We start from the raw sequence: 230,686 nt of genomic DNA on the forward strand, positions 1-230,686 counted from the left end.
CCGGTATGGAACGTATTATTTACAAAAATGGACATGGTTCACAACCTATTAATGAGTAAGCTCACAGGTCTTTCGCCTGTGAGCTTATCTATGTTTATCGTTAATTAAGAAAGAAGGGCTTCTGCTTTCGCTGGATTTGTAACGATTAGAAGAACTTTTCCTTCATCCAGATCTTCTTCGTACTCCTCAGCTTCCTGTTCCGAAAAGCCAATCTCCTGAAGTTTTGTACGCAGCTCGTCCCCCTGCTTACTGAAGAGGTTGCTGATAATATGTTTAACGTCCTGTTCAGATAAACCGATGGTATTTGCATTCACGTTTTTAGCAATACGGTCCGTGCGGTCATCATCGTGAGAGAGGATGTAAATATCTTGATTATCAATGCCTTCGTCTTTCAGCCTTTTTACGTCTCCCATTAACGTCTCATCGTTTGTATACTCACGTACCAGAGGTTTCACTTTGTTCATACGCTCCTTTTTAATTGGATTACAGTACAAAATTTACCCGATTAATGAAGAGAGAAACATAACGATGTGCCGGGAGGAAAAAACGAAAATGCTGTCGAAAGAAAAGGTATTGGAGGGAAAAGTATGAAATCAACGATTATTGCTACATTTTCTATTGCTGCCCATGATCCTGATACAGGAGAATGGGGCGTGGCCGTTCAGTCTAAATTCCTAGGTGTAGGGGCTGTTGTTCCGTGGGCGAAAGCCGGTGTCGGCGCCGTTGCTACACAGGCTTTTGCCAATCCAGCTTATGGTCCAGACGGGCTGAGTCTTTTAGAAGAAGGTTTCTCAGCAGAAGGAGTGGTGGAGAAGCTGACAACAGGAGACCCTCAAAAAGAAGAGCGTCAAGTTGGTGTCATTGATGCCCAAGGACGTGCAGCGAGCTTTACAGGAAAAGAATGTTACGACTGGGCCGGTGGAAAAGTTGGGAAGCACTACGCGGCTCAGGGGAATATCCTTGTCAATGAAGCGACCGTGACAGATATGGGTGAAGCTTTTGAAAAGGCGCAGGGTTCTCTTGCAGATCGTTTGATGACGGCGATTAAAGCCGCACAGCAGGCGGGCGGCGACAGCCGTGGCAAACAGTCGGCTGCTATTTTAGTTGTTAAGGATCAAGCGGGATATGGCGGGTTAAGTGATGTGGCTGTAGATCTCCGTGTGGATGATCACCCAGACCCGATTGAAGAGCTCGACCGGATTTATCAGCTGCAGAAGCTGTATTTCGGCGAAACAGAACCGGAGGATGTCCTTGAGGTGAAGGGCTACGTGAAAGGTGGAGTGCTTAATCACTTAAATCGACTTGGGTATATTTCTACGCAGGAGTTGAGCGACGAAGAACTCTATGAAGCATTAACCACTTACCTTCATACAGAAAACTTTGAAGCGCGCGAGCTTGAACATGGAAAAATAGACGCTAAAGTTTATGAATTTATGAAGCACCAGTGAGACGATCTGTATCATCAAAAAAGCCAGGCCCTCTTAGTAAAAGAGCCTGGCTTTTTATTTTTTGTCATACTGTTTAGTGAACAGCTAAATCACTCATAGATGCTTTCATATGTTTCGATACTTCTTGAAACAACTCAGGATTAAAGTCTTTAAGTGGAAGGACTTTGAAATTCTGATCATTCTCAAAAGCTACGTACGTCGGCTTGAAGCTTGGTTTGGTTAATTTTATAGATGTGCCCTGTTCATTCTTGATTTTTTGTACAGTTACACCAGCTATTCCACCAATTCTCCTATGTTTTTGTTCCTGCCCGGAGAGGAAATTGCCGAGAGAATAAAAAACCAGACTTTGAGAACCATCCTTATTTTGAATCCATTCCGGGGGCTGCAGGACGTGCGGGTGGTGTCCGAGTATGATATCTGCTCCCTCTGCAGCAGCAAAAGCAGCTAACTCCTTTTGTTCAGGACTTGGTTTTCTTTCATATTCATTCCCAAAATGAAGACTGACGACCACGACATCGGATTCCTTTGACGCCCGCTCAATATCTGAAGCGATGAGGTCTTTATCAATCCTGTTAACCAGATATGGTTTTCCTTCAGGTGTCTGAATCCCGTTTGTACCATAAGTGTAAGCCAGAAAGGAGAAAGTGATATCATTCTTTTCAATGGTTGTGATATGATCTCTTTCTTCCGGGGACAAGTAGGAACCAACCTTTTTAATGCCTAAGAAATCCCATTGGTTAATGGCGTTCTCGATCGCTGGGACGCCTCTGTCCAATGTGTGATTGTTGCTCATTGAAACAATATCAATGCCGTTTGTTTTTAGGGTATCGCCTAATTCAAAGGGGGTGTTAAAAGAAGGATAGGTGGATACGCCAATTTCTGCACCGCCCATAATACTTTCCGAATTTGCAAAAGTAATATCAGAGTTTGAAAGATGTTGAGAGACTTCTTGGAACATCGGTTCGAAGTTATAGCCTGAAGAAGTCTTCGCGTCGTTGTATACCTCTTTATGTATTAAGAGATCTCCGATTGCCGAGAGGGATGCTTCTGTAACTTTTGTTTTTTTAGTTGGTTGATAAAGCGTTTTCATATCTGATGAAACACGTTCTTCTTCCATATCCGCTTCGTTCGGCTGCGAGAATATGGTTGAACCACCAATGAAGATCGTAACCAAAATAATCGTTATGATGATGAGCAGACGTTTGTTTTTCATCATATCCTCCTTATTCGCTGATATTTTGATCCAATTCTGCTGACGTCGGTATGTTTTAAACGACCGGCTGCACTCTCCTCGTAAACGTCCTTATTGAAAAGTGTTTTCGTTTTCTTTGATTGACCTTAAGAGTGTGAAAGAATCAAGATAACCTTTGAATAAGAATGCCCGGTTTTGAGGGGGACGCGTGAGGAACGACTTCGACACTTATTTACTCTTATTATAGATTATTCGTTAAATTCAGGCAAATTCTCCCAACGTTATAGATTTTCCCCTATAATGATGGAAGAAAATACAAAAGGAGCGGATCGATGTTTTCCATAATCTTAGCTGGAATGTTTTTTGGATGTCTTTTGTTTGTCTTTACCTTGATTGCCGCTAAAAAAGCAGGGAACTTTTACTTGGCTCCGTTCGTCCTTTTTGTAGCGGCGGTACTTATAACGGCTTATGGGTTTGTTTTCGTTAGAGGATTTGAAGGGATGGCCTATGGTCTTCTTGGGGCGGGGATGTTTCTAGTGTCGGTCATCGGTATTCCTATCATTCCTCTGCTCGAAAAAAAAACCACCCAGAAACAGTGGAACAAATGGGAGCGGGCCCTTCTTGTATTGCTCCCCATTATCTTCTTTGCTACGATTGCCTGGCTCATAGTTACAGATGAGAAGTACTGGGTGATCGAAGAAGGAACGATTCCAATAGAAAGTGCAGAAGTAAGGGATGGCTATTACAGGGTCGAGACCATTTCAGAAGGAAAGAAAATGGTTGTTTTATATTTAGGTCAGACCTATCAGGGAAAAGACTTGAACGTGGACCATGTGAAAGTGCGTGGAAATACAGAGGTCGTCATTGATGTCGCAGGTGGGGATTCAAATGAGGGAGCTCCTTTTATTAAAATCGGCTTGGATGAAATCAATGAGCCTTTAGAAGTGAAGACGACAGAAGGAACTGTATTTCCTTCTATACTAGAAAAGTAGACGGATTGTGCTCTCGCAGGAAATAGGAAAATGGAAGAAGTGTGACGCTCTCTTAGTCACACTTCTTTCTTTTCATTACGCTTACTGAACATTTTTAAAAAAACATAGGCAGGAAACTCCAAATACTTAGATGGTAAAGATCCATCAACCTATATTCGAAAGGGGAAAGGATATTGAAAAAAACACTGATACTCGCTGTTCTTCTTATAAGTGCAGCTTGTCAGCAGGGAGGAGTAGATTCAAAAGAGGCCGCGTCAGAAAAGGAGACAGCTACGATTCCGCTTAAGGAGGAACCAACTCTGATACTTCAGCTGGATGGAGAAAAAATGGCGGGTGAGACGATTTGGGAATGCTGGGTTGAATATTGCAGTAAAGAAAGTGCGTTTCCATCAAATGTTTATATTGAAGGAGAAACGGATCACCTCCAACCTGTATCTATCACGAGAGGAGAACGCGTTAAAGTCAGAATTCGTGGAGAAAAACCTGATCAATTGAGTTATATGATGCAGGAAGAAGGACACGTAGAGTCAAAGAGTGTGGAGGAGGACAGCTTTTCTGTGTACGGGGAAGGAAAACAGCATTTTCTGCTGACGGCCGAGTGGTCGACGGAAGAAGGGGATTTCCAAGGTTCGAAGACCATTGGTTTCGTGTTGAATGTAAAAGAACCTGAGGGAGGCACGTAACGGTTGGCTGTGTTTTTTCAAACTGTACGTTTATTTAGTTTCTGTCACTATTAAAGCTGATTTTTAGTAATACCTGATCTGTATATTAAATTCGAGAGGGCCTGAATTATCAGCGAAATGGAGTCACAACGCTGTCTTACCAGCGTATAGCTGCACGTTTGTAGATGTAATTTTAGAGCCTTAGAATTACTCGAACACTTGTCTAAATAAATCCTTCATACTATGGGCAATATTAGAAAGAGGTGATTATATGGATAAGGAAGAGTTAAAACTCACATCTGCTGAAATAGGGACATTGTGGGGAGAGTATGTAAATGGAACTGCCATTAATATGATAAACAAATATATGCTGTCCATTATAGAAGATGAGAAGATGACAGAAATCTTCGAAGATGCAATAAAAATTTCAGATAATCAAAACCAGGAAATAGCACGGTTTATTGAAGATGAAGGGTTCCCAGTTCCAGTTGGATTTTCAGAATCAGACCTTAATAAAGGCTCCAGTAGATTGTTTTCTGACATCTTCTGTTTACACTATCTGCATATAATGACGTTGCACGGATTGATAGGTCATACGACATCACTTAGTTCTTCTGTTAGAAAAGATTTAAGATATTTCTATGAATCATGTAGTAAGGATGCTATGAGTATGTATCAACGAACTACTGACTTACTATTGGAAAAGGGACATTTTCAAAGGGATCCTTACTTCTACCCTGAACATAAACCTGAATTTGTTTTAGGAGAACACTTTATACATGGCTTTTCAGGAGATAAACGACCTCTGGCTGCAACAGAGATTATTGCTCTATCCCTTAACATAAAGAAAAAAATATTGAAGAAGTCACTTTCTATAGGATTTAGCCAAGTTGCCCAATCAAAAGAGGTTAGAAAATTTTTAGAGAAAATGCAGACTGCATCCAACAAACAAATCCAATCATTAGGTAAGATATTGCAAGGAGATAATCTGCCTGTTCCAATGTCTTGGGAGTCAGAGGTTACCTCTTCACAGGATTCTCCCTTTTCAGATAAGTTAATGCTGTACCACATGGGTTTCTTATTACAATCTGCCCAGTCTTATCATGGTGCAGGTCTGGCGTCAGCAATGCGGGTAGATCTCGTAACCACTTATGAGAAGATTATATTGAAAAATATCATGATTACAAAAGAATGGTTTAATATAATGATCAAAAATAATTGGTTGGAACAGCCACCACTTGCTCCGGATCGAAAGGAAATAGCAAAAGATAAGTGAATAGAGCTACTGATAGAAAAGGCTTAGCAAATTAGGTGAAGTTATGGGAATAGGTTATTCTAAAAAAAGCAAGAAATTAGAAGTTTTATTATGGAGTATTGCTTTGCCGGGCTTTGGACAATTACTTAATGGAAAATATATAAAAGGAATACTGTTAGTTGGCTTGGAGATTTTTATTAATGTTATGGGAAACTTTAATAAAATCATTGTTTTGAGTTTTAATTTAAAGATTGAGGAAGCAATTGCTGAAACCAATTATATGTGGCTGATGTTTTATCCGTGTTTATATTTCTTTTCTATTTGGGATGCATATAAGGATGCTGGTGGAGGACAGGACAAATCCTTTGCCTATCTGCCTCTTGTATTCTCGTCCTATTTCGTTACGATAGGCCTGATATTTTCGTCTGAATTTACACTTTTTGGATACTTAATTGGTCCGGTATGGCTGCCTATATTATTCCTCCCCCTTGGTTTAGGTATAGGGGTAATCATAAGAAGGATATTGTTGAAAATATATTCAATGGAAAAAATTTGAACTTACGGATTTTATTTATGGAAAAACAGCCTACAAAGGGGCTGGGAAAACATATCTAAACATACAACTTAATTAGAAGAATATTTGGGTTGGGGAAACTGCATGTTGTGCTCAAAAAAGCACCCGAACCAAACTACTTAAAGATAAGGCTCTGTTAAAGTCGAGTGTTGACTTTAACAGAGCCTTGTTCCGTTATCTTGATGAGAGGTTGGGAGGGGAGTGAAAGCCGTCCGCTTTCCGCGGGAAACGCTGAGCCTCCCCGGACTCTTCGTCCTACAGGGTCTTTCATTGTTCCTTCTCCCGCAGGAATCTACCTGTTTTCCCTTCCCTTCTTTCGTAATCGATTTCCGTCCTTCCCATTTTGAAGAAGATTTGCACCTTTTTCTAATCGCAGTATTTATCGATAAAATCTTGTCTATCCATCATTCTAATTGGTTCTTCATTGTCTTCAAGAAAAAGGTAGGAACCCAAGGCATTTTCATCGGTGTATAAGACAGCTAGTCGGATATCCCCTTCATTGCATTTCTGTTTCAGAGTGTATAAGTTTTTTTGCATCACTTTATTTTCATCGTCCGGTATTTCAATATCAATGGATTCAAATACGTTTAAGTAATGTTCAGAATCCCTCACATTGATATCTTGTGCATCAACAGATTCCACTGTCCAGTCATTAGCTTCTGCACTCCATTCTTTTTCGGTCACGTCTTTATTGAACGGGTTACTTTGGCATGAGATCAGGAAAAGGAATGAAAAAATGAGGTATGTTTTCCGCTGAATTTTCATCTGATCACCTCCTGAATATTAACACGAACTGTCATGCATGCCCCCTTAAGCTTACAACTGCCTTTCCCTGAATTTAACTACTTTATACAAATGACAAGCGTGTATATCCAATTAAGCGGTAGTCTTCTTGGTAACTATACGCAATTCGATTATTCAAGTAATGGGGACGGTCCTGAATGAAAGGGATCGCCTCGTTTTGATCTGACAAGGGAATTATGTGGAGGATATATGAATGCGTCTTTATACATTTCTTAGAAGAGAGGGGAATCTAAATGATTGAAACAAAAAGATGTGTACTTAATGAAGTGAATCAAGCAGATTTTAATGACGTTAAGAACCTATACGTGAACGATGATGTAAGAAAGTTTCTTGGAGGTACGAGAGAAGAAGTTGAAATACAGGGGATTATTGATCAAATGGTGAATAACGATGTAGACGCATGGTACTGGGGTGTACGAAAGGCGCTCACGCTTGAGTTTATTGGCATAATTTCATTAGACCCTCATCATTCAGGTAATCATACGGAAGTTTCATATCAATTGCTGCCTGAATGGTGGGGGAAGGGGTATGCAACGGAAGTCGTAAAGGAAGTAATAGAGTATGGATTTCAACAATTGAATCTAAAAAGAATTGTTGCGGAAACGCAGGCGGCAAACAAACCTTCATGTAAGCTTTTGGAAAGGGTGGGTATGACAAAGATTGATCAATATCAAAGATTTGGTGCCACACAATCCTTATATAGTAAATCTAACTGTCCAAGCCTGCATTCATAAACTATCTTGACTTTGATCTTGTGGTAAGGGAGGTATTAGGTTATACAGGTCTGCTCTTAGTTGAACTTCATTGTATTCGTTATTTACATCGGGTCTTTGAAACGGAAAGCCTCTTTCACAGTGCTCTCTATTATTCCTCTGCTTTTCACTATTCAGCTTTACTACTAAACGTACATAAATGTTCTAAGGTCTTTTATTATCCCTGGGGAATTGTTCAATCTTTATACAAAAGATTCTATCCCATTGAACATTATCGATCGATATTATATCAATATACAATTCAGTTATATTAATATGTCTGAATATTTACAAAAAAGTGGATTGATCTTAATGTATAGAGGGTATAAAAGGATCATGAAATAAAAGGAATGCATCGATGGCCGACACCAATCGCTTTTCATACATAAGTAAGGGCCTTGTCCGTAAAACAATCCAATAATCTTTTACCGAAGGAGAGAATGGAATGACGACAGTAAAGCCGAAGAGTGTTGTTCAGGAGTATCGGGACGTACGATATTATAGTGAAAAACTAGTCCAGACGTTGGAGGTTGAAGATTTCGTTGTGCAGGCGGCGGCTCATGTCAGTCCCACAAAGTGGCATTTAGCCCATACCACGTGGTTTTTCGAGAAGTTTATTTTAGAGGTATATGTACCGGATTACAAATATTTCAACGAAGAGTTTCTCTTTTTATTTAACTCGTATTATGAGACGGTTGGTGAATTTCACCCGCAGCAAAAGCGCGGTCTGATTACAAGACCTACGGTGAGGGAAACGATGGCTTACCGTGAACATGTCGATCAGGAAATGAAAGAGCTGCTGTCAGAAAAAGAAGGCGACGCTACGATTACCTCCCTGGTTGAAATTGGACTGCAGCACGAACAGCAGCACCAGGAATTGATCTTGATGGATATTAAATACAACTTTTCATTCAACCCGCTTTATCCGTCCTTGAAAGAAAAAGTCGATCCTCTCCTTAAGGAAGCTCCGCCTCTTTCTTTTGAGGAATATGAAGAAGGCGTAGTGGAAGTCGGCCACGATGGCGGCGGCTTTGCCTTTGACAATGAGGGACCGCGTCACAAAACCTATCTTCATTCCTACAAGCTGGCCAATCGTCCTGTAACCAATGGTGAATTTATTCAGTTTATCGAAAGCGGGGGATATGAAGAGGCTGCTTACTGGCTTTCTGATGGATGGTCTAAAGTGAAAGAAGAACAGTGGAAACACCCGGAATATTGGCAGGAAAAGGACGGGCAGTGGTTTTATTTCACCTTATCAGGTCTTAAGGAGATAGATCTTGATGCACCTGTCGTCCACGTGAGTTTTTATGAAGCGGATGCGTATGCAAGATGGGCGGGAAAACGCCTCCCGACTGAACAGGAGTGGGAGCATGCGATGGAGAACCTTCTCTTAGATGGTCATTTTATGGAGGATGAATCTTTCCAGCCACATGCCGGGTACACGGGGCAGTCGATGGAGAAAGCTTACGGGGATGTGTGGGAATGGACGCAGAGTCCTTATGTTCCTTATCCGGGAAATAAGCCGTTGGAAGGTGCTCTTGGTGAGTATAATGCCAAGTTTATGGCCAACCAGATTGTATTAAAGGGCGGGTCCTGTGTCACACCAAGGTCGCATATCCGTTCTACGTACCGAAACTTCTTCCATCCGCATATGAGATGGCAGTTCAGCGGTTTCCGATTGGCGGAAGATGTATGAAGATAAAGACACAGGCAGAAGAACAAATTCTGACCCTTTCTGATATGGCTGTTGGATTGACGGGGAAACAGAAATCGATACCGGCTAAGTTTTTATATGATGAAAAAGGTTCACAGCTTTTTGAGGAAATCACGGACCTGCCGGAATACTACCAGACGAGAACAGAATCGGAAATCCTATTGGATAATATCGAGGTGTGGCAGAAAATTTTCAATCAGCCGACTGCTTTAATTGAACTCGGCAGCGGAAGTAGTAAAAAAACGAAAATCCTGCTTGACCATATGAAGGGGATTACTTCTTATGTCCCTATTGATATATCCGAAGAGTTTCTATCTGACGTTGTCACGAGTCTCCAAAGTCAATATCCTGAGATTGCTGTTGAAGGCATCAGTGCGGACTATACCCAGCCATTTTCTCTCCCGGTACTGGAAGAGGTTCAGAAGGTCGTCTTTTTTCCAGGATCTACAATTGGAAACTTTGAACCGGAGGAAGCGGTCGGCTTTCTGTCGAACATTCGCTCCCTGCTTCAGGCAGGAGACAGGATGATTATGGGTGTAGACCGAAAGAAAGATCGTGCGACGATTGAAGCGGCTTATAACGATCAGGCAGGCGTCACGGAAGCTTTCAATAAGAACCTGCTGACAAGAATGAACAGGGAGTTTGGCGCTGACTTTGATATCGACGCGTTTGATCATGTTTCTTTTTTTAATGAGATAGAAGGACGCATTGAAATGCATTTACAGAGCAGGACGAACCAGGCCGTAAGGGTGGAAGGCGAAACGATTGTATTTAGAGCAGAAGAACGGATTCATACGGAAAACAGCTACAAATATGATCCCGGTGATATGGTCCGCCTTGCGAAAGCCAGCGGATTCCAACTTCGGACCGTCGTTTCAGACGAAAGGGATTATTTTAGTGTCTGCGTGCTTGAAGTTTTGTAGCGGACTGAACAAAATCTTCCATTCAGCATCACTAAAACAGCCAGGGAACCTCTTTTTATAAGGGGTTCTTTGGCTTTTGTTTTATCAAATTTTAACCTTTACTGTCCGGCGGATGAATATCTTTGAACCGAGTCACCCGAATTTTCTTGAGCAGCTGGATCTCAGCAAGTATGCTCTTCTGCCTAATACCGCGGGTGCGAAAACGGCTGAAGAAGCTGTGCGTCATGCAAAATTAGCGAAAGCATCCGGACTTTGCGATATGATTAAGGTGGAAGTCATCGGATGTGATAAGACACTGCTTCCGGACCCTGTAGAAACGTTGAAAGCAACTGAAACGCTGTTGGAAGAAGGCTTTACCGTTCTTCCCTACACATCAGACGACGTTGTTCTGGCCGGGAGACTTGAGGAGATGGGGGCTCATGCGGTTATGCCGGGGGCCTCTCCGATTGGTTCGGGGCAGGGAATCATCAACCCGTTGAATCTTCGTTTTATTATCGAACAAACAAGGGTACCTGTTATTGTAGATGCTGGAATTGGATCTCCATCTGATGCATCCCAGGCGATGGAGCTTGGAGCGGACGGTGTCTTATTAAATACAGCTGTTTCGGGAGCAAAAGATCCTGTGAAAATGGCGCTGGTGATGAAGAAGGCAATTGAAGCTGGACGACTCGGATATGAAGCAGGAAGGATTTCAAAGAAAGCCTACGCAGCAGCGAGTAGTCCTATGGAAGGAATGAGTCAAAAATGAATGAACGCTATTCCAGGCAGACCCTATTCTCACCAATTGGAGAAGCCGGTCAGGAAAAAGTGAAACAAAAACATGTGCTTCTACTTGGAGCAGGGGCGCTTGGAACAGGAAGTGCAGAAGCGCTTGTACGCGCAGGGATCGGCACGCTGACGATCATTGACCGTGACTACGTAGAGTGGAGCAATCTGCAGCGTCAACAGCTCTATACAGAGAGTGATGCCACCGCACGGCTTCCAAAAGCCGTGGCGGCTAAAAACCGCTTAACGGAACTTAACAGCGAAGTGGAAATTAGAGCCTATGTGATGGATGCAGACCCGAGAGAACTTGAGACTATGATTTCTGGTGTCGATCTTATGATTGATGCCACAGATAACTTCGATGCCCGTATGGTGATGAACGATTTGTCCCAAAAACATGGGATCCCGTGGATCTACGGGGCTTGTGTGAGCAGCTATGGCATCAGTTACACAGTCCTTCCCGGTGAAAGTCCTTGTCTGAACTGCCTTCTTGGTCAAGTTCCGCTTGGCGGTCTGACATGCGATACAGCAGGCATTATCAGCCCGGCTGTACAAATGGTCGTTGCTCATCAAACAGCGGAAGCGCTGAAAATTCTAGTGGAGGATTGGGAAGCTGTGAGGCGTAAGCTTGTTTCGTTTGATTTATGGGCGAACCAACATTCCGCGATCGGTGTATCGGTAATGAAAAACCCAGACTGCCCTTCGTGCGGTGAACAACGTTCTTACCCGTATTTATCCTATGACATGCAGATGAAGACAGCTGTTTTGTGCGGGCGTGATTCCGTTCAAATTCGTCCATCTACTAAGCAGGAGTGGGATCTGCCATCTTTAGCTGACAATCTTTCCCGTTTGAGCGGGACGGTGGAACGCAATCCTTATCTCGTATCTTTCACAACCGGTGAAAAACGAATGGTTTTATTTAAGGATGGCCGCGCCCTCATTCATGGTACACAGGATACAGCGGAAGCAAAGACGCTGTACCACAAATATTTTGGTTCATAAGAAAAAGCCCGGCAGACCTTTATCTGCCGGGCTTTTCATATTATCCAAGAGCAACATCCAACGTCATCATCACGGCAAAACCGATCATTAAACTAATGGAAGCCAGGTTTACGTTCCCTTTTTCATGGGATCCTGGGATAATCTCTTTGGCTACCACAAAAATCATGGCACCTGCTGCGAAACTCAGCGCATAAGGAAGAATGGGTTCGATGAGTATAACGGCAAAGGCACCAACCATGGCAGCGATTGGTTCCACCATACCGGAAAATTGACCGAACATGAAACTCTTCTTTTTCCCCATCCCATCGCGGTGGAGCGGCATCGACACCGCTGTACCTTCAGGGAAGTTTTGAATCCCGATTCCAAGTGCAAGCGCGATGGCTCCAGCAAGGGTGGATTCGGTACCGTTGGAAGCCAGCGCGCCAAAGGCGACTCCGACAGCCAGACCCTCAGGGATATTGTGAAGCGTCATAGAAAAGATGAGAAGCGCTGTACGGTTTTTTGCTCTTTCATCCGTAATATCATGCATATATCGCTCCGTATCGAGAGACGGAAGCAGGCGGTCAATGAAAAGCAGCAGCGCCCCGCCGAGTAAAAAGCCGACAAGAGCCGGGACCCATGAAGGAACAGGACCGTCTGACGACATTTCAATGGACGGTGCGAGCAGAGACCAAAAGCTTGCAGCTATCATCACACCGCCGGCAAACGCAAGCATACTGTCGAGAAATTTTTGGTTGGTTCGATTAACAAAGAAAACAAGGGCAGCTCCGAGAGCCGTCATCCCCCATGTAAATAACGTACTTATTAAAGCTTGTAAAACTGGATGAATATCCTGGAAGAACTGTAACACCTTCTATTTCTCCTTTCTGTATCTTAAAAGTTGAATGTGTGCAAAAAAAGTTGATACGGTCATTTTATATGGGTGAAGGAAAATGGTCAAACTTTTCACCAAATTTTTTAACGTTGACTTCTATCCATATCCTTAATTTTTCTTCAAGAAACATGAGCAGGGGAAAGAAATATGCCCAGAAAACGCTTTCAATCGAACTTTATTTCCAGTAAAATGAAAAGGAATATAGAAAATTATGGAGGAAGCTCTGTGGACTATAAAACGATTCGGACGAAGAAGATTTATGAACAAGTTGCCGATACGCTGCTTGATTTGTTAAAGAATGGAATGTTAAAGCCGGGGGATAAACTGGACAGTGTAGAAACCCTCGCCAAAAATTTTGGAGTCGGCCGCTCGGCTATCCGCGAAGCACTCAGCGCTCTAAGGGCTATGGGGATTTTGGAGATGCATCAAGGAGAAGGGACCTATGTAAAAGCGTTTGATGCCACAAGGTTTTCCGTTCCGATCTCGGTTGCTTTTCTCATGAAGGCTGAAGATATGAAGGAACTGCTTGAAGTACGGCGGATTTTGGAGTCAGGGGCAGCTGCATCTGCTGCTTTATCCCGGACAGAAAATGATCTTATGGATATGAAGCAGGCTCTTGAGGAAATGGAAAGAGCAAAAGGAAACGGTGAACTTGGCGAACAGGCCGATCTTGCTTTTCATATGGCTCTTGTAAAAGCGACCGGCAATCAAATGCTGACTCATCTGATGCAAAGTGTATCGGATGTTATGGTCCAGGGCATGAGAGAAACTAGGAAACAGCTTCATACCGAAGACGGGACAAGCAAGCTTTTAGAGGAGCATTGGCGGATATATGACGCGATTGCCTCCCAACACGCATATGAAGCAAGAGAAGCGATGCTTGTGCATCTTGGTAATGTAGAAAAGTCTCTGCGTGATTTTCTTAAATAAGCTTTAAGTAATGTTTACTCATCAGATGACCTTACGAATGGAGGAATAGGAAATGAAAGTTTCTCTCTTTATCACCTGTCTTTGCGACACGATCACACCCGATGTCGGGAAAGATACGATTCAACTATTGGAGCGTTTCGGCTGTGAGGTTGATTTTCCCGCAGCCCAGACATGCTGTGGCCAGCCGGCCTATAACAGTGGGTATAAAAAGGAAGCCTCTAAAGGAATGAAGCAGATGATTCAAGCCTTTGAGAACTCAGACTATGTGGTCGGGCCGTCTGGTTCCTGTGTGCAGATGATTAAAGAATATCCATCGGTTTTGAAAGAGGAGCCTGGCTGGAGAGAACGAGCAGAGATGCTCGCTTCCAAAACGTATGAGCTGACCCAGTTTCTTGTGGACGTTTTGAAAGTAGAGGATGTGAAATCGACGTTTAAGGGGACAGCAACCTACCACCCATCCTGTCATATGACCCGGCTTCTTGGTGTTTCTGATGCTCCAAGGAAACTGCTTGAGAATGTCGAAGGGCTTACGCTGATCGATCTCCCTGAGAAGGAGGACTGCTGCGGTTTTGGTGGAACTTTTGCCGTGAAAAACGCAGCAATATCCGGGCAGATGGTTCAGGAGAAAGCAGACCACATCGCGTCAACAAAAGCGGATTATTTAATTGGCGGTGACATGGGCTGCCTGATGAATATGGGGGGCTGTATGCGCCGGAACAATCAGGAGGCAACCGTGCTGCATATCGCTCAGGTTCTGAACAGTCAGTAAGAAAGGGGAGCGTAGGATGAGTATAAGAATTGGGGATAAACCTTACGCGGATCGGATAAAGGACGGAATTGGCAACGATTTTATGAGAAAGGCGGTTTCCTCTGCGCAGGGGCGTTTCCGAACAGGACGTCTTAAAGCAGCGGAAGAGCTGGGCGATTGGGAAGACTGGCGTACGTTAGGAGAAGAAATCCGTCATCATACGATGGAAAACCTGGATTATTACCTGCACCAGCTGAGTGAGCAAGTGGAAAAACGGGGCGGAACGGTGTTTTTCGCTCAAGACGCTTCAGAAGCGAATGCGTATATCCAGGAGGTTGCCCGAAAAAAGCAGGCCAAAAAAGTGGTCAAATCAAAATCGATGGTTACAGAGGAAATCGGCTTAAACAAGGCTCTTGAGGAAAGCGGTTGTGAAGTGGTGGAATCAGATCTTGGGGAGTGGATCTTACAGCTCGATGAAGACCCGCCATCCCATATCGTCACACCCGCCCTCCATAAAAATAAAGCGCAGATCAGAGAGACGTTTGCGAATAAAAAAGGCTATACCCAAACAGACGATCCGTTTGAACTGGCTGCGTTTGCCAGGGAGCAGCTGAGAGAGGATTTTCTGAATGCAGATATCGGCATTACCGGTTGTAACTTTGCCGTGGCAGAATCTGGAACAGCGACCCTTGTTACCAATGAAGGAAATGCACGGATGGTCAGTACGCTTCCTGATACACAGATAACGGTGATGGGAATGGAACGAATTGTACCAACGTGGGAGGAGCTTGAAGTGCTTGTCAGTCTTCTGACACGGGCGGCTGTCGGGCAGAAGCTGACAAGCTATATTACATCGCTCACAGGGACACGCCTCGATAATGAGGTAGACGGACCGGAAGATTTTCACCTCGTTATCGTCGATAATGGGCGTTCGAAAATCATTGGTACAGAATTTCAGTCCGCGCTCCACTGCATCCGCTGTGCGGCCTGTATCAATGCCTGCCCTGTATACCGGCACGTCGGCGGGCATTCTTATGGATCGATCTATCCAGGGCCGATCGGTGCTGTCCTTACTCCGCTTTTGGATGGATATGAAGACCATAAAGAACTTCCTTACGCTTCTACCTTATGTGCTGCCTGCACGGAAGCCTGTCCTGTAAAAATTCCGCTTCATGAGCATTTGATCCGCCACCGTGAGATCATTGTCGAACAGGAGCACATGACGACGAAGTCAGAAGAGATCCTCATGAAAGGCTTTGCCAAATGGGCCTCTACACCAGCTGCCTACCAGTTGAGTACTAAAATGGCCCGTACCGCTTTAAGTCCCTGGACAAAAGGGGGGCACATCGAAAAAGGACCGGGGCCGTTAAAAGGCTGGACCGCAGAGCGCGACTTTCCTGCGCCGGCAAAGAAAAGCTTCCGCAAGTGGTATCAAGAACGGCAAAAAAGGAGGGAAGACTGATGGTGGTTCACAACAGGGAAAGATTTCTTGATCAACTGGCAGAAAGACTGAATAGACCAAGGCGCACACAGGTAGATGCCCCTGTCTATTCTGTCCAGCCGCAGGACCGCGTTTTTCACGGGGCGACCCAGGATGAACTTGTTCATATATTGGAAGAACAATGCAAGGTCATTCATACGGATGTGATAAAAACGACATCGGGTGAGCTTGCTGACTCCATCCGTCAAGTCATGGATACGTACAAGGTGAACCGGCTTGTAAGCGCCGGCGGGCCACGATTTGACTCATCGGGTTTGATTGATTCGTATGATGATATGAGAAGAGACGGCTATCTTGTCCATGTCTGGGAGGAAGAGAAAGGTCAGGAGAATGTGACGTTTGCAGAAAAAGCAGGGGCCGGGATCGTATTCAGTGACATTACACTCGCTGAATCCGGCACCGTCACGTTGTTTAATGACCGCTTTAACGGACGGTCAATCAGCCTTCTCCCGGAGACATTTATCGCCATTATTCCAAAAAGTACGCTCGTCCCAAGAATGACTCAGGCAGCCCGGTTGATCCACGAACAGGAGCAGAAAGGCGTGCCGGTATCCTCGTGCGTGAGTTTCATCTCCGGGCCGAGTAACAGCGCTGACATAGAGATGAATCTGATTGTCGGAGTACACGGTCCTGTTAAAGCTGCGTATATCGTCGTGGATGATTTATAGAATAGAAACTACAATAGGTGAAGAGAAAAGACTCCGCGAAGGCGGAGTCTTTTCTTTATTCTACTATTTATTTGAATATGGAGTTGACGATGAGGGAGTCGCATCATACACTGTTAATAATCAAACAAATATTTGAACGAAGGTGTATGGAATGAGTGAAAAGGTCTTAAAAAAAACAAATAAACATACGTGTGATACGTTCTGCTATGATGAAGAACTGGTAGAACGAATGCAGCCGAAAATGGAACAAATAGAAGGCGTAGAGCTGATCTTCAAAGCCCTTTCCGATGCTACCCGGATGAAGATTGCCTATGCGCTGACGTTAGAGAAGGAACTATGCGTTTGTGATGTAGCCAATATTATTGGTTCAACCACAGCTACCGCCTCCCATCACTTAAGGCTGTTACGCAACATGAAACTGGCAAAATATCGAAAAGAAGGAAAGCTGGTCTTTTACTCTTTGGCTGATGATCATGTCCATCAGCTCGTTTCGATTGCTTTGCTTCACTCCAAAGAGTAGGAACAAGCCTTGTTCGAATCACTAGGGGGAAAACCAATGGATCACATAGATAAAAAAGCACAGTCAAGCTGTTGTTCTAACCAGCAGGAACCTGAAGAATCAGAATCAAAGGCCGCTTCTTCCTGCTGCTCTTTGAGCGGACCTGAAAGAAACAAAACTTCTTGTTGTGAAAGTGACGAACATAAAGAAGCCGAACCTTCCTCCTGCTGCAGCACTTCGGGAAGTGCCAGCCTCACGCAGAATGAAAAGGAAGAAAGTCAACTGAGTACCATCGAATATCGAGTAGAAGGGATGGATTGTCCTTCCTGCGCTTCGACCATTGAAAAGGGCCTGCAGAAACTTGAAGGAATTCATTCCATACAAGTGAATTATGGAACAGGAAAAATGGCCGTCGGTGCTGAAGATCCATCTATCATCCAGCAGATACCAGGCCGGGTTCGGAAGTTAGGATTTGATGCAGAACGGCTTGATTCTAATAGAAACATGGAAACTTACAAAGTTGACGGGATGGACTGCAGTTCGTGTGCCATGACGATTGAAAAGCACTTGGGGAAAAATCCGAACGTCCAAAGGGTCCGTGTCAATTTCTCCACAGGAAAAATGCACGTGGAACACTCCACCAATCAAAAGGCTATTGTCAAAGAGGTGCAGAAAGCCGGTTTTGACGCATCGTTAGATTCCTCAGACCGTGAGGATGCTCAGCCTTCCCATCAGAAAAAGGGAGGAGCATCAGCGACAACGCTATCCGGAATCTTTCTCGCCCTTGGTTTTGCAGGGTCCTTGACGAATCTACCATCAGAATTCATCACAGCTTTTTATGCTTTTGCTATTGCAATTGGAGGATTTAAGCCGGCTAGAAGTGCTTTTTATGCGATAAAAAGTGGATCCCTCGATATGAACGTACTCATGGCTTCTGCAGCGATCGGCGCCGCTATCATCGGTGAATGGTTTGAAGGAGCGATGGTCGTCTGGTTGTTCGCTCTTGGGAATACGCTCCAAAACAGGTCGATTGAGCGGACGAGAGAGTCGATTCGAAGCTTGATGAATCTCACTCCTTCAGAGGCGACCATTCTATCTGATGGAGAGCAGATTCGTAAGGCAGTAGAAGAAATCGAGATTCATGATGTTCTGCTTGTTAAGCCGGGTGAAAAAATCCCGCTTGATGGCGAGATCCTGACAGGGGACTCCAGTATTAATCAGGCACCGATTACCGGCGAATCTTTACCTGTAGATAAGCATCAGGGGGATGCCGTTTATGCCGGGACCGTGAATGAAAGTGGATCCTTGACGATAAAGGTTACAAAATTGGTCGAAGATACCACGATTGCAAAGATCATTCATTTAGTTGAAGAAGCACAGGAGAAGAAAGCCCCGACGCAGGCTTTTTTCGATCGTTTCGCGAGTGTATACACACCGATTGTTTTTGTTTTAGCCCTTTCGGTAATGGTTCTGCCCCCGTTGTTCGGGTTTGGTACGTGGGGAGAGTGGTTCTATAAAGGGCTTGCCTTATTAGTAGTAGCCTGTCCATGTGCTCTTGTCATCTCTACACCCGTTGCGATTGTCTCTGCGATCGGGAATGCCGCAAGAAACGGTGTGTTAATAAAAGGAGGCACCTTCTTAGAAAAAGCGGGAGCTATTGAAGCGATCGCCTTTGATAAGACAGGGACGCTGACAGAAGGAAAGCCGAAAGTGTCCGAAGTTATCGCGCTGCATGAGGATAGAGAAGAACTTATTGCTATTGCGCGGACGATTGAAGAGCACTCCACTCACCCTATTGCAGAAGCGATTACAACCTACGCAGAGGAACGTCAGGTTTCAGTGAGAGATGGAAAGAATTTTAAAGCGACAGCTGGAAAAGGCGCACAGGCGACAATCAACGGAGTTGAATACTTTGCCGGTAATCCGAAGTGGTTTACAGAAATGAACGTTTCTCTTCTTGAAATCGAAAAACGCCTGGAAGCTTTACAAGGGGAAGGGAACACACTTGTTGTCATTGGTACGCGTACAGACATTCTTGGAGTCATCGCGGTTGCGGATACGATCCGCGACATTACCGTTCAATCCATTCGAACTCTCAAAGCTGTCGGAATGAAAGAGATGGTCATGTTAACAGGAGATAATGACGGCACAGCGAAGAAAATCGCAGTCGAAACAGGTGTCGATCGATATTTCGCTGAATTGTTACCGGAAGATAAAGTGACAGCGATCAAGAAATTACAGGATGAAGGAAAAAATGTAGCCATGGTTGGAGACGGAATTAATGATGCTCCGGCTCTGGCGACAGCGGATATCGGCATTGCAATGGGCGGCGCCGGAACAGACACGGCGATGGAAACCGCTGATATCGTTCTTATGGCGGATAATCTGGAAAAACTTCCGCATACCATTCGTTTGAGCCGGAAAGCGCTGAACATCATTAAGCAGAACGTCTGGTTTTCCTTAATTACTAAATTTGCGGCGCTGATATTAATCTTCCCTGGATTTCTGACTCTTTGGATGGCGGTATTAAGTGATACGGGTGCCGCGCTGATTGTCATTTTAAACAGCATGCGCCTGCTGAGACAGAAATAAAGTGGGGATACTGGAAAGTCACAACTTCAGGGGTTGAGTTAGTTTAAGTGTCTAAGGCGGTTACTCGAAAAAAAGAGTAACCGCCTTTTATTGTTTATTGTGGTCGACTTCGGTAAACTAGATGAGGTCTGACATAGGAGGGACACATACATATGAACAACGATCATGTAATACATGTAGAGAATTTACGGAAGGATTTTAAATCCCATTCCAGCAGGCCTGGATTAAAAGGGGCTTTCCGTGATTTGTTTAACCGGAACTATTCCATTATTTCTGCTGTGAAGGATTTGTCTTTTGATGTGAAGCAGGGAGAAATGGTCGGTTATATAGGAGAGAATGGTGCTGGGAAATCGACCAGTATTAAAATGCTGACCGGTATTTTAACACCGACCAATGGAGAAGTGATGGTGAACGGAATGAATCCCCATAAAGAACGCGAGAAATTCGTTCGATCCATCGGGGTTGTTTTTGGTCAGCGTTCTCAGCTTTGGTGGGATATCGCCGTTCAGGAATCGTTTAAATTGCTAAAGAAAGTGTATAACGTTTCAGATGAGGATTACGACAGACATATGAACCATGTCATTGAGTCTTTGGATATCGGTCCGCTCCTGGACAAGCCGGTCCGTAAGTTATCGTTAGGTCAGCGGATGCGTTGTGAGCTTGCAGCTGCTTTGCTCCACAATCCACCGCTGCTGTTTTTAGATGAACCGACCATCGGGCTGGACGTATTGGTGAAATTGAAAATTCGTAATTTCTTAAAGGAAATGAACGAAAAATATAAAACCACCATTCTGCTGACGACGCATGATCTGACAGACATTGAGGCGCTGTGTGACCGCGTAATTATGCTTGATGAGGGGCAGATCATTTATGACGGAGCCTTGAAGAAACTGCGCTCGAATTGGGGAGAAGGAAAGCAGATTGAATTCCAGTTTGCCGAGCAGCAGACAAAAGAAACCCTTTCCCCGCTGCTTGATGAATTGGATTCTGAATGGTCAGAAGGGAAAAGGAAAAATGTCTGGGTAGCTAACGTCGTCAACGACGAAAATGTCATCTCTGAAGTGATTGGGCGTGTCGTTGCTGCACACCGGATAACGGATATTAAAATTCATGAAGTGTCAACGGAGGAGATCATCCGAAATATTTATGAAGAGGGCGTTATCCATGGCCAAATACATTGAGATGATCCGGATCCGCTTCTTAATGATGCTCGCTTACCGGACGAATTACTACAGCGGGATTCTTATTTACAGCATTAATATCGGAGCTTATTACTTTTTATGGAGTGCCATATACGGAGATAAAGGCGAAATTGAGGGTCTTTCCGTTGTTCAAATGACGACGTATATTGCGGTTGCCTGGATGGCCCGTGCTTTTTATTTCAACAATATTGACCGCGAGATTGCCCAGGAAATTAAGGAAGGGAAAGTCGCTGTGGAATTTATCCGGCCTTATCATTATTTAACGATGAAGACGATGCAGGGGCTCGGGGAGGGAATTTTCCGTCTGGGATTCTTCTCTGTACCTGGAATGGTGATTGTCAGCTTAATCTTTCCGATTAGTTTCTCTGCCACATTATCAACCTGGCTGTTCTTTATGGTTTCCATTATCTTCAGCTTTATCGTCAACACGCAGATCAACCTGCTGACAGGCGTACTGACCTTCTTTTTCTTTAACAATGACGGGTTGATCCGTGCCAAAAGGGTGGTCATCGACCTGTTTTCAGGACTGCTTCTGCCGATCAGCTTTTATCCAGGATGGGCGCAGAACTTTATGGACTTTCTTCCATTTCAAGCAATCAGTTATATCCCAAGTATGATTTTCACAGACGGGTTCACCCAGCCGGAAATCTGGGATGCCCTGATGTTCCAGGTCGTCTGGGCGCTGCTGTTGATCATTCCAATTCAATTATTATGGGTGGCTGCTAAAAAACAGCTGATCGTTCAGGGGGGATAGAACATGAAGCATGCAGCGATTTTCTTTCATTATATATCACAATACATGAAGACACGCTTAACCTATCGCGTAGATATGTTGATGGAGATCATGTCCGACCTTTTATTTCAGGCCGTCAACTTAATCTTCATCCTCGTTGTCTTTGGCCATACTCAATTATTAAGCGGATGGTCGAGGGATGAAATCATTTTTATCTATGGATTTTTCCTTGTTCCCTTTGCAATCTTTGGGGCATTCTTTAATATTTGGGATTTTAATGAGCGATACATTGTCAAAGGGGAGATGGACCGGATTTTAACACGTCCTGTTCATTCGCTCTTTCAAATTATCTTAGAGCGGATGGAACTGGAATCGTTGTTTGGCATGATCACAGGACTTGCCGTCATGATTTATGCCGGGAGCCGTCTGGATCTTTCCATCAGCTGGTATGATCCATTTGTTTTTCTAATTATGGTGATTGGTGGAGCGTTTGTCTATGCCGGTATTTTTGTTTTACTTGCCAGCATCAGTTTCTGGTCCGACAGTCGTACGAGCATTATTCCGATGATGTATAATATCGGCAACTATGGACGGTATCCCGTCGATATTTATAACAAGGTCATCCGGTTTATCCTGACCTGGATTCTTCCTTTTGCCTTTGTAGGTGTCTATCCATCGGCTTATTTCTTAGGACGGGAAGATTGGTACGGATATGCATTCTTAACACCTGTGGTCGGCTTTGCTTTTTTCGCACTATCGGTGTTTGTATGGAATATCGGTGTCACGAAGTACCGCGGTGCAGGGAATTAATAGATACAGTCCCACCCCTTGAGGTTTTGAGCCTCGGGGGTTTTTTCATAGACTGCTATTTGATCAAGGCGAAAAAATAGGGGGCTGCCTTTGATAACAGGATTCCTCAACGAAAGTATCGAACTTTCTGTATGAGTGAAAAAAGTAAGGAGAGAGGCTTATGAAGAAACTCTTACTTCTGTTCATTTTACTATTGGTGCTTGCTGCCTGCAGCGGCAGAGAGAATTTTACCTTTCAAACGATGAAAGGGGCAGAGGAGAGTATTGGTGACATTCAAACACCTGATATGCCGGAGGGCTATAAGATACAGAAAATAACCTACCTAAATGATGGTTTTACCCATCCCGTAACGAAAGTATTTTATCAAAATGGAAAGCATAATGTTACGTTTATGACGGCATCATCAAGGTTTGATGATCGTCCGTCCCAAAAAGTAGAAAACAGTAAAATCGCTGACCTGGTATGGATCTCGAAAGGGAAAGAATATGTATTAAAATGGAGGCAATCTGATAAGCATAGTTATAAATATTTGTTTTCAAAAAAAGAAAAAGACAAGGAATGGTTTATTTCTATTGCAGAAAGTTATTCAGGTCGGGTGGCGGCGTTTGGAAAAGATTGAACTTCCTTAACAGTAGATTCCCATCATTTTTGCCTTCATAAATTTAACAAAGTTATCTACCAGACTCTATTTTATAAAGCAAGAGGGGGCACCGGATAACCATTCCCTTTATATGGTTTAATCAATGTAATATAGGAAAAGATCAGAGAAAAAGATAAACAATAAAAATAGACTCCGGGAGATTGATTTCCCAGGGTCTTATTTTATTTACCATCATTTTCAGAGAGAGCAGCCAAGTATTTTCATTTATGCATAGATCTCCATTCGAGGCTGAAGGAGTTACAATAGTATTCGTTCCATACATTTAACTCTTTAAATAATCACTAATATTCTGCGCTGTTTCTAATCGGTTGCTCCCGGACAAGTCTATAAAGTTGCTCCCTTTTAATCCCTGCGTTCCTCCGCCAGCCACGATAATCTGTTCAGCCACTACCCGCTGTTCGGCAATTTTTCTCAAAGCGATCATTGCACTTTTTCGAATGGCCAGCGCTTCAACCGCTGGAAAATCAGCATAGGAATTAACCACAATTGCCAACTTCTCCAATTCTTCTTCTCCTTCCTCGAGCTTTTTCAACGCGGCTTCCATAGCTTTTCTGGTAGCCGGTCCGTAAATTCCATCAACCTTCAGGCCATTATCCCGTTGAAAACGGCGGACCGCTTCTTCGGTTGCAGGTCCAAATGAACCATCTGCTCCATAGCCATCCATGGTGTACCCAAGCTTAAGAAGGTTTTCCTGCAGAGCTCTTACCTGTACTCCAAGGTCTCCTAGTTTCAAAGTTTCCGGGTCAAACGCTTCTCTTGTACCTTTAAAAGTGATGCCGAAAAATTCACAAATTCCTTGCGCATGCTCGGCAGCTACTTCTCTTTGAAAATCATCATCTATCATTAATAGAGCCTCTCGTTTATTGTCCATAAAGCCATTTTCCGTTAAGATTGCAGGCATGTTTGTCTCACGTAAAACATGAAAGTTTGCTTCTTTAATCCCCCGCCAATTCTGCTGTGTCCCTTTACGTAAATAATTCCCTACTAACGAAGCCAGCCTGCCTGACTCCTGATTCAAGTTGCCGGGATAAACGTAAATTTCAATCCCGTTAGGAGTCTGACTGAACGTGCCGTCATATGCATTGTAATGAACAGCTACATAGATGTCGGCATTATTTCTATTGGCCTCATCCGTTCGTACAGGAAGGGGAGTATCTTCGTCTGTAGGCGCAACCTGCAGAACCCTGAAACCATGAGCTAATAAAATTTCAGTAAGGTACCCGACCACTTTCCTATTAAATTCATTTTCTTTTATAGAACGATTAATTTCAGGGATGAAGGGAGTTCTCTTCCCTGGAGTTTCCATCCCATGTCCATCATCCAAAGCTACTAACCTGCCATTCCAACTCTTATTTGGATAAATAAGTCTTGCCATATAGATCTCCTCTTAATTGATCACTAAAGCTTTTTTCCATAGGTGGAAGTAAAAATCAGTTGAAAAGATAGACAACATCTGACCAATTCTACGAAGTTTTGGTCAGATATATAAGGGTATGCTTGTTTCTTCTGTAAAGTGTGTGTGTTTCATGATAAAGGGCTTTTGGCTAGGTCATTTATGAACATTTTATCTTCCTATTTAAAGGGGAGGGGTTAATTGAAAAATGGGTTTCTCTGTTTCCAGCTGGATCTATTATCATTGTTTAAGAATAGGGCAGGAGTGTTGAAGACTCCAACCTGAGACACTTTATTGTAAGTGGGGACGTTACGTTTATTGAGTGGAAGGATGTCTGGGGAACGACTCGATTTCCCGAACCACCTTATACTCAATTTGGGAAAGCGGAGGCATTCTCTCAACTTCGAGCCTTCCATATAAGGGGGCTTATATGGAACAAAATCAACACTAAACATTAACAGAGCCAATGAAAAAAAGGCCTCTATTTATAACGAGGTCCCTTTTTCAAATCCAATATAATGGTTGCTGAGTAATAGCGTTGACGAAGCTTTCCTGCCGGTTAGAGAGGTCTTTGTCATATTTCTTTCATAATATGGCGGAACAGGATTGGAGCGAATAACGAGAAGAGAAGTACACTTAACGTTATCCACCATCCGATTGATCTAAATGTGTCCTCGGGGATGATAAATGTGTATCCCAAATAGGATAAGAACAAAAGCCCTTGAAGGATTTTCAATGTTTTCGCATCGGCTTCATTCTTTTCGGCTACAAGTCTCTCATCCGTCTCGTGCACAATCATTTCAGGGTTCTTTTTTATTTTCATAAGTTTAAGGAAGGAGGCGAGTGCTGCACTGAGAGGAATAAGTGATAGGGCTAAGAAGGCTTTGTTTTCAGAAAAAGGAAGGTCATTTGTTTCGAAAATAATCCAGGTGATAAATAGGGCTGCGCTGACAACTAACGATACACCAATGGTCCATTTAGTTTCCTTAACCAACTTTTCAGCACTCATTGTTCATTCCTCCCAGAATAAATCATCTAAAGTTTTGTTTAAAGCTTTACAAATGGCTGTACACAACTTCAGGCTCGGGTTATAGTTACCGGCTTCAATTAAATTAATCGTCTGCCTTGTAACTCCGACAATAGCTGCTAATTTTTCTTGAGAAAGATCTGATTCAGCACGGGCGATCTTCATTTTTTTGTTTTTCAAAAAAGGTCATCTCCTCCTTCTAACTATATACTATTCAACACATTACAAAATGTCAATTATATTTTACGTTTTGTAATGTATATTGGCGCAGTTTAGAAAAAGAGGGATCCACATGTTAAATAGAGAATAATAGAATATCTCATAAAGGGAGTGGAGAAGTGTGGTTACTAAAGTAGGTCAAATTATGTTATACGTTGATCACCAGGACGAAGCTGTGAATTTTTGGATAGAGAACTTAGGGTTTATTGTGATTTCTGAAGAAAATAACGATGAAGGAATGAGATGGATTGAGATTGCTCCAAACAAAGGGGCTGAAACGACCATTGTTCTTCACAACAAAGAGTTCGTTGCTAAAATGTCTCCAGGATTAAACCTTGATACACCTTCTTTAATGTTCTACTCTGAGAACTTAGAACAACTACGAAGTGATTTGCTCAATAAAGAAATAACTGTGGGAGAAATCATGAATCTTCCATCGGGGAGAGTGTTTAATTTCGCGGATAGTGAAGAAAATTATTTCGCTGTCATGGAAAGAAATTGATAGAGAGTCTATGGTAAGCCGATGATACAAAAAAGTAATTTCCATAATTACGGAACGGGTTAACAAGCAAATAAAAAACGCTCAGGTCATTCGAGCGTTTTTTATCGTCCTATTTTATTTTTTCTACAACTAAAGCATTCGTCAGTGAGAAAAACACTCATCCATTTTGATTGCATATGTAGTTATATCCTTTATCGTGTTTTTCCCTGCACTTACAAAAGTGTAAACGTTACAAAAAGAGTAAGTAGTATGATCTTCAAATTTTATTGTGCCATTAACAGATGCCATCTTCCCATGTGTAATCATATTCAGGATGTCAATTTGAACGATTTTTGAGGTGATTCTAAGCTCTAACACCTCAGTCACTTTTTCATTCCCGTGAACAGTAAGGTCATTTACTATATTCCAGCATATATCTTTCATAGTATATGTAGATATCGTATGAAAATCTTTTATGGCACATGCAGTTATAAATTCCTTAAGAACCTTCTTTTTAGGTGAATTCTCACAATCTAGAGGACTTGCTATTTTTATGCCCTGCTCCTCAGAATGTATCTGTCTCATAAGTACACCCCTTTTTAATGATAATCATCATAACTTTAATTTAACCGTTTCCTTCTTCCACAAAATTGCTCCTTTTTTAATTTTGTTTCTTTCTATAAATTTAACATAAGACTCCAAAAAACCTTTCAAAAACCAGAACAGAACACCACGTTTAGCAGAGTCCATCATAAGAGGTTTCCCGACACATCTCTCCTCATTGGGAAGAGGAGGTTTTAGTTCTCTTCTTCTAACAGGTGAATAAGCTTTAATTGGGGAATCTTTGAAAGGGGTGGGTGTGATGTACCAATATGGAAACCCAGACATGTTGGCATGGCAGGCTGCAAAATATGATATGCTCGCCAACTATTATAAGTATCTGGATCCGCAAAAACATGTGCATTATTACCACATGCATCTGCAATGTATGCAGCAGTGGCTGATGTGTGAGCGGAGTGATCAGATGACGGGGATGAACGGCTCGCCGGCGAAAGTGCGGGTTCTCCACGCTTCTCCAGATGCACCAGCTGTGGATGTGTATGTAAACGGTCAGAAGGTTTTAGAAGGCGTTACTTATAAACAGCAAAGTGACTATTTGGAAGTTCCCGGGGGCCAGTATAAGATTGATATTTACCCAGCCGGTCAAACCAATCAGCCTGTCCTCACGCAGAACGTCGGCGTAGAAGGAGGAAACATGTACACCGTCGCAGCTGCCGGGAAGCTCAATAACCTGCAGCTGATTCCTGTCATGGATAACAACGCGGTGTCTAATGGAAAAGCCAAGGTTCGTTTTTGGCACTTGTCCCCGAATGCACCTGCCGTTGATGTAGCCGTTAAAGGGGGAGACGTTCTCTTTCGAAATATTCCCTTTGGAAAAGCTACCCGCTATTTGACCCTGCCGCCTACAACCGTTGATCTGGAAGTCCGCGTGGCGGGAACCAATCAAACGGCCTTGGAAGTACCTGGAGTAACCGTCAGCCCGAATCAGGTATATACAGCCTTAGCGTTAGGATTAGCGGGCGGTCAACCTCCGCTTGAAGCCATGTTTTTACAACCTTAGAAGCTAAACAGGCATGTTCTATGCCTGTTTTTTTTGCCTCTATTGAAATTTAATTGTGCCATCATGCCTATACAAAAAAGAACTTTTGTAAGTTTGGAAGTTTTTTTAATTGACTTATTAAGCGAATGGCCTATTAATAAAAAAACGTTCACTGGATGCTTACATACAAAGGAGTACGAACTGTATAAGGAATGGATTCTTTTTTAAAATAAACGAAAGTATTTCTTGAATTAATTGTGATAAGTCTTCTCTCTCTTCACATAAGTTCCACCTATGAAATCATGGATTGCTCGTTTATCCTCCCTTAATCCGACCATAAAAGCACTTATAACGAGGGCAGCACCGAAAGTGACAAAGTATAACAAGGCACCGAGAAGCTCGCGCTTAACCATGTTGACAGCATCAACATTTGAACCATCAGCTTTAACAATTCTGTTCCCTAATGCTTTTCTACCCAACGTATAGCCATACCATATAGATGGCAGGAGAAGTGCGTAAAATACAGCCAGGACATCTGGAACACCATATTCTTCAGTAACTAATTCTCCGGTGAAAATACTGAAAAAACCCATCAATATTAAACCATCTAACAATCTAGCTCCCACTCGATTCCAAAATCCAGCTGGATTTTCCAAGTTACAACACTCCTCAAATCCTCCAATGATCACTTACTTCCTATTACATGAATCCATATACCTACACTATTATCATGGATTATAACGTAAAAACACGTAAAGGAAAATAGAGGAACTATTGGAATCTATAAATATTACTCTATTGAAACAGACCTTAGGTTTGTTTTCTTATCTAGAGGGATCGTTCACGCCTTGAAGAAAAATCTTCATCATTCATTTGAGGTGGAGGGTGTTGTAATATCCATCTAATTAGATTATCATTAAATTAGATAAACATTGAATTTGGGGGTGCTATCATGCAGTTAGAGAAGATGGTCCAGTTTCATAAAGCCGTCGGGGACACGACACGACTTAGAATTATTGCGCTGTTGAGGCGGGGCCCGCTTCATGGTCAGGCAATTGCAGGTAAGCTTGGCTTACGTCCGCCTACCATTACGCACCATTTAAAGAAGCTGAAGGATACAGGTATGGTGTATTCACGAAGAGATAAAAACACGATCTACTTTCACTTAAATGAACAAAAGTTGGAATTTATGACGACAGCTATCTTACGGATTGGAGATGAGGAGACGGTGCGTGCAGAGGAATTAAAAGTCGACGAGACAGAACAAAGCAAAATCATTCAAAGTTTTGTTACGGTAGAAGGGAAATTAAAGCAGATCCCGAGGCAGTTAAAAAAGAAGAACGTTATTCTATCTTATTTTGTCCAGTGGTTTGAACATGGAAAAACCTATGAGGAAAAAGATGTGAATGCCTATATTCAGACCTTTTTTGACGATTTTGCCACGATAAGACGTGAATGGATTATGCAGCAGTTCATGTACAGGGAAAACAACACATATGAATTAAATCCTGTCGAAATGTGGCCGGTCGTAGTCATAAGAAAATAAGTTGAATCCTGCCCGGGTCTCCCGGTCCCCATAATACGCTGCTGAAATCCATAATCTATATTTACGAATAAGGGAGACCGTTTAAAAGAATGAAAGAGTCAAGCACAGACAAGAGTTATGAATCTCTTGTCTGTTTTTTTTACCAGGCTGTGTCAAAGTTTAAATTCCTATAGTTGCGGGCAAAAGAAGTTCCTGAAGTGCAGAGTTATAAACGTCCCTTTGCTTGTCTTCATGATAAGATTTTTACTACCCAAACGATTAACAGGAAACATACGACCCCGGCAATCACATGCACCCATTGACCATCTCGTTGACCTCTTGCCTTCTCAAAATCTGGAATAATAACAGTAGCCCAACCTACAATGACTAATACGATACAGACGATCGACAAAACGATATCATTCATTAAGAACCTTCCTTTGCTGTAATGGTTCATATCCCTTTATTACCTGGATTATTCGTTTAAGAACAAGAGAAAATAAAAATTATTGGAAAAGAGAAACGATCTGACCGATCCCTGCTAACAATAGAAAAAGCATAACCCCTGCGAGAACCAGAAGCAGGAGAAACCCTCTAAGGGTTTAGAGTATTTATAAGGTATTGAAAAATAGATACAAATCTTGGTGCTCTTTCCACAATTAAGATGATAAACTTGATTTTATATTCCCACCTAATGGAATGATAAACGCTTCTCTCATAAGCAGCCTGGCCGGCATCGTAATCAATAACGATCAATACCAGAATGGCCTCCATAAAAAATTCATTTTGACATCTTCCTGACTTATTGGCTGGGTATAAAGCTTCCAGGCAGGTAAGTGAAGGGAATTATGATGTTCACATCTCAAATATACTCAAAGAAAAGGAGATCGCTGAACTGACCCAGACGTTTACAGACATGGCAGGTAAGTTGAAAAAGCTTCAGCACATGCGGACAGAACTGCTTGCTGGTGTTCGTTCAGTGAACATCAGGTGGCAGATACAGGTCTGGGATTTCCTGAAGAAGAACAGAAAATGATTTGTGAGAGATTCTTTCGGGGCAGTCTGAAAAAATTAAAAGTACGCAGCGGCGACCTTGTTCTAGCCGAAACTTTTTCGAATGGAACAACGTTTACCCTTAAGCTTCCTATCGATGGAAAATCATTAAAATAAAGAAAAACTACAAACGCCTGTCACGAATACGTGACAGGCGTTTGTTTTGTCGAAAGAAAGGGAATAGGGAGGTAACGTTTCAAGGGGGGATAAATTTGGAAACCCGTTCGTGGGAGATTCACCGTTATAGTCGAAATCAACAAAAAAAAGAACGCGATACGGTGGCGGCAGAATACCCGCTGACTTTGGTCGTAAATGGTGAAGAATTTGCGACAATGGTCTGCACACCAAAGAATCTGGAAGAACTGGTGACAGGTTTTCTTGCATCTGAAGGCGTAATTCTATTGAATAAGGAAATTCGAAAGCTGGATATAGATGTAGACAGAGGGTTTGCTTATATTGAAACGACCCGTCCAGTGTCGTCTGCCAGCCATGGACAGAAGCGGTGGCTGGGGAGCTGCTGCGGCAAAAGCAGAGCTTTCTATTTTCAAAATGACGCGGCAACCGCAAAGACCGCGACCGACCAAACCACATTTTCACCAGAGTCCTGTTATCAGCTCATGGAAATGTTCCAGGCTGAGGCAGGAATGTTTAAGCAGACCGGTGGTGTCCACCAGGCAGCGATCGCTGACAGAAATGGAATCATAAAAGCCTATGCGGACATCGGCCGTCACAATGCGCTGGATAAACTGTACGGCTATTTACTCCGAGAGAAAATCAGCACCAAAGGCAGAGTCGTTATTTTCAGCGGCCGGATTTCCTCGGAAGTGTTATTGAAGGTATCTAAAATGCGGTTTGGACTGCTTTTGTCCAAATCAGCACCAACAGATCTGGCCCTGGAACTTGCCGATGATTTAAATATTACAGCGGTTGGTTTTGTCCGGGGGGACCGGATGAATGTCTACACCCATCCTGAGCGTGTAGGCGTCTTTAGTGAAGGAGGAGTAACGATTGAATGAACACACAGTGGTAAAAATTAATGGAAATGAATACTTAGCTGATCCTGATCAGAATTTGCTTGACTTAATTAATACGACAGGCGAGCAGGTGCCGCAAATCTGTTATAACGAGTCTTTAGGACCGATTCAGACTTGTGATACATGTATCGTCCAAGTGGATGGAGAACTCGTCCGAGCCTGCGGGACATCGGTGAAAGCCGGAATGAAAGTCCAGACAAAACTCCCTCATGTACATACAGCACAGAAGGAGTCTCTGGATCGTATTTTAGAGAAACATGAACTGTACTGCACAGTTTGTGACTATAACAACGGTTCATGTGAAATTCATAATACAATGGCGGAGTTTGGACTTGAGCACCAGTCCCGTCCTTTCCAGCCTTCGAGTTACGAGAAAGACAATTCCGGTTCCTTTTACCGGTATGATCCTGATCAGTGTATCTTGTGCGGGCGCTGTGTGGAAGTATGTCAGGATGTTCAAGTGAATGAAACGCTGACCATTGACTGGGAGCGGCAGGAACCACGTGTCATCTGGGACAACGATGTACCGATTGATGAATCTTCCTGTGTCAACTGCGGTCAGTGTTCCACCGTCTGTCCATGTAACGCGATGATGGAAAAAGGTATGGAAGGCGAAGCAGGATTTTTGACGGATACAGAACCAGGCATTTTGAAATCAATGATTAACTTAACGAAAAAAGTCGAGACAGGCTATGGTCCTCTATTTGCTGTATCTGATTCAGAAGCAGCGATGCGTGAAGAGACAATCAGCAAGGAGAAAACCGTCTGCACTTACTGCGGAGTCGGCTGTTCCTTTGACGTCTGGACGAAAGGCCGTCAGATCTTGAAAGTGGAGCCAAGCGCAGAATCCCCGGCTAACGGAATTTCCACTTGTGTCAAAGGGAAGTTCGGCTGGGACTATGTGAACAGCGAAGAACGTCTTCAAAAACCGCTTGTCCGCCGTGATGATCACTTTGAAGAAGTCGATTGGGACGAAGCGATTGCCTATGTGGCGGATCGTATGAAGAAGATTAAAGCTGAAAAGGGTGCCGATCACCTGGCATTTATCGCTTCTTCTAAAGCAACGAATGAAGAATCGTATTTAATGCAGAAGCTGGCACGTCAGGTTATTGGTACCAATAATGTGGATAACTGTTCCCGTTACTGTCAGGCTCCTGCTACGAAAGGGCTGTTTAGAACCGTGGGTTATGGTGGTGACTCGGGTTCTATTGATGATATTGCATCAAGTAAGCTTGTCCTTACAATTGGATCCAACACCGCAGAATCCCACCCGGTATTAGCATCAAGAATCAAACGGTCCCAAAAGCTGTTTGATCAGAAATTGTTTGTGTTTGACCTGAGAAAACACGAAATGGCAAAACGTGCAGACCGTTTTTATCAGCCTAAATCAGGAACCGACCTTGTCTGGCTTTCTGCAGTGGCGAAATATATTCTTGACCAGGGCTGGGAAGACCAAAGCTTTCTTAATGACTGGGTCAATGGATTTGATGAATACCGAAGGAGTCTGGAGCCATTTACAATGGAGTACGCTTCCGAGCTTACCGGTATTTCAATTGAAGAACTAAAACAGGTAGCTCAAGAAATTGCAGAAGCTGAATCTATGGTCGTCTGCTGGGCGATGGGTGTAACTCAGCATATGCTTGGAAGCGACACGAGTACAGCGATCAGTAATCTTCTGTTAATTACAGGGAATTACGGCAGACCCGGAACGGGAGCTTATCCTCTTCGTGGACATAACAACGTTCAAGGCTGTAGTGACTTTGGCAGTATGCCGAATTTCTTCCCTGGATACGAAAAAACAGAAGATGATGAAGTACGCGCACGCTATGAAAAAGCCTGGAAGACAGATCTTCCAAAAGAACCTGGCATGGATAACCATGAAATGATTGAAGCCATCCATGATGGAGAGCTTTCTATGATGTATGTCATGGGTGAAGATACCGGTATTGTTGATGCCAACATCAATTATGTAACGGACGCTTTTGAGAAATTGGATCTATTTATTGTACAGGATCTTTTCCTTACTAAAACAGCGGAGTATGCCGATGTTGTTCTTCCAGCTTCTCCAAGTCTGGAGAAAGATGGGACATTTACGAACACGGAACGCCGCATCCAGCGTCTGTATAAGAGTTTTGAACCTCTGGAAGGAACGAAACCAGATTGGGAAATCCTTCAGCTGATTGCCAAATCGATGGGATACGACTGGGGTTACACCCATCCATCTGAAATCATGCACGAAGCATGTGGTCTTGCTTCCTTGTTTGCCGGTGTTCATTATGACCGCTTAGAAGGATATAAATCCCTGCAGTGGCCGGTCGCAGAAGATGGCACAGACCAGCCGTTATTATTTACAGACGGCTTCCCGTTTGAGGATAAAAAAGCGAAACTATATCCACTTGAGTATGAATTGATGTATGAGCCGAATGAGGAATTCGACCTTCACGTCAACAATGGCCGCCTGCTTGAACACTTCCACGAAGGAAATATGACGTACAAGTCAGAAGGAATCCGTAGAAAAACACCGAATGCTTTTATAGAAGTATCAGAAGAACTTGCGAAAGAACGTGGAATTGAAGAGGGCGCTGAAGTGAAGCTCATCTCTGATTCCGGCCAGGCGACAGGTGTCGTAACCGTTACGGACCGTGTTCGCGGTAAGGAAATATTCCTTCCTCTGAACGATAACGGAAAGTCTGCGATTAACTACCTGACCGATAACCGCGTGGACAAGGACACGGATACACCAGCTTATAAAGAAATTGCCGTTAAAATGAAAGTGCTCAAGAAAAAAGGAAAATCCCCTATTCCACATAACAATCACCGCCGGGGAAATCCAGTACCACAGGTGAGTGTCAATGTGCAGAAAAAATGGCAGCGGGAAGATTATGTGTTCCCAAGCAAGAAGGGTGGGCAATAATGGCTAGAGCAATCACGGATATTAAACGGTATGAGAAAACGAGAGAACAACAGGTGGAAGAGAACGTCCAGGAAGTAAAAGAAGCCGTAGCTGATAATAAAGAGGCCATCTTAAAAGGAATTGAGATGCTTCGTGCCCTGGAAGATGAGGGGACCCTTGATACAATGAGGGCTTTCACACGCAGGAAGGATGAGACCCTGGCAAACTTCGTAAAAGAGATTGACAAGGATCAGTATGAACCTTTGTTGAGAAACATTCCCGAGCTTGTCTTTCTCTTAGGAGATTTGAATATCAGTGGATTGAGGGACCTCAGCTCCAGGCTGAACAATGGTGTTGAAGCCATGGAGAATGAAGGAACGAAGCAGAAAACATCATTTCTTGATCTTGCGAAAGCTTTAAAAGACCCGGAAATAAACCGAAGCATGACCATGTTGATGCACTTCCTAAAAGGAATGGGCCGCAAATAAAGAAAAAAACAGTCTCTCCCGGTAATACCGGGGGAGACTGTTTTTTTTATCTGCAAATGAGTTTTCCTTAACGTCCTGAGGCGAATATTTCTATCACTGATCGTTTCTATGTTTGTTCAAAAGGGAAGTGTGATCAGATTTAATATGCAGGTCCCTCTGAGGAAAAGGAATCTCAATTCCATGTTTATTGAGCTGCTCATAGACATGAAAATTGAGTTCGCTTTTAATTCTTATCACTTCTTTCGGGTTGGAGATCCATACAAACAATTCGAAATCTAAGGACGAATCTCCAAACCCTTGAAAGTTAACATAAGGCTGGGGAGAATCCAGTACAAACGAATTTTCTTGATTGGCTGTATCTGCGATCTTTAAAAGGATTTCTTTCACTTTTTGAACATCTGTACCGTAAGCGACTCCAATCGGAATCGTTAATCGAAGTCTGGAATCAGCAAAGGAGCGGTTCACTACTTTTTCCTCGAGAAAATAAGAATTAGGAATGATGATGTGTTCGTTTTCGAGTGTCCGGACGATCGTAGCCCTCATGCTTATTTTTTCAACATCTCCAACTACATCATCAATTAAGACACGGTCTCCCACTTTAATCGGACGTTCAAATAAAAGAATCAATCCTGAGATGAAATTGGAGGCAATATTCTGCATTCCAAATCCAATCCCAACTCCTAAGACACCTGCAAACACGGTGAGTGCACTGAGATCAATGCCTACCGTTGTTAAACTGACCAAAACAGCAACGAGCATAATGATATAGTGGATCACTCGCTCCAGCGTAAACTGAATGCCTTTATCCAGATTGTGGCGTTCAAAAAAGAACGGAAGAAGGTGTCTGTTTAATGTGTTTGAGAGTCGGTAGGAAAAAGTAATAATGAGTACGGCGATGATGATTAAAAAGAGCGTAATATTGACTTGACCGATGGTGAAGATCGGATAGAACAACCAGTCAGAATTAGAGAAATATAGGATGATAAACAACAAGACACCATTAAAAACCAGCCAGTTAATAAGAGAAAGAGAGACTTTTTGAACACGATCTTTCTCAGGAATAAGGTGTCTGATGACCCATGCAGATAACCAGCGAAAAAGAAAAAGAGCTGCAATAAAGCCCATCACCCAAAGAATATCCTCCCAAGGCCAGTCTTCAAAAACATATGTATTCATTTCATCGCCTCCATAACGATTTCAGTTCATGTGCTAAATAAGGCAGTTATCCGGACGAGTTGTATAAGTTGTAGAGGAATGGCAAAGGGTTCGCTTTCCATTTTAAATGATATAGGATTGTTCGAAGTTAATACCGAACGTGCCGTACCTTATCAAACTTCCTGTACAATCGCCTGCTTGAATTCAAGTCCCTGAGCTATTCAACTTCCATCCCTGGATTCGTTCTCTATACCTGCAAAATCCACTTATAAATATCGTAGTTTAGAGATCCTTATTTCTGTAATGGGGGCCTGGAAACTGCGAGACCCCGAAGAGCGAAACTCAAGGAGGCTTGCCGTCTTCCCCGCGGAAAGCGAGTAGTTGCAAGGCCCTCATAATACTCAGCGTCCATCTCGAAACTAGCATTTCTTAATATAAGGCTTATCAAAAAGCAAAATAAAGTACATCTTTAGAAATATTTGACAGCCATAATCATCTAAATGGTCATAATTTGGGCATTCCCAAAAACGCGTTTTCGAAACCTCGATAAAGCAAAGGAAAGACCACCCCTGGTTAAATAGAAAGAGAATTACAGAGTAATCAATGATTCATCAAGTATTCTTTAGACATAGCAATAAATTCACGCACCGCGTAAGGGAGATATTTGTCCTTCTTCCATATCATCCCCAGCTCAAGCGTCAGGTTTGACCGGAGGATGGGGAGGGCCGCAATGTTACGGTCTTTGATATCGAGAGCAATCTGGCTTGGAAGCAGGGCGATTCCAACCTTTGCTTCCACCATTTCAATCATAAAGTCGCGATGGGAGCTGTGACAGACGACATTAGGATAAAAGCCCTTCGCTTTACAATCTGCCATGATCCGGTCATGAAGGGTGAAGTCCTTCCTGTACTGGATAAAGGATTCTTCTTTTAGTTCTTCTAAGTCGACCGCCTCTTTCATGGCTAAGTCGTTATCTTTATGAATGAGCACCATTAAAGGGTCATGGACGACCTGAAGGGTTTCAAACGTTTTGGAACCGACAGGAAGATTGCAGACGAGACCGATATCAAGGGAACCATCCTCGATTCCCTGTCGAATCATTTTTGAGCCGACTTCGCTTAACAGTATTTCGACTTGAGGATATTCGTCCCGGTAATAACGAATGATTTTTGAGAAAAAGGCAGCCCCTGTAATCGGAGGGATCCCGATTTTTATTTTCCCTCTTTTTACTTTGACGATATCACCAAGTTCTGAAGTCAATTGATGGAAAGCGTCCAATACCTTAACTGTGTTGGCAAGGACGGCTTCACCGGCATCCGTCAGCTGCAGCTGTTTAGAGCGGTAAAATAAGGGAACGCCGAGCTCCGTTTCCAGCTGCTTTACGGTTTTGCTGAGTGAGGGCTGGGATACATGAAGAGCGGAAGCAGCTTTCGTAAAGCTCATTTGTTTCGCTACCTCTGCAAAGTATTCCAAATGACGGATATCCACCATCATCACTCCTTTTCTATAAATAAGATTTATATGTTCTTTTGAAGCGGAACCGGTCATGAATAGGGTTGTATATCGCCTGTCATTCCCTTTAGGTAACAACCTTTCGTAGAAGATTTACTATCCAGGTTGTCTATTGGGACTGCTATATTTTGAGATTCCCGCGGGGTAAACATGGGCGGTAAGATCCCGGAAGGCGGAACCCTGAGGAAGCTCACCACAATCACGCGGAAAGGCTGCGGTTCTCCAGACATTCAATTCCATCTTTGATAAAGGAAAACGACAAATCGCCTTTCACCTAATTTGTGTGCCATAAGTCCTGTATAACTAAATGGAATAATATTAATTCCAAATATGTATTTTCGATATGGTAATTTTTATTATATGATAAATAACGACGAATAGATAGAATTTTACGACAACTTTTGTAAGCGTTTTATCTATTGAGGATCGTTTATTTTATTGAAGGAGGAAGATAGGATGAAAGACTACGTAAATGTTGGGAATCTTCAAGTCGCTCCTGTACTCTTTGAATTTATTAATAAAGAAGCCATTCCTGAAAGCGGGGTTTCCAGTGAGGATTTTTGGTCGGGATTAGAGGCGATCATTCAAAATCTCTCTCCGGAGAATAAAGCCCTGCTGGAAAAACGTGAGGATATTCAAAACCGCATTCACCAGTACCACAAAGACAACCCGAAATTGGATCAAAAAGAATATCAGTCCTTGCTGGAAACACTAAATTATATTGAACCTGAGGTGGAGGATTTTGAAATTTCCACCGAAAATATCGATGATGAAATCTCTGTCCAGGCTGGGCCTCAACTTGTGGTTCCAGTCAATAATGCCCGCTATGCCATCAATGCGGCGAATGCACGCTGGGGAAGTTTATATGATGCCTTGTATGGGACAGATGCGATCAGTGAAGATGATGGCGCCGAAATCAAAGGCAGTTACAACCCTGTTCGAGGAGATAAAGTCATCGCTTTTTCAAAAGAATTTCTTGATGAAATCGCTCCTCTACAGGAAGGTTCCCATAAAGAAGCCGAAGCCTATCAGATTTTTGATGGCAAGCTTTCTATCAAGCTTACAAAAGGGGGAACCACAGAACTTGAGAATGCTGACCAATTTGTCGGTTTTGTGGGGGAACCGGATCGTGCAAAAGGAGTCCTCTTAAAAAATAACGGCCTGCACCTGGAAATTCAGATTGACCGCAACCATCCAATCGGTCAAACGGATACTGCCGGAGTTAAGGATATCCTTGTTGAGTCCGCAGTCACAACGATCATGGATTTCGAGGATTCCGTTACAGCGGTTGATGCGGATGATAAAGTTGAGGTTTACCGCAACTATCTAGGTCTTTTGAGAGGCGATCTTTCGGTAACTTTCACTAAAGGTGACAAGGAAATGAAACGTGAGTTAAATCCGGACCGCTCTTATACCACGCCGGACGGCGGTGAATTGACCTTACCTGGAAGATCCTTGATGTTTGCCCGTAATGTCGGTCATTTAATGACGAGTGATGCGATTTTGGATGCAGACGGAGAAGAAGTGCCTGAGGGAATTATGGATACGGTCATTACTGGTCTGCTGGCTAAGCAGGATGTATTAAAAAATGGGACTTACCAGAATTCGTCCAAGGGCTCTGTTTATATTGTCAAGCCTAAGATGCATGGGTCGGAAGAAGTTGCGTTTGCGAACGACCTGTTCAATCGTACGGAAGAACTGCTTGGCTATAAGCCTCATACGTTGAAGATTGGTGTAATGGATGAGGAACGTAGGACAACGCTGAACTTAAAAGCTTGTATCAACGAGGTAAAGGAACGGATTGCCTTTATTAACACAGGATTTCTTGATCGAACAGGTGATGAAATCCACACATCCATGGAAGCAGGTCCTGTCATTCGTAAAAATGATATGAAAGGCTCTGCTTGGCTGAATGGATATGAGAAGTCCAATGTGCGCGTTGGTCTTGAGAGCGGATTCCGCGGAAAAGCACAAATAGGCAAAGGGATGTGGGCGATGCCTGATTTAATGGCAGAGATGCTTGCGACAAAAGACAGCCAGCTGAAAGCAGGAGCGAATACGGCCTGGGTTCCGTCCCCGACTGCTGCTACACTCCATGCCCTTCATTACCATAAGATTGACGTGGCAGATGTTCAAAAACAGATGTCGACAGATCATGAAGATTTAAGAAACGATATTCTGCAGATTCCAGTCACAGAAGAGCGTTCCTGGAAGGAAGAGGAGATCCAGGAAGAACTGGATAACAACGCTCAAGGAATCTTAGGCTATGTTGTCCGCTGGGTTGAACATGGCATTGGATGCTCAAAGGTTCCGAACATTAATAACGTCGAACTGATGGAAGACCGGGCCACATTAAGAATTTCCAGTCAGCATATGGCCAACTGGCTTCATCATGGCATCGTAACAGAAGAACAGGTGATGGAAACGCTGAAACGTATGGCTAAAGTCGTCGATCAGCAGAACGCTGATGATCCTGAATATCAGCCGATGTCTGAGAACTACGAGGGATCTGTGGCTTTTCAGGCTGCGTGCGATCTTGTTCTTAAAGGGTATGACCAGCCAAACGGTTATACAGAGCCGATCCTTCACAAACGCCGCCGTGAAGCAAAAGCGAAACAATACGCAAATAAATAATTGGAAAGTGACAACAGAAGCCATTAACCATCGTTAGTGGCTTCTGTTGTATCAAGGTTTTTTACTGAGATACGCGAAAGCCATTCTCGTGATTGAAGCATATGAACAGATCGTGAGTGACAATCAAATTTTTATCAGATGGATAAGAAAAGAGGTGTACGATGGAAACAAAACACAACGTTTCTATAGAAGATAGGTTCGGCAATCGTGGAACGGAGGTTTACAAACCGGTCACAGAAAAAGAGATTTCAGATTTTCTGAAGAAAGCGAATGAAGAAGGAAAAAGCGTTTCTATAGAAGGAGGCGGAACGAAGCGAGGCTACGGCGGACAGGGAGAGGCTTATGACTGGACCCTTTCTTTAGCTGATTGGAAAGGGGTTGTCGAGCATCAGGCAGGAGATATGACCGTAACGGTGAGAGCTGGAACGACGATTGCGGAGCTGCAGACTTTTCTCGAAGATTATGACCAGAAGGTATCCATTGATCCCTGCTGGCCGGACGATTCAACCATCGGAGGGGTCATCTCCGCTAATGAGAGTGGTCCGAAACGGATGAACTATGGGTCAGCGCGCGATCTCGTTATTGGTCTTCGTGTTGTCTATCCAGATGGTGAGGTCATTCGTACAGGTGCAAAAGTTGTGAAAAACGTAGCGGGTTACGATATGAATAAGTTGTTTATCGGAGCTATGGGGACACTTGGTGTAATCAGTGAAATTACAATGAAACTGAGGCCGAAACCAAAGTATGAAAGTCTTGTTCTTCTTTCAGTAGAAGAAGAGGAAGTGGACACCTTACGTTCTCTTGCTGTATCCATTCAAGATGCCATGATAGAGCCGGTCTGCCTTGAACTGATGAATCCACAGTTGTCCAAATATTTAACCGGCAGGGAAGCCTACACGCTTCTGGTTGGATTTGAAGATGTAGAAAAAGCGGTTAAAGATCAAGAAGGATGGATGGAATATCACAAGCCGGCCTCTGCCCAGATGGACGTAAAGCAGGAGGAAGACGCACGGGAATTTTGGAAAGCGTTTTCAAAACGTGCGCCGAATGCACTTGATCAGTCGGATGGAGAGACGAAAGTCGTATTGAAAACAGGCAGTAAACCGATGGAGGCTTTTTCTATTATTAAAGAAGCGGAGAAGATACAGCACGAGGTTTCCGTTCAAGTCGAATCTCATGGCGGTTTGGGCCATGGAATCAGTCAGTTGGTTGTATCAGGTTCAGAAGAAGGGATCGTTTCGTTTGTCGATCAGCTTCGTAAGTATGCTGCGAAGCAGAAGGGCTATGTGATTTTAAAACATCTGCCGACGGAACTGAGAAAAAGCATCGATCCCTGGGGGAACTATACATCTGGACTTTTCTTGATGGAAAAGATCAAGAAAGCGGTAGATCCTGATCACACATTAAACCATCAGCGGTTTATAGGAGGGATATAAGGTGTTAAAGGAAATGGTGGAAAAAAAGGCAACATCCTTACCGTGTGATTCAACTACGATGACCAATTACTTCAGTGAAGATCACCCGGATGAAGAGAAGTGGGCGGACTGCGTCCATTGCGGCATGTGTTTAGAAGCGTGTCCCACATACTTAATTACCGGACAGGAACAGCATTCCCCAAGAGGACGGGTGCATTTAATCAAGTCCGTCGCTGAAGGGAAATTGAATCTCAATGAAGCGTTCGCCGATCCGGTGTTTCAGTGCCTTGACTGCCGAGCCTGCACAACAGCCTGCCCGGCGGATGTTGATGTCGGCGGCTTAATTGAAGAAGCGCGTGGCCAGGTTCGTAAGGCGATGCCGCTGACAGGTTGGAAGGGAGTTGTAAGCAGCTTCTTCCTGAAAGGACTCTTTCCGCATCAGAAACGGATGGGAGCCGTAGGCGGGATGTTAAAGTTTTACCAGCAGAGTGGTGTACAGAAGCTGATGCGCGGATCCCGTGCACTTCAAATCATGCCGTCTCATTTATCAGGTATGGAAGCGATTATGCCGGAAGTAGGGTCTCCTGTTCAGCAAAAATATAAAGATGTAGACGTCATTCCTGCCAAAGGAACGCCTAAAGCGCGTGTTGCCATGCTGACAGGATGCATCATGGACGTCATGTTCAGCGATATTAATCAGTCCACCATTAATGTGTTAACCTACAACGACAATGAAGTCACCGTCCCTAAAAATCAAACGTGCTGTGGCGCGCTTCATGTTCACGCCGGGGACCGGGATACGGGCAGGAAGCTTGCAAAACAGAACATAGAAGCTTTTGAAAATGATGAAAAAGTAGTCGTTAATGCAGCTGGCTGCGGATGTGCGTTGAAAGAATATCCGGAGTTATTTAAGGATGATCCACACTGGCGTAAGCGGGCGGAAGCTTTTTCTGAAAAAGTGCAGGATATCTCCAAATACTTATATGATACCGGTTATGAAAAACCGAAAAGCTCGATTGATAAGAAAATCACCTATCATGATGCCTGTCACTTAGCTCACGGGCAAGGGGTGCGTCATGAACCGAGGCAGATGCTTAAGGATATACCTGGCATCGACTATACAGAGATGTCCCGTGCCGATACCTGTTGTGGAAGTGCGGGGATCTACAACCTGACCCACCCTGAAATGGCAAAAGCCGTTTTGGACGAGAAAATGAAACATGTTCCAGAAGATGTCGAAATGATATCTATGGGGAACCCGGGCTGTATGCTTCAAATGGCGATGGGGGTTCAAAAATATGGACGTAGAAGTGACATCGTCCATACCGTACAGCTTCTCGACTGGGCTTATCAGAAAGACCAGAAATCAACCGTTCACCAGGGAAAGGAGTAATCCAATGCTGAAACGAAAGAAAAATAAGCGAGAAGGCATGGACCCTCATATAAGAAGTCTCATGAAAATCGTCGGGGAAAAAGAGATTCTGTATAAACCGGAAGATCTGCTTTCCTATGATTGTGATGGATTTACTGTCCATAAGGCGATGCCCAAGGCTGTTGTATTTCCTGAGAACACAGAAGAGGTTTCAGCTATCGTGCGTTACTGCCATATGAACAACCTTCCTTTCCTTGCAAGGGGTGCCGGCACTGGCCTAAGCGGCGGAGCGATCCCACTAAATAATGAGGTCATCATCAGCATGGTGAAAATGAAAAAAATGCTCCATGTCGACTTGGAAAATCGTCAGGCAGTCGTCCAGCCTGGATTTGTAAATTTGAAACTCACTCATTCCATTTCGGATAAAGGGTATTATTATGCTCCCGATCCATCCAGTCAGTATGTCTGTACAATCGGTGGCAATGTCGCTGAAAACGCTGGAGGGGCCCACTGTTTGAAATATGGTGTGACAACAAACCATATTTTAGGCCTTGAGGTCGTGCTGCCCGATGGTGAGGTAATAGAACTCGGGGAAGCTGGTGTTCCGGATCGTCCAGGCTATGATTTGATGGGCTTATTAACAGGGTCAGAAGGAACCCTCGGCATTGTTACCACGATTACGGTACGAATTCTAAAAAGCCCTCAAGGAAAGCAGACCGTCCTGGCCTATTTTGACCAAGTCGAAGACGGGAGTCGTGCTGTATCTGATATTATTTCAGCCGGTATTGTCCCGGCTGCGCTTGAAATGATGGATAAAACGGCCATTGAAGGGGTGGAAGCAGGGACCTATCCTGTCGGGCATCCCCCTGATATTGAAGCTCTGCTGCTCATTGAAGTGGACGGGATTCTTGCTGGACTTGAAGAGCAGGTGGAGCACATTCTGGAAGTCTGCCGCAAAAGAAATGTCAGGGAAGTTAAAGTTGCATCCAGTGAAGAAGAACGCGGACGCTGGTGGGCCAACCGTAAGACGGGTTTTGGGGCCATGGGGGCTATATCTCCGGACTATCTCGTACAGGATGGTGTCATTCCAAGAAGCAGGCTTCCTGAAGTTCTTCAGAATATTTATGACATCAGCCGAACATCTGGTCTTCGTATTGCAAACATTTTCCACGCGGGAGACGGAAATTTACATCCATTGATTTTATTTGATTCCCGTGTTCCTGGAGAAACAGAAAAAGCGTTAAAAGCAGGGACTGAATGCCTGAAAGCATGTGCTGATGTTGGAGGGTCCATTACTGGTGAACACGGGGTGGGAATTGAGAAAAAGGAAGAAATGCGCTTTATTTTCACGGAGGAAGAGTTGGAAGCCCAGATGAGAATCCGCGAGGTGTTCAACCCTTATGATCTTCTCAACAAAGGAAAGCTGTTCCCAACACCGAGCCGCTGTATGGACGTGAAAAAGATTGTAAAAGAAACTGTAGCCGTCAAGTAATGATAAAAGGAGTGGAGAGAAATGAAATTTGCTAGATTTCAATACGACAATGACATTCGATATGGTGTGGTCACAAACGATGATGTAAGTGTTATTGATGGGGACCTGTTTGGAGAGTGGACGTACACAGGAGAGGTCCTTCCATTGAACCAAATTAAACTTTTGGCACCGGTTGAGCCGAAGAAGATTATCGGTATAGGAGCGAATTATGTGGGAAGTGAGGAAGAACGTCCGGATCAGCTCCCGGAGATCCCTGTTTTTTTCTTTAAACCGGAATCCTCCATCATTGGTCCAGAAGCGGATATAGAAATTCCAGAGGCCATTGATGAAGTAAAGTTTGAGTCTGAGCTTGCTGTAGTTGTTGGGAAAGAGATGAAAAATGTAGAAGAAGAAGACGTGCTGGATCATATTTTTGGCTATACCATCGGCAATGACGTCACAGCCCCCCAATTTTTTCAGGAAGATGGACACTGGACGCTCGGAAAGGCGTTCGATACGTTTACTCCAGTTGGTCCTGTGATTGAAACGGAACTCGATCCTTCAGAGGCCGTTGTAAAAGCAGATATTAATGGTGTAGAGAAGCAGAATAGTCCGACCCAATTAATGATTGTGTCGCTTAAGCACATGGTGTCTTACCTATCCAAAGTCATGACGCTGCAACCGGGGGATATCATTTTGACAGGCAGTCCGCTTGGAGCGCATTTTGTGAAAAAAGGAGACGTCATTGAGTGCAGAATCGATGAAATCGGGGTCCTGAAGAATAAGACCGTGAAAGCCTCTGTTTCTATTCAATCGTAAATAAAAGTGGTCCCTTTCATTTCTTTTAAGAGATGACACTTGGAATCTAATAGGATCAGGCTGAATCTATGGCATGAATCGAGAAGGGCTTTTATTCAGGCCCCTCTCGATATATGACCTTATGAGTCTACGAAACAAAGTAGAGGATAGTGTTGTGTTTCCAGTAAAAACGCAATGATTCTCTGTTCCTTAGTTTAAGGTGAGCTGAGAAGCCGTCTATTTTCCCGAAGCTGTCTATATTTATGTGGAAAGATGTCAGGTTTTGTAGTTTTACAATTTTTTACTTATATAGTTGAAAGTGTCATCAGGTGACCTTATAATAATAAAAGAAAGCGTTTTCAAAAATGCATAAAGCGAAGGGAGTGGAGATGGTCTTAAAAGGGGAGGAATGAGTCAATAAACCATTGGAGGGTGAATGATGAACACTGGTACCTTAGCGCTTTTATCACTTTTACCGATTGTTGCTGTTGGTATATTTTTAGTCGGACTCAGATGGCCGGCGAGTAAAGCGATGCCCATCTCCTACATAGTTGCCGTTCTGCTCGCTTTATTTGTCTGGAAAGTTCCCGGTGCTATAGTCGCTGCTGCCTCCGTAAATGGAGTCGTGGTTGCTGCTACGCTTCTTTATATTATTTTTGGTGCGATCCTTCTGCTAAATACACTTCAGGAAAGTGGTGGATTAAAGACGATCCGCCAGGGGTTTATAGATGTTTCTCCAGATCGAAGGATCCAGGTCATTATTATCGCCTGGCTGTTTGGAGCTTTTATTGAAGGTTCCGCCGGGTTTGGAACGCCGGCTGCTGTTGCCGTTCCTTTACTTGTTGGGTTGGGCTTCCCTGCCATGGCCGCTGTTGTTGCGGGGATGGTCATCCAAAGCACGCCTGTTTCCTTCGGTGCTGTCGGTACTCCAATCCTGGTCGGCGTTCAGACGGGTCTGGCTGCCGATGCCAGTATTACGGATAATTTTCTTTCCCTCGTCACCATGGTTGGGGGACGTGTCGCTGTATTACATGCCATAGTTGGTACTCTTGTTCCTTTATTTGTTGTTGCCCTTATGACACGTTTCTTTGGTAAGAATAAGTCGTTCAGTGAAGGAATCCGGGTATGGAAATTCGCTTTATTTGCTGCTTTTGCTATGACGATTCCATACACGATTGTAGCCAATTTTCTTGGACCTGAGTTTCCTTCCATGATCGGAGGTCTGGTTGGTCTTGCGATTGTCGTTCCGGCAGCGAAAAAAGGTTTCCTTATGCCTCCTAAAGAGGAGTATTGGGATTTTGAGGATTCCTCCAAATGGGACCCTTCGTGGACCGGACGCATTGAAATACAGGACATTGCCCATAAAAGTGGGAAAATGTCGATGGTCCGTGCCTGGACGCCCTACATCCTAGTTGGTTTATTCCTTGTCCTGACCAGGCTCAAATCCCTCCCGTTATTGGAGTGGATCAAGTCATGGAACGTTACGATTCCAACAATTTTCGGAACGGATATTTCAGCAAGTTTTCAACCGCTGTACTTACCAGGTACCATCTTTATCGTGGTTTCTTTAATTACATTTGTCATTCATCAAATGGACGGGCAGGCCTATAAAAAAGCTTTGGCTCATTCCGGAAAAACGATGATTCCAGCGTCAGCTGCTTTATTGTTTACGGTCCCTATGGTGCAGGTGTTTTTGAATTCCGGCGGGGGTGCGTCAGGATTTGGCAGTATGCCGATTGAACTTGCCAATGGAGTCGCTGCTCTTACAGGGGATTTTTGGCCGTTGTTCTCTTCCTTTGTTGGCGGATTAGGAGCTTTCATTGCGGGGAGTAATACCATTAGTAATATGATGTTTTCTTTATTCCAATATAATGTCGGCTCACAAATCGGTGTGGATGCATCCTGGATTGTCGCTCTGCAGGCTGTGGGTGGTGCGGCAGGGAACATGATCTGCGTGCACAACGTTGTCGCAGCATGTGCAGTCGTCGGATTGGTTGGAAAAGAAGGAGACATAATCCGTAAGACGCTTCTTCCTTTTGTCTACTACGCTACGTTTGCCGGTGCGCTTGGCTACTCTATCGTGTGGACAGCAGAGAAGGGAATCTTCAACATCGGTTCTATTCTAGTAGCCATCATTACGACCCTTGCGGTTTATATTATTGCTACCAATCATAAGAGACTCCCGGAATCACAGCTGCGTAATCAGAAGCGCTTCCGGGCTGTGAAGTAAATAAGTTTTTAAGGTAAACGAAAAAAAGAGACTTCTATTATGAAGTCTCTTTTTTGCTGGTTTTCTATTTTTGGAGGATCGTTAGCCACATCAGCCGCTGAATTACAAAAAGAAATACGGTCTTAAAGCTGCAGGATAATATAATCGTGATGTCACTATTTCTTCTTGGAAGAACATTCAAGACCCATAGAGTATCTGACGAATTTTCTTAGCAAATACAACAGGCTTTTCAATTTGTTGAACATACATATAAGAAAGCATAGGCATGCTGCAAGGAAACCCGGTGACGAAATTACAATAAATCCCAAGTTGTGTTAATTTCGACATTACCATATTTGCATCTTTGAACTGAACAGGGATACGTCCAATGTTAAGAGCGCACCCTTGTGAATCCATACTGACAAAACTAAAAATTCCATCTGTTACCGTAGGAGACTGGGAAGCACATCGATCTAATATCTTTAATCGATGGCGTTGAGGTACTGCGATACTACAGAAGCACTGCTGAAGTGGGTAAGGGATTAAAAAACCTCCCATAATCTCACTTGCCTGCTTACATGTATGACTCATATTTAAAGCAGAAGGCGTATTTGACCGTTGAGCTGATCCGACTGGCAATGTATTCAAAACAGGTAAGAGTCGCCAGGCAAAAGAGACCGGGGATTCAATACCAGCTACATAAACAATAGGAAGATCTGGTTCACTATATAAATAACCATGGACAACATTGTGTACGATTCCCTGCCTTACCAAAAGGTCAGTCACTGTCGCGATATTCCGCTCCTCAACTGGGATACGTCCAATAATAAGTGCTTTTCCCTGGGCATCGAAATTACCAAAGTCAAAATAAGCATCCGTTACCATAGTAGAATCAGCTGCTGATCTCCCTAACATATTTACTTCAATACACTGGGCTAAACCAACTGTACAGAAGGGGGACTGTGGAGTGATGGGCAGGATTGTGTAGCCGCCAATGATTGATGCAAATGCATGACAAAGGGATTGTGTTCCAGTAAAGTGATCCATTTTTACACCCCTTTATTCCAATCTGTAAGTTCAGCACTCGACTAAAAGAAACCTGGACTGTACATCTAATTGATTAATAGGTAAAGTTCACATGGTTTCATTATATGTTTATTTTATTTCTCCATTCGTTCAGCCTGAAGGAATTTCTGTAATCAGTTGTAATGATCTCCATGATATAGACAAGCGTGTCTTTTTAAGTTTGAGTGATACAAAAAAAGAACTTCCGTAAAATTGGAAGTTCTTTTTTGTCAGTATGATCAACAATACGCTTTAACAGTATCTACGATTTAAATATCAATAAAGAACCACACGATCATAATCAGCTGAATAATGATCTTTGCGACAGTGCCGCTTAGAAAACCGAACAGAGACCCAATCGCAGCCTTCAAGGCATCTTTAGATTCGCGCCTTTGAACAAGTTCAACTATGATGACTAAAACAAATGGAACGATTAAAATCCCGAGCGGCGGGATAATAAATGAACCTACAATGACCCCGACAGCGGCTGCCCGTTCCCCCCATTTACTTCCTCCGTAACGCTTGACGAAATAACTGTTTGCTATAATATCTGATACGATGAGGAGAATCGTAAGGACGATCGCACCAATCCAGAAGAATACAGACAGGGCTTCTCCGTCTAAAAAGAAAAAATAAGCAAGAAATCCGATCCAAAGCACAAGCGGTGCAGGAATGAGCGGGAAGATCACACTCGCGAAACTTGCGATAAAACAAGCAATAATAACAATCCAAATGACCATTTCCATTTCTTCCAACCTCCTAAAATAACAACTCTTCCATTATACGATTGACGGAAATAAAAGTTTCTAAACAATAGAAAGGAATCGGGGGTGAGAGGAAGAAGGTCTCCATAGCAGTTTCTTCCTGTTCATCCATCCTTTTTATGGTAATCTAAAAAAGGAAGAGGGGCCGGTTTATACCTCTCACCGGTGATATAGTCGATGCCTTTTGCTATTTCTTTATCATTGATATACAAGGAGGAAGAAAAATGAAACGAATAGGGAGTATAGTTTCTGCCGGCTTATTTTTGCTGTCTATGGCTGGAATGACAGCCCTGCTGCTTGGAAATGATTCTTTCCTTCTTATGAGTGTTCTGTCTGCTCTACTTGGGTTTCTTATTGGTCTATTTGCTGACAAAGGGGCATTTAAGAGAATAGGTGTCCTGGGAAACGGCGCGATTCTAATTGTGACGGTCCTTTTTCCTTTCTTTGTCACAACCTTCTTTTGGAATACTCCGTAGATTCATATAAAAAGATCCGCCTCTACAAAGTAGGGGCGGATCTTTTTCATCTCCATTGAAAATTATTTCAATCCTAATTCCTGTCTATCCGGCGGTGCCATAAATTCCGGGCCGACCGGATCCTGAATGTGTTTGAGCAGAATTTCGTCAATATCATGCATTGTTTCTTCATCAATGGTAAAGTTGTCCACTTCCTGAACAGGGTTCAGCTGATCAGGACGACGTCCGCCCATGAGGGCAATGCCGGATCCGGGCTGATCGAGTACCCAGCGGATCGCGAGCTGAAGAACACTTTTACCAAAGCGGTTCTCCGCAAGATGTTCAAGCTCCTGAACAGCATTTAAATATTGTTTAAAGCGTGGCTGCTGGAACTTGGGGTCGTTATTTCTTAAGTCGTCGCCTTCAAAATCACGTTTGGTAGACATTTTTCCAGATAGTAGCCCGCGGCAAAGAGAACCATAGGATATCGTGGTCAGGTTATGATCCTGCACATAAGGCAGAGTCTTCGATTCGATATCGCGTTCAAATAGGTTGTAGGGTGGCTGCAATGTATGAAGCGGAGCAGCTTCCCTAAATGTATCCATCTGCTCAGGTGAGAAATTGCTGACACCAATAGCTCTGATCTTTCCCTGCTTATATAAATAGGCTAAGGCTTCTGCTGTCTCATGAATAGGTGTGATCGGGTCCGGCCAGTGCACTTGATAAACGTCGATGTAATCGGTTTTCAAACGACGGAGAGAGTCTTCCACCTCCTGGTGAATTCGCTCTTTACTGGCGTTTCTGAATACGGAATCATCTTTCCAGTCCATACCGACCTTCGTAGCCAGCACAATATCTTCACGTCTTCCGTATTGCTCTACAGCTTTGCCGACAATTTCTTCTGATCTTCCAAATCCATAAACAGGAGCTGTATCAATGAGGTTGATCCCCTGATCAAGAGCGGTATGAATGGTTTTAATGGATTGATCTTCATCCGTTCCTCCCCACATCCAGCCTCCTATTGCCCATGTACCAAGACCGATCCGGCTAGCTTCTAATGATGTATCACTAATTTTTGTTTTTTTCATTTGTTCCACCTCCAAAATAGAGAACATAATGATAGTACCCGGATTTTCACTACGTTAAGCATAAGATAACCTACTTACATAAGAGAAGAATAAGCTATAATAAAGGAAATAGGAGAGGGGATGGAGGAATGGAAACAGCAAAGAAAATGGATGCAGGAAAGAGTCGTTCAAAGAAGGACTGGAAAAAAGTAACCCTTTGGACATTGGGCATCATCATCGTATTGATCCTTAGTGCTGGGATTTTTGTAAACGCTTACACTTTGAGGAGTCTCCCGGAAACATCTGGAGAAGTTCAAATCGATGGAATCACTGAAAAGGTACAGGTGACCAGAGACTCAAACGGCGTCCCACATATAGAAGCATCAAATCTCCATGACCTTTTTATGGCACAGGGATATGTGCAGGCACAAGACCGATTATTCCAAATGGAGCTGGCAAGGAGGCAGGCATCGGGGCGCTTAAGTGAGGTCGTCGGTGAAGCCACTATTAATCAGGACCGGTATTTCCGGACCCTTGGCCTCCGTCGTGCTGCTGAGAAATCGTTGGCTGTTTATCCGGAAGAGACCGTGGAAAAACTTCAAGCTTTTGCTGATGGTGTCAACGCCTTTATAGAAAATGAGCCACTGCAGCCGGAATTTGCGATGATGGCGATTGATCCAGAACCGTGGACCCCTCTTGACTCTCTTACGATAGGGAAGTATATGGCTTTTGACCTCGGTGGGCACTGGGAGCGCCAGGCCTTTAACTATCATTTGCTGCAGGAGTTTCCGAAAGAAGAAGCCTACGAGCTGTTTCCTTCTTATCCTGAAGAAGCGCCGACTATCCTGGCAGATGCAGGCCCTCTTGATATGGAGAAAAGTTTCGCAGGCGTCGTGCTGCCTCATGAATTTAACGGAAGCAACAACTGGGTAGTCAGTGGTGAGCGGACAGCATCTGGTTCTCCAATGCTTGCTGATGATCCTCATCTCGGTCTTGCTACACCGTCCATTTGGTACCAGATGCATTTAGAAGCAAAGGATTATCATGTGTCAGGCGTCATTTTCGCTGGAATTCCGGGAATTATTCTCGGTCATAATGATTCTATTGCCTGGGGAGTGACCAACGTCGGGCCGGATGTTCAGCAGCTCTATGTGGAGAAGCGGAAACAAGATGATCCGACGATGTTTTTATATGAAGATCAGTGGGAAAAGGCAGACGTAATTAAGGAGACAATTGAAGTGAAAGACGGTGATTCTGTTGAATTGGATGTTCTTGAAACAAGGCATGGCCCTGTTATTAGTGAATTCGCAGAAGAGACTGGTGAGGAGAAGGTACTGTCTTTACGCTGGACGGCACTTGATGCAACCACTGAGCTCGATGCGGTTTTAGAAATGAACCAGGCCAAGGACTGGTCGTCTTTTGAAAAAGGGTTGGAGAAGTTCCTGGCACCGGCTCAAAACTTCGTATTTGCAGGTGTTGATGGAACGATTGCCTATAAAGCGAATGGACAAATTCCGATTTATGAAAATCCTGATGATGCGCTGCTTCCGCTAAGAGGGTGGAAGGCGGAAGATGAATGGAAAGGGTTTATTCCATTTGATGAACTGCCGAAAGTGGTGAACCCTGAGGAGGGGTTTGTGGCTACAGCGAATAATAAAGTGACTTCAGATGATTACCCCTATCATATCAGTCACAACTGGGCTCAGCCTTTTCGCTACCAACGGATTGTTGAAATGCTGGAAGGAGAAGACACGCTTACACCTGAGTATTTTCAGCAGATGCAGATGGACGTAAAAAACCTGCAAGCCGAAGAATTTCTGCCGTTTATGCTTGAAAACATAACAGATGATCGATCCCCGCTCGAGAATGAAGCGTTGGCTTTAATGAAAGAATGGAATAAGGAAGATGATCGTACTCTTTCCCAGCCGCTCATTTTCCATAGGTGGATGACGAACATTGAAAGTAAGCTTTACGATAAGGAAATATCCAAGGACATGCTATCGTTATTCAAAGGTTCTGCACAGACGACAGATGGGCTGCTCAGGAAAGTACAGGACGGGGAAGAGTCTTTATGGATAGAAAAAGCTGGCGGGATCAAGGCCGTGATCACCTCTGCATATGAGCAGACCATCTCAGATCTCGCAGCAGAATTTGGTGAGGAGCCTGGCAGGTGGGCATGGGGTGACTTTCATGCGGTTGAGTTTACCCATCCTTTATCGAGCATTGGTTTTCTCGAACGCTTTCTCAATCCTGGAGATCCCTCCCCCGTCAGCGGGAGCCGTGTGACGGTGCGGGCGGCCGGTTTTAAATCCAATGGTCTTGTTAATCATGGGGCATCCTGGCGGTTTGTTGTGGATATGTCTAACCCAAATGAAGCCTACCATGTTGTCGGACCTGGACAATCCGGCCATTTTCGCAGTGATTGGTATCACGATCAGCTCAAGGACTGGGTAGAAGGTGAGTATCACCTTACAAAGACGAAAGCGTATGAAGGTGAGAGACTCACGTTACTGCCAAATGAATAGGCATGGAAAGCCGTTCTTATAATAGAACGGCTTTTTTTTGGAAGACTACATACTGGACTGATAAAAAACGGTTAAGCCATTCCTGATGAATCATAGAGGCGGTTTAAAAAATGAAACAATACGGTCAGAAAGAAAGTAAAAAGGACAAACGAAGGTCACTGATTGAGGGGTTAGCGAATGGATGCCTGTCGGTTATTTTCTTCCCTTTCTGTGTCGCCGGCATTCTTTACTGGTTGTTAGGATGATGAAAAGAAAAAGACAGGGATTGTCTCAGAATCATTTGAAATAGCTGCTTAGTTTATCTTTTTTAAGGGAAAGACTAAGTGTGTCATTCTATAATGGAGGTCTTCTTATGCATGGATTTCACGAAGTTTTTATTCAAATACTTATCTTGCTTGCCATTTCTGTAACGGTAATCGGAATAGCTAAACTGCTAAAGGAACCGGATTCCATTGCTTTGGTGCTGGTAGGTCTTGTTCTTGGGATGACTGAACTTCCGGTTATTGAAGAAGCCGAGAGCTACATAACTCAGTCGGAAGTATTTCAGGCAACGATCATTTCCCTGTTCTTACCGATCCTGCTTGGTGATGCTACATTAAAACTTCCCTTCCACCATCTATTCTCTCAAAAGAAGACGGTGTTTGGACTTGCTTTTGGGGGGACATTTATCTCTGCACTCGGTATCGGGAGCGCGGCTTACTTTTTTCTCGATCTCCCGCTGGCAGTGGCTTTTACATTTGCGGCTCTTATGAGTGCTACAGATCCCATTAGTGTTCTGTCGATCTTTAAGTCACTTGGTGTACCTCAAAAGATGTCCACAATCATGGAAGGAGAATCGTTATTTAACGATGGTATAGCCGTTGTTCTTTTTAAGATAGCGAGCATCTATCTGCTGACATATATTGAAATGGGATGGGCTGGTCTTGGCAGCGGTATCTTCATGTTCTTGAAATTTGCAGTAGGAGGAGCCATTATAGGGTTAATCCTTGGCTATATATTCTCGCAGATTATCCGTATTTACGATGACTATCCGTTAGAGGTAGCCTTTAGTGCACTCTTGTTCTTCGGCAGTTATTTCATTGCAGAAGAATTCCACACATCAGGAGTTATTGCTGTTGTTGTAGGAGGATTTGTTTTTGGAGATTATGGAGCGAAAATTGGCATGAGTGAAGAGACGAAAACGAATATCAACACGTTTTGGGATAGTATTACACTTCTTGCGAACGCACTCATCTTTCTTATGGTCGGCCTTGAGATTAGAAACATCGACCTCGCTGGAAATTGGAAATATATTATCGGAGCAATCGTCATAGTTCTAATTGGCCGCACCATTGCTCTTTACATCAGTACAGGATGGGTAAAGGAAATTTCCTCAAAAGAACGCCTGCTTATCAACTGGGGAGGACTCCGCGGCAGTTTATCGGTAGCGCTTGCCCTGAGTCTTCCAATGGATTTTGCGGGAAGGGACCAGGTTCTCCTGCTTACGTTCTCCGTTGTTTTATTTTCCTTGATTGTACAGGGTTTGACCTTAAAACCATTGATCAAGAAATTAGGCTTGGTTTAGTAAAGAAGGCGGACGAAATCGATTCGATTTCGTCCGTTTTTTGTTGCGGTATACCTTCATGTTTTGGGTATGAAAACAAACCTGGATTTACTACTGTACTTTTGAAAAATAAACGATTGAAATGATGGACCTCTGGATTATTAGAAGATGGGTATGAGTGCCGTTTAAGGTTTTAAACTTAGGTTACTTGGAACACATCATACAAAAAAATTTCGTGATATTCTCGAAATCTTTTTTCATGTCAATTTCTCTTCATTTCCTACAAAAACACTTAGATATCACCAAAGGTGAAACTGACATTATTGTAGAATAAGTACTAACCAAAACTCTTAATAGGGGGATGCTTACTATGAGAACCTACATTTTAGAGGAGCTGTGTCGAGTTAAAGGGGAAATACTCTGTAATGAAAGGCAAAAAGGAGAAGGAGCACATTTTACAAGGCAGCGCCTTAAAGGAATGGACGAAGCTTATAGAAATCTTTTTCTAATTGAATCCAGGAACATGGTTGCTTACTCCGATGTTTCTGATAAGGATAAGTATATTGATGACGCGATTGCTAAGCATATACAGGGCGGTTTCAGGACAGGTGACCGCGCCATTGATGGTAAGTTAATAGGGAGATATATAATTGAATGGCAGTTGGAGAATGGGGCCATTAAGTGGGCGGAATAAGTTTAAGATTCTCAATTTCTGTATCATAGGCAGTCCTGAATCATTCTTTTACCATTTCCACATACAAGAAGTAAGAAAGGAGACTACGTTTGATGTAGTCTCCTTTCGTTTGAAGTGAATGCTGGGCTTCAAGGTTTACTGGGTTTGTTTGATTGTTTCCTGGAGTAAGGGATGCACATCCTGGTACAGGCCGCCTCTATCTCTTTAGTGATAGAAATAAATTAATGAAATAACCAATGACCAACAATAAAAGTAACAATAAATAGCCTGCATCTTCCCACACAAGTTTTATAACAACGAACGCAAGAAGAGAACCTAAAACAGCGCGCCACCACAATCTGATCTGAAACTTCTTTTCTTTATCTGACAACACATTTCCTCCCCTTGATGAATGTCTCATAAAGAAGGCATTCAATTTCTCACGAACAGCAATGCTCTTATAAACATCCGCGCTGAATGCTGATTATTCCTTGTAAGTAAAAAAAGTAGTCCATTATGAAGTACAAGAACTCTACTCCAAAATGGAACTACTTAGACATCCAGTGTATGCTTCTTCATTCGTTTAGATAGGTTTGAATTTTTTGAACGGCTTCTGTTAAATCCTCATGGATCACATAATCGAACAAGTGGTCCTTGTCTGTCGGCTCATTGTTGATAAGGATGCTTGTCGTATATTCCTGTTGGAATGCATCATAGGGAAGCAGATTGAATGGGGTGACCAATAAAGAGGTTCCCATAACGAGTAATACATCCGCCTGCTTTATCATTTCCACAGCTTTTTCGTGCCCGGTAATCAAGTCACCAAACAGAAGAACATCAGGTTTTAATATGTCTCCACAATCATCACATACAGGAACGGGAGCTCTCATTATTTCATCCAGTAAAAAAGAGCGGCCGCATGCAGGGCAGGTCGATCGGTTCAGTGTGCCGTGGTATTCAAGAACGTTCGAACTCTGTGCGAGAGAATGCAGTCCGTCCACATTCTGCGTGATGACAGAAACAGACCGGTCCTTTTGCTCAAGGTCACGAATGAAGTGATGAACGGAGTTTGGCTGATAGTTTTTCAATAGCTTCATCCGAAAGATGGCTTTGTATTTTTTCCAAAAATCTTCAGGGTTGGTGTAAAAATAGTCACTTGACATGTAATACTCTCGTGAATGATCTTCGGACCAAAGTCCTTCACTTGAACGGAAGTCAGGAATTCCGCTGGCTGTGGAGACACCTGCTCCGGTAAGAACAGCGATAGAATCTGCACTTCGAATGTTCAAGGCAATGGTTTCATACATGAAAGAATGCTCCTTACTGTTTGTTGAAGCCTTTTTTCTTTACAATACCTGTAACGTCCATACGCATTGGATTCGTAAAGCGGCGCAGCATTTGGTCGGTCCAGGAATCGCTTCGCGTATTTGTCTTCCGGGATTGGTAATAGGCAGCAATTTCTTTGTCAAACGCCTGCAGTTCATCTTTTTGGTCCTGATTATATTCATTTTCAAAGTAAATGGCTTTCGTCTCTAATCTTGGTTTTTTGTCAGGCTGGTGGTCCGGGACTCCGATGACCATGCCGAAGAGCGGCAGGACATGTTTAGGGAGCGAGAGAATTTCATCCACTTTATCCAGCTGGTTCCGGATACTCCCGATATAACAGATTCCAAGGTCCATGGATTCTGCTGCCAGGGCCGCATTTTGCGCAGCAAGAGCAGCATCAATGGCCGAAACGAGGAAGTGTTCACTATTTTCAAGGTTTGCAAGCATTTGTTCATATTGTTCCTCTGAAGCCTGCAGGGTGTGACGGTATAAATCTGCACAGAAGATAAGAAGATGGCTGTTGTTTTTTACGTAGGCCTGGCCGGTGATTTCAGCAAGCTGTGCTTTTTTCTCTTCATCTGTCACACCAATAATACTGTAAGCCATCATATAACTGGATGTGGAGGCCTGCTGGGCAGAGGAGAGAATGAGATCCAGCTGTTCATCTGAAATTTTCACATCTTTAAACTTACGAATGGAGCGGTGGTTCAATATCGTTTCAATGGTTTCATTCATCTTGAAATCCTCCTATTGGTAGATCCATTGGGATGTGATTGTATCGTTCACTTCTTCTTTAGGATCTTCGCTTATGATTCTAATCTTTTCTTCATTCATAAAGGTAACAGACTGAATGGCGTATTGGTAATAATTTGGTTTAGCCAGCACATTACCATCGGCTGCTTCTAATTCTACTGTTTGAACGGTCTGTAGATCCATAACCATCAGCTGGTGCTTAGGTTCATCCTCCCTCAGCCGTTCAAATAAAAAAGCGACATAGTTTCCTTCCGGAGAAGGCTGAATGGAAACCAGCGAGCTTATATCGCTTAACAAATAGGAAAGTTTTTGTTTGAAATCAATCAGTAAATGAGAACAGCGGTTTTTGTGGCAGGCAAACTCAACAAGAAACTGATCCTTTTGTATTTGGGTATAAGTAAGGTTTTTCAATGTTTGCTCAGGGTCCTCAAAATTATTTATGTACTGATACAAGATTGGAAATTCCTTCTGAGTAAGTTTATACGTTTGTTCTTCCAAGGTAAATGATAGATCTTGTGGATCTTCCTCCCTTAAACCATCCTGGACGATTGGTTGTTCATTTTCCTGTAGTTGATCCGTTGTTTCTTTTGCATTTGCAGAAGTATTGCAGCCTGCAAGCCCGATACATATAGCGATTAAAAGCAGGATGCCCCAATTTTTCAACATAACCATTCCCTTCACATCAAAGAACTCCTTTCTACAGGATACCACATTTATTTTTCCATAGAAGAAGCAAATCTATTTACAATTCTTCCATTATATAAGGAAGGATTTCGCTGTACTAAAGGAGAAGTATTCGTTCATAAGAAAAAGGGGGAGGGATCCTGGTGTCGAGGATCTTTGATTTTCAAGGGTATGTGAATAAGAAAAAGAGATTATACACAGGTGATTCACACAGGAGCATAGACCTGGAAATCTATCGAAGCGTTGTCCATCATCTACAGTTGTCTCGAATAGAGACGTACGACGAGCATATCGAAGTCATCACTACATCTACACCTCTAAAGCTCTTTTACGAAAGAGATGAACAGCGCTTTATTCATATGTTTACTTCCTTACTTCATCAATGGAATCTTATAGTGGAGGGGGAGCAGGAGGGGTTATACGAGAGGTTTCCGACAGTCGGCGATTTATGCCTGTATATTAAAAGAAGGGTGAAAGCTCTATAAGATGATGATTACTCATCTCTTATAGCTTTCACCCTTTTCATATTGACCATTCCTACATAAAACTGGGTAAGACCAATGCCGAACAAAATGGGACCGATACTTGCGGCAAGCATCGTACTAATAAACGTCTGCACCATGCCGATGCCCATCACTAGTGCGTGCTTTCCTTGAATAAAACTAAAATAAGACCCGATCAAGCAGCCAATCGCAGCTAATACAAGCGTTGGTGCCAACCAGGGATAAAGGGCAACTAATTCCATATTTAACTCTCCTTATTAAGTATTCTGAATTTTCTATTTATTAAAGTGTATCATGCATGGAATCAAGGGTTCAACCGTGAAAAACGTCTAGTTTTGACGCTTCTTCTCCTTTGCATAATTAAAGGGGTTCCCTGCTATCGTGGTGTTTAAACCTTTTTATCTACTTTTTGTTATAAAGAACTTGCAAATCAGGTTTTGTTTTAGAAAAATGAGCGGTGTTCCACACAGATGCTTTTCGCTTATCTTTTACTAGACGGATCTGCTAACAGTCTAGAATGATCACTCAGGTTCCCAACCCTGAAAATTCAGTTTCGAGATTTTTGAACCGGTTTGTTATATAGTGAAAACAGGTAGATTATCTTAGAAGAGTGGAGGGATGCAGATGAATGGAAAGATTGTAGTTGAAAACTTAACGAAAACATTTAAAAAGGGAAATGTTAAGGCTGTAAAAGATGTTTCCTTCAACGTCGACGATGGAGAATTCTTTGCTTTTTTAGGACCGAACGGCGCTGGTAAATCCACAACGGTTCAAATCCTTACGACATTGATCAACGCTTCTTCAGGAAAAGCGGAAGTTGCCGGTCATGATGTGATCAGAGAGCCGGAGAAGGTGAGGCGCTATATTGGTGTAGCTTTACAGGAAACAGGGGTCGATCCTGATCTTACTGGTCGTGAAATGCTGGAGCTCCAGGCATATATTTTCGGTTTCAATAAGGAAGACGGGAAGAAAAGAGCCCAGCAATTACTGGAGATTGTTCAATTAACAGAAGCGGCCGGCCGACGCATTGGGAATTATTCAGGTGGAATGCGGAGACGGCTGGATCTTGCACTTACACTTGTAAATGAACCGAAAATACTTTTTCTGGACGAACCAACGACAGGTCTTGATCCATCGAACCGTATAGCGATCTGGGAGGAACTGCGGCGGCTTAATAAAGAAAATGGCACAACCATATTCCTCACTACGCAATACTTAGAGGAGGCGGACTCTCTTGCGGATCGAATCAGTATTATTAATGATGGAGAAATTGTAGCCACAGGGACACCGAAGGAACTGAAGGCGCAGATAGGAAACGATTTAATTGCCCTTGCTCTTAAGGATCAGACCCAGCAGGACAGGGCTGTACAGTTATTGCAGCAGCAGATGCAGGATATGGACGTCATTCGTAAAGATGAAAAAATCCTTGTTTATGTAGAGGAAGGGACCAAAGAGCTGCTCGAAGTGGTTCGTATTTTTGATCAAGAGCAGATTGGTATTGAAGATATACAGTTATCTTCCCCGACCCTTGATGATATCTTCCTTAAAATAACGAGTGAGCAGAAGGAAGAGGTGAAGAGCCATGGGGAATAATGTTTGGAAAGATACATGGCTGATGACGGTAAGAAATATCAAAACAACGCTGAGAAACCCCTTTTCTTTTATTCCGAACTTAATCATTTCTGCTTTTTTCCTGCTCGTTTATGAAGGGGGATTAAGCGGTATTTCCCAGCTGCCTACATTCGAGGGTGCAAACTATCTGGCTTTTATCCTGCCGGTTTCCATCGTATCAGCTGCCATTGGGGGAGCGGGTGGAGCGGGGCAGAGCATTGTCAAAGACATTGAGAACGGATTCTTTTCCCGGTTATTATTAACACCGGCTTCCAGACTTGCTATTGTTCTGGGGCCGATTATTGCGGGTATGCTTCAGCTGCTGGTGCAGACTCTATTAATCATCGGAATTGCCTTCCTGCTTGGTTTGAAAGTTGAGACGGGCTTTGCTGGCGTGCTTTTTGTTCTACTCATTGCAATTGGGTGGGGGCTTGCCTTCGCTGGTTATTCTGCCGGAGTTGCGCTTAGAACCGGAAATGCACAGGCTGCCCAGGCGGGGACATTTATCTTCTTCCCGCTCATTTTCTTGAGCACAACGTTCGTCCCTTATGAATTGATTGAAGCCCAGTGGCTGAAGATTGCCGCGACAATAAACCCGACGACTTATATATTTGAAAGTATGCGGACGGCCCTTATCGACGGCTGGGTCTTTTGGGATCTTATGCAGGGGGTCATTGCGATTGTTGTAGTCTGTACAATTACGATAACCTTTGCAGCTGTGTCAGCGAAGAGGGCAGTATCCAGAGGGTAATGGAATAATATTCCCCTTATTCAATATTTTTCTGATATACTGGTAGTAACAAAACGATTAGGAGTGATGTCTTATGGCAAAATTCAACAAAGCAATAAGTAGAATTGACTTAAATATCTTTCACGGAGGACATCACTCTTAAAACGTCCTCCCTAAAACTAGGAGGAAATGAATGAAACGGAATGATTTTATCCCATTTTTTAAAGATCAATTAGAAACAGGCGAACAGGCTGGAAGGATTACACGCCTGACCCATGGGCTGTATACGATTGCAGGCGATGAAAGGGAAAGAAACGGAGAAGTGTCCGGGCGTTTTCACCATGTTGTGGAAGTAGACCGGGATTACCCAGCTGTCGGAGACTGGGTCGTTTTTGAACCTTATGATAACGGCGAGCGTGCTAAAATTCATCGTGTTCTCACAAGAAAGGCTGTATTGTCTCGAAAAAAAGCAGGCGGAAGCCACAGCGAACAGATCATAGCTGCCAATGTGGATGCGGTTTTTATCGTCACTGCTTTGACGCAGGAATTTAATCCAAGACGCATCGAACGGTATGTGCAGCAGGTTTATGAAAGCGGGGCAAGGCCTGTTGTCGTTTGTACAAAGAAGGATTTATGTGAGAACCCGGCTGAAAAGGTTACTGCCGTTGAAGCTGTTGCGCCAGGGGTTCCGATGTATGCCGTGGACAGTTTGTCTGGGCACGGGATAACGGAATTAAAAGAGGAATTGAAGCAAGGCGAAACCATTTCCCTTGTCGGTTCATCTGGTGTAGGAAAGTCCACACTGATCAATTATCTGCTTGGAAAAGACGTCCAGGAAACACAAAATGTGAGGCAAGACGATGACCGCGGCCGTCATACGACGACTCATAGAGAGCTATTTGAGCTTTCAACCGGGACATTTATCATCGATACTCCAGGAATGCGCGAACTCCAGCTATGGGGTGGTGATGAAGGGGATGTTGATCAGACATTCTCAGATATTGACCGTCTAAGTGAGACGTGCAAGTTCAGGGACTGTAAACACGAAACAGAACCTGGATGCGCCGTTCAACTTGCTATCCAAAAAGGGGAAATGGAAGCGGACCGGTTGAAGAGCTACAATAAGTTGAAGAGGGAATTGAAGCGGCTTGAATTAAAAGACCGTTATGGTACTCACCGCACGAATCGGATGCTTCATGGCCCGAATGCGATTAAATAGTAAAAAGAGATGCCAGGTTCGGCATCTCTTTTTTTATATACGAAGGGCTTTATTATAGGACAAGGGTATAGTAACAAAGCCGACATACCTCAACAGGTATGTCGGCTTTTGTCTATTACTTCTATTATTATTGAAACGCCATCTGATCGATGGTAACAAATTCATACCCATCGTTCCTTAGTTGAGCAATGATTTGAGGCAGGGCTTCTACGGTTCCTTCCAGTTTGGAAGATGAAAAGCTATGCTGCAGTACGATGGCACCTGGAGATTTTTCCCGGTCAATCATCTCAATCATTTCACTTGCTGTGGTACCACTCCAATCGAGGGTATCAATAGACCATAGGATATTACGAAAGCCGAGTTGCTCAAAGAGCTGAGCGTCGGCCCGTGTGAAATCGCCATAGGGAGGCCTGAATAAAGTAGGTTCTTCTCCTGTCACCTTTTTTATGATTTTGTTGGTAGAAAGGACCTGCTCCGCCACCTGCGATGAATATTCTTTAGTTAACTGAGAATGATCCCATGAATGATTGGCGAGCGTATGTCCTTCTTTAACGATACGTCTGGCTGTCTCTGGAAAGTAGGATACTTGTTGTCCTACCACAAAGAAGGTAGCCGGAACATTCTTTTCCTTAAGAATGTCTAGGATTTGTGGTGTAATGGTCTGATCAGGACCATCATCAAAGGTCAGGGCAATTTTCTTTTGTGCGGTGTTTCCCGAGTTATAAGCTTTCGGGATCTCCGCAGGGGCTTCATTCGTCTCAATAAACGTTCTCTGAATGGCAGGATCATAAGTTACGTTCATGTCGAGCTTTTGAGCTGTTGGTAATAATGGTATATAAATTGAGCCATTAATGGTTGTCGTTGTCGTCTTGATATAATCACGCTTCCATTTGTTCTGTTCTTTTACATAGTAGTCCATGTAGTTCTTTTCTAAAGGAAGTGCGGCGATATTATTTCTTTCTACTGCAATGGATTGATACGTTTCGTTAAAGTCGACCGTTGCTCCTGTATGTTTAAAAAATAGAGCGGGTACCATCAAATGGCCCTCCTGCATCACATAATTTGTTTTTACAAGCTTTCCATCAATAGAAAGATAAGCAGTTGATTCCATTTCCGCGTGGGCGGGACTGGATGCGAATAGGTTTACTAATGAGAATAGTAGAAGAAAAACTCCTACCCGTGTTACTTTCTTTATATAACCTTTATCGTTAATGTTCAATTTATTCCTCCGTCATTTTTTATCATATAAAGACTACACTAACAGTGATTGGACGGGAAAGAAATAGTGTTCCACTGGGATTACATGAACAAATTGGATAGAAAAGGCCTTTGTTGGTTGGTACCGCAGGTCCATACAGATAAAAAAGCAGCGTCTCCCGAAGGAGCGCTGCTTTTTTGTATAGTTTACTTGTTCATATATTTGTCGATTTCCCACTTACTAACTTGTAGGGAATACTCTGTCCACTCCTGCTCTTTATCTTCGATGTACACTTTAGAAGTGTGATCGCCAAGAGCGCTCATAAGAAGTTCATCTTTTTCAAGGGCAGAAAGAGCTTCTTTTAAGTTTGTAGGAAGAGTTGGTACACTTTCGTCCTCAACTTCGTATAGGTTACGGCTTTCAGCTTCACCCGCATCCATTTCTTTACGGATACCGTCAAGACCAGCTTGGATCAGTACCGCAAGTGTCAAGTAAGGGTTAGCTGTTGGGTCCGGGTTACGGACTTCAAAGCGTGTACCTTTTCCGCGGGTTGTAGGTACACGTACCATACAGCTGCGGTTAGAGTGAGACCATGCAACACTTACTGGAGCCTCATAACCAGGTACAAGACGCTTGTAAGAGTTTACGTTCGGGTTTGTAATTGCAGCAATTCCGCTTGCGTGATGTAGAATACCTGCAATAAACTGTTTCATCGTCTTAGAAACACCGTCTGTAGCATCTTCGTCATAGAATGCGCTGTCTCCATCTCTGAATAGGGAAAGGTGGCAGTGCATACCAGAACCGTTTTCACCAGCGATTGGCTTCGGCATGAACGTAGCATGGTATTCATGGTTTGTTGCAATGTCTTTTACGACGTTTTTAAATGTTTGAATATTGTCAGCTGTTTTCAGCATGTTATCGAAACGGAAATTGATTTCGTGCTGTCCCATTGCAACTTCGTGGTGGGAAGCTTCCATATCGAAACCGTATTTTTTAAGAGTGCGGACGATGTCACGACGGACTTTATCTCCTTTATCTTTTGGAGAAGCGTCGAAATAACCACCGCGGTCGTTCATTTGACGTACAGGATATCCGTCATTATCCAGTTTGAATAGGAAGAATTCAGGCTCTGGACCAACGTTAACGGTATAACCCATCTCTTCTGCTTCTTTCATCGCACGTTTAAGAATGTAGCGAGGGTCTCCTTCAAATGGCGTGCCATCAGGTTTGTAGATGTCACAAATGAAGCGCGCACTGCGGTCTTCGTCGACAAGGGAAGGAAGAAGTAGGAATGTATCTAAATCTGGTACAAGATACATGTCACTTTCTTGGATATCAGAGAAACCAGAGATGGAAGAGCTGTCAAACATAGCTTCATCATTTAGAACCATTTCCAATTCTTCAACTGGTAGTTCAACATTTTTTGTATCTCCTAGCATATCTGTGAATTCTAGAATTAGGAATTCAACGTTATTCTCTTGTACTTCCTGCTTAATCTGTTCTTTTGTGTAAGTCATACATTACCCTCTCTTTTTCTTTTAATTTTGAGTCTGTTATCCAAATAGTTGCTGGATATGTAGCTCTTTTTTGCTTATGTAAGGAATTCTAACATAAAGTGTAGAGAAATCTCAAACTCTTTTATTAAATTCCCTAAATTTTTTGTCGTAAACTCGATTTTATCCATAAATCTACGAAACTTTCATAAGCTAATAGAAAGGCGGGAGGTTAGAAGGAATGACGAATAAACAGATGGTATTTGTGCAGGCAGCCATGGTTTTTCTGTACCTTTTTCTCGTTTCAATTATTCATGTAAAGCTTTTAGAACAAGCGAGTGGAGCGTTGCGGCTCTACCCTTATATAGTTTTCGGGCAGTCCGCCTACATACCTGTCGGCTGCCTGCTTGGTCTTCAGCACATCGCTGCTGTATGGAAGGGTGAAAAAAGGGTGAGGTGGAGCATGAGGACCTGGTTTTTTGTTGTTTTTCCATTTCTCTACCTTTTACTTATTCCTTATATCATACCATTAAACTCTCTGCTTCCTGTAGTGATGATTACAAACCCTTCTATAAGCCCGGTCATTCAGGTGGTCTTTGGGTATATACTTGTTTCTACAATGAAAGAGAAATAGGTCACTTTTTCATTTAAATGTAGAGTTTATTTTTAAATACAGAAAAGCAGAACCGGCGGATCCTTTCCTTTAAGGGGAAGAATAATAGGAGAAGATGGACGTAGGCGATATTCTATTTTATAATCGAAACGGACAAACAATCCTACATACCCTTACTAAAGAAAGGAAGATTTTTTTGAGTAAAACATTAATTTTCGGTCATAAAAATCCCGATACAGATACGATCTGTTCTGCTCTTGTTTATGCAGATTTGAAAAAAGCACTGGGTGAGGACGCAGAACCTGTACGACTAGGGGAAGTGAACGGCGAAACTCAGTATGCTTTAGACCAGTTTAACGTCGATGCTCCACGTCTTGTGGAACGCGTATCTGATGAAGTTGAACAAGTGATCCTGGTTGACCATAATGAGCGTCAGCAGAGCGTTGAAGATATTGATCAGGTTCAGGTCCTGGAAGTTATTGATCATCACCGTATCGCTAACTTTGAAACGAAAGGCCCTCTATACTACCGCGCTGAGCCTGTTGGATGTACAGCAACAATTTTAAACAAATTGTATAAGGAAAAAGGCCAGGAAGTTTCCAAGCCGATGGCAGGTCTTATGCTGTCTGCGATTATCTCTGATTCCTTATTGTTCAAATCACCAACATGTACCGATGAAGATCGTAAAGCAGCGGAGGAGCTTGCAGCAATTGCTGGTGTAGATGCTGAGGAATATGGTCTGCAAATGCTGAAAGCAGGCGCTGATATCAGCGATAAATCTGCAGAACAACTGATCTCTCTAGATGCAAAAGAATTTGATATGGGAGATAAGAAAGTGGAAATCGCTCAAGTGAATACGGTGGATACCAATGATGTCCTTTCCCGTAAAGAAGAGCTTGAATCAGCTATGGAAAAGAATGTTGCCGATAAAGGACTTGACTTGTTCGTCCTGGTTGTCACGGATATTCTGGAAAGTGACTCTACGGTTGTAGCGGTTGGAGAAGAATCTGCAGCTGTTGGTGAAGCTTTTGATGTAACATTAGAAGGCAATCAGGCTGTACTAGAAGGCGTTGTTTCACGTAAGAAACAAATTGTTCCTCCTCTTAACACTTACTTTGCTTAATTGAATAGAGTCAAAAAGGCTGCCGGGATGTATGTTCCGGCAGCCTTTTTAATTTTTATGGCTCTGTTAAAGATTAATGTTGTTTTTTTACACGACCTTTAAGGAACTCCTTCCCTCCCAACCTCTCATCAAGATAACGGACCAAGGCCGCTATTCCAGACAAAAGGGGTTGTTATAAAGAGCTCTAAAAGCCAACACTCCATTTTAACAGAGCCGTTTTTTAAAACGTATGGTGGGTATATGGCAGGCAGTTGGAGGTTTTGATTTTATGAGAGCGTTGGTCTGCTGCCAAGAATAATGGAGGTTGTGTGCAATCAACATAAAGTGTAACAAAGGCCTCTCGAAGTATCTTTTTTCAATTTCAACACAATGTATAAAGGACAGGGAAGTTTCCTCAGGAAGTGAAGGAGTCATTGAAAGATGTGAGAGCCTGTGTGAGTTCACTCAACGTTTTTGGATCCTGTATGGTAAAGGACTCCTGGTTTACAATCTCCTCCACTTCAGCCTGCAGACGTTGGAGCTCTTCGATAATCTCATCAGCCTGGTCTGAATGTTCATTTTCAAAAGAATGTAAGGTAAGGATGGAGCGCATAGTAAAAAGTGCGTTATTATACTTCTGGAACCATTCCTCTGTAAGCAGGGATGAATGCTCGGCGGTGTTCATTAATCTTTGGTTGCTGTTTAATTTCTGTAAACTTCTGCTGAGTAAGGTCCGTTTGAAAAATTCTTCTTTACGCGTGTTACTTTCAGAATGAAAGGTTTCAAAAGAGATCGTAATATCCTCGATATTGTAAGCCAGATCGCTGACTGAAGAGGATGCGGCTTCAACGGCAATCTTTTCAATAGGATCTGTTCGTGAAGCGTCAAAGAATAAATAAGCGAAAAGGAGTGTGCTTAAAAGGAGTAAAGACGAGACGATTTTATAGAACTTCATGTCCTCCCGCTCCATTCTTCCCTAAGCACTCCCATCCGGATGGAATCGTAATATTCTCCTTCATAAATACGGCACTTTCTCAGTCGTCCTTCAACTTTCATGCCGAGTTTTTCACCGACCTTCATCATTCTTTGGTTTTTAGACCATGTAGTCAGACCGATTCTGGCCAGCGGAAGCGTTTGAAACAAATAGTCAATCCATAATTTAAGAGCCTCTGATCCGTAACCGCCATTCCAGTAGGAGTGATCATAAATTCCAATCCCTACTTCCAGCCATAATGAAGGTTTGTGTTCCCAGTAATAGGTGACGGTACCGATAATTTTTCCATCTACTTCTATAATTAGTCTTGAATCAGGTTCGGTCGGTCCGAGTCTGTCTCTTCTAGCGGACTCATGACTTCGATAACTATCCAGTGTATGAGGTTCGAGTGGATAATAAGGGGCGTCCCATTTCTTCCATTGATGATCTCCATTAAAAATTAAGTGATAAAGTGTAGGGATATCCTGCTCTTCGATACTGCGCAAAGTTACATGAGTACCGGTAAGCGTTAAGTTTTTATTAACTTTCTGCATGAATGTTCTCTCCCTGTGGCATCGTTTTCTTAATCGTATCACAACATCCGTTTTGTTTTGAGAGAGAAATTGTGTGGAATGAAAGTAGGATAGTGTACATAAAAGGATGGTGAAAAGATGATAAGGGTGATCGCATACTCAAAAGAACGGGGCTTACAGGAAGAGTTGTCATTAAAAGAGCTGGCCGAAGAGCACTGGGATTGGTATTGGGTTGACTTTGAAGCGCCCACAGAAGGGGAGGTGGGGCTTTTGGAGTCTCATTTCAATTTCCACCCCCTGGCTGTAGAGGACTGCCTCCATGGGCTGCAGCGACCGAAGCTTGATTATTATGATGATCATACGTTTCTGGTTATCCATTCGGTCAACGGGGATGACCTTGAAAGGAAAGAAATTGATATCTTTCTTGGTGAGTGCTCAATCGTTACCTTTCATAAAGAAAAAAATGCTCCGCTTGAACAGGCAATCAATATTGTAAAACGATCTAGAAACTTTACTGATGTGGATGAGTATTATATATTCCATCAAATTCTCGATAAAGTCGTTGATCACTATTTTCCGATCATTTATAAAATTGAAGATCACATCAATGACATTGAGGACAATACAAAAAACTTATCTATGGAGAAATTACTGGAGGAGTTGTTTGACCGGAGAAGTGAATTGTTAACATTAAGGCAGACGGTCCATCCAATGAGGGATTTACTCTACCGGATTTTAAACACTCACCATTTGGAAGGGGTATTTGACCGGCGGGAGTATTTTGCTGATATTCATGACCACCTGATTAAAGTCGCTGATATGATCCTTTCCAACCGGGAAATGACACAGGATATCCGTGACAGTTATATGTCATTAAACTCTCATGAGACAAACCGTACGATGCAGATCCTGACGGTTATCAGTGTAATTTTCATGCCGCTTACCTTTATTGTAGGGGTGTACGGAATGAATTTTCAGCATATGCCTGAATTAAGTACGCAGTATGGGTATCTGGTCGTCTGGATGGTGATGATTTCGGTGGCTGTCAGTATGTTCTTCTGGTTTAAAAATAAGGGCTGGTTTGATTAAAAGGACGGAGGAGAGGCAGGAATTTCTCCTCCGTCTTTTTTCCGTCTAAAGGATGAATGAGTTTCACTCCAACGGCCGTTATGAAAAAAGGGTCGGCGTTCTATAATGATAGTAACAAAGAAACAAAGGAGATGAGGCGAATGTTTAACCCTTTTGAAGTCTCTATTGATGTTGAAAAACGCCGCCCTCGCTAATATAAATGACGGATTTGTTTATGATAAAAGTGCTCAATAGAAATTGGGCCATAAAAAAACGCGCCGGGCTTACACAGCCGGACGCGTTTTTTTATGGTTTTATTCCTCTTCGTCTTCACGGTCGAACCATAGCAGTTCTTGTTCATCAACGAAGCCATTGTAGTTGATGAGGATTTCTTCATCAGCTTTGATATCGGTATAAGCATAGAATTCAAACATATGTTCATCAAAATTTATCACATAATTGGCGTTTGGCTGATAGGAGTGGTTAAACATCATCCCATAACCTAACAAAAATGCCGTATGATTCTCACCATATTCGAAAGCGTAATCCGCTAAGCGGGTCTTTTCAATATGCACATGTTCATCATTTGGATAAGGAATAACAGGGGCTTTATGAATCAGCTCATTTTTGGCGATGTCACGATTAGCAAATACCCCGCGATTCAGTTCTTCATTCTCAAGCGTAGACGTGCGGACTTCAATCATTTATTTCACCTGCGCTTTCTTTTCAATGCAATGCTTATTAAGTCTGACAGGTATAAGGAAAGAAAGCAACTTTTTGAAAATTCCAAGTTTCCCGTTTCGAATAAGAATAATGGTCTTAAAGATAATAAAGGTATACCTCTGAATAGGAAGGAGCTGCGACTTTGTTAAAAAAATTTAATACCGTATTCAAAATTTCAGCGGGCATCATGCTTGTACTTGTCATCATAGGCGTTGTCTGGCCTGATGGGCTTGAGCGTTCAACCACGATAGTCAAAGATTTTATTGCAAACAAGCTTGGCTGGTACTACTTAATTGTCGTCACCTTGTTTTTGCTGGTCTGCCTTACTTTCTTAGTGACACCTCTTGGAAGAATTAAGCTTGGCAAGAAAGGGGAAACACCTGAATTCTCACGACCAACATGGATTGCCATGCTGTTTAGTGCCGGGATGGGGATCGGGATTGTGTTCTGGGGGACGGCTGAACCGATTAGTCACTATGCCATCAGTTCTCCTACAGGTCAAACAGGAACAGAACAGGCCATTAAAGATGCGATGCGTTTCACCTATTTTCACTGGGGGATTCATGCCTGGGCAATATACGGCATTGTAGCCCTTGTGCTCGCTTACTTTAACTTTCGCCACGGACATGCTGGTTTGATCAGCGCCACCTTAAAACCTTTGTTTGGAGAAAAAGCAGCCGAAGGCGTATTTGGTAAAGTCATTGACATCCTGGCGGTCATCGCAACGGTTATCGGGGTTGCAACAACCCTTGGATTTGGAGCTGTTCAGATTAATGGTGGATTATCTTATTTATTCGATATTCCATCAGGAATCGTCGTTCAGTTCATCATAATAGCTGTTGTGACCGTTTTATTTATGATTTCTGCATGGTCGGGTTTAGGAAAAGGAATCAAAATATTAAGCAATGCCAATATGGCTCTAGCTGGACTGTTGTTTTTACTCGTATTTATTTTAGGACCAACGATGTTTATCCTGAACCTATTCACAAACTCTATTGGAACGTATGTGCAGTATTTACCGAACATGAGCTTTAGAATTGCTCCTTTAGATCAGGAAACAAGAGAGTGGATTAATGCCTGGACCATTTTCTATTGGGCCTGGTGGATTGCCTGGTCACCCTTTGTCGGTGTCTTCATCGCAAGGGTATCAAGAGGACGGAGTATCAGAGAATTTGTGTTCACCGTATTGATTGTTCCCTCTATCATTGGGTTTTTATGGTTTTCTACATTCGGAGGAACTGCGATCAACCTTGAACATAGTGCTGTGGATACCATTTCCTCATTGGCGACGGAAGAATCACTATTTGGCGTCTTTTCAAATATTCCACTTGGCTGGATTGCATCGATTGTCGCGATGTGTTTAATTGCAACATTTTTCATTACATCCGCAGATTCAGGGACTTTCGTATTAGGGATGATGACAACAGGCGGGTCGGAGACGCCTGGAACATCCATTAAACTGACGTGGGGAGGCTTATTGTCTGCAACGGCACTTGCTCTGCTTTACACGGGTGGGCTGCAGGCCTTGCAGAATACAATGATTATCGCAGCTCTGCCTTTCTCGATTATTATGCTGTTAATGGTGATCAGCTTCGTGAAAGCGATATATAAAGAGGGAAGAGAGCTTGGCGTAGGGCGTTTCAATCCTCCAAACAAGGACGATTCCTAAAATCTTAAAACCCCCGGCTGAACAGCTGCCGGGGGTTTCTTTTGTTTCTTGAAAGGTTTACAGCGTCCAGATCCTCGAGACATAAGCAATCTACCTATGGGAAGAAGAGCACTTCCCGTCGGTGTTCTGCTTATGCTTGTCGGATCTTCCCGGCCGCTTCCACACTTTATTTTTGGAATCCGGTTCCAAGGGGCAGACCCTCGCGACATAAGTCAAATCTCTGCGTGAAGAAAGTGCGCTTCACTACGAGCTTTGTCTTATGCGTGTCGGGACTAACCAGCCCCTTTCCACACTTTATTTTTGTAATCCGGTTCCAGCGTCCAGATCCTCGAGACATAAGCAATCCACCTATGGGAAGAAGAGCACTTCCCGCCGGTGTTCTGCTTATGCTTGTCGGATCTTCCAGGCCGCTTCCACACTTTATTTTTGGAAACCGGTTCCAAGGGGCAGTCCCTCGCGACATAAGTCAAATCTCTGCGTGAAGAAAGTGCGCTTCACTACGAGCTTTGTCTTATGCGTGTCGGGACTAACCAGCCCCTTTCCACACTTTATTTTTTCATTACATCATGATCTACGTATCGTTTGCCGTTGAGCTGGCTGATGATGTTGATGGCGACTTTGGCGCCGTCGCCGGATGTGATGATGGTGTGGACACTTACGCCTGCGACTGTTCCGGCAGCCCAGACTTTTGGAAGGGAAGTATGTCCTGTCTCATCGACCTTGATGATTTTAGCAACGCGTGGTTCTTTGCCGTCGATAATCTCTAACCCAAGATCTTGAGCCGCTTTTACGGACATCCCGGTTGCGAATACGACATGCTCTGCGTGGTATTTTCCTTCAGCGGTTTCAATTTCGTACAAAGCGCCATTTTCTTCACTGACTTTCGTGACTTCTTGTTTCACAATTTCTGCACCAAATTTTTGGGCCTGCTTTTGACCTTCTTCAAGGAGTTTCGGTCCTTCGATAGCGTCTACACCGTAATGGTTTTCCACCCATGCTTTTGCTGTTATACTTTTGCCGCTATCGAAGAGGATTGTTTTTTTGCCAGCTTTAGCTGTAAACAACCCTGCGCTTGCACCTGCAGGTCCTGCTCCGATTATAGCTACATCGTACATGAAGATTCCCTCCTTATAAGATTGGTTACACTATCTATTATATCTGAATATTCCAATGATTTAAATTTTGTCTTATGTATGCAGACCCGTTGCTTTATCGAACAATGTCTTGTATGATTCATTTCGGGTAACGAAATAAAAGGAGGAGAGATCATGAATGAAGAACAAGTGGTCCGCAATCCAAAGGGGTTATTGATCTCTCTTTGTGCGGTCATGATGATGTCTGTAATGAATGGAACGATGTTCAATATTGCGGTCCCTGATATTGCAAAAACCTATCAGTTGATGCCGTCTGAGGTGAGCTGGGTGATGACTGGTTATATCATGGTTTATGCTGTCGGGGCGTTAACATATGGAAAACTTGCTGATTTTTATCCTTACCGGACGCTTATTACGTTTGGTCTGACGGTATTTTGTGCAGGGTCTTTATTTGGTTTTTTTGCACAAAATTACGCGATGGTTCTGCTTGCCAGAGTGATTCAGGCACTCGGCGGGGCTATGATTCCTGCTCTCGTGTTTTTAGCGCCTATACGCTACTTTCCTAACGAAAGGGGAAGAGTGCTTGGAATTGTTTCTTCTGTCATGGCGTTTGCTTCTGGTATCGGGCCCATTGCCGGAGGGTTCATTGCTGGATTTTTAGACTGGCGGTATTTATTTTTAACATCGGCTTTAATTATTATCACGCTGCCGTTTTTACGAAAGAATCTCCCTCAAGAAGAAGTGAAAAAAGGATATATCGACTTTATTGGAGCGGGATTGATTGCCGGGTTCATTTCAACCTTACTTCTTGGAATTACGCTCGGAGTATCCTGGCTGTTCCTTTTATCTGTCACGTTTATTGGTCTGAACTTCTGGCGTATGAAGGCGATCGAAGAGCCATTCATCCCGCCGCACCTGTTTAAAGACCTTAAGTATCGATCCACGATTACAACAAGCTTTCTCGCTGTTGTCTGTTTATTCGGCATGATGTTTATGCTGCCTATTATGTTTCGTGATGCTTATGAAATGGGCACCATGGCGATTGGCCTTGTCTTGTTTCCAGGTGCTGTCAGTGCAGCATTGATGGGGCAGAAAGGCGGAAGACTCGTGGACTCTAAAGGAAACACATTTGTGCTGTATCTAGCTTTAACGCTTTTAGCTGTAGGGTTTTTACTCTTATCCACAATTGTCGGTGCGCATCCTTATGTAGTCAGTGCGACTATCATCGTGGCCTACATGAGTTTTCCACTCGTTCAAGCGTCTTCAGCTGATATTTTAGCTAATGTTCTCAACAAAAATGAAACGGGAGTCGGAATGGGTGTCTTTAATTTGCTGAACTTTGTGTCAGGCGCATTAAGTGGAGCATTGATTGGTAAAGCACTGGATCTCTTTGATCCATCTCAACCGTTTAATATTGTTGGATTTGAAGGAACCACAGCGGTTTATAGTAACGTCTTTTTAGTGTTTGCCGTCATAATAATCATTGGATTCCTGCAGTTCCGACTCAATTATCACAAGAACAATCATTCTGATTCACATGAAGAACCCGCTTCCTTGTAAAGGAAACGGGTTCTTTATTATATTTAAGTATGAGTTCAGTTGTACAAAAGTTATACTGAAATAGAAGTTTCGTTTTCAACCATCGATGGACTATACTTTCTTCGACAGCTGCTTTTTTGAATATGTTCGGTCAGCATGTCTTCAATTTCTTCATATACATCTTCCACACATTTTCCGTCAATGATTAAGGTGAATGGGTGATCCATGTTTAAAAAAAGGAAGAATGATAGCAATTTAGGAAGGTGTCCGGCATCTGCGATCAAATGATCCTGATGTAAATATAGATCGCACCCGTTTTTCTTAATAAGCTTGTGCAGTTTCATAATCTGGTTTGTCTTTAAGGGTCGATTCAAATGAATTTGGTAAGAAGACAGCTCGTTCACTGTCGTCACCTCCATATTATTTTGTTAATATATCGATACCCGTACAAAAGTTGTACTAAACATCCGTTTTCCTTAGTCTTCATACATCATTTTTCGAGTCATTCCACCATCAAGTACTAAATTTTCTCCATTGACAAAAGCGTTCTTCTTATCCGTTAAATACAGGCATGCGCGGGCAACATCTTCAGGTGATCCTACACGATTGGACAAATGCTGGTTGTGATCTTCTGCTGTCAGTTCTTCAGGAGATCCTGTGTGAATCCAGCCGGGGCTGATACTGTTGACCCGGATCGTATAAGGAGATAAAGAAGCTGCAAGAGCATGGGTAAGAGCGACTATGCCTCCTTTACTCGCTGCGTAAGCCTCGGAGTCCGGCTCACTCATTGAAGCGCGTGTCGATGCTATATTTACGATACGTCCGTTTATGTCGCTTCTCTTCCAGATTTTAGCAGATTCCTTCGAAAAAAGAAAGACACTTCTTAGGTTCGCATTTAATACTTCGTCCCATTCGTCTACGGATAATTCGAACATAGATCGAAATGCGCTGACCCCTGCATTATTGATTAAGATTGAAAAGCTCCTTTGCTCTTCTTTTAATTGACGAAAGAAAGTGGAGATGTCGTCTGGAACACGGACATCACAGCGGTAAAAATGACATGTACCTTTCTGCTGTTTAATTTCTTCTGCTGTTGCAAGACCGGCTTTTTCATTTTTGTCACACCCAATCACTGTATAGCCTTCTTTTGCATAAGCTATAGCTAATCCACGTCCAATTCCTTGACCGACCCCTGTAATGAGTACGGTTTCCTGATGATTTTTCAATGGTATCCCTCCTAGGCTTCGTTTCCCTATTATCAATCAAGGGTAAACCTTCTATTATCTTGTTTGCAGGTTCCGGTCATGGTATGATCATTTTTAAAATTGGAGGTGATCGGATGAAACGTGTGACACTTGTCGACGTTTTTAAACATCGCATTACTCAAAAATATTTGCAGCGCTCAGGCATTCATCACGCGGTCACCGTGGCGGGATATGCGTTTGAAATGGCAAAGGAGCATGGAGTAGACCCGGACCTTGCATCAAAATCTGCTTTACTTCATGATATGGGGCATTATGAATGGTATTGTGATGGGAAGTGGGATTATGAAGAATATCGGAAACACGATATCCATGCCATCAAAGGAGCAGAACGCGCTCATAAACTGCTCATTCGTCTGGGTGAAGACCGTCTTGTTGCTAAAGAAGTGGCGCTGGCTGTTTTGCTTCATACCGACAGTTACCTGCCATTTGGATTGGAAGATAAGCGTACGCCTCTTCAACATGTCGTAACAAGAGCGGATGAAAAAGATGAGCAGCCAGGAGGGCTGCATCATTACAAAAAGATGGATAAAACAGAGGCCGTCCAGATTCTTCATGAACTGGATAAGAAAATTGAAGCCTTTTTAAACCAGGAAGATGAGCTGTCTGGATAAGGTTTTGATTACTTGTCAAGTATTTATTTAAAAAAGGGTTTACTTTTGGAAAAAGCTCCGATATAATTCCCAATATAAGAAAAATTTCTCAGAAAGCGAGGTCTTATCAAATGAAAAACTGGATGGTACAACCAACAACAAACTTCATACATTCGACCTGCGCTCAGAGAAATTTCTGAGATCAACGACTATTTTCGCATAAAGTAATCATACCAGCCGCAGGAGATGCATAATGTATTCCTGTGGCTTTTTTAATGGAGAAAAATTTCGTTTTAAGCCGCAGCAGACCTGCGGCTTTTTTGTGTGGTATTAAAGGGTAAAAATACCCTTTTAATATAAAAATACACTATTGGAAGGAGGGGTTTCCATGACGATACAATTTTTTATTTTCACCATAAGTTTAACCAGAAACAAACGACAAAAATATCATTCCCTGCCTGGTTATCATCCAAGTGCAAAAGATCAGTGGCTTGACCGTAAATCATCTGCATTTAGCCGTTACCTATAAGAAATAAGGAGGAGACAATCATGATGAATACTTTAAGAATGGCTTTTATGAACTGGTTGAATGTGGAGAAGGATACCGCTTAGCCTCATATTGAAGAGGAGGAAACAAAATGAGAATAAATTTACTTATTTTCACGATTCGCGTAGAACGGATGGATCTGCTCAGCCTGGACCGGTCCATCCGGAGGAAACAGAGCATTGAACAGAAAATCAATGAAAGAAAGTCTAAATACTATTTCGTTTAATTCAATAAAAACCCCGCGTTGACGGGGTTTTTGTCTGCCTTCACATAAAATTCCATCCATACTCCTTTCTTGTTTAGAGACAATAACTAAAGAGGGGAGGGAATGGAAATGGCGAGTGGAAATAAGAAAATTACAAAGCGTAATGAGAAGAAGCATGCACGTAAAGAAATGAAAAGGAATAAGAAACAAGATGAGACGGCAGTCAACCATGTCGTAAATGTGTACGATCCGATATAAATGAACGAAAGCTTAAGAGTCCTGAAAAATGGCGGACGAGGGAATCCTCATCCGTCTTTTTTTATTTACGCAGAAGTTGGTTGGAACACGTTCAAACTTTATGTGATTTTTGGTTTAGTATCAGAAAAATGAGGGAAATAACAATCATCATGTTCGACAATCTTTGAAAAATGTGAATATTCCTATATGTTCAAAGAGAGAAGGAACAATTTTTTTGGAAGAAAGGATCGAAAATGATGGCTCATTTACATAGAAAACCAATACCGGTACAGGAATCTGTAGAAAAAGTAATGGAACATCAATATAAAGGTCAAAAAGAAACGGTGTCTATTCATGAGTGTGATGAACGCATATTAGCTGAGGATCTGCTTGCAACCAATCCTGTTCCTCCGTTTCATAAATCCCCCTATGACGGATTTGCTCTGAGGTCTGAGGATACACAGCATTTATCCAGAGAAAATCCAGGCACATTCGTCGTTAACGAAACCGTCGGCGCGGGCCACCGGGCAAGCCGCCCTTTAAAAGAAGGGGAAGCGGTACGAATTATGACAGGGGCAGAAATCCCTGAGGGCGCTGACTGTGTGGCAATGTTTGAAATATGCCGGACCAGTGAAGAAAATGGACAATCGTATATGACGTTAAAGAGAAAAATGGAACATAACCAGAACATTATTGAAATGGGATCAGAAACGAAGGAAGGAGAGGTCCTTGTTGAGAAGGGCTCTGTCATCAATCCCGGGGTAAAGGCTCTTCTTGCGACATTCGGCTATTCTATGGTGAGCGTCTATAGAAAACCCCGTGTCGGTGTTTTTGCGACAGGAACAGAACTTTTGGATGTTGATGAGCCGCTTACACCTGGTAAAATCCGTAACTCGAACGCACATATGATCCTTGCCCAGCTGGAACGATCGGGTGCAGAAGGAGCGTATCTCGGGAAGCTGGATGATGATTTTGACCTTTGTTTTGAGGCCATATCCCAGTCTTTAACGGACTATGATCTGATCATTACGACCGGAGGAGTCAGTGTGGGAGACTATGATCTGATGCCTGATATCTATGAGAAATTGGGAGCGAACGTACTTTTTAACAAAGTCGCTATGAGACCAGGGAGTGTGACCACAGTTGCTGAACAGAATGGTCAACTGCTGTATGGACTCAGCGGGAATCCTTCTGCCTGTTATGTAGGGTTTGAACTTTTCGTATATCCGATGATTCAGAGCATAATGGGGCGTCAACGTCCTTATCACCGCCGGATTACGGCTGCGTTAGGAGAAGATTTCAAAAAGCCTAACCCATTTACAAGGTTCGTGCGGGGTGCTCTGGATTTCAGCGACGGACAGGTGATGGTCACTCCTTCCGGGATGGATAAATCAGCAGTTGTGTCATCACTTGCTCATACGAATACTCTCATTGTTCTTAAGGGAGGTACGAGAGGGTATACAAAGGGAGATCAGGTGGAAGCGATTCTCCTTGAAGAAAAGAACGGACAATACATATTTCAGGAGGGGTGATCGTATCGAATCACATATTATCGACCGGTTGGGCCGGCCTATCAAAGATCTCAGAATATCTGTCATTGACAAATGCAACTTCCGGTGCACCTACTGCATGCCTGCAGAGATTTTCGGTCCGGATTATTCCTTTTTGCCAAAAGAGGAGCTGTTAAGTTTTGATGAAATCATCCGTCTTGTCCGCATTTTTGCACGGTTTGGTGTTGAAAAAATAAGACTTACGGGTGGAGAGCCTTTACTTAGGAAAGATCTTGATCAACTGATTCGTCGTATAAAAGAAATTGACGGCATTAAAGATATAGCAGTGACAACAAATGCGGTTATGTTAGTGAAACAGGCACAGAAGCTGAAAGAAGCCGGACTTGACCGGGTAAATATCAGTCTGGATGCCATAGAAGATGAGGTTTTCCAGAAAACGAATGGACGCGGGGTGAAAACTAAGCCCGTCCTTGAAGGAATTGAAGCAGCCAGACAGGCGGGATTGCCGATTAAAATTAATATGGTCGTAAAAAATGGGATGAATGAAAGCCAGATTCTCCCTATGGCCCGTTATTTTAAAGAAACTGGTGATACACTCCGGTTCATTGAATTTATGGAAGTCGGCAATCATAATGGATGGAATATGGATGCCGTCGTGTCTAAGAAAAAGATCATTGAACAAATTCATGAAGAAATGCCTCTTGTTGCTCTGGATGCAAATTATTATGGAGAAGTAGCTTCCCGGTACCGTTATGAGGATGGAGATGCCGAGATTGGGATTATCTCATCCGTAACCGAGGCGTTTTGTTCCAGCTGTACGCGTGCCCGCTTATCTGCAGATGGGCAGCTTTACACCTGTTTATTCGCTACTTCTGGTTATGATCTGCGTGATTTTCTAAGAAAAGATTACTCAGACGAAGAAATGACCGACTATTTGATTCATGTCTGGGAAGGCCGTGCGGATCAATATTCCGTGGACCGCGCACAAGGAAAACCAATGAAGGGAAACAAAATCGAAATGTCCTATATTGGAGGATAATTGAAAAAAAGGTCGATTAGACTTTCCTAAAACCCTTTTCTTCCTCTATAATAAATATAACGAACATTCGCGGAGGTCATTCGAAATGAAAACCTTTAAACTGATTTCTTTGGACATCGTAGAAGAGAAGAATGAAGACATCACACAACGAAGAATTAAACTTCAGGATGGCTTAATCATCAATAGAGAAGACGATCATGGCCGTTGGGTGATTGAAGTGTACGTGGATGAAAGTTATAATGATTTTTTTGATGCCATGCATCGGAACGAAGAAGAGATCATTATCCAGGCCAAAATTACCAAGCAGACCAATCGTCCTGCTACCTTTATGGTCAAACCCATTGACATCAACCGAATCGGGGATGGGATGAATGTCATTTTTATGGGAACGATTATTGACCGTCAGCAGGAGCAGGTAGAAAAAGTCTTAAAGCAGCTGATGGATGAAGGTTATCAAGGCGAAGAACTGTTGGAACAATTTAAGAAAAAGGGCCTTGAGTCGAAAGCATGAGGGCAGCCTAAGAAGGCGTCTGGGAAATCCCAGACGCCTTCTGCTTGTGTAAATGGAATGTTGTCCTTTCAATCCAGAAAAGGGGAAGTAATCTGTCGAATATCCTGCTATACTATGAATGGTGGTCTGCACCGTAAAGAAATAGCAGCATTAAAGGAGTTTTAGTATGTGGGTGAGAAAAAAAGGCCTGCGTTGGCTTAATGATTTATCGCCATTTCAATTAATAGGCGTCTATTATTTGGTCGCTGTAACCATTTCATCAATTTTAATTGCTCTGCCTGTTGCTCACCGTGACGGGGTGAAACTTGAATTTATAGATGTTTTATTCACCGCAGTCAGTGCTGTCAGCGTGACAGGGTTAACCACTGTCCCGACAGCAGAAACGTTTAGTACAACGGGAATTTTCATATTAGCTCTGGTTCTACAGCTTGGTGGAATCGGCGTGATGACATTGGGAACTTTGATCTGGCTGATGCTCGGGAAAAAAATCGGCTTAAAAGAAAGAAGACTGATCATGACCGATCAGAACCAAACATCGTTCCAGGGAATGGTGCGTCTTGTTAAACAGATCGTTCTCGTTGTTCTTCTTATTGAGCTGATTGGATTTTTAGTATTAGGCACTTATTTTCTGGAATATTTTGATCCTGGTGAAGCTTACTTACAAGGCTTCTTTGGCACAATAAGTGCGATGACCAACGGAGGATTTGATATTACTGGACAATCGCTGATTCCATTTAAAGATGATTATTTCGTTCAATTCATTAACATTATCTTAATCATCGCCGGTGCGATTGGCTTCCCTGTTCTTATTGAGATTAAGCAGTACCTGCTGCAGAATCAAGAAGAACAGTCGATCCGTTTTTCCTTGTTTGCGAAACTGACATCTTTTACATTTTTTGCTCTCGTCGTTGTGGGGACAATTATGATTGTAATATTAGAATTTAACCACTTTTTCACAGACAAATCGTGGCATGAGATCTTTTTCTATGCCTTATTCCAATCGGTAACCACCAGAAGTGGAGGGTTATCGACGATGGATATCAATCAATTTACCGAGCAGACTCAACTGTTTATGTCATCACTGATGTTTATAGGTGCCTCTCCTAGTAGTGTCGGGGGCGGCATACGGACAACCACTTTTGCGCTGGTGGTCATTTTCGTTCTTACGTTTGCCCGCGGAGGAAACCATATACGTATTTTCCGTCGTGAAGTCCATGCGGAAGATTTGAACAAAGCGGTTGTTGTTACGATTGTTGCTTTATTTGTCTGTTTCAGTGCTGTAATTGTTTTATCAATTACGGAACCATTTACGTTGAATGAAATCGTATTTGAAGTATGTTCGGCTTTTGGTACGGTGGGACTTTCTTTAGGAATCACTTCAGGACTAACGACCTTTGGTAAATGTGTATTGATGCTCTTAATGTTTCTTGGAAGAATTGGTTTATTGACGTTTTTATTCTCATTTAAGAAAAATGATAAAGCGCAAGGGAAGTACCATTATCCAAGAGAGAGAATTATTATCGGCTGATACGATGGTCTTTAGATGAAAAAATAAATAGAAAAATCCTATTGTCTGAGTAAAGGAGACCGTTTCTGAATGAAACGGTCTCCTTTGTTTATTTTTTTAACATGAGTAACAGGTGAAGGATTTGATTCAGAAAGTAAGGGCCAAATAAAAAACACAGCTGTCAGACAGCTGTGTTTTTAGTAAAAGATATAGATTATACTTGTTAAGGGGCGTTAACGCCCCTTCTCTCGATCTCCTGCTCTTATACTATTGGTCGGCTTCATTGATAAAGCCTTTTTCATTGTTCTTAGCAGTAAAATGCTGCTCCTACGATAATCAATAGGATGAACAATACGACGATCAGGGCAAAGTTATTCCCATAACGTGGACGATGACAACGTCTTCCCCCGTAAGGATAGCCTCCGTACATAAGCTCACCTCCTGTGGTTACATTCCTAGCCTATGCAGGAGGGGAGGAAGGGGTATAGTCATTCACCCAGATATCAATCCATGAATGTCGGCGGTGCCAGTTTGGTTATTTTACTCTTTTGATTCATTGTGTTGGCCTGCTCCTGGTGGTGGTCACACTGGTCAATTTCTTCACACCAGTGGTTCAGCTGTTCATTACTATATTGGTTATGAGGTGGTGACTGGGTCGTATGGGAAGGATAATAAGGACCAGAAATTCTTTGATTTGCGTACATAACCAAGCCTCCTTCGCAGGTATTCTGCCCATATATCCCTTTTTTATCCTTCGGGTATATTGTATAAAGGGTTTTTGACACCAGTGTCGAATACTACAATCAAAACTTGTTCTCTGTGGTTATAACAAACGTAATGAGGGTACATCATGATAGTAGCAATTATAGGAGCACATTAGAAAAGTACTAATAATGGTCCTTGTTGTACATATTTTGTATAATGGTTGAACAATAGATGTCTTATAAAAAAGGTGAATGCGATGAAAAAAATAGCCATTATTGGAGCAGGACCAGGTGGATTAGCTTCCGCCATGATTCTAGCCTCACAAGGATACGATGTCCATGTATATGAAAAACAGACATATGTCGGGGGAAGAAACGGACACTTTACACTCGGAGATTATACATTCGATATAGGTCCTACATTTTTAAGCATGCCGCAGATTATGGAAGAAATCTTTGAAATGTCCGGTCGTGATGTGCATGATTATATGGATCTAAAGGAACTGGCTCCTATGTATGAACTTCAATTTGACGGGAAAAGAGTACCGATGTTCCGTGCCCGTGAACAGATGCTGGACGTTATCCGTGAGCATTTCCCAGGGAATGAGCGGGGATATGAACGGTTTATGAAAGACACAGGAGAGAAGATGGAGGCCCTTATGCCCCTCTTACAGACCCGGCATCATAGACTGACGGATTATGTAAGTAAAAGGGCTTTAAAGGCTCTTCCAAAACTCTCTCTGGGCAAATCTGTTTATGATGTGCTTTCCGATTACTTTACGGATGAACGTTTGAAAATTGCCTTCACGTTCCAGGCAAAATACCTGGGAATGTCGCCTTGGGAATGTCCGGGAGCGTTCTCCATCTTATCCTATATGGAGCATGAATGGGGAGTTTTCCATCCAATAGGCGGGGTTAATCAGCTGTCGAAAGCCATGGCTCAAGTTACGGTCGAGCATGGAGGGACCCTTCACCTCGGTAAAGGGGTGAAACGAATTCATGTAGAGGATAAAGCCATTCAATCACTGGAGCTTGACTCCGGTGAAAAGGTCGAGGCGGATGAGTATATTGTAAATGCTGATTTTGCTGAGGCGATGACGAATTTGATTGATGATGGCGTCCTTAAGAAACACTCCAGAGAGAAATTAGAAAAGAAGAAGTTCTCTTGTTCCACGTTCATGATTTATGTAGGTCTCGATAAAGTCTACGATATGCCCCACCACACCATTCTTTTTGCAGAGGATTATAAGAAGAATGTAGAGGAGATGACCAAAGACCTTGTCCTCTCTGACGAACCTTCAATTTATATTCATAATGCCAGTGTCACAGACCCAACCCTTGCACCGGAAGGACACTCAGCTGTTTACATCCTTGCACCGGTCCCTAACAATTACTCAGAAATTGACTGGGAAGAAAAGCAGGAAACATTTAAAGCGTTAATTTATGACGAGATTGAGAAGAAGACGGGTTTTGCGGATATTCGTGACCATGTAGTTGTTGAAAAAGTCCTTACACCAAAACAGTGGCAGACAGACCATTTTGTTCATCAGGGGGCCACGTTTAGTATGGGCCATCAGCTTTCACAGATGATGTATTTCCGTCCGCATAATCGCTTCCAGGAGCTGGATCACTGCTGGCTCGTTGGCGGAGGCACACATCCGGGAAGCGGACTGCCGACAATTTTAGAATCCGCTCGTATAACGACCGGTTGGATCAGGGAGAAGGAGGTACAGCCAATATGAGTCATACAGCAATCGTTGGAGGCGGAATCGGAGGCTTAATGACAGCTTTACTTCTATCCAAGGACAAAAACCGCACAGTATCTATTTATGAAAAAAACGATTATCTGGGCGGCCGGCTTACTTATGAACGGCATGGAGAATTCAAGATCGATCAGGGGCCTACGATTGTCCTTTTACCGGAAATGCTCCTCAGCATTTTGGAAGAAGGAGGTATAGATAGAACCAGTATTCCTTTAATTCCATGTGATCCGCTTTATCATATCCATTTTTCAGACGGATTGTCGTTTCGAAAATATGCCGATCCAGAGAAACAAAAAGAAGAATTACAAAAGATTTTTCCAGGAAACGAAGTTCATTTCGATCGTTTTTTAAAGGATATGAAAGCTCGTTTCCTGCAAGGGAAAGCTCAATTCCTCGAGCAGTCGTTTGTTGAGAAGCGCACGTTCTTCTCAAGGAAGAATTTAAAGACGCTTATGAAGTTAAAAGCTTATCAAAATGTCAAGAAGATGATGCGCAGTTACTTCGATGATGAACGCCTGGTAGAAGCGTACACTCTTCAAACCTTATACATCGGGGGTCATCCTGAACAGTCTCCAGCTATGTATTCACTTGTTTCCTATAGTGAGCACGAACATGGAATCTGGTATTTAAAAGGAGGTTACGCCCATCTTGTCGAAATTATAACGAAAGAGCTTGAAAAGCGTGGCGTACAGATGTACACAGGGAAGGCTGTCGAAAGAATTGTGACCAGCGGTGATCAGGCTTCTTCCCTGATTGCAGATGGACAGATGCATTCGTTTGATGATGTAGTATTAAATGGTGATTTTCCAATCATGGATCAGCTGTTGAAGAATGAAAAACGATTAAACCGTAAATACACCCCTTCCTCTGGATGTCTGCTTTTATATATGGGGCTGGACAAAATTTATGAGAGTGATTCCATTCATCAATTCTTCATGTCGAGTGATTTTGATCATCATATGAAGCAGGTGTTTACCGACAAGCAGCTCCCGGATGACCCTTCTTTCTACACTTTTCATCCATCCATAGTAGATGATTCGCTTGCACCTGAGGGAAAAGGTGTTCTATATACCCTTATTCCTGTTCCAACAGGCGAGGGAGTAGATTGGAGCGGGAAAGATGCCCTCATTGAGAAAGTACTGAATGAAATGGAAGACAGAGGTTTTCCGAATTTAAGAAGTCATACCGAATGGATGCATGTGCGGACGCCGAAGGAAGCTGAAAAAGATGGTCTTTATTCCGGTGGGAGCTTCGGGATCGCCCCAACTCTTTTTCAATCGGGCGTGTTTCGTCCCCAACTGCAGCCATATTCCCTGACGAATGTGTATGCTGTTGGAGCATCTGTGCATCCGGGCGGCGGGGTTCCGATAGTGATGCAGGGGGCAAAATTGTTGGCAGATTATTTGCAATTTGGTGCAAAAGAAAGGCATAATTACAAGCGAGGTGTTTAGTGATGACGGACTTAAATCAAGCATACGATCATTGTCGTGGAGTAATTGAAAAGCATTCAAAAACGTTCTCCAAAGCTTTCGCGATGCTGCCAAAAAAGCAGAAAAGGGCGGTATGGGCCATTTATGCCTTTTGCCGCCGTGCCGATGATATTGTCGATGAAGGACAAAACCCCAAAGCCGAACTTGAAGACTTCGCTTATGAGTTCGATGCATTTATGGAAGGTAAGCTCGATTTAACCGACCCTTGCTGGGTGGCTCTCGATGATGTGTTTCGAAATTTTTCAATAGATCCGGAACCTTATTATGACATGATTAAAGGGCAGCGGATGGATTTATATCCCAGAGACTTAAAAACGAAGGAAGATCTGCTTAACTATTGTTATCATGTAGCAAGTACAGTAGGTTTGATGCTTTTACCTGTCATTGCACCAGGAAAAGTCGCTTCTTTAAAGAAAGGGGCGATTGAACTTGGGTATGCCATGCAGCTGACCAACATTCTGCGTGATATTGGAGAAGATATGGAGATCGATCGAATTTACTTACCTAAAGATGTTATGGACAAGCACGGATATACATTTGTTGATCTTCAGGAACAAAGAGTCAATCCTGCTTTCGTTAATTTATGGGAAGACCTGGCGCAGGATGCCGAAATGTATTACGACAGGGCTGCAAAAACGCTGCCTGATTATCCTGTTTATTCAAGGACACCTGTCGGAGGAGCAGCAAAAATGTACCGTGCCATTCTGCCAACGGTCAGGAAAAATGAATACCAGGTTTTTGGAAAGCGTAATTTTGTCTCAGACAAACGAAAGAAGCAGATTATTGCAGAGATGCAGTAATCTGCTTCTTTTATTTCCACGAACCTTAATAAAAATGATTATATAATCCACATCCGATACTGGTGGTTGATTTTTGTACAAATTCATATGTACTTGCCTTGGTGATCAGCAGGCTCAGAAACCGGTACTCGTGCGTGAAGCAGGACAGGGAATGGAGAAAGCACAGCCACAGTCATTGAATCAACCATTTAAACGTATCTATAAACAAGCCTGAGCTTTCCAACTAACATCCTCTCATCTGAGCAGATGGTTAACAAACTTTTTACTAAATCTTTTTTCCGGTAGAAGGATTTTTTATCAGCGATAACGAAGAATCTTTACAACAGTTTTGACAGCTGTTTTCCTGCTTTAATGCGAAGGTGCTTTTTTTAAATGAAAAAGGGGACGTGAACGATTTGTACAGGTGATTCTTTTGTTAGTGATTAAGTCTGCATCTGTTTCTTGTAACCTTGAAGGGAGAGATTCTATGGAATCTATGGTGTTTTTTACTTACCCCTTTTTCATCATGATCACCTTTGTTTTTCTTTCAAGTGCCCTGACACTTATTTTCTTTAAACAGCTGCCGTTTCTATTTCTTGTGATGTTGAGTATGGTCATTGGTTACCTTTACTCCATTTTTTTGGGTGGAGAGGGGACGGCCCCTTATGCTGTCACTATAAGCGGGATGGTTTCTCTTTTAGCGGTAGGACTTGTTCATGGAGGATTGTACGCTGGAAAAACAGCAGAGGAAATTGAAAAACACGTATAAAACCTCTTTAACCGGCGAATACTTGTAGCAACGAATTGGATCGTACGGAAAGGAGAGGTGAGCGTGGCGGAGAAGTATTTGATTTATTATCAAGCAAAATCAGGGATTGTGAAGCAGGTTCCTGTGTTTGCCAGTCATAAAGAGAAAGCCCGTGAAGATCATTTGAAAAACCATCCTCAGTCAAAAATTACACATATTCGTTTACTTTAGAAGAAAAGCAGCATCCACCGCGGATGCTGCTTTTTCTATTTCGTATGGGTTTTTGGGTTAAAAAATAATCCGATACAAGTAAACAGCCATACTTAGGAAACTCTATAGGGAAAGGAGGTCGATACAAAATGAAATACTTTTTAGTCATCCTGAGCTGTCTGGTGGTTTTCCTATTTCCTCAGTCCGGGTCATCGCAGACATTGAAAGATGTCACATATATGACTTCAGAGACAGAAAAGAATCAGCAAATTGAAGAAATATTCAGTCGTGTTTTTCAATTGAAGAAAGGGGAGGACACCATTCGTTACTGGTACAACAAAGTCGATTTGAATGAGGATGGAGTACCGGAAGTCTTTGTTTACTTAAGCGGGCCGATGGTCTGTGGAACAGGAGGGTGCAGCGCCATTCTACTTGAAAAAAAGGATAATCGATACCAGGTGAAGACCAAGTTCTCTTTAGTGAGAAGTCCGGTAATCGTGAGTAATGAAAAGACCAATGGGTGGAAGAATCTTGTTATGTATGTGGCAGGCGGGGGCATGAAAGGAGCTTACAAACAATTAACGTATCAGGATGGGACGTATCCATCAAACCCATCCGTCCAGCCTGATATCAAGCAGGAAAATATAAAAGGAACGGCTATCATCAGTGATGCACCTGAAAAGAATGGCATCGATTTTTAATTCCATTAACGCTGACGTGCTGTATATTGAGTAATGACATACATCTAAGGGAATAAGTGTTCTTAAATGAAAGAGTGGAGGGGTCCGATGTCAAGCAGCGACGAATTGTATATCCAGGAATGTATTGACATTGCAAAGCAGTGTATAGAAGCAGGTGATGAACCATTTGGTGCTCTTCTCGTCAAAGATGGAGAGGTCGTCATGAGAGAGGGAAATCATGTTAATACGAACAGTGATCCCACCCATCATGCAGAACTTGCGCTCATTCGAAAGTACTGCACTGATTATCAAATCAGCGATTTAAAAGACTATACGCTCTACACAAGCTGTGAACCATGTGTGATGTGTTCAGGAGCCATTATTTTTGCCGGTGTTGGGCGTGTGGTCTACAGTGTTTCGAATAAACAGATGGCAGAAAAGAAAGGGAAGGGGATTATGATTGCCTGTAAAGAAGTATTTAAAAACAGTCCTTACCAACCGGATGTGAAGGGGAAGGTATTGAACAATGAAGGATTGCAGCTGTTTGAGTAAGAGCCTTTTCAGGAGGCTCTTTTTTGTTTGGGAAATAAAAGAAGACCTCTCTTCTCGCGTGCACTCACTATATTGCCACCGGCCGGTTTTACGATAATAAAGGGCGTTTTACGGATAGAAAATTCGGGAACAGAAGTTATTGTAGAATACTTTATCGAGGTAAAGTGTATTTTTGATTAAAGGATGATGATATGAAAAGAAAAGAGTATCTTCTCAATGAGCTGTTTACTGGTACATTCTGGGGCCCTGATCGTCAGATGATTGCTTCCGTAGCCTACGATTCCCGTGAAATTGAACTAGACGATGCTTTTGTTTGTATTAAAGGTGAAAATCAAGACGGACATTTTTATATAAATCAAGCAATTAATAAAGGCGCAAAGACGATTATTGGAACAGACAGCGAACGACTTCATACATATGCAGGAGCTTTTCCTCACATTAGTTTTGTGTCTGTGAATGATAGTCGCTCTGCTTTGGCCAGGCTCTCCTCAGTTGTTTGTGGTTCTCCTTCTGATTCCCTCTATACAATTGGTGTAACAGGCACAAATGGGAAAACAACAGTTTCTTCGTTTACCCATTCTCTTCTCAATGGTTTATCCTTCCGCACCGGCTGTTTGGGGACAGCTGGCATATGGGATGATAAGCAGAAGACAGAGTTTAAACAATCCGTGCCGACTACACCTGAAGCCCCCGATATTCATCGCGCTTTAGAATATTTCTGTAATAGGAAAATGAAAGCTGCCGTTATTGAAACGACTTCGATCGCCCTTGATCAGAAGCGTTTAGATACCATCCACTTTGATGTGGCTGTTCATACAAATTTAACACCAGAACATTTGGAATATCATCAAACGATGGAAGCTTATAAACAAGCTAAAATAAAGTTGTTTCAACAATCCTCTCAAGCGGTCATCAACGCCGATGACCCTCTGATGGCGGATGAACTGATTGAGAATTTCCCAGGCCCGCTGCTCACCTATGGCATCAGTCAGTGTGCTGATATACAAGCTTCTAATATTGAAACGACTAGGGAAGGAACATCCTTTGATATGGATGCGTTTGGAGTCAAGTACCACGTATCTGCTCCTGTTTTTGGACGGTACAATGTATTAAATCTTCTCGCTGCAATCGGTGCTTGTCATCAGGTTGGTTTTTCGATAGAAGAAATATTGACTGTCATTCAAAATATCCGTAAACCAGAAGGTCGTTTTCAGCTGGTAGAAAAGGACGTACCTTATCAGATTTTACTTGATTATGCACACACACCTGATGCTTTAAGTCATGTGTTGGAGGCAGTTCATCACATCCCTCATCAAAAATTGATTGTTATGATTACAGGCATCGGTCTCAGGGATCCTAAAAAGCGTCCTCTTATGGCTGAAGTCATTGAGGGAGAAGCAGATGAAATAATTGTCAGTGTCGACCAGCCGGGACATGCCAGCAGGCAGGAGGTTGTCGATGATGTCTGCCGTGGATTTAAACAACCTTCATCCGCTCATATTCATAGGAAACTGCATAGGGAAGAAGGCATTCACCACGCACTTGATCTTGCCGAATCAGGAGATTTAGTCCTGTTGACGGGAATAGGATTTGGAGGCTATCAAGTTATTGGTGATGAAAAGGTTCCTTACTCGGAACTTGAAGTGATTGATCAATACTTTAATCAGGTGTCCCTTTCTAAAAAACTGGTATGAAACTCACCCTTAGAGCCTCTTCTCTAAGGGTTTTTGCGTTTACGATGCTGAATAAATTGGGGTAGGCGATATTCAAGCTTATCGCAGGTATTTGTAAAACTTCATTTTGGGACCTCTGCTTAAGTTTGTAATCCCGGGGAGACGGGGAGGTTTCGATTATCTTGTATGGATCCTGTTTTTTAACTTACTCATCATGAAAATAATAGGAACTTTATAGTTGGATGTTCGTATAGTTATTAGGAAGAATTTTATGGGGGGAAATTTGATGTTGTGGGATAAACCTAAGTGCACGTATTGTGAAAAAGAAATAAAAGAGGAGGATGTTGTTTTTGTGAAAATGCGTTACCCTAAGCGGAAAGGTTTTACAGAAATTAAGGCATATCTAAGAAATGAAGGTACATTTATTTGTGAAGAGTGCTTTAATAGTAAAATGGAATAGTTATATGACAGAAACGACTGTTTAAGACATACATACCAGCACCTATCTACGGAACCTTAGATGATATTAAAGCAGCCAAAATTCCATGTGAGGAGCGAACAATATGAAGGAAGGAATTATAACATCAAAAGGTATTAAAGATATAGGAGAGGTGAAAATCGTTGGTTATCGAGTCGTGTGTGAAGGTGAAAAATACATAAAGGAAATCCCAAAAGCGGCTCAATTATTAAAAGAAAGAACGAAAGAAATAAACCATGTGATGAATTCCGGTAAACAAATAGGAGCTTTTGTTGTTGAAGAATCCACACCAGAAGAAGATGGGTACTGGATTGGTGCGCAGGTCAGTAAATATGAAGATATTCCACAAGGTATGACTACCTTAACCATTCCCCCGCAGACGTACGCAGCTATCCTTCACAGCGGACCGAACAGAGAAATCAAAGCTGGTTATGAAGATTTACATAGGTGGATAGAAAAAGAAGGTTACACACGTTCGAACCATACTTGGAATTTAGAAATTTATCATAAGCACAACAAACCAGAAGATCCTTCTCATGTGCTGGTGGAGTTAAACGATTCGATTTTGTAGGGACAAATAAAAAATGAAAATCAGGATGATGAGATATGAGTCGTCCTCCATATAAAAATTCACATTAATATCAGGCTTTCAGATGAGGGAATTATCCTTAAACGATTCATTATTGAACATCAGTACAAATTTCTAACAAGCTTTTTAGCGATGGAGGGAGATCAGGAAATGGGAGAGAAGTTATGGAGGATTGGAACGACTTACATCCCTGTTACGAACGTAAATTTATCTTCGGAATGGTATGTACATCAATTAGGTGCAGAGTTAAACTATCAGGATGAGGACAAAGCCATCATCAACTTGGCTGATCTAAGTATTTTTTTAGTAAAGGCCGGTGAAAATCAAACTTCTAATTTTATTGATACCTACGGAAAAGAGCGTTTTTCTTTCACTTTTGAAGTTAATGGGCTTAGTGCATTGGAAGCCCTTCACAAAGATTTTTTGAAGAAGAAAATCCGGGTAGGAGACGTGGAGAACCGCGGACACGCGGGCAGGAATTTTGTTTTTTATGATCCCGATGGTAATAAATTCGATGTCTGGAGTGAACTTAGTCCTATCTTCAAAGAGAAATTTCTAATCTCAGATTAAATTGGAACTGTACTTTTGAATAGTAGATACAAAAGATTCCCTATCTATTTTCAACCCTCTTGGAAACATCTCCGCTTGCTGTATTCCATATGACATTGGCTTCTTGTAACTGTACAGGTGGAGGGGATCATCTGCTTTACAATACAAATGAGCCGTTGGTACACCCACATCATAATCCTCAGCAAAGCACCCTGTCAGAAAATAAATAAAGAACAATCCTGCCAATACCTTCGAAAATCTTTACATGAAATCTCCCTTATCTACCCAGCATTAAAAAGCCCTGTCTATAATTTGCTCTCCTGCTTCCTTGAAAAAAAAGTATAAATAAGATAGCCGATCACTCCGATCCCACCAATGCCCTTAACCGTCCGGTATGATGTATTTCCCGTCATAAAGTCGTTAATAAGAAAGCCCGCAATAACAAGTCCTAAAATGATTACAATGATCAATTTTGCTTTTTGACTCACTGTCCCTGCCTCCTAAGAATTTGTTTTGTATTCTTTACCCCCAACGTGGTGAAATAAACAAATATTGGAAAATGAGGTCTTTCAAGGGTTACCAGGAAAAGGGAGGGATACCGGTATCCATTCTTTTTGATACAGAAAAGCCCGCAGACTTATGCCTGCGGGCTTTTCATTGTTTCAAAGAAATGAGGCGGCCGGAGAGCTATTCAATATGAACAATCTTCCCTAGAATCTGATTGGCTACATTCTGACCGCTTAAAACAACCATCGGCGATCCGCCACCCGGGTGGGTGCTTCCACCGCAGAACCAGAGGCCATCCATATCCTGTGACTTATTAAAAGGACGCATAAACGCCTGCATCCGGCTGTTGGAGGAAGGGCCGTACAAGGATCCCCGATAGGCTCCGAATGTGTTCTTGATATCATGAGGATCCATCACTTTCTCGTAACGAATGTGGTGTTTTATTGGTAGTCCGGCTTCTCCAAGAAGATCATAAATATGAGATTTATATGCTTCTTTGTCAAACTGATGGTTGGGAAGAGCTGGTGCGTTGACTAAGATAAAACAGTTATCTCCCTCAGGAGAAACAGAAGGGTCTGATTTCGATGATGTACATAGATAAATGGTAGGATCATCTGCATAATACCCATGTTTCAACACATTAAATTCTCTTTTATAATCATGGGAGAATAAAAGATGGTGATGCTTTAACCGGCTGATTTTAGTATCCAGTCCAGCCATAACGACAAAGGCAGAGATCGAAGGGTCCATGGATTGAAGCTTTTTATCCGGCATTTTCGAACGCTCAGATTCATGAATCAGTTCCGGTACTGCGTGAAGAAGATCACCGTTTACTATCACATGATCGGCTTCATAATAATCCCCTTCACTAGTTTCCACTCCCTGAACAGACCCTTTGGAGCTGTATATATGGGTTACTTTCGTTCCGCTGTACAAGTGAACCCCGACATTTTCCGCTGCTTTGACGAAACTTTCGGCAATTTTTGTGTTTCCTCCACGAACAAAGAAGACCCCGTCATTCCACTCTAAATGAGCAATCATACTGAAGGTTGCCGGAGCCTGATAAGGGTTGGAACCGATATAGGTGGAGTAGCGGTTCAATGCCTGAATAATGTTTGGGTGAGAGAAATATTTTTTGAAAAAGTGATTCATTGATTCAAGGGGACGTACTTGAGTCATGCTTCTGGCGAGTGTTGGTGAAAGGTAGTCCTTAAACCCGGAAAACGTCCGGTGAAGAAAATGTTTTTCTGACATCTCATAGAGGCGTTCGATTTCCTCAAGAAAAGAATCGTAATGGCGGTACCCCTTTGGATCAACCATTGCCAGCTGTTCTTTCATATACGCTTTGTCTGTGGAAAAATCAAAAACCATGCCATCTTTAAATTCATTTCGTGTATGATGTGTGATTTTAGCAAACGGGAGTTCTTCATCGGGATGAAGGCCGCCCTGTTTCACTACGTCACGGAAAACATCCGGCATGGTGATGGTATTGGGACCGAAGTCAAAGTGATAGCCCTGTTCGTCCACAGCCATCATTTTTCCTCCAAAGTGACGGTTTTGTTCAAACAGTCTTACATCTGCGCCTTCTTTGGCGAGAGTGATCGCGGCAGATAATCCACCGAGACCACCTCCTACAATAGCAATTTTCATTGATACGACCTGCCTTTCCATTGGTAGCTTTTTCCTCTTTTATGAACCAGCATGGACGACCACATCATACTGATCAACAGAACAGCTGAGACAGGAATAAAGAAGGACAGCCAAAGGGGGTGGCCGGTTCTGGCATCCACATACATTTTAAATGAGACGGTCAAAAGGTAAGGCAGAAGCCAGAAGAATGAGCCGGAAAAAATAGCATAAACAGCGAAAAGACCTGGCAGAAGGAAGACGATGCTGTAAAAGACAGTGAGAAATAAAACCATTATGGTTGAGCGTCCGATCCCTGTATACAGATTCTTTTTGAACCCTCCCCATGTTTCTTCCGCGTTGTCGTACATATAGGAAAGCGCGGAGGAGGTGATATTGGCAAGAATCATTTTATACCCATGCCGTTTCACTTCCCGGGCAAGATGAACATCTTCGACGAGAGAACCTTTGACCGATTCATGCCCTCCTATAGCCTCATAGGCCTCTTTTTCAATCATAATAAAAATACCGCAGGCAGCTGTGAACATCGGTTTTGTAGTCCTGTTAGCCATAAATAAAGGCAGGTGTAGAAGGACAACCATATGTTGTAAGGGAACGAGCATATGGCCTAGAAAATGATTGTTCGGGTAATTTGGGAATCCGCTCAGCATGGCCGCATCTTTTTTCTGCATTGTTTCGATGGTCAATTGGATAATATCAGAAGCCACACGCGCGTCAGCATCTAAGAAGAAAAAATAGTCTCCGTCAGCTTCCTTGGAAAGTTGATGGCAGGCATGAACCTTCCCGTTCCATCCTTCTGGAAGCGGTCTGCCCTGGATCACGCGGAAACGGGGGTCTTCTCCTGCACGTGCTTTTAATTTATTATATGTCCCATCTTCTGAATGATCGTCAAGCAGGACAACTTTTACATTCGGATACGTAAGGGCCATAAGGGAATCCATTAATCCATCTACATTGTCCGCCTCATTTCTTAGAGGAACGAGAAGAGATACGGATGCATCATTCTTTGACGTTCCATTTCTCTTCAGAGGATATAAAAATAAGCTGTTCCACACCGTCCATAAATTTATCAGGATGGTGATGAGAATTAGTAATGCAAATAGGTTCATTGGTCATCCCCGGCCTTTCCATGCAATCGTATAAATGTCTCATGGTCCTCCTGAATGACTTTGCTGCGCAGTCGATCCAGCTGATCAGTGGACACCTTTTCAAAAAGGGTTGTCATCTGTTTTCGATTCAGCTGACGGTAGCTTGACTTCTCTACAGGGTCTCCCACCTTAAGATAAGCGTTGGGTTTTCTTGAATGTTCGAGCGAATAGTAAAGCGAAACGGGTACAACATCGATGTCTGGACACTTTTGAACAAGGTAACTGATTCCAGAAAAAAATTGTAGCGGGCGCTTCTCAAGGTGCTGTTCCTCTCCCTGGGGGAAAATCCAGACTGTTTTTCCAGCATTCAGCAGTTCGATACTGTATTTTAATGAAGCCATCATATGTCTTTTATCTTCACTGTTCACAGAGTAGGCCCCGATGCTTTTGAAAAAAGGAAAGCGGCGGATCCCGTCTTCATGCATCATCCCATAGCCATCCGAGTGGATAAGCTGGTCATTCATGTAATAAATAAACAAAGGGTCCCACCAGGTCGAGTGATTGATTAAAAATAATGTGCTGCGATTTGAGGTAGTGGCAGGCGGATCGAAATAAATCGTTGAAAAATGCGCCCGTAAAAAAAGTCGGTTAAAGCGGCTGAACCCCCACTCTATGAAGGGCCGCTTATGAGCTTTCTGAAACATAAGAATTCCTCCAAAAATAAAGGCCGTACCAAATGACAGTCAGGCAGCTTACAAGAATAATGGAGAAATACAGTTCTCCATTAAAAGCGATACAGATAAACATGAAAATAATCAGGCCGAACACAAGAGCCATTCGTTTAGACCAGACCTCCGTATTCTCTTTCCTCACGGGGTGCCAAAGAATAAAAATCAAGTGGAACAGGGCTGCGACAAGAAACCACCCCATGAAGTTAGAGAATGGAATATCATAATAAACACCCGGCCCCTCCCATATCCAGTACTCCTTTACTTTAAATGATACAGGATCAAGGATAAGGTCAATCGTTACCGCACAAAGAGAACCAATGAACACAAACACCAGCAGATGGAGGAGGCGCGGCAGTCCGTGTGAAATGACCCGGGCTATTTCGTGGGAGCACCCGATAATTAAAAGCCAGGCAAACCCAATGGTGATCGGGGTGTCTGCAATTTTTAAGCCGAAGTTCTGTGTGTAATCATAAGAACCGAATAAAAAGTTGTAGGCTACGCCAAGGTGCTCGATATAAATACTGACAACAATAATCATCAGGCTGTACAGCACACCCTGCCACTTTCCGTAGAGTTCAGTGAAGTAAATCCCGGCTACTATTCCCGCCGTTATTAAAAAGACGCTGTTGGCCCACTCCAGCCAGGGAGGAAGGAGGTTAAACGTAACTAAAACTACTCCGCATATGTACCAAAAGATAAAAAAACGAAAAATATAAGTCGCCATTCAGCACCTCTTTTCCATGTTGGACATCCTATGTATAAAAATTGATTCATTCCATTTCATCATACCTCATCGCTGAGTAAAATAAACGAAAAAAGCCCTGGCTAACGATCGGTCCTTTTTTTGTCAGGGGAACGGACCTTTGTCTTTCATTTCCAGTGCTGGACAGCCCTGCTGCTGGTGTAAGTAAGAAATGTTATCGGCTGTATCTACAAGCGAGGTTTGCCTTCGTCGTATAGGGGAATGGCTAACATGTATAAAGAAGTGGACAGAATCTTAAAATATCGTCAGCAGACTTATTCTTTTTTTGCTAAAATGGGAGCTATAGAGAGGGGTGGATCATGAATGGAAATCGTGATGAATGTTGTCAGTATTATTGTCATGGTGGGGTTGATTGGTCTTTGCGTATTTGACCACGGTTAATACTTAACGGAACAAGCATATCATAACGAAAAAGTTCGAGAAGCAGGCTGTAACAAGCCGGCCCTCGAACTTTTTTATTTGAAAAAACTGCTTATAACCAAGGAGACTTTGTTTTTTATTAACCCCCAGACTCACTAAAACCTTTCGTCTCCTGTGGAGGCTCAGCATACGATCGTTGAAAGCGGCTCATCCTGTGAATGAACGTTACCTCAGGCAAACTTCTCCAAACTCGAGATTGATCTTTTTTTATATAGCTCTGCTAAAGTCGAGTGTTGACTTTTAGAACTCTTTTTACCAATTCTTCTTTTCTGGAATAGCGGCCTTGGCCCGTTATCTTAATGAGAGGTTGGGGGAGAAGGGGAAACTGTCCGCTTTCCTGAGCCTCCTTGGACTCTTCGTCCTACGGGGGCATGATCCTTTCCGTCTTTCCCAAGCCTCCTTATACAACTCCTGTGGCGGAAGGAGTTCCTTAAAGCTCGTGTGAAAAAACAACACGAAACTTTAACAGAAACAGAGCTTTTAAAATAAATCATCTTTCTCCGACACTTTTCTCTCCTCCCATTCGATTATAGAAGTGAGAGGAGGTGAAAGACATGGCGATTAATAGTCAACTCGTAGATACTCGTCTACAACTTGTATTATCCGAGGGACAGGATGCAGAAGGAAATATCTTGTACAAACGCAAAACGTTCAACAATGTAAAAACAAATGCAACCGATGAGCAGCTGCACAGCGTAGCTCAGGCACTAGCTGTCTTACAGCAGCACATGCTGATGGACATCGCTCGTGATGACCGATCTGTAATTACTGAGATCTAAAGGAGGGGAACGTAATTGAAAAAGCTGGAGCTGAAATTTTTAAATGAAGAAGGAAAAGTAGTGACAATCACTTTAGACGACCCGGTAGAGCCGGCAGATCCTGCTCTCATTAACACGGCGATGGATGAAATCATCGCACAAGCGCCTTTTTATTCAGCAGGTGGTGAGCTGGTTCAAAAGAAAGAGGCACGAATCGTCGAACGCAACGTTTTTGAAGTCACCTTGTAACTGGAAAAGCCGCTATTGTCTATAGCGGCTTTCTTCTATATGGGAAGGGAGTGAGAGTTTTGGAAACGTGGTTATCGATTATCGCCGATGTTGGTTTTCCTGTAGCGGTGACCTTTTATTTACTGCACCGGATTGAAGGGAAGCTCGATCAGCTGATTGAAACACTCCATCAAATACCAGATAAAGTGGTTTCGACGAAATAAAAAAGATCCAGCCCGCTATGCAGGCTGGATCTTTTGCTGGATATATTACTGGGTCAGACCCCATTGTTTAAATGGATAGATAATGAGTTCCGTACGCCCGATGATTTCTTCTTCTTTAACAAAACCAAGACCGTTTCGGCTGTCTTTACTTATAGAACGGTTATCACCCATGACAAAATATTTTCCTTCAGGTACCTCAACAGGACCAAAATCACGGGTGCCGGATACGGCTTCTTCACTTAGATAGGTCTGCGTCTGCTGTTCTCCATTGACGTATAACTGGTGGTCTTTTATTTCTATTGTGTCGCCGGGCTGGCCGATAATTCGTTTGACATAACTTTTTACAGGTCGTTCGATAATCACGATATCTCCGCGTTCGGGTTCGTCTATATAATAAATAATCTTATTGAACATCACTCGTTCACCGTTCTGAAGGGTTGGATCCATACTAGCACCCTCGACAATAGATGTAGCGAAAAAGAACGTTCTTAGAATGAATGCCAGCGTAATGGCAACGGCAATAGCTTTCAACCATTCCAGCCATTCGTTTTTTGATTGCTCAGACAATCTCATCTTCCTTTCTCGATGAACATAGAATATTTCGTATACATTTTACCATAACCATAAAGAAAGAAAAGGGTCATGGGTTACAATTTAACGAAGATGTAACATGAAAAGAAGGAGGGAAATGGAGCGGGCTGTCTTCGTTTTGTCGAATTAAGAGAACTTTTATCAATCTTCTTTACAAACAGATAGAACACTGAGATAATTTGAAACGTGGTCAAGCTCATACGAACACACATTCTTTTTTATTCTAGAATTACGATCTACTAAAGAATGAACATGTCAGGAGGTAGTCGAACGTGCAACTGACCGACAAAGATCCTCAATTAACGAGAGTGGAATATTTGCGGAAAAAAATGACGGAAGTTGCTCTGGAAAAAGGATTTTCCAGCGTTGAATCCGTGCAGATTAGTCAGGAATTGGATGCATTATTAAATGAACTTCAAGACCAAAAGACACCTGTTTGTTGAGGGTAGGAAATCGTTCCATCAATTTTTCTTTCAAGGTCCATATATGAATTTATGTCTTTAGTATAACTTTTATATTTTTTACGTAAATGTATTTGAAGTAGAATTGGCATAGAGTGAAAAAGGAACTTCCGGATAATCCGGAAGTTCCTTTTTTGTCTTAATTCTTGTTGATGAACGTCTCTAATCGGTCCAGTCCTTCCTTTAATGTTTCTTCACTGTAAGCGTAAGAGAGACGCATATATCCTTTGCCGTATTCCGAAAACGCATCACCCGGTACGAGGGCCACCCCTGCTTCCTCTACGAGTTGAACTGCGCGTTCCATTGTTGTTTTTCCACCTAACGGAAAACGAAGGAATATATAAAAAGCTCCATCCGGCTGAGCGTATTCAAGCCCCATCGCTTTAAGGCGGCTGCACACATACGTACGTCTCTTGTTGTAGGCTTTCCGCATGGATTCTGAGGCGTCTTTGCCGTTTGTCAATGCTTCAAGAGCGGCGTGTTGACTGATGGATGCAGCGCAGGAAACATTATATTGATGCACTTTCAGAATGTGACGACTGAGCCATTCTGGAGCTAACAGGTATCCGATACGCCATCCTGTCATGCTGTGGGATTTGGAGACGCCGTTGATTACAATGACTTGATCCCTGACCTCCGTAAAGGAAGCAATAGATGTATGCGGACGCTCATAAACAAGCTCGCTGTAAATTTCATCGGCTAAAAGGAAAAGACGGTGCTTCTTTAACACAGCGGCGATATTTTTTAGTTCCTCTTCTGTTAGCGAGACACCTGTTGGGTTTGATGGATACGGCAGGATGACTGCTTTTGTTCTTTCAGTAATATGAGACTCGATTAAGTCACTTGTTAGTTTACATCCGTGCTGAGTCGTGTCGGCAAATACGGGAATGCCGCCTGCTAATCGAATCAAAGGTTCATACCCTGGATAGACAGGTCCTGGAAGGAGAACTTCATCCCCCGGCTGAATAATGGTCCGCAATGTGATGTCAAGTGCCTGAGAAGCCCCTACAGTTACAATAATTTCACTTTCCGCCTGGTATTTTAATCCAAACTCATTATCTACATGATGCTGGATAGCTTCTCTTAACGGAAGCATGCCTGCGTTGTGGGTATAGCCTGTTTCGTTGTTTTGAATCGCCTGTATTCCTGCTTCTTTAATCGCTTCAGGTGTGTGGAAATCAGGCTGGCCGATTGTTAACGAAACGACGTCTTTATAGTGACTCACCATGTTGAAGAAACGGCGGATTCCTGATATTTCAATATTTTTGACTGTCGGGTTGATTAAGTGTTCCATAAATTCTCTCCTCTTTACATAAAGTTAACAAAATGTTCAAACAATTTAAGTGCATAAAGTGACTGAATTTTGTTATAATTCGAAATAAGCCGTTGAAAGGAGTAGGAATATGAGGTCAATTCACCGTATATCTTTTGAAGACTTAGTTGATCGTAACAAAGAACAGCTGTTACAAGATCAAGAAGCTATCGAAAAAATTGAAAGACAAATAGATGAAAAACATACAAAAAGAATAAACTCCGATGCTTATGTAAGCTGATGATAACACACCTAAAAAGCAACCGCCTAGAAGTGGTTGTTTTTTTACATTCCAAGGAGAAAGTGTCAGAATATATGAAAGGATTTATTTAGATAGACAGGGGTGGATAAAATGGAAAATGTCGGGTTAGTACTTGAAGGTGGCGGGATGCGCGGGGCTTATACAGCTGGAGTTCTGGATTTTTTTCTGGATGAAGGCATTCATCTCCCTTATGTGGTAGGTGCATCAGCAGGTGCCTGCAACGGGAGTTCCTATGTAGCCAGGCAGCGGGGCAGAAATTATAAAGTCATTGTTGAATACGGCGATCATCCGGAGTACATTTCCTATAAGCGAATGCTCACTCATCGTCAATTGTTTGGAATGGATTTCATATTTGATAAGCTTCCGAATCAGCTTGTTCCGTTTGATTATGAAGCCTTTCAAAAGCAAACGACGCGTTTCGTTGTAGGGACAACGGACATGGAGACAGGAAGCCCGGTTTTCTATGATGAGTTTCCAAATCGGGAAAGCCTTTTAAAGGTTATACGTGCATCCAGTTCCCTGCCAATGGTCGCACCAAGCATCCGGTATGACGGCCGGGACTTGATGGATGGAGGGATTTCCGACCCCATCCCCATTCAGACATCCATTGATCATGGCAATAAAAAACAGGTCATCGTTCTGACCAGGAATGACGGATACATAAAAGGAAGAGTGAAAGGTGGCTGGTATTTCAACCGGAAATATAGGAAGTTTCCAAAGTTTGCTGAAACCTTACTGGACCGTCACCTTTATTACAACGATCAGCTGCAAAAGGTAAAACAAGCCGAAGAGGATGGTTCCGCTTTTGTCATCCGTCCGCAGGAACCTTTGAAAGTCAGCCGTATAGAACGTAATAGACAGAGACTGCACAATCTTTACACCCAAGGGTATGAGGAAGCCCAGTCTCAGTTAAAGCAACTGGAGAATTTTCTTAAAACAGAGTGAATCAACCATTAGAATGAAAAGGGGAAGCTTGATGGTGGGGGTTTCCCCAGCCTTTTTATGATCATCTATTTTAGGAAGCACAAATCAGCATGTTCAAACGATACATAAAATAGAAGGAATGCTTCAAAAAGAATACCTATCAAATTAAACATCAGGATGAAGGAAATTATTGATCAATAAAGATTGTGTTTATTCCCCGAAGCAGATGAAGTTGAAAAGGCTGGTCTGAAGGTAGAAAACATTTCAAGAGAGGAAGAAAGAAGATGAGTAGAGTCTCAGATTTTGTTGAAGAAGTGGACCAGACGCTGGCGGCTAATCAAAACGAAGAGAACCAGAAACAAATGGAAGCTTACATGAAGAATCATTTCTCCTTTTATGGAATTAAATCCCCGGAAAGAAAACAAATCCTTGCTCCGATTCTAAAAGAATATCGAAACATAACAGAAGAAGAACGTTTAGAAGCATCACTTGAACTTTTTCAGAAACCAGCAAGAGAATGTCAGTATGCGGCGCTCGCTTTATTAGAGAAAGGGAAAAAGAAAACTCCGGAGCATGCGATTGACGTCTACAAGGAATTACTGATGACAAAATCGTGGTGGGATACCGTTGATATGATTGCTTCTCATTTGTGTGGCGCTTACTTTCAGAAGTATCCAGACAAGCTTCATCCCTATACAGAGGAATGGCGTCACCATGACGATATGTGGGTAAGAAGGTCCAGTGTGCTCCATCAGTTGAAATATAAAGGTGATACCGATGAGAAGCTGTTATTTGAAACAATCACTGTTTTGAAGGATGAAAAGGAATTTTTTATTGAAAAAGCGATTGGCTGGGCCTTAAGAGAATACAGCAAGACGAATCCAACAGCTGTCATCGAGTTCTTAGAACGGACAGACTGCCGCCCATTGAGTAGGCGGGAAGGGTTGAAATGGTTAAAAAATAAACATCCGGAGCTTTTACAGCTGACCTAAAAATTCTAAGACCCTCCTAAATGCTGGAGTTTATTTTTCATAGGAAAGAAGACTTTTTTGAACATGGAAGTCCTGGTTTGTTAACAGAGCAAAGGTTTAAGTACAGCCGCTCCTGTTTATAATGGAGATAAACAGGCAGGGAGTGCGTTGATATGAATATTCTAGACTGGTTTGATGCTTCATTTCTAGACGAGACGATTAAGCTGTTGAACCATGACTTGTTGGATGTTTTTGGGCTGAAACAGGAGTATGTTCAGTTTGCGCTCGTTTTTATTTTTATGATGGCTCTTATGTGGGTGGTTACTCCGGTGATCGAGTGGCTGATGCTGAATCATTGGAAAACATTAACGAGCTATCTTGCGACCGCTTTATTAGCTCTTGTTTTTCTTCAGCTTGTCGATCGTTATGCGATGTCTGATGCTTCTTCAGCGCTGCCCTTCTATTATTGGTCGGTTTGCCTGTTGGCAATCAGCAGCTTTGGTTTGTTTTATGCAGGAGCCAAGTCCGCTAAAAAGCTTGTAGTTAAACTTTCGAAACGAAATAAGAAAAAAGCAGCGTAGGATGAAACGTATGATCCCTTCTTTCGTATATAAGGATGTAAGCGAACATAGAGGAGGATCATCATGGAATTAGGCTTTTTCATTATTTTATTTTTTATATTCGGCATAGGTCTGCTTGTGTTAAACATTATTACAAGCGTATGGGCTTACCGTGACGCTGTACGAAAAGGAAGAAGTACAGCGTATAGTTTAGTTGTCTTAATTGCGACGTTATTTTTTCCGCTTGTCGGATTAATTGTTTATTTGATTATTAGAAATGATTAACGAATAAGGTTGTGGAGATCCTTCTCCGCAGCCTTATTTTTTTAGGATGCCAGGTTTGCCCCAAAAATAGAAAACATGCGGGTGGGCTAAATTTTCACCTTTTAAAGACGATATAAAATAGAGTCTCTATCTAAGGAAGGACGATAGCTATGTATCAAGATGAAGGAATTTTATTAGAAAGCGGTACAAATGAACTGGAAATCGTTGAATTCGAGATTGGTGAAAATCGATTCGGGATCAATGTGATAAAAGTAAAAGAAATTCTAAACCCTCAACCCATAACGAAAATCCCTCATTCCCACCCATCAGTGGAAGGAATTATGGAGATCCGGGGAGAGATTGTACCTGTGTTGGATGTTGCGGATGCTTTAGGATTTGAGCCTTCGGCAAATCCAAAGCAGGATAAATTTATCTTAACGGAGTTCAATCAGACCAAAATTGCTTTTCATGTCCATACGGTCACCCGAATACACCGGGTATCCTGGAAGAACATTGAAAAACCAAACAAAATGTATCAAGGTTTGGAAGGGCAGATCACAGGAGTCATTAAGATGAACGAAGGAATGCTGCTGTTATTGGATTTTGAAAAAGTAGTCGCTGATATAAATCCAGAGTCCAGCCTTCATAAAGACCAGCTGAGAGAATTAGGGGAGAGAGAACGTTCTCAGAAGAAAATTCTCATTGCTGAAGATTCTCCTATGCTGAGAGGGATGCTGCAGGAAACCCTTCATGAAGCCGGATATGAACATACCGTTAGTTTTGAAAATGGAAAAGAAATCTATGATCATTTAGAAGGCATCTCTGCCGAAGGGAAGGTCGTGGAAGATGAGTACCAGTTGATTATTACCGATATAGAGATGCCGCAGCTGGATGGTCACCACTTGACGCGCTTAATAAAGGAGGATGAGCGGTTCCAATCTCTTCCCGTTGTCATTTTTTCCTCATTGATTACGGAAGATCTAAGACACAAAGGTGAAATGGTCGGGGCGGATGCTCAGGTATCGAAACCAGAAATCGTCGAGCTTGTTAAGATTATCGATCAGCATATTCTTTCATAGACAGGTGATGTCTACTCAAACTTCCTGCTGAGAATCAGCATGGAAGCTTTGGTACGCTCATGTAGGGAATAGATTTTTTTACGAGTATTCAAATCCCTGAACATACAAAATGCCGCTGTAGGTCAGCGGCATTTTGTTATTTCTTATTCAGGCGGTCAAATAATTCATCGTGCCAGGCATAGGCCTGCTTAGATAATGTTTCCGGGCCCTGCTTTGTTGGAGATGATTCTACAATTAAATTTTTCTCGCGATCTGATAAATGTTCATAGGAAGACCGCATTTCCGTTGTGTATTCCATATACTTTTTTAAATGATATAGAAAATCATCCATTTCATTCATCGACATCATTCTCAACCTCCTCTGGTTTTCTCATTCCTTCTATTAAGAAAGTTGAAACCTGAAAAGAGGAGGGGATACGCGATGGTCAGGGTCTCTTTCTTTGCCGCTGGTTCCAAGGCGCGCGTGTAGGCTGTCCCAGCATACTTGGCTGCGCAGTGGTCTGAAAGGCATGAACCTGCTTTTTAGGCGGTTTCCAATTTAAGTAGTGATACAGGTTGCGCTTCGCTCTCGACAGGGACAATTTAGGTTTGGGGTTCCGGTAGGACTGGTCGACTTTCCCTAAGTGTTCAAGTTCTTGAAAATCCTCTTTATTTGCAGGAATATGAAAGTAAAAGCCGCCGATTTCAATCAGGAGGGTCGAGTGCTGCTGGCTGAATTTCGGGTGGTCGGAAAAATGTAGTCCGACTTTTTTCGCGCGGTTTTCTTTAAGGAGTTTGTCGATCGTGTGTTTTTTTATATCATACAAATGCTTTGGCTCAGGAGCCGTTTTCGCATGACGATTGACAATAAATAAAGATTCGGCTAGTTCTCGGTTTGATAGGTGATTGGCATTCATCTGTGATCTCCTTTCCCATCCAAGTATAGTTCTCTGTCTGTTATTTTACAACATTTTACAGATAAAACATCATTCTTTTCTTTTTTTTATATCCTCAATAATTTCATTTACACTTTCCGCTTTCGTCCCGCTGTAGGTTTTGTAGATATTACCCTCAGGGTCGATGAGGAAGAAGCTTGTTCCATGAGCAACCTGATCAGAGTTCTCCATTTTCTTTACAGGAGATTGAAATGATTTAATCGACCATTCTTTTACTTCCTGAAAAGTGTAGCCAGTAAGAAAATCCCACTGGTTATAATCAGGTTCATACTTTTCTGCAAAAGAGAGCAGCACATCCTGTGTATCATTTACAGGATCAACACTGATAGATACAAGAGGCACGTCCATATTCTCCTGTTTCAGCTGCTGTTGTAAGCGGGCCATGTTTCCAGTCATTGGAGGACAGACCGTCGTACAGCTTGTAAAAATAAAATCGGCAACCCAATACTCTCCTTCATAGGCACCTGGAAGAGAAATCTTTTCTCCATGCTGATTGACTGCCTCGAATTTTTCGATATCTTTGGACCCGCATCCAGTTGTTACGAGTATGATTATGAGTATAGCTGTCCATAATTTAACATTCATGTTGTTCCTCCAGCTTCAAGTTATTCCTAGTTTAGCACCTGAATCTTCATTGCGCCGAACTTCCTTTCAACTGTCACAAAACTGTAAGAGTTGTTTATCTTTCTTCGCTTGTTTTCATTTGAAAAACAGAGATTTCCGGTCTGCACAGGAAGCGGTAGGGCAGGCGTGTCGTTCCTATTCCGCGGCTGACATACAGCTGTAAGTCCTGTTCTAAAGGATAGTGACCTTCCACATATTTTTCTGCATAAGGAGGTGTGACAAGGTATCCGATAAAAGGAAGCTGCACCTGCCCTCCATGACTATGACCAGAAAGCTGCACATCAATAGGGTACCGCTGATAGTAGTCAGCTACATCGGGTTCATGGACCATGAGGATGGTGAAGGATTCTTCCGGCACACCGGCGAGCGTTTCTTCAATTTTAGGGCTCCCCAGCATGACATCATCCAGACCGGCAAGGGTAAACGCTTCGTTCCCATTTTCTATCTGCACTTGTTCGTTTTGTAAAAGTTGAAACCCTGACTTCTCCATCACGCTGCGGATTTTCTCAGTTCCATATCCACCGTGGTCGTGATTGCCATAGATCCAGTACTTGCCGAGCGGAGCGTCCAAACGTTGCAGGAGTTCAATTAGCCGCGGAGGGAATCCATACGTCTGCGGCTCATCGACAAGGTCGCCTGTAAAAACAATGATCTCGGCTTCTTCTTTATTCATTCGCTGGACAAGGGATTCAAATTGATCCAGATCATAATGAAATCCGAGGTGGGTATCAGAGAATTGCAGGATTTTGAAATTATGAAAAGAGCGCGGAATTTTACTATTTTCTATGGTGTGGGCTTGAACGGTTAGCATGTGCGGTTCTATATAACGCGCATAGGAATATCCAAATGCACTAAGCCCAAGAACTCCGGCGGCGCCTGCCAGCGATTGTTTAATAAACTTCCGACGGGTCAATTTCATAGCCACTCTCCTCTAAAATTCTTTCGCCATTATATCACGAAACCCCCTCAAGGAAACGCTGTTTTTTTACAATTATTCGTAAAATGAACAGGAATTCATTTTCTGGTTGTGGAATGTATACAAAGAAGAGATAAAAAGGAGGATGTACATATGAAAAATCAAGTGGTTATTGTAACGGGCGGTTCCAGCGGTATGGGGTTACATATGGCGAAACGCTTTGTGGAAGAAGGGGCAAAAGTTGCCATCACAGGTCGAAGTGCTGAACGACTGGAAGAAGCAAAAAAACAGATTGCCGGCGGGCGTGAGGATGCTGTCCTGTGCATTCAGATGGATGTCCGTGAAGTAGAAGATACAAAACGCATGGTTCAGGAAACCGTTGATTCCTTTGGTCGAATTGATCACTTGGTGAATAACGCTGCAGGAAACTTTATTGCGCCTGCAGAGGAGCTGTCTCCAAACGGATGGAATTCTGTCATTAATATTGTATTGAATGGAACGTTTTATTGTAGTCAGGCTGTAGGGAAGTATTGGATAGAAAATGAAATCAAAGGTTCCATCCTTAACATTGTGGCTACCTATGCATGGAACTCAGGAGCCGGTGTCATTCATTCCGCTTCTGCGAAATCAGGTGTCCTTACAATGACTCGAACGCTCGCTGTGGAGTGGGGAAGCAAATATGGCATCCGCGCGAACGCGATTGCACCCGGCCCGATTGAACGTACCGGTGGCGCTGAAAAACTGTTCCAATCTGAAAAAGCCGCCGAGCGCACTCTTAGATCTGTGCCCCTTGGAAGACTTGGTACTCCTGAAGAAATTGCCGGGCTTGCGAACTTCATTCTTTCTGATGAAGCCTCCTATATGAACGGGGAAGTTGTCACCCTCGATGGAGGCCAGTGGCTGAATAAGTTTCCTTTTTAACAGGGAGGGAGAAACGTGCTGAAAACCAATTGTTTCTTTTGTAAGCAGACGTTTCAAATTGATCGCTCTGATCCCCAGTATATAAAGATAAGTAAAAACCCCAAAGCGTCCTATGTATGTAAGACCTGTAACCGGACGATGCAGAAAGACGCGCAGACAAGTACAGGGCTGAATCCTGATACTATAGATCGTTATGATCGGTTTTTACGATAAATGACCGCCTTTTTAGAAAGCGCTTTATATTGGATGGGTGTAAGAAACTAATTCCACTGACACTGTTACGAAATTCACCCACAAAAAAGCCCGGACTTCTACGAATGAAGTCCGGGCTTTTTTATAACTTGGCTCTGTTAAATATTGTTGTTTATTTTAGTTATCTCGAAACTGAGTTTTCAAGAAACGGGCAGGATTGTGGAAGACTCAGTTTCGAGATAGTTTCATCCATGGATTGTAAATTGTTAAGAGGATTGCTACTCTTTATGGTGAATGTAAAAATTAGGCAGTTCCGTTGGGAGGGTGAAAGATGGAAGAAGATTGGACTACATTTTCTCCACTAGGCTTAGTGATTAAATACGATTATGTAAAGATTGATGTTCCGAACAATTATGGTGAAGTAAATATAGTAGACCTAAGAAATGAAAAAGTCTTAATGAAGCTGTTCATTAATTTAAAAGAGGATGTAGTAGAGAAAAAAGGTTCATTGGAAAATTACGATATGGATGAAGAGGCTACTATTACAGAGATTAAAGGTAATATTGAATACTTCATTAGTAAGGGGATAACAAATCCTTTTAATTAAATGTGCTCTTTTCTTATTCAGGATAAGGGGGCTTTAGTGAAGTTAAGTCGATTAAATACTGCTTTTAAGGGTTAGGGATACATTTGCTTATCTTCATGAAGTATATAATCAAATTTCTGTCCGAATATATTAATTAATTCGTCGTCTATAATTTTTTTGGTATCAGGCTTAATTTCAGAAACATAAAAGTGAATATTACCTTCTTTATCTACAGAAACACCAGTTATACCTACTTTCAAGAGCTTTTCGATTTCTATGGAGATACCATATTTCTTTATATCTTCCTCCCTTAGTTCTTTAAGAAAGTCGTTTGAACAGGCACTTAAGAGACAGCAAATTAACAATAATTTAAGAGCCATTTTCATTTTAATCACCCCTTTTAATAAGGTAGTATTTGTAAAATGTCTTTAGATTATTATGTTTTTTGATGTACCATATTATTATTTAGAGATATCTCAATTTCGAGTTTTAAGCAAACGGGGGCGATTGTTTAATATCATCAATTGCTTCTTTAGATAAGGAGGGTTATTAGGAAGACTTGAATCAATAAACGAACAATACTATATAATTTTAGCGTAGACCCCTAAAGGAATTCCTTTAGGGGTTTACATTTTTATTTACATTTATTTGAATATCTGATAAATTAAACATATCAAAATGATATATATCAAAAAGATATTAAGGGGTATGCTATGGCTCAGAAAAATTACACACAATATGCATTGCTAGGCCTTTTAACAACGGGGTATCACACTGGGTATTCAATGAAACAGATGATTGATGGCAGCTTAAATCATTTTTGGAAGATCAGCTACGGTCAAATTTATCCTTCATTAAAGATGTTAGTGGATAAAGGTTATGCAGAGGTGAAGTACACGTCTCAGGAAGGAAAGCCTGATAAGAAAGAGTACTATATAACTTCATCTGGAGAAGAAGAGCTGAAGCATTGGTTAAAACAACCTGTACAAGAACTTCCCGTAGAGAAAAATGAGTTACTTCTAAAGCTGTTTTTTAGCCGTCAACAGGACAAGTCCACAACTATCAAACAAATGGAAATCTATCATGAAAATCTTCTTGAGAGATATAGCACCTACGAAGGTATTAAGAAAATGATCCTTACTGAGTCGTGTGAACATAGGGATGCGCCTTTCTGGATTATTACGCTAGATTATGGGCTTAGTACGACTCAGGCAGCTATTGACTGGTGTGTAAAAACAAAAGATACTTTACTGAATCTTGAGGAGGAAGAATGATGGGGGCAGAAGTTTTTAAGGGTAGATTTACTGTAGATAATAGGGATGGAAATGAATTTGTTGTCTTCCTGATCGGTATGAGGATAAACAAATGGTGGGCGGTACACAAATGGCTCCCTGTATTCTTAGCAATGCCGGCTATGGTTAGAGAGCTCTTCAGCAACAATGATTTAGGATTTCTAACTATGGAGAATTTCTTCAATTTTCGTTCGACACTCATGGTCCAATATTGGGAATCAGAAGAGGATTTATTAAGGTATGCAAGAGGAGATAAACATTTGAAAGCATGGAGAGACTTTAATAAAAAAGTCCAAAATACTGATGCAGTGGGTATTTACCATGAAACCTATTTAATTAAACCTAGTCAATTTGAGTCAATTTATGGGAATATGCCAAGGTTCGGATTAGCGAAAGCTCTAGGGCATATACCTATTACAAATTCCTCTAGAACCGCACGCCAACGTTTTAAAAATCTAAGGTGAATTATCTTAATATCTTGAAGTTGAATCTTCAACTAACGGGGGCAATTCTGAAACAAAAGAATTGCCCCCGGCTTAATTGTGGGCAAGTTACTTGAATAAGAAGCCTCTTGTAATTTATATCATAATTAGAAATCTTCGTTAGTTTTTACCAAATTTAACCTTTAATATTGTAAAATGATAGGTAAGAAATGCGGAAGGGGGAATTTTCTTTGACAACAGCAATCATTATTTCACTAGTTTCGTTATTCGTTGCGATTCTTGCACTTCTGGTGAACGTAAGTAAATTCTTTATTGAAATTCACGATAGAAAGCAAAAGCGAATTGAAGGGACAAAAGCAAATATTACGGTAGAACGTGAAGATAGTTCCAAATCAAAATATCTTATTTTTAAAAATGAAGGCAGCACGGCACATATTCATGAAGTAAAAATTAACGGGGTAAAGTGGGAAGATACAGGTATATTCCTTGAGAATGAATTGCCTTCATTACTTTCGGGTGGCCAAGTTCGAAAAGTACAATATTTTGCTTCTAAAACTTCAAAAATAGCACCGCCATTTGGACTCGAGATTATATACGAAGATGACTATTCAAGAAAGTATTTATCTACCAAAAACAAAGTAGCAATCCAAGCATAGGGCAGGGAGGATATAGACTTCTAATTTTTACATAAGGCTCAAACGATTATAATAAAATCACTACAGCGGTCTCCTGTAGGCATGTTGTACTCAACGTAGCCTTAATTTAGGATTTACTTCAATATATCTCGAATTCATGTCTTCAACTAACGGGGGCGAATCTTTAATAAAGAGATTCGTCTCCTTATTTTTTGTAAATTATATATCCAAAACATTTGGTATATTCTTCTTGAAGTAATAGATACTGATCTAATGTTAGAATCCACACTTAGAGTGAGCTTCTGGAATTATCATTACTTATTTGGTATTAAAGGTATGAGAGTGAAGAGAAAAAGGAGGGGGATATACGATTAAAAGGTTTATCGAATATGTGAAGGGAAAATTAGAAGTGGTAAGAGGTGACTTTAGAGAAGGTATAAAGCACTTTAGGATAATGTGGTGGCTGTGGAAATTTAAAGCGATCATATCAACAGTTATAATTTTCAGTATCATAACCGGGATTTATCTTATTGAATTAACTGGTGAGAGTCCAGAATATGTTAGCGGGTACTTTTTAGGAATTGCTGGCATTATTCTATTTTTGATTTGGTTGTTTAGTAAAAGAGTAAAACAGTTAATTCCTAAGCAAGAAGTTAAAAAGTTTTTGTTTATTTGTCTAGTTACACTCGCTCCATTTATTTTAGTTGGAATAGTATATTTAATCCTAGAAGTCATAGATTACCCTTTACCGTGATATTTCACTAATAAATATATTAAAGGGTCTTATTGAGTTTATCTTGAATTCAAGTCTTCAACTAACGGGGGCAAATCTTTAATAAGACTTGTGCTTTTTGTAAGTGAAAGATTATGAATAAATAACATCAGAAAAGAAATGGGGACTTATAAGTATGACGGAAATTAAAGAAATAGGATCTTTATGTTCTTTAGACGAGAAAGGCTATATCATAAACCAGTCTGATCACAATAAAATCAATAATAAATTTCGGGAAGTTATCCAACTTATAAACGAAACCTGTCTTGCTGCTTTACCAAAGGAAATTCACAGCATTTACATAAGAGGTTCTGTGCCAAGAGGGTTAGACATTGAAGGTGTATCGGATGTGGACGTAATAATCGTGACCTATTCTAATCCTGAAGAATTTGACCTTGATTGGGTAGAGGGAACTGAAAAATTTATTGATAAGAAATTCTCTTTTATTAACGGTGTAGAAATAGGATTCAGCCCTTTAAGTGAGGTTGAGGAGTCCCATTATTGCTCCATGATTCCTTTCATTCTAAAAACTTATGGTATTTGTGTTTATGGCGAAAACCTAATAAGCAAGCTCCCTAATTATAAACCCAACAGCTCCTTGGCGAATGAACACCTCATCCACCTAACATCTCTGATTGATAAAGCCAAGCATGATTTAATAGGTAATGACGACATTGAGGACATTAAAGATTGTTGTTCATGGATCATGAGAATTATTGTGAGGGCTGGTGGTGCGCTTGTTATTGTTCAAGAACAGTCATATACAAGAGATTTATTCCCAGCTTATGAACTATTTTCGAAGCATTATCCTGAAAAAGAGCAAGAGATGAGAACAGCCCTTTGGTATGCAATCAATCCCTTATCAAGCTCAGAAGAAATATTGAAATTCTTGGATCACTTTGGGAATTGGATAGAGCAGGAAACAGAAAAGTGGCTCGAAGTTTATAACCCAACAAGGGAGATACATCTACCACTTTGATAATATAGTTACTGTTTCTATTTATATAAAATTGAGGTGCAAAAAACAAAGTTATCTCGAATTCAAGTCTTATAAAAACGGGGGCAATTCTTTACCAGAAGAATTGCCTCCTTTTTAATGATTTGGGTAGGTTAGTTGAAGACTAGGTTTAAAGATAATCTTAAGTATTCACCGGTTTGTTTAATATTGTAAATTTTGAAACAATAAGGGGATAGGGAGGTGGATGGATGAAAGTCGAAAAAATATTCGGTCTTCTTAGTCTAGCTTTTATAATTTTTGCTTTTATTACTCACCCAATAGAACTATTACCTTACGTTCTGATTGTTGGAGGTATTAACTGTCTAATAGTAGGCTGGAATAGTTTCTCGAGGAATAAAGACAAGTAGGGATACTTCTATTTAGTTGTTTCATTATTTTTAGCTGCTTATGGTAGCTTTAAGTTATTTGCATAATAATAAAAGTTTGTTTTATTTTTCTAACTGTATTTAGACTTTTTAAGTTAAGTAGGAGTGGATGATTCCTTTTAAGTTTTAATTAAAGGGCCTTAATGGAGGAGATGCTCTAGTTCTCGAAAACACTCGAAATCAAGTCTTCACATATCGGGGGCTTTAGTTGAATCAGCCAAATACAAAAAAAGAACTTCCATAAAATTGGGAGTTCTTTTTTTGTATTATACCAACACTAAACTTTAACAGAGCCTTCTGTTTAATAAGATTTTATGTATTTGCTGTTTGCTTCGCAGCGGTCCCTATAAAATGAATCAAACACTGGTATTGAACCAATGTTTTTACCACCCAAATACACATTAGAGTTGTTCGTTGGATTAGCCATAATAATAGGTTCTATGAAAGTGAAAGTAGTGGTGTTGAAAAAAAGTTGATCAAATTCATGGGAATCTCAACACCAAGTAGCAGACGAATGGCAAACCCTAACTGATGGTGGAGCTAATAAGGAAAATTGTTCCTGGAAATGCATTGACATTTATATCACTAAACGATATAGTCTATTTAACGATATATCATTTAATGATATAAAACATAAGGAGCATGAATATGGCGAGAAATGACTCATTAGAGACAGGTGAGCTCACCGATACATCCTTTTATATTTTGCTGTCGCTTGTCGAAGCAAGGCATGGGTATTTGATCATGCAAAACATCGAAGAGCTGACAGAAGGCGGTTTTTCGATCGGTCCAGCGTCTATGTACACGACCATTAAGAAGCTGTTATCGGCTGGATTGATTGAACTGTACGGAGATGGAAAAGGAAAGCGAAAAACGTACATTGCCACAAACACGGGACTCCATCTGTTGGAAAAAGATATTCAAAGAAGAGAACGCATGATTGTGCATGCGAAACAAGTTTTGAATCAGAAAGGTGACAAATCAGGATGAAAAAGAAATACGTTATGTCGAGGGGTCTTGCTTTTGGAGAAGAGAAGGATATGGGGAAATTAAGATCTTACGCGAAACAAGGGTGGGTGTTGGACCGATTCGCTCCGTTCGGTTTTTTGTTGAAAAAAGGGGAGGAACAGGACCTGTCATTTGCGGCCGATTATAACAAGAATCCAGATGACGAATACTTTGCTTACTTCGAACAGGCGGGCTGGACTCATGTGTGTAGTGGGGTGGATTACATACACGTATTTTCAGCTGCGGAAGGCACCAAACCGATCTACTCAGACCACGAGACAACACTGGATAAATACGAAGTGGAAAAAAAGAATACTGGCCGGGTTGCCTTGCCTTCTTTGATTGCCACGATTCTTCTATTTTCCCTGGGAAACTCTGGAAGTATGCCGAGCATAATGGGAGAGGTCTTGATTTGGACAGGATTCCTAACAATGATCGTATTCATATTCTCGGGTATGCCGTATGTCGGGTACCAATATAAATTGAGTAAATTGAAAAAGGATGAGGAAAATGAATAAACGTATATTCAGATTGTTCTTTGCCTGGCAGGATCAAGCGGAAGAAAAATGGCTGACGGAGATGGCTGAGCAAGGCTTGCTTTTCTCGAAGTTCCAATTCGGTTTATACACCTTTCATAGATCGGAGCCTGTGGGTTATGTATATAAATTAGACTATAAAGCTTCCTCTGACCATGACTTAGAAGAGTACATAACGTTATTTGAAGATGCGGGATGGGAGCATGTCGATCGTTTTCACGGATGGCACTATTTTAGAAAGATGAAGAGTGCTTCAGAAGAAGAGCCTGAAATATACTCGGATCGTTCTTCTGAATCTCAAAAATATAAATCACTGGTGAATTTCTTGATTCCAATATTTCTAATGACCGTGGCGATTTTTCTGACCATCATTGAACCGAACAATTCTCACTCATCATTCGTAAGTATTTTTAAATGGATATATGTGTTTCTAATCGGTATCTACTTGTATGCGATTGTGAGAGTAAGGTGGAAAATGAGGAATTTGCAAAAAGATTTTTAGAAAAAGTTCTCTCCCCCTAGTGCGTTAAGAGAGTGGGTGTTTATGGAGGAACTTGTAGATTGGCTGGATAGGACGATTCTATTTTCAACAGCAACTATGGACTTTGAGATGCCGGATTTAAAGTTACTTTTTAAAAACGAGGAAGAGTCCTCTATGAAATAGGATATTATAAACAGGGGTTCATTTAGGTATGGTAGGTCAGTATTGGGAATTCAATAAAATCTATGGAGTGAAAAGAAATCAATCACCCAAGTAACTAAAACCATATTTTTTCTTGTTGAAAATAGCTCTTATTAAGAAGTCATTGGAGTGCTCTAAGTACATATCAGCGAATGGTTGAAAGAACATCCTGATTTAACGTGAGAATAACATAAAATTTAACACTCAAATAAAGGAAATTATGAAATGGATTTCTTGTTTTATATGTAAATGGTTATATAGAGAAAAAGAAAGGGAGATCAAAATGAAACAAACACTTCTGTCCGTTGAAAAACTCGGCAAGTCCTATAAAGATAAGCAAATTGTTAAGAATATCTCTTTTAGCGTTAAGAGAGGAATGGTAACGGCAATCCTTGGCCCGAATGGAGCTGGTAAATCGACGACTATTCGGAGCATGATGGGAATTATGCAACCGGACGAAGGAAGCATACAGTATCAAGGTTATCCAGAACATGGGGTTCCTCATGAGAAAGTGGGCTATTTACCTGAGGAAAGAGGATTGTACAAAAATGTAAAAATCATGGATATAATCCTTTACTTTGCAGATTTGAAAGATTACCCCAAGAAGAAGGCTAAAGCCCGAGCGCTTGATTATTTGAAGAAGTTTGGCTTGGAAGGAAGAGACAAAGTGTCGGTTGAAGAATTATCAAAAGGGATGGCACAAAAAGCTCAGTTTATTGCTTCAATCATTCATGAACCTGAACTTTTAATTCTGGATGAGCCTTTCTCTGGTCTGGATCCAGTGAGTCAAGATGTGTTTAAACAAGAAATAAGGCAACTGGCTGACAATGGTACTGCTATCTTAATTTCTTCTCATCAAATGAATCTTATTGAAGAAATTGCGGATGACTTACTGCTTATACATAAGGGGAAAACAGTTATTAAAGGAAGTATGGAAGAAGTCAAGGAGCAATATTCAAATTACAAGTGTACAATTATCGGGGAGAATGAAGCTTCTCTCTTTACAGGTCTTCCATTTGTTCAAAATGTTGAGAGGGATGGAAGTAAAACGGTACTATATTTGGACAGAGATGTTCATATCCCCACATGGATTAGTCATATTCCAAATGAATCTGCTATTCAAGAAATGACGATTGATAGGACTTCCTTGCATGAGATATTCGTGGGGGTCGCTACAGAGAAGAATCTAAAGAAGAGTGGAGGGATGTGAATCATGCGTAATACGTGGAAAGTTGCCAAATGGGAATATAAGCGGAACGCTACAAATAAATCGTTCATCATTTCTACACTCCTGACCCCTGTCATTTTTCTGTTGTTTGCCTTCCTGCCAAGTATGTTTTCAGGGTCGGAAAGCTCCAATGATCCAGAGGCAATGAAAGTATACATACAAGACGAAGTGGGACTTGCGTCAAGAGTTGAAGCGTTTGTAAATAATAAGGAGTCATTCAATTGGGAACTTGAATTTGTAGAAGAAAATAAGGAATCCGTTTTAAGCTCAGTACCGGAAGAAGAAAATCAAGCGTTTGTTTCCTTAACTGAAGATACTATTCAAAATGGCGTAGTTGAAGTGGAAACGAGCGAAGAAGTAACAGATTCATTCTTTGCCCAGCTGCAGTTATTACGTCAACCTATTCAAGACTATCAATTCAAACAGTTAGGTCTTACAGAATATCAACTTCAGCAAATAACAGCTGGAGTATCGTTTGAAACATCTGAAGCAGCTGCAGCATCTTCTGGAGTTGGAGGCGCAGACCAATCAGGCGCCGTTAAAGGAGAGCTTATTGTTCCCGGAATATTTGCTTTGATTGTTCTTATTGCCATCGTACTCACAGGAATGATGATTTTTCAAAGTGCGTCCCAGGAAAAGAAAGAGAAGGTTTCAGAGATTGTCTTGTCCTCTATGAAGCCTAATGAATTAATGCAAGGGAAAATTATCGGATACTTTGGTCTGGGGATAAGTCAGGTGACTATCTGGTTAGGTTTTGGAATACCTTTAGCAGCCTGGCGAATGGAGGATGTTCCTATCCTGCAATATTTATTTGTGCCGGAACTGCTGATCATGGTGTTTATCGCGATTTTAGGATATCTTCTGTTTGCTGCCTTGTTCGTAGGATTTGGTGCTACAGTGGAAGATATCAGTTCATCAAGCAATTTTCAAGGTTTCATTATGATGCTTCCTTTTCTTCCTTTTGTGTTTATTGGACCTATCTTAAATAATCCTAGCGGTTTGGCAGCTACGATTGGCTCTTTTATACCATTCACATCCCCAGCTGTATTAATTATGAGAATGGCTATGCTTGAGGACTGGCCGTGGTTGGAAATAGGCTTTGCTCTTGTTGTACTTATGATAAGTGTATGGCTAATGATTAAACTGGCTGGTAAGATATTCGAAGTCGGTATTCTTTTGTATGGTAAGAATGCAACACCAAAAGAAATATGGAAGTGGGTAAGAGCTTAGAATCATTTCATCAATATCTACGTAAGCCTTAAGAGATAATTGACTTATACCTGCCCCTTTTGAGTAAATACAATATTAAATAGGGGCAGGTGCTTTTTTGTATTAAATTAGTTTGATTTCAAGTCTTATAGAAACGGGGGCGTTTGTTATATTCGTAAATCTAGAATTAATTCGGAAAGCCTATTGGAAAGTTGGTGCATTTAATTGACTAGGTGTGATTGCTGCAATACTAAGTTTACATGGTGGAGTTTACTTAAGAAGAACAGTTTTTATGGTGGTCTTAAATGTCGGATTTGTGGTTGTAAACATAGGATAGATTTCGCTTCAAGGTTCTCAGTCACACTATTAAGTGTTGTTCCATTTATGATGTTTGGTTTGATTTTATCACCTTTTGAGAGTATTTTTCTAAATATATTAGTAGCACTTCTTATATTTATTCTTGGCATGTTACTAACTCCTTTTGTGGTGAATTACAAATTAACGAGAAGGTAGGGAGCTTTCAAGAAATGCTATATAACATTGATTCAAACAAATCTCGAATTCGAGTCTTAAACTAACGGGGGCTATTGTTCAAAATGGGCAATAGCCTTTTTCGTTAACAGACTGGATTAATAAAGGCTTAGCTTCTTTACTTTACAAATTTTGTGGGGGGTATTAGGATCCGATGATAATTACGTTAGTTCTTTTGCCAACACTGGTTACTTGTCTTGTCGGATACTTCTTATACAAACACAGTAAACCTTTAAGTATGCTCGCGATAATATTAATCCCGATCATTTTTATGTACTTGCTTATAAGTTATGTAGTTTTATGGAGCATTCCTTTATCTATTATTATTGTCATAACCATTCACGGATTTAAAAAGCCTGAAGTATCTTGATTTCAAGTCTTCATGTATAGGGGGCGTTCATTGAATAAGCCCAAAAAAAAGAGGAGCTTTCAATAAATTTTGAAAGTTCCTCTTATCCCTCTTTTTCTGCTGAAAATATCAATATTAAACGTTAACAGAGCCTGGAATTTAATAATGAGTTGTGAAAACAGAGGTGGAATGATTATCTCCTGCTCCACATTCGTTATCGTCCAGTTGCGCAGGTCAGACACTCGAGGTCATAAGCAGTCCCATAAGGGGGAAAAGCACCCCCTGTATGGTTCTGCTTATCCTTGTCGTGTCTTTCAGACCTGCTCCACTATTGAATCGTCCAGTTGCGGAACCCAGCCCCTCGAGGTCTTAAGGCCAACATGAAGAGAAGAAAGACCGCTTCTCTGTTATGTTGGCCTTAAGCTTGTCGGGGCTACCAGGGCTCCTCCACTTTTGAGATCACCCTATTATATAAAAGAAGATGGTAAAGAAATGGAGGATGGAGCCTCCTAGTACGAATAGGTGCCAGACCATGTGATGGTATTTGAAGCTGCGCCATACATAGAAGATCGATCCGATGGAATAAAGGACGCCTCCTACGACAAGGTAGGTAATTCCTGCTGCCGGCACCTGGGCTGTCAGCGGTCCCCAGGCAAGGACGATCAACCATCCCATGAGTACATAAAAGATCGTGGACATCACGACGAATTTTTTAACAAAGAACACTTTAAATACGATTCCGAGGATGGCCATGCCCCAGACAATGCCGAACAGCGTCCATCCCAGTGTGCTGCGAAGCGGAACGAGCATAATCGGGGTATACGTACCCGCGATGAATAAATAAATCGATGAATGGTCAAAGATCTCAAACAAATCCTTCGCTTTTCCAGGCGGAAAGCTGTGGACAAGGGTTGAGGAGACATAAAGGAGCAGCATCGTTACTCCATAGATGGTCACGCTTGTGATGTGCCAGGCGTTTCCACCGAAACTTGCAAAAACAATGAGAAGTACAAGCATAGCTGCACTGAGTACAGCCCCAATCCCATGGGTAATCGCATTGGCAATCTCTTCACGCTTTGTAAAGGTATGTGTCAGCATTTTATCAACCCCAATACTTTCAAGTGGGTCTATTATACTCTTCTTGGAAAAATTTATAAAGGTAAGACTCTTTAGAGGTTTAGGAAGTACAAAAATATGGGTAGTATTTAAGCGATGAACAGCTGTCAGAGAGAGAATTGTCGGGAATTGCGGTCGAGTTTTGATTGGATATATGATAGAATATGTATTGGTTCAATGAGCGTCTCTTTCTGCTCCTTCAATGTTCGTAAAAAAGAGGAGTGAACATGAAATGGTAAGTTTAGAAAAAGAAACATTAAGAATCCCATCTGTGTCGGAATTGATGATTCCGTCTGAAAAAGTAGCCCACGTTCAAATTGGAAATCCACTGGAACACGCATTGCTTGTACTGGTTAAGTCTGGTTATTCTGCTGTCCCTGTCCTTGATCCTGCGTATAGATTTCAGGGAGTGGTCAGTAAGTCCAGGATTTTGGAAGAAACGATGGGGATCGAACAATTTGAAATGGATCGATTGTCTGAGATCTTAGTTAAAGAAGTAATGGATGATAAAGTCCCGTGCTTACAAAAAAATGACACGATGATTGATGCGCTTCACAAGCTTATTGATTACCCTTTTGTGTGCGTTACAAATGAAGAAGGGGAATTTGACGGCATTATCACGCGTAGGACAATCTTAAAGCAATTCAGTAAGCATTACCACGAAACCTTTAAATATACAATGGTAGAAACAACTGTATAACAAAAAAATAGACAAGGGTGGCATCCGTGCGGTGTCATCCTATTTTTATATAGTGAAGGTGATTTACATATGTCGTTAAACAGACAAAAGCGGGGTCTCGTGCTGGCTTCGATTATGCTCTCCATGTTTTTAGCAGCGATTGAAGCGACGATTGTTTCGACTGCCATGCCTAGTATCGTCGCTGACTTAGGTGGATTCAGTCTTTACAGCTGGGTATTTTCAGCTTATTTATTGACGAATGCAGCTACGGTGCTTTTATTTGGGCGCTTGAGTGATGTGTTTGGGAGAAAGCCTATTTTTATGATTGGGATCAGCCTGTTTCTTTTGGGGGCTGTTCTTTGTGCTTTAGCACCTTCGATGGAAGTTTTAATAGGCGCGCGTTTAGTCCAGGGATTGGGAGCGGGGGCTCTTATGCCGATCGCTACTACAATTGTGGGAGATATTTACACTAAAGAAGAAAGGGCGAAAATCCAGGGTTACCTTTCAAGCGTGTGGGGAATTTCTGCTGTGACAGGTCCTGTGCTTGGCGGTTTTTTTGTGGATATTCTCAGCTGGCATTTTGTGTTTTGGATGAACGTTCCGCTCGGTCTGCTTGCTTTAACAGGAATTCTGATCTTCTTTAAAGAGGATGTGTCGAAAAAAACGCGGACCGTAGATATTGCGGGCTCAATCTGGGTGGTTCTTACAGTAAGTACTTTAACGATTATTTTGGTCGAAGGCGGCGTGAGTGTTCCCTGGGTTTCATGGCAGATGTTCGCTATGGTAACGGTGGCGCTCTGCGGAGCAGCTGCATTTTATTTTCATGAACGGAAAATGGAAGATCCGATGATGCCGATGGATTTATGGAAAATCCGTTCCATCCGGTATGCCAACCTTACTTCTTTAACAACCGGGATGATTCTGATAGGGGTCAGCAGTTATCTCCCTGCTTTTGTTCAAGGGGTAATGGAAGAATCCGCAACGGTAGCTGGTTTTACCTTAACCACGATGTCGATTGGATGGCCGATTGCTTCTACTCTGGCTGGGCGTCTGATTCTGAAGATCGGCTTCCGCCCCACCGCTGTGATGGGGGGAGTTTCCTTAATCATTGGAAGTGGACTATTTTCTATTTTAACTCCTGAAAAAGGTCCGTGGTTTGCTGCTCTCGGCTCGTTATTTATCGGGATCGGCATGGGACTTTCATCGACGTCCTTTATCGTTTCTATTCAAAATAGTGTCAATTGGGAAAAAAGAGGAATCGCAACGGCTGCGAATATGTTTATGCGTACTATCGGAAGTGCTATAGGAGCAGCCTTTCTAGGAGGTTTATTAAACAGTCAGCTGTCCCGTGTGATAGATGCTTCAAGCCTGCCAGATTCATTCACTGTCGATTCGGCAAACTCCCTGCTCCGTGAGGAAACGAGGGTGGAACTCGGTTCTAAGGCCTTGACGGTTCTGCAGGAAGGATTAACCGATGGTCTCCATCTTGTATATATCGGTTTATTGGTTCTTGCCTGTGTAAGTTTTCTACTGATTCTGCAAATTCCGAAAAAAGAAGATTGAAATAGGGAAGCTCCCTTTGATAAAGTAAAGGATGAAAGATACATAAAGGAGGATGAACAATGAAGCAAATGGACGCACATGAAATTATTTCATTCATTTCAAATAGTGAAAAATCAACCCCTGTGAAAGTATATGTCAAAGGGGAGAACTTAGAAAGCCTGGACTTTGGTGACCAGGTGCAGGACTTTATTACAGGAAAGTCCGGTGTGATCTTTGGCGAATGGAAAGTCATCCAGCCTCTATTAGAAAAATATGAAGACCAAATCGAGGATTATGTGCTTGAGAATGACCGCCGTAATTCTGCTATTCCTTTACTTGATTTGAAAAAAGTAAATGCACGCATCGAGCCTGGTGCCATTATCCGTGACCAGGTGGAGATTGGCGATGGTGCGGTCATCATGCTCGGTGCCATGATTAATATCGGTTCTGTCGTAGGTGAGGGCACAATGATCGATATGAACGTTGTTCTTGGCGGACGTGCAACAGTAGGTAAAAACTGCCATATAGGTGCAGGTGCTGTTCTTGCTGGAGTTATTGAACCACCTTCTGCGAACCCTGTTGTTATTGAAGATGGCGTTGTGATCGGAGCAAATGCGGTTGTGCTTGAAGGTGTGACTGTAGGTGAAGGCGCTGTTGTAGCTGCCGGCGCGATTGTAACAGAAGACGTACCAGCAAACACACTTGTCGCAGGTACTCCTGCAAAAGTCCTCAAAGAAATCGACGACAAGACAAAATCGAAGACAGAAATTATGCAGGCGCTTCGCAAACTCGACGATTAAGCCGGGGAATAAAGTTTTTTCATAGTGTTAAGATCAAGAAAGGACCTTGCTGAATCCAGCAGGGTCTTTCGTTTAAGGAGGAACCCTTTTGGAAAAAGAACAGCTAGTAACCATTCGAAGAGAACTGCATCAAATTCCTGAACTTGGATTTGAAGAACACAAGACCCAGCAGTATTTACTGGATTATATTCAAACCCTCCCGCAAAGCTCTTTAACAGTAGAGAAGTGGAGAACGGGTATTTTCGTGCGGGTGGAAGGAAACGTGGGAGAGCGCACCATTGGATATCGGGCTGATATTGATGGACTGCCGCTGACAGAAGAAACAGGCTATGATTTTTCTTCCACACATAGAGACCGCATGCATGCCTGTGGTCATGATTTTCATATGACAATTGCCCTTGGAGCTTTGAGCAGGCTTGCTGCCAATCCAGCTGATGATCATGTTGTTTTTCTTTTCCAACCAGCAGAGGAAGGACCGGGCGGAGCAGAACCTATGCTCGCTTCAGAGGAGATGAAGCGGTACCGGCCTGATCTCATTTTTGCCCTGCACGTGGCTCCGGAGCTTCCTGTAGGAACCGTCTCCACAAAGCCTGGACTTTTATTTGCAAATACAAGCGAGTTGTTTATTGATTTTAAGGGAATAGGAGGGCATGCGGCTTATCCTCACCTAACCCATGACATGGTGGTTGCAGCTAGTGCGTTTGTTGCACACATCCAGCAGATTGTGGCCCGGCGAGTAGATCCGCTTGACAGCGCGGTTATCACAATAGGGAAAATCGAAGCCGGCACTGTGCAGAACATTATTGCTCAGTATGCCCGTTTAGAAGGCACTATACGGACGCTTTCTCCAGAAGCTATGGATGGTGTGAAGAATGAAATAGAAAAAGTGGCCCGCGGGTACGAAATCGCTAATGACTGCCGGATTTCTATAGACTATGGATCCAATTATCACCAGGTTTTTAATGACGAAGAACAGGTGAGAAGATTTGAAACGATTATGGAAACGTCCCCTTATTCCTACCAGGAATCTAAAATGGCGATGACCGGGGAAGATTTCGGATATATGCTTAAGGAAATTCCAGGCTTTATGTTCTGGCTTGGTGTGGACTCACGATCAGGACTGCATCAATCGACATTAATGCCAAATGAAGAGGCGCTGCTTGTCGGTGTCGATACAGTTGAAAAGACGCTTCGCGAACTGTGAACCTGTGTATACCATTTACCTTCCTGCGAACAATAGACATGTATGTACCGCACAGGAGATTGAACGAAGAATAAAGCCGAATGACCGGCTGATTTCCATAAAGGGTTTGAATCCCGGAGAGATCACATGGCCGTTTCTTAAAATGCTTTAGGTGTTTGTATTTTTACGGGATCCTATAAGGCTGAAGTTCTCCGCTGTTCCATAATGGAAGGAGTTGTCGCAGGTGGAAGCCACCATAAAGTTATTGGCAGTTGCTGTTTTAATTGTTTTGACCGCCTTTTTTGTTGCCAGTGAGTTTGCCATCGTTAAAGTAAGAAAGACAAGGATTGAATCTAAAGCTTCAGATGGGGATAAAAAAGCAAAGTATGCACTTGATGTCCTGAATGATTTGGACTACTACTTATCTGCCTGTCAGCTGGGGATCACAATTACAGCTTTAGGACTAGGCTGGTTAGGGGAACCGACCCTTGATATCTTATTACGGCCATTATTTGACCAGCTTCCTCTCCCTGATGGTGTGACCCATACCCTTTCCTTTGCCATTGCCTTTTTTGTCATTACATTCTTACACGTCGTTTTAGGGGAGCTTGCGCCAAAGACTGTGGCGATTCAAAAGGCCGAAGCTATTACATTGGTCCTGGCGCGTCCGCTTATGCTGTATAGTAAATTGATGTATCCGTTGATCTGGCTGTTGAACGGTTCTGCGAATATATTTGTTCGTATGCTCGGATTTCAAACGGCTAGTGAATCGGATGAAGTCCATTCAGAAGATGAGCTCCGTCACATTTTGACCAAAAGTTATCAAAAGGGAGAAATCAACCGCTCGGAATATACCTATGTGGATCGAATCTTTGAATTCGATAACCGTACGGCTAAGGAAATTATGATTCCGCGGACGGAAATGGCAGTCATCAATGTTCACCAGTCTATATCGAGCGTAATCCGTGAGGTCAAGCATAACCGCTATACGCGCTACCCTGTAATTGATGGGGACAAAGATGAGGTAATAGGGGTTATTCATATGAAGGAGCTTTTATTCGATGATGTAGAAAACCAAAACTCCCTGCGCCCATTTCTACGTCCGGTTATGAAAGTATTCGAAAATGTTCCGGTTCATGATCTGCTTGTTAAGATGCAGAAGGAACATACCCATATGGCTGTCCTCATTGATGAATACGGGGGAACTGCCGGAATTGTTACAGTAGAGGACATTCTCGAGGAAATTGTAGGAGAAATCAGAGATGAGTTTGATGAGGAAGAAGAAAGAGATATCAAACGTTTGAAAAACGGCCATTACTTGTTGGAAGGGAAAACGGCTATCCAGGATATCAATGAGTACTTTGATATGAACCTCGATCACAACGATATCGATACAATTTCAGGGTGGATGTACACGATGGACTTTGATGCAGACGAAGGAACCGTTATTTCATCGGATGGCTACTACTTTAAGATAGTAGATATGGTCAAAGGACAGATTAAGAAAGTGGAAGTATGGAAAAACGACCAGGAATAAAAAAAGGCCCGGCAGAGTTTCTGCCGGGCCTTCTGCTTTTATGATTCTTTTTGTACGTAAACTTGATGAGGGTAAGGAATTTCTATTTCCGCAGCATCAAGAGCTTCTTTCATTGCTTTTCTCATGTCACGTTCTACAGCCCATTGCTGCATATTCTCTGTTTTACCTAAAATGCGGATGACGACATCAGACGATCCGAGGCTCTGAACCCCAAGCACACTTGGACCTTCCATGAAACGTTCGTCCTCTGCGAAGTCATCAGCGACTTTTTGTAGAACTTCCATAGCTTCATCGATATTCTCATCGTATCCAATACCAATGTCTACAAGAGCACGCATATTGCCGCGGGAGTGGTTGGCGACACCAGAGATGTTTCGGTTAGGGATGAAATTCAAAGTGCCGTCGAAACTGCGGATTTTTGTGGTGCGGATTCCGACTTCTTCAACAACACCGTCATAACCGCCTGCGGTTACATAATCGTCGACTTCCACTTGTCTCTCAAGCAGAAGGAAGAAACCTGTTACAATGTCTGATACGAGTCCTTGAGCACCAAAGCCGATGGCTAGACCGACGATGCCGGCTCCAGCAAGGAGTGGTCCAATTTGGATGTTAACAGCCGTAAGCAGCATCATGATTAGTATAAAAAAGAGGACATAGGAAAAAATGTTGATGGAAAGTTTTTCTAATGTCTTGGTGCGGCTTTCCGAAAGGTTTCGCTGTGTCCCCATCCGGTTCATAGCTGATACGATCGCTTTTCTGCCCAATGGCTTCACTATAGCAAAGGCGATCAGCAGGACGATCACTTTCAGTCCTACGGTAATAACGGCCTCAACCAGTTCAGCAGGGTTAAATGTAAATCCTTCATCAAATAAATTCATAGTAAGGGAAGAACTCCTTTCTCCTTAAATCTTGTACATGTTCCTCTTAACTAGAATATCGGAAAGCACAGGTGACTTTCAACGATTTAGCAAAAAAAGAGAGAATTTGTCGGACGATCGTCAAGTACATAGAAATGAACTTCCTTACGAGAATCTGTTTTATTCACATTAGCGTCTGGCTATACTGAATCATAAGTAAACGATTTTCGGAGGGATTATAGATGGCAGAACGTATGGTAGCAAAGCAGGCGCCTCGCTTTGAAATGGAGGCCGTACTTCCAAACAAAGAATTTGGTAAAGTATCACTCAAGGAAAATATGAACAATGATAAATGGACAGTCCTTTTCTTCTATCCAATGGACTTCACTTTTGTATGTCCTACAGAAATTACGTCCTTGTCCGACCGTTTTGATGAGTTTGAGGATCTGGACGCAGAAGTCATAGGGGTATCCACAGACACGATCCACACCCATCTGGCATGGATTAATACGAGCCGCGACGAAAATGGTCTTGGTCATCTTCAATACTCGCTGGCTGCAGATACAAACCATAAAGTATCCCGGGACTATGGGGTCCTGTTGGAAGATGAAGGAATCGCTCTGCGCGGTCTATTCATCATTAGACCGGAAGGTGAGCTTATGTATCAGGTGGTCAACCACAACAATATCGGCCGCGACGTTGATGAAACTCTCCGTGTCCTACAGGCGCTGCAGACAGGCGGTTTATGTCCGGCAAACTGGAAACCAGGCCAGGAAACCTTATAAGTTTTCTATACTATTAAAGGAAGTTATAAGGGGGCAGTTCGACCTTTACTCTTTGATTTAAACGCCTTTCATGAACATAGGACAAAGGAAGAGAAGCTGGTATCTTCTTATTAGATAGGCTCTGTTAAAGTTTAATGTTGTTATTCTTTATATTAAGTTTGTTTAAGAATAGGGCAGCAGTGTTGAAGACTCCAACCTGAGACACTTTATTGTGAGTGGGGACGTTATGTTTATTGAGTGGAAGGGTGTCTGGGGAAAGCGAGTGATTTCCCGAACCACCTTAATCTCAATTTGGGAAAGCGGAGGCACTCTCTCAACTTCGAGCCTTCCATATAAGGGGGCTTATATGGAACGAAATCAACACTAAACATTAACAGGGCTATTAGATAAAGGAGGAATTTTTTGTGCGACTGCGTACACCTATGCCAGAACTTCCAACAGCCGAAGAATGGCTGAATAGCAGCCCGTTGACTAAAGAGGACTTGGTTGGTGAGAAGCCGACACTGTTTCATTTCTGGTCGGTCAGCTGCGGGCTGTGTAAAGAAGCTATGCCTGATGTAAATCAATTCCGTGATGAATACGCAGGTGATTTAAATGTAGTAGCCGTTCATATGCCGCGATCTGAGAAAGATCTGGATATGAATCAAATCAGACAATCAGCAGAAGAGCATAACATCACTCAGCCGGTATATGTAGACAACAAGCATGCTTTAACAGATGCTTTTGATAATCAATATGTCCCGTCCTATTATGTGTTTGATGCAGAAGGCCTGCTTAGGCATTCCCAGGCTGGAGGGGGCGGCATGAAAATGCTCCGTAAACGCGTGAACCGGGTTTTAGGTAATCATATAAAAGAATGAATAGATAAAGAGCAGCTTCCATAAACATGGAAAAGTTGCTCTTTTTTTTGGCTCTGTTCATGCTGGGGTTAAGAATAGAAAGGTTTCATGAGGCCTAATTTATCGACCTCTCTTTCAGGTTGGAGTTCGAGAAGGATGGATTGACTCATAGAAGTGCAATCAAAATTCGACACGTTCTGTGCCGGGGGACCAGCCGTTTTTGAAGACACTATACTTTTTCAAATCCAGGTCTTCAAATGAGGGGTTTTTTTGAACTGAAAACTCCTTTACAACTTTTGACCGATAGAGGGTCAGTCTTTGGACAGAAAATTTTAAAAATTAGTTCAAATAGGTGGAAATTCATTTCGATACCCGATATATTTATAATTACGTTAAAAAAAAGAAGGAGGGGCACCTTTGGATACTTTTCAGAAGTTAAAAGAGTTTTACTGGCCCTATAAAAAGTATTTTTTCTGGTCTTTATTTTCTCTGCTGTTCGTTACGGGAATCACCGTCGTTTATCCCATCATCCTAAAAATCACCATTGATGATGTTGTAAACGATCAACAGTATAATCTCATACCTTATCTCTGTGCTGTATTTATCGCCCTTATGATTATCAAAGGATTTGCTACATATTTCCACCAGTATTTAGGGGACTTTTTCGGAATACGCTCTGTGTATACGATGAGGGATGCCTTGTATAAGAAATTGCAGCGCCTGCCGTTTCGTTATTATGATAATGCCAAAACCGGGGATTTAATGTCCCGCTTAACGGCGGATGTTGAAGGCTTTCGATTTTTTCTATCTGTAGGATTCTCAGAACTTCTCCGCATTGTTCTGTTAATTGTCGTGAGCTTAAGCGTCATGTTCTACTTCTCTGTCCCGCTGGCACTTGTGACGATGGCTGCAATGCCTTTCTTAGGCGTTGTCGTCTATAAATTTGATCGCCAGGTACACCCTGCGTTTCGTAAAATTCGGAAGTCATTCGGGAAGTTAAATACAAGGGTACAAGAAAATATAAGTGGAATGAATACCGTTAAATCCTTGTCTCGTGAAGGGTTTGAGATTGGTAGATTTTCTGATCGGAGTCAGGATTATCGATCCAAGTATATTGAAACGTCCAATATATGGGCGAAGTACTTTCCGCTTATGGAGTTTATCGGAAATGTTTCTGTTGTCGCACTTCTTGCCTATGGCGGCTATCTTGTCGTTAATGGGGCCCTTGAGCTTGGTGAGCTTGTCGCTTTCTTCAGCCTTGTCTGGTACATTGTCGGTCCTCTTATGAACTTTGGTTTTGTTATTAATCTATTTTCACAGGCGAAAGCATCAGGCGAAAGGCTCCTGGAGATCCTTGAAGCTCCGGAAGAAATCACCGAAAAAGAAGGAGCCATTATCCAGGATCGTCTGAAAGGTCATGTCACATTCAATGACGTCACGCTTACCTATGTGGAAGATGATGATTCGGCATTGAAAAACATTAGTTTTGATGCACCGCCTGGAAAGACAATGGGTCTGATTGGAGCTACCGGATCAGGAAAGACGAGTATCACTCAGCTGATTACCCGCTTTTATGAACCAGAAAAAGGCGAGGTCATCATTGATGGCCGTCCAGTTTCTGATTACAGCTTGAAAAGTTTGCGTAAAAATATCGGCTTTGTCCTACAGGAATCCTTTCTTTTTTCAACATCCATAAGGGAAAATATTGCTTACGGAAATCCGGATGCGACACTTGATGACGTCATCGATGCAGCAAAACGTGCCCAGGCGCATGACTTCATCATGGAAATGGAGGACGGCTATGATACGCTGCTTGGGGAACGTGGAATGGGCCTTTCAGGTGGTCAGAAACAGCGGATCGCCATTGCGCGTGCTATTCTGATCGACCCGGCGATCCTCGTTCTCGATGATGCAACATCAGCTGTAGACATGGAAACAGAATTCAAGATTCAGAAAGCTTTGCAGGAAGTCATGAAGGGACGTACCACATTTATCATTGCCCATAGAATTTCTTCCTTAAAGCATGCAGACGAAATCATTGTCCTTGAAGATGGTGCTGTTAAAGAACGCGGCCGTCATGAAGAGCTGCTCACAAACGGCGGACCTTACCAGCGGATCTACGATATCCAGTATCAGGACAAAGAAAAAATATTGAATACGTCAAATATGTCATAAGGAGGGAGAGACATGGCTAAAAAACCAAAGCATCAAACAGAAACGAACAAACACTTAAACCGTTTTAAATATTCGCAAGATCAAGCGATTGAAAAGCCATTCAACTGGTCACAGATGTGGAGACTGCTCAGGTATATTAAGCCCTATACGAAAACACTGCTCCCAGTCGCCATCATCACGATGTTGATAACGACCATCATCCGGCTTGTGGTTCCCATTCTTATAGGTGAAGTCGCCATCAATGTAGCTATTGCGGACAGCAATACAAACCTCTTAATTCAGCTTGTCACAGGAATTGCGGTCCTTTATTTATTGAGTTATATCGGGAACGCCCTGCGCATTAAATATGTAAATATTTTAGGTCAAAATGTCATTTACGACATACGACAGCATTTGTTTTCTCACGTGCAGCGGCTGTCTCATCGATTCTTTGATTCAAGGTCTGCCGGTTCCATCCTTGTCCGAATTATGAACGACATCAACTCTCTGCAGGAATTGTTCACTAATGGGATTATCAACCTCCTGATGGACGTCGTTATGTTAACAGGAATTGTTGTCATTTTATTTGTCCTCAGTCCAAAACTTGCGCTTGCGATTCTGATCATCGTACCGCTTATGTTTTATATTTCTACAAAGCTCAGAAGAAATATCCGTCGTTCATGGCAGAATGTACGAATTCAGCAGTCGAAGCTGAACTCTCACCTAAATGAAAGTCTGCAGGGGGTTCGGATCACTCAGTCATTCTCACAGGAAAAAGAGAATACAGAGTTCTTTAATGGTGTGAATACAGATAACTTTGAGTCCTGGAACCAGGCAACGAAGAAAAGTGCGATGTTCCGTCCGTTTGTAGAAATGATCAATGCCATTGGTACCGTCATCCTCGTTTCTTTTGGAGCCTGGCTCATTCTGCAGGGAGAGATACAAGTCGGTACATTTGTAACATTTGCGTTTTTCCTCGGAATGTTCTGGGAGCCTATCTCAAGACTTGGGATGATGTATAACCAGCTGTTAATGGCTATGGCCGCATCTGAACGTATTTTTGAATTTCTTGATGAGGAACCAAATGTAGAAGAGAAGAAAAATGCAGTCGAACTCAAGGATATGAAGGGCCACATCGAATTTGATCATGTTCAGTTTGCTTATGACTCGAAGCGTATCGCTCTTCATGATATTAACTTAGAAATGAAACAGGGAGAAACCGTCGCTTTAGTCGGCCACACAGGTTCCGGAAAATCAACGATCGCTAACTTGATCAGTCGATTTTATGATCCGACCAAAGGTTCAGTCAAGATAGACGGTGTGGATCTGCAGGATGCAACGATTGATAGTGTTCGTCAGCAGATCAGTGTTGTGCTTCAGGACACCTTTATTTTTTCAGGCACTATTATGGAAAATATCCGCTTCGGAAGGCCGGATGCTTCAGATGAAGAAGTCATAGAGGCAGCGAAAGTCGTAGGAGCTGATGACTTTATTCAACGCTTAAACAACGGCTATGAAACAGAAGTGGAGGAGCGGGGGAGTATTTTGTCGGCAGGAGAACGGCAGTTACTTTCTTTTGCACGAGCACTGCTCGCTGACCCGCGTATTCTCATATTAGATGAAGCCACAGCAAGCATCGATACAGAGACAGAGCTTAAGATTCAGCAGGCACTGAAGAAACTGCTGAAAGGTAGAACAGCGATTATGATTGCCCACCGTTTATCAACCATTCGTGAAGCTGATAACATTTTTGTGTTAGAAAATGGCCGTATTCTCGAACAGGGGTCTCATGACGACCTTATGAATCAACAGGGCGAGTATTATGAACTTGTAAAAGCGCAGTTCCAAATGCTTGATGCTATCTAAATAAGAACAAAAAAGACATCGGATTAACGGTGTCTTTTTTTATTTGGGCTCCTGGGTCCGGCTGTGTTACTGAAAGGACGAGATGGAGACTTGCCGGAGTCCCGCCCCATCTCCCTGCTTTCTTTCTCCTGAAACTTTCCTTAACAAGAATGGTAGTATGCTTATTCACTTGTTAGATATGGACCAAAAAAGGGAAGGGAAAGACAAAGCTAAAAAGTCGACAAGGTGAGGTACATCCTTTACGATGAGGGAACAAAAGAGACTTTGTGAAGTTTGTCACAAAATAGTCATCAACCAGGTGCTCATAAAACGATTTCTCGTCTTATACTAGTTACTGAAGACTCTCACGACTATTCGTGCTTAGGGGGAAGAAAAGATGTTTGAATTTGATACCGTTACAGTGAGTCGCTCCCTTACAGCGATGACCCTGCTGTTTCACGCGATATTCGCGACACTCGGCGTGGGTGTCCCTGTGTTGGTTTCTATAGCAGAATTCATAGGGATAAAGAAGAAAGATCCTCATTATACACTTCTTGCCCGCCGCTGGACGAGAGGATATACCATTACGGTGGCAGTGGGCGTTGTCACCGGGACTGCCATTGGACTGCAGTTGTCACTGATCTGGCCAAGTTTTATGCAGATTGCAGGTAACGTCATTGCTCTACCGTTATTTATGGAGACTTTTGCATTCTTCTTTGAAGCGATCTTTTTAGGGATTTATTTATACACATGGGACCGATTTAAAAATCCGATCTATCATTGGTTTTTATCCATTCCCGTTGTTATTGGCGGTACACTTTCGGCCTTTTTTATCACGACGGTGAACTCATTTATGAATACACCGCAGGGGTTTGAACTAGAGGATGGACGCTTCACTTCTGTTGATCCACTGGCCGCTATGTTTAATCCGGCTACACCAACAAAAGTGTTTCACGTCATCTCCTCTTCTTATTTGACGGCCGCAGCTGTACTTGCCGGAATTGCCGCTTTTATCATTCTCGTAAAAAAAGGTTCACTATATCATAAAAAAGCGTTAAAACTTACAGTGATGGCAACCTTTTTGTTTGCGATTCTGACAGCTGTCGCAGGCGATTTGTCAGCGAAGTTTCTCGCAGAATATCAACCTGAGAAGCTGGCAGCAGGAGAATGGCATTTTGAATCAGAAGAAGGAGCGGATCTTGTTGTCTTTGGGACATTAAATGAAGACAATGAAGTCGAAAATGCAATCCGTATCCCAAATGCACTGAGCTTTCTTGCTTATGGTGATTTTAACGCAGAAGTAGAAGGGTTGAATGAAACACCCGAGGAGGAACGCCCGCCGCTTTGGATTCACTACATGTTTGACTTTATGGTAAGCATCGGTTTTTATACGCTTGGCATCTCCTTCTTATTTCTTGTCTTTTGGAAAATGAAAAAATGGAATGAATTTAATAAGTGGCTTTTGTGGGGGATTGCTCTTACGGGACCGCTGACGATGCTTGCCATTGAATTCGGGTGGATTTATGCAGAAGTTGGACGGCAGCCATGGATTCTCCGCGGGTTTATGACCGTTGCAGAGGGGGCGACGACCTCTCCTTATGTATTCGAGATGTTCGTTCTATTTGCAGTTGTCTATCTTGTTTTAGGTATAGGCTGTCTGCTTACATTAAGAAAAATATTCAAAGGCAGACCAGCTGAACTGGAATTGGAACACCGTTATCCCCAGACGGCTGCTGCAAGTAAGGAGGATGACGCATGAGTTACGAAGTCATAGGGATCTCTGTCTTATGGTTTTTCTTATACGGCTATTTGATCGTAGCATCGGTCGACTTTGGAGCCGGTTTCTTCGCTTATTATGCAAGACTTACAAAGAAAGATCACTTGATTAATCAACTGATATCAAGGTACCTTTCACCGGTCTGGGAGGTAACGAATGTCTTTTTCGTTTTCTTCTTTGTCGGTCTTGTCGGCTTTTTTCCTGATATGGCCTACTACTTCGGGCAGTCGCTGCTTGTACCGGGGAGCATTGCTATTGTTCTTCTAGCCATACGTGGATCATTTTATGCCTTCGAAAACTATGGTTCTAAAGACAACTCGCTCTATATGTTTCTATATGGGGCGACAGGGCTGCTCATTCCTGCCTCTTTGTCTACAGCAATGACGATATCTGAAGGGGGCTATATTGAGGAAACAGCCAATGGTGTACAGTTATTATATGGCAGGCTGCTCACAAGTCCCTATTCATGGAGTGTTGTCTTTCTAGCGATCGTATCTGTCCTGTATATTAGTTCTATGTTTTTAACCTATTACGCGCATAGGGCAGGCGACAAACCAGCGCTGGATATTGTGAAAAAATATGCGCTCTTCTGGAGTTCACCAACCATCATTGCCAGCTTGACTACTTTCATCGCACTCAGTCAGCAAAACTATGATCACTTTCAACGGGCGATGGAATTATGGTGGGTATTCGGTATTTCTGTCGGTTTCTTTATGATTGCTTTGTTCCTTGTTTATCAAGGGAAATACTATGGCTGGGCATTTATTGCTGTGATGCTTCAGTTCTTCGTCGCCTTTTTCGGCTACGGAGCTTCACACTTGCCTTACCTGCTCCGTCCATACGTCACTATTTCGAGCGCTGTTACAAACGAATCCATGGCCATTGCTCTCATCATCGTATTCATCGCAGGAATCTTCCTGTTAATTCCATCACTAATTTTACTGATGCGCATGTTCCTTTTCGATGCCGATTATGTAAAAGGGAAAAAGTAGAGGACTTTGCTCCTCTGCTTTTTTTAATGGCTCTGGGAAAGTTTATCGGTGATTTTAATTTGTACCAGACAAGCCACCGTACACTAAACTAAATCTGACGGTGAGATGAGATCCATGAGCGGACCTTGAGGAAGGTCGGTAATAAAAAGTGGTTTTTCAAGTTGGAACGTCCTGTCCCATATATTCCACTTGTGCAGCGAATGAGAGCGTCTTGTGATTCTGAGAAAATGAACCTCAGTTAAGTACAATTTCTTCATCTTCCATGATTTTTCTTATAAAAAGATGTGGGAAAGATCCATTTAGGGGAAGGGTCTTTAGGAAGAATGATAAAAGGCATATGTTCTTAGAACGAATGTGTGATAGAATAAGCTTAGATTTTGCAAGATAGATGGGGGTTCCGAGGATGAAGAAAGAATTTGCCGTCATTGGTCTTGGACGGTTCGGCGGAAGTATTTGCCGCGAATTGAGCCGCGAGGGCATGGAAGTACTTGCCTTAGACTTGGACGAAGACAAAGTAAATGAATACAGGGACATTGCCTCTCATGCTGTTATTGCCGACTCCACAGACGAGAACGTGTTGAAAGAGCTGGGCTTCCGTAATATCGATCACGTTATCGTTGCAATCGGGGATAACATACAGGCAAGTATGCTGACTACGCTGATCTTAAAAGAAATGGGCATTAAGATGATTACCGTAAAGGCCCAAAACGATTACCATGAGAAGATTCTAAACAAAATAGGAGCCGATCAGGTCGTACACCCCGAACGCGACATGGGGAAACGAATTGCTCATAATATTATCTCCAATAATATTTTAGACTATATTGAACTCTCTGATGACCATAGCGTTGTCGAAGTGAAAGCCGGAAGCAAAATGGGTGGCAAAACATTAGTAGACCTTGATATTCGTGCGGAATATGGATGTAACGTTGTTGCGATTAAACGGGCCAAGGATGTTATTGTGTCCCCTATGGCTACAGAGGAAATTGAGGAAAGCGACGTGCTGATCGTAATTGGCGCGGATAAGGATATCAGTCGATTTGAAAAGAATCTCGTTGTTGAAGACTAAACAGAAAAACTTCTCAGCATTTATATGCTGAGAAGTTTTTTTATTTCCACTTCCTTCGTAATGAAAAGTTTATCCATATGTAGAATAGGAAATAACATAAGATAGATTCTAATAACAAAAGGTTTTGCGAAAGGATGATTGGAATGTTCGATAAGCGGACCGGAGAAGTTATGACCCAACAATTAATCGACTGGGGTGTCGATCATATATATGGAATGCCGGGAGACTCCATTAACGAATTAATTGATGATTTAAGAAAAAGGGAGGATGAGATCAATTTCCTCCAGGTACGTCACGAAGAAACCGGAGCATTAGCAGCAGCAGCCTATGCAAAATTAACGGGTAAGCTCGGGGTCACACTCTCAATCGCCGGACCTGGAGCTGTCCACCTCTTAAACGGCCTCTATGATGCCAAGGCGGATAGCGCTCCGGTACTGGCACTAGTCGGGCAGGTACACACCGAGGAAGTCGGAACAGGGGCTTTTCAGGAAATTAACCTGGAGCGCATGTTTGATGATGTATCTGTGTTTAATAAACGAGCAGAAACACAGGAGCAGCTGCCCGATCTATTGGACCAGGCGATAAAAGAAGCCTATGCACATAAAGGTGTATCTGTACTTATCGTACCTGATGACTTGTTTGCGAAGAAACAGACATCGCAGGTGAGGCTGACATCAGGCGAGTATTACAAACCTGAAATCTTCCCTGCACCAAACCGTATCAAAGAAGCCAGACAGCTGATTGAAAAAGCGGAAAAACCAATCATTCTTGCTGGACAGGGTATCCGCAATGCATCCAATGAATTGATTCAGTTTGCTGAAACGATTCAGGCACCGATCGTTCTAAGTCTCCTTGCGAAAGGAATGATCCCTGATAACCATCCGTATTGTCTCGGGCAGCATGGACAGATCGGTACGAAACCAGCGTATCATGCCATGAAAGAAACTGACTTACTGATTCTCGTCGGGACGCAGTTTCCTTACCGTGATTTTCTTCCGGATGGTGTGACGACAATCCAGATCGATAATAATCCCGCTCATTTAGGGAAGTATTATCCGATTACACTTGGTCTTGCAGGAGACAGTAAAGAAACCCTTGAAGCAATAACTGAACTGGTGACACCTGTAGAAAACCGGAAGTATTTAGAAAATTACAAGGAGAAAATGAATAATTGGAGAATAGCTCTTCAAGAGGAGAAGCGTTCACAGGATGACCCGCTGCACGCTCCTCAAGTGATGTACGAATTAGAGAAGCACATGAAGCCCGGGGCTGTTATTTCAGGGGATGTCGGAAACGTCACGGTCTGGGTGTCACGGTTCCTGCATCTGGTCAATCAAAAATTCATTCTATCCGGCTGGCTTGCTACAATGGGGAGCGGTTTACCAGGTGCCATTGCTGCACAGAAAGCGTACCCTGATAAACAGGTCATTGGTATATCCGGTGATGGTGGTTTTTCTATGGTCATGCATGACTTTGTAACGGCCGTTAAATACGATCTTCCGATTAAGATGGTTGTGCTTAACAACAGTAAGATCGGCATGATTAAATACGAGCAGGAGCAGATGGGCCACTTAAATTATGCTACGAACCTGGGCGAGGTCGATTTTGCTAAATTCGCGGAAGCCTGCGGGGGAGAAGGGTACCGCATCCAGTCCTATGAAGAACTGGAATCAAAAATGAAGCAGGCATTTGTCTCCAATAAACCTGTCATTATTGATGTGGTCATTGAGGATCAGGCTCCTCTTCCAGGAAAAATTGATTATCAATCGGCTGTTAATTTCTCGAAATACATTGTGAAAGAGTTCTTTGAAAATGGTAACCTTGATCTTCCGGATATTAAAAAGTCAATACAGCGATTAACCTAAAAAAAGTCCCGCTGGCTATACCAGCGGGACTTTTTTTATTTTCGTGATGTCTTACGCACCTTAAAGGCAGGTAAGGGGTCAATCACACTTCCATAATGATTGGTAAAATCATTGGACGACGTTTTGTTTTTTCAAACAAGAACGGTGCAATCGTATCTGTGATCTCATTCTTAATTTCAGACCATTGAGTAGTCCGGCGCTCCATTACTTTTTCAACATGGGAGCTGACAAGTTTCTGAGCTTCTTTAATTAAGTCTTCCGATTCTCTCATGTAGACGAACCCGCGTGAGATGATGTCAGGTCCTGAAGCAATCTTGAATTCCTTCATGTTAATGCTTACTACAACAATAACAAGTCCTTCTTCAGAAAGAATACGGCGGTCACGCAGAACGATATTTCCAATGTCCCCGATTCCGCTTCCGTCTACATAGACAGAGCCGGATGGAATCTTACCAGCAACGGATGCTTCCTCTTTGCCAAGAGCAAGAACATCGCCATTATCCATCACAAAGCAGTTCTCTTCTTGAACACCACAGTCAAGGCTCAGTTTCACATGTTCTTTCAACATGCGGTATTCACCGTGAATCGGCATAAAGAATTTCGGCTGCATAAGACGAAGCATAAGTTTCATTTCTTCCTGGCTTCCGTGTCCGGAGGTATGAATATCATTCAATGGGCCGTGGATGACATCCGCTCCTGCACGGTACAATTTATTAATTGTACGGCTGACACTGATCGTGTTTCCAGGGATTGGGGAAGAAGAGAACACAACTGTGTCACCTGGCTGGATTTGAATCTGACGGTGAGTACCATTGGCAATTCTGGAAAGAGCGGCCATTGGTTCACCTTGAGATCCAGTACAGAGAATGACGACTTCATTTGCAGGAAGTCGATTAATTTGCTGGGCATCAATGAATGTATCCTTAGGGGCACGGATATATCCAAGTTCCTGGCCGATACGAATGGAGGACTCCATGCTTCGACCAAAGACAGCTACTTTACGGCCATGTTTAACAGCCGATTCCACCACCTGCTGCAGACGGTGAATGTTTGATGCGAATGTAGCAAAGATTAAACGACCATCCATACGCGAGAAGATGTCGTGAATGCTTTGTCCGACTACGCGCTCTGATTTCGTGAAACCAGGAACTTCACTGTTCGTACTGTCGGATAACAGGGCAAGTACGCCTTCTTTACCAATTTCGGCCATCTTAGCAAGGTTTGCCGGCTCGCCTACAGGTGTGAAATCAAATTTGAAATCACCTGTGTGGACAACATTCCCTGGTGGTGTTTTAACGACTACACCATAAGAATCAGGGATACTGTGCGTGGTACGGAAGAAGGATACGGAAGTTTTACGGAACTTGATAATATCGTCTTCCTGTATCGTATTCAGTTTTGCATTCCGTAACAATCCATGCTCATCCAGTTTATTACGAAGTAGTCCGATGGCAAGCTTACCTGCATAAATAGGAATGTTGATCTCACGAAGGAGATAAGGGATACCACCGATATGGTCCTCGTGACCATGGGTGATGAAAAGACCTTTAATTTTGTCTTGGTTTTGTACGAGGTAAGTATAATCCGGAATTACATAGTCGATACCGAGCAATTCGTCTTCCGGGAATTTAATACCCGCATCAATGAGGATGATTTCGTCTTGGAATTGTACGCCGTATGTGTTTTTACCAATTTCACCGAGTCCGCCAAGAGCGAACACCGCTGTCTGGTCATTTTTAACAAATTTCATCGACTAGTAATTCTCCACAACAAAATCTTCGGATTGCTGTTCATATGCCAGGTGATCCTCATTAAGCACCTGAATATATTCAATATTGAATCCTTCATTTTTTAATTTTTCACGAACTTTTCTTTCTGATTCCGCTTCCACATACATGCCTTTCGTATGTTCGCGGACAGGAACTTCTGTTGCAAGTTCCTGATAAAGTACTTTAAATATCATTACTCTATCGCTCCTAACTAGATATAATTTCCACATTCTTGTCCTTTCATCATCATAGCACGTTTATTTCATGTATGGTAATGATTGCGGTATGTGAAGGCGTTCGGGTGTACCTGAAACAATGGTTTACGCGTATGTTTTTCGTTTCATGAAATCTTTCCAACGTTTTCTAAGCTTTCTTCGCAGACGCTTCATCATTTGCATCTATCCCCTTTTTGTTGATGAAGAAAACACCAAAAACGTAAAACCGCCCAATCCCTGTTATCTCTAGTATAATACGGTTTGTGAAAGAATGAAACATTTACATTTTATATTTTGTCATTATCCTATGTTTTTCTTCTCAAACCTATCCACTCATGCTACAGTATAGCCAAAGAGTGGGACACACTAAAATAAACGTATCAAAATCCAGCCCAAGGGTTACAGGAGGAAATGAATGATGGAGAAGAAAATTGCATTTTTTGATATCGACGGAACATTACTTAATCATGACAAAAAGCTCCCTGCCAAAACGAAGCAGGCGATTAAAGACTTGAAAGAACAAGGAGTATACTGTGCCATCGCTACAGGCCGGGCCCCTTTTATGTATAAAGAGTTGAGAGAAGAACTTGGAATCGATTCCTTTATCAGTTTCAATGGCCAGTACGTGGTTTTTGAAGGAAAGGAAGTATACACCAACCCACTTTCTGAGCCGGAACTCGAAAAGCTTCATAAGCACGCGGAATCAAATAATCATCCAATGGTATTTATGAACCATGAAGACATGAAGGCCTCCACACCTGATCATTCACATATTAAAAAGAGTTTAGGTACGTTATACATTGATCATCCGGAGGAGGATGCTTCTTTCTATAAAGGAAAGAACATCTACCAGTCCCTTATTTTCTGTGAAGGCGATGAAATTGAAGAATACCGTCAAGCCTATGACGCTTTCGATTATATCCGCTGGCATCCTGTTTCCTGTGATGTCCTTCCAAGAGGTGGATCAAAGGCAGAAGGCATTAAAAAGCTGGTTGAGGCAGCGGGACTTAGAATGGAAGATACGTATGCGTTCGGAGACGGACTGAATGATATTGAAATGATGCGTGAGGCAGGCACAGGTGTTGCTATGGGCAATGCGATGCCTGAGACGAAGTCAGTCAGTGACTATGTGACTTCAGATGTGTCAGAAGACGGCTTATCAGAAGCCATTTATGAGTTAGGATTATTAAAATAAATCATAAAAAAAGCGCCGCTGAATGTCAGCAGGCGCTTTTCTTCTATTATCTATCCGCGGGAGTCGCATTTTCCGGCTCTTTAAACGGATTCTCTGAATCGATGTGATCATAAAACATGATGCCATGCAGATGATCGATTTCGTGTTGGAAAACAATCGCGGCATAATCTCTTAACCGAAGCTTTACATCGTTTCCTTCCAGATCCGTTGCTTTTACTGTGATCCTTTTATAACGTGGCACATAGCCAGGTACTTCACGGTCAACAGACAAGCAGCCTTCTCCAGTGGATAAGTACGTTTTTTCAACAGAATGACTGACAATTCGCGGGTTGAAAAGCCCGTAACTGTATAATTTATCTTTAAGGTCAGTAAAGTGAACAGCAAGCATGCGCTTATTCACATTAATCTGCGGGGCGGCAAGACCAACGCCTGGACGCAGACCGTATCGATCACATACCTGTTCGTCCTGACTATTCTTTAAATATTGAATCATTTCCTCCAGTGTTTCTTTATCCTCTTTAGAAGGGGGAAGAGGTACTTCCTCTGTTACTTTTCTTAAAGCGGGGTGACCCTCTCGAACGATATCGTCCATTGTGATCATCAACAACATCCTTTCAGCTATACATTTTCAATCAAAAATAACCCTTATAGAAAACATGTCAATGGTAACATATGTGAAAAAGGCACTTTTAATTTCATACCATTTATAATACTATTGTAGATACGTTTAGTTTACAATAATGTTTCAAGGAATACGAGGGGGAAAAGTTGTGCGAGTACATAGGTTTATGGCGCTCCTGGCTGCAGCCGCTTTGTTTTTGACTGCATGTACAGGACCGTCAGCAGAAGAAGATATTTATGATCACCTTGAAGAGGCGGTCAAACAAGAAGACACTTTCCGTGAACAGCAGCAGCCTATGGTTGATCTGGAAACGAAGGAACAGGAACTTTACGACCAAATCATAAACCTTGATATGGATCAATTTGATGAAATTAAAAAGAAATCACAAGAAGCGGCAAGCCTGGTAGAAAAACGCAGAGAAAAGCTTGAGCTTGAAAAAGAGAGCATTGAAGCAGCTAAAGAGGAGTTTGACGAGATTAAGCCTATCGTCGAAGATCTCGGGGAAGAGAAGCAGGACGTTAAAGAAAAAGCCCAGGAACTTATCGATGTCATGGATAAACGCTATAACGCCTATCAGGATCTTTACAAAGCTTATGACAAAGCCCTGACGCTCGATGCGGAACTTTATGAAATGATGCAGAATAAAGACCTTAAGGAAGAGAATCTTCAGAGCCAGATCGAGAAGATAAACGAAAGTTATAACCAGGTCATTGAAAACAATGAAAGTTTCAATGAGTACACAGAACAGTACAATAAGTTGAAGAAGGAATTGTATAATACAATGGATCTTGAAGTGACGTATGAAGAAACGAATGATGAAGAAGGAGACTCTTCAGAAGAGGGTTCTTAAAGAAAGATTCATCAAAAGAACGAATACGCCGGTCCAATCGATCAAAAAAACGCTCCGAGTGCAGATGCTCGGAGCGTTTTTTGATGTTTCCCCCATCAGCATTCAATATTCCATTCATAAGACTTCATTAAATTTCCCCTCCTTTATGTATTTCATATTGATTCTTTTGCCAACCTAACAAAGACATCCGGGTAAAAGGGACCCGGTCTCACGAGCAGGTATCCTTAAGAGGGTGTTTATTGAAATGATTGATCTAATGGAATCCTATCTATATGGAGGGAAAACCAAATGAAACCTTATTTCCCCCAGTTGATCTTAACTGGAACTATTTCCATTGAACATTCTATTTGATTCTTAAAAGAAAAAAACGTAATATTAATACAGGCTTAATTTTGCAGTGATACAGTATGTGTTTTTTGAACTGCAAAAACAGCCAAATTCTGACTGCTGTGTGTGCGCTCTATGACTATATACAGATTATCTATAGCTAAGTGATTGACGAACGATGACGAATTGAGCTAAACTACATAATGGATTGACATTGTACCATTGAATCTTAGTTCATAAATGTAACAGTTATTGTAATCTTCTCTACATGGTTAATCCATGGATATGAGGGGTAAAACGTAAAGAGCAAATAGGTACAGTTTTTTTCATAATTGGGAAAGCTACTTACAGCATCCATTTTAAAATACGAAAGGAAAGGGTGAATCACTTTGAAACGAACTCTTGAGAACATTGAAAACCAGTTCGAAACGTTTCAAATCCTTAACGAAGAAGGCGAAATCGTAAATGAAGATTTCATGCCTGATTTATCTGATGAAGATCTAAAAGAAATTATGCGCCGTATGGTATATACGCGTATTCTAGACCAGCGTTCTATCGCGCTTAACCGCCAGGGACGTCTTGGTTTCTATGCTCCAACAGCAGGGCAGGAAGCATCCCAGCTGGGAAGTCAGTTTGCACTTGAAAAAGCAGACTTTATTCTTCCTGGTTACCGTGATGTTCCACAGCTGATCTGGCACGGCCTTCCACTTTACCAGGCTTTCTTATTCTCCCGTGGACACTTTAAAGGGAACCAAATGCCTGAAGGAGTAAACGCAGTAAGCCCACAAATCATCATCGGTGCGCAGATCACGCAGACAGCCGGTGTTGGTCTTGGATATAAAAAACGCGGCGAAAATGCTGTAGCAATCACTTACACTGGTGATGGCGGTGCCTCCCAGGGTGACTTCTACGAAGGTATCAACTTTGCTGGTGCTTTCGGTGCGCAGGCAATTTTCGTTGTCCAAAACAATCGTTTCGCAATTTCTGTACCAGTTGAAAAACAATCGGCTGCTCAAACCATCGCTCAAAAAGCGGTAGCTGCGGGTATCGAAGGTATTCAAGTTGATGGTATGGACGTTCTTGCTGTGTACGCAGCTACAAAAGATGCGCGTGAGCGTGCTGTAAACGGTGAAGGTCCAACATTGATTGAGACACTTACTTACCGTTATGGTCCACACACAATGGCTGGGGACGACCCAACTCGTTACCGTACGGAAGATGAAGACAACGAGTGGGAGAAGAAAGATCCAATCGTTCGTTTCCGTAAATTCCTAGAAGCGAAAGGCCTATGGTCTGAAGAGGAAGAAAACGAATTGATCGACAAAACAAAAGAAGAAATCAAAGCAGCGATTAAAGAAGCGGATAACACACCAAAACAATCCGTTACTGATCTGATCGGTATTATGCATGATGAACTTCCTTCAAACTTGAAAGAACAGTTGGAAGAATATAAGGAAAAGGAGTCGAAGTAAATCATGGCACAAATGACAATGATTCAAGCCATCACAGACGCGATGCGCACAGAACTTAAAAATGACGACAACGTGCTTGTATTTGGGGAAGACGTTGGTCAAAACGGCGGAGTATTCCGTGCGACAGAAGGTCTTCAAAAAGAATTCGGCGAAGATCGTGTATTCGATACACCACTAGCTGAATCCGGAATCGGCGGTATGTCTATCGGACTTGCCCTTACAGGCTTCCGTCCAGTACCAGAAATTCAATTCTTCGGCTTCGTTTACGAAGTTATGGACGCTATCAGTGGTCAAATGGCCCGCTATCGTTACCGCTCTGGTGGGTCCCGCCAAATGCCGATCACTGTTCGTTCTCCATTTGGTGGCGGTGTTCATACACCAGAACTACACGCAGACAGCCTTGAAGGCCTTATGGCTCAACAGCCTGGTCTACGTGTTGTTATTCCATCCAATCCATACGATGCAAAAGGTCTGTTGATCTCTTCCATCCGTAATAACGACCCTGTAATCTTCCTTGAGCACATGAAGCTTTACCGTTCATTCCGTGAAGAAGTGCCGGAAGAAGAATATACAGTTGATCTTGATAAAGCTGCAGTGAAGCGTGAAGGTACGGACGTTACTCTTATTGCTTATGGCGCAATGGTTCACTCTTCCCTTAAAGCAGCTGAAGAGCTTGAAAAAGACGGAATCAGTGCAGAGGTTATTGACCTGCGTACGGTTTCTCCAGTCGACTATGAAACAATTCTTGAATCCGTTAAGAAAACAAACCGTGCTGTAGTTGTACAAGAAGCTCAAAAACAAGCAGGTATCGCAGCGAACGTTGTTTCTGAAATTCAAGAAAAAGCAATTCTTCACCTTGAAGCACCTGTACTACGTGTTGCTGCACCTGATACAGTTTATGCATTCACTCAAGCGGAAGAAGTATGGCTTCCAAATCACAACACGATCGTTGAAAAAGTCAACGACGTTATGAACTTTTAATCATCTCTAACAAATAGGAGGGAAAAATCGTGGCATTTGAATTTAAACTGCCTGATATCGGTGAAGGTATCCACGAAGGTGAAATTGCAAAGTGGTTCGTCAAGCCTGGCGACGAAGTTAAAGAAGATGACGTACTTTGTGAAGTACAAAACGACAAAGCAGTCGTAGAGATTCCTTCCCAAGTGGATGGAACCGTTCAAGACATCCATGTAGATGAAGGAGAAACAACAACTGTAGGAACAGTAATCATCACAATCGATGATGGTTCTGAGGATACAGGTTCTTCTGAAGCTCCGAAAGAAGAAGCAAAAGAAGAAGCTCCTAAGGAAGAAGCGAAAGAAGAGAAGACAGAACAGCCGGCTGCTGATTCTGGCGATGTAGACGAAGACAAACGCGTAGTTGCGATGCCTTCCGTACGTAAATTTGCTCGTGACAACGATGTTGACATTCGCAAAGTAGAAGGTTCCGGTAAAGCTGGCCGCGTTCTTAAAGCAGATGTTGAAAGCTTCATGAACGGTGGACAAACAGAAGCAGCTTCTGAAGCTCCTGCAGAAGACAAGCAGGAAGAAACTCAAGCTTCTGCTCAGCAGGCAGCTCCTGCAGCTGGTGAAGCTTACCCAGAAACACGTGAGAAGATGAGCGGAATCCGTAAAGCGATCTCTAAAGCTATGGTTAATTCCAAGCATACTGCTCCTCACGTTACGTTGATGGATGAAGTAGACGTATCTGAACTTGTTGCACACCGTAAGAAGTTCAAGTCTGTTGCAGCTGAACAGGATATCAAGTTGACATATCTTCCATATGTCGTTAAAGCACTTGTATCTACACTGAAGAAATATCCTGTCCTTAATACGTCAATTGACGACAATACGGATGAAATTATTCAGAAACACTATTATAATATTGGTATCGCAGCAGATACGGAGAAAGGCCTTATGGTTCCAGTTGTAAAAGATTCGGATCGCAAGTCTGTCTTCTCTATCTCAAGCGAAATCAATGAACTTGCTGTGAAAGCTCGTGACGGTAAACTTTCATCTGAAGAAATGAAAGGTGCTTCCACTACAATTACTAATATCGGTTCCGCCGGTGGACAATGGTTTACACCAGTTATCAACCACCCGGAAGTTGCAATTCTTGGTATCGGCCGTATTGCTGATAAACCAATTGTACGTGATGGTGAAGTAGTAGTAGCTCCAGTTCTTGCTATTTCCTTAAGCTTTGACCACCGTATTATCGATGGTGCAACAGCTCAGCATGCAATGAACAACATCAAGCGTTTACTGAACGATCCACAACTTATTATGATGGAGGCGTAAAGTATGGTAGTAGGAGATTTCCCAATTGAACTAGATACGTTAGTGGTAGGTGCGGGTCCTGGCGGTTATGTAGCTGCCATCCGCGCTGCACAAACGGGACAAAAAGTAACCATCGTTGATAAAGGAAACCTTGGTGGCGTTTGTTTGAACGTCGGTTGTGTGCCTTCTAAAGCGTTGATCCAGGCGGGTCACCGTTATGAACACGCAAAAGGTTCTGACGACATGGGCATCCAGTCAGAAAATACAACTGTTGATTTCACTAAAGTACAAGAGTGGAAGAGCAGTGTTGTTAATAAATTGACTGGCGGTGTTGAAGGTCTTCTTAAAGGAAACAAAGTAGACATCGTTAAAGGCGAAGTTTACTTCGTAGATAAAAATACTGTTCGTATTATGGACGAAAAGAACTCTCAGACGTACACGTTCAACAACGTGATCATTGCGACAGGTTCCCGTCCAATCGAACTTCCAAACTTCAAGTACTCTGATCGTGTTCTTGATTCTACAGGAGCTCTTTCCCTTAAAGAAATTCCGAAGAAACTTGTCGTCATCGGCGGCGGTTACATCGGTACAGAACTTGGTACAGCATACGCTAACTTCGATACAGAAGTAACCATTCTTGAAGGTACGAAAGACATCCTTGGCGGATTTGAAAAGCAAATGTCTTCTGTTGTTAAGAAACGCTTGAAGAAAAAAGGCGTAGCGATTGAAACAAATGCAATGGCTCAAGGAGTAGAAGAAAGAGAAGACGGAGTAACTGTGAAGTACGAAGTCAAAGGTGAAGAAAAATCCATCGATGCTGACTACGTTCTTGTAACCGTAGGACGCCGTCCAAACACTGATGAAATCGGTCTTGAGGACATGGGTCTGAAAATGAGCGACAAAGGCATCATTGAGATTGACAAACAGTGCCGCACGAACCTTGACAACGTCTACGCGATCGGTGACATCGTTGAAGGTCCACCACTAGCTCACAAAGCTTCTTATGAAGCGAAAATTGCTGCAGAAGCAATTGCTGGTGAGAAATCAGAAATCGATTACCACGGCATCCCGGCTGTTGTCTTCTCTGATCCAGAACTAGCTTCTGTTGGTTATACAGAGCAGGAAGCAAAAGATGCAGGATATGAAGTGAACGCTTCTAAATTCCCATTTGCAGCTAACGGTCGTGCGCTATCTCTTAACGACAGTGACGGTTTCTTGAAACTTGTAACTCGTAAAGAAGATGACCTTGTCATCGGTGCACAAATCGCTGGTCCAAATGCAAGTGATATGATTGCTGAGCTTGGCTTGGCGATTGAAGCGGGCATGACAGCAGAAGATCTTGCTCTTACTATCCATGCTCACCCAACTCTAGGTGAGATCACGATGGAAGCAGCAGAGGTTGCTATCGGTCAGCCGATTCACATTGTTAAATAATTGATCATTATAAAACCCGGCTATACCCTTTTGGGGCATAGCCGGGTTTTTTTCTATTTTGCCGTACTTTATCGAACTTCCTTTCTAACCGGAGCACGCTCAGTCTTCAAAGCCGGGGTCCGCGGGCTCACTGAGGATCTTCTGCCCACGCGAGTTACGGGCGGGTTCAAGGTCCACATTAGGAGTAACAGAAATAGGCGTTATTCGAAACTATAGCAGCTAAATATCCATCTCCATGCTTAAGCGGCGGTCATTTCCAACAATAGTCAGTGTACTCCTGCGAAAAAAAGTCGACGAGACACATGAGCACCAAAGAGAGTGAGGAGGGCCGACGCCTCGCCCGTGGAAAGCGAGTCGTTCGCCAGTCACACCTTTTGTTCAACTATAAAAAAACGCATGTGACACGGTGTCATTTTTTTGTTGACTTGAGCTTAAAGATGCATTAATATTGTTAAGTATCATCTTTATGTGACACGGTGTCACATGGTGGGGAGGGGCGACATATGCCTAATCAAACGTTTTATAATTTAACGGAAGATAAACAGGATTCCCTATTGAAAGCGTGCAAAATGGAGTTTTCCAGAGCACCCTTACACGAAGCATCCATTTCAAACATCATTAAAACATGCGGGATTTCAAGAGGGAGTTTTTATCAATACTTCGAGGATAAAGAAGATGCGTATTATTTCATATTAAAAGAACATTCAAAGCAGAGACAGGAATCATTCATTTCTATTCTAAAGGAGGAAGACGGGGATCTTTTTTCTGCTATCACGAAGTTTTTTCAAATGACCCTGGATGAACTTGAAGATGAGGAACGTCAATCGTATTTTAAACATGTATTCCTAAACATGAACCATAAAATCCAGAATACATTCACAAATGGAGATACGGAAGATAAGTTTCTGCACTATTTGAACAGTATTAAGCAGTATATCAATCAGGAGCAGTTAAGTACAGAAACGGAAGAAGAGCTCTATCATGCCATCCATTTGGTGCGGATAGTTATGCTGAATAATTTAATTCAACATTTCGCCAAAGGGTTATCAAAAGAAAAAGCTATGGAGAATTTCAAAATTGAATTACACCTTTTAAAAAAGGGGCTCTCCAAGTAGGTAAAGGGAGGAATAATAATGGCTGAAGTAAATAAACAGCATGAAAAAACAAGTGAAGAACAGCCAATCAATCGAATTGCGATTGTATCCGTCTTATTGGTGAGTGCTTTTGTTGCTGTGTTAAATCAAACATTGCTCAACACAGCGCTGCCGAATATTATGGAAACCTTGCAAGTGTCAGCAAGTACATCCCAATGGTTAATGACAGGATTTATGCTGGTGAACGGAGTCATGATCCCGATTACCGCTTTTTTAATTGGGAAATTTACAACAAGGCGTTTGTTTTTTACTGCCATGACCTTGTTTACTATAGGTACTGTTGTGGCGGCCGCCGCCCCCAATTTTCCGGTCCTGTTATCAGGACGATTGATTCAAGCGGGGGGAGCAGGCATTATGATGCCGCTCATGCAGACGGTTATGCTTATGATCTTCCCAATTGAAAAACGAGGAACAGTCATGGGAATGGCTGGTCTGGTTATTGCCTTTGGTCCAGCGATTGGACCGACGTTGTCCGGTTATCTTGTGGAAGAATATTCATGGCGTGTACCTTTCATGATTATTATACCGATTGCAATCGGAGCTATGATCTTTGGCGCTTTCGCGCTTAAAAACGTGACGAAGCAGACCAATCCTGTCATTGATATCTTATCTATCATATTGTCTACCTTTGGTTTTGGCGGACTTCTTTATGGTTTGAGCAGTGCAGGGAACGACGGATGGGACAGCGCCAATGTCTATATCGCTATTATTGTAGGAGCTGTATCTCTTACAGCGTTTATTTTAAGGCAGTTCCGCTTAGAAAAACCGATCCTGGAATTCCGTGTCTTCGGTAATAAAATCTATGCGTTGGCCGCTGTTATCAGCATGATCGTAATGATGTCTATGCTTGGAGCTGAACTTCTCATTCCTATTTACATGCAGACGATGAGAGGGTTCACAGCATTTGAATCCGGTCTGCTCCTTCTCCCAGGTGCTATTGTTATGGGTGTCATGTCACCGATCACAGGTAAGATCTTCGACAAGGTTGGAGCACGCTGGTTAGCGATCATTGGTCTGACGATTATTGCGGTGACAACTTTTGAGTTCACGAACCTGACAGCCACAACCAATTACAGTTTTATCATGGTCATTTACGCCATTCGTATGATGGGGGTAGCTATGGTGATGATGCCCGTGTCTACCGCCGGTTTGAACCAATTATCAACGGAATGGATTCCTCATGGTACAGCTATGAATAACACCCTGCGTACAATTGCAGGTTCCATTGGTACGGCTCTATTGGTTACAGTTATGACAAATGCTTCAAAAGATTATGTACCAACAGCTGGTGCTTCCAAAGAACAAATGATGTCTAACGCTATGATACACGGGATTAATGTCGCGTTTATGGTCGCTACGATCATAGCCATTACTGGGATTGTTTTATCATTCTTCATTAAAGGTAAGCCTAAGAAGAAACAGGATGAAACGGCACCTGAAACGGAAGGAAGCTTACAAACCAATTAAGAACGACAGGATTATATAAAGGGTATAGATAAAAAAGGGGCGTCATCCATGTAGGATGATGCCCTTTTTATCTATGATCGTTCTGAAAGTCTTTCCTTAGTTGATAATGGTGTCTTCAAGAGTCGTTAAAATTTTATCGCGGGGGGTGTTTCCTGCAATTTTTGTTACTGTTTTTCCTTTTTGTTTAACAACAAGGAGCGGCAGTTCTTCTTTAGGGACATTAATTTTATCCGCGTGTGTCTCCGTTTGTTTAAACTCGAGTCTTTCATGAACCTGCTGTTTCAATTTCCAATCAAGTAAAGCACTGAGATAATTTTGAGCTTCATTCTCTTTTTCCGGTTCTGTATATAAGTATAATTCGTAGTCATCAGGAGCTGCCGTTAGCACTTGTACATTTTCTGACTGCTGTATACATCCTGCCAATAAAAGGATAGGTAACAAAAATACGAGCATTCTCTTTAACATGCAAGCCACTCCCTTTTATTTATTCCAAATTCAGTATAACAGGGAATGTTCAGTGATCCCTGGTTGTTATTGATTTGTCATAGAAATGAAAGCTGTATGTCGAATTATGATAATATCTCTTAAAAATGAATCATTTATGTAAAATGGAGAGTTTGGATAAATAAAGGGGTCTATCTAAAACACATTACCTTAATCTTTCGGGCCTTATAGGGGGGAGTGGATTGGAAAGCAAATGACTAAAGGGCTGTATTATACCTGGTGTTGATATTATAATTAAATATTTATTGAGAGTATAACAGGTATCTTGCAGTCTTCGTTTTTAGATATTTAATTATATAGAAGATCCTTCGGGGGGCGGGTCGCTTTCCGCGGGCGTGTGCTGAGCTTCCTCAGACTTCGTCTTCCGGGGTCTCAGCTATCCCGCTCATCCCGCAGGAGTCTCCCCGCCTCCCTTCGGATCTCATCAATATGTTGGTCAAAATATAGTAGTTTATGCTGCTTTCTGATAACAGAAGAGGCTGGGCACTGTACTGTAATTATATTGTTTACTTTTACAAAACCACCCACACTGAATGGAATATCCAATCTCTGAATTTTTAATGGGGGAGGGAAACTGCGATACTCATGCGGGAATGGACAGACTGGCAGGACCCCACAAAGTAAGCCTCCTAACCTTTTACAAACATGACGAATTTGGATCTTGCAGGTAAGAGGTCTTGGATGAAATCAACATGAAGGTTCAACATAATCTATAAAATGTTTAAAAGAGTAAAAAAACCGGACCTCATAGATAGGTCCGGTTTTTGTAGGTTTGTTATTTTTTCTTCTTGAGATTGACTTTCTTTGCTTCATCCTGGAATGTCTTAAATAAGGAGAAGCAGATCAGAATCATAATGAATGTGAACGGGAAGGCTGCGATGATGGCAGCTGTCTGCAATGCACCAAGACCACCCTGCCACAATAGTACGGCTGCGGCACCCGACTGGATAATACCCCAGGTGAATTTCACCTGGTTCTTCGGATTAAGACTGCCATTGGTTGTCTGCATACCTAATACAAAGGTTGCAGAGTCAGCAGAAGTTATGAAGAATGTACTGATTAGTAACAGCCCGATTACACTCATAACGGCTCCTAAAGGTACATTTTCCAGCATTGAGAAGAGGGCTACCTCTGCACCCAGTTCATTGACATCTGAGTAAATATCTATTCCATCGAAATATTCAAGAGAAATCGCTGTACCACCGAAAACGGAGAACCAAAGCGCACCGAAGATTGTTGGTACAAGCAGAACGCCAAGAATGAATTCGCGGATTGTACGGCCTCTGGAAACACGGGCAATAAAGGTACCAACGAATGGTGCCCATGAAATCCACCATGCCCAGTAGAAGATTGTCCATCCTTGAACCCAGGAACTGTCTTCGGCGAACGGTGTCAGACGGAAGCTCATGTACGGCAGGTCACGAACATAGGAACCGAATGTCGTTGTGAAGTAATCCATAATAAAGTTCGTAGGCCCTGCAAAAAGAAGAAATACCATTAACGCAATCGCTAAAACGATATTTGTATTACTCAAGTATTTAATTCCTTTATTTAAGCCTGTCATAGCAGAGAGCATAAAGAGAACGGTAACGGCAGCAATAACAATTAACTGCAGTGTGAACGTGTCCTCAAGACCACTGATGCTGTAGGCAAGTCCGCTGGAGATCTGCAAAGCACCAAAACCTAGAGATGTGGCTACACCAAAGATTGTTGCAAATACAGCGATAGAGTCAACAATTGTACCAATAGGTCCTTTCACTCGCTTTTCTCCCAGGATAGGTGTAAGAGCAGCACTAAGGACACCAGGTGCGTCTTTTCTGAATTTAAAGTACGCAAGTGCAAGCGCTAATACAGCATAGATGGCCCATGGGTGAAGTCCCCAGTGGAAGAAAGAGTATTTCATTGCTGATTGAGCAGCTTCTTGACTCATCGCTTCCTGTCCCGGAAGCGGCGGGTTATGGAAGTGGGAGAGTGGCTCTGCCGCACCCCAGAATACAAGCCCGATTCCCATACCTGCACTAAACAGCATGGCAAACCAAGTGATGTATGGATATTCCGGCTCATCGTCCGGCTTTCCTAATTTTAAGTTTCCGTATTTAGAAAATACCAAAAAGATAGCAAAGATTAAGAATCCTGTGGCTGACAATAAGTAGAACCAGCCGAATTTTTCAGTTAAGAATCCCTGAATCGTTGATGTTACGTTCTCTAAGTTCCATGTAGGTAACGTCGTATCAGGTATAATTCCCCATCCAATGAATAAGAAAGCAACTACGACGGAAATGTAAAATACTTTGGTAACTTGATTCATGACGAACATCCCTCCTAATTTGTTTTTTCAACTTTCCTCAGTTCATTCTGTGTGCATATAGCACTTTTCTATCAGATGCATCTGTTTTTCTGACAAATTTTGCAATTCCTCCAAAACGTCGTGAAAACAAAGCATTTCATAGATCAAAATGGTTTGAGGGGGTAGGTGGTGTCGATACCCTGTTTGCTTGATGACATGCTCTTCTTTCCATTTCCAGAAGGTATCATCCAATTGGTTGACCATTTGAAACTGCTCTTCACTGATGGAGTGGGCGGGGTCCAGAAGAACTTTTACATACTCCTCAGTTAAACTCAACAACAAATCTTTTTCACTTTCCGTAAAGTCAGAATCTATTGTCTGAACATACTGGAGGTTCCCTAAGTGATAAGCGATTTGTTGAAAAGCAGCCAATTTTCGTTGAGACAACTGGAATGAAACCATTTCTTCCTCCGAATGACGGTGGTATTTCCATTCTTCCCGCTGGTACTGGGAGAGAAGATTGGTTCTTTCCAAATGAGCAGTCAATTGACGGTAGGACCGCTGTATCCCTCGCGTTTTCTCTTTAGATTCTGCTGTAACTTCAGAAATTATTCTTCTCAACAGCAGGCCAGCATGATTATACAAATCATTAATGTTCTTGTAAATCATCGGAGAATAGTTAGGCGGTAAAAGGAAAAAATTCACAAAAGTTGAAACTATAATACCAATAGAAGTAGTACCCAACCTTGTTATAAATGAAACAATATAATTGTCCTGAAACTCAGGAATCATAGCTGTGGCCGTGATGGTAGCTACTAAAATTCCATCATCCAAATTCAACTTATGGCATACAGCGATCGTAACCATTGCCACAAGTGCAAACGTCAAAGCCCCTTTTCCGAGCATTCCGTAAAAGGTGGTCGCAAGCAGTGCTCCAATTGCGGATGCAGGAAAACGAATGGCCGCTTTCTTTATGGAATCAGCGGCAGTGTGTTCGATTGTAACAATGGCAGTAATAACAGCAAAAACGATGGGTAAATTAAAAAAACCGCAAATCAATGCAGTCAAAAAGACAGAAAAACCCGTTTTTAATGTTCGGCTTCCTAAGATTTTGAATTTTTTCATTGTTTGAAGCATGTATATCACCCATATGTAAGAAGTCATCGGACCACGATATATCATTATATAATAAATTCCCCGAAAACGATAGAAAAAATGTAGATTCTTCTTATATAATAGAGAAAGTGGAAATACATAGCAAATGGAGGGTCACACATGAAAAGATGGACAACTCTCTTAATCCTTATGGTTTTGCTTCTTGCTGCCTGTTCGAATGATAGTGATGAGGCACAGGGAGAAACCGAGGAGACAGGGACGGAGAATACGACGGAAACCGAGGAAACAGTAGAGGAAAAGGAAGCGGAAGAAGCTGCTGCTGAACCAGAAGAGGAAGCTGCTGAAAAAGAAGAAGTAAATAAAGAAGTGGCAAAAGCAAAAGAACCGGAGTATGAGTGGAGGGACAATGGTTACTTTAAACCAATCGATGATGCCAACCCTCAAGTCGTTTTACTCACTTTTGATGACGCACCGGACAAATACGCTTTAGAAATAGCGGAAACATTGAAAAAAAATAATGCACCTGCCATCTTCTTCGTCAACGGTCATTTTCTTGATTCAGAAGAAGGGAAAGAACAGTTGAAGAAGATTCACGAGATGGGCTTTGCTATCGGCAACCATACGGAAACTCATCCGATTGAGACACTTAAGGGTTTATCTAAAGAGGAACAGAGAGAGGAAATTTTGAGTACCAGTGATAAAATTGAATCAATTATTGGGGAACGACCTGTCTTTTTCCGTGCACCAAACGGAGCCAATACTGAATACTCCACTCAATTAGCTAAAGAAGAGGGCATGCTTGTCATGAACTGGACCTATGGGTATGACTATTTTGAAGAGTATATGAACGCAGAGGCTCTTACGGATATCATGGTGAACACAGAGCTCCTTAACTATGGAGCAAACCTCCTTATGCACGACAGGGAGTGGACGAACAAGGCCCTGGGAGACATTATGAAGGGTCTTCGCGACAAAGGGTATGAGTTCTTAGATCCAGCGTTAATCAAAACCCCATAAATGACTTTGACCATCCAACTGGATGGTCTTTTTTTGTTCTGATTTGAAAAGAAAGGTCATAGAATTTTAGGGTGGGAAATTATTAGTATGACACAATTATTAAAAAGTTATACTTTTGGGCTTGATTTTTGGATTGTGTCATATTAAAATAAAACTACATTGAAAACGATTACAAAAACTAAGGAGTGGATGTGAATGGGTACAATCGTATGCCAAGACTGTCAGAAGGTAATCGAGCACTATGAAAATGAAAAAGTTTCGACTCTTTACAGCACATGTCCGACTTGCAATAAGACTGAGGAAAAGTAATACCCTGTATCTGCTTAACCAGGGGTTTTGCTGAGGAATACAAAAAAGGAACCAGCCGCAAAAGATGTGGCTGGTTCCTTTTTTATGAGGAATGGGGATGAGATTTTTTTCAGAAGCCCCCACTCATTTAATTTTATGATTATTGAAACGCTCTTTGTTCACGGATCACCTGAATGGTTTCTAACGTATCATCCTCAGGACCCTGAACAGGCAGACCGGCTTCGATATTCTCATAGATATAGTCGATGTTTTCAGCGGTAATAATCTCCCCGGGAATAAAAATCGGTATACCCGGAGGATAGACCATGACGAATTCAGCACTGATACGTCCGACAGCCTCTCTGAGAAGAATTGTTTCTGTTGATGCGTAAAAAGCCTCCCGGGGGGAAAGTGCAAGGACAGGGATGTCTGGAACTTTAACCGGGGTGTTTTTTACTTCTTCTTTTGAAGAGCACGCGTCTGCTAAATGGTGAAGGGCATCCACCAGTTTTCCGATATCTTCTTCGCGGTCACCAGGTGTGATGATGCAGAGAATGTTATACAAATCGGACAGCTCGACTTCAATGCTGTAATTTTCTCTAAGCCAGACCTCCACATCATAACCCGTCATGCCGAGCTTTTTAACTGAAATAATCAACTTGGTAGGGTCGTAATCAACTGTAGCATCCGTTGTCAGGATCTCATCGCCCGGACAGTAGAGAGAGGGCACTTCGTTAATGCGCCGGCGTGCTGAATCAGCGAGTCTAAGTGTCTGTTCCAGGATTTCATGACCGTTAATCGCTAAATGACGTCTGGCTGTATCAAGAGAAGCCAGAAGCAGATAAGAAGTCGATGTCGTGTGCAGCATCGATAAGACAGCCTGTACGCGTTCATGAGAAACCAGGCCTTCGCGTAAATTCAACACGGAGCTTTGCGTCAGTGAGCCCCCGAGTTTGTGCACACTCGTTGCTGCAAGGTCGGCTCCAGCCTGCATAGCAGAAAGTGGAAGACGTTCATGAAAGTGAATATGGACACCGTGAGCCTCATCAACTAATACAGGAATATCGTAGCTGTGGGCAATGTCCACAATCCCTTTTAAATCGGCTGTTACACCGAAGTATGTGGGGTTGATAACTAAGAGCCCCTTCGCATCGGGATGGGCTTCACACGCTTTTTTTACAGCTTGTGATGTGATGCCGTGAGAAATACCGAAGCGTTCATCCAATTCCGGATGAATAAAGACCGGTTTAGCTCCTGAAAAGATGATTGCTGTCGTCACTGATTTATGGACATTTCGCGGGACGATAATTTTGTCACCTGGATGACACACGCTCATAATCATCGTCATAATTGCACCGGATGTTCCTTGTACAGAAAAAAAAGTATAGTCCGCACCAAAGGCGTCTGCCGCTAGATCCTGAGCTTCCTTAATCATTCCATGAGGGTGATGCAGGTCATCCAGCGGTTCAATATTAATCAAATCAATAGATAAGGCATTGTCACCCAGGAATGAACGAAACTCTTCGTCCATTCCTTTCCCGCCTTTATGCCCTGGAATGTGAAACTGGACAGGCTTTCGTTCTGTATGTTTTTTTAACCCCGTGAAGAGGGGCGTATCGTGTTGGTTCATTTATACAAACACCTCTTTGAATAGAAAGCTCTGCTGAACGGTGGTGTTGATTTTTTGTATACATTTTATCATGTGTTATTTGGTGTAACGAAGGGGCCTTGGTGGAACGACCCTCTTTCCTGCGAGCGATTCGTTTTCCAAGTCCGTCATTATGTCTTACAGATAAGGGAGCTTATATAAAATCAACAAAAGATTGAACAGAGCAAAATAGAAAAGCAAATGAATTATAGCAGAGTACCTTCCTGCTGGCTAGTCTTTTATGCCTTCTACTTCGAACCATGATAAAATGGAGCCATGGAGGTGGGGAAATGGAATGGAAGACGCGTGTGACGGAGCTGCTCGATATTACATACCCGATTGTACAAGGTGGACTTGCCTACCTGGCGTACTCTGAGCTTGCTGCAGCTGTTTCAAATGCAGGGGGGCTGGGTCAGATAACAGCTATGAGTATGGAGGGACCTGATCAGTTAAAAGAAGAGATTGATTCTGTGAGAAAGAAAACCAACCGTCCGTTTGGTGTTAATTTTGCCATTGGTCAGCATGGACGGCCATTTCAAGACATGGTGCAGGTAGCTGTTGATGAAGAAGTACCCGTTATTTCTGTGACAGGTGGAAATCCAAAAGGAGTGCTTGATCTTGTAGATGGAACAGGGATAAAGACACTTGTTCTTGTCGCTTCAAGACGACAGGCTGTTAAAGCAGAAGAGCTGGGTGCGGATGCGGTGATGGTTGTTGGTCATGAAGGTGGTGGACATCTTGGTCGGGACGACGTGGGGACATTTGTGCTGACTCCTCAAGTCTCAGACGCCGTTGGAATTCCTGTTCTTGCCTCCGGAGGTATCGGTGATGGGCGGGGGATTATGGCCGCTCTTGCCCTTGGCGCTGACGGTGTCGAGATGGGCACGAGGTTTATAGCTGTAAAAGAGTGTGTTCATGCCCACCCTGCCTACCAGCAGGCCTTAATTGATGCAGAAGAGACTTCGACAAGTATCATTAAACGAAGTCTTCAAACACCAGCCCGTGCCTTGAAAAATACTTGGACAGAACGTATCTTAGAATTGGAGAAGGAACAAGCCGGTTATGAAGGACTGCGTTCTTATATAAGCGGTGAGGCGAATAAAAAGTTCATTTATGACGGAGACCAAGCCTATGGGTTTGGATGGGCGGGCCAAGTGGCTTCCAGAATCCAGGATGTGCCGACGGCGGCTGAATTGTTCGAGCGAATGATTTCAGAAGCTGAAGGTATACGCCAGAGGTGGAATACCTGAAAGAGGAGGATGTTGATTGAGCTATACGTATCCCATTGACGAGGTTCATTGGACAAAAGAAGAAATTATTGATGTTGTCAATTTCTACAGCATGGTGGAAAAAGCGTATGAAACGGGAGTGGGTCGCGATGATCTGCTGATGGCTTATACAAGGTTTAAGCAGATCGTACCTTCAAAGAGTGAAGAGAAAACCTTATGCAATACGTTTGAAAAGGAGTCGGGTTACTCCTGTTACCGGACGATTAAGGAAGCGAAGGCTTTAGGAAAAGGCGACAAAATAAAAATGTAATCAATAGAAGGGGCCTGTCTTTGGACAGGCCCCTTTTTACTGCTTTATTGATGATCTGTTTCAAGCTGCTTTGTGTAGCGGTAAAACGGTTCAAGTGTTTGGAACGTCTCTCTGCAGAAGTTTATAAATGCTTCTGGGTCTTTCAAACGTTCATCGCCGCGTGTGAGCTGACGTCCACATAGGATTTCTGCTTTTTTTACAGACTTTAAGCGTTCGGTCATACTTGAGAACTTGTCGCCATCTACATCGCTGTGGGGAATGGCTTCTGGTTTTGTGTGATCGACCGACCAGACAAAATCTTCCGGGAGTGAGGAAAGAATTTCGCTTTTCTTCTGTTCGAGCTTGTAAGCGAAATCCTGTTTAATGGGACTTTCATAAATAACGGCAAACCAGATAAATACATGGGTTTCCCATAAACCGACCTGGAAGTGAGGGAGCTTTTTGTACCCTCTCTTATTGGAGGCAAGAGCCGCCCACGTATCATTTGGAGGATTTGTTTTTCGACGGGCGTGCTTAGCCACATGAACGTACATTTCATCACCGGTCATAGCGGTCACATCAGGGGCAAGTTCTGCAGCAATGGCTTCAAGCTTTGGAGAAAGTCTGTCTCTTAAAGCTTCCATTCTATTTTCAAGTCCTGGGATTGAAAAGACATCAAAGTCTTCTTGTGTAAATCCATTAAAAGTAGTCACTCTATCAACTCCTAGCTAATCTCGGTCCTATTTTACCACAAACTCATCTTGAGGCTAAGGAATGCGTTCGTTTGGTTTGAATGAATTAAAAATGGGTTACATATAAGTAATCTAACTGAAACTTCTGTAGCGAAAGTCACATATATATAAGGTAAGGATATAAAAGGGAGGGATTGGCAATGAAACATGTCATGGAAGCGTTGCGTAAAAGAGAAGCTGAAGAGAAGCTCCCGGTAATCCGTATGGAGATTGATTACGAATTGGTTACTTTGCATGATGCAATGATTGCCGGGAATGTTGAACAGATAAAAAAGACAAAAAGACGGCTTTCTGAACTTCGTAAACAATTAATTGAATGGTCTATCGAGTAGCGAGCAACAATAGGGTTGCTCGCTTTTTTCTTTGGGAACGCGCCCATGGTCTTTTACATGCAATTGACGAATTGTTTTGATAGGATAAAGGATAAGACGAATAAAAGGGGTACGATGATATGGATCAACAGAAAAAGAATGAGATATTCACTCAAGCGAAAACTTGGATTTTGGAAGCCGGTGAACGGATAAAATCGAAGATCGATTCGCCGCGATCCATCCAGACAAAGTCCAACCCGAATGACCTGGTGACAGAAATGGATCAGGAAACAGAACAGTTTTTTGCAAATAAAATAAAAGATACTTATCCGGAACACTATCTCCTTGGAGAAGAAGGTTTTGGAGATGAAATTGAAGACCTTGGCGGAACGGTCTGGATTATAGATCCCATCGATGGAACTATGAATTTTGTCCATCAAAAAAGAAATTTCGCCATCTCAATCGGCATATACCATGAAGGAACAGGTGAAATCGGCCTGATTTATAATGTTATGGAAGGTATATTATATACGGCAAAACGAGGGGAAGGGGCCTATAAAAATGACAGCCGCTTACCTGATCTCAGCCAGGACAGGCCATTGAAACAGTCCATATTGGCACTGAATACGACTTGGTTAATTCCAGAGAACCCTTACGTAGATCATAAGGGAATGCAGGAACTTGTAAAGACGTTAAGGAGTACACGTTCCTATGGTTCGGCTGCGCTCGAATTCGCCTTTTTGGCAGAGGGGCTTTTAGATGGTTATTTGACGATGACGCTGATGCCGTGGGATTATGCAGCCGGAAGCATTCTTGTTCGTGAAGTAGGTGGAATCGTTACCCGTGCAGACCAGTCAGAGCTGGACCTTCTAAACAAAACAACCGTACTCGCCGGCCGGTCTAATATTCATGAAGAAATCGCCAGTGAATATGTACAACTAAAACAAAGATGAAACCACGCACGCCTATACAAAAGCGGCCTTATTTAATAAGGCCGCTTTCTAATTCCTTCATGCTCTTTGATACCTTCGTTTCCGTCTTAAGCCTACACTCATGAGGGCGAACCCTAAAAGAAATAATGCTCCAGCAAGCCAGAAGTTTTCTTGACCGAGAGCAAATCCAACGCAGACGAAAGACAGGATGACACAAAAGGCTAAGAGAGCCGAATTTAAATGATAATTTTTCACATGCTCACCTCTATTCCCATTTATTATAAAGGATTTGTCTAAATAATGAAAATGGTTACATGGGTAGCATCTGTTCAAAGAATCTAGTAATATAGATGGAAGAACAGGGTATCCTTGAGGAGGAACATCATGAATGATACGTCCACACTGCCGGTCCCTACAGATCTATGGCCTGTAGCTGATTTCTTTTTCCGGGGCTTTGGCAGCGAAGTAAATTTAAATGATGAAAGCGAAGTGACGATGTTATTTCGGTCGTTTATGCTCTTATACTTAGCCACTGTAATATTGGCAATTATCACGTTTAAGCTGGGATTTGCCCGAAAGCTTCCATTAATGAAGGCGGTTGTCGTATATGCTGTGTTAATTATTGGGACCTTTGTCCTTACGCTGATTCTTGGTTTAAACTTACCCATTCCGGAAAGTTTATTTGTGGCTGCATTGATTCTTGGCATTTATCGTCTTCGTCTCCATAGAGAAAGAGGAGCACGGCAGCAGAATGAATCGTCTTAACCGAAAAACCCCGGCCATATATATGGCCGGGGTTTTGTTTATGCATAAAAGTTTAATCATGAAGTCTAATTTCGTACGAGTGTTCAGCTTAGATGTTTTTCACGTTTACGTTCCCGGTTAAAACGAAAGGAACCGGTAGCGACCCGTTTGTGAGTCTTTTCTTCTATACGATCGTGACAGGATTGACACATGTACGTGTGAATCCGTCGATTTCTAAGCCGTTTTGCTTGCAAACAATAACTGTCAATCTTTTCAATTTGATCGCAAATCACGCACTGTACACGCATCTTCTCACCTCTATTTCTCTTTCCGATTACCTATAGTTTAACATATTATTTTTTTTGAAAATAGATGGAGTTTCCATGTTTGAGTTAATAGTGGTTTGGGAACTGTAACTACAGAAGTCAAGGAAGGGGTGATTTTGTGAGAAAGCGTTGGATTGTAACAGCTGCAGGTGCAGTAGCAGGAGGTTTGGCCGCATACCTTTTAAAAGATGAAGATAAGCGGCAGCAGGTGAAAGATAAGGCACGTTCCATTCAGGGCAGCTTCGGAAAATCAGAAGATATGCCGATAGAAGAAGCAGGAAAGCCTGAACTGTCTGATCTGGAGAACTCTAAGATGGTAGAGGAAGGATCCCAGTTCGGCGTCCAATACTATAATGAACTAACAGAGAAAGAAAGAGAAATCCTAGAAAAAAGCAACAGCTAAATCCATCCGGATTTAGCTGTTTTTCTGTCGCTATTCTTGTTTTGACTGTTCTTTTTCCAATTCTTCGAGTTTCTTTTGTTCTTTCTCAGGCACTGACCCTTGGTTATTGTTGGATTTTGGCTTTTCATTAATCCGTCCACCAGGCATGTAGCGGGCGATAATTTGACTTAATTCATCTGTGACCGCTTCAACCGGATGCCCTTCGGATATTTTCTGACCAAGTCCACGCAGACGTTCTACAGCATCAGCGTCAGCAAAGACAGCAGCCTGCTTACCATAGGGATCATTTTTGAGAGCTTCGGCTACCGAGTATTTTATTACTCCGACACGGGAACGATCTAAATCCTTGTCGACATCAATGCCCACCGCTACATAATCACCGAGAACAACAGCCGTTGCGTCATGTACATCAGGGACTTGAACAGCTAGTTTAGCCAGATGTCTGGCGGCCTGCTGATTTGTCATATTTTTACGTTCTACAGGATCAGAATCTGTGACGTATTTTAATTCAGAATCCCCTTGTTTTTCTTCAAGCAGGGATTGTTCTCCACCGTTTTGCTGACAGGCTGTTATAAAGAGTAGAACAGCGATCCATAAGAGTTTCTTCAATGAAAACCACCACTTTTTTTATTTATAGCCTGTGTCAGCTTGAAAATAATATACAAAAAGGACAGCTTATAAAGCTGTCCCAAATGTTTACTGCAATACAATTTTTTTAATGCCTTTGATCGGCTCAGAACGATTGGAGCCATCTTGAAAGTAGAGGTGGACGGGACCTTCCTCGCGTAAGGGTTTTCCGTCTTTAGCAAATAATAAGAGTGACTCAGCCAGCGCATCGGCATCAATGACTTGTTCCCCATGTTCTGTGACCAGGGTAGCTTTTTCAACATCCCTGTTTGGCTCACTCGTATGAAGGAATGGTTTTAAAGGCATGAGAAAAGTACCTTTTACCAACCGCTTTTTTTCATAACGATTAATGCTTTTATTGACAGGGGGATTAATTTTCTGTTGATACACTTCTCTGTCAAAACGCATGGATTGGCGTTTTAGCTCATCGTCTTCTTCTGTAGATTGATCTGAAGTTTCGCCTTCGAATACTTCAGAGAACGTCATTTTACGATCATCAAAAATCCATACCGTAGGATCTAACGTAATTGGGAATTTTACATTTCCTGCTATTTGAACAATCATGGCTGAAGCCACCTTTCGAGTAGTAAGAATCGTCCATCCAAATCATAGCAAAAAATGAATTCGATTTCATTAAAGGAGGCTCTATTCATTGATTAAAGATATTACATCAGATGTATTGGAAGATTGGCTGAATAACGTCCGTCCCTACGCATATGACGGTCAGGTCGCTGATTATATCCCTGCATTATCGAGGCAGAATCCAGAGGATCTTGCTGTTGCGATCCATTATTTGGACGGGGACACAGTAGAAGCGGGGGAGACAGAAGCCTTGTTTACACTACAAAGTATATCCAAGGTGATATCTTTAGCCCTTGCCTTAATGGACAATGGAGAAAGTTATGTATTTGATCGTGTAGGCATGGAGCCGACTGGCGATCCTTTCCACTCCATTTACCGACTTGAGCAGATTCCTTCGAAACCATTAAACCCAATGATCAACGCTGGTGCCTTAGCTGTAACGAACATGATTCACGGTGACACACCAGATGAAAAAGTCGGACGCCTGCTGAGTTTTATTCATGAACTTACGGATGATCCCACCATCCGCTATAACGAGGAGGTAGCCACATCCGAATTTGAAACGGCCTTCTTGAACCGTTCGCTTCTTTTTTATATGAAGCAGCATAAAATTGTAACAGGCAGCGTCGAAGAGACCTTGGATGCCTACACGAAGCAGTGTGCGATTGAAGTGAATGTCTGCCAGCTGGCAAGAATCGGTGCTCTGTTTGCTAATGGTGGGAAAGACATCGCATCCGGAAGAAGAATTATCCCTAAACACCTGGCCCGCATCTGTAAAACCTTTATGGTTACATGCGGCATGTATGATGCTTCAGGATCATTCGCGATTAAAGTGGGCATTCCGGCTAAAAGCGGCGTCTCCGGTTCCGTCCTTGCTTCATTGAATGATTTCGGTGGAATCGCTGTCTACGGACCAAGTCTTGACGAAAAGGGAAATAGTGTAGTTGGATTAAAATTACTGGAGACCTTGTCCAATCGCTATGACCTTTCCATTTTTTAAGCATGTTTAATTCCAATGTTGCAATTTTCACTCCAAAACGATAAGATAATGAAAAGAAAGACTTGTGTAATGGAGGGGATTTTGATGTTGTCTGATGTGGCTGTGGATCATCGGGAAAAAGCCTATGCCCTTCTAAAAGCTGACGCTGATAAAATATTAAGACTTATAAAAGTACAGATGGACAACCTGACTATGCCTCAGTGTCCTCTTTACGAAGAAGTTTTAGATACACAGATGTTTGGATTATCCCGTGAAATCCATTTTGCGGCCCGCTTAAACTTGATCAGCCATGAAGAAGGTAAAGAATTATTAGATGACTTGGAAAAACAATTGAATGTTTTACATGAGGCTGCACAAAAGTCTTAATATAAAGCTCAAATTACGGCAGGAACTGTTGTGATTTGAGTTTTTTAATGGTTGAACTCGGTGGAAGCTCCTGATTTGCAGGGCTTCTTCTTTTTTTGCTGGTTATATGCATTTTTTTACTTATTTATGAAAATAATTCATTTGTTAGTGAGCATACTTAAGGCTCTGCAATCCTTCTCCGTACCTTTACAATAATCGATAATTCGGGGGAAAAGAGCTCCCAAAATGTTTTCTATTGGGCGAATTGTCAAATAAGAAGGAATTTTGAGATAAGATGAAGAACTATAGTTTACAGTACGTCCATTTAAAACATAGTCGAAAACAGGGAGTGGGAGTATGTCAGAAGTGAAGAAGATTAACAAAGTATTAGTTGCGAACCGCGGTGAAATCGCTATCAGAGTATTTCGTGCATGTACCGAATTAAATATCCGCACGGTTGCTATTTATTCTCAGGAAGATACAGGATCTTATCATCGTTACAAAGCAGATGAAGCTTATTTGGTAGGAGAAGGCAAAAAACCAATTGATGCGTATCTGGATATAGAAAGAATCATTGAAGTTGCCAAAAGTGTCGATGTTGATGCCATTCATCCAGGGTATGGGTTCTTATCAGAAAATATTCACTTTGCCCGTCGTTGTGAAGAAGAGGGACTCACATTCATTGGACCGACAAGTGAGCACTTAAATATGTTTGGAGATAAAGTCAAAGCAAGAGATCAGGCGGTTAAAGCGGATATACCTGTTATCCCGGGCAGTGACGGACCGGTAAGCGGTGTTCAGGAAATTCGTGAGTTTGGTGAGAACCATGGCTATCCATTGATGATTAAAGCGGCCATGGGAGGCGGCGGAAGAGGAATGCGTGTTGTCAGGAGTGCAGAAACGCTTGAAGAGTCTTATGACAGGGCTCGTTCTGAGGCGCGTGCAGCCTTTGGTAGTGATGAGGTTTATGTAGAAAAACTGATCGAAGAACCGAAGCATATTGAAGTTCAGATTCTTGGAGATCGAGAAGGAAACATTGTCCACCTTTATGAGCGGGACTGCTCGGTCCAGCGACGCCACCAGAAGGTTGTTGAAGTGGCACCAAGCGTAAGCCTTCCAGATCAATTAAGGGAAGACATCTGTCAGGCAGCGGTAAAATTAATGGAAAATGTTCAATACATTAATGCAGGAACGGTAGAATTCCTTGTTACTGGTGATCATTTTTACTTTATTGAAGTAAACCCTCGTGTTCAGGTCGAGCATACCATTACAGAAATGATTACAGGCGTTGATATCGTACAGTCGCAAATTCTTGTAGCCGAAGGATATGGCTTACATAGTGAAACGATTGCCATTCCGCAGCAGGAGGAAATCCGTACGCATGGCTATGCGATCCAGTCGAGAGTGACAACAGAGGATCCACTTAACAATTTCATGCCGGATACCGGGAAAATTATGGCCTATCGTTCAGGTGGAGGATTTGGTGTCCGTCTTGATGCAGGGAACGGTTTTCAGGGGGCTGTCATTTCTCCTTACTATGACTCTCTCTTAGTTAAACTATCTACTTGGGCTCTCAGTTTTGATCAAGCGGCTCATAAGATGCTTCGAAACCTTAAAGAGTTCCGTATCCGTGGAATTAAAACAAACATTCCTTTCTTGGAAAATGTGGTCCAGCATAGTCAATTCCTTTCCGGAGAATACAATACAATGTTTATTGACCGCTCTCCAGAGCTGTTTGTTTTTCCGAAACGAAAGGACCGCGGGACGAAAATGCTTTCCTACATTGCTGATCGCACAATCAATGGGTTTGAAGGCTATGGAAATAGGAAGAAACCAGTATACTCCAAGCCAAGGATTCCAAGCATTAAATATTCTGAGCCTATCCCGGATGGGACGAAGCAGATCCTGGATGAGCGTGGACCTGAAGGACTGGCTGAATGGCTGAAGGAAAGAAAAGAAGTCCTGCTTACAGATACGACGTTCCGTGATGCACACCAGTCTTTACTGGCTACGAGAGTCCGTACAAAAGATTTAGAAAATATCGCAGAACCTACAGCCAGACTCCTGCCTGAACTGTTTTCAATGGAAATGTGGGGAGGAGCCACGTTTGATGTGTCCTATCGTTTTCTTAACGAAGACCCTTGGGAGCGGTTATTAAAGCTTAGGAAAAAGTCCCCGAACGTACTGTTCCAAATGCTGCTTCGAGCTTCCAATGCAGTGGGATATAAAAACTACCCGGACAATTTGATCAAGGAATTCGTTGAAAAGAGTGCTGCAGCAGGCATTGATGTCTTCCGGATCTTTGACAGTCTTAACTGGGTGGAAGGGATGAAGCTGACCATTGAGGCTGTAAGGGAAAGTGGGAAAGTAGCAGAGGCTGCTATGTGTTACACGGGAGATATCCTGGATGAAACACGCCCGAAGTATGACCTTGCGTATTACACAAATCTTGCTAAAGAACTGGAAGCTGCCGGCGCGCACATTTTAGGTATTAAAGACATGGCTGGTCTACTGAAACCAGAAGCTGCGTTTCAATTGATTTCTACGTTAAAAGAGACAGTGAATATTCCCATTCATCTGCACACCCACGACACGAGTGGAAATGGCTTGTTTACTTACGCCAAAGCAATTGAAGCCGGGGTCGATGTTGTCGATGTTGCTGTAGGTTCGATGGCCGGTTTAACATCCCAGCCAAGTGCCAACAGTCTTTACTACGCTTTAGAGGGAAGTGAACGTAAACCGAACCTCGATATTGAAGCGTATGAGAAACTGGGTCATTTTTGGGAAGATACAAGAAAATATTACAATGATTTTGAAAGCGGCATGATTGCTCCACACACAGAAGTGTATGAGCATGAGATGCCGGGCGGGCAGTACAGTAACCTTCAGCAGCAGGCCAAAGCGGTCGGACTGGGACAGCGATGGGGAGAAGTGAAGGAGATGTACAGAAGAGTTAACGACATGTTTGGAGATATCGTTAAGGTGACGCCTTCATCCAAAATCGTAGGAGATATGGCTCTTTATATGGTGCAGAATGATTTAAATGAAGATGATATCTATGAAAAAGGAGACTCTATTGACTTTCCGGATAGTGTTGTACAATTTTTCCAAGGGTATCTAGGAAAGCCTTATGGTGGTTTTCCAGCAGAATTGCAGCGCATTATACTGAAAGGTCGTGAGCCTATCCAGGTTCGTCCTGGTGAGCTCTTAGAACCTGTTGATTTTACAGACCTTAAAGAAACGTTGTTCCATGCGCTGGACAGACAAGTGACGAGCTTTGATATGATCAGCTATGCTTTGTATCCAAAGGTCTTTATGGATCACCATAAATTCCGCGAACAGTATGGAGATATGTCTGTTCTCGATACACCGACATTCTTCTATGGGATGAGGCTTGGGGAAGAGATTGAAGTAGATATTGAGCAGGGGAAAACGTTGATTGTAAAACTGGTGTCTGTCGGTGAGCCTCAAGTGGATGGTACGCGTACGCTCTATTTTGAGTTGAACGGTCAGCCGCGTGAAGTAGTCGTTAAAGATGAGAACGTAAAAGCATCGGTTCAAGAACGCCCGAAAGCAGATAAGACAAACAGCAGGCATATTGGTGCCACTATGCCTGGAACGGTGATTAAAGTGTTATCAACTAAAGGTGAAAAAGTGAAAAAAGGAGATCACTTAATGATTACCGAGGCGATGAAGATGGAGACAACGGTCCAGGCTCCATTTGAAGGGGTCATTAAAAACATTTATGTAGAAAATAATGAAGCGATTCACGTGGGTGATCTGCTTATTGAATTTGAATAAGCATAGGTCTGAATAGAACAGCATAATCCCGTCCACTGTCATCAGGGGCAGTGAACGTAAAAGATGATTCAGAAAATAGAAGTTTAATACAGGGTTCTGACAGTGAAAACGAGCAGACCTCTAAAATTGAAATACTGAAAATAACGTCCAGGGCACTGCCTGCTGGACGTTATTTTTTTCTTGCGTAGAGAATTACCGGTGTCTCGATGGTAAAACCATGATCTATGGTTTTTTTATAAAAATTTTCGTGTTTCCAAAGAACCTGCATGATTTAAAAGACTTGAATGAATTTCCAGGAAAACTTGCAAAAAGAGCATGGGTTTGCTAGAAATATAAGGAATGCTCTTCTTGTATTTGTCTTTTTGTCATGATTCTCAAACGAAGCGTTAAAAATCCTTCAGATGGTTGATACTAGGGAGTGAGAGCGTTTCACAAAGTTGTCACAAATTAATAAAATTGTCCACTTTAAATAGATAGAAGAACAATTACATGATACAATTATTCTGATGTTTCTTGTCATAGATCAAGATACAAAGTTGGAAACAGTTCTCCTATAGCGTCTCGTACGCACAGAAAAATGGGAGAAGGTAGAAGGAGGAAGATAATACGATGGACAATCCAAGAACAGTCGAGTCTGCTTCTACAGAAATGATCCGTACGAATACCCAGGAAACTACTTTGTTAGCTGATATAAAAAGTTTAATCAAAGTTGGTATTATTAATTCTAATTTGATTACTACATTCGCAGGGTTCTGGCTCGCTTTGCACTTCACCGGAACTTCATTTTTTGATCAGTGGGCGACTTTTCTGCTGACAATGGCGGGAACCGCCTTGGTTATTGCAGGCGGCTGTATAATCAATAATTGGTTTGATCGGGATATTGACCCGATTATGTCACGGACAAAAAATCGTCCGACGGTGACAGGTACAATGTCTCTGTCATTCGTGAGGAATTTGGGTATTGGGATTTCGATCCTGGGCTTTGTCACCCTGCTCTTTACTACATGGCAGGCTGCCGTGTGGGGTGCCTTTGGGTGGTTCGTCTATGTTGTTCTTTACACAATGTGGTCGAAGCGCAAATACACCATTAATACGGTTGTCGGAAGCTTTTCAGGAGCTGTTCCGCCGCTTATCGGCTGGTCAGCGATCGATCCGGGCCTTCAGCTCGAAGCAGTGATTCTTTTCTTAATTATGTTCATCTGGCAGACGCCGCACTTCCTGGCGCTTGCTATGAAAAAGAAAGATGAATATAAGGCCGCTGGTATCCCCATGCTACCGGTAGTCCACGGGTTCCGCATGACAAAAAGACAAATTGTCGTTTATGTTGCATGCTTACTCCCGTTGCCTATATATCTAGCTTCACTTGGCAGTGTTTTTCTTGTAACAGCTTTTCTACTATCCTTTGGCTGGCTTGCCCTCGGGATTGCCGGTTTCTTTATGAAGGATGATTACAAATGGGCGACATGGATGTTCATTTATTCATTGAACTATCTGACCATTATGTTCTTTATGATGGTAATCGTCACTTTGCCGTTCCCTTTTTAACGTACTGACCCCTTCATCGGGGTCAGTTCTTAAATAAAAAAAGTATCACAAGAGAAAGAGAGGTATCACTCATGAGAGGTTGGATGGGAAGAATTCGTTCCTTATTTCTTTTTGGTGCTTTGACCATGCTTCTTGCCGGCTGCGGTATAGAAAATGTCAGTGCATTAAAGCCAAAAGGATACGGGTCGGAGCTATTATTTGATCTTATGATGATCAGTATTGCGATAATGATTTTCGTATTCGTCATCGTTATGGCAATCTACACATTCGTTCTTATTCGCTATCGCGAAAAGAAAGGACAGGAGCACATCGTTCCTAAACAGACGGAAGGTAATAAAGCATTGGAAGTGATCTGGACAGTCATTCCAATTATATTACTGCTTGTTCTAGCCATTCCTACGGTTCAAGCTACTTTCGATCTGGCTGATCAATCTTCACAAGATGAAGAGGGTGTCATAACCATTGATGTCACAGGAAACCAGTATTGGTGGCAGTTTACATATGCCGACCAGGAGATTGCTACAAGTCAGGAGCTCTACATCCCGACAAATGAAAGGGTATACTTAAACATGAAAGCTAGTGATGTTATTCATTCATTCTGGGTACCATCTATTTCAGGTAAAATGGATACCATTCCTGGTGAAAACATCAACACAATGTACTTAGAAGCTTATGAAGAAGGCACTTACGAAGGGTTCTGCGCTGAATTATGTGGTCCTTCTCACTCCCTGATGTACTTCAAGGTTGTGGCTGTCAGCCCTGATAAATACGATCAGTGGGTAGAAGATATGCAGAACGTAGATCCGGAGGCCGCTCCTGAAACCGCTTCCGCCCAAGAAGGGCAGGAATTGTTCAATAACAACTGTATGAGTTGTCATGCGATTGGCGGAGCGTCAGCTGGTGTAGGACCGAACTTAGCGAATTTTGGAAACCGTACGAAGATTGCGGGGATTCTGGAACCAACTAAGGAAAATTTGAAAGACTGGATTGTCCACCCAGATGAAATTAAGCCAGGGAACCAGATGCCTGTAGAACTTGTAACAAGAGAAGAAGCAGATAAAATTGCAGATTACCTTTTACAATTGCAGCATTCTGAAATTGGACAGGATGTTCCTAGTATTGGCGCAAGTGAATAATGAATGATAAGAAAGAGGTTGAAAAGGGAGGTTAAAGCGTGAGTACTGCAGCAGCACAAAAACGTGGGCTCGGCGCTGTGATTTGGGATTACTTAACTACAGTAGACCACAAGAAGATTGCACATCTTTATTTGGTCTCTGGAGGGTTGTTCTTCCTGATCGGTGGGCTCGAAGCCATGATAATTCGAATCCAGTTAATGAAACCTGATAATGATTTCATTTCTGCTGGACTCTACAATGAAATGATTACTATGCATGGGACAACGATGATATTCCTTGCAGCCATGCCGCTCATCTTTGCTTTAATGAATGCCGTCGTTCCTTTACAGATAGGGGCCAGGGACGTTGCTTTTCCATTCTTGAACTCCTTAGGTTTTTGGTTGTTCTTGTTTGGCGGATTGATGTTAAACGTGTCCTGGTTTACCGGCGGGGCACCGGATGCAGGATGGACCAATTATGCACCCTTATCTACAACATCTCCGGGACACGGAGTTGACTACTATATTATGGGACTGCAGATATCAGGGGCTGGAACATTAATCGGGGGGATTAATTTCCTTGTCACCATCGTTAATATGAGGGCACCTGGTATGACGTATATGCGTATGCCGTTGTTTACCTGGTCCGTGTTTGTAACAAGTACGTTGATTCTATTTGCTTTCCCGGCATTAACTGTCGGCTTGTTCTTGATGATGTTTGACCGCATGTTCGGTTCTGCATTCTTTGATGTCGGCCTTGGCGGTAATGCTATTATTTGGGAGCATTTATTCTGGATCTTTGGTCACCCGGAAGTTTACATTTTAATTCTTCCGTTGTTTGGTGCATTTAGTGACATTTTCTCTACATTCTCTAAAAAACGTCTATTTGGTTATTCCGCCATGGTCTTTGCAACTGTTTTAATCGGTTTCCTTGGCTTCATGGTATGGGCGCACCACATGTTTACCGTAGGAATGGGCCCGATTGCTAACTCAATCTTTGCCGTAGCTACGATGGCAATCGCGGTACCTACAGGGATTAAGATCTTTAACTGGCTATTTACGATGTGGGGCGGCCAGATTAAAATGACGTCGGCTATGCTTTGGTCGATTGCCTTTATCCCATCATTTGTAATTGGTGGAATGACAGGGGTTATGCTTGCAGTAGCTGCAGCAGACTACCAGTATCATGATACGTATTTCGTAGTTGGTCACTTCCACTACGTTATTGTCGGAGGGGTTGTTTTCGGACTATTTGCTTCCGTGCACTACTGGTGGCCGAAAATGTTTGGTAAGGTACTTAATGAGAAACTTGGAAAACTGGCATTCTGGCCGTTCTTTATCGGTTTCCATTTAACTTTCTTTATCCAGCATTTCTTAGGTTTAATGGGAATGCCTCGTCGTTACTGGGTTTTCCTTGAGGGACAGGGACTGGATACAGGGAATATGATTAGTACCATAGGCGCTTTCTTAATGGCCATCGGTACAATTATTTTCGTAATTAACATTGTTTACACTTCTGTAAAAGAGAAGAAAGTTAGCGGAGATCCTTGGAATGGACGTACGCTTGAGTGGTCTATCCCGTCACCACCACCACACTACAATTTTGTGCAGACGCCGCTTGTTCGTGGATTGGATCCATTCTGGGTAGAAAAGATGGACGGTAAAAAAGGCATGACCCCGGCAGAACCACTGGGTGATATTCATATGCCAAACGCTTCCATTCTCCCATTCTTGATATCAGGAGGAGTATTTATTGCAGGGTTCGGATTTATTTATCAAGTAGATGACCCGGCTTGGCTTATTGCTGTATTTGTAGGTATGGGAATTACGCTCGGTTCCATGCTGACACGTTCCCTTAAAGATGATTTAGGTCACCATATTCATAAAGAAGAGTTAGAAGAAGATATTAAGAAGGGGGCTGGCAAATAATGAGTCATGATGATGTTCTTAATCCAAAACAAATGCCGCATGATCCTGAAAAAGCCACCCTTGAAGGTAGAAATAAATTTCTGGGTTTCTGGTTCTTCCTAGGTGGAGAAACCGTTTTGTTCTCCTGCTTGTTTGGTACGTACCTTGCGTTGAATGGTTCAACGCAGGGGGAAAATACACCGGAGCACCTGTTTGGACTTGAGCTTGTCTTTATTATGACGATGCTTCTTTTGACAAGTTCCTTAACCAGTGTGTATGCCATGTACCACATGAAGAATAATGACTTCAGAAAAATGCAGATGTGGCTGACGATCACTGTAATCCTGGGTCTGGGTTTCCTGGGCTGTGAACTTTATGAATTCTTTCACTATATCCATGAATATGAATTCACATTCCGCTCTTCTGCTTTTGGTTCAGCCTTCTATACGCTGGTTGGGTTCCACGGAGGACACGTTCTCTTTGGATTGAGCTGGATTACAGCTCTCATTATCCGTAACCAAAAGAGAGGTCTCAACTTATACAACGCTCCGAAGTATTATGTAGCAAGTCTTTACTGGCACTTCATCGACGTTGTATGGGTATTCATTTTCACTGTTGTGTACCTTATGGGAAAGGTGGGTTAATCCATGGCGAATAGCACACATTCTAAACCAGTACACCAAGCAGAATATGAAAAGAAACAGCACCGTGAAGAAATGAAGCAGCAGGTTCTCACATTTGCATTGATGATCCTGTTTACATTCATTGCTTTTGGGATGGTTATTTTCGAGGTTAACTCCTACTTCATCATTCCAACACTCATTATCCTGGCTGTTGTCCAGGTCGCTTTCCAGCTCTATTATTTCATGCATATGAAAAACAAAGGGCATGATATGGTAGCCGTTATGATGTATGGAGGAGTAGCCGTTGCTGCTTTGACGATAATTACGTTCACCTCCATTATTTGGTGGTAATGGAATAGGTGAAAAAGAAAAAGACCGGGGCTCCGGTCTTTTTCTATATTCATTTTTATAATTGCGCATCAAACCTATATAAGAAAACCAGGTGGTTAGGAGATAATTTTGAGGGAAATTTATCTCCTAATCACTAATCCTAAAACTACCTTGGAGAGCAGGCTTTTTATGATTAAAAGACCAATAGGTACGAATGGTCATAAAATGGTCCATGAGTTTTGAATAAATTATGAACAATCGCAAATATCTTCTGGGAACACTCGTTTTTTAGTAGAAACTTAGGTAAAATGAAGATGTAAAAGTAAAACAATCTGAGGTGAGACACCTATGTGGTTAGAGCTCCAAATTTTTGGTTTCCGTGCCTTATGGAGTCCTTATTATTTATTGTTTGTCCTGGCTTTGTCTGTTGTATATTTCTACTTCACCGGCCCAGGCAGAAAGAAAGGGACAGAACGTCCCAACAGCGTTCAGCAGCTTATGTTTTACAGTGGAATGCTGCTGTTATATGTAATTAAAGGCTCGCCGGTCGATCTATTGGGACACATTATGTTTACAGCACATATGACACAAATGGCCCTTTACTACTTACTATTTCCAATTTTGATTATTAAAGGTGTTCCAAAATGGATGTGGGAAAAAGTTCTGGATTCAGGCGTTTTTAGACCTATAGCCAGATTATTGACCCGACCGCTTATCTCATTAATCTTATTTAATGGGCTGTTCTCGCTCTATCATATGCCTGTTATTTTTGACTTCGCAAAATCGAGTGATCTCGCTCATTCTGTTATTTCAACGATTATTCTATTTACAGCTTTTTGTATGTGGATTTCAATCTTTCCACCATTGGAAGAAATGGACAGACTCAGCCCGATTATGAAAATAGGGTTTATTTTTGCTAATGGGGTATTGATTACACCTGCCTGCGGGTTAATTATTTTTGCAGGTTATCCTCTATACGAAACGTATTCAGAGGCGGGAGCATGGATGCAGGCCATGAGTTTATGTGTCCCAGCGAATGTCCTTAACGATATAGCTGGAAGTCTGAGCGGCCCCAATTACTTTACACCCATGCCATTAATTGAAGATCAGCAGCTCGGTGGGATTATTATGAAAATTACCCAGGAGATCATCTTCGGTTCTGTCATTGCTTATATTTTCTTCAGCTGGTTCAATCGAGAGCGTGACACGATCGACCCGCTGCCTGGGGAAGTTCCATCAGAAACATAGAGAGATTTGCTTGAGGGGAAAGAGGTGCAAGGTATGCCGTTATTGCCAACATTAAGTACGTTCTTTATTGTGTTAAGTGCCGTACTTGTTGCCATTGGATGGGGATTAATTGTAAAAAATAAACGAACCACTCATAAAAAGGTGATGATTGCAGCTGCCATTAGTGCGTTGACGTTCTTTATCATTTACCTAAGCCGGACAATTTTCGTTGGAAATACAAGTTTTGGCGGTCCGGATGATATTAAAATTTTCTATACGATCTTTTTAATCTTTCACATCTTTTTAGCGACTGTAGGGGCGGTATTTGGAATTGTTACTCTTACATTTGCTTTTAAGAGGAAGATCAAAAAACACCGCAAAATCGGACCTGTTACAAGTATCATTTGGTTCTGTACAGCGATTACCGGGGTAGCTGTTTATCTTCTGTTGTACATCATCTATGATGGAGGAACAACAACAAGTATGATTAAAGCCATCTTAGGAATGTAAGAAAAACAACGAGTCGACTTATCGATTCGTTGTTTTTTGTTTAACATGTGTAAATAAAAGGTATAAGAGAATGAATGCCCAAATGATTACTTTTTATACATAAATGAAAGGGATGGATTACGGATGGAAATTAAGACAGAGAGAATGCAGCTATTCCCTGTAACGCTTGACCTGGCTCAGACACTTATGAAGAATTCACTTGCTTTTTACTACAAGTTTCAACTGCCTTGGAATAAAAACTGGCCTCATGACGGCTTAAAGGCGCTGCTGCCATTCTATGCGGAACGCTTAGAGAATGATTCGGATGAACTGGGATTCGGTCCCTGGGTGATTATTGATGCAGCTGGTGAACATGTGATTGGAGATATTGGATTTAAGGGATCTCCGAATGAAGAAGGAACTATTGAAATCGGGTATCATATTGTTGCTTCCGAGCGTAATTCTGGTTATGCTTCAGAAGCAGTAGGCGTTCTTTGTGATTGGGCATTCGAAAAAGGTGTAGAGGGAATTGAAGCCCAATGCGATAAAGGAAACATCCCTTCTCAGAAAGTATTGATTAACAATGGTTTTGCGCACACTGGAAGAAGCCAGGATTTTCTCGTGTTTAAAAAAGAAAAACTTGTTCATGAAGATAAGCAGGATTCCTATAAAAAAGGAATCTAAAAAAACCTGAAGCCTAGGCTTCAGGTTTTTTTTCTTAAATGAAACGTATGGGAAAAGGATCGAACTTAAAGTTTATAGTTCCATTTAATAATGCCGGCTTCTTTAGCTGAGTTGAATGCGATCACTACGAGCGGACCTAAAATAAATCCAAGCAGCCCGATCAGCTGTAAGCCTAAATACATGGCAATCAATGTGGCAAGAGGAGACAAACCGATGTGGCGTCCCATCACTTTTGGTTCAACCGTTCTTCGAATGGCTAATAACACAATAGCCAGTAGGCCGAGTTTTGTCCCCATGGCAACATCACCAACAATAAACATATAAATCGACCATGGACCTAAAATCACGATAGAACCGATAATCGGGACAAAGTCAATGGCCCAGATAATTAAAGACATAATGAGCGCAACCTCAGGGGCAATCCATAAAAGGCCTATCAGAGACACAATAAAAATAATGATACTGACTAGAAACTGTGCTTTTAGGAAGCCAAAAACGACATAACCGAGGCGTGCATTCATGAATTTTACTTTTTCTGAAGTAGCTTCTGTGAATGATTCATGCATCTTGTTTCTCAATCGTGGAAGCTCCAGCATGAAAAGGAAAAGAGCAATGAGATAAACGAGAAAACTGACGAGCAGCTCAGGGATCTTTGCGGCTACTGCAGCTATATTCCCAAGCTGTAATTTCTCAGAAATTGCTGAAGTTGTCCGATCCACGGTATTCGTAATTTCATTTGTTACCTTATTAACAAATTCTGTCGGCATATTTCGCGTGAAAGCTGCCATATGTTTTTCCCAATCGAGTAAGACATTGTTAATTTGGTTAATATATTCGGGCGCATGATCCGCCAGTTGTACAATCTGGGTGACAGCTCTCGTCACTGCAAACGATCCCAACAGTCCAAGGAGGACCAGAAATAAAAGAAAAACAATCGTAACAGACATTTTTCTGTTTATCCGAAAACGGAACTGTATGAGACGAACAGCCGGGTTCAAAAATAACGCCGTTGTAAATGCTAAGATCAAGGGAATGGAAACAGGCAGTATAAAATAGCCTGCAACGATGAGTAAAACCGAGATCGTAATTAATATCCACTGTTTTTTTGTAAGAAAACGGAACAATTTATGTATAAATCTCCTTTCCCCCTAAAGTTCAGCCAACAGGTTTTAAAAAAGCCGCTCACCATACAATGATGTGCGACTAGAAAATCCACCTCAAATGGGAAGGCAGGGTTATTGACGACGGTCGGGGTCGTTAGAAAGCTCTTCGACTTTTTTCAGGACTTCCTGATTTTCGTTTTCTTCGGCCCACTTTTTCAGTTTATCAAGGACCACATGCTCAGGAACCTGGCTGTGATATTTTTTCGCAGGTTCGACGACTTTAGAAATCAGGGATTTCGCTTTTTCAATGATATCTTCAGAAAAGCCTTCCTGATGTCCATACTCTATACCATGAGGGTAATAGTGACGACCAAGCAGAGGTTTCATTAAACGGATGACCGCATCTCCTTTATCGACATCGCCTTCAATAGCAAACCCCTGGATACGTACATAGTGGGTAATGTTCTTTTCTCGAGCCATTAACTTATAATCATAAGTCACGCGTTCATAGTCCCATGAACCACCAAGAATGAAGCCATTTCTTTCCATAAGTTCTGTCAACGGTCGGTAGTCTACAACAAGACCTTCTAAACCAGTGCCTTCTAATTTCATTACTTTCCACCTCACAAATTGTTATGTATTTCCTTCATTTTAATATGAAACCATACCAGGTGCAATTTCTATGGCGTCGCAACACCATACGTTTAATATCGACGTTTACCTAATCATTATACTATAAATGGGTAGGGGATGCATGTAATAAATTCGCTAAAACGGGGACAATAAACATTGATCATGATTATGGAGGAGGATCTTTTATGAAAACAGTAAAAGATATTATGACAAGCGATGTTTCTATCTGTCATACAGATGACCAGTTAAGTGATGCCGCGTCTTTGATGAAAGAAAAAAATGTCGGCGCGATTCCCGTTTGTGACGATCAGGGTAACCTTATGGGTATGGTAACAGACCGTGACCTTGTTATCCGTGGGTATGCATCTAAAAAACCAGACTCTACACCAATCCAGCAGGTGATGAGTGACAGAATGTACAGCTGTACACCGGACTGTTCTTTAGAGGAAGCCAGTAAAATTATGGCGGAGCATCAGGTTCGCCGCCTTCCTGTAGTGGAGAACGGCAAACTTTCCGGCATTCTTTCTTTAGGTGACCTCTCAACGGAAAAAATGTCCGACCACGCAGCGGGTGTTGCACTTCACGACATTTCCGAACGTCCAGAGCTTCATTAACCTTACGAAAGCCTGCAGGTTTTGCAGGCTTTTTCTTTTACAACGGTGTTCTTATAATCATAGCCGTCCTTTTTCCTGCTTATACATAAAGTACAATGTTGGTACAAGGAGTTTTTTCTTATGAAGAAAACAGCCTTTTTGATTTTTGCTGCCTTATTAGTGACTGGGATAATCGTGTGGAGACTGCCTGGAGAACAACCTGAGAGAGAGGAAACGACGACAGCTATAGAAACGAACGGAGTAACAAAGGAAGAGGACAAACGACGAAGCTTCATTCGTATGAAAGGGTTAGCTGAGGAGCAGGTGCTGGAAGAATTAGGGGAGCCTGATCGTCAGGATCTGAGTGAATATGGGTATGTATGGTGGGTCTACGAAAGTAAACCAGGTGAATTGTTTCAGCTGGGGATGGCGGATGGGAAAGTTGTGACAGGGGTGATTTTTCACAAGGAAGAGGGGGACGTTCGTGTTGGGGATCGAATAGAGGATGTGCGTCAGAAGTTTTCTATAGAAGACACCTTCCCGGTAGATAGTGAAGGGGCCTATACCATGCACCTGACAGAAAAAGACAGGAACGAACGCCCACTGATCGCTCTTGATGATAAATGGTCGGCACAACTCTATGTGGACAACGTAACAGAGAAAGTATTTGCCATTCGAATGATCCGCAACGACTTTTTATTAAAGCACCAGCCCTACAAAGTCCTCTATAGAGGGACACTTCCTAAAATGGAGCTGTTATCAAAGCAGGACTGGCTCAACATCCAGAAGGGGATGCAGAAACAGATTATGACCATCACGAATGATCTGCGTGTAAAGAATGAATTACCTGTGTTAACTTACCATCAGGATGCGGCTGAAGTCGCCTTTTCACATAGTCGTGATATGAATGAAAACAATTACTTCTCCCATTATTCACAAAATGGAGATGGACTGAAAGAACGTCTCGGCGGGATTGAATATAAAAAGGCTGGTGAAAATATTGCCGCTCAATATCCAGATGCTGTTGCGGCGATCCATGGATGGATCAACAGTCCTGGTCATAGAAAAGCGCTCCTGGATTCAGAATACACTCATTTAGGTGTCGGCGTTTATAAGCGGTATTACACACAGAATTTCTTAACACTCCCATGAACGCCTCTCATTGTCCTGCATAGGCTATACTGTAGTTCTAAGTGTGAGGTGTGATAGGTATGAGTACAAATGAGTTGCACCCGAGTGTCCAGCAATTCAAAGCCTTCGTTGACCAGCACCCTAAAGTAAAAGGACAGTTACGCAAGAACCATAAGCTGATTCAAAGCTATTATGAGAAATTCATGATACTGGGGGAGGACGATCCATTTTGGGACTCTTTACCGTCTCCAAAACAAGAATCCCCTGCCAAGAAAATGGATTGGCTTAAACAACTAGGGGTACTGATGGAGGATATCAACTGGGAGGAAGTTTCACGCCAGATTGATGAATTGAATGGAGCAATCGGGCAGTTCCAGCAGCTGATTACAAATGCAAGAAAAGACACGGATCAAACGAAAAAAGAGATGGAATACCCTTACTATTAGGGAGCCTTCTTCATGTTCGTGCATCCATTTTTATGGGAAATCAGGCAGGTGGAAAAGATCTTTCATTTCCATCTGCTTTCCTATTTGATAAAATGGATGTGGAGGTGGACATGTGATATGTTAGCAACAATGGAAATTGTCGATCTACTTGACCGTTCCGAATCGATTGGCCAGATGGTCATGAATTCAGATACCATGCAGCAATACCAAGAGGCAAAACTGGCTCTTGAAAATGATAAAGAAGCGCAGAGGCTTATTAAAGACTTTGCCGATATGAAAGACCACTACGAAGACGTGCAGCGCTTCGGCCGTTACCATCCGGATTATAATACAATCATGAAAAAAGTCCGTTCCGTCAAAAGGGAAATGGACATGCATGAGACAGTCGCTCAGTTCAAACGAGCAGAACGCAACATTCAGAAACTGTTGGATGAGATTAGTGAAAGTGTTGCTTTTAGTGTGAGCGAGCAGATTAAAGTTCCGAAAAACGGCATGGCTTTAACCGACACCGGCTGCAGCGGCGGCTGTGGAAGCGGCGGTAGCTGTGGCTGTGCCTCCTGACCTGAAGCTGTTTAATGTTCTGTGAAACGGATGCAGTCTTCACAAAAGTTCCCGCAGCAGAACATTTTCCTTTGAGGCACTAAAAAGCGCACACGATACACATAGAACGCCTGATTCCTGCGTACATAGGTCATCGCAAGGGTCAGGCGTTTTCCTTTCATAGATTTCGCAGCACACCACTTCAACCGCTCCTCAATTTCACTTCTGGCAATTCCATCTTTAGGCCATAGGTAAACAAACGGCAGCCCGGTCACTTTTTTAAATACCACTTGCGAAAAAATATCCGATTCGCTCAACAATTCCTCAAAAGTAAGAAAAGCCTTTTCATGATCCGTCATGATTTTAGACACCTCTTCCTATTTCACTGGCTTTATAAGTAAGGAGCGGATAATTTTATGATGACATTTCAGAAAACATCCGTTAATTGTAAAAGAGTCTTACAATTTGGAGAGATTGATTGCCGGCAGCGCTGTCATTTGGTACACTGACGTTAATATAAAGTTCTATGGGGAGTAGAGACATACTATGTACAGAACGAAGCGGCAAGGAATTATTGTATATTTTCAACATATGAAAAATATCAGACAGATTAAAAAGCATGGACATTTAATTCATGCGTCCAAAAAGATGAAGTATGCGATGCTGTATGTAAATCAGGAAGACTTGGAGTTCAAGATGGAAAAACTGGAACGCTTACCCTTCGTTTCCCGTGTCGTTCCATCCTATAAACCCGAGATCCGCACCGACTACGAAAATGCCAAACCGGATAAAGCGAAACAGTACGATTATAAAATGGGAATTTAAAAGAAAATATATCTTCATCAAGTAAAGAACTCTCATTTTTTATAACTTCTATAAAAAGTAAAGCGTCCGTCTTTAGACGGACGCTTCTTTTATATCTGCTCTATTCACCCGTGGAGAAGAACCATAAATAAGTATTCTTGAAGATCTAGTTTCCTTCCGTTTAAAGGAGTGATGGCGGCGTGCGCAAAGGTTTTATTATTGTCCTACATGCGGCAGTCGTCATCGAAGTTTCCTGAACATAACCAGGATTTTCTCCTTATTCCGAGTGAGTCCAACTTGTTACCATGCTGCGAACTCTTACTCCGAATGTCCTTTATAACGAAACCATTCGCTTTTCTGTAGTTTTTACAGAGAATCTACAATTTTCTATTTTATTGGGAGTAGAAATTTTCCCAACTGCCGTCTCTGAGAATTTTCGGAAGAAACTTTGCGAAATAACAAAGAGTTTACCGCGTCTTTAACTTAAAGGCGCGATAAACTTATTCATTCTGAGAATACCGATTAAATGCTGGTAAAATAAATCTGTTTCAGGAAATAGATTTGAAGGTTTTATGGTAAACTCTGATACGTTCTTCCCTGCTTCTTCCACCATTTGTTTATATAGGTCAAAGCGCTGGTTTGGTTGTTCATGAGGGTTTGGTACACCTTCACGGCAGATGTAAATCGGCTGAAACTTGTCTTGATGAGCTGGTTTCATAACAAGAGACAGGGAGGCAACTGGTCTGCCGTTTTTTTCACTATAAAAAGCAATGGCATGCTGAATTCGATCCGGCATCCGCGAGCCTAAGTCAATGAGTTCATAAATATCGGCATAGCCTTCGCCAAGTTCGATGAATTTTTGTATCATATGGATTGTACGTCCTTTCTGTTTATCAATCAGATTAAACGTAGCATGAATAAATGAAAATGTGAACAACCAGCCGCTGGATTGTTTAAATCATGATCAGCAAGGAGGCCAAGAATGAAGCCGGTTATTAAAAGCATCAGTCTACTTATGTGTTTATCTCTTCTCCTGGTTATATATTGGTGGAATACTGCACAGGCTTCAGGCTCTGACAGGGTGAGCTTGTCAGCAGATGCTTCCGTAAACATACATGAAGGCATAGTAGAGGTGGACTTTACTTATCATGGGTTAGCTCCCGGTATCTATGATGTGACTTTTCCTACAGGCACTTCCGAAGTCTCCTGTTCATTCGATACCGCCACAACTTGCTGGATGACAGAAGATCAGTTGAATTATGAAGGGGGAGGGTCAGTACATATCTCTTATCATTTACCCGTCCCCGAACAAACGTTAGTAGACTCATGGAGAATCACTCTTGTTAAAGATGGGAAAGAGATACTTATACCTTACACTCTTACTATTCAGAATTTCACAAAAGAGGAATGGAAAGCCCCTATTCAAAAACAAAGCGATATCCAGCTGGAAAATGTTCATTATCAAACATATAAAAAAACAGTAGATGCTGCACCGTTATTGTCTGCATCGGGGAAAGAGATGTGGCAGGACAAAAAATCTGTGATTACCTATAAAAAAGATCAACCACTTTCCGAGTCTGTGAAACAGGACCTTCAGCAGTTTTTATCAGCTGCCGGGCCTTCTGTCGTGGAGCTGGATTCAAAGAAGGTTCGTATTGAAGATGGCTATATGACAACAATGGATAGAAACGTAGACGCTTTAGAATCCAAGTGGATAACCACTCACCTGGAAAACGCTTCTTCTGTAAATCAGCCATGGCATACATCAGTCATACAGGAAGTCTTTTATCCTCGGTCATCATCCAATGCTTCCTCTTATATGGCCGATGAGATCCGTGATGCCTTAACGGCTGAGCAGCTGGAAGCATGGAAGGTGAAGCTTTTAAAATCAACGAATATAAAGAGTTTAAGTCAATTCCTCGATCAGACTTTAACAGATGTATATGGATTGGGGACGACGTTTTTTCAAAGCCGGACAAAACCTGAACGAACCCCTCTGATTTTTATTTATGATCAACCTTTACATCTGGATGGAGTTCTTGTGGAGGGTCAAGTTCTTTCTTACCGTCACAAGGATTACTATCCAATTAAAAACCTTGTGCAGGCAGCTGGTTTTACGTTCACAGCTCTTGAGCATGGACAAAGGTATAGAGTAGAAACAAATAGAAACACCTATCGTTTTTACGTCGATCAGTCGACATTTATTGTCAATGAAGAGAGCTTTGGTATTGGAACAAATCCGGTTATCTTGTTTGATGATCAAGTCTATCTAAAAGAGCAGTATGTAGATGATCTCCTTGGTTTGACAAGAGTAGATGGGGTCTCTTTCTCTTTCCAAAAAAAATAGGGCTGCCTATGAAAGGCAGCCCCGCTTTTTTGTATCATTCCCATGAAACAAAAAAGTAAAGGGAGAGGAGAAACCGGAGGAAGAACTTATGGGGATGTAAGCCTTCTCCGTTTTCAGAAGCAGTATCATCCGCTTCAAGTGCTAGTATGTACGTAGGTAATTCAGTTTATTCACTTTACAAGAAAAAATTTTCAAACCCTATTAAAGGCTTGAGTCTATACGCTGTGGAAGAGGAGATCCTCCTCTTCCATTTTTGATTCATCCGGTTCCGAGAGGCAGTCCTTCGCGACATAAGCTATCCATCTACGGGAAGAAAGAGCCCTTCCCTGCAATGTTTGGCTTATGCGTGTCAGGCCTCCCAGCCTCTCTTCACACCCTATAGACGTCTAATTGCAGAGGCCAGCCCCTCGAGGTCTTAAGTCCACCCGCTTTGTAAGGCAAAACCTCCTTACAACGCGGTTGTTCTTAAGCTTGTCGGGGCTGAACAGGCCTCTTCCATTTTTGATTCATCCGGTTCCGAGAGGCAGTCCTTCGCGACATAAGCCATCCATCTCCGGGAAGAAAGAGCCCTTCCCTGCAATGTTTGGCTTACGCGTGTCAGGCCTCCCCGCCTCTCTTCACACCCTATAGACGTCTAATTGCAGAGGCCAGCCCCTCGAGGTCTTAAGTCCACCCGCTTTGTAAGGCAAAACGTCTTACAAAGCGGTTGTTCTTAAGCTTGTCGGGGCTGAACAGGCCTCTTCCATTTTTGAAACTTCCCTCCTGCGTTTATTTTATGGTAGGATTATGGGGAATGCTGACGAGAGAGGTGTACATAATGCGAGTGATTGCTGGCGATTTTAAGGGAAGGCAGTTGAAATCTGTTCCTACTCATAAAACAAGGCCGACAACAGATAAAGTTAAGGAAGCTGTTTTTCATGGAATTGGTCCATTTTTTGAAGGCGGGGATGTTCTCGATCTTTTCGCTGGAAGCGGCGGGTTAGGGATCGAAGCATTGAGTCGAGGAGCGGACTCGTGTGTGTTTGTGGATCAACAGCACAAGGCGATTCAAACCATTTATGAAAATATAAAAACATTGGATATTGAAGATCGTTCTGAAGTTTTCCGGACGGATGCGAACAGAGCTATTAAGGCAGCAGGCAAGAGAGGGCTGACTTTTAATTATATCTTTTTAGACCCGCCCTATAAGAAGTTTTCCTATAAGGAGTTAATGGAAGCGCTTTTAAATCATGGGCTGGTGGCAGATGGAGCGAAGATCGTCTGTGAACATGATGCGAGAGAGAATATTCCTGAAGAAGTTGGTCATCTAAAGCGGATAAAGACCGATCATTATGGCAGTAATATCGGAGTATCGATTTTTGAATAAGGAGGGAAGACTATGACACGATTAGCGATTTGCCCGGGTAGTTTTGATCCCGTTACATATGGACATTTAGATATTATCCGAAGAGGAGCGAAAGTATTTGATCACGTCATTGTAGCGGTGTTTAACAATTCGAGTAAGTCTGCTTTGTTTGATGTGGAGGAGCGTCAAGCCTTGCTTGAGGAAGTAACAAAGGATCTGGATAACGTTTCTGTAGATTCCTGTAATGGTCTGCTTATGGACTATGCGGAGGAAAAAGGAGCACAGGCCATTATTCGAGGTCTGCGGGCGGTCAGTGATTTTGAGTATGAAATGCAGATTACCTCAATGAACCGCAAATTGAATGAAGATATTGAAACCTTTTTTGTCATGACGAATAACCAATACTCATTTTTGAGTTCCAGTATTGTCAAAGAAGTAGCCAAGTACAGAGCTAATATCTCTGACCTTGTTCCGCCTCCTGTTGAAAAAGCACTCTCACAGAAATTTTAATGGCGTTTATAAAGAACAACCCCTACGTTTCATGTTCGCAGGGGTTGTTCTTTATTTTTTGAGAGTTGTTCCACTTCACGATAATCATAAGCATAATCATCATCAATGTGATTGGAGGGCCGTAGTGATTGAAAAAATCAATGATCGGTGTAGTGAAATTCTCATTCGGGTTCCACATCGGGAGGGTCTGCGTCTGAAAGGGACGGTAAGCATAGTACAGAATATACGTTAAGAAAGCGGCAATAACACCGTGAGCGACACGTGCCAGGGCATAGGGCTTAAAGCGTATATCGGTTTCAGCAAGGATGCTTGCAATTTGGGCCTGGATCGAAAATCCATGAAAGCCAAGGATGAAGCTTACAATCAGCAGCTGGGCAACTAAGGGTTCGTGGGTTTCTGTGATTGCTCCGATACCTGTCGTCAGCTCCAGCATTCCGGCGGTAAACGGGACATGAAAGGCAGCTGGAAGTCCGGTAAGGGCAAGTAGGTGGGAAAAGATGTGAATGGCACCGGTCTGCTTTAGTAGTTCGGTCAGAACAGAAAAAAGCATGATGAAACCGCCAACCATCAAAAGGGTGTCTACCGAACGTGTCACAGCATCCCCCATTAATTTTCCAAGCGTACGCCCGTCCTCAAGCCTGGAGTCATGCATTTTGGAAAATGCATCTTTCCATGTAGAAGACCGCATATCCGATGTGGATACATCCTCGTTTCTCTTATAGTAGCGCATGCCGATGCCGACTAAGAAATTCCCGCCATAATGAGCGATGGCAATAAGAATGCCTAAACTGGCATCGTGAAAAAAACCGACAGCAATCGCTCCGAAAATAAATAAAGGACTGGAAGCATTGGTGAAAGCGACGAGCCGTTCGGCTTCTATGCGGGAAACTTGTCCTTTTTTTCTTAAATCAGCTGTCCACTTTGCGCCGGAAGGATAACCGCTCGCCATGCCCATCACCCAGACAAATCCGCCGCAGCCCGGGACGTTGAATAACGGCCTCATAAACCGTTCACTTAAGGCCCCTAACCCATGGACCACACCAAATCCGATAAGAAATTCAGCTGTAATAAAGAAAGGAAGAAGCGAGGGAAAGACGATTTCCCACCACAAATCCAGTCCCCTCAAACTGGCCGCCAGTGCATCACTGGGGTAAAGGATTAAGGCAATGGCAAGGGTGGTTGTCAATAATGTCAATCCCATGGTTTTCAGTTTAGAAATGGAGAACGCCTCCTCAGACCGCAGTTTTCTGTACTTATGACCATAGACATAGTAGAATAATTGTATATTTCGACAAGCGTATAAGGTTGTCTCTTATTCATATGTACGCTCATAAGGGAAGGGTTTATTCCATAAAATAAACCACATGGATGAAGGAGGGATAGCCGGTGACAAAACCGACGATTGGTTTAGCATTAGGATCGGGAGGGGCGCGTGGGTTTGCTCACCTGGGTGTTCTGAAGGTCCTTCATAATCATGGGATTCCTGTCGATATGATAGCGGGAAGTAGTATGGGAGCTCTAGTAGGCTCTTTTTTTGCTGCCGGCCAGCGGATTGAGGATATGTACAAACTTGCCCTTACCTTTAAGCGCAAATACTATCTTGATTTTACTGTACCAAAAATGGGGTTTGTTCAAGGGAAGAGAATTAAGGAGTATATCCGCATCTTTACGTTTGGAAAAAATATAGAGGACTTTAAAATTCCCATGTCCATTGTAGCGACTGACTTATATGCCGGGGAGAAAAAGATTTTCACTTCAGGACCAGCAAGTGAAGCCGTCAGGGCAAGCATTGCTATTCCAGGGATTTTCGTTCCGGAAAGAATCAATGACCGTTTATACATAGACGGCGGGGTCATTGATCGTGTCCCGGTTTCTGTTGTCAAACAAATGGGTGCCCAATTCATTATTGCTGTTGACTGTGCGCATTTTGATGCGGATCCGAATATTCATTCCATTTATGATGTGATTACACAAAGTATTGATATTATGCAGGACGAACTGGTCACCGCAATCGGCGTATCTTCAGATGCGGATGTTATGATCCGTCCGGATGTTTCAAAATATAGTTCACGGGCGTTTACTAACATTCAGGAAATTGTGGGAGCAGGAGAGAGGGCAGCGGAATCATGTGTGGAAGACATTAAAGAAAAACTCGCTGCATGGAAGGAGCCTAAGACAGAATGAAAACAAATAGAAGCCTCATTATTACAGGAATCATTACCGTACTCATTGTCGCTTTTTTAGGAGCTTACCGGCTTCCGTACTATATTTATAAACCAGGGACGGCTGATGCTCTCGATGATATCGTTGAAGTGGCAGGCGGATACTCAAGTGAAGGAGATATGCACCTGGTCACCGTAAGAGGAGGACAGGCCACTCCATTGCAGTGGATCCTTGCTCAGTTCCGTCCGTATCAGGAAATCTACCCGCTTGAAGACATTCGTCCGGAAGGGGTAACAGAAGAAGAGTACTTCCATGCCCAGCTCCAGATGATGGAGTCTTCCCAGGAGGCTTCTAAGGTAGTGGCTTATCAAGCAGCTGACAAAGAGATTCAGATCAACTATGAAGGTGTCTTTGTTATGAACGTCATCGAGGGTATGCCGGCGGAAGAAGTCTTGGAAACAGGAGATCAAATTACAAAAGTGGACGGGAAGGATATTCAAGAAACGAAGGATTTGATTGACTATGTCAGCAGCATGGAAGAAGGGTCTACCGTCCAGCTGACCATCGTCAGAGGGGAAGAAACATTAGAACGCGACATTGAGCTTGCTGCTTTCCCTGATGCTCCAGATAAAGTGGGGGTGGGAATATCGCTTGTTACCGATCGTACAGTGGATGTAAGTCCTTCAGTTAAAGTGAAAAGCGGGGAAATCGGTGGTCCAAGTGCTGGTTTGATGTTCTCCCTTGAAATTTATGACCAATTAACGGAAGAAGATATTACAAGAGGATTCGAAGTTGCTGGTACCGGCGAAATTAACTACGAAGGCGAAGTCGGCCGTATTGGCGGAATTGATAAAAAAGTTGTCGCTGCTTCCGATCACGGGGCTGAGGTTTTCTTCGCTCCTAATGAAGAAGGCCGGGAAGGCTCGAATTATCAAGTGGCTAAAAAGACGGCTGAGGAAATAGACACAAATATGAAAGTCGTACCTGTGGATACGTTTCAGGATGCGCTGGATTACCTAATAGAATTAGAACCGAAAAAAGGATAAAAAAACAGCCGCTCTTAAGCTTAAGAGCGGCTGTTTTTTTGCACCTCTTCCAAGGATCAGTCATTCTATACGATCAAGGGAGGGCCATACTCCCTTTTTAAGCTCTTCACACGGCGCTCAGGACTTAATACACTGTAGTAGGCAGCGGAGGCACGGGCTTCAAGATCAAGCAGTGGATGCTTTAGCTGCTGGGGTTGAGTGATCAAAGGAATACCCACTTGTTTTTTGGCTGTTTTTAAGTATTTTTTTCCTATATCATTCATACCCAATACCCGGGCATAGGGCGGCGGGGACTCTCTTAACAAACCACCTGCCTGTTGTTTGTCTGTCCCAACCAGAATATGGGCAAGCGTTCGCTGCAGCCTTGTCCACGTGTATCGTTTCGTTTTAACAGCTGTAATAAATTCTTCGAAGGTCGCCGCCTCTTTTATGGCGCGTTTTAACCGGTACTCGAGGCCTTCATCGACACCGTGAAACCCTCTGAGCGTTTGTTCATCGGTTGTCAGCAGTTTATACTGCAGAAGATGGAAATACGCCTCCCAATTATGCCAGAGACCTTGAGTTTCCTTGTACTGATCCAGAAGTTCTTCGGTGGTTGATGGGATAGAGCTCGCAGCTTTATCCGTAACTTCCTGTTTACCCAGCATTTCTTTACGAATGCTTGTCGCACTGGCAATCGTCCCTGTGATGGTTTCATCATGATAATGATTATCTTTTCTGGAAATAGTCAACGGTTTGACGCTGGGGGAGTATGTGAGCATCTGTTTGACATAACTGTAGCCTAAAATATTGTTAGGCTGTGAAAGGTCGATGGTGTCAGTCGGAAACTCAATGGCTTCATATCCGAGCCGGGAAGCTTCAGGAAACGAATACCCTTCGTTTAAATACGTACGGACTGTCGCTTCATACGTGTCCTGATGTGCTTGTAAATGATCAAAGGCTTTGGTGAATGCGTGGATCCGGCCGTTTTCGCTGCCAAAGCAGATGGTATCCACTCCTAGTTCTGCCAGTGTCTGCACAGCCCCTTTGCTAAAGAAATCGCTGTGCTGAACAGCATAAAGAAAGGGGAGTTCAAGAACAAGATCCGCCCCCTGGCGGAGGGCAGCCTCTGCTCTGTGCCATTTGTCCATAATGGCCGGTTCCCCTCTTTGAAGAAAATTCCCGCTCATAATGGCAATGATACAATCAGCGTCTGCATGTTTTTTGGATTCTTCCAAATGATAAAGATGACCATTATGAAAAGGGTTGTACTCGACAATCAGACCACATGAATTCATAGAAAACCTCCCAGATTCCAGTCTTTATTGTTGAACATGTGTTTGGTTTATTTTATCATGGAAGAAGGAAAATTTCGCTTCTTTCAAAATAAATATCGAATCTTTATGGAGTGGAACCAAAGATGAATACGTGCTGTAAAGAAAAAATATTGACAAATCAGCGAAATCCTTTTACAATAACTCTTGTTGCCATGAGGTGATAACTATGAAATTTCCTCTACAAAAACTCAAACAAACGGGTGATGAACCTTTTTATTTTGAGGATGACGTAGATATTCGCGAATTAGAACAAATGAACAATGACATTCGCAGGATTTCCCCTGTTCATGTCAAAGGTCAAGCAATGACTCGAGGAAATGATATAACGGTAACTTTTTCAATCGATGGAGAAATGGTGTTGCCTTGTGCCCGGACGTTAGTTGATGTGACTTATCCATTTCACATTGATGCTCTGGAGGCATTTAATCTGTCACCGTACCATACAGAAGAAGATGACTCTGAAGTTCATTCCGTGAATGGAGAAGTGCTTGACTTAACGCCTTATATCAAGGAAAATGTACAGTTGGAGATTCCGACTCGCGTTTTTTCCAATGATGATGAGGCTCATGAAGCAGCCCCCCAGGAAGGGAAAGGCTGGCAGGTGGTTACAGAGGAACCTGAGGAAAAGAAAGTGGATCCTCGAATGGCTAAACTGCAATCATTATTAAATGAAGAAGAGAACGACTAAGAATATCTTCATGGTTCTCAGAATCAAAATTTAAAGGAGGTGTACAACATGGCAGTACCTAAGCGTAGAACGTCTAAAAAAGTTAAAAACCAACGTCGTACTCACAAGAAACTTCACGCACCAGGAATGGTGAAGTGCGATAACTGTGGTGAGTTCTCTAAACCACACCATGTTTGCAAATCTTGTGGACAATATAATGGAAAGCAAGTAGTGAACAACTAGTTCATTTAAAAAAAGTCTGACTTCGGTCAGGCTTTTTTTATTTTCTCTTCCATCTCTCTCCGTGAAATAGGACTATAGTTACTAGAAATTATGTTACACGCGATGTTGGATATTTTTATCCGGAAAAGGAATGACCAGCTTCAGCCCTCGATTTTATAGTTCTGCCCAGTCACCCCTCCGTTCAACAAACGTAACGGCGCCATCCAAACAAACATGCCTAAGCTTCCGGTCTTCCGTATGATCAACAACAGATTTTACAGAGCTAATCATGAAAAATCTACGTCTGTATGAACAGCAGCGGAGCTCAGCCAACTATCATGTCTGCGCAGAGTGGTTCACTTTTTTAAGCATCTTCTATCTTTTTCTGATACATTAATACAAAGGGAAGGTGAAAGCGATGTCAGAGATAGTGGTAGAAAAGAGAGAAGGGTACGCGGTTTTGACTTTAAACCGTCCTGATAAACGGAATGCGATTACCGGAAATATGGCGAAAGAACTCAAGCAGTCCCTCATAGATTTAAAGCAGGAAGTAGAAATTAAATTTTTAGTGGTCACAGGAGCAGGAGATCAAGCCTTTTGTGCAGGAGGAGACTTGAACGAGCTGCATGGGGATATGACAGCTGGACAAGCCTATCAACTCCTGGTTCCAATGAAAGAGGTGCTCCTTGAACTTTTAACTTTTCCCGTTCCGACGATTGCTGTTCTCAATGGACAGGCAAGAGGGGGCGGATGTGAGATTGCAACGGCCTGTGATTTTCGCTACGGCGTAAAGGCAGCATCCTATGGATTTGTACAGGGAAACTTAGGGATTACACCGGGGTGGGGCGGCGGCACCTTGCTTTATCAAAAGGTAGAGCGTGCTTTTGCTGCTCATTGGTTAATGGATGCAGAGATGTATCCTTCCGCGGAAGCGTATCGAATCGGCTGGCTGCATAAAGTGATCAGCGGGGATGAAGACGAGGGCCGGTTGTTTTCTTCGTTCCTTAACAAGACTCAGCAGCAGCTGAAGATCTTCAAACGTCAGTATTTGGAGCATATCGATGTCCTCCATGTAAAAGAGCGGATGGATCGTGAAGTTAAACAGTGCGCCCAGCTTTGGGAGACTGAAGAGCATAAATCAGCGGTAAGGAAGTTTGTTGAGAAAAGAAAAAGATAATGGTTACGATTCTATCAATCATTCCTCCTGCATAACTATAAGCAAACGATAGAGGAGGGATGCTATGGATGCCCCAAGACAAGATGCCTGGAAGGAAGAAGAGGATATTTTGCTGGCGACCACCGTGCTGAAGTATATCCGTGAAGGAAAAACGCAGCTGGAAGCCTTCCAGGAAGTCGCAGAGCAATTGCAACGCACTCCGGCTGCGTGCGGGTTCCGATGGAATGCCACCGTCAGGAAGCATTATCAAAAAGAAATCCAGGACGCCAAAAATAGCAGAAAAGCGACTCGGACTTTTTACACTCCCCCGGCGAATGCAGATGAAACCCCTATGTCACTGGATGCGGCCATTTCATTCTTGAAGGAAATGAAGCATAAACAGTTTGAAGACGAAGGAAAAGCAAGTCTTGAAACGCAGCTTCAACAGCTGAATGAAGCGAATAAGAAGCTGAAAGAAGAATTGAAACAGTGGGAAGCGGCCTGGAATGAAATGGATAAACTCGTCCACTGGGTTAAGAAACAAAGGAAAAGTGAAAGTGGTGTGTAAGCTTACGTGATTCGTAGAGTCAAACCTCGGTTTCATATGTGTATATTATTCATTGTCCTCAATAAAAAGGCCCCTACGGTTACGAGTAGAGGCCTGTTTTCGTATTTAGTTTACTTCTCTTTCTTCCACGCCGGAAGGCATCCAGATCAAAGGATTTTCCCCCAGGTCGCGTTCCATATCATATTGAGCTTTCTGAAAGCCCATCTTTTCCCAAAAACAATGCGAATTGATACGTGGGTTGGTTTTAATCGGCAGTTGAAAACTTTTTGCAAAGTCGACCAGTGTCCTGCCGTATCCGAATCCACGATAATCGGGTAGAACCTCAAGCTTCCATAATTCCAGAAAGTCCTGGGGAGGATCGAAATAATTGTCGTATTTGGCTTTTACCCGGTAAAGGCTCATGCGGGCGACTAAAGCGCTTCCATAATAAATTCCGTAAAATGGAGACTCGCTGTCGTTTTCTACAATATTACTTTCCAGGTCCTCGAGCATAGCAAGCTCCTGATTGCCGTATTCTTTGAAACGTTTGAATTCCTCAAGAGTTTTATAGTTGACTAACAATGGCTGTACCTTTGTTTTGGTCATCATGTCAGAATCCCCTTTCAAATATCTGTATCTAACCCTATTATAATATAAAAATATTCAGAAAGAAATGAACAATTGCACAAGAACAAATATCGACTGCATTTGAGCGGAAGAATCTGCTACAATAGGAAATTAGATGAGTGTCAAAAGGGGGAGGGGTACATGGAAATTGGGATTATAGGTGCTGGTGCAACAGGATTATTACTGGGTGCATACCTGGGTGTGGAGCACAATGTCCATATGGTAATAAGGGATGAGAAACAAAGGAAAATGATTAAGGATCACGGAATTGTGTGTGATGTGCTGGATACACCAACATTGGTACATGTCCATTCCGCTGAATCGCTTCCGGTAGAAGTGGATCTCTGGATGATTACAGTGAAACAATACCACCTTCCATCTGTTCTGGACATGAATATCATGAGCCATACGCCCTGCCTCTTTCTGCAAAATGGCATGGGACATTTGGACAAGCTTGCGGAATCCAACTTAAGAAGCTGGGTAGGGGTAATCGAACACGGAGCCTTAAAAAGGGATGCAAACAACGTTGCCCATACGGGTAAAGGGAATATTCAAATCGCTGCCTTCCAAAAAGAAGAAGAGGGCAGGATCCAGGAAATCATCCTTCAACTACATACACCTGCATTCCCTTTCTACTTTAAAGAGGACTACTATCAAATGCTGGCAGGCAAACTTGTTGTAAATACAGTCATCAATCCACTGACAGCTCTTTTTCAACAACGGAATGGCTGCATTACGAGCAATCCACATATACAAAAGCTTGCAGCGGAGCTGTGTAAGGAAGCATGTTTCGTTCTAGGGTTATCGTTTGAGGAAGAGTGGGAAAGAGTTCAAAGCATTGCAGACAAAACTGAACGGAACTATTCGTCTATGCTGAAGGATTTAATGGAAGAGCGTCGAACAGAAGTCGATGCAATCAGTGGCTACATCCTCCATCATAAACAGGACCATCTGCCGGCGCACGCATTTGTTGTCCGTGCCATTCATGCTTTGGAATATGAAAAGGGGGTGAGATGCAGTGAGTGACTGGTTCGCCTATACAATTGCGTTCATTTTAACGCTTCCTCTTCCTTTTTTAGTCATCTTTTATTTCTGCGCTCGAAAATGGAGTAAACATAAATTAAAAGCCCTCCATCGAACAGCCAATTTTACAGCACCAGTTTTTATCATAGCTGTCCACTTATTGCTGGTTGTTTTATTTGAAAAGAATTTCTTTCCTCTTATCCTTATCTTTCTATTAATCCTTCTTGGGTTATCTTTAATTGCTCAATACAAGTTAAGTAAAGAAGTCCATATATACCGGGTTTTTAAAGGTTTTTGGCGGGTGAGTTTTGTTCTTTTTACTTTTTTTTACATGGGATTAACGATGTATGGATTAATCATCCGGGTCGTTTTCATATGATTCGGTGCCCTTAAATCGTGTTCTACCCTGTTTCTCTTTGAATATATATACGAGGACAAAGGAAAACTGCTCTATAGGTAAGGGAGCAGTTTTCCTTTGTTTTTATCTCCTTTATCAGTATTTGTTTCTTCCTGGTTTTGATTGAATGGAGAATAGGAAGGAGTAGTGACTGCAGATCATTGGACACAGTCCGTCCTTCAGGGTAGTCTGTGTTGCAGACGGTAGCATGGATTCAGCCGGCTTTTAATAAACCGCTGTACCATCTCAAACAGATAAGATGAACTCTGTGTCTGTTTTTTGTACAATACAAATGGATACATAGTTAATGATGTCACTTTTTTTCAATAAAGGAGCCGTAATAGATATGCGTATCGATCCAATGAAATTACAATCGAAACAGTCTTTGTTTCGTGATTATAAAAATAACTACCAGGCGATAGCTGATCGGTTCGCCTATAATCCTCAAGAGGAGAGCATTTGGAAGGACCGTTTATCCCACCTTGGTGCCCAGTCTTATCAAAGGTCTGAGCTCGCAGGGGTTCTTAAAAATATGAACACAAAATGGGATGCGCCTGAGTCAACATTTGGGAATATTGACAAATTAAAAGATGAAGACAGTGTTGTAGTCATAGCCGGACAGCAGGCAGGTTTGCTTACAGGACCTCTTTATTCGGTTCACAAGATCATTTCAGTTCTTCAGCTTGCCCGCGAAAAGGAAAAAGAATTAGAAAAGCCTGTCCTTCCTGTATTTTGGATAGCTGGTGAGGACCATGACTTTGATGAGATTCACCACGTTATGATGAGGAATGAAGGACAGATGGATAAGATGACCATTGGACATCAGCCTGAAGTGAAATCATCTGTTTCAGAGATCACCATTGATCAAGAGAAAGCCGCGGAATGGTTGAATGATGTTTTCCGCATGGTTAAGGAAACCGAGCACACCCATGACTTTTATCGTGAAGTAAAAAGACATTTAGAGCAGTCCGAAACCTACACGGACTTTTTTGCACGGCTCGTGTATCACCTGTTTCCGGAAGAAGGCCTCGTGCTGGTAGACGCTCACGACCCTGAAGTGCGGCGCCTGGAGTCTTCCTACTTCACTAAAATGATTGAGCAGAATCAGCCGATCGCTGCAGGCGTTTATGGTATCCTCCAAAAAAATCGTCACGAAGGATATGAGACGCTTCTTGATAGTGAAGTTGACGATGCCCATCTTTTTTATCACAGGGATGGAGAGCGGATTCTCCTTATGAGGGATGAACATGGAGACTTCCGCGGAAAAAATAACGAAGTTGTGTTATCTGAGGAAGAGCTGCTGCGCACAGCGGAAGAAACACCGGAGAAATTGAGCAATAATGTTGTGACACGTCCACTGATGCAGGAATCTTTATTCCCTGTTCTTGCCTTTATTGGCGGACCGGGGGAGATCAACTACTGGTCAGCGTTAAAACCTGCTTTTGAAGCGGTCGGACTCTGTATGCCGCCTGTTCTGCCGAGGATGTCGTTTACGTTGATGGATAGGAAAACAGCCAGAAATCTGGAACATTTCCAAATCCAGCCGGAAGATGCCATCCGTACAGGCGTAGGCGAACAGAAGATGAAATGGATCTCATCTATGAGTACACCTCCTATTCATCACCTCAGCGAACAGGTGAAAGTGGAAATCGAACGCATTCATGCGCCGATGAGGGAGAAAGCGGCTGATTTAGGAGCGGATCTTCAACAACTGGCGGATAAGAACCTGGAATATATTATGGAAAATATTGCTTTTCTCGAGAAGAAGATGAATAGGTCGGTGGAAGATCGTTTTCAGTATGAAATGAGCCTTTTTGATGAAATGGAAACGATTCTTCATCCCGGCAATGGATTACAGGAAAGAATGTGGAACATTCTCCCATGGGTGAATGCGCAGGGAAAATCCTTATTTCAAGAGATGAATAGACACCATTTGAGCTTTGATCACGACCATTATGTCGTATATTTGTAGAGAAGGGCCCCCACCTTTCCCCACCATTAAAATAATAGAAAAAACCCTATAAAATCTTGCCTTTACGGGCAGGATTTTTTTTGTGGAGAGAGAATGATAAAAAAGGAAGTGGAGAAAAGTGGGGCGATGTGGTAAGGTGAATTTAGAAGGTGGGGGAACTCTATGTTCATGGGTGAATTTCAGCACAACATTGATACAAAAGGAAGGATTATTGTTCCTTCTAAATTCCGCCCCGATCTTGGTGACAGCTTTGTACTGACAAGGGGTTTAGATCAATGTCTGTTTGCTTATCCTATGAATGAGTGGAAATTGCTTGAAGAGAAACTGAAAAAACTCCCCCTCACTAAAAAAGATGCCCGTGCTTTTACTCGATTTTTCTTTTCAGGCGCTGTTGAATGTGAAGTGGACAAGCAGGGGAGGATTAATATCCCTGTTCCGCTCAGGAAATATGCATCGCTTGAAAAAGAATGTGTGGTCATTGGTGTGTCCAACCGTATAGAGTTTTGGAGTCAGGAAGAATGGGAAGGTTATTTTGAGGCATCCGAAGAGTCCTTCTCGGAAATCGCAGAGAATATGTTGGATTTTGATATCTGATAGGTAGAAACGAGTGAAAATATGTTTGAACATTATAGTGTATTGAAAAGTGAAACCATACAACATTTGAATTTAGACCCAGAAGGCATTTATGTCGATTGTACACTTGGCGGCGGAGGCCATTCTGAAGCTATCGCTGCCGCGCTTACAGGTGAAGGGCATCTGATCTCTTTCGATCAGGACGAAATTGCGCTGAACGCAGCAAAAGAGCGTTTGAAAGAGTACGCAGAGCGGATTACCTTTGTCCACGCAAATTTCCGTCAGTTAGAAGAGAAATTGTCAGAGCTTGGAGTAACGGAAGTCGATGGTGTGATTTATGATTTAGGCGTATCCAGTCCACAATTGGATGTAGAAGAACGAGGGTTCAGCTATCATCAGGATGCCCCTCTGGATATGCGTATGAACCAGGACAGCCCGTTGAGTGCTAAAGAAGTCGTTAATGACTGGCCGTATGAAGACCTCGTCCGTATCTTCTTTAAATATGGGGAAGAGAAATTTTCTAAGCAAATTGCAAGGAAGATTGAAGCAGCAAGAGAAACCAAACCGATTGAAACAACAGGAGAGCTTGTCGAATTGATTAAGGATGGAATTCCTGCACCTGCAAGAAGAAAGGGAGGACATCCGGCTAAGCGGATTTTCCAGGCGATTCGTATCGCAGTTAATGATGAACTTGGAGCTTTTCAGGACAGTCTTCACCAGGCAGCCCGGGTGGTGGGTGTTGGAGGTAGAGTAGCTGTTATAACCTTCCACTCTCTGGAAGATCGTTTGTGTAAGCAGGCCTTTAAGAAATGGAGTTCCAATCCACCACTGCCGAAAAACATTCCAATGATTCCTGAAGAGAAACAGCCGCCTTTTCGCTTAGTCAGCCGAAAGCCTATAGTGGCCGAGGACGCAGAGCTTGAAGAAAACCGCCGTTCACGTTCAGCGAAGCTAAGGATTATCGAGAAAGTCAAACCTTGGAATAAAGAATTTGAATTTAACGAAGGGTGGAAACAAACATGAGCGCTGAGCAGATTAGAAAACAGCAGCCTTTACAACAACCTGACAGACAGAAACAGGTTAAAGTAAAGGTACATAAGCAGAAGTGGTTCAGTACAGGTGAAAAATTTTTATATTCCATCGCGACTACGGTCGTTTTGGCGACATCCGTATTTTTAGTTCAGACATCCGCGGAGACGGATACGATCAACCGTGATATCCGCGAATTGGAACAGGACATTTCAAAGCAGGAGTCCCTCAATGAAAATTTAGCCTATCAAGTGAAAGAGTTGAGCAATCCTGACCGTATTTTAAGCATTGCAAAAGAAAACGGCTTGAATATTCAAAATGCACAGGTGAAACAGGCAGGGAAAATTAAAAATAACTAGTGACTGGTGATAAAAATGAATAATCGAAACACAAACCGCAGCTCCGTTCTCTTGATGGCCGTGTTTTCGATCATATTTCTCACCATTGCAGGCCGTTTCTTATATATTGAAACAGCCGCTACGATTGAAGGCGTCGACTTAAAAGAATGGGCGGAGGATATTCGGACGAGCTCTTATGAGATTGATGCAGCAAGAGGCAAAATCTATGATAAGAATGGGATGGTCCTTGCTTATGATCGACCAACCTACCGCCTTTATGCGGTCGTTGATCCGGATTACTCTATAAACCTTCCGGAGCCAAAACATGTGACCGATCCAGAGAAGACGGCATCCATGCTGGCTCCTTTTTTGGATATGAAAGCAGGAGAGATTGAAGAAACGCTGGAATCTGCCCAGGAACAGGGCCGCTTTCAAGTAGAGTTTGGTGCAAATGGAAAGGATCTTACCCAAAAAGAGATGGAAGAGATTCAAGAGCTTGATCTTAGCGGAGTTGAGTTTGAACAGGAGTCCAAACGGTATTATCCCAACGGTATTTTCGCCTCTCATCTTATCGGTTTTGCCCGCACAACAGACGGAAACATTCATGGTGTGACCGGCATTGAAAAGCAGATGGAAGAACAGCTTCAGGAAGAAAAAGGGAAAATCAGCTATGAACGGGATAAGTACGGGACAAAGCTGCTGGATCCAAACGAAGTCATGACAGAACCAAAAGACGGCAACGATGTCTACTTAACCATTGACCAAAAGATTCAGACCTTTTTAGCGGACGCTATGTCACAGGTCGATGAGCAGTACAATCCGAAGAAGATTATGGCCGCTGTCATGGATCCGGATACAGGCGAGATCCTTGCGATGAGTAACCGTCCAAGCTACAACCCTAACGATGTCGGGGATGTTGAAAACTGGTATAACGATTTAATCTCTTATCCGTTTGAACCCGGCTCTACAATGAAGATTTTCACGTGGGCCAGTGCGATGGAAGAAGGGGTGTATAAAGGAACGGACCTTTATCAGTCCGGTACCTATAAGGTGACGCCATCCTCTCCTAGTGTCGGAGATCATAATAATGACCAGGGGTGGGGACCGATTTCCTACAATGAAGGATTCTTAAGGTCCTCAAACGTAGCCTCCTCTAAAATCGCTTATGAAATGTTAGGCCCGACGAAATTCCGGCAGTATTTAAATGACTTTCATCTGGAAGAAAAAACGGGGATTGACCTTCCAAATGAAAGAGTCGGCCGTTTGGTCTATGACGAACCGAGGGACCAAGTTTCAACTTCCTTTGGACAAGGGTCTACCTTTACAGCTATGCAGCTCATGACTGCAGCTACAGCTGTCGCCAACGACGGAAAAATGATGAAGCCTTATATGCTTAACAAAATCACATCCAGTGAAACAGGGGAAGTACTGGAAGAGGGGACACCGGAAGAAATCGGACAGCCGATCTCCTCCTCAACAGCTGAGCAGATGCGTGAACTGATGGGTCAGGTGGTTTCTTCAGAAGATGGAACAGGGCAGTCCTTCCAGCTTGATGACTACAGCCTCGCTGGAAAGACCGGAACGGCGCAGATTTACGACGGCGGATATTTAACAGGCCGTAACAATTACGTATTCTCGTTTATGGGAATGGCGCCGAAGGAAGACCCGGAACTCTTAATGTACGTGGCTGTGCAGCAGCCGGATCTTGAGGTGACAGAGCTTGGGTCTGAGCCTGTCTCGTATATTATAAGAACAGTGATGCAGAACAGCCTTCACTACCTGGATATTCAGCCGGATAAAGAAGCGGAAGAATCTTTATCTCCGCTTTCCCTTCCTGATGTGACAGGAGAAAGTGTCGATAAGGCGGAACAGAAGCTGAAAGAGACATTTGAGAAGGTAGAGGTCATCGGTAATGGCGGCCGCGTGGAAGCTGTTTTACCATCACCAGGAACGAAGGTCGTTGAAAATCAAAGAATAATGATTGTGACAGATCAACCCAATATGCCTGATTTAACAGGTTATTCCGTCCGTGATGTGCATCGTCTTGTGAAATATTTCGATTTGAAGATCGAAACGATGGGCAGCGGATATGTACAGAAGCAGAGCATTCCAGCAGGTACAGAAATCAAAGAAGGCGACTACCTTGTTGTTGAACTAACCACTCCCGAAGGGGAGTAACACCATTCCTTGACAGTGTTCTAATCGTTTCCAGATTGCATATAGTGATACAAGCTGACTCTACGACTTTTTAAAGGAGTTATTGAGATGAGACGAGTATCACAAGTAATCGTAAAGAAACGATTAGTCACTGTCTTTTTTGTTGGAATGGTTATTTTTTTTGTCATTGGAGGGCGTCTCGGGTATGTTCAGTTTTTCTTAAGTGACTTTTTGATTGCAAAAGCAGAAGAATCCTGGAGCCGGGACATTACATTTGAACCTGAGCGGGGGAAAATTCTCGATACCAATGGAGAAGTGCTTGTTGGTAATCAGTCAGCTCCAACCGTTATGGTCGTCCCAAGACAGGTGAAAGAACCAGAAGAAACCGCGCAAAACCTGGCGAAGATTTTGGGGATGAGTGTTGAGAAGGCTTATACTCATGTAACAAAACAGATTTCTATTGAAAGGATTCATCCGGAAGGTCGAAAGATTACCGAACAGCAGGCAGAAGCAATCCAATCCCTGCAGATGCCGGGGGTCTATATTGCAGAAGATTCTGAGCGGTATTATCCACATGGGTCCTTCCTATCCCACGTCCTTGGATTCAGCGGGATTGATAACCAGGGCTTATTAGGACTGGAAGCGTATTACGATGAAGAGCTAAAAGGGGAGAAAGGGGCACTTTCTTTTTTTTCTGATGCCAAAGGAAAGCGTATGCCTGATATGGCGGATGTCTATAAGCCGCCGGTGGATGGAAAAGACCTCCAGCTCACCATCGACTATAAAGTACAGTCTATAGTTGAAAGGGAACTGGATATAGCACAGGCCAAGTATAACCCGGATGGTGCTGTAGCCCTTGCTGTTGATCCTGATACCGGCAAAGTGGTCGCCATGGCGTCCAGGCCGAATTTTGATCCTGCGGATTATCAAAAAGTAAAGCCGGAAGTCTATAACAGAAACCTCCCCGTGTGGAGTACGTATGAGCCGGGATCAACATTTAAGATTATTACCCTGGCAGCAGCTTTAGAGGAAGGGCTTGTAAATTTAGAAGAAGAGCATTTTCATGACTCGGGAGCGATTAAAGTAGACGGAGCTACCCTGCACTGCTGGAAGAGGGGCGGTCATGGGGATCAGACGTTTTTAGAAGTCGTTCAAAACTCCTGTAACCCTGGGTTTGTAGAGCTAGGGCAGCGCCTTGGGAAAGATAAACTGTTTGAATACGTGGACCGTTTCGGTTTTGGTCAGAAAACCGGAATCGACCTTGAAGGTGAAGGGAAAGGAATCCTCTTTAAACCGGAAAATGTCGGTCCTGTCGAGCAGGCAACGACAGCTTTTGGACAAGGGGTGTCTGTGACACCGATTCAGCAGGTGATGGCTGTTGCAGCTGCTGTAAATGGAGGCTATTACTATGAGCCTTATATCCAGGAAGCATGGATTGATCCGATAACAAATGAAGTGCTGGAGAAAAATGAACCGACTTTGAAAGAGCGCGTCATTTCTGAAGAGACATCAGCAGAAATTCGCCGTTCCCTTGAGAGCGTTGTCGCTAAGGGAACGGGTCGCGGCGCTTACGTGGAAGGATACAGGGTAGGAGGCAAGACAGGGACAGCCCAAAAGGTAGGACCGGACGGCACCTATATGGAGAATAATCACATCGTTTCTTTTATCGGGTTCGCACCTGCCGATGATCCAGAGCTCGTCGTTTATCTAGCCATTGATAACCCTAAAAATACGGTCCAGTTTGGCGGCGTGGTTGCTGCTCCGATTGTCGGGAACATTATGGGAGATTCCCTCAGGGCTTTAGGGGTAGAACCGAGAAAAGACGGTCTTGAGAAGGAATATAACTGGCCGGAAGAACCGTTGGTTGAAGTGCCGAAAGTAACAGGAATGGAAAAGAAAGAGTTGAAGCAGCTGCTCACGAATTTAAAAATTGAAGTTAGCGGCAAGGGCTCCAAAGTAATCACGCAGGCGCCGGAAGCCGGGGTCAAGGTCCCTTCAGGATCAACCATCCGGGTTTATTTAGGAGAGTAGCATTCTTTTGGTATACTAAACTTGCATGCAGGTAGGGTGACAAGTATGAAATTAAAAAAATTGTTACGGTTTATTCCTTTTTATAAAGTGACGAAGCCTATTGAAGAGGTCATCGTTAAGGGGTTGTCTATGGATTCACGAATGACAGAATCCGGGGATGTATTTGTCTGTATGCGCGGGGAAGATGTAGATGGTCACCAATTTGCCCGTGATGCTGTAACCAAAGGGGCAGTCGCGATTATAGCTGAAGAGCTTATTGAAACGAGTGTCCCCGTAGTACTTGTGAATGATACGACAAGAGCCCTTGCTATGGCATCATCCGCATTCTATCAATGTCCATCAGAGCAGCTGCATCTCATTGGAGTTACAGGAACAAATGGGAAGACGACCATTACTTATCTGCTGGATGAAATCTTTCACATGCACAAAAAGAAGACTGGAATTATCGGTACTATTCAAGTGAAAATAGGCGACCGGACGTTTCCGGTGAAAAACACCACCCCGGATGCTCTGACATTACAAAAATATTTTCATCAAATGCGTCAGGCCAGGGTGAATCAGGCGGTTATGGAAGTGTCCTCGCATGCTTTGGATCAAGGACGCGTGTACGGATGCGACTTTGATATTGCTGTTTTTACAAATCTTACCCGTGACCATTTGGATTATCATGAAAATTTTGATGATTATCTTCGTGCAAAGTCCCTATTGTTCGCACAATTGGGGAATGGGTATAATAAGGATCGGGAGAAATTTGCTGTCATCAATAAAGATTCACCTGTGGCGAAAAAGTTTATCAAATCAACTTCTCAGGGGCTTCTCACGTATGGCATTTATGAGGAAGCAGATATCAAAGCAGAGGATTACACCATGTCAGAAACGGGTACGTCCTTTGTGATGAGCACACCAATAGGGAGTGTAAACATCAACAGTCCTCTAATGGGACTTTTCAGCATCTACAATATGCTCGCAGCCGCCGGGGCTGCTGTTTTAGCGGGAGTGCCACTGAAGACGATTCAACGGTCATTTGAACAAACAAAAGGCGTGCGGGGACGGTTTGAACCAGTCCGGCAGGGGCAGGACTTTGGTGTTGTGATTGATTATGCCCATACTCCGGATTCCCTGCAGAATGTATTACAGACGGTTAATGACTTAACGCGTGGAGCCATTACAGTCGTTGTTGGCTGCGGAGGAGACCGGGACCGCAGCAAGCGTTCTCTTATGGCCCAGGTGAGTGTCAACTATGCCGATCGCGTTATTTTTACAAATGATAACCCACGCTCTGAAGATCCTAAGCAGATATTCAGAGATATGACGACCCATCTGAAGGGCAGTTATGAAGTGATTGATGACCGGAAAGAAGCGATTCGAAAAGCCCTTACCACTGCAAACACCAGTGATATTGTTCTTATTGCAGGAAAAGGTCATGAAACCTATCAGGAAATCAACGGAGTCCGCTATCACTTTGATGATTGTGAAGTTGCAAGAGAGATATTAAGAGAAATGAAGGAGCGTCCATCATGATTTTAGAAGTCCAGGAACTATCAACATTGTTTACCAGTCACAAAGGAGCAGCAAAAGATCAGATCCCTCTTGAATCTGTTTTGACAGATACAAGAAAATCAGCCAGTCAAAGTTTATTTGTGCCGATTGTCGGGGAATCCTTTGATGCCCATGAATTTTTAGGAGAAGCCATTAAACAAGGGGCTGTCGCTACGCTTTGGCAGGAGGACCGTGAACTGCCTGCGCTCGTACCGACAGATTTCCCTGTTTTTTTCGTAAAGGATACAACAAAAGCCTTGCAGCAGGTGGCCGCTTATTATTTGAAAAAAGTGGATCCCATAGTTGTGGGCGTAACGGGCTCAAATGGGAAAACAACGACGAAGGATATGGTGGCATCTGTGCTTGCTGTTCGTTTTGAGACACATAAAACAGCCGGTAATTTTAATAACCATATCGGTCTTCCTCTTACGATTCTCGCCATGGACCCCGATACAGAAGCAGTCGTTTTAGAAATGGGGATGGACCGGGCAGGTGAGATTTCTGTTCTTTCCAAAATTGCAGAGCCTGACCATGCCATCATAACGAATATTGGAGAATCCCATATTGAAAACTTAGGGTCTAGAGAGGCTATCTGCGGGGCAAAACTAGAAATTAAAGATGGTTTATCAGAAGATGGTTTATTAATCATTGATGCGGATGAACCATTACTTGAAGCTGAGAAGAAAGAAAGCCGTACGACAGCCTGCGGGTTTAATCCTTCCGCTGACTATCAGGCAGTCATTCATGAATTGACGGATGATTACAGTACCTTCACGGTCAAAAACACATCCTACCGTCTGAATATGGCTGGGAAACATAATGTGAAAAATGCTACATATGTCATTGCCCTGGCTGAAAAGCTTGGATTGACTTCTGATCAGATTCAAAACGGTTTCCAGCACTTACAGATGTCTTCCATGCGTTTTGAGAAACACGAAGGTCTTCAAGGGTCTCTGATCATCAATGATGCGTATAATGCTTCCCCGACCTCTATGAAGGCAGTTATTGAAGTTGTCAGTCATTTGACATCCAAAACGAAAAAAGTGTTAGTATTAGGTGATATGTTTGAATTAGGGGAGCAGTCTGAAGGTCTTCACGCGAGCGTTGCAGAGGCTATCGATGAGAAAATAGATGCTGTCGTTACAGTCGGAGATCATTCTGAGAAAATTACAGAAGCCGTTGCTTCTCATTATCCCCAAATCGCAACGAAACATTTTAAAGAAAAGAAAGAAGCAAGTCATCACGTCCGTTCGTTATTAACGCCGGATACCGTCGTACTCATAAAAGCTTCTCGAGGTATGAAACTGGAAGAAATGCTCACAGATCTTGTGGATTGATCGACAGGCGATGATGTTGCAGAAGGAGGAGAAAAATGAACGAATACATACTACTCATCACCATGGTAATTTCATTCACCATCACCGTAGTAATTTCGCCGATGATCATTCCCTTTTTAAGACGTTTGAAATTCGGTCAGAGTATAAGAGATGAAGGGCCTAAGTCCCACCAGAAAAAATCAGGAACGCCGACGATGGGAGGCGTGATGATCATTATTTCCGTGCTCATCACTACGCTTGCAGCCTCTTATCTATTTAATCCTGGCACGGGGAGCATCCAGCTGTTCCTTGTGTTATTTGTGTTAGTGGGCTATGGTCTTCTTGGATTTTTAGATGACTACATCAAAGTTGCATTGAAGCGTAATCTTGGACTTACTTCCAAACAAAAAATGCTTGGACAGGTGGTCATTGCCCTTGTCGTTTATTTCATTTTAAGACAAGGTGATTTCCCAACGTATATCAGCATCCCTGGAACGTCGATTGATTTCGATCTTGGCTGGGGCTATGCACTGCTTATTTTATTTATGCTTGTTGGTGCTTCTAACGCGGTTAACTTAACAGATGGACTGGACGGCCTGCTTGCAGGGACTGCTGCCATTGCTTTTGGTGCTTTTGGCATTCTTGCCTGGAGTGGACAAATGAATGTTGAAGTTACGATATTTTCATTAGCCATTGTGGGCGCACTGCTTGGCTTTTTAGTATTTAACGCACATCCCGCCAAAGTGTTTATGGGGGATACAGGGTCGCTTGCTTTAGGCGGGGCGATCGCCATCATTGCCATCTTGACGAAACTTGAATTAATTCTCGTTGTCATTGGCGGGGTTTTTGTATTAGAAACGCTTTCTGTCATCATACAAGTTATTTCATTCAAGACAACTGGTAAACGTGTGTTTAAAATGAGTCCGCTGCATCACCACTACGAATTGAAAGGCTGGTCCGAATGGAGAGTTGTTACGACATTTTGGACAGTTGGACTAATCTTTGCCGTGCTTGGTATCTACATTGAGGTGATGTTTGGATGAAAATATTAAAAGACTTTCCCTACCGTCATGTGCTGGTACTTGGACTTGCCAAAAGCGGCACGGCAGCAGCTCAACTTTTACTTGACAGCGGTATACGTGTAAGAATCAATGATATGAAAGCAGATAAAAACCAGTCAGAAGTTCGTCAGTTGATGGACAAGGGAGCAGAAGTGGTCACAGGCGGCCACCCGCTTAGTGTTCTTGACGATGTGGATTACCTCATAAAGAACCCGGGGATTCCCTATGAAAATCCGATTGTTGCTGAAGCAGAGAAGAGAGAAATCCCGGTTGTAACAGAAATTGAACTGGGCGGCCTTTTACATGAAGGGCCACTTCTTGCGGTGACAGGATCCAATGGCAAAACGACGACGACGACGCTGATTCATGAAATGATTAAAGCGGACAAACAGAAAGTTTCCATCGCAGGGAATATCGGCCATGTCTCTTGTGAAGTCGCCCGGCGAACAGAAGCAGATGAAACCATGGTGACAGAATTATCATCCTTTCAGCTGCTTGGCACCGAAACATTTCGACCGGACATTGCGGTGTGGCTGAACTTATATGAAGCACACTTGGATTATCATCATACTCTTGAAAATTATCACCGTGCGAAAGCGAAAATTACACAAAACCAGACATCAGGCGATACACTTGTTTATAATGCGGATGATGAAAAAATTGCTTCGTTTCTTCCGGCTGTAAAAGCACAGCTTGTGCCTTTTACCATCAAGCAGCAGGGAGAAGGGGCCTGGGCGGATCAAGACTTTATATACTTTAATGATGAAGCCATCATGAGGAAAGATGAGATCGTCCTTGTTGGGGAACAGAACCTTCAAAATATCCTTGCTGCTGTTGCAGCTGTTAAAGTGAATGGCATACGGAATGAAGCGATTATTGAGGTGCTGCGTACTTTCGCAGGCGTTCCGCATCGCCTACAGTTCGTAACAAAGAAAAACGACCGGATGTTTTATAACGATTCTAAAGCGACCAACATTCTAGCAACATCCTATGCGTTAAAGTCCTTTACCAACCCGGTCATACTTTTGGCTGGAGGGCTTGATCGAGGAACAAGCTTCGATGAGTTAATTCCTCACATGAAGTCGGTTAAAGCGATGGTTGTTTTTGGTGAAACGGCAGACCTTCTTGAGCAGACAGCTGCTCAGGCAGGCATTGAAGAGGTTGTCAAAGTAGAAACGATGGAAGAAGCCGTTCAAGAGGCTTATGGGCAGTCCAAAGCCGATGATGTGATTCTTTTATCACCAGCCTGTGCAAGCTGGGATCAATATCGCACATTTGAAGAAAGAGGCAACATGTTTATAGAAGCTGTGCATAACCTTTAATAAGGGCTTATGTGACAAGCTTAAGCCCTGTTTTCCATTTAGATGGGAGGTAGGGCTTTTTTTATGGAGGAACAAAAAAAGCCGGATTTATGGTTGATTGTTGCGATTCTTGGAATTCTCATCATCGGGATTGTGATGGTGTACAGCTCTTCAAGCATCTGGTCCGAATATAAGTTTGATGACCCATGGTTTTATGCGAAACGGCAGATCTTATTTGCTATTGCAGGTCTGATAGCGATGGTTGTCCTCTCAAGAATCCCTTACTACGTGTGGCACCCTCATTCAAAGAAAATTATGATTATCTGCCTCATTTTTCTGGTTGCCGTTTTAATTCCAGGTGTTGGAATGGTGCGGGGCGGAGCCCGAAGCTGGATAGGTGTGGGGATGTTCAGCATTCAACCATCTGAGTTTATGAAGCTGGGATTGATTTTATATTTATCCCGTTTCTTATCCGAACGTCAGAAAAAAATGAACTCTTTTCAGGAAGGCTTTCTACCTGGACTGGCTCTTATTGTTGTGCCGTTTGCAATCATTATGCTTCAGCCGGATCTTGGAACAGGGGTCGTCATGGTTGGAACCTGTTTAGTTATGTTATTTACAGCTGGAGCGCGGATCAGCCATTTTATGTGGATTGCAGCTGCCGGAATGGCGGGAATGATTGGGTTGATTGCTTCAGCGCCCTACCGGATTAAACGCATTACAGCGTTTTTGCATCCCTGGGAAGATCCGCTTGGTGCAGGGTTTCAAATTATTCAATCCCTATATGCGATCGGTCCCGGTGGTTTACTTGGACTTGGTCTTGGCAACAGTATGCAGAAATTCTTTTATCTTCCGGAACCGCAGACAGACTTTATCTTTGCTGTACTTGCAGAGGAGCTGGGTTTCCTTGGGGGCATCCTTGTTCTAAGTCTATTCTTTATTTTATTATGGCGCGGCATTCGGACAAGCCTGCTTGCACCAGATCTTTTCGGTTCTTTACTGGCGCTCGGCATTGTTGGGATGATTAGTATTCAAGTTATGATTAACGTAAGTGTGGTGACAGGTCTCATTCCGGTCACCGGGATTACTCTCCCGCTTGTCAGTTACGGCGGGTCCTCTTTAACATTGACACTTGCATCGCTTGGACTGCTCTTAAGCGTCAGCCGATTTTCAAACAAATAGAAGACACCGTTTAAACGGTGTCTTTTTTTATGGATTCTTAACTAATCAACAGCTGTTTTCTGTAAGCTCAACGATCATACCAAGGTGTATCGTTTAGCCTGAATGCTGGAGAGGAAGTTCTAGAGAGAATACAGTGTTTACATAATAATATTATATTTTACTGAAATTATTGCATTAGAGAATTTAGGTTTGATAGCAGATGAGGGTGAGGACTGAAAAGGGGGTTTCATGAATGATTACGGGAGTCCTATTAATGATTGTGTGGAGAGGGTGAAAGACAAAAAACAGGAACAGTTATGGCTGCATTGCACTATCGATTTGTTTTTTGAAATGCTGAGCTGTTATCTAACTTTTCATTTATTTGTTTTTAAAATTGCTGTAAATTTAACGAATGTGCGTAAAAGAATGAAGACATTCATTCTCTTACGTTTACCTGAGATGATTAATGGGTAAATCATTTTAGCGAATTGTCTTAAAACCCCTCGAAAGGCGCTGTTTTCTGTAGGAAAATAGTTGACAATCTAGTAAAACTCTCTCAATCTGCTTGTGCTATTTTGTGATATAATGGGAATTGTATAGATGTCGAGTTCATGCTCTGCATCTTATAAAGGAATATCATTCTTTCAATCAGCTAGAACAATCAGCGGAAGGGTGTCTAGCAATAAGGAGAAATGCCCGTTATGGAAGAGAGAAAAGTGGTTTCCATAGAAGATCGCATTCCAAAACTTAAGCAGACGAGACGTAAAAAAGCGAATCGTCGTTTGATTTTCTATTTAACTATTCTTTTTTTGCTGATTGCGACCGTGGTCTATCTCCAGTCGCCACTCAGCAATGTTCGAAATATTGTTGTAGAAGGCGAGTATCACGTATCGAAAGAAGAAATTATGGAGCTTGCCGGTGTAACCCAGGATACGAATTACTGGAAAGTAGATGCCGAAGAAATGAAAAAGCAGATCGAATCTCATAAGGAGATTACTTTCGCATCCATTGACCGTTCTTTTCCAAACACTGTCCATATTGAAGTGAAAGAGGCTGAAAGAATTGGGTATGTTCAGGAAAATGGCAAATTTTACGCCATTATGGAAGACGGGACAAGGCTGGAAGGAGATACGGCTCTACCGGGCGGTGACGCCCCAATCCTTGCTGGTTTTTCTAAAAAGACATACCTTAAAGAAATGTCCCATGAGTTGAAAGAACTTCCAGTAAGTGTGTCCAACCTCATCTCGGAAATTCAATGGGAACCAAAAGATGGCAACCCTTATCAGATTCGTCTCTATATGAATGATGGCTTTCAAGTACAGGCGTCGATTCGTAATTTTTCTGAAAAGATGCCCGCCTATCCTTCCATTGTATCTCAATTGGACGAAGAGGCAGAAGGAGTCATACATATTGATGTAGGGGCGTATTTCGAGGAATTCTCTTCGGAAGAAAACGGTGATGAAGAGGAGAGCACAGATGAGACTGCTGTGGAAGAGGAGAGCACAGATGAAACTGCTGTGGAAGAGGAGAGCACAGATGAAACTGCTGTGGAAGAGTAAGTCGGTTATATTGTCTCTCGTTTTATTGATCACAGGTTTCCTCATTAGTTACAGCTATCAGCATACGAAGAGTGGTCCTGAAATGGTCCGTGTAAACGAGTCGCAGTGGGAAAAAGAGTATTTTTATCAGCAGCAGTTGTTAGACTTGGAAAAAAAGAATAAAGAGCTTCGTGATGAGTTGAAAGCTAAGCGGGAAACCATTCAGGGTTTTGAAAGCGAATGGGCAGACAAAGAAGAGATGGTGTCCGACTTAGTCGAACGTAAGAAGAAGCTGCAAATGTTTGCAGGTGAAATTCCTGTACAGGGCGAAGGGGTGGAAGTCACGTTAAGTGATGCAGCCTATATCCCTGAGAACGATCAGGTTAATCAGTATATCGTTCATGAAAGTCACATTCACAAGGTGTTGAATGAACTTTTAAGTGCAGGAGCAAAAGCCATTTCTATCAATGGCCAGCGTTATATGAAAGATAGTTATATTGCCTGTACGGGACCAGTGATTACCCTGGATGGAGTTCAGCATCCGGCTCCTTTCATTATATCAGCAATAGGAGACTCGGACGTACTTTTTTCAAGTATGAACTTAACCGGCGGCGTTGTCGACCAGCTGGTCAATGAAAATGTAGAAGTAGAATTTTCTAAAGAAACTCAAGTAGAAATGAAGGCGAGGCTCTCTACTGAAGGGTGAGCAGCATGAGGAGAAGAACAAAATGGCTGGTCTCTGTCGTGTTCCTGCTTATCGGTTTTATGGTGGCGGTCCAGTTTCAAACAACATCTTATGAAACCCAGTTAAGGGATACGCGCGATATATGGGAAGTCCGCGAAGAGTTGAACCGCCAGCAGGAAGCTCAGCAGGAGCTGCTTAAGAAAATTAACGCAGCAGATCAAACGATAGAAAACTATGAAAAGCAATCTTCAAAGGAGCAGTTAGAAACATTAAAAGAATCAATGGAAGTTCTTGAAGATAAAGTTGGATTATCTAAAAAAGAGGGTGGGGGATTAGAAATAACTATTGCTCCTATATTTCAAGAGGATTTAAGTGTTCAGTCCTTTCCTAAAGTATCCCCCCTATTACTAAGCCGCTTTATTAATGAACTTAACACGTATGGTGCTCAAGACATCAGCGTGGGAAATGAACGCATTTCAATGATTTCACCAATCAGAGATGTGAATGGGGCGACTTACGTGAATAATCGTCCAGTGGGGTCCCTTCCCATAACAATCAAGGTGCTTACAAGTGATCCTCAAAAACTAAAGGATTATATGGAAGCAAGTCCAACACAGGATATCTTCAACATGGACAATATGGAAATCCAGTTCGAATTAAAAGAGAAGTTGGTCCTTCCAAAGTTCGATGATCCGTTGTATCTTGAAATATTAGAAGAAACTGGTGGTTAATGTGTGGTTGCCCATTCTTTTTTTGCTGATCGGTGTAACGCTGGGAATCTTAACGGATATACGAATACCGGACGCCTATACAGATTATTTATCCATTGCTGTTTTAGCCGCCTTTGATACGCTGTTAGGCGGGATAAGGGCTCAGCTGGAGAAAACATTTGATGATACGGTCTTTCTCACAGGGTTCTTTTTTAACGTATCGCTGGCAGCGCTGTTGGCTTTTCTCGGCGTTCAGTTAGGGGTCGATCTTTATTTGGCTGCCGTGTTTGCCTTTGGAGTCCGGCTCTTTAAGAACTTAGCGATTATCCGAAGAATTGTAATTGACCAAAAATTGCTAATGAAAATTAGAAAAAAATAAGCGTATTTAAGAGGATATTAACGAAAGTCTGTGGAAAACAACTAATGAACTGGTTTTTCATGTAACATATGTAAGGAAGAGAACCGCGTAATATATCATTTCATTTACGTTTATATTGCAATGATTGTATTTTTCGCGTGAATTCGATATGCTTTGAACTACTCATATGGCTTGTTACAGGAGGTGCGTCACTGGTGAATCAAAATGAAATACTAGTAAGTTTAGATATAGGCACAAGTCGAATTAAAGTAATAATAGGTGAAATTATGAATGACAGCCTCAATATCATTGGGGTAGGAACAGCAAAGTCTAATGGAATGAAAAAAGGCGCAATCGTAGACATAGATCAAACGGTCCATTCCATCCGCTCAGCTGTTGAGCAGGCAGAACGCATGGTGGATATGAAAATTGATCGTGTCGTTGTAGGTGTGAATGGGAACCATATTCAACTGCAGCCTTGTCATGGGGTTGTCGCCGTTTCTAGTGAAACGAGAGAAATTGGCAATGAAGATATTACAAGAGTCATTGATGCTGCTCAAGTTTTATCCATTCCGCCGGAGCGGGAAATCATAGATGTCATCCCACGCCAATTTATTGTGGATGGCCAGGATGAAATTACCGATCCTCGAGGCATGATCGGGGTAAGACTCGAAATGGAAGGCATGATTATCACCTGCGCAAAAACCGTTTTACATAATACGTTAAAATGTGTAGAACGAGCAGGTCTGGAAGTGTTGGATGTTTGTCTTCAGCCGTTAGCTTCTGGGACTGTATCGTTATCTGCCGATGAAACCAATCTGGGGGTAGCTCTCATTGATGTCGGGGGAGGTTCTACCACTATATCTGTTTTTGAGGAAGGTCATCTGAAAGGGACAAGCATGGTTCCTTTTGGCGGCGACAACATTACAAAGGATTTATCGATCGGCCTTCGTACATCTACAGAAGAAGCAGAGCAGGTAAAAGTTGAACATGGCCATGCTTTTTTTGATGATGCGAATGAAGAGGAAAACTTTTCCGTCACAATTATAGGAAGTAATCGCCAACAGGCATTCAATCAATTGCAAATCTCTGATATGATTGAAGCTAGACTAGAAGAAATTTTCGTATTTGCCGCACAGGAAATACAGAAGATGGGTGTACGAGAACTTCCAGGAGGCTTTGTGCTTACTGGTGGAACCATGAATATGCCTGGAGTATTAGAACTTGCTCAGGATGTATTCCATGCGAACGTAAGGCTCGCCATTCCGGATTACATTGGTGTCCGGGAGCCGCAGTTTACAAGCGGCGTAGGTATCTTGCAATTCGCTTATCGTAATGCGAAAATACAAGGAAAAGAGATCTTTCCTTCTGTCTCAGATGATTATCAGGAAAAACCTCAGCCGAAAAAGCAGAAACGTTCGGTTAAACAACAGCCGAAAGAAGAAAAAGAGAAACCAGAAAAGAAAAAAGAATCAGGCTTCAGTAATCTCTTGAAGTATTTCTTTGATTAAAGAACAAGTTTGAGTCGGTCGATCGACGGACGAAATAATAAATCTTGTAATCTCGTGTATTAGGAGGAACGGAAGATGTTAGATTTTGATACAAGCATGGATCAACTGGCAACCATTAAAGTAATTGGAGTAGGCGGTGGCGGAAGCAACGCTGTCAACCGAATGATCGAGCACGGTGTTCAAGGCGTTGAATTTATCGCTGTCAACACGGACGCCCAAGCCCTTAACCTTTCAAAAGCAGAAGTTAAAATGCAGATTGGCGGTAAGTTAACACGCGGTCTTGGAGCGGGTGCAAATCCGGAAGTAGGTAGAAAAGCAGCGGAAGAAAGTAAAGAACAGATTGAAGAAGCGCTTCAGGGCGCCGACATGGTCTTTGTTACAGCTGGTATGGGCGGCGGAACAGGTACAGGTGCTGCTCCTGTTATTGCTCAAGTAGCAAAAGAGCTTGGTGCTCTGACTGTCGGAGTCGTTACACGTCCATTCACATTCGAAGGTCGTAAGCGTTCCACACAGGCAACCGGCGGGATTGAAGGACTAAAAGGTGCGGTCGATACACTCATCGTCATCCCGAACGATCGTCTTCTTGAAATCGTTGATAAAAATACACCAATGCTTGAAGCCTTCCGCGAAGCGGATAATGTGCTTCGTCAAGGTGTCCAGGGTATTTCAGACTTAATCGCTGTTCCTGGATTGATCAACGTTGACTTTGCCGACGTGAAAACAATCATGGTGGACAAAGGTTCAGCTCTTATGGGAATCGGAATTGCTACAGGTGAAAGCCGTGCGGCAGAAGCTGCTAAAAAAGCAATTTCCTCACCATTGCTTGAAACTTCCATTGATGGTGCCCATGGTGTTCTTATGAACATCAGCGGCGGTGCGAATTTAAGTCTTTATGAGGTTCAGGAAGCCGCTGATATTGTAACTTCAGCAGCAGACCAGGAAGTGAACGTAATTTTTGGTTCCGTCATTAATGAGAATCTTAAAGATGAAATCGTTGTAACGGTTATTGCTACTGGTTTTGATGAATCTCAGCTTGCTCAGGGACAACAGAAAAAACGTCCTGCAGTAAATCCTGTAAATCAGCAGAAGCCTTCACCATCACCATCTCAACAGCCGCAGGAGCGCAACGTACGGGAAGAACAGCCTCGTCGTGAATCTCCGCAGCCACAACAGAAATCAAACAATCAAGAGGAAGATACACTTGATATCCCGACATTCCTAAGAAACAGAAATCGTCGTCGATAAACAATAAGCAAACCCGCTGCACTCAACCGAGTGCAGCGGGTTTTTTATGTTTTATACCTTTTATTTTGGTTCTGTTAAACTTTGTTGATGATATTTCACAAATCAGATTTTTACTATATGGGAGGATTGTGAAAGACTCGATTTCGAGATGATTTTAAGGAGATTGGGGGCGGAGGGGAATGACTCGCTTTCTGCGGGAGTGCTTTGAATCCCCTCGGACTGCTTCCTGTGGGATGTACATGAAAGGTGAGATCCCGCAGGAAAGCGAGCCCTTCTCTAATCCTAATTCTTTTCTAAAGTAAGGTCCATAAGATTACCCTGGAACCTGTATGATTGTTGATACATAACTCATTTTTCTATCCCGTACACGCTTCTACAAAACTTGCTAGTAGCTGGTTCAGATTATGACAGACTTTTTATACGGACGGGCTTATACTTTCATTAACAGCAAACACAGAGGGAGGGGAGAGAGGATTATATACCTGGATGCTGTTTGGTTGCTCAATCTGTTGATGGATGGCATGATTTTATCGCTTACGCAGGGGATAACGAGAGCGAAATCATCAAGGACACGGATGGTATGCGGTGCGTTTGTTGCTTCAACGATTGTACCTATTACTATTTATATGCCTCATTCGTGGTTGGTGAGCAGTGTCGGAAAGCTTGTTTTTTCGATGCTCATCATTTGGGTAGCCTTTTCTTATACCTCTCTCCGGGCGTTTTTTGTTCAGTGGATCAGCTTTTATTTTGTTACCTTTGCTATCGGTGGAGGCATGTTGGGCGTTCATTATTTCCTGGCGTCAGAAGTCAGCCTGCAGGGGGGATCGGTCGTAACCTTTCGCGGTGGGTATGGTGATCCGGTCAGTTGGCTCTTTGTCGTTATAGGTTTTCCGTGTTCTTATTTTTTTACAAAATGGCGGTTGAATCAGGTCAGCGTTCACAAGATGAAAATGGAAGAAATTTATGATGTGACCGTGGAATGGAATGGGAAAATGGCTCATTGTAAAGGGTTGGTCGATAGTGGAAACCAATTAACGGACCCTGTGACTCGGAAGATGGTTTTTTTAGCTGATCCGTTCGTATGGGAACAGCTTTTTTCAAAGGAACAGCTGGAAGCTCTGAAGGTAGATACGGTTGTTACTTCGATGGATGATCTTCCAGATGATATCCAATCATCCATAAGACTCATTCCTTATCAGGCAGCCGGCGTTTCAGGACAGCTGCTTTTGACTTTGCTTGTCGACAAAATAACCGTCCAAACAAGTGAAGGAGATTTAGAACTCAAACAGCCTTTGGTAGGGGTTCAGCATCAAGATTTGACACACGATCGTCTTTATCAAATGCTTATTCATCCACACATTATGGTAAAGGGAAAATCAGCGTGATTTCAGGAGGGGGATTTGATGTTCAAGTGGTTCTTTAAGGCGCGGCTATGGTATTATCGTTTACTTATGAAGTTAGGTATTAAGCAGGATGAGATTTATTATATAGGAGGAAGTGAAGCTCTTCCTCCTCCATTATCAAGGGAAGAAGAAAAAGAACTGCTCGAACGTTTACCTAAAGGGGATAAAGCAGCCCGGGCAATGTTAATTGAACGGAACCTTCGTCTTGTTGTTTATATTGCAAGGAAGTTTGAAAACACAGGGTTAAACATAGAAGATTTAATCAGCATCGGAACCATCGGCCTGATTAAAGCGGTAAATACGTTTGATCCAGAGAAAAAAATTAAACTGGCCACCTATGCATCCCGATGCATTGAAAACGAGATTTTAATGCACCTTCGTAAAAGCAATAAGCTGAAAACAGAAGTTTCCTTTGATGAACCCTTGAACGTCGATTGGGATGGAAATGAACTGCTTTTATCGGATATTCTTGGTACAGATGAGGACCTTATTACAAAAGGAATTGAAAAGAAAATTGATAAAAAACTGCTGAAATCAGCCCTTGAACAGTTAAATGATCGAGAGAAACAGATTATGGAACTCCGCTTTGGATTAATAGGAAAAAAAGAAAAAACACAGAAAGATGTCGCGGACATGATGGGGATCTCACAATCCTATATATCAAGGCTTGAGAAGAAGATTATCAGACGACTGCAGCGAGAATTCGACAAAATGGTCTAAAAGCATGTCACACCTCCATGCATAAAATCCCCACCCAGGGAGATACTGAGAACTGATTACAGCTTCCTGGGAGGGTCTTACATTGACACGACATAAAGTAGAGATATGCGGCGTAGATACATCAAAACTTCCGGTACTGAAGAATACAGAAATGAGAGACCTGTTTGAACGCTTGCAAAGTGGAGAACTGGAAGCCAGAGAAACATTGGTTAATGGAAATCTCCGTCTAGTATTGTCTGTGATTCAGCGCTTTAACAATCGAGGAGAGTATGGAGACGATTTGTTCCAGGTGGGATGTATCGGTCTCATGAAATCCATTGATAACTTTGATTTGAGCCACAATGTCAAGTTTTCTACTTACGCTGTACCCATGATCATCGGAGAAATCCGCAGATATCTGCGTGATAATAACCCTATTCGTGTTTCCCGGTCGTTACGGGACACGGCTTATAAGGCTCTCCAAATGAGAGAGAAGATGATCGGTGAAACGAGTAAAGATCCTGCCCCACACGAAATCGCAGACCGTATGGGTGTACCACATGAAGATGTCGTATTTGCGATGGATGCCATTCAAGACCCGGTATCCTTGTTTGAACCGATTTACAACGATGGTGGAGATCCCATCTTTGTTGTCGATCAGCTGAAAGACGACCGGGAAAAAGATTCTGTCTGGCTCGATGAGCTGTCTTTAAGAGAAGGTATGAAAAAATTAAACGAGCGCGAAAAAATGATTTTAACCAAGCGTTTCTTTCAAGGGAAGACACAAATGGAAGTTGCTGAGGAAATAGGCATTTCCCAGGCACAAGTATCACGCTTAGAAAAAGCGGCAATTAAAGAAATGAATTCATCCATGTTTCAGTAGACAATCAGCACTTTTGCTCAGGCGAAAGTGCTTTTTTATTTTTAATTTACACGGTCGTGTCTTAAATTTCATAGGCCTTAACTTTAACTGAGTAGAGGGGTTGACGGGAGAAAGCCTTCTCACTCACCTTGTTCGCTCCGGGGTCTCGTCGACCTCTTTCTCCCGCAGGAGTCTCCCCGTTCCCCTTCATACCTGATTATATTGTTGCGCTCGGCACGCCCACCGCCTATTTCTGTCACTCTTCAAATAAAAGAAGTGGACTGGAAACTGCACAACTTGTGGGTGAAAGAGCCTGGGTGAGACCCCAAGGCCGGCTTTACCGGCTAAGGAGGATCCGTTTACAAGGGAAATTCAATTAAGTTCGGCACGTCAATAGCCAACATCAAACGACTCTGCATAGTAGAGAGCCAAAAGTGAGTGGTTTCCCAGCCCACTTTACATTTAACGAAAGCGAAGGGGAATATCTCTCAAAACATAGATCTTCAACAATGCTGCTCATTTTCCTTTACTATTATAAATAGAATAACACCCAAAGGTTTACATCCCCATTTGATAAAAAGTGTATTGGTTTCTTTAATCAAATTCCCGGCGGATCGTTTTTTCTATTCTCCCGTTATTATGCATATAGTACACTAAGGAGTGTGAGGCCAGATGAAAATTACAGAACTGCAGATGAAAGATGTTATTGCAATGGAGACAGGAGAACGGCTGGGGTATATCAGCGACCTTGACATAGATACACAAAGGGGCCGCCTGAAAGGACTCGTATTAACACTTAAAGGGAAGGCAATGGGTCTTTTTGGAAAAGAAGAAGAACTGACCATTCCGTGGGACCAGATCGTTAACATAGGGGCAGATGTCATCTTAGTAAAAAAGTCGGCCTATAAAGGAATTCCAACATCACAAAAGACCGATTCAGACGAATAAAACAAGAAATAAGATGAAAAATGTGTTAAAATGGATTGAAATTGAGGTGGTAAATCAATGGAACCCTTCAAACAGAAATCAATCAGGCAATACCGTTGCTTTGATTCCTACACGAATATCACAGCAGGGTTAACAACACGAAATGGAGGACACAGCGAACCTCCGTTTGATACATTAAACATGGGGCTCCATGTTTCTGATGATTCAGAAAAGGTTATCCGAAACCGGAACCGTTTAGCAGAAGAACTGGACTTGTCCATGAAGCAATGGATCATTGGAGAACAAGTTCACGGAACAAAGATTCAAGTTGTCGACCGCTCGATGACGGGGTCTGGTGCGTTGTCATTAGACTCAGCTGTTCAAGGGGTGGATGGACTCATAACAAACGAAACCGATCTTGTTCTTGGCGCTTTTTATGCGGATTGTGTCCCTTTATATTTTTATGACCCTGTAGCGGAATGGGTGGGAATTGCCCATGCAGGCTGGAAAGGGACTGTAAATGGAATGGCTGCCGAGATGGTCAACGCTCTTCGGGAAAAGGGCTGTCATCCAAAAAATATCCAGGCTGTAGTGGGACCATCCATCAGCCAGAGACACTATGAAGTTGATCAGAAAGTGATGGATCATATTCCGGATCCCTACAAACAGGTGTGTGCTGAAAAAAATGCAGCCGGTAAGTATCAACTGGATTTAAAGGCTCTTCATAAAAAGATCATGATAGAGAATGGAGTGCCTGAAGGAAATATACAGGTGTCAGGGGCATGTACATACGAGGAAAAGACGTTGTTTTATTCCCATCGACGCGATCAGGGGAAAACAGGGCGCATGCTCGGTTTTATAGCTTTGAGAGCTTGATTGGCGGGAAGGAGTTTAGAAATGTCGGTTAAAGAAAATCTAGCAGAGATTAAAGAGAATATTGGACAGGCCTGTAAGCATACCGGGCGGAATATCGAAGAGATTTCAATTATTGCCGTAACCAAATATGTTTCCACAGAAAGGGCTGAGGAAGCCCTTGATGCCGGCCTGATTCATTTAGGTGAAAACCGTAAAGAGGGGCTGCTTGAAAAGTACGAAACGATTGGTGATCGAGCAACCTGGCACTTTATAGGCACACTGCAGTCAAGAAAAGTGAAGGATATCATTAATCAGGTTTCTATGATTCATTCCCTTGACCGTAAGTCACTTGCAAAAGAAATAAATAAACGCGCATCTTCACCGGTGCCGTGTTTTGTACAGGTGAACATTAGTGAAGAAGACTCAAAACATGGGCTTCAGGCATCTGAAGTTGAATCGTTTGTTGATGAACTGCAGACATATGAAAATGTGAAAATCGTAGGATTGATGACAATGGCTCCTCATATTGAGGATGAAGAGAAACTACGCGGCGTCTTCCGGCAGCTGCGGGCACTGAGGGATCGGATTAGAAATAAAGGGTACGCCCATGCTCCATGCGAGTACCTATCAATGGGGATGAGCAATGATTACAAGCTTGCCATTGAAGAAGGGGCTACACATATCCGCCTGGGCTCGAGCTTAGTCGGTGAATAATAAAAGTGAGAGGTGACCATGATGAGCATGAAAAATAAATTCCGTTCTTTTTTTACGCTGGATGATGAATACGAATACATTGAAGAGGAAGTGGAAGAGGAGGAGGAAGAACCTTCTTCTCAGCAGAGAAACTCACGAAAGCAGGAGACAGGAAATGTCGTCAGCTTGAAAAGTGCCAAGTCTTCTTCCAAAATGGTTTTAAGTGAGCCAAGCAGTTATAACGAAGCTCAAAACATTGCTGATCAGCTGGTAAATAGACGGGCGGTTGTCATTAATCTGCAGCGCGTGGACCATACCCAGGCAAAGAGAATTGTAGATTTTTTAAGTGGAACCGTATATGCTATAGGTGGAGATATTCAGAAGCTGGGGACCCAGACATTCCTCTGCACCCCGGATAACGTGGAGATTTCCGGATCGATTTCAGAAATCATGGCACAGGAAGAAGATGACATTAATAGAAGGTGGTAAGACATGGCGTTTTTGTTTAATATTCTAATGACTGCACTACAGATATACAGTTGGGTTCTCATCATTTATATCTTGATGTCCTGGTTCCCGGGAGCGAGAGAATCCAGTTTCGGTCAAATCATGGCAAGGCTGGCTGAGCCATTTTTAGAACCGTTTCGAAAGATTATCCCGCCGCTTGGGATGATCGATATTTCCCCGATCGTTGCTATTCTTGTATTGCGCTTTGCCTCCTCAGGCTTAAGAGAGCTTTACTGGATGATCGCAGGATTATAAAATAAGGAACAGGTGTAGAGCAGGAGTGATCGGCTCTTCTATCTGTTCCTTTTGTTAGTTAGGGAGGTTTAGTTGTGGACATTTACCAGCATTTTAGAAAAGAAGAGCGCCCGTTTATAGATCAAGTACTATCCTGGCGTGAAGATGTAACATTTAAATACCAGCGTAAACTCAGCGATTTTCTCAATCCCAGGGAGCAGATGATTGTAAACGCAGTGATGGGAAATACTTCGGACTTAGTCTATGGAATGGAAGGCGGAGCGGAGACAAGTGAACGGAAACGAGCGATTATAGCTCCCGAATACGAAATGATAGAAAAGGATGACTATCAAATAACTTTGCTTGAAGCATCATATCCTGATAAGTTCGTAACTCTGGAACACAGAGACGTGTTAGGAGCTTTTATGTCTCTCGGCATCCGCCGGGAGAAGGTGGGGGACCTGGTTGTACAGGATGGCACCATTCAAATGACAGTCGCTTCTGAAATCAGCGATTACATAAAGATGAATTTGACCGGTATCAAAAAATCAACCATTGATTTTCAGGAGAAGCCCCTCACTGACCTTATGGAGAGCAGAGAAAAATGGATAACAAGAGAAACAACCGTATCTTCGCTGCGTCTGGATGTGATCGTCAAGGAGATATACGGCATGTCCCGGAAAAAAGCAAGTATGTTTATCGAAGGCGGTCACGTAAAAGTGAATTTCCGGACAGTAGAGGATACGTCCTTCTCCCTTGAACCCGGGGATCTTATTTCGTTAAGAGGGAAAGGAAGGAGCCGTCTGGATGAAGTGACCGGCCAGACAAAGAAAGAGAAATATAAAATCATGACTGCAAAATTAAATTAATTGAACAATGTAGCAGGAATTCGTTTTTTTATGTCGAAAAAGATTTAGTACACAGAAGAGTTGGGGAGGTGGCTGGTGTGCCTTTAACACCATTGGATATTCATAATAAAGAATTCACAAGAGGCTTCCGCGGATACGATGAAGATGAGGTCAATGAATTTCTTGACCAGGTGATCAAAGATTATGAAATTGTGATCCGTCAAAAGAAAGAACTGGAGCGGGAAGTCAGTCAGCTGAATGAGCGGCTGGGTCATTTCAATGACATCGAAACAACATTAAATAAATCGATCCTCGTTGCACAGGAAACCGCTGAAGGTGTCAAAAGCAGTGCAAGTAAGGAATCGAAACTGATTGTGAAAGAGGCAGAGAAGAATGCCGACCGCATCATCAATGAAGCCCTGGAAAAATCCCGTCGTATTTCCATTGAAGTGGAAGATATGAAGAAGCAGGCGAAGGTGTTCAAGACACGCTTACGCATGCTCGTTGAGGCTCAAATTGATATGATAGAGAATAATGACTGGGATCATCTATTTGATACAGACATCGATAATGAAAAAGAAGTAGAACGTAAAATGGAACAGGAGTACAGTTCGCAGACATAAGAGTCGGCCGTACATAATGAAATCATCCATTTATTTATACAAAAGGCATCGTTCTGAACAGGGCGGTGTCTTTTTATTGCCTTCATACGCCTGCAGGTCAACTTTTGTGATACAATAGCTTAGGAATAAGATTCATGGAGGACGCTTATGTATGTGTATTATATCGTAGCCATAGCCATTCTCATTCTTGATCAATGGACGAAATGGCTCGTCGTTACAAAAATGAACATCGGTCAATCGATACCGATTATAGAAAATTTCTTTTATCTGACATCTCACCGTAACCAGGGAGCGGCCTGGGGGATATTGCAGGGACAGATGTGGTTTTTCTATATTATAACCATCGTTGTCATTGGATTTGTCATTTATTACTTACATCAATATGGAAAACAGAGTCGCTTTGTGGGGACAGCCCTTGCTTTCATTTTAGCAGGAGCCATTGGGAACTTTATCGATCGCATCTTCCGAAAAGAAGTGGTTGATTTTGCAAATACGTATATTTTTACGTATGATTTTCCTATTTTCAACGTTGCCGATTCGGCGCTTGTCATCGGGGTCATTTTTATAATGATTGCTACCTTCGTGGATGAGCGTAAAAAGAAAGGAAGTTTAAACTCTTGAGTGAACAATACGTAGTAACTGAGCAGGATCAATCAAAACGGATTGATAAATTATTAACAGACGTTATCGCTGACTCTTCCAGGTCCCAGATTCAAGGGTGGCTGAAAAGTGATGTCGTCCTTGTCGATGGAAAAGCGGTGAAAAGCAATTATAAAGTGCAGGCAGGGGATACAATCACCTGGCACATTCCAGAGCCCGAACCGATGGATATTCTTCCAGAAAACATTGAACTTGACATCGTTTTTGAAGATGAAGATGTGATTGTCGTAAATAAGCCTTCTGGTATGGTGATTCATCCATCCGCCGGTCATTATTCAGGAACACTCGTTAACGCTCTTTTATACCACTGTCAGGATCTCTCTGGTATTAATGGTGTTGAGCGGCCAGGCATTGTGCACCGCATTGATAAAGACACTAGCGGTCTTTTGATGGTTGCGAAGAACGATCTGGCTCATAAGTCGCTTGCTGAGCAGCTTTCACAGAAGAGCGTCGAACGGAAATACGAAGCGATTGTCCATGGAGAGATTCCTCACGAATACGGGACGATTGATGCGCCAATTGGCAGAGATACAAAAGATCGTCAGAAAATGGCGGTTGTCGATGGAGGCAGGGATGCGGTTACTCATTTCCGTGTTCTTCGTCATTTTACAGATTTCACGCTTGTAGAGTGTACGTTGGAGACAGGGCGTACGCACCAGATTCGTGTTCATATGCGCTATATCAGCCATCCGCTTGCAGGGGACCCTAAATATGGTCCTCGGAAGACATTAGACCTTAATGGACAGGCGCTTCATGCAAAATCATTAGGATTTGAACATCCACGTACAGGCGAATGGATCAAATTTGAAGTAGAACCACCAAAGGACTTCCAAGATACGTTAACGTATTTAAAGACAAGAGAATAATAAAAAAAGAGAATCATGATTGACAAACAGGAATAGGTTTGTCATAATCATCAATAGAATATAAAGACCTTTAAAGACAGTCCCGTGAGGCTGAAAAGGTGGCGGTGCATACACAGGATACGTGTAGACAAAACCCCTTTTCTGCCCTCATGCGGAAAAGGGGTTTTTTTGTAAAGGAGCGGTCACATGAATCCAAAAGCTACAGTCCTTGATGATGCAGCGATTCGCAGAGCGTTAACAAGAATCTCACATGAAATCATCGAAAAGAATAAAGGAGTCGAAGACCTCGTTCTGGTCGGGATCAAGACACGAGGCGTCCCGATCGCTCAACGATTAAAAAACAAAATCCAGGAAATTGAGGGAGCAGACGTGCCGGGCGGGGAACTTGACATCACGTTATATCGTGATGATTTAACACCGGAAAAACACGCAGCTGAACCTCAACTGAAAGACACGAACATTCAGGCCGATATAGATGGCAAAACCGTCATCCTCGTCGATGATGTCCTTTACACTGGTCGAACCGTGCGTGCCGCAATGGACGCTCTCATCGACCACGGACGTCCGAAAGAAATTCAGCTGGCTGTTCTAGTGGACCGCGGCCATAGAGAGCTGCCGATCCGCGCAGACTATGTAGGGAAAAATGTTCCTACATCTCAAGATGAAATCATCACCGTCACCCTCTCTGAAACAGATGAGAACGATGAAGTGAAGATTTTCGAAAAATAAAATGGAAACCTTTAAAAAAGTCCCGTGAGGCTTAAAAGGTTCGTAATGATACACGTGTAGGTTACACGTCTACCTCTTTGCGGCCTTTTAAGCGCAAAGAGGTTTTTTTATGGGCAAAGGAGGAGCAAATGATATGAAACAACATCAAGCCGCTTTAGAAGTTAATGAAGTACCACCCATGCACAAATGGCTCACTCTGAGTTTACAGCACTTATTTGCCATGTTTGGAGCAACCATTCTTGTCCCTTTTCTAACTGGATTATCACCATCAGTTGCGCTCGTTTCAAGTGGCTTTGGAACACTGGCGTATCTAATGATAACAAGAGGAAAGGTTCCCGCTTATCTTGGATCGAGCTTTGCATTTATCTATCCGATTATTGAAGCTTCAAAGTCAAGCGGAATTGCCGGCGCGATGGTAGGCAGTTTCCTTGTCGGTCTCGTTTACGGCCTTGTCGCCATCTTAATCTCTGTATTTGGGACGAAATGGTTAATGAACTTGCTGCCACCGGTTGTTGTAGGTCCGGTCATTATCGTCATCGGTCTTGGTTTAGCTTCCACTGCAGTTGATATGGCCATGTATCTGCCAGGTCAGGAAGAAAATATTTATAGCGGGACCCACTTTATGGTGGCTCTTGTTACACTTGCGATTACAGTCATCGCATCGATTTACTTTAAAGGGTTCTTCTCTCTGCTTCCGATTTTGTTCGGAATCATCGGAGGTTATGGATTCGCCATGACCCAGGGCATTGTCGACACAACCGGGATTCAGGAGGAGTGGGCGGCGATTGCAGCTGCCGGTTCATTCGCCGGCGTACTGAACGCCATTTTCCAAGTGCCGGACTTTGTCATTCCTTTTGTAGACTTTTCACCTTTGGATGTGTTCAGCTGGGAAATTGCTTTTCTTATGATTCCATTCGCTCTCGTGACCATTACAGAACACACAGGGGATCAAATGGTGTTATCGAAGGTAGTCGGAAAAAACTTCCTCAAAAATCCAGGTCTTGACAAATCCATTCTGGGAGATGGCGCGGCTACGTTTATTGCCTCCTGTCTTGGAGGACCGCCAAACACAACGTACGGAGAGAATATCGGCGTTCTTGCGATTACAAGAGTTTACAGTGTCTTCGTTATCGGTGGTGCGGCTGTAATTGCCATCATCTTTGGGTTCATTGGAATGGTTACAGCTGTCATCAGCTCAATACCAACAGCTGTCATGGGCGGGGTTTCTATCCTGCTTTTCGGAATTATCGCTTCAAGCGGGCTGCGTATGCTGATTGACAATCAAATTGATTTTGGAGAGAAAAGAAATCTGATTATCTCTTCCGTTATCCTTGTTATCGGAGTGGGAGGAGCTTATATCCAGGTGACAGACCGTGTGCAGATCGCAGGAATGGCGCTTGCAGCCATTATCGGAATCTTGCTCAACCTCATCCTGCCAGGGAAAGAAAAGAGCATGGGGAATGGAAACATGTTTGAAGCACCTGGAGAAGAAAAAGAGAAAAGTAAAGAATATGATGTAGCGTAAACCAACACTCACACACGTTTTAACCGAGTCCCGAGAGGCTCAGAAAGGTGTACTAGGGATTGGCTCGTTTGCTATGCGACGAGCAGAGGCACCCCCAGACACCTGGGGGTGCCTTTTTCATTAGTGTACCGATTTAAAAATTATAGATCGGAGAGATGACGATGCCGGCAGTAGAATCTTTGCATCACCTGTTATCCATGAAGGATGTAACAAATGAGAAAATCCATGACCTTTTTTCCTTAGCGGAAACCATTGAGAAACAGCAGAATCCGAACAAATTTCAAGGCCGCTTTGCAGCCAATCTCTTTTTAGAACCAAGCACAAGGACTAAAAGCAGCTTTCACGTAGCTGAAAGAAAGCTTGGCATGGAAGTTATGGAACTCGACAGAGCAGATTCGAGTTTAACCAAAGGCGAGAGTTTCTATGACACGCTGAAGACTCTGGAATCGATCGGCGTGGAGCTTGCAGTTGTGCGGCAGTCAGAAGCAGGCCTGCTTCAGAAATGTACGAAAGGATTAAATCTTTCTGTTATCAATGCTGGTGATGGATGCGGCGAACACCCTACTCAGTCCCTGCTTGATCTTTACACCATTCACGAACATTTTCAAAGTTTCAAAGGACTCCATGTCTGTATTGCTGGAGACATAAAACACAGCCGGGTGGCAAGGTCAAATGCTTTAGCCCTTCGTCAGCTTGGCGCAGTGGTTTCCTTTGTTAGTAAACCAGAATGGCAGGATCCTGCGATAGGCCGAGACTATATATCCATGGATAAGGCTGTAAAAGAATGTGATGTGCTGATGCTGCTTCGCATCCAGCATGAAAGGCATGAAAAGAAGGAAGCAGACATCTCTTATCTTGAGCAGTATGGATTAACGAAAGAAAGGGAAGCGCGCATGGGGAAACACAGTATTATCCTTCATCCTGCTCCTGTAAATAGAGGTGTAGAGATTGATAGTGATCTGGTGGAATCTCCTAAATCCAGAATCTTCCGGCAGATGACAAATGGAGTAACGATTCGAATGGCCGTTATTGAAGCACTATTGAAAGGGGAGTTATAAATGAAACAGAAGATCATCAACGCAAAAGTCATAGAACATGGAGCATGTAAAACAGTCGAGGTACTTATAGAAAATGGAATCATCACACAAATCTCTGAACAGGCAGGCGAAGCAGATCAAACCATAGATGCCAAAGGTCATCTCCTTACACCAGGATTTGTCGATGTTCATGTTCATTTAAGGGAACCTGGGGGAGAAACGAAAGAAACCATATCGACTGGCACGAAGTCGGCAGCTAAAGGTGGCTTTACAACGGTATGCACCATGCCGAATACAACGCCTGTCCCTGATGATCCGGAAATTATGACACAGATCCTCGAAACGATAAATGAGAAGGCCCATGTCCGTGTGCTCCCTTATGCATCAATTACCACACGTCAGACAGGACAGGAACTTGTAAATATGGAAAAACTGGCTGAGCTGGGGGCTTTCGCCTTTACAGATGACGGAGTCGGAGTACAGTCAGCCGGCAGAATGTTTGAAGCGATGAAAGAAGCCGGCCGTCTCGGCAAATCGATCGTAGCCCACTGTGAGGACAACTCACTCGTCTATAAAGGGGTCTGCCACGAAGGAGAAGTCAGCGAAAGACTACAGCTCCCTGGAATTCCAAATGTTGCAGAGTCTGTTCAAATTGCGCGGGATGTTCTTCTTGCGGAGGCAGCAGGTTGTCATTATCATGTCTGCCATGTATCAACGAAAGAATCTGTGCGTGTGATCCGGGATGCCAAGAAAGCTGGCATTCACGTGACTGCCGAAGTCACACCACATCATTTAATACTTAATGAGAACAACGTCAATGAAGACCATGCCTTTTTCAAAATGAACCCGCCGCTTCGATCTGCAGAGGATCAGGAAGCATTAATTAATGGGTTGTTGGACGGGACGATCGACTTTATCGCTACAGATCATGCCCCTCATACAGAAGAGGAAAAACAGCAGGGTTTTTTGTCCTCCCCTTTTGGCATCACAGGTTTGGAAACAGCTTTTCCATTGTTATACACACACCTCGTCAGTAAAGGAGTCGCAACTTTAGAACAGTTGATTGACTGGCTGACTGTGAAACCTGCGCAGACATTCGGACTACCTTATGGAACCCTCGAAACAGGGGTTTCAGCAGATCTAACAATCATTGACCTGGACACAAAGAAATCGATTGACAGGCATCAATTTTTATCAAAGGGAAAAAATACACCGTTTCATGGCTGGAACGTTAAAGGATGGCCGGTACTTACAATCGTTAATGGAACAAAGGTATGGGAGGAGAATTCATATGAAACAACTCGTGCTTGAGGATGGAACGGTATTTGTTGGTGAAGGATTCGGGAGTGAACGCGAAACGGTTGGTGAGATTGTATTTAATACAGGTATGACTGGTTATCAGGAAGTCATATCCGATCCTTCCTACTGCGGACAGCTGGTCACCTTTACCTATCCGCTGGTCGGAAACTATGGGATTAACCGGGATGATTTTGAGACGGTCAATCCTGCTGTTCTTGGCGTAATTGTAAAAGAACATTGTGAACACCCTTCCAACTTCCGAAGTGAAGAAACGCTGGATGAATTTTTAAAAGTAAAGAAGATTCCTGGTATCAGCGGAATTGACACGCGGAAGCTTACAAAAATTATCCGTCAGCACGGAACGATGAAAGCAATGATTTCATCTACAGACCGACCTGTGGAAGAAGTGCTCCGCATCATTCAGGACACTGCTTTATCGACAAATCAGGTGAAAGAAGTATCGACGGTGAAACCTTATGTCGTTCCTGGCAGAGGGAAGCGGATCGTACTTATGGACTTTGGGATGAAACACGGCATCCTTCGAGAATTCACAAAACGCCACTGTCATGTCACGGTCGTTCCTTATCATACATCAGCTGATGAAATCATCCGTTTGAAGCCTGACGGTGTCATGCTTTCCAATGGTCCTGGAGACCCAAAAGATGTGCCTGAGG

The 230,686-nt window shown here is 42.7% G+C and carries 246 protein-coding genes and 1 pseudogene (2 of these 247 cut by a window edge); 183 read left to right on the plus strand and 64 right to left on the minus strand.

The genetic code is table 11. The features are described from left to right. A protein-coding gene (locus LC036_RS02815; protein WP_226577938.1) for a phospholipase D family protein crosses the window boundary here: on the plus strand, positions 1 to 52 show its 3' end. The gene continues 1,397 nt to the left of window position 1, outside the view; 52 of the gene's 1,449 nt are visible here — the last part of the coding sequence; the start codon falls outside the window, past its left edge; the stop codon is at positions 50 to 52. 52 nt (positions 53 to 104) lie between these two features. On the opposite strand, the gene LC036_RS02820 is transcribed toward LC036_RS02815, so the two are convergent. Further along, entirely contained in the window at positions 105 to 455 is a 351-nt protein-coding gene (locus LC036_RS02820; RefSeq protein ID WP_226579962.1) for a general stress protein, read from the minus strand. A 132-nt stretch (positions 456 to 587) separates the two neighbouring features. Here LC036_RS02820 and LC036_RS02825 point away from each other — a divergent pair, with 132 nt between their 5' ends. Next, positions 588 to 1,448 (plus strand): DUF1028 domain-containing protein, encoded by an 861-nt coding sequence (locus LC036_RS02825; RefSeq protein WP_226577942.1) that lies wholly within the window; start codon positions 588 to 590, stop codon positions 1,446 to 1,448. 73 nt (positions 1,449 to 1,521) lie between these two features. On the opposite strand, the gene LC036_RS02830 is transcribed toward LC036_RS02825, so the two are convergent. Next, on the minus strand, positions 1,522 to 2,661 hold the full coding sequence (locus LC036_RS02830; protein WP_226577946.1) for a CapA family protein: 1,140 nt from the start codon (positions 2,659 to 2,661) through the stop codon (positions 1,522 to 1,524). Between the two features lie 335 nt (positions 2,662 to 2,996). On the opposite strand from LC036_RS02830, the gene LC036_RS02835 reads away from it, so the two are divergent. The 4 genes from LC036_RS02835 (at position 2,997) to LC036_RS02850 (ending at position 6,105) form a co-directional block, all read left to right on the plus strand. Then, the gene (locus LC036_RS02835; RefSeq protein ID WP_226577949.1) at positions 2,997 to 3,632 is read left to right on the plus strand and encodes a hypothetical protein; all 636 of its coding nucleotides are present in this window, start codon (positions 2,997 to 2,999) and stop codon (positions 3,630 to 3,632) included. 173 nt (positions 3,633 to 3,805) lie between these two features. Beyond that, positions 3,806 to 4,315 (plus strand): hypothetical protein, encoded by a 510-nt coding sequence (locus LC036_RS02840; RefSeq protein WP_226577951.1) that lies wholly within the window; start codon positions 3,806 to 3,808, stop codon positions 4,313 to 4,315. Positions 4,316 to 4,565: 250 nt separating this feature from the next. Further along, positions 4,566 to 5,570 (plus strand): DUF3231 family protein, encoded by a 1,005-nt coding sequence (locus LC036_RS02845; RefSeq protein ID WP_226577953.1) that lies wholly within the window; start codon positions 4,566 to 4,568, stop codon positions 5,568 to 5,570. Positions 5,571 to 5,613: 43 nt separating this feature from the next. Continuing rightward, the gene (locus LC036_RS02850; protein WP_226577956.1) at positions 5,614 to 6,105 is read left to right on the plus strand and encodes a hypothetical protein; all 492 of its coding nucleotides are present in this window, start codon (positions 5,614 to 5,616) and stop codon (positions 6,103 to 6,105) included. A 384-nt stretch (positions 6,106 to 6,489) separates the two neighbouring features. Here the strand turns inward: LC036_RS02850 and LC036_RS02855 are convergent, their stop codons facing one another. Further along, a complete protein-coding gene (locus tag LC036_RS02855; RefSeq protein WP_226577958.1) occupies positions 6,490 to 6,888 on the minus strand; it encodes a hypothetical protein in 399 nt (132 codons plus the stop codon). An 82-nt stretch (positions 6,889 to 6,970) separates the two neighbouring features. Continuing rightward, the gene (locus LC036_RS18450; RefSeq protein ID WP_264188063.1) at positions 6,971 to 7,096 is read right to left on the minus strand and encodes a hypothetical protein; all 126 of its coding nucleotides are present in this window, start codon (positions 7,094 to 7,096) and stop codon (positions 6,971 to 6,973) included. A 64-nt stretch (positions 7,097 to 7,160) separates the two neighbouring features. Between LC036_RS18450 and LC036_RS02860 the strand changes: the two genes are divergently transcribed. From LC036_RS02860 to LC036_RS02880, 5 genes and pseudogenes are all read left to right on the plus strand, one after another. Beyond that, positions 7,161 to 7,661, plus strand: a complete 501-nt coding sequence (locus tag LC036_RS02860; RefSeq protein ID WP_226577961.1) for a GNAT family N-acetyltransferase — start codon at positions 7,161 to 7,163, stop codon at positions 7,659 to 7,661. Positions 7,662 to 8,124: 463 nt separating this feature from the next. Then, on the plus strand, positions 8,125 to 9,375 hold the full coding sequence (gene egtB, locus LC036_RS02865) for an ergothioneine biosynthesis protein EgtB (protein ID WP_226577964.1): 1,251 nt from the start codon (positions 8,125 to 8,127) through the stop codon (positions 9,373 to 9,375). Further along, a complete protein-coding gene (egtD, locus tag LC036_RS02870; RefSeq protein WP_226577966.1) occupies positions 9,372 to 10,316 on the plus strand; it encodes an L-histidine N(alpha)-methyltransferase in 945 nt (314 codons plus the stop codon). Before egtB ends, egtD begins: the two co-directional genes overlap by 4 nt. A gap of 85 nt (positions 10,317 to 10,401) precedes the next feature. Next, positions 10,402 to 11,064 (plus strand): annotated as a pseudogene (locus LC036_RS02875) (thiazole synthase); the annotation flags it as partial. Next, the gene (locus tag LC036_RS02880; RefSeq protein WP_226577970.1) at positions 11,061 to 12,083 is read left to right on the plus strand and encodes a thiazole biosynthesis adenylyltransferase ThiF; all 1,023 of its coding nucleotides are present in this window, start codon (positions 11,061 to 11,063) and stop codon (positions 12,081 to 12,083) included. The pseudogene LC036_RS02875 and the gene LC036_RS02880, both read left to right, overlap by 4 nt. Positions 12,084 to 12,123: 40 nt before the next feature. Here the strand turns inward: LC036_RS02880 and LC036_RS02885 are convergent, their stop codons facing one another. Further along, entirely contained in the window at positions 12,124 to 12,933 is an 810-nt protein-coding gene (locus LC036_RS02885; RefSeq protein WP_226577972.1) for a ZIP family metal transporter, read from the minus strand. A 249-nt stretch (positions 12,934 to 13,182) separates the two neighbouring features. On the opposite strand from LC036_RS02885, the gene LC036_RS02890 reads away from it, so the two are divergent. The 10 genes from LC036_RS02890 (at position 13,183) to LC036_RS02935 (ending at position 23,259) form a co-directional block, all read left to right on the plus strand. Continuing rightward, entirely contained in the window at positions 13,183 to 13,887 is a 705-nt protein-coding gene (locus LC036_RS02890; protein WP_226579965.1) for a FadR/GntR family transcriptional regulator, read from the plus strand. Positions 13,888 to 13,939: 52 nt separating this feature from the next. Continuing rightward, positions 13,940 to 14,656, plus strand: coding sequence for a (Fe-S)-binding protein (locus tag LC036_RS02895; protein ID WP_226577975.1), 717 nt, complete (start codon positions 13,940 to 13,942; stop codon positions 14,654 to 14,656). A 16-nt stretch (positions 14,657 to 14,672) separates the two neighbouring features. Further along, positions 14,673 to 16,097 (plus strand): LutB/LldF family L-lactate oxidation iron-sulfur protein, encoded by a 1,425-nt coding sequence (locus tag LC036_RS02900; RefSeq protein WP_226577978.1) that lies wholly within the window; start codon positions 14,673 to 14,675, stop codon positions 16,095 to 16,097. Next, positions 16,097 to 16,804 (plus strand): LutC/YkgG family protein, encoded by a 708-nt coding sequence (locus tag LC036_RS02905; RefSeq protein WP_226577980.1) that lies wholly within the window; start codon positions 16,097 to 16,099, stop codon positions 16,802 to 16,804. Before LC036_RS02900 ends, LC036_RS02905 begins: the two co-directional genes overlap by 1 nt. Positions 16,805 to 16,955: 151 nt before the next feature. Beyond that, positions 16,956 to 17,324: an ArsR/SmtB family transcription factor gene (locus LC036_RS02910; RefSeq protein WP_226577983.1), complete on the plus strand. Its 369-nt coding sequence runs from the start codon at positions 16,956 to 16,958 to the stop codon at positions 17,322 to 17,324. 36 nt (positions 17,325 to 17,360) lie between these two features. Next, positions 17,361 to 19,895 carry a heavy metal translocating P-type ATPase gene (locus LC036_RS02915; RefSeq protein ID WP_226577986.1) on the plus strand — a complete coding sequence of 845 codons (2,535 nt, stop codon included), beginning with the start codon at positions 17,361 to 17,363 and terminating at the stop codon, positions 19,893 to 19,895. Between the two features lie 152 nt (positions 19,896 to 20,047). Beyond that, positions 20,048 to 21,076 carry an ATP-binding cassette domain-containing protein gene (locus LC036_RS02920; protein WP_226577989.1) on the plus strand — a complete coding sequence of 343 codons (1,029 nt, stop codon included), beginning with the start codon at positions 20,048 to 20,050 and terminating at the stop codon, positions 21,074 to 21,076. Continuing rightward, positions 21,060 to 21,851 carry an ABC transporter permease gene (locus LC036_RS02925; RefSeq protein WP_226577992.1) on the plus strand — a complete coding sequence of 264 codons (792 nt, stop codon included), beginning with the start codon at positions 21,060 to 21,062 and terminating at the stop codon, positions 21,849 to 21,851. The genes LC036_RS02920 and LC036_RS02925 overlap by 17 nt, the downstream gene beginning before the upstream one ends. A 3-nt stretch (positions 21,852 to 21,854) precedes the next feature. Next, positions 21,855 to 22,640 carry an ABC transporter permease gene (locus tag LC036_RS02930; protein WP_226577996.1) on the plus strand — a complete coding sequence of 262 codons (786 nt, stop codon included), beginning with the start codon at positions 21,855 to 21,857 and terminating at the stop codon, positions 22,638 to 22,640. A 160-nt stretch (positions 22,641 to 22,800) separates the two neighbouring features. After that, positions 22,801 to 23,259 (plus strand): hypothetical protein, encoded by a 459-nt coding sequence (locus LC036_RS02935; protein WP_226577998.1) that lies wholly within the window; start codon positions 22,801 to 22,803, stop codon positions 23,257 to 23,259. Positions 23,260 to 23,563: 304 nt separating this feature from the next. Here the strand turns inward: LC036_RS02935 and LC036_RS02940 are convergent, their stop codons facing one another. The 3 genes from LC036_RS02940 to LC036_RS02950 all read right to left on the minus strand — a co-directional run bounded on the left by LC036_RS02940 (position 23,564) and on the right by LC036_RS02950 (position 25,901). Then, complete coding sequence (locus LC036_RS02940; protein WP_226578001.1) at positions 23,564 to 24,676, minus strand: N-acetylmuramoyl-L-alanine amidase; 1,113 nt, start codon at positions 24,674 to 24,676, stop codon at positions 23,564 to 23,566. 592 nt (positions 24,677 to 25,268) lie between these two features. Then, positions 25,269 to 25,703, minus strand: coding sequence for a hypothetical protein (locus LC036_RS02945; protein WP_226578004.1), 435 nt, complete (start codon positions 25,701 to 25,703; stop codon positions 25,269 to 25,271). A 3-nt stretch (positions 25,704 to 25,706) separates the two neighbouring features. Further along, positions 25,707 to 25,901, minus strand: coding sequence for a helix-turn-helix transcriptional regulator (locus tag LC036_RS02950; RefSeq protein WP_226578007.1), 195 nt, complete (start codon positions 25,899 to 25,901; stop codon positions 25,707 to 25,709). A gap of 160 nt (positions 25,902 to 26,061) precedes the next feature. Between LC036_RS02950 and LC036_RS02955 the strand changes: the two genes are divergently transcribed. After that, a complete protein-coding gene (locus LC036_RS02955; protein ID WP_226578010.1) occupies positions 26,062 to 26,442 on the plus strand; it encodes a VOC family protein in 381 nt (126 codons plus the stop codon). Positions 26,443 to 26,583: 141 nt separating this feature from the next. Here LC036_RS02955 and LC036_RS02960 read toward each other — a convergent pair whose 3' ends face one another. Next, positions 26,584 to 27,006, minus strand: coding sequence for a hypothetical protein (locus LC036_RS02960; protein ID WP_226578013.1), 423 nt, complete (start codon positions 27,004 to 27,006; stop codon positions 26,584 to 26,586). Between the two features lie 301 nt (positions 27,007 to 27,307). On the opposite strand from LC036_RS02960, the gene LC036_RS02965 reads away from it, so the two are divergent. Then, a complete protein-coding gene (locus tag LC036_RS02965) occupies positions 27,308 to 28,042 on the plus strand; it encodes a DUF4397 domain-containing protein (protein WP_226578016.1) in 735 nt (244 codons plus the stop codon). Positions 28,043 to 28,272: 230 nt separating this feature from the next. Here the strand turns inward: LC036_RS02965 and LC036_RS02970 are convergent, their stop codons facing one another. Further along, positions 28,273 to 28,677 (minus strand): RDD family protein, encoded by a 405-nt coding sequence (locus tag LC036_RS02970; protein WP_226578018.1) that lies wholly within the window; start codon positions 28,675 to 28,677, stop codon positions 28,273 to 28,275. A 296-nt stretch (positions 28,678 to 28,973) separates the two neighbouring features. On the opposite strand from LC036_RS02970, the gene LC036_RS02975 reads away from it, so the two are divergent. Beyond that, entirely contained in the window at positions 28,974 to 29,567 is a 594-nt protein-coding gene (locus LC036_RS02975; RefSeq protein WP_226578020.1) for a metalloregulator ArsR/SmtB family transcription factor, read from the plus strand. Positions 29,568 to 29,796: 229 nt separating this feature from the next. Here LC036_RS02975 and LC036_RS02980 read toward each other — a convergent pair whose 3' ends face one another. Together LC036_RS02980 and LC036_RS02985 are read right to left on the minus strand one after the other, a co-directional pair. Beyond that, positions 29,797 to 29,973, minus strand: coding sequence for a hypothetical protein (locus LC036_RS02980; RefSeq protein ID WP_226578023.1), 177 nt, complete (start codon positions 29,971 to 29,973; stop codon positions 29,797 to 29,799). Between the two features lie 167 nt (positions 29,974 to 30,140). Further along, on the minus strand, positions 30,141 to 30,320 hold the full coding sequence (locus tag LC036_RS02985) for a hypothetical protein (protein ID WP_226578026.1): 180 nt from the start codon (positions 30,318 to 30,320) through the stop codon (positions 30,141 to 30,143). Positions 30,321 to 30,351: 31 nt separating this feature from the next. Between LC036_RS02985 and LC036_RS02990 the strand changes: the two genes are divergently transcribed. The 4 genes from LC036_RS02990 (at position 30,352) to LC036_RS03005 (ending at position 35,014) form a co-directional block, all read left to right on the plus strand. Then, the gene (locus tag LC036_RS02990; RefSeq protein ID WP_226578029.1) at positions 30,352 to 30,582 is read left to right on the plus strand and encodes a hypothetical protein; all 231 of its coding nucleotides are present in this window, start codon (positions 30,352 to 30,354) and stop codon (positions 30,580 to 30,582) included. A gap of 223 nt (positions 30,583 to 30,805) precedes the next feature. Beyond that, positions 30,806 to 31,615 (plus strand): formate dehydrogenase accessory sulfurtransferase FdhD, encoded by an 810-nt coding sequence (gene fdhD, locus LC036_RS02995; RefSeq protein WP_226579968.1) that lies wholly within the window; start codon positions 30,806 to 30,808, stop codon positions 31,613 to 31,615. Continuing rightward, positions 31,608 to 34,547 (plus strand): formate dehydrogenase subunit alpha, encoded by a 2,940-nt coding sequence (gene fdhF / locus LC036_RS03000; RefSeq protein ID WP_226578031.1) that lies wholly within the window; start codon positions 31,608 to 31,610, stop codon positions 34,545 to 34,547. Before fdhD ends, fdhF begins: the two co-directional genes overlap by 8 nt. Then, a complete protein-coding gene (locus tag LC036_RS03005) occupies positions 34,547 to 35,014 on the plus strand; it encodes a DUF1641 domain-containing protein (protein ID WP_226578034.1) in 468 nt (155 codons plus the stop codon). The genes fdhF and LC036_RS03005 overlap by 1 nt, the downstream gene beginning before the upstream one ends. A 93-nt stretch (positions 35,015 to 35,107) precedes the next feature. On the opposite strand, the gene LC036_RS03010 is transcribed toward LC036_RS03005, so the two are convergent. After that, the gene (locus tag LC036_RS03010) at positions 35,108 to 36,190 is read right to left on the minus strand and encodes a mechanosensitive ion channel family protein (RefSeq protein WP_226578037.1); all 1,083 of its coding nucleotides are present in this window, start codon (positions 36,188 to 36,190) and stop codon (positions 35,108 to 35,110) included. Between the two features lie 579 nt (positions 36,191 to 36,769). After that, positions 36,770 to 37,657, minus strand: a complete 888-nt coding sequence (locus LC036_RS03015) for a LysR family transcriptional regulator (RefSeq protein ID WP_226578040.1) — start codon at positions 37,655 to 37,657, stop codon at positions 36,770 to 36,772. 480 nt (positions 37,658 to 38,137) lie between these two features. On the opposite strand from LC036_RS03015, the gene LC036_RS03020 reads away from it, so the two are divergent. The 6 genes from LC036_RS03020 to LC036_RS03045 all read left to right on the plus strand — a co-directional run bounded on the left by LC036_RS03020 (position 38,138) and on the right by LC036_RS03045 (position 47,601). Beyond that, positions 38,138 to 40,315 carry a malate synthase G gene (locus LC036_RS03020; protein ID WP_226578043.1) on the plus strand — a complete coding sequence of 726 codons (2,178 nt, stop codon included), beginning with the start codon at positions 38,138 to 38,140 and terminating at the stop codon, positions 40,313 to 40,315. A 161-nt stretch (positions 40,316 to 40,476) separates the two neighbouring features. Further along, positions 40,477 to 41,751 (plus strand): FAD-binding oxidoreductase, encoded by a 1,275-nt coding sequence (locus tag LC036_RS03025; protein WP_226578046.1) that lies wholly within the window; start codon positions 40,477 to 40,479, stop codon positions 41,749 to 41,751. Between the two features lie 13 nt (positions 41,752 to 41,764). After that, on the plus strand, positions 41,765 to 43,123 hold the full coding sequence (locus LC036_RS03030) for a (Fe-S)-binding protein (protein WP_413229847.1): 1,359 nt from the start codon (positions 41,765 to 41,767) through the stop codon (positions 43,121 to 43,123). A gap of 4 nt (positions 43,124 to 43,127) precedes the next feature. Next, positions 43,128 to 44,594, plus strand: coding sequence for an FAD-linked oxidase C-terminal domain-containing protein (locus LC036_RS03035; protein ID WP_226578050.1), 1,467 nt, complete (start codon positions 43,128 to 43,130; stop codon positions 44,592 to 44,594). 21 nt (positions 44,595 to 44,615) lie between these two features. Beyond that, positions 44,616 to 45,392 (plus strand): fumarylacetoacetate hydrolase family protein, encoded by a 777-nt coding sequence (locus LC036_RS03040; RefSeq protein ID WP_226578053.1) that lies wholly within the window; start codon positions 44,616 to 44,618, stop codon positions 45,390 to 45,392. 418 nt (positions 45,393 to 45,810) lie between these two features. Next, positions 45,811 to 47,601: an L-lactate permease gene (locus tag LC036_RS03045; protein WP_226578056.1), complete on the plus strand. Its 1,791-nt coding sequence runs from the start codon at positions 45,811 to 45,813 to the stop codon at positions 47,599 to 47,601. Positions 47,602 to 47,778: 177 nt separating this feature from the next. On the opposite strand, the gene LC036_RS03050 is transcribed toward LC036_RS03045, so the two are convergent. Together LC036_RS03050 and LC036_RS03055 are read right to left on the minus strand one after the other, a co-directional pair. Next, complete coding sequence (locus tag LC036_RS03050; RefSeq protein WP_226578059.1) at positions 47,779 to 48,627, minus strand: DUF1259 domain-containing protein; 849 nt, start codon at positions 48,625 to 48,627, stop codon at positions 47,779 to 47,781. Positions 48,628 to 48,914: 287 nt separating this feature from the next. After that, entirely contained in the window at positions 48,915 to 49,391 is a 477-nt protein-coding gene (locus tag LC036_RS03055; protein ID WP_226578062.1) for a DUF456 domain-containing protein, read from the minus strand. A 242-nt stretch (positions 49,392 to 49,633) separates the two neighbouring features. Between LC036_RS03055 and LC036_RS03060 the strand changes: the two genes are divergently transcribed. Then, a complete protein-coding gene (locus LC036_RS03060; protein ID WP_226578065.1) occupies positions 49,634 to 49,885 on the plus strand; it encodes a hypothetical protein in 252 nt (83 codons plus the stop codon). Positions 49,886 to 49,947: 62 nt separating this feature from the next. Here the strand turns inward: LC036_RS03060 and LC036_RS03065 are convergent, their stop codons facing one another. Then, entirely contained in the window at positions 49,948 to 50,952 is a 1,005-nt protein-coding gene (locus LC036_RS03065; RefSeq protein WP_226578068.1) for an aldo/keto reductase, read from the minus strand. Positions 50,953 to 51,080: 128 nt separating this feature from the next. On the opposite strand from LC036_RS03065, the gene LC036_RS03070 reads away from it, so the two are divergent. The 4 genes from LC036_RS03070 to LC036_RS03080 all read left to right on the plus strand — a co-directional run bounded on the left by LC036_RS03070 (position 51,081) and on the right by LC036_RS03080 (position 55,693). Next, entirely contained in the window at positions 51,081 to 53,456 is a 2,376-nt protein-coding gene (locus tag LC036_RS03070) for a penicillin acylase family protein (protein ID WP_226578071.1), read from the plus strand. 110 nt (positions 53,457 to 53,566) lie between these two features. After that, positions 53,567 to 53,701, plus strand: coding sequence for a hypothetical protein (locus tag LC036_RS18455; RefSeq protein ID WP_264188065.1), 135 nt, complete (start codon positions 53,567 to 53,569; stop codon positions 53,699 to 53,701). 107 nt (positions 53,702 to 53,808) lie between these two features. Next, on the plus strand, positions 53,809 to 55,020 hold the full coding sequence (locus LC036_RS03075; RefSeq protein WP_226578074.1) for a cation:proton antiporter: 1,212 nt from the start codon (positions 53,809 to 53,811) through the stop codon (positions 55,018 to 55,020). A gap of 349 nt (positions 55,021 to 55,369) precedes the next feature. Further along, the gene (locus tag LC036_RS03080; protein ID WP_226578077.1) at positions 55,370 to 55,693 is read left to right on the plus strand and encodes a hypothetical protein; all 324 of its coding nucleotides are present in this window, start codon (positions 55,370 to 55,372) and stop codon (positions 55,691 to 55,693) included. Between the two features lie 554 nt (positions 55,694 to 56,247). On the opposite strand, the gene LC036_RS03085 is transcribed toward LC036_RS03080, so the two are convergent. Genes LC036_RS03085 through LC036_RS03095 form a run of 3 tightly spaced genes read right to left on the minus strand, consistent with a single transcriptional unit; the run spans position 56,248 to position 58,417 of the window. Next, complete coding sequence (locus tag LC036_RS03085) at positions 56,248 to 56,979, minus strand: NAD-dependent protein deacylase (protein ID WP_226578080.1); 732 nt, start codon at positions 56,977 to 56,979, stop codon at positions 56,248 to 56,250. Positions 56,980 to 56,992: 13 nt separating this feature from the next. Continuing rightward, entirely contained in the window at positions 56,993 to 57,733 is a 741-nt protein-coding gene (gene nfsA / locus LC036_RS03090; RefSeq protein WP_226578083.1) for an oxygen-insensitive NADPH nitroreductase, read from the minus strand. 12 nt (positions 57,734 to 57,745) lie between these two features. Continuing rightward, a complete protein-coding gene (locus LC036_RS03095; RefSeq protein ID WP_226578085.1) occupies positions 57,746 to 58,417 on the minus strand; it encodes a hypothetical protein in 672 nt (223 codons plus the stop codon). Between the two features lie 161 nt (positions 58,418 to 58,578). Here LC036_RS03095 and LC036_RS03100 point away from each other — a divergent pair, with 161 nt between their 5' ends. Further along, complete coding sequence (locus LC036_RS03100; protein ID WP_226578088.1) at positions 58,579 to 58,920, plus strand: hypothetical protein; 342 nt, start codon at positions 58,579 to 58,581, stop codon at positions 58,918 to 58,920. A gap of 8 nt (positions 58,921 to 58,928) precedes the next feature. Here the strand turns inward: LC036_RS03100 and LC036_RS03105 are convergent, their stop codons facing one another. After that, entirely contained in the window at positions 58,929 to 59,180 is a 252-nt protein-coding gene (locus LC036_RS03105; protein ID WP_226578091.1) for a hypothetical protein, read from the minus strand. A gap of 382 nt (positions 59,181 to 59,562) precedes the next feature. On the opposite strand from LC036_RS03105, the gene LC036_RS03110 reads away from it, so the two are divergent. The 3 genes from LC036_RS03110 to rsgA all read left to right on the plus strand — a co-directional run bounded on the left by LC036_RS03110 (position 59,563) and on the right by rsgA (position 62,498). Continuing rightward, positions 59,563 to 60,531, plus strand: a complete 969-nt coding sequence (locus LC036_RS03110; RefSeq protein WP_226578094.1) for an ATP-binding cassette domain-containing protein — start codon at positions 59,563 to 59,565, stop codon at positions 60,529 to 60,531. Then, positions 60,521 to 61,300 carry an ABC transporter permease gene (locus LC036_RS03115; protein ID WP_226578096.1) on the plus strand — a complete coding sequence of 260 codons (780 nt, stop codon included), beginning with the start codon at positions 60,521 to 60,523 and terminating at the stop codon, positions 61,298 to 61,300. The genes LC036_RS03110 and LC036_RS03115 overlap by 11 nt, the downstream gene beginning before the upstream one ends. Positions 61,301 to 61,472: 172 nt before the next feature. Then, the gene (gene rsgA / locus LC036_RS03120) at positions 61,473 to 62,498 is read left to right on the plus strand and encodes a ribosome small subunit-dependent GTPase A (RefSeq protein WP_226578098.1); all 1,026 of its coding nucleotides are present in this window, start codon (positions 61,473 to 61,475) and stop codon (positions 62,496 to 62,498) included. 127 nt (positions 62,499 to 62,625) lie between these two features. On the opposite strand, the gene LC036_RS03125 is transcribed toward rsgA, so the two are convergent. Both LC036_RS03125 and LC036_RS03130 read right to left on the minus strand, forming a co-directional pair. Further along, entirely contained in the window at positions 62,626 to 63,717 is a 1,092-nt protein-coding gene (locus LC036_RS03125; protein ID WP_226578101.1) for a polysaccharide deacetylase family protein, read from the minus strand. Positions 63,718 to 63,902: 185 nt separating this feature from the next. Then, positions 63,903 to 65,213: a glutamine synthetase family protein gene (locus LC036_RS03130; protein WP_226578104.1), complete on the minus strand. Its 1,311-nt coding sequence runs from the start codon at positions 65,211 to 65,213 to the stop codon at positions 63,903 to 63,905. A gap of 217 nt (positions 65,214 to 65,430) precedes the next feature. Here LC036_RS03130 and LC036_RS03135 point away from each other — a divergent pair, with 217 nt between their 5' ends. Next, entirely contained in the window at positions 65,431 to 65,823 is a 393-nt protein-coding gene (locus LC036_RS03135) for a hypothetical protein (RefSeq protein ID WP_226578106.1), read from the plus strand. 175 nt (positions 65,824 to 65,998) lie between these two features. Continuing rightward, positions 65,999 to 66,925 carry a manganese-dependent inorganic pyrophosphatase gene (locus tag LC036_RS03140; RefSeq protein ID WP_226578109.1) on the plus strand — a complete coding sequence of 309 codons (927 nt, stop codon included), beginning with the start codon at positions 65,999 to 66,001 and terminating at the stop codon, positions 66,923 to 66,925. A gap of 394 nt (positions 66,926 to 67,319) precedes the next feature. On the opposite strand, the gene LC036_RS03145 is transcribed toward LC036_RS03140, so the two are convergent. Continuing rightward, the gene (locus LC036_RS03145; RefSeq protein ID WP_226578111.1) at positions 67,320 to 67,859 is read right to left on the minus strand and encodes a hypothetical protein; all 540 of its coding nucleotides are present in this window, start codon (positions 67,857 to 67,859) and stop codon (positions 67,320 to 67,322) included. Next, positions 67,856 to 68,431 carry a GNAT family N-acetyltransferase gene (locus LC036_RS03150; RefSeq protein ID WP_226578114.1) on the minus strand — a complete coding sequence of 192 codons (576 nt, stop codon included), beginning with the start codon at positions 68,429 to 68,431 and terminating at the stop codon, positions 67,856 to 67,858. The genes LC036_RS03145 and LC036_RS03150 overlap by 4 nt, the downstream gene beginning before the upstream one ends. A gap of 117 nt (positions 68,432 to 68,548) precedes the next feature. Between LC036_RS03150 and corA the strand changes: the two genes are divergently transcribed. Then, positions 68,549 to 69,499: a magnesium/cobalt transporter CorA gene (corA, locus tag LC036_RS03155; RefSeq protein WP_226578117.1), complete on the plus strand. Its 951-nt coding sequence runs from the start codon at positions 68,549 to 68,551 to the stop codon at positions 69,497 to 69,499. 293 nt (positions 69,500 to 69,792) lie between these two features. Here corA and LC036_RS03160 read toward each other — a convergent pair whose 3' ends face one another. Then, a complete protein-coding gene (locus LC036_RS03160; protein WP_226578120.1) occupies positions 69,793 to 70,182 on the minus strand; it encodes an SET domain-containing protein in 390 nt (129 codons plus the stop codon). Positions 70,183 to 70,343: 161 nt separating this feature from the next. On the opposite strand from LC036_RS03160, the gene LC036_RS03165 reads away from it, so the two are divergent. Continuing rightward, on the plus strand, positions 70,344 to 71,870 hold the full coding sequence (locus LC036_RS03165) for a BCCT family transporter (protein ID WP_226578122.1): 1,527 nt from the start codon (positions 70,344 to 70,346) through the stop codon (positions 71,868 to 71,870). Between the two features lie 548 nt (positions 71,871 to 72,418). Here LC036_RS03165 and LC036_RS03170 read toward each other — a convergent pair. Beyond that, positions 72,419 to 72,985, minus strand: a complete 567-nt coding sequence (locus LC036_RS03170) for an FAD-dependent oxidoreductase (RefSeq protein WP_226578124.1) — start codon at positions 72,983 to 72,985, stop codon at positions 72,419 to 72,421. Positions 72,986 to 73,138: 153 nt separating this feature from the next. Here LC036_RS03170 and LC036_RS03175 point away from each other — a divergent pair, with 153 nt between their 5' ends. After that, positions 73,139 to 74,524: an MFS transporter gene (locus tag LC036_RS03175; protein ID WP_226578127.1), complete on the plus strand. Its 1,386-nt coding sequence runs from the start codon at positions 73,139 to 73,141 to the stop codon at positions 74,522 to 74,524. A 50-nt stretch (positions 74,525 to 74,574) separates the two neighbouring features. On the opposite strand, the gene LC036_RS03180 is transcribed toward LC036_RS03175, so the two are convergent. Together LC036_RS03180 and LC036_RS03185 are read right to left on the minus strand one after the other, a co-directional pair. After that, positions 74,575 to 74,907, minus strand: coding sequence for a hypothetical protein (locus LC036_RS03180; protein ID WP_226578129.1), 333 nt, complete (start codon positions 74,905 to 74,907; stop codon positions 74,575 to 74,577). A gap of 72 nt (positions 74,908 to 74,979) precedes the next feature. Beyond that, complete coding sequence (locus tag LC036_RS03185; RefSeq protein WP_226578132.1) at positions 74,980 to 75,729, minus strand: SDR family NAD(P)-dependent oxidoreductase; 750 nt, start codon at positions 75,727 to 75,729, stop codon at positions 74,980 to 74,982. 113 nt (positions 75,730 to 75,842) lie between these two features. Between LC036_RS03185 and LC036_RS03190 the strand changes: the two genes are divergently transcribed. From LC036_RS03190 to LC036_RS03215, 8 genes are all read left to right on the plus strand, one after another. After that, on the plus strand, positions 75,843 to 76,379 hold the full coding sequence (locus tag LC036_RS03190; RefSeq protein ID WP_226578135.1) for an HD domain-containing protein: 537 nt from the start codon (positions 75,843 to 75,845) through the stop codon (positions 76,377 to 76,379). A 367-nt stretch (positions 76,380 to 76,746) separates the two neighbouring features. Further along, positions 76,747 to 76,887: a hypothetical protein gene (locus tag LC036_RS03195; protein WP_226578137.1), complete on the plus strand. Its 141-nt coding sequence runs from the start codon at positions 76,747 to 76,749 to the stop codon at positions 76,885 to 76,887. Positions 76,888 to 76,996: 109 nt separating this feature from the next. Continuing rightward, on the plus strand, positions 76,997 to 77,131 hold the full coding sequence (locus LC036_RS18460) for a hypothetical protein (protein WP_264188067.1): 135 nt from the start codon (positions 76,997 to 76,999) through the stop codon (positions 77,129 to 77,131). A gap of 108 nt (positions 77,132 to 77,239) precedes the next feature. Further along, positions 77,240 to 77,368 (plus strand): hypothetical protein, encoded by a 129-nt coding sequence (locus LC036_RS18465; RefSeq protein ID WP_264188068.1) that lies wholly within the window; start codon positions 77,240 to 77,242, stop codon positions 77,366 to 77,368. Positions 77,369 to 77,604: 236 nt separating this feature from the next. Next, a complete protein-coding gene (glp, locus tag LC036_RS03200; protein WP_413229819.1) occupies positions 77,605 to 78,879 on the plus strand; it encodes a gephyrin-like molybdotransferase Glp in 1,275 nt (424 codons plus the stop codon). 4 nt (positions 78,880 to 78,883) lie between these two features. Continuing rightward, a complete protein-coding gene (moaA, locus tag LC036_RS03205) occupies positions 78,884 to 79,897 on the plus strand; it encodes a GTP 3',8-cyclase MoaA (protein WP_226579975.1) in 1,014 nt (337 codons plus the stop codon). A gap of 85 nt (positions 79,898 to 79,982) precedes the next feature. Continuing rightward, entirely contained in the window at positions 79,983 to 80,408 is a 426-nt protein-coding gene (locus LC036_RS03210; protein WP_226578142.1) for a YwpF-like family protein, read from the plus strand. 166 nt (positions 80,409 to 80,574) lie between these two features. Continuing rightward, a complete protein-coding gene (locus tag LC036_RS03215) occupies positions 80,575 to 81,936 on the plus strand; it encodes a TrkH family potassium uptake protein (protein ID WP_226578144.1) in 1,362 nt (453 codons plus the stop codon). Positions 81,937 to 82,222: 286 nt separating this feature from the next. On the opposite strand, the gene LC036_RS03220 is transcribed toward LC036_RS03215, so the two are convergent. Both LC036_RS03220 and LC036_RS03225 read right to left on the minus strand, forming a co-directional pair. Then, a complete protein-coding gene (locus LC036_RS03220) occupies positions 82,223 to 82,345 on the minus strand; it encodes a YjcZ family sporulation protein (protein WP_226578147.1) in 123 nt (40 codons plus the stop codon). A gap of 73 nt (positions 82,346 to 82,418) precedes the next feature. Then, on the minus strand, positions 82,419 to 82,619 hold the full coding sequence (locus LC036_RS03225) for a hypothetical protein (protein ID WP_226578150.1): 201 nt from the start codon (positions 82,617 to 82,619) through the stop codon (positions 82,419 to 82,421). 257 nt (positions 82,620 to 82,876) lie between these two features. Here LC036_RS03225 and LC036_RS03230 point away from each other — a divergent pair, with 257 nt between their 5' ends. The 12 genes from LC036_RS03230 (at position 82,877) to LC036_RS03285 (ending at position 92,151) form a co-directional block, all read left to right on the plus strand. After that, positions 82,877 to 84,361, plus strand: coding sequence for a phytoene desaturase family protein (locus LC036_RS03230; RefSeq protein WP_226578152.1), 1,485 nt, complete (start codon positions 82,877 to 82,879; stop codon positions 84,359 to 84,361). Further along, positions 84,358 to 85,833 (plus strand): phytoene desaturase family protein, encoded by a 1,476-nt coding sequence (locus LC036_RS03235; protein ID WP_226578155.1) that lies wholly within the window; start codon positions 84,358 to 84,360, stop codon positions 85,831 to 85,833. The genes LC036_RS03230 and LC036_RS03235 overlap by 4 nt, the downstream gene beginning before the upstream one ends. Positions 85,834 to 85,835: 2 nt before the next feature. Further along, a complete protein-coding gene (locus LC036_RS03240; protein ID WP_226578157.1) occupies positions 85,836 to 86,672 on the plus strand; it encodes a phytoene/squalene synthase family protein in 837 nt (278 codons plus the stop codon). 73 nt (positions 86,673 to 86,745) lie between these two features. Next, positions 86,746 to 86,886 (plus strand): hypothetical protein, encoded by a 141-nt coding sequence (locus LC036_RS03245; protein ID WP_226578159.1) that lies wholly within the window; start codon positions 86,746 to 86,748, stop codon positions 86,884 to 86,886. A 198-nt stretch (positions 86,887 to 87,084) separates the two neighbouring features. Then, the gene (locus LC036_RS03250) at positions 87,085 to 87,420 is read left to right on the plus strand and encodes a hypothetical protein (protein ID WP_226578161.1); all 336 of its coding nucleotides are present in this window, start codon (positions 87,085 to 87,087) and stop codon (positions 87,418 to 87,420) included. 63 nt (positions 87,421 to 87,483) lie between these two features. Then, positions 87,484 to 87,630, plus strand: coding sequence for a hypothetical protein (locus tag LC036_RS03255; RefSeq protein ID WP_226578163.1), 147 nt, complete (start codon positions 87,484 to 87,486; stop codon positions 87,628 to 87,630). Between the two features lie 128 nt (positions 87,631 to 87,758). Continuing rightward, on the plus strand, positions 87,759 to 88,310 hold the full coding sequence (locus tag LC036_RS03260) for a hypothetical protein (protein ID WP_226578165.1): 552 nt from the start codon (positions 87,759 to 87,761) through the stop codon (positions 88,308 to 88,310). A gap of 87 nt (positions 88,311 to 88,397) precedes the next feature. After that, entirely contained in the window at positions 88,398 to 88,841 is a 444-nt protein-coding gene (locus LC036_RS03265) for a nucleoside deaminase (protein ID WP_226578167.1), read from the plus strand. 191 nt (positions 88,842 to 89,032) lie between these two features. Further along, positions 89,033 to 90,535, plus strand: coding sequence for a UDP-N-acetylmuramoyl-L-alanyl-D-glutamate--2,6-diaminopimelate ligase (locus LC036_RS03270; protein WP_226578169.1), 1,503 nt, complete (start codon positions 89,033 to 89,035; stop codon positions 90,533 to 90,535). A 265-nt stretch (positions 90,536 to 90,800) separates the two neighbouring features. Then, entirely contained in the window at positions 90,801 to 90,974 is a 174-nt protein-coding gene (locus tag LC036_RS03275) for a Fe3+ hydroxamate ABC transporter substrate-binding protein (RefSeq protein WP_226578171.1), read from the plus strand. 103 nt (positions 90,975 to 91,077) lie between these two features. Continuing rightward, entirely contained in the window at positions 91,078 to 91,563 is a 486-nt protein-coding gene (locus LC036_RS03280; protein ID WP_226578174.1) for a GyrI-like domain-containing protein, read from the plus strand. A 168-nt stretch (positions 91,564 to 91,731) separates the two neighbouring features. After that, complete coding sequence (locus LC036_RS03285) at positions 91,732 to 92,151, plus strand: VOC family protein (protein WP_226578177.1); 420 nt, start codon at positions 91,732 to 91,734, stop codon at positions 92,149 to 92,151. Between the two features lie 284 nt (positions 92,152 to 92,435). Here the strand turns inward: LC036_RS03285 and LC036_RS03290 are convergent, their stop codons facing one another. The 5 genes from LC036_RS03290 to LC036_RS03310 form a co-directional block, all read right to left on the minus strand. Then, positions 92,436 to 92,618, minus strand: coding sequence for a hypothetical protein (locus tag LC036_RS03290; RefSeq protein ID WP_226578179.1), 183 nt, complete (start codon positions 92,616 to 92,618; stop codon positions 92,436 to 92,438). Positions 92,619 to 92,817: 199 nt separating this feature from the next. Further along, the gene (locus tag LC036_RS03295; protein WP_226578181.1) at positions 92,818 to 94,308 is read right to left on the minus strand and encodes a phytoene desaturase family protein; all 1,491 of its coding nucleotides are present in this window, start codon (positions 94,306 to 94,308) and stop codon (positions 92,818 to 92,820) included. Then, positions 94,284 to 95,393: a glycosyltransferase gene (locus tag LC036_RS03300; RefSeq protein WP_226578183.1), complete on the minus strand. Its 1,110-nt coding sequence runs from the start codon at positions 95,391 to 95,393 to the stop codon at positions 94,284 to 94,286. Before LC036_RS03300 ends, LC036_RS03295 begins: the two co-directional genes overlap by 25 nt. Beyond that, a complete protein-coding gene (locus tag LC036_RS03305; protein WP_226578186.1) occupies positions 95,390 to 96,076 on the minus strand; it encodes a lysophospholipid acyltransferase family protein in 687 nt (228 codons plus the stop codon). Before LC036_RS03305 ends, LC036_RS03300 begins: the two co-directional genes overlap by 4 nt. Beyond that, complete coding sequence (locus LC036_RS03310) at positions 96,057 to 96,827, minus strand: carotenoid biosynthesis protein (RefSeq protein WP_226578189.1); 771 nt, start codon at positions 96,825 to 96,827, stop codon at positions 96,057 to 96,059. The genes LC036_RS03305 and LC036_RS03310 overlap by 20 nt, the downstream gene beginning before the upstream one ends. 1,013 nt (positions 96,828 to 97,840) lie before the next feature. Here LC036_RS03310 and LC036_RS03315 point away from each other — a divergent pair. Genes LC036_RS03315 through LC036_RS03325 form a run of 3 tightly spaced genes read left to right on the plus strand, consistent with a single transcriptional unit; the run spans position 97,841 to position 98,496 of the window. Next, entirely contained in the window at positions 97,841 to 98,065 is a 225-nt protein-coding gene (locus LC036_RS03315; RefSeq protein WP_226578193.1) for a DUF1659 domain-containing protein, read from the plus strand. A gap of 15 nt (positions 98,066 to 98,080) precedes the next feature. After that, positions 98,081 to 98,293 (plus strand): DUF2922 domain-containing protein, encoded by a 213-nt coding sequence (locus LC036_RS03320; RefSeq protein ID WP_226578195.1) that lies wholly within the window; start codon positions 98,081 to 98,083, stop codon positions 98,291 to 98,293. A 59-nt stretch (positions 98,294 to 98,352) separates the two neighbouring features. Further along, the gene (locus LC036_RS03325) at positions 98,353 to 98,496 is read left to right on the plus strand and encodes a YvrJ family protein (protein WP_226578196.1); all 144 of its coding nucleotides are present in this window, start codon (positions 98,353 to 98,355) and stop codon (positions 98,494 to 98,496) included. A gap of 45 nt (positions 98,497 to 98,541) precedes the next feature. Here LC036_RS03325 and lepB read toward each other — a convergent pair whose 3' ends face one another. Further along, positions 98,542 to 99,069 carry a signal peptidase I gene (gene lepB, locus LC036_RS03330; RefSeq protein WP_413229821.1) on the minus strand — a complete coding sequence of 176 codons (528 nt, stop codon included), beginning with the start codon at positions 99,067 to 99,069 and terminating at the stop codon, positions 98,542 to 98,544. 290 nt (positions 99,070 to 99,359) lie between these two features. Between lepB and LC036_RS03335 the strand changes: the two genes are divergently transcribed. After that, complete coding sequence (locus LC036_RS03335) at positions 99,360 to 99,530, plus strand: Spo0E family sporulation regulatory protein-aspartic acid phosphatase (RefSeq protein ID WP_226578200.1); 171 nt, start codon at positions 99,360 to 99,362, stop codon at positions 99,528 to 99,530. A 157-nt stretch (positions 99,531 to 99,687) separates the two neighbouring features. Here the strand turns inward: LC036_RS03335 and LC036_RS03340 are convergent, their stop codons facing one another. Further along, on the minus strand, positions 99,688 to 100,842 hold the full coding sequence (locus tag LC036_RS03340; protein ID WP_226578202.1) for an aminotransferase A: 1,155 nt from the start codon (positions 100,840 to 100,842) through the stop codon (positions 99,688 to 99,690). A gap of 109 nt (positions 100,843 to 100,951) precedes the next feature. On the opposite strand from LC036_RS03340, the gene LC036_RS03345 reads away from it, so the two are divergent. From LC036_RS03345 to LC036_RS03370, 6 genes are all read left to right on the plus strand, one after another. Continuing rightward, positions 100,952 to 101,101 (plus strand): FbpB family small basic protein, encoded by a 150-nt coding sequence (locus LC036_RS03345; RefSeq protein WP_226578204.1) that lies wholly within the window; start codon positions 100,952 to 100,954, stop codon positions 101,099 to 101,101. Between the two features lie 111 nt (positions 101,102 to 101,212). Next, entirely contained in the window at positions 101,213 to 102,067 is an 855-nt protein-coding gene (locus LC036_RS03350) for a patatin family protein (protein WP_226578207.1), read from the plus strand. A gap of 263 nt (positions 102,068 to 102,330) precedes the next feature. Continuing rightward, complete coding sequence (locus tag LC036_RS03355; protein ID WP_226578210.1) at positions 102,331 to 103,038, plus strand: DNA alkylation repair protein; 708 nt, start codon at positions 102,331 to 102,333, stop codon at positions 103,036 to 103,038. 152 nt (positions 103,039 to 103,190) lie between these two features. After that, entirely contained in the window at positions 103,191 to 103,598 is a 408-nt protein-coding gene (locus LC036_RS03360) for a hypothetical protein (protein ID WP_226578213.1), read from the plus strand. Positions 103,599 to 103,661: 63 nt separating this feature from the next. Continuing rightward, positions 103,662 to 103,862 (plus strand): PLDc N-terminal domain-containing protein, encoded by a 201-nt coding sequence (locus LC036_RS03365; RefSeq protein WP_226578217.1) that lies wholly within the window; start codon positions 103,662 to 103,664, stop codon positions 103,860 to 103,862. A gap of 149 nt (positions 103,863 to 104,011) precedes the next feature. After that, positions 104,012 to 104,920 carry a chemotaxis protein gene (locus LC036_RS03370; protein WP_264188070.1) on the plus strand — a complete coding sequence of 303 codons (909 nt, stop codon included), beginning with the start codon at positions 104,012 to 104,014 and terminating at the stop codon, positions 104,918 to 104,920. 136 nt (positions 104,921 to 105,056) lie between these two features. On the opposite strand, the gene LC036_RS03375 is transcribed toward LC036_RS03370, so the two are convergent. From LC036_RS03375 to LC036_RS03390, 4 genes are all read right to left on the minus strand, one after another. Further along, entirely contained in the window at positions 105,057 to 105,266 is a 210-nt protein-coding gene (locus tag LC036_RS03375) for a hypothetical protein (RefSeq protein ID WP_226578219.1), read from the minus strand. Positions 105,267 to 105,345: 79 nt separating this feature from the next. Further along, positions 105,346 to 105,816, minus strand: a complete 471-nt coding sequence (locus LC036_RS03380) for a YkyB family protein (protein WP_226578222.1) — start codon at positions 105,814 to 105,816, stop codon at positions 105,346 to 105,348. A 69-nt stretch (positions 105,817 to 105,885) separates the two neighbouring features. After that, complete coding sequence (locus tag LC036_RS03385; protein WP_226578225.1) at positions 105,886 to 106,440, minus strand: SCO family protein; 555 nt, start codon at positions 106,438 to 106,440, stop codon at positions 105,886 to 105,888. A gap of 94 nt (positions 106,441 to 106,534) precedes the next feature. Continuing rightward, a complete protein-coding gene (locus LC036_RS03390) occupies positions 106,535 to 107,398 on the minus strand; it encodes a metallophosphoesterase (RefSeq protein WP_226578228.1) in 864 nt (287 codons plus the stop codon). A gap of 150 nt (positions 107,399 to 107,548) precedes the next feature. Here LC036_RS03390 and fadH point away from each other — a divergent pair, with 150 nt between their 5' ends. The 3 genes from fadH to LC036_RS03405 all read left to right on the plus strand — a co-directional run bounded on the left by fadH (position 107,549) and on the right by LC036_RS03405 (position 109,115). Further along, positions 107,549 to 108,316: a 2,4-dienoyl-CoA reductase gene (gene fadH / locus LC036_RS03395; protein WP_226578231.1), complete on the plus strand. Its 768-nt coding sequence runs from the start codon at positions 107,549 to 107,551 to the stop codon at positions 108,314 to 108,316. A gap of 15 nt (positions 108,317 to 108,331) precedes the next feature. Continuing rightward, positions 108,332 to 108,529: a DUF2197 domain-containing protein gene (locus LC036_RS03400; RefSeq protein WP_226578234.1), complete on the plus strand. Its 198-nt coding sequence runs from the start codon at positions 108,332 to 108,334 to the stop codon at positions 108,527 to 108,529. A gap of 310 nt (positions 108,530 to 108,839) precedes the next feature. Then, positions 108,840 to 109,115, plus strand: coding sequence for a hypothetical protein (locus LC036_RS03405; protein WP_226578236.1), 276 nt, complete (start codon positions 108,840 to 108,842; stop codon positions 109,113 to 109,115). Positions 109,116 to 109,186: 71 nt separating this feature from the next. Here LC036_RS03405 and LC036_RS03410 read toward each other — a convergent pair whose 3' ends face one another. Further along, a complete protein-coding gene (locus tag LC036_RS03410; RefSeq protein WP_226578239.1) occupies positions 109,187 to 109,480 on the minus strand; it encodes a hypothetical protein in 294 nt (97 codons plus the stop codon). A gap of 327 nt (positions 109,481 to 109,807) precedes the next feature. Here LC036_RS03410 and LC036_RS03415 point away from each other — a divergent pair, with 327 nt between their 5' ends. From LC036_RS03415 to LC036_RS18610, 11 genes are all read left to right on the plus strand, one after another. Beyond that, entirely contained in the window at positions 109,808 to 110,368 is a 561-nt protein-coding gene (locus LC036_RS03415) for a PadR family transcriptional regulator (protein WP_226578242.1), read from the plus strand. Continuing rightward, entirely contained in the window at positions 110,368 to 110,850 is a 483-nt protein-coding gene (locus LC036_RS03420) for a DUF4188 domain-containing protein (RefSeq protein WP_226578246.1), read from the plus strand. Before LC036_RS03415 ends, LC036_RS03420 begins: the two co-directional genes overlap by 1 nt. Positions 110,851 to 111,059: 209 nt before the next feature. Beyond that, positions 111,060 to 111,485 carry a hypothetical protein gene (locus LC036_RS03425; protein WP_226578249.1) on the plus strand — a complete coding sequence of 142 codons (426 nt, stop codon included), beginning with the start codon at positions 111,060 to 111,062 and terminating at the stop codon, positions 111,483 to 111,485. Between the two features lie 370 nt (positions 111,486 to 111,855). Then, positions 111,856 to 112,218, plus strand: a complete 363-nt coding sequence (locus tag LC036_RS03430; protein WP_226578252.1) for a hypothetical protein — start codon at positions 111,856 to 111,858, stop codon at positions 112,216 to 112,218. A 154-nt stretch (positions 112,219 to 112,372) separates the two neighbouring features. After that, entirely contained in the window at positions 112,373 to 113,215 is an 843-nt protein-coding gene (locus LC036_RS03435; RefSeq protein ID WP_226578255.1) for a nucleotidyltransferase domain-containing protein, read from the plus strand. A gap of 1,052 nt (positions 113,216 to 114,267) precedes the next feature. Then, positions 114,268 to 114,609 carry a PadR family transcriptional regulator gene (locus LC036_RS03440; RefSeq protein WP_226578258.1) on the plus strand — a complete coding sequence of 114 codons (342 nt, stop codon included), beginning with the start codon at positions 114,268 to 114,270 and terminating at the stop codon, positions 114,607 to 114,609. Beyond that, positions 114,606 to 115,145: a DUF2812 domain-containing protein gene (locus LC036_RS03445; protein WP_226578261.1), complete on the plus strand. Its 540-nt coding sequence runs from the start codon at positions 114,606 to 114,608 to the stop codon at positions 115,143 to 115,145. The genes LC036_RS03440 and LC036_RS03445 overlap by 4 nt, the downstream gene beginning before the upstream one ends. Further along, positions 115,138 to 115,665, plus strand: coding sequence for a DUF2812 domain-containing protein (locus LC036_RS03450; protein WP_226578264.1), 528 nt, complete (start codon positions 115,138 to 115,140; stop codon positions 115,663 to 115,665). Before LC036_RS03445 ends, LC036_RS03450 begins: the two co-directional genes overlap by 8 nt. A 463-nt stretch (positions 115,666 to 116,128) precedes the next feature. Continuing rightward, complete coding sequence (locus LC036_RS03455) at positions 116,129 to 117,055, plus strand: ABC transporter ATP-binding protein (RefSeq protein WP_226578267.1); 927 nt, start codon at positions 116,129 to 116,131, stop codon at positions 117,053 to 117,055. Positions 117,056 to 117,058: 3 nt separating this feature from the next. After that, positions 117,059 to 118,303, plus strand: a complete 1,245-nt coding sequence (locus LC036_RS03460; RefSeq protein ID WP_226578270.1) for an ABC transporter permease — start codon at positions 117,059 to 117,061, stop codon at positions 118,301 to 118,303. Positions 118,304 to 118,507: 204 nt separating this feature from the next. Further along, complete coding sequence (locus tag LC036_RS18610) at positions 118,508 to 118,795, plus strand: TIGR04104 family putative zinc finger protein (RefSeq protein ID WP_226578273.1); 288 nt, start codon at positions 118,508 to 118,510, stop codon at positions 118,793 to 118,795. Between the two features lie 826 nt (positions 118,796 to 119,621). On the opposite strand, the gene trhA is transcribed toward LC036_RS18610, so the two are convergent. Next, a complete protein-coding gene (trhA, locus tag LC036_RS03470) occupies positions 119,622 to 120,260 on the minus strand; it encodes a PAQR family membrane homeostasis protein TrhA (protein WP_226578276.1) in 639 nt (212 codons plus the stop codon). Positions 120,261 to 120,510: 250 nt separating this feature from the next. Here trhA and cbpB point away from each other — a divergent pair, with 250 nt between their 5' ends. The 5 genes from cbpB to LC036_RS03495 all read left to right on the plus strand — a co-directional run bounded on the left by cbpB (position 120,511) and on the right by LC036_RS03495 (position 126,019). Continuing rightward, entirely contained in the window at positions 120,511 to 120,978 is a 468-nt protein-coding gene (cbpB, locus tag LC036_RS03475; protein ID WP_226578279.1) for a cyclic-di-AMP-binding protein CbpB, read from the plus strand. A gap of 69 nt (positions 120,979 to 121,047) precedes the next feature. Continuing rightward, positions 121,048 to 122,520, plus strand: a complete 1,473-nt coding sequence (locus LC036_RS03480; RefSeq protein ID WP_226578283.1) for an MDR family MFS transporter — start codon at positions 121,048 to 121,050, stop codon at positions 122,518 to 122,520. A 59-nt stretch (positions 122,521 to 122,579) separates the two neighbouring features. After that, the gene (dapD, locus tag LC036_RS03485) at positions 122,580 to 123,299 is read left to right on the plus strand and encodes a 2,3,4,5-tetrahydropyridine-2,6-dicarboxylate N-acetyltransferase (RefSeq protein WP_226578285.1); all 720 of its coding nucleotides are present in this window, start codon (positions 122,580 to 122,582) and stop codon (positions 123,297 to 123,299) included. An 88-nt stretch (positions 123,300 to 123,387) separates the two neighbouring features. Next, complete coding sequence (locus LC036_RS03490; RefSeq protein ID WP_226578288.1) at positions 123,388 to 124,503, plus strand: N-acetyldiaminopimelate deacetylase; 1,116 nt, start codon at positions 123,388 to 123,390, stop codon at positions 124,501 to 124,503. 223 nt (positions 124,504 to 124,726) lie between these two features. After that, positions 124,727 to 126,019, plus strand: a complete 1,293-nt coding sequence (locus LC036_RS03495; protein ID WP_226578290.1) for a hemolysin family protein — start codon at positions 124,727 to 124,729, stop codon at positions 126,017 to 126,019. 38 nt (positions 126,020 to 126,057) lie between these two features. Here LC036_RS03495 and LC036_RS03500 read toward each other — a convergent pair whose 3' ends face one another. Then, entirely contained in the window at positions 126,058 to 126,897 is an 840-nt protein-coding gene (locus LC036_RS03500) for a mechanosensitive ion channel family protein (RefSeq protein ID WP_226578292.1), read from the minus strand. A gap of 221 nt (positions 126,898 to 127,118) precedes the next feature. Between LC036_RS03500 and LC036_RS03505 the strand changes: the two genes are divergently transcribed. From LC036_RS03505 to LC036_RS03540, 8 genes are all read left to right on the plus strand, one after another. Beyond that, on the plus strand, positions 127,119 to 127,661 hold the full coding sequence (locus LC036_RS03505; RefSeq protein ID WP_226578294.1) for a peroxiredoxin: 543 nt from the start codon (positions 127,119 to 127,121) through the stop codon (positions 127,659 to 127,661). A gap of 404 nt (positions 127,662 to 128,065) precedes the next feature. Continuing rightward, positions 128,066 to 128,521, plus strand: a complete 456-nt coding sequence (locus LC036_RS03510; protein WP_226578299.1) for a TlpA family protein disulfide reductase — start codon at positions 128,066 to 128,068, stop codon at positions 128,519 to 128,521. A gap of 396 nt (positions 128,522 to 128,917) precedes the next feature. After that, complete coding sequence (locus LC036_RS03515) at positions 128,918 to 130,675, plus strand: ABC transporter ATP-binding protein (protein ID WP_226578302.1); 1,758 nt, start codon at positions 128,918 to 128,920, stop codon at positions 130,673 to 130,675. A gap of 12 nt (positions 130,676 to 130,687) precedes the next feature. Next, positions 130,688 to 132,520 (plus strand): ABC transporter ATP-binding protein, encoded by a 1,833-nt coding sequence (locus LC036_RS03520; protein ID WP_226578305.1) that lies wholly within the window; start codon positions 130,688 to 130,690, stop codon positions 132,518 to 132,520. 376 nt (positions 132,521 to 132,896) lie between these two features. Next, on the plus strand, positions 132,897 to 134,258 hold the full coding sequence (locus LC036_RS03525; RefSeq protein ID WP_226578308.1) for a cytochrome ubiquinol oxidase subunit I: 1,362 nt from the start codon (positions 132,897 to 132,899) through the stop codon (positions 134,256 to 134,258). Next, the gene (locus LC036_RS03530; protein WP_226578311.1) at positions 134,255 to 135,268 is read left to right on the plus strand and encodes a cytochrome d ubiquinol oxidase subunit II; all 1,014 of its coding nucleotides are present in this window, start codon (positions 134,255 to 134,257) and stop codon (positions 135,266 to 135,268) included. The genes LC036_RS03525 and LC036_RS03530 overlap by 4 nt, the downstream gene beginning before the upstream one ends. Positions 135,269 to 135,671: 403 nt before the next feature. After that, positions 135,672 to 136,337 (plus strand): potassium channel family protein, encoded by a 666-nt coding sequence (locus LC036_RS03535; protein ID WP_226578313.1) that lies wholly within the window; start codon positions 135,672 to 135,674, stop codon positions 136,335 to 136,337. A 143-nt stretch (positions 136,338 to 136,480) separates the two neighbouring features. Next, positions 136,481 to 138,202 (plus strand): pyruvate oxidase, encoded by a 1,722-nt coding sequence (locus tag LC036_RS03540; RefSeq protein ID WP_226578316.1) that lies wholly within the window; start codon positions 136,481 to 136,483, stop codon positions 138,200 to 138,202. An 82-nt stretch (positions 138,203 to 138,284) separates the two neighbouring features. Here the strand turns inward: LC036_RS03540 and rnjA are convergent, their stop codons facing one another. Further along, entirely contained in the window at positions 138,285 to 139,952 is a 1,668-nt protein-coding gene (gene rnjA / locus LC036_RS03545; RefSeq protein WP_226578320.1) for a ribonuclease J1, read from the minus strand. 3 nt (positions 139,953 to 139,955) lie between these two features. Beyond that, a complete protein-coding gene (locus tag LC036_RS03550) occupies positions 139,956 to 140,165 on the minus strand; it encodes a DNA-dependent RNA polymerase subunit epsilon (protein WP_226578323.1) in 210 nt (69 codons plus the stop codon). 439 nt (positions 140,166 to 140,604) lie between these two features. On the opposite strand from LC036_RS03550, the gene LC036_RS03555 reads away from it, so the two are divergent. Further along, positions 140,605 to 141,381, plus strand: a complete 777-nt coding sequence (locus LC036_RS03555; RefSeq protein WP_226578326.1) for a Cof-type HAD-IIB family hydrolase — start codon at positions 140,605 to 140,607, stop codon at positions 141,379 to 141,381. A gap of 46 nt (positions 141,382 to 141,427) precedes the next feature. On the opposite strand, the gene def is transcribed toward LC036_RS03555, so the two are convergent. Then, entirely contained in the window at positions 141,428 to 141,982 is a 555-nt protein-coding gene (def, locus tag LC036_RS03560) for a peptide deformylase (protein ID WP_226578329.1), read from the minus strand. Between the two features lie 169 nt (positions 141,983 to 142,151). On the opposite strand from def, the gene LC036_RS03565 reads away from it, so the two are divergent. From LC036_RS03565 to LC036_RS03595, 7 genes are all read left to right on the plus strand, one after another. After that, on the plus strand, positions 142,152 to 142,853 hold the full coding sequence (locus LC036_RS03565) for a YkyA family protein (RefSeq protein ID WP_226578332.1): 702 nt from the start codon (positions 142,152 to 142,154) through the stop codon (positions 142,851 to 142,853). A 716-nt stretch (positions 142,854 to 143,569) separates the two neighbouring features. Beyond that, entirely contained in the window at positions 143,570 to 144,652 is a 1,083-nt protein-coding gene (pdhA, locus tag LC036_RS03570) for a pyruvate dehydrogenase (acetyl-transferring) E1 component subunit alpha (protein WP_226578335.1), read from the plus strand. A 3-nt stretch (positions 144,653 to 144,655) separates the two neighbouring features. Beyond that, the gene (locus LC036_RS03575) at positions 144,656 to 145,633 is read left to right on the plus strand and encodes an alpha-ketoacid dehydrogenase subunit beta (RefSeq protein ID WP_226578339.1); all 978 of its coding nucleotides are present in this window, start codon (positions 144,656 to 144,658) and stop codon (positions 145,631 to 145,633) included. A gap of 29 nt (positions 145,634 to 145,662) precedes the next feature. Next, positions 145,663 to 146,949 carry a dihydrolipoamide acetyltransferase family protein gene (locus tag LC036_RS03580; RefSeq protein ID WP_226578343.1) on the plus strand — a complete coding sequence of 429 codons (1,287 nt, stop codon included), beginning with the start codon at positions 145,663 to 145,665 and terminating at the stop codon, positions 146,947 to 146,949. 3 nt (positions 146,950 to 146,952) lie between these two features. Further along, on the plus strand, positions 146,953 to 148,362 hold the full coding sequence (gene lpdA, locus LC036_RS03585) for a dihydrolipoyl dehydrogenase (protein ID WP_226578345.1): 1,410 nt from the start codon (positions 146,953 to 146,955) through the stop codon (positions 148,360 to 148,362). Between the two features lie 503 nt (positions 148,363 to 148,865). Continuing rightward, positions 148,866 to 149,477: a TetR/AcrR family transcriptional regulator gene (locus LC036_RS03590; protein WP_226578348.1), complete on the plus strand. Its 612-nt coding sequence runs from the start codon at positions 148,866 to 148,868 to the stop codon at positions 149,475 to 149,477. Between the two features lie 18 nt (positions 149,478 to 149,495). After that, entirely contained in the window at positions 149,496 to 150,983 is a 1,488-nt protein-coding gene (locus LC036_RS03595; RefSeq protein ID WP_226578350.1) for a DHA2 family efflux MFS transporter permease subunit, read from the plus strand. A 96-nt stretch (positions 150,984 to 151,079) separates the two neighbouring features. Here LC036_RS03595 and LC036_RS03600 read toward each other — a convergent pair whose 3' ends face one another. From LC036_RS03600 to LC036_RS03610, 3 genes are all read right to left on the minus strand, one after another. Beyond that, complete coding sequence (locus LC036_RS03600) at positions 151,080 to 151,436, minus strand: hypothetical protein (protein ID WP_226578352.1); 357 nt, start codon at positions 151,434 to 151,436, stop codon at positions 151,080 to 151,082. Between the two features lie 826 nt (positions 151,437 to 152,262). Next, positions 152,263 to 153,795, minus strand: coding sequence for a BCCT family transporter (locus LC036_RS03605; RefSeq protein WP_226578353.1), 1,533 nt, complete (start codon positions 153,793 to 153,795; stop codon positions 152,263 to 152,265). 42 nt (positions 153,796 to 153,837) lie between these two features. Continuing rightward, on the minus strand, positions 153,838 to 154,911 hold the full coding sequence (locus LC036_RS03610) for an FUSC family protein (RefSeq protein WP_226578355.1): 1,074 nt from the start codon (positions 154,909 to 154,911) through the stop codon (positions 153,838 to 153,840). 138 nt (positions 154,912 to 155,049) lie between these two features. Here LC036_RS03610 and LC036_RS03615 point away from each other — a divergent pair, with 138 nt between their 5' ends. Then, complete coding sequence (locus LC036_RS03615; RefSeq protein ID WP_226578358.1) at positions 155,050 to 155,907, plus strand: polysaccharide deacetylase family protein; 858 nt, start codon at positions 155,050 to 155,052, stop codon at positions 155,905 to 155,907. A gap of 195 nt (positions 155,908 to 156,102) precedes the next feature. After that, complete coding sequence (locus tag LC036_RS03620) at positions 156,103 to 156,216, plus strand: GapA-binding peptide SR1P (protein WP_226578361.1); 114 nt, start codon at positions 156,103 to 156,105, stop codon at positions 156,214 to 156,216. Positions 156,217 to 156,355: 139 nt separating this feature from the next. On the opposite strand, the gene LC036_RS03625 is transcribed toward LC036_RS03620, so the two are convergent. After that, positions 156,356 to 157,825: an aminotransferase class I/II-fold pyridoxal phosphate-dependent enzyme gene (locus LC036_RS03625; RefSeq protein ID WP_226578362.1), complete on the minus strand. Its 1,470-nt coding sequence runs from the start codon at positions 157,823 to 157,825 to the stop codon at positions 156,356 to 156,358. 308 nt (positions 157,826 to 158,133) lie between these two features. Here LC036_RS03625 and LC036_RS03630 point away from each other — a divergent pair, with 308 nt between their 5' ends. Together LC036_RS03630 and LC036_RS03635 are read left to right on the plus strand one after the other, a co-directional pair. Then, on the plus strand, positions 158,134 to 159,093 hold the full coding sequence (locus LC036_RS03630) for an NAD(P)H-dependent flavin oxidoreductase (RefSeq protein WP_226578364.1): 960 nt from the start codon (positions 158,134 to 158,136) through the stop codon (positions 159,091 to 159,093). A gap of 16 nt (positions 159,094 to 159,109) precedes the next feature. Continuing rightward, the gene (locus LC036_RS03635) at positions 159,110 to 159,382 is read left to right on the plus strand and encodes a UPF0223 family protein (RefSeq protein ID WP_226578366.1); all 273 of its coding nucleotides are present in this window, start codon (positions 159,110 to 159,112) and stop codon (positions 159,380 to 159,382) included. 44 nt (positions 159,383 to 159,426) lie between these two features. Here the strand turns inward: LC036_RS03635 and LC036_RS03640 are convergent, their stop codons facing one another. Further along, positions 159,427 to 160,074 (minus strand): YktB family protein, encoded by a 648-nt coding sequence (locus LC036_RS03640; RefSeq protein ID WP_226578368.1) that lies wholly within the window; start codon positions 160,072 to 160,074, stop codon positions 159,427 to 159,429. Positions 160,075 to 160,253: 179 nt separating this feature from the next. Here LC036_RS03640 and LC036_RS03645 point away from each other — a divergent pair, with 179 nt between their 5' ends. The 3 genes from LC036_RS03645 to LC036_RS03655 all read left to right on the plus strand — a co-directional run bounded on the left by LC036_RS03645 (position 160,254) and on the right by LC036_RS03655 (position 162,121). After that, on the plus strand, positions 160,254 to 160,445 hold the full coding sequence (locus tag LC036_RS03645) for a hypothetical protein (RefSeq protein ID WP_226579982.1): 192 nt from the start codon (positions 160,254 to 160,256) through the stop codon (positions 160,443 to 160,445). A 119-nt stretch (positions 160,446 to 160,564) separates the two neighbouring features. Next, complete coding sequence (locus LC036_RS03650) at positions 160,565 to 161,377, plus strand: inositol monophosphatase family protein (RefSeq protein ID WP_226578370.1); 813 nt, start codon at positions 160,565 to 160,567, stop codon at positions 161,375 to 161,377. Between the two features lie 363 nt (positions 161,378 to 161,740). Then, a complete protein-coding gene (locus tag LC036_RS03655) occupies positions 161,741 to 162,121 on the plus strand; it encodes a YlaH-like family protein (protein WP_226578374.1) in 381 nt (126 codons plus the stop codon). A gap of 83 nt (positions 162,122 to 162,204) precedes the next feature. Here the strand turns inward: LC036_RS03655 and LC036_RS03660 are convergent, their stop codons facing one another. Further along, positions 162,205 to 162,408 (minus strand): YlaI family protein, encoded by a 204-nt coding sequence (locus LC036_RS03660; RefSeq protein WP_226578376.1) that lies wholly within the window; start codon positions 162,406 to 162,408, stop codon positions 162,205 to 162,207. 136 nt (positions 162,409 to 162,544) lie between these two features. Here LC036_RS03660 and LC036_RS03665 point away from each other — a divergent pair, with 136 nt between their 5' ends. Continuing rightward, on the plus strand, positions 162,545 to 162,829 hold the full coding sequence (locus LC036_RS03665; protein WP_226578379.1) for a hypothetical protein: 285 nt from the start codon (positions 162,545 to 162,547) through the stop codon (positions 162,827 to 162,829). A 30-nt stretch (positions 162,830 to 162,859) separates the two neighbouring features. Here LC036_RS03665 and LC036_RS03670 read toward each other — a convergent pair whose 3' ends face one another. Both LC036_RS03670 and LC036_RS03675 read right to left on the minus strand, forming a co-directional pair. Further along, on the minus strand, positions 162,860 to 163,438 hold the full coding sequence (locus LC036_RS03670) for a YhcN/YlaJ family sporulation lipoprotein (protein ID WP_226578381.1): 579 nt from the start codon (positions 163,436 to 163,438) through the stop codon (positions 162,860 to 162,862). A gap of 87 nt (positions 163,439 to 163,525) precedes the next feature. Then, positions 163,526 to 164,020 (minus strand): hypothetical protein, encoded by a 495-nt coding sequence (locus LC036_RS03675; protein WP_226578384.1) that lies wholly within the window; start codon positions 164,018 to 164,020, stop codon positions 163,526 to 163,528. Positions 164,021 to 164,111: 91 nt separating this feature from the next. Between LC036_RS03675 and glsA the strand changes: the two genes are divergently transcribed. From glsA to LC036_RS03730, 11 genes are all read left to right on the plus strand, one after another. Beyond that, positions 164,112 to 165,038: a glutaminase A gene (gene glsA / locus LC036_RS03680; RefSeq protein WP_226579985.1), complete on the plus strand. Its 927-nt coding sequence runs from the start codon at positions 164,112 to 164,114 to the stop codon at positions 165,036 to 165,038. 84 nt (positions 165,039 to 165,122) lie between these two features. Next, positions 165,123 to 165,404 carry a YlaN family protein gene (locus tag LC036_RS03685; protein WP_226578387.1) on the plus strand — a complete coding sequence of 94 codons (282 nt, stop codon included), beginning with the start codon at positions 165,123 to 165,125 and terminating at the stop codon, positions 165,402 to 165,404. Positions 165,405 to 165,740: 336 nt separating this feature from the next. Beyond that, complete coding sequence (gene pyc / locus LC036_RS03690; RefSeq protein WP_226578390.1) at positions 165,741 to 169,184, plus strand: pyruvate carboxylase; 3,444 nt, start codon at positions 165,741 to 165,743, stop codon at positions 169,182 to 169,184. Positions 169,185 to 169,793: 609 nt separating this feature from the next. Then, positions 169,794 to 170,729, plus strand: coding sequence for a heme o synthase (cyoE, locus tag LC036_RS03695; RefSeq protein ID WP_226578393.1), 936 nt, complete (start codon positions 169,794 to 169,796; stop codon positions 170,727 to 170,729). 71 nt (positions 170,730 to 170,800) lie between these two features. Continuing rightward, on the plus strand, positions 170,801 to 171,865 hold the full coding sequence (gene coxB / locus LC036_RS03700; RefSeq protein ID WP_226578396.1) for a cytochrome c oxidase subunit II: 1,065 nt from the start codon (positions 170,801 to 170,803) through the stop codon (positions 171,863 to 171,865). Positions 171,866 to 171,903: 38 nt separating this feature from the next. Beyond that, complete coding sequence (ctaD, locus tag LC036_RS03705) at positions 171,904 to 173,772, plus strand: cytochrome c oxidase subunit I (protein WP_226578399.1); 1,869 nt, start codon at positions 171,904 to 171,906, stop codon at positions 173,770 to 173,772. Further along, entirely contained in the window at positions 173,772 to 174,395 is a 624-nt protein-coding gene (locus LC036_RS03710) for a cytochrome (ubi)quinol oxidase subunit III (RefSeq protein WP_226578402.1), read from the plus strand. Before ctaD ends, LC036_RS03710 begins: the two co-directional genes overlap by 1 nt. 3 nt (positions 174,396 to 174,398) lie before the next feature. After that, entirely contained in the window at positions 174,399 to 174,725 is a 327-nt protein-coding gene (ctaF, locus tag LC036_RS03715) for a cytochrome c oxidase subunit IVB (protein WP_226578405.1), read from the plus strand. A 327-nt stretch (positions 174,726 to 175,052) separates the two neighbouring features. After that, positions 175,053 to 175,952, plus strand: a complete 900-nt coding sequence (gene ctaG / locus LC036_RS03720) for a cytochrome c oxidase assembly factor CtaG (protein WP_226578407.1) — start codon at positions 175,053 to 175,055, stop codon at positions 175,950 to 175,952. A 33-nt stretch (positions 175,953 to 175,985) separates the two neighbouring features. Beyond that, complete coding sequence (locus LC036_RS03725) at positions 175,986 to 176,441, plus strand: DUF420 domain-containing protein (RefSeq protein WP_226578409.1); 456 nt, start codon at positions 175,986 to 175,988, stop codon at positions 176,439 to 176,441. A gap of 123 nt (positions 176,442 to 176,564) precedes the next feature. Then, a complete protein-coding gene (locus tag LC036_RS03730; protein WP_226578411.1) occupies positions 176,565 to 177,104 on the plus strand; it encodes a GNAT family N-acetyltransferase in 540 nt (179 codons plus the stop codon). Between the two features lie 65 nt (positions 177,105 to 177,169). Here the strand turns inward: LC036_RS03730 and ytvI are convergent, their stop codons facing one another. Then, positions 177,170 to 178,228: a sporulation integral membrane protein YtvI gene (gene ytvI, locus LC036_RS03735; protein WP_226578413.1), complete on the minus strand. Its 1,059-nt coding sequence runs from the start codon at positions 178,226 to 178,228 to the stop codon at positions 177,170 to 177,172. Between the two features lie 111 nt (positions 178,229 to 178,339). Beyond that, a complete protein-coding gene (locus LC036_RS03740) occupies positions 178,340 to 178,819 on the minus strand; it encodes a YugN family protein (protein ID WP_319004424.1) in 480 nt (159 codons plus the stop codon). A 206-nt stretch (positions 178,820 to 179,025) separates the two neighbouring features. Between LC036_RS03740 and LC036_RS03745 the strand changes: the two genes are divergently transcribed. The 4 genes from LC036_RS03745 to LC036_RS03760 all read left to right on the plus strand — a co-directional run bounded on the left by LC036_RS03745 (position 179,026) and on the right by LC036_RS03760 (position 181,571). Then, on the plus strand, positions 179,026 to 179,454 hold the full coding sequence (locus LC036_RS03745) for a CBS domain-containing protein (protein WP_226578415.1): 429 nt from the start codon (positions 179,026 to 179,028) through the stop codon (positions 179,452 to 179,454). A gap of 120 nt (positions 179,455 to 179,574) precedes the next feature. Next, the gene (locus LC036_RS03750; protein WP_226578417.1) at positions 179,575 to 180,585 is read left to right on the plus strand and encodes a CAP domain-containing protein; all 1,011 of its coding nucleotides are present in this window, start codon (positions 179,575 to 179,577) and stop codon (positions 180,583 to 180,585) included. A 59-nt stretch (positions 180,586 to 180,644) separates the two neighbouring features. Beyond that, complete coding sequence (gene ylbD / locus LC036_RS03755; protein WP_226578419.1) at positions 180,645 to 181,010, plus strand: YlbD family protein; 366 nt, start codon at positions 180,645 to 180,647, stop codon at positions 181,008 to 181,010. Positions 181,011 to 181,127: 117 nt separating this feature from the next. Then, positions 181,128 to 181,571: a YlbF family regulator gene (locus tag LC036_RS03760; protein ID WP_226578421.1), complete on the plus strand. Its 444-nt coding sequence runs from the start codon at positions 181,128 to 181,130 to the stop codon at positions 181,569 to 181,571. Positions 181,572 to 181,582: 11 nt separating this feature from the next. Here the strand turns inward: LC036_RS03760 and LC036_RS03765 are convergent, their stop codons facing one another. Further along, positions 181,583 to 181,909, minus strand: a complete 327-nt coding sequence (locus LC036_RS03765; protein WP_226578423.1) for a hypothetical protein — start codon at positions 181,907 to 181,909, stop codon at positions 181,583 to 181,585. A 187-nt stretch (positions 181,910 to 182,096) separates the two neighbouring features. On the opposite strand from LC036_RS03765, the gene LC036_RS03770 reads away from it, so the two are divergent. Next, positions 182,097 to 182,375 carry a YlbG family protein gene (locus LC036_RS03770; RefSeq protein ID WP_226578425.1) on the plus strand — a complete coding sequence of 93 codons (279 nt, stop codon included), beginning with the start codon at positions 182,097 to 182,099 and terminating at the stop codon, positions 182,373 to 182,375. A gap of 457 nt (positions 182,376 to 182,832) precedes the next feature. Here the strand turns inward: LC036_RS03770 and LC036_RS03775 are convergent, their stop codons facing one another. Further along, on the minus strand, positions 182,833 to 183,222 hold the full coding sequence (locus LC036_RS03775; RefSeq protein WP_226578427.1) for a methylthioribose kinase: 390 nt from the start codon (positions 183,220 to 183,222) through the stop codon (positions 182,833 to 182,835). Between the two features lie 114 nt (positions 183,223 to 183,336). On the opposite strand from LC036_RS03775, the gene LC036_RS03780 reads away from it, so the two are divergent. Beyond that, the gene (locus LC036_RS03780; RefSeq protein ID WP_226578429.1) at positions 183,337 to 184,701 is read left to right on the plus strand and encodes a stalk domain-containing protein; all 1,365 of its coding nucleotides are present in this window, start codon (positions 183,337 to 183,339) and stop codon (positions 184,699 to 184,701) included. 448 nt (positions 184,702 to 185,149) lie between these two features. Here the strand turns inward: LC036_RS03780 and LC036_RS18475 are convergent, their stop codons facing one another. Then, positions 185,150 to 185,281: a hypothetical protein gene (locus tag LC036_RS18475; RefSeq protein ID WP_264188073.1), complete on the minus strand. Its 132-nt coding sequence runs from the start codon at positions 185,279 to 185,281 to the stop codon at positions 185,150 to 185,152. A 213-nt stretch (positions 185,282 to 185,494) separates the two neighbouring features. On the opposite strand from LC036_RS18475, the gene rsmD reads away from it, so the two are divergent. After that, the gene (gene rsmD / locus LC036_RS03785) at positions 185,495 to 186,067 is read left to right on the plus strand and encodes a 16S rRNA (guanine(966)-N(2))-methyltransferase RsmD (protein WP_226578431.1); all 573 of its coding nucleotides are present in this window, start codon (positions 185,495 to 185,497) and stop codon (positions 186,065 to 186,067) included. A 12-nt stretch (positions 186,068 to 186,079) separates the two neighbouring features. Beyond that, on the plus strand, positions 186,080 to 186,556 hold the full coding sequence (gene coaD / locus LC036_RS03790) for a pantetheine-phosphate adenylyltransferase (RefSeq protein ID WP_226578434.1): 477 nt from the start codon (positions 186,080 to 186,082) through the stop codon (positions 186,554 to 186,556). Positions 186,557 to 186,578: 22 nt separating this feature from the next. Here the strand turns inward: coaD and ylbJ are convergent, their stop codons facing one another. Beyond that, positions 186,579 to 187,757 carry a sporulation integral membrane protein YlbJ gene (gene ylbJ / locus LC036_RS03795; RefSeq protein ID WP_226578437.1) on the minus strand — a complete coding sequence of 393 codons (1,179 nt, stop codon included), beginning with the start codon at positions 187,755 to 187,757 and terminating at the stop codon, positions 186,579 to 186,581. Between the two features lie 185 nt (positions 187,758 to 187,942). Here ylbJ and LC036_RS03800 point away from each other — a divergent pair, with 185 nt between their 5' ends. Together LC036_RS03800 and LC036_RS03805 are read left to right on the plus strand one after the other, a co-directional pair. Beyond that, positions 187,943 to 188,740, plus strand: coding sequence for a patatin-like phospholipase family protein (locus tag LC036_RS03800; RefSeq protein WP_226578439.1), 798 nt, complete (start codon positions 187,943 to 187,945; stop codon positions 188,738 to 188,740). Further along, positions 188,737 to 189,765 (plus strand): SepM family pheromone-processing serine protease, encoded by a 1,029-nt coding sequence (locus LC036_RS03805; protein ID WP_226578442.1) that lies wholly within the window; start codon positions 188,737 to 188,739, stop codon positions 189,763 to 189,765. Before LC036_RS03800 ends, LC036_RS03805 begins: the two co-directional genes overlap by 4 nt. Before the next feature lie 65 nt (positions 189,766 to 189,830). On the opposite strand, the gene LC036_RS03810 is transcribed toward LC036_RS03805, so the two are convergent. Next, a complete protein-coding gene (locus LC036_RS03810; protein ID WP_226578445.1) occupies positions 189,831 to 191,042 on the minus strand; it encodes a nucleotidyltransferase in 1,212 nt (403 codons plus the stop codon). A gap of 205 nt (positions 191,043 to 191,247) precedes the next feature. Between LC036_RS03810 and LC036_RS03815 the strand changes: the two genes are divergently transcribed. The 4 genes from LC036_RS03815 to LC036_RS03830 all read left to right on the plus strand — a co-directional run bounded on the left by LC036_RS03815 (position 191,248) and on the right by LC036_RS03830 (position 193,694). Further along, positions 191,248 to 191,769: a YceD family protein gene (locus LC036_RS03815; protein ID WP_226578448.1), complete on the plus strand. Its 522-nt coding sequence runs from the start codon at positions 191,248 to 191,250 to the stop codon at positions 191,767 to 191,769. A 48-nt stretch (positions 191,770 to 191,817) separates the two neighbouring features. Then, entirely contained in the window at positions 191,818 to 191,991 is a 174-nt protein-coding gene (gene rpmF, locus LC036_RS03820) for a 50S ribosomal protein L32 (protein WP_027954099.1), read from the plus strand. A 397-nt stretch (positions 191,992 to 192,388) separates the two neighbouring features. Then, entirely contained in the window at positions 192,389 to 193,147 is a 759-nt protein-coding gene (locus tag LC036_RS03825) for an enoyl-CoA hydratase/isomerase family protein (RefSeq protein ID WP_226578451.1), read from the plus strand. Between the two features lie 64 nt (positions 193,148 to 193,211). Further along, the gene (locus tag LC036_RS03830) at positions 193,212 to 193,694 is read left to right on the plus strand and encodes an RsfA family transcriptional regulator (RefSeq protein WP_226578454.1); all 483 of its coding nucleotides are present in this window, start codon (positions 193,212 to 193,214) and stop codon (positions 193,692 to 193,694) included. Positions 193,695 to 193,799: 105 nt separating this feature from the next. Here the strand turns inward: LC036_RS03830 and LC036_RS03835 are convergent, their stop codons facing one another. After that, on the minus strand, positions 193,800 to 194,282 hold the full coding sequence (locus LC036_RS03835) for an N-acetyltransferase (protein ID WP_226578457.1): 483 nt from the start codon (positions 194,280 to 194,282) through the stop codon (positions 193,800 to 193,802). Between the two features lie 159 nt (positions 194,283 to 194,441). Here LC036_RS03835 and LC036_RS03840 point away from each other — a divergent pair, with 159 nt between their 5' ends. The 37 genes from LC036_RS03840 to LC036_RS04020 all read left to right on the plus strand — a co-directional run. Further along, entirely contained in the window at positions 194,442 to 195,326 is an 885-nt protein-coding gene (locus LC036_RS03840; RefSeq protein ID WP_226578460.1) for a 2-dehydropantoate 2-reductase, read from the plus strand. Further along, on the plus strand, positions 195,319 to 195,702 hold the full coding sequence (locus LC036_RS03845; protein ID WP_226578463.1) for a DUF3397 domain-containing protein: 384 nt from the start codon (positions 195,319 to 195,321) through the stop codon (positions 195,700 to 195,702). Before LC036_RS03840 ends, LC036_RS03845 begins: the two co-directional genes overlap by 8 nt. Before the next feature lie 364 nt (positions 195,703 to 196,066). Next, positions 196,067 to 197,692 carry a bacillithiol biosynthesis cysteine-adding enzyme BshC gene (bshC, locus tag LC036_RS03850; protein ID WP_264188074.1) on the plus strand — a complete coding sequence of 542 codons (1,626 nt, stop codon included), beginning with the start codon at positions 196,067 to 196,069 and terminating at the stop codon, positions 197,690 to 197,692. 162 nt (positions 197,693 to 197,854) lie between these two features. Next, positions 197,855 to 198,286 (plus strand): division/cell wall cluster transcriptional repressor MraZ, encoded by a 432-nt coding sequence (gene mraZ, locus LC036_RS03855; protein ID WP_226578468.1) that lies wholly within the window; start codon positions 197,855 to 197,857, stop codon positions 198,284 to 198,286. Positions 198,287 to 198,307: 21 nt separating this feature from the next. Further along, the gene (gene rsmH, locus LC036_RS03860) at positions 198,308 to 199,288 is read left to right on the plus strand and encodes a 16S rRNA (cytosine(1402)-N(4))-methyltransferase RsmH (RefSeq protein ID WP_226578471.1); all 981 of its coding nucleotides are present in this window, start codon (positions 198,308 to 198,310) and stop codon (positions 199,286 to 199,288) included. After that, positions 199,285 to 199,653, plus strand: coding sequence for a cell division protein FtsL (ftsL, locus tag LC036_RS03865; RefSeq protein ID WP_226578474.1), 369 nt, complete (start codon positions 199,285 to 199,287; stop codon positions 199,651 to 199,653). Before rsmH ends, ftsL begins: the two co-directional genes overlap by 4 nt. A gap of 15 nt (positions 199,654 to 199,668) precedes the next feature. Then, complete coding sequence (locus LC036_RS03870) at positions 199,669 to 201,810, plus strand: penicillin-binding protein (protein WP_226578477.1); 2,142 nt, start codon at positions 199,669 to 199,671, stop codon at positions 201,808 to 201,810. 87 nt (positions 201,811 to 201,897) lie between these two features. Beyond that, positions 201,898 to 203,820 (plus strand): stage V sporulation protein D, encoded by a 1,923-nt coding sequence (locus LC036_RS03875; protein WP_226578480.1) that lies wholly within the window; start codon positions 201,898 to 201,900, stop codon positions 203,818 to 203,820. Positions 203,821 to 203,865: 45 nt separating this feature from the next. Beyond that, positions 203,866 to 205,341: a UDP-N-acetylmuramoyl-L-alanyl-D-glutamate--2,6-diaminopimelate ligase gene (locus LC036_RS03880; protein WP_226578483.1), complete on the plus strand. Its 1,476-nt coding sequence runs from the start codon at positions 203,866 to 203,868 to the stop codon at positions 205,339 to 205,341. Next, positions 205,338 to 206,696: a UDP-N-acetylmuramoyl-tripeptide--D-alanyl-D-alanine ligase gene (locus tag LC036_RS03885; RefSeq protein ID WP_226578485.1), complete on the plus strand. Its 1,359-nt coding sequence runs from the start codon at positions 205,338 to 205,340 to the stop codon at positions 206,694 to 206,696. Before LC036_RS03880 ends, LC036_RS03885 begins: the two co-directional genes overlap by 4 nt. A 35-nt stretch (positions 206,697 to 206,731) precedes the next feature. Next, on the plus strand, positions 206,732 to 207,718 hold the full coding sequence (gene mraY / locus LC036_RS03890) for a phospho-N-acetylmuramoyl-pentapeptide-transferase (protein ID WP_226578488.1): 987 nt from the start codon (positions 206,732 to 206,734) through the stop codon (positions 207,716 to 207,718). After that, on the plus strand, positions 207,715 to 209,058 hold the full coding sequence (murD, locus tag LC036_RS03895; RefSeq protein WP_226578491.1) for a UDP-N-acetylmuramoyl-L-alanine--D-glutamate ligase: 1,344 nt from the start codon (positions 207,715 to 207,717) through the stop codon (positions 209,056 to 209,058). Before mraY ends, murD begins: the two co-directional genes overlap by 4 nt. Before the next feature lie 63 nt (positions 209,059 to 209,121). Continuing rightward, positions 209,122 to 210,219: a stage V sporulation protein E gene (gene spoVE / locus LC036_RS03900; protein WP_226578494.1), complete on the plus strand. Its 1,098-nt coding sequence runs from the start codon at positions 209,122 to 209,124 to the stop codon at positions 210,217 to 210,219. A gap of 228 nt (positions 210,220 to 210,447) precedes the next feature. Beyond that, positions 210,448 to 210,672: a hypothetical protein gene (locus LC036_RS03905; protein WP_226578497.1), complete on the plus strand. Its 225-nt coding sequence runs from the start codon at positions 210,448 to 210,450 to the stop codon at positions 210,670 to 210,672. A 227-nt stretch (positions 210,673 to 210,899) separates the two neighbouring features. After that, on the plus strand, positions 210,900 to 211,757 hold the full coding sequence (locus LC036_RS03910; protein WP_226578500.1) for a cell division protein FtsQ/DivIB: 858 nt from the start codon (positions 210,900 to 210,902) through the stop codon (positions 211,755 to 211,757). Then, positions 211,735 to 212,442, plus strand: coding sequence for a DUF881 domain-containing protein (locus LC036_RS03915; RefSeq protein WP_226578503.1), 708 nt, complete (start codon positions 211,735 to 211,737; stop codon positions 212,440 to 212,442). Before LC036_RS03910 ends, LC036_RS03915 begins: the two co-directional genes overlap by 23 nt. A 5-nt stretch (positions 212,443 to 212,447) precedes the next feature. Next, positions 212,448 to 213,152: a DUF881 domain-containing protein gene (locus tag LC036_RS03920; RefSeq protein ID WP_226578505.1), complete on the plus strand. Its 705-nt coding sequence runs from the start codon at positions 212,448 to 212,450 to the stop codon at positions 213,150 to 213,152. A 1-nt stretch (position 213,153) separates the two neighbouring features. After that, entirely contained in the window at positions 213,154 to 213,510 is a 357-nt protein-coding gene (locus LC036_RS03925) for a small basic family protein (protein ID WP_226578508.1), read from the plus strand. A 194-nt stretch (positions 213,511 to 213,704) separates the two neighbouring features. Further along, positions 213,705 to 215,000 carry a cell division protein FtsA gene (gene ftsA / locus LC036_RS03930; protein WP_226578512.1) on the plus strand — a complete coding sequence of 432 codons (1,296 nt, stop codon included), beginning with the start codon at positions 213,705 to 213,707 and terminating at the stop codon, positions 214,998 to 215,000. Between the two features lie 75 nt (positions 215,001 to 215,075). Then, positions 215,076 to 216,245, plus strand: coding sequence for a cell division protein FtsZ (ftsZ, locus tag LC036_RS03935; protein ID WP_226578516.1), 1,170 nt, complete (start codon positions 215,076 to 215,078; stop codon positions 216,243 to 216,245). A gap of 404 nt (positions 216,246 to 216,649) precedes the next feature. Continuing rightward, a complete protein-coding gene (gene spoIIGA / locus LC036_RS03940; RefSeq protein ID WP_226578519.1) occupies positions 216,650 to 217,630 on the plus strand; it encodes a sigma-E processing peptidase SpoIIGA in 981 nt (326 codons plus the stop codon). Positions 217,631 to 217,648: 18 nt separating this feature from the next. Next, entirely contained in the window at positions 217,649 to 218,368 is a 720-nt protein-coding gene (gene sigE / locus LC036_RS03945; protein WP_226578523.1) for an RNA polymerase sporulation sigma factor SigE, read from the plus strand. A gap of 82 nt (positions 218,369 to 218,450) precedes the next feature. Then, positions 218,451 to 219,230 (plus strand): RNA polymerase sporulation sigma factor SigG, encoded by a 780-nt coding sequence (sigG, locus tag LC036_RS03950; protein ID WP_226578525.1) that lies wholly within the window; start codon positions 218,451 to 218,453, stop codon positions 219,228 to 219,230. Positions 219,231 to 219,881: 651 nt separating this feature from the next. Then, the gene (locus LC036_RS03955; protein ID WP_226578529.1) at positions 219,882 to 220,157 is read left to right on the plus strand and encodes a YlmC/YmxH family sporulation protein; all 276 of its coding nucleotides are present in this window, start codon (positions 219,882 to 219,884) and stop codon (positions 220,155 to 220,157) included. 57 nt (positions 220,158 to 220,214) lie between these two features. Next, positions 220,215 to 221,012 (plus strand): peptidoglycan editing factor PgeF, encoded by a 798-nt coding sequence (gene pgeF / locus LC036_RS03960; RefSeq protein ID WP_226578532.1) that lies wholly within the window; start codon positions 220,215 to 220,217, stop codon positions 221,010 to 221,012. 21 nt (positions 221,013 to 221,033) lie between these two features. Beyond that, complete coding sequence (locus LC036_RS03965) at positions 221,034 to 221,705, plus strand: YggS family pyridoxal phosphate-dependent enzyme (RefSeq protein WP_226578535.1); 672 nt, start codon at positions 221,034 to 221,036, stop codon at positions 221,703 to 221,705. Between the two features lie 21 nt (positions 221,706 to 221,726). After that, positions 221,727 to 222,173 (plus strand): cell division protein SepF, encoded by a 447-nt coding sequence (locus LC036_RS03970; protein WP_226578538.1) that lies wholly within the window; start codon positions 221,727 to 221,729, stop codon positions 222,171 to 222,173. A 3-nt stretch (positions 222,174 to 222,176) separates the two neighbouring features. Further along, on the plus strand, positions 222,177 to 222,446 hold the full coding sequence (locus LC036_RS03975) for a YggT family protein (RefSeq protein ID WP_226578541.1): 270 nt from the start codon (positions 222,177 to 222,179) through the stop codon (positions 222,444 to 222,446). 74 nt (positions 222,447 to 222,520) lie between these two features. After that, a complete protein-coding gene (locus LC036_RS03980; protein WP_226578544.1) occupies positions 222,521 to 223,294 on the plus strand; it encodes an RNA-binding protein in 774 nt (257 codons plus the stop codon). Between the two features lie 77 nt (positions 223,295 to 223,371). After that, entirely contained in the window at positions 223,372 to 223,896 is a 525-nt protein-coding gene (locus LC036_RS03985) for a DivIVA domain-containing protein (protein WP_226578547.1), read from the plus strand. 147 nt (positions 223,897 to 224,043) lie between these two features. Then, on the plus strand, positions 224,044 to 224,517 hold the full coding sequence (lspA, locus tag LC036_RS03990; RefSeq protein ID WP_226578549.1) for a signal peptidase II: 474 nt from the start codon (positions 224,044 to 224,046) through the stop codon (positions 224,515 to 224,517). Continuing rightward, positions 224,514 to 225,422, plus strand: coding sequence for an RluA family pseudouridine synthase (locus LC036_RS03995; RefSeq protein ID WP_226578551.1), 909 nt, complete (start codon positions 224,514 to 224,516; stop codon positions 225,420 to 225,422). Before lspA ends, LC036_RS03995 begins: the two co-directional genes overlap by 4 nt. Positions 225,423 to 225,608: 186 nt before the next feature. Continuing rightward, positions 225,609 to 226,151: a bifunctional pyr operon transcriptional regulator/uracil phosphoribosyltransferase PyrR gene (pyrR, locus tag LC036_RS04000; RefSeq protein WP_226578553.1), complete on the plus strand. Its 543-nt coding sequence runs from the start codon at positions 225,609 to 225,611 to the stop codon at positions 226,149 to 226,151. A 133-nt stretch (positions 226,152 to 226,284) separates the two neighbouring features. Continuing rightward, positions 226,285 to 227,676, plus strand: a complete 1,392-nt coding sequence (locus LC036_RS04005) for a solute carrier family 23 protein (protein ID WP_226578555.1) — start codon at positions 226,285 to 226,287, stop codon at positions 227,674 to 227,676. A 179-nt stretch (positions 227,677 to 227,855) separates the two neighbouring features. Beyond that, positions 227,856 to 228,734, plus strand: coding sequence for an aspartate carbamoyltransferase catalytic subunit (locus tag LC036_RS04010; RefSeq protein WP_226579988.1), 879 nt, complete (start codon positions 227,856 to 227,858; stop codon positions 228,732 to 228,734). Next, positions 228,735 to 230,024 carry a dihydroorotase gene (locus LC036_RS04015; protein ID WP_226578558.1) on the plus strand — a complete coding sequence of 430 codons (1,290 nt, stop codon included), beginning with the start codon at positions 228,735 to 228,737 and terminating at the stop codon, positions 230,022 to 230,024. Beyond that, positions 230,005 to 230,686, plus strand: partial view of a carbamoyl phosphate synthase small subunit gene (locus LC036_RS04020; protein WP_226578561.1) — the 5' portion only. The gene runs 428 nt beyond the window's last position; only the first 682 of its 1,110 coding nucleotides appear in the window; it begins with the start codon at positions 230,005 to 230,007; the stop codon falls past the right edge of the window. The genes LC036_RS04015 and LC036_RS04020 overlap by 20 nt, the downstream gene beginning before the upstream one ends.

The organism is Halobacillus litoralis, from assembly GCF_020524025.1.
GTDB lineage: Bacteria > Bacillota > Bacilli > Bacillales > Halobacillaceae > Halobacillus > Halobacillus litoralis_D.

Excerpts from the sequence above, each read along its gene's own strand:
- LC036_RS03870 (WP_226578477.1), top strand. The coding sequence starts at position 199,669 with ATGAATAATCGAAACACAAACCGCAGCTCCGTTCTCTTGATGGCCGTG.
- LC036_RS03380 (WP_226578222.1), bottom strand. The coding sequence starts at position 105,816 with ATGAATGCCAATCACCTATCAAACCGAGAACTAGCCGAATCTTTATTT.
- LC036_RS03310 (WP_226578189.1), bottom strand. The coding sequence starts at position 96,827 with ATGGCGACTTATATTTTTCGTTTTTTTATCTTTTGGTACATATGCGGA.
- LC036_RS03975 (WP_226578541.1), top strand. The coding sequence starts at position 222,177 with ATGGCGTTTTTGTTTAATATTCTAATGACTGCACTACAGATATACAGT.
- LC036_RS03010 (WP_226578037.1), bottom strand. The coding sequence starts at position 36,190 with ATGAATACATATGTTTTTGAAGACTGGCCTTGGGAGGATATTCTTTGG.
- LC036_RS03045 (WP_226578056.1), top strand. The coding sequence starts at position 45,811 with ATGAACACTGGTACCTTAGCGCTTTTATCACTTTTACCGATTGTTGCT.
- LC036_RS03355 (WP_226578210.1), top strand. The coding sequence starts at position 102,331 with ATGAGTAGAGTCTCAGATTTTGTTGAAGAAGTGGACCAGACGCTGGCG.
- LC036_RS03080 (WP_226578077.1), top strand. The coding sequence starts at position 55,370 with ATGAGAACCTACATTTTAGAGGAGCTGTGTCGAGTTAAAGGGGAAATA.
- LC036_RS03235 (WP_226578155.1), top strand. The coding sequence starts at position 84,358 with ATGAGTCATACAGCAATCGTTGGAGGCGGAATCGGAGGCTTAATGACA.
- LC036_RS03655 (WP_226578374.1), top strand. The coding sequence starts at position 161,741 with ATGAATGATACGTCCACACTGCCGGTCCCTACAGATCTATGGCCTGTA.
- LC036_RS03500 (WP_226578292.1), bottom strand. The coding sequence starts at position 126,897 with ATGAATTTATTTGATGAAGGATTTACATTTAACCCTGCTGAACTGGTT.
- LC036_RS03685 (WP_226578387.1), top strand. The coding sequence starts at position 165,123 with ATGTTGTCTGATGTGGCTGTGGATCATCGGGAAAAAGCCTATGCCCTT.
- LC036_RS03035 (WP_226578050.1), top strand. The coding sequence starts at position 43,128 with ATGCTGAAACGAAAGAAAAATAAGCGAGAAGGCATGGACCCTCATATA.
- LC036_RS03740 (WP_319004424.1), bottom strand. The coding sequence starts at position 178,819 with ATGAAATTAGAAGGCACTGGTTTAGAAGGTCTTGTTGTAGACTACCGA.
- LC036_RS03285 (WP_226578177.1), top strand. The coding sequence starts at position 91,732 with ATGGGAGAGAAGTTATGGAGGATTGGAACGACTTACATCCCTGTTACG.
- LC036_RS03595 (WP_226578350.1), top strand. The coding sequence starts at position 149,496 with ATGGCTGAAGTAAATAAACAGCATGAAAAAACAAGTGAAGAACAGCCA.
- trhA (WP_226578276.1), bottom strand. The coding sequence starts at position 120,260 with ATGCTGACACATACCTTTACAAAGCGTGAAGAGATTGCCAATGCGATT.
- LC036_RS03885 (WP_226578485.1), top strand. The coding sequence starts at position 205,338 with ATGATTTTAGAAGTCCAGGAACTATCAACATTGTTTACCAGTCACAAA.
- LC036_RS18465 (WP_264188068.1), top strand. The coding sequence starts at position 77,240 with ATGGCGAGTGGAAATAAGAAAATTACAAAGCGTAATGAGAAGAAGCAT.
- LC036_RS03780 (WP_226578429.1), top strand. The coding sequence starts at position 183,337 with ATGAAGCCGGTTATTAAAAGCATCAGTCTACTTATGTGTTTATCTCTT.
- LC036_RS03115 (WP_226578096.1), top strand. The coding sequence starts at position 60,521 with ATGGGGAATAATGTTTGGAAAGATACATGGCTGATGACGGTAAGAAAT.
- fadH (WP_226578231.1), top strand. The coding sequence starts at position 107,549 with ATGAAAAATCAAGTGGTTATTGTAACGGGCGGTTCCAGCGGTATGGGG.
- LC036_RS03190 (WP_226578135.1), top strand. The coding sequence starts at position 75,843 with ATGAAACGTGTGACACTTGTCGACGTTTTTAAACATCGCATTACTCAA.
- LC036_RS03970 (WP_226578538.1), top strand. The coding sequence starts at position 221,727 with ATGAGCATGAAAAATAAATTCCGTTCTTTTTTTACGCTGGATGATGAA.
- LC036_RS02960 (WP_226578013.1), bottom strand. The coding sequence starts at position 27,006 with ATGAGACAGATACATTCTGAGGAGCAGGGCATAAAAATAGCAAGTCCT.
- mraZ (WP_226578468.1), top strand. The coding sequence starts at position 197,855 with ATGTTCATGGGTGAATTTCAGCACAACATTGATACAAAAGGAAGGATT.
- LC036_RS02880 (WP_226577970.1), top strand. The coding sequence starts at position 11,061 with ATGAATGAACGCTATTCCAGGCAGACCCTATTCTCACCAATTGGAGAA.
- LC036_RS03440 (WP_226578258.1), top strand. The coding sequence starts at position 114,268 with ATGGCGAGAAATGACTCATTAGAGACAGGTGAGCTCACCGATACATCC.
- LC036_RS03825 (WP_226578451.1), top strand. The coding sequence starts at position 192,389 with ATGTCAGAGATAGTGGTAGAAAAGAGAGAAGGGTACGCGGTTTTGACT.
- LC036_RS02930 (WP_226577996.1), top strand. The coding sequence starts at position 21,855 with ATGAAGCATGCAGCGATTTTCTTTCATTATATATCACAATACATGAAG.
- LC036_RS02975 (WP_226578020.1), top strand. The coding sequence starts at position 28,974 with ATGCAGTTAGAGAAGATGGTCCAGTTTCATAAAGCCGTCGGGGACACG.
- LC036_RS03065 (WP_226578068.1), bottom strand. The coding sequence starts at position 50,952 with ATGAAAAAAACAAAAATTAGTGATACATCATTAGAAGCTAGCCGGATC.
- LC036_RS03040 (WP_226578053.1), top strand. The coding sequence starts at position 44,616 with ATGAAATTTGCTAGATTTCAATACGACAATGACATTCGATATGGTGTG.
- LC036_RS03730 (WP_226578411.1), top strand. The coding sequence starts at position 176,565 with ATGGAAATTAAGACAGAGAGAATGCAGCTATTCCCTGTAACGCTTGAC.
- LC036_RS02925 (WP_226577992.1), top strand. The coding sequence starts at position 21,060 with ATGGCCAAATACATTGAGATGATCCGGATCCGCTTCTTAATGATGCTC.
- LC036_RS02940 (WP_226578001.1), bottom strand. The coding sequence starts at position 24,676 with ATGGCAAGACTTATTTATCCAAATAAGAGTTGGAATGGCAGGTTAGTA.
- LC036_RS03150 (WP_226578114.1), bottom strand. The coding sequence starts at position 68,431 with ATGCAGAAAGTTAATAAAAACTTAACGCTTACCGGTACTCATGTAACT.
- rsgA (WP_226578098.1), top strand. The coding sequence starts at position 61,473 with ATGAAACGGAATGATTTTATCCCATTTTTTAAAGATCAATTAGAAACA.
- LC036_RS03615 (WP_226578358.1), top strand. The coding sequence starts at position 155,050 with ATGAAAAGATGGACAACTCTCTTAATCCTTATGGTTTTGCTTCTTGCT.
- LC036_RS03220 (WP_226578147.1), bottom strand. The coding sequence starts at position 82,345 with ATGTACGGAGGCTATCCTTACGGGGGAAGACGTTGTCATCGTCCACGT.
- LC036_RS03775 (WP_226578427.1), bottom strand. The coding sequence starts at position 183,222 with ATGATACAAAAATTCATCGAACTTGGCGAAGGCTATGCCGATATTTAT.
- rsmH (WP_226578471.1), top strand. The coding sequence starts at position 198,308 with ATGTTTGAACATTATAGTGTATTGAAAAGTGAAACCATACAACATTTG.
- LC036_RS03280 (WP_226578174.1), top strand. The coding sequence starts at position 91,078 with ATGAAGGAAGGAATTATAACATCAAAAGGTATTAAAGATATAGGAGAG.
- egtB (WP_226577964.1), top strand. The coding sequence starts at position 8,125 with ATGACGACAGTAAAGCCGAAGAGTGTTGTTCAGGAGTATCGGGACGTA.
- LC036_RS03030 (WP_413229847.1), top strand. The coding sequence starts at position 41,765 with ATGGTGGAAAAAAAGGCAACATCCTTACCGTGTGATTCAACTACGATG.
- LC036_RS03630 (WP_226578364.1), top strand. The coding sequence starts at position 158,134 with ATGGAATGGAAGACGCGTGTGACGGAGCTGCTCGATATTACATACCCG.
- LC036_RS03830 (WP_226578454.1), top strand. The coding sequence starts at position 193,212 with ATGGATGCCCCAAGACAAGATGCCTGGAAGGAAGAAGAGGATATTTTG.
- LC036_RS03295 (WP_226578181.1), bottom strand. The coding sequence starts at position 94,308 with ATGGAAAGGCAGGTCGTATCAATGAAAATTGCTATTGTAGGAGGTGGT.
- LC036_RS03445 (WP_226578261.1), top strand. The coding sequence starts at position 114,606 with ATGAAAAAGAAATACGTTATGTCGAGGGGTCTTGCTTTTGGAGAAGAG.
- LC036_RS03300 (WP_226578183.1), bottom strand. The coding sequence starts at position 95,393 with ATGAACCTATTTGCATTACTAATTCTCATCACCATCCTGATAAATTTA.
- LC036_RS03110 (WP_226578094.1), top strand. The coding sequence starts at position 59,563 with ATGAATGGAAAGATTGTAGTTGAAAACTTAACGAAAACATTTAAAAAG.
- rnjA (WP_226578320.1), bottom strand. The coding sequence starts at position 139,952 with ATGAAATTTGTTAAAAATGACCAGACAGCGGTGTTCGCTCTTGGCGGA.
- LC036_RS02915 (WP_226577986.1), top strand. The coding sequence starts at position 17,361 with ATGGATCACATAGATAAAAAAGCACAGTCAAGCTGTTGTTCTAACCAG.
- LC036_RS03070 (WP_226578071.1), top strand. The coding sequence starts at position 51,081 with ATGGAAACAGCAAAGAAAATGGATGCAGGAAAGAGTCGTTCAAAGAAG.
- LC036_RS03535 (WP_226578313.1), top strand. The coding sequence starts at position 135,672 with ATGAAGAAAGAATTTGCCGTCATTGGTCTTGGACGGTTCGGCGGAAGT.
- LC036_RS03660 (WP_226578376.1), bottom strand. The coding sequence starts at position 162,408 with ATGCGTGTACAGTGCGTGATTTGCGATCAAATTGAAAAGATTGACAGT.
- LC036_RS03230 (WP_226578152.1), top strand. The coding sequence starts at position 82,877 with ATGAAAAAAATAGCCATTATTGGAGCAGGACCAGGTGGATTAGCTTCC.
- LC036_RS03725 (WP_226578409.1), top strand. The coding sequence starts at position 175,986 with ATGCCGTTATTGCCAACATTAAGTACGTTCTTTATTGTGTTAAGTGCC.
- LC036_RS03105 (WP_226578091.1), bottom strand. The coding sequence starts at position 59,180 with ATGGAATTAGTTGCCCTTTATCCCTGGTTGGCACCAACGCTTGTATTA.
- LC036_RS03745 (WP_226578415.1), top strand. The coding sequence starts at position 179,026 with ATGAAAACAGTAAAAGATATTATGACAAGCGATGTTTCTATCTGTCAT.
- ctaG (WP_226578407.1), top strand. The coding sequence starts at position 175,053 with ATGTGGTTAGAGCTCCAAATTTTTGGTTTCCGTGCCTTATGGAGTCCT.
- coxB (WP_226578396.1), top strand. The coding sequence starts at position 170,801 with ATGAGAGGTTGGATGGGAAGAATTCGTTCCTTATTTCTTTTTGGTGCT.
- LC036_RS02835 (WP_226577949.1), top strand. The coding sequence starts at position 2,997 with ATGTTTTTTGGATGTCTTTTGTTTGTCTTTACCTTGATTGCCGCTAAA.
- LC036_RS03345 (WP_226578204.1), top strand. The coding sequence starts at position 100,952 with ATGAGGTCAATTCACCGTATATCTTTTGAAGACTTAGTTGATCGTAAC.
- pgeF (WP_226578532.1), top strand. The coding sequence starts at position 220,215 with ATGGAACCCTTCAAACAGAAATCAATCAGGCAATACCGTTGCTTTGAT.
- LC036_RS02905 (WP_226577980.1), top strand. The coding sequence starts at position 16,097 with ATGGTGGTTCACAACAGGGAAAGATTTCTTGATCAACTGGCAGAAAGA.
- egtD (WP_226577966.1), top strand. The coding sequence starts at position 9,372 with ATGAAGATAAAGACACAGGCAGAAGAACAAATTCTGACCCTTTCTGAT.
- LC036_RS03650 (WP_226578370.1), top strand. The coding sequence starts at position 160,565 with ATGGATCAACAGAAAAAGAATGAGATATTCACTCAAGCGAAAACTTGG.
- LC036_RS03815 (WP_226578448.1), top strand. The coding sequence starts at position 191,248 with ATGAAATTTCCTCTACAAAAACTCAAACAAACGGGTGATGAACCTTTT.
- LC036_RS03435 (WP_226578255.1), top strand. The coding sequence starts at position 112,373 with ATGACGGAAATTAAAGAAATAGGATCTTTATGTTCTTTAGACGAGAAA.
- LC036_RS03610 (WP_226578355.1), bottom strand. The coding sequence starts at position 154,911 with ATGCTTCAAACAATGAAAAAATTCAAAATCTTAGGAAGCCGAACATTA.
- LC036_RS03385 (WP_226578225.1), bottom strand. The coding sequence starts at position 106,440 with ATGAATGTTAAATTATGGACAGCTATACTCATAATCATACTCGTAACA.
- glp (WP_413229819.1), top strand. The coding sequence starts at position 77,605 with ATGGCTCATTTACATAGAAAACCAATACCGGTACAGGAATCTGTAGAA.
- LC036_RS03555 (WP_226578326.1), top strand. The coding sequence starts at position 140,605 with ATGGAGAAGAAAATTGCATTTTTTGATATCGACGGAACATTACTTAAT.
- LC036_RS03915 (WP_226578503.1), top strand. The coding sequence starts at position 211,735 with ATGAAACTGCTGTGGAAGAGTAAGTCGGTTATATTGTCTCTCGTTTTA.
- LC036_RS03540 (WP_226578316.1), top strand. The coding sequence starts at position 136,481 with ATGTTCGATAAGCGGACCGGAGAAGTTATGACCCAACAATTAATCGAC.
- LC036_RS02985 (WP_226578026.1), bottom strand. The coding sequence starts at position 30,320 with ATGGAGGCCATTCTGGTATTGATCGTTATTGATTACGATGCCGGCCAG.
- LC036_RS02900 (WP_226577978.1), top strand. The coding sequence starts at position 14,673 with ATGAGTATAAGAATTGGGGATAAACCTTACGCGGATCGGATAAAGGAC.
- def (WP_226578329.1), bottom strand. The coding sequence starts at position 141,982 with ATGATCACAATGGACGATATCGTTCGAGAGGGTCACCCCGCTTTAAGA.
- lepB (WP_413229821.1), bottom strand. The coding sequence starts at position 99,069 with ATGAGATTGTCTGAGCAATCAAAAAACGAATGGCTGGAATGGTTGAAA.
- LC036_RS03460 (WP_226578270.1), top strand. The coding sequence starts at position 117,059 with ATGCGTAATACGTGGAAAGTTGCCAAATGGGAATATAAGCGGAACGCT.
- LC036_RS03085 (WP_226578080.1), bottom strand. The coding sequence starts at position 56,979 with ATGTATGAAACCATTGCCTTGAACATTCGAAGTGCAGATTCTATCGCT.
- LC036_RS03075 (WP_226578074.1), top strand. The coding sequence starts at position 53,809 with ATGCATGGATTTCACGAAGTTTTTATTCAAATACTTATCTTGCTTGCC.
- bshC (WP_264188074.1), top strand. The coding sequence starts at position 196,067 with ATGCGTATCGATCCAATGAAATTACAATCGAAACAGTCTTTGTTTCGT.
- LC036_RS03645 (WP_226579982.1), top strand. The coding sequence starts at position 160,254 with ATGAAACATGTCATGGAAGCGTTGCGTAAAAGAGAAGCTGAAGAGAAG.
- LC036_RS03910 (WP_226578500.1), top strand. The coding sequence starts at position 210,900 with ATGGAAGAGAGAAAAGTGGTTTCCATAGAAGATCGCATTCCAAAACTT.
- LC036_RS03415 (WP_226578242.1), top strand. The coding sequence starts at position 109,808 with ATGGCTCAGAAAAATTACACACAATATGCATTGCTAGGCCTTTTAACA.
- LC036_RS03175 (WP_226578127.1), top strand. The coding sequence starts at position 73,139 with ATGAATGAAGAACAAGTGGTCCGCAATCCAAAGGGGTTATTGATCTCT.
- LC036_RS03375 (WP_226578219.1), bottom strand. The coding sequence starts at position 105,266 with ATGTCGATGAATGAAATGGATGATTTTCTATATCATTTAAAAAAGTAT.
- ftsL (WP_226578474.1), top strand. The coding sequence starts at position 199,285 with ATGAGCGCTGAGCAGATTAGAAAACAGCAGCCTTTACAACAACCTGAC.
- LC036_RS18460 (WP_264188067.1), top strand. The coding sequence starts at position 76,997 with ATGAGAATAAATTTACTTATTTTCACGATTCGCGTAGAACGGATGGAT.
- LC036_RS03450 (WP_226578264.1), top strand. The coding sequence starts at position 115,138 with ATGAATAAACGTATATTCAGATTGTTCTTTGCCTGGCAGGATCAAGCG.
- LC036_RS03270 (WP_226578169.1), top strand. The coding sequence starts at position 89,033 with ATGAAAAGAAAAGAGTATCTTCTCAATGAGCTGTTTACTGGTACATTC.
- LC036_RS03225 (WP_226578150.1), bottom strand. The coding sequence starts at position 82,619 with ATGTACGCAAATCAAAGAATTTCTGGTCCTTATTATCCTTCCCATACG.
- LC036_RS03260 (WP_226578165.1), top strand. The coding sequence starts at position 87,759 with ATGAAATACTTTTTAGTCATCCTGAGCTGTCTGGTGGTTTTCCTATTT.
- LC036_RS03340 (WP_226578202.1), bottom strand. The coding sequence starts at position 100,842 with ATGGAACACTTAATCAACCCGACAGTCAAAAATATTGAAATATCAGGA.
- lspA (WP_226578549.1), top strand. The coding sequence starts at position 224,044 with ATGTATGTGTATTATATCGTAGCCATAGCCATTCTCATTCTTGATCAA.
- LC036_RS03905 (WP_226578497.1), top strand. The coding sequence starts at position 210,448 with ATGAATGATTACGGGAGTCCTATTAATGATTGTGTGGAGAGGGTGAAA.
- LC036_RS03840 (WP_226578460.1), top strand. The coding sequence starts at position 194,442 with ATGGAAATTGGGATTATAGGTGCTGGTGCAACAGGATTATTACTGGGT.
- murD (WP_226578491.1), top strand. The coding sequence starts at position 207,715 with ATGAAAATATTAAAAGACTTTCCCTACCGTCATGTGCTGGTACTTGGA.
- LC036_RS03195 (WP_226578137.1), top strand. The coding sequence starts at position 76,747 with ATGACGATACAATTTTTTATTTTCACCATAAGTTTAACCAGAAACAAA.
- lpdA (WP_226578345.1), top strand. The coding sequence starts at position 146,953 with ATGGTAGTAGGAGATTTCCCAATTGAACTAGATACGTTAGTGGTAGGT.
- LC036_RS03965 (WP_226578535.1), top strand. The coding sequence starts at position 221,034 with ATGTCGGTTAAAGAAAATCTAGCAGAGATTAAAGAGAATATTGGACAG.
- LC036_RS02845 (WP_226577953.1), top strand. The coding sequence starts at position 4,566 with ATGGATAAGGAAGAGTTAAAACTCACATCTGCTGAAATAGGGACATTG.
- spoIIGA (WP_226578519.1), top strand. The coding sequence starts at position 216,650 with ATGACAGACTTTTTATACGGACGGGCTTATACTTTCATTAACAGCAAA.
- ctaF (WP_226578405.1), top strand. The coding sequence starts at position 174,399 with ATGGCGAATAGCACACATTCTAAACCAGTACACCAAGCAGAATATGAA.
- LC036_RS03875 (WP_226578480.1), top strand. The coding sequence starts at position 201,898 with ATGAGACGAGTATCACAAGTAATCGTAAAGAAACGATTAGTCACTGTC.
- LC036_RS03955 (WP_226578529.1), top strand. The coding sequence starts at position 219,882 with ATGAAAATTACAGAACTGCAGATGAAAGATGTTATTGCAATGGAGACA.
- LC036_RS03760 (WP_226578421.1), top strand. The coding sequence starts at position 181,128 with ATGTTAGCAACAATGGAAATTGTCGATCTACTTGACCGTTCCGAATCG.
- corA (WP_226578117.1), top strand. The coding sequence starts at position 68,549 with ATGATAAGGGTGATCGCATACTCAAAAGAACGGGGCTTACAGGAAGAG.
- LC036_RS03675 (WP_226578384.1), bottom strand. The coding sequence starts at position 164,020 with ATGATTGTTCAAATAGCAGGAAATGTAAAATTCCCAATTACGTTAGAT.
- LC036_RS03360 (WP_226578213.1), top strand. The coding sequence starts at position 103,191 with ATGAATATTCTAGACTGGTTTGATGCTTCATTTCTAGACGAGACGATT.
- nfsA (WP_226578083.1), bottom strand. The coding sequence starts at position 57,733 with ATGAATGAAACCATTGAAACGATATTGAACCACCGCTCCATTCGTAAG.
- LC036_RS03480 (WP_226578283.1), top strand. The coding sequence starts at position 121,048 with ATGTCGTTAAACAGACAAAAGCGGGGTCTCGTGCTGGCTTCGATTATG.
- LC036_RS03455 (WP_226578267.1), top strand. The coding sequence starts at position 116,129 with ATGAAACAAACACTTCTGTCCGTTGAAAAACTCGGCAAGTCCTATAAA.
- LC036_RS03265 (WP_226578167.1), top strand. The coding sequence starts at position 88,398 with ATGTCAAGCAGCGACGAATTGTATATCCAGGAATGTATTGACATTGCA.
- LC036_RS03625 (WP_226578362.1), bottom strand. The coding sequence starts at position 157,825 with ATGAACCAACACGATACGCCCCTCTTCACGGGGTTAAAAAAACATACA.
- LC036_RS03805 (WP_226578442.1), top strand. The coding sequence starts at position 188,737 with ATGAAAACAAATAGAAGCCTCATTATTACAGGAATCATTACCGTACTC.
- LC036_RS03600 (WP_226578352.1), bottom strand. The coding sequence starts at position 151,436 with ATGCTCGTATTTTTGTTACCTATCCTTTTATTGGCAGGATGTATACAG.
- LC036_RS03405 (WP_226578236.1), top strand. The coding sequence starts at position 108,840 with ATGGAAGAAGATTGGACTACATTTTCTCCACTAGGCTTAGTGATTAAA.
- LC036_RS02855 (WP_226577958.1), bottom strand. The coding sequence starts at position 6,888 with ATGAAAATTCAGCGGAAAACATACCTCATTTTTTCATTCCTTTTCCTG.
- LC036_RS03130 (WP_226578104.1), bottom strand. The coding sequence starts at position 65,213 with ATGACTTACACAAAAGAACAGATTAAGCAGGAAGTACAAGAGAATAAC.
- LC036_RS03060 (WP_226578065.1), top strand. The coding sequence starts at position 49,634 with ATGAAACGAATAGGGAGTATAGTTTCTGCCGGCTTATTTTTGCTGTCT.
- LC036_RS03765 (WP_226578423.1), bottom strand. The coding sequence starts at position 181,909 with ATGACGGATCATGAAAAGGCTTTTCTTACTTTTGAGGAATTGTTGAGC.
- LC036_RS02830 (WP_226577946.1), bottom strand. The coding sequence starts at position 2,661 with ATGAAAAACAAACGTCTGCTCATCATCATAACGATTATTTTGGTTACG.
- LC036_RS03710 (WP_226578402.1), top strand. The coding sequence starts at position 173,772 with ATGAGTCATGATGATGTTCTTAATCCAAAACAAATGCCGCATGATCCT.
- cyoE (WP_226578393.1), top strand. The coding sequence starts at position 169,794 with ATGGACAATCCAAGAACAGTCGAGTCTGCTTCTACAGAAATGATCCGT.
- coaD (WP_226578434.1), top strand. The coding sequence starts at position 186,080 with ATGACACGATTAGCGATTTGCCCGGGTAGTTTTGATCCCGTTACATAT.
- cbpB (WP_226578279.1), top strand. The coding sequence starts at position 120,511 with ATGGTAAGTTTAGAAAAAGAAACATTAAGAATCCCATCTGTGTCGGAA.
- LC036_RS02920 (WP_226577989.1), top strand. The coding sequence starts at position 20,048 with ATGAACAACGATCATGTAATACATGTAGAGAATTTACGGAAGGATTTT.
- LC036_RS03620 (WP_226578361.1), top strand. The coding sequence starts at position 156,103 with ATGGGTACAATCGTATGCCAAGACTGTCAGAAGGTAATCGAGCACTAT.
- LC036_RS03550 (WP_226578323.1), bottom strand. The coding sequence starts at position 140,165 with ATGATATTTAAAGTACTTTATCAGGAACTTGCAACAGAAGTTCCTGTC.
- LC036_RS03215 (WP_226578144.1), top strand. The coding sequence starts at position 80,575 with ATGTGGGTGAGAAAAAAAGGCCTGCGTTGGCTTAATGATTTATCGCCA.
- LC036_RS03365 (WP_226578217.1), top strand. The coding sequence starts at position 103,662 with ATGGAATTAGGCTTTTTCATTATTTTATTTTTTATATTCGGCATAGGT.
- LC036_RS03920 (WP_226578505.1), top strand. The coding sequence starts at position 212,448 with ATGAGGAGAAGAACAAAATGGCTGGTCTCTGTCGTGTTCCTGCTTATC.
- LC036_RS03020 (WP_226578043.1), top strand. The coding sequence starts at position 38,138 with ATGAAAGACTACGTAAATGTTGGGAATCTTCAAGTCGCTCCTGTACTC.
- LC036_RS18455 (WP_264188065.1), top strand. The coding sequence starts at position 53,567 with ATGAAACAATACGGTCAGAAAGAAAGTAAAAAGGACAAACGAAGGTCA.
- LC036_RS02850 (WP_226577956.1), top strand. The coding sequence starts at position 5,614 with ATGGGAATAGGTTATTCTAAAAAAAGCAAGAAATTAGAAGTTTTATTA.
- LC036_RS03810 (WP_226578445.1), bottom strand. The coding sequence starts at position 191,042 with ATGAATTCATGTGGTCTGATTGTCGAGTACAACCCTTTTCATAATGGT.
- LC036_RS03005 (WP_226578034.1), top strand. The coding sequence starts at position 34,547 with ATGGCTAGAGCAATCACGGATATTAAACGGTATGAGAAAACGAGAGAA.
- LC036_RS02965 (WP_226578016.1), top strand. The coding sequence starts at position 27,308 with ATGTTGGCATGGCAGGCTGCAAAATATGATATGCTCGCCAACTATTAT.
- LC036_RS02895 (WP_226577975.1), top strand. The coding sequence starts at position 13,940 with ATGAAAGTTTCTCTCTTTATCACCTGTCTTTGCGACACGATCACACCC.
- LC036_RS02945 (WP_226578004.1), bottom strand. The coding sequence starts at position 25,703 with ATGAGTGCTGAAAAGTTGGTTAAGGAAACTAAATGGACCATTGGTGTA.
- pyc (WP_226578390.1), top strand. The coding sequence starts at position 165,741 with ATGTCAGAAGTGAAGAAGATTAACAAAGTATTAGTTGCGAACCGCGGT.
- LC036_RS03350 (WP_226578207.1), top strand. The coding sequence starts at position 101,213 with ATGGAAAATGTCGGGTTAGTACTTGAAGGTGGCGGGATGCGCGGGGCT.
- LC036_RS03210 (WP_226578142.1), top strand. The coding sequence starts at position 79,983 with ATGAAAACCTTTAAACTGATTTCTTTGGACATCGTAGAAGAGAAGAAT.
- spoVE (WP_226578494.1), top strand. The coding sequence starts at position 209,122 with ATGGAGGAACAAAAAAAGCCGGATTTATGGTTGATTGTTGCGATTCTT.
- LC036_RS02935 (WP_226577998.1), top strand. The coding sequence starts at position 22,801 with ATGAAGAAACTCTTACTTCTGTTCATTTTACTATTGGTGCTTGCTGCC.
- ftsZ (WP_226578516.1), top strand. The coding sequence starts at position 215,076 with ATGTTAGATTTTGATACAAGCATGGATCAACTGGCAACCATTAAAGTA.
- LC036_RS04005 (WP_226578555.1), top strand. The coding sequence starts at position 226,285 with ATGAAACAACATCAAGCCGCTTTAGAAGTTAATGAAGTACCACCCATG.
- sigE (WP_226578523.1), top strand. The coding sequence starts at position 217,649 with ATGTTCAAGTGGTTCTTTAAGGCGCGGCTATGGTATTATCGTTTACTT.
- LC036_RS04015 (WP_226578558.1), top strand. The coding sequence starts at position 228,735 with ATGAAACAGAAGATCATCAACGCAAAAGTCATAGAACATGGAGCATGT.
- dapD (WP_226578285.1), top strand. The coding sequence starts at position 122,580 with ATGAAGCAAATGGACGCACATGAAATTATTTCATTCATTTCAAATAGT.
- LC036_RS03605 (WP_226578353.1), bottom strand. The coding sequence starts at position 153,795 with ATGAATCAAGTTACCAAAGTATTTTACATTTCCGTCGTAGTTGCTTTC.
- LC036_RS03835 (WP_226578457.1), bottom strand. The coding sequence starts at position 194,282 with ATGATGACCAAAACAAAGGTACAGCCATTGTTAGTCAACTATAAAACT.
- LC036_RS03135 (WP_226578106.1), top strand. The coding sequence starts at position 65,431 with ATGACGAATAAACAGATGGTATTTGTGCAGGCAGCCATGGTTTTTCTG.
- LC036_RS03055 (WP_226578062.1), bottom strand. The coding sequence starts at position 49,391 with ATGGAAATGGTCATTTGGATTGTTATTATTGCTTGTTTTATCGCAAGT.
- LC036_RS03590 (WP_226578348.1), top strand. The coding sequence starts at position 148,866 with ATGCCTAATCAAACGTTTTATAATTTAACGGAAGATAAACAGGATTCC.
- mraY (WP_226578488.1), top strand. The coding sequence starts at position 206,732 with ATGAACGAATACATACTACTCATCACCATGGTAATTTCATTCACCATC.
- rsmD (WP_226578431.1), top strand. The coding sequence starts at position 185,495 with ATGCTGACGAGAGAGGTGTACATAATGCGAGTGATTGCTGGCGATTTT.
- pyrR (WP_226578553.1), top strand. The coding sequence starts at position 225,609 with ATGAATCCAAAAGCTACAGTCCTTGATGATGCAGCGATTCGCAGAGCG.
- ylbJ (WP_226578437.1), bottom strand. The coding sequence starts at position 187,757 with ATGGGATTGACATTATTGACAACCACCCTTGCCATTGCCTTAATCCTT.
- LC036_RS03160 (WP_226578120.1), bottom strand. The coding sequence starts at position 70,182 with ATGATTGAAGTCCGCACGTCTACGCTTGAGAATGAAGAACTGAATCGC.
- LC036_RS03530 (WP_226578311.1), top strand. The coding sequence starts at position 134,255 with ATGAGTTACGAAGTCATAGGGATCTCTGTCTTATGGTTTTTCTTATAC.
- ylbD (WP_226578419.1), top strand. The coding sequence starts at position 180,645 with ATGAGTACAAATGAGTTGCACCCGAGTGTCCAGCAATTCAAAGCCTTC.
- LC036_RS02910 (WP_226577983.1), top strand. The coding sequence starts at position 16,956 with ATGAGTGAAAAGGTCTTAAAAAAAACAAATAAACATACGTGTGATACG.
- LC036_RS03750 (WP_226578417.1), top strand. The coding sequence starts at position 179,575 with ATGAAGAAAACAGCCTTTTTGATTTTTGCTGCCTTATTAGTGACTGGG.
- LC036_RS03370 (WP_264188070.1), top strand. The coding sequence starts at position 104,012 with ATGTATCAAGATGAAGGAATTTTATTAGAAAGCGGTACAAATGAACTG.
- LC036_RS03525 (WP_226578308.1), top strand. The coding sequence starts at position 132,897 with ATGTTTGAATTTGATACCGTTACAGTGAGTCGCTCCCTTACAGCGATG.
- LC036_RS03505 (WP_226578294.1), top strand. The coding sequence starts at position 127,119 with ATGGCAGAACGTATGGTAGCAAAGCAGGCGCCTCGCTTTGAAATGGAG.
- LC036_RS03240 (WP_226578157.1), top strand. The coding sequence starts at position 85,836 with ATGACGGACTTAAATCAAGCATACGATCATTGTCGTGGAGTAATTGAA.
- LC036_RS03420 (WP_226578246.1), top strand. The coding sequence starts at position 110,368 with ATGGGGGCAGAAGTTTTTAAGGGTAGATTTACTGTAGATAATAGGGAT.
- LC036_RS02980 (WP_226578023.1), bottom strand. The coding sequence starts at position 29,973 with ATGAATGATATCGTTTTGTCGATCGTCTGTATCGTATTAGTCATTGTA.
- LC036_RS03410 (WP_226578239.1), bottom strand. The coding sequence starts at position 109,480 with ATGAAAATGGCTCTTAAATTATTGTTAATTTGCTGTCTCTTAAGTGCC.
- LC036_RS03275 (WP_226578171.1), top strand. The coding sequence starts at position 90,801 with ATGTTGTGGGATAAACCTAAGTGCACGTATTGTGAAAAAGAAATAAAA.
- LC036_RS02860 (WP_226577961.1), top strand. The coding sequence starts at position 7,161 with ATGATTGAAACAAAAAGATGTGTACTTAATGAAGTGAATCAAGCAGAT.
- rpmF (WP_027954099.1), top strand. The coding sequence starts at position 191,818 with ATGGCAGTACCTAAGCGTAGAACGTCTAAAAAAGTTAAAAACCAACGT.
- LC036_RS03095 (WP_226578085.1), bottom strand. The coding sequence starts at position 58,417 with ATGTTGAAAAATTGGGGCATCCTGCTTTTAATCGCTATATGTATCGGG.
- LC036_RS03145 (WP_226578111.1), bottom strand. The coding sequence starts at position 67,859 with ATGAAGTTCTATAAAATCGTCTCGTCTTTACTCCTTTTAAGCACACTC.
- LC036_RS03390 (WP_226578228.1), bottom strand. The coding sequence starts at position 107,398 with ATGAAATTGACCCGTCGGAAGTTTATTAAACAATCGCTGGCAGGCGCC.
- LC036_RS03880 (WP_226578483.1), top strand. The coding sequence starts at position 203,866 with ATGAAATTAAAAAAATTGTTACGGTTTATTCCTTTTTATAAAGTGACG.
- LC036_RS03170 (WP_226578124.1), bottom strand. The coding sequence starts at position 72,985 with ATGTACGATGTAGCTATAATCGGAGCAGGACCTGCAGGTGCAAGCGCA.
- LC036_RS03520 (WP_226578305.1), top strand. The coding sequence starts at position 130,688 with ATGGCTAAAAAACCAAAGCATCAAACAGAAACGAACAAACACTTAAAC.
- LC036_RS03025 (WP_226578046.1), top strand. The coding sequence starts at position 40,477 with ATGGAAACAAAACACAACGTTTCTATAGAAGATAGGTTCGGCAATCGT.
- LC036_RS02825 (WP_226577942.1), top strand. The coding sequence starts at position 588 with ATGAAATCAACGATTATTGCTACATTTTCTATTGCTGCCCATGATCCT.
- LC036_RS03575 (WP_226578339.1), top strand. The coding sequence starts at position 144,656 with ATGGCACAAATGACAATGATTCAAGCCATCACAGACGCGATGCGCACA.
- LC036_RS03305 (WP_226578186.1), bottom strand. The coding sequence starts at position 96,076 with ATGTTTCAGAAAGCTCATAAGCGGCCCTTCATAGAGTGGGGGTTCAGC.
- LC036_RS03315 (WP_226578193.1), top strand. The coding sequence starts at position 97,841 with ATGGCGATTAATAGTCAACTCGTAGATACTCGTCTACAACTTGTATTA.
- LC036_RS03050 (WP_226578059.1), bottom strand. The coding sequence starts at position 48,627 with ATGGATCACTTTACTGGAACACAATCCCTTTGTCATGCATTTGCATCA.
- LC036_RS03770 (WP_226578425.1), top strand. The coding sequence starts at position 182,097 with ATGTACAGAACGAAGCGGCAAGGAATTATTGTATATTTTCAACATATG.